Origin of the sequence: Paracoccus lichenicola (assembly GCF_009708075.1) — a bacterium.
Taxonomy (GTDB): domain Bacteria; phylum Pseudomonadota; class Alphaproteobacteria; order Rhodobacterales; family Rhodobacteraceae; genus Paracoccus; species Paracoccus lichenicola.
Genome location: NZ_WMBT01000004.1, coordinates 1 through 224469, shown reverse-complemented (window position 1 = coordinate 224469; position 224469 = coordinate 1). Strand labels below are relative to the sequence as shown.

Annotated in this window: 223 protein-coding genes and 3 tRNA genes (1 of these 226 only partly in view); 140 read left to right on the top strand and 86 right to left on the bottom strand. The window is 67.7% G+C overall.

Annotation, left to right across the window (positions count from 1 at the left end):
- Window positions 1-1086: the 5' portion of an NAD+ synthase gene (locus GIY56_RS09755; RefSeq protein ID WP_154764632.1), read on the bottom strand. It extends 573 nt beyond the left edge of the window; only the first 1086 of its 1659 coding nucleotides appear in the window; the start codon lies at window positions 1084-1086; the stop codon falls past the left edge of the window.
- A 121-nt stretch (window positions 1087-1207) separates the two neighbouring features.
- Between GIY56_RS09755 and GIY56_RS09750 the strand changes: the two genes are divergently transcribed.
- Complete coding sequence (locus GIY56_RS09750) at window positions 1208-2650, top strand: MORN repeat-containing protein (RefSeq protein ID WP_154764631.1); 1443 nt, start codon at window positions 1208-1210, stop codon at window positions 2648-2650.
- A 329-nt stretch (window positions 2651-2979) separates the two neighbouring features.
- Here the strand turns inward: GIY56_RS09750 and GIY56_RS09745 are convergent, their stop codons facing one another.
- The 4 genes from GIY56_RS09745 to GIY56_RS09730 form a co-directional block, all read right to left on the bottom strand.
- Window positions 2980-3861, bottom strand: a complete 882-nt coding sequence (locus GIY56_RS09745; protein WP_154764630.1) for an energy transducer TonB — start codon at window positions 3859-3861, stop codon at window positions 2980-2982.
- Window positions 3858-4313, bottom strand: coding sequence for a TonB system transport protein ExbD (exbD, locus tag GIY56_RS09740; RefSeq protein WP_154764629.1), 456 nt, complete (start codon window positions 4311-4313; stop codon window positions 3858-3860). The genes GIY56_RS09745 and exbD overlap by 4 nt, the downstream gene beginning before the upstream one ends.
- Before the next feature lie 3 nt (window positions 4314-4316).
- A complete protein-coding gene (exbB, locus tag GIY56_RS09735; RefSeq protein WP_154764628.1) occupies window positions 4317-5348 on the bottom strand; it encodes a tonB-system energizer ExbB in 1032 nt (343 codons plus the stop codon).
- Between the two features lie 150 nt (window positions 5349-5498).
- Window positions 5499-6527, bottom strand: coding sequence for a siderophore-interacting protein (locus GIY56_RS09730; RefSeq protein ID WP_154764627.1), 1029 nt, complete (start codon window positions 6525-6527; stop codon window positions 5499-5501).
- A 91-nt stretch (window positions 6528-6618) separates the two neighbouring features.
- Here GIY56_RS09730 and mobA point away from each other — a divergent pair, with 91 nt between their 5' ends.
- Both mobA and GIY56_RS09720 read left to right on the top strand, forming a co-directional pair.
- Window positions 6619-7233 (top strand): molybdenum cofactor guanylyltransferase MobA, encoded by a 615-nt coding sequence (mobA, locus tag GIY56_RS09725; protein ID WP_154764626.1) that lies wholly within the window; start codon window positions 6619-6621, stop codon window positions 7231-7233.
- A gap of 40 nt (window positions 7234-7273) precedes the next feature.
- Window positions 7274-7987 carry a hypothetical protein gene (locus tag GIY56_RS09720; RefSeq protein WP_154764625.1) on the top strand — a complete coding sequence of 238 codons (714 nt, stop codon included), beginning with the start codon at window positions 7274-7276 and terminating at the stop codon, window positions 7985-7987.
- Here the strand turns inward: GIY56_RS09720 and GIY56_RS18750 are convergent.
- On the bottom strand, window positions 7948-9336 hold the full coding sequence (locus GIY56_RS18750; RefSeq protein ID WP_154764624.1) for a cryptochrome/photolyase family protein: 1389 nt from the start codon (window positions 9334-9336) through the stop codon (window positions 7948-7950). The genes GIY56_RS09720 and GIY56_RS18750 overlap by 40 nt on opposite strands.
- Between GIY56_RS18750 and cobA the strand changes: the two genes are divergently transcribed.
- Together cobA and GIY56_RS09705 are read left to right on the top strand one after the other, a co-directional pair.
- Window positions 9326-10195 (top strand): uroporphyrinogen-III C-methyltransferase, encoded by an 870-nt coding sequence (gene cobA / locus GIY56_RS09710; RefSeq protein ID WP_154764623.1) that lies wholly within the window; start codon window positions 9326-9328, stop codon window positions 10193-10195. The two genes, GIY56_RS18750 and cobA, sit on opposite strands and share 11 nt — an antisense overlap.
- A 116-nt stretch (window positions 10196-10311) precedes the next feature.
- A complete protein-coding gene (locus GIY56_RS09705; RefSeq protein ID WP_154764622.1) occupies window positions 10312-13788 on the top strand; it encodes a calcium-binding protein in 3477 nt (1158 codons plus the stop codon).
- 4 nt (window positions 13789-13792) lie between these two features.
- On the opposite strand, the gene queG is transcribed toward GIY56_RS09705, so the two are convergent.
- The 5 genes from queG to pdxR all read right to left on the bottom strand — a co-directional run bounded on the left by queG (window position 13793) and on the right by pdxR (window position 18874).
- On the bottom strand, window positions 13793-14815 hold the full coding sequence (queG, locus tag GIY56_RS09700; protein ID WP_328288498.1) for a tRNA epoxyqueuosine(34) reductase QueG: 1023 nt from the start codon (window positions 14813-14815) through the stop codon (window positions 13793-13795).
- A gap of 46 nt (window positions 14816-14861) precedes the next feature.
- Entirely contained in the window at window positions 14862-15548 is a 687-nt protein-coding gene (fzlA, locus tag GIY56_RS09695) for an FtsZ-binding protein FzlA (RefSeq protein WP_154764620.1), read from the bottom strand.
- Window positions 15549-15626: 78 nt separating this feature from the next.
- Entirely contained in the window at window positions 15627-16331 is a 705-nt protein-coding gene (gene mtgA, locus GIY56_RS09690; protein WP_154764619.1) for a monofunctional biosynthetic peptidoglycan transglycosylase, read from the bottom strand.
- A 33-nt stretch (window positions 16332-16364) separates the two neighbouring features.
- A complete protein-coding gene (locus tag GIY56_RS09685; protein ID WP_154764618.1) occupies window positions 16365-16901 on the bottom strand; it encodes a DUF1269 domain-containing protein in 537 nt (178 codons plus the stop codon).
- 467 nt (window positions 16902-17368) lie between these two features.
- Window positions 17369-18874, bottom strand: a complete 1506-nt coding sequence (gene pdxR, locus GIY56_RS09680) for a MocR-like pyridoxine biosynthesis transcription factor PdxR (RefSeq protein ID WP_154764617.1) — start codon at window positions 18872-18874, stop codon at window positions 17369-17371.
- 212 nt (window positions 18875-19086) lie between these two features.
- Between pdxR and tauA the strand changes: the two genes are divergently transcribed.
- The 9 genes from tauA to GIY56_RS09635 all read left to right on the top strand — a co-directional run bounded on the left by tauA (window position 19087) and on the right by GIY56_RS09635 (window position 29005).
- Window positions 19087-20100 (top strand): taurine ABC transporter substrate-binding protein, encoded by a 1014-nt coding sequence (gene tauA, locus GIY56_RS09675; RefSeq protein WP_154764616.1) that lies wholly within the window; start codon window positions 19087-19089, stop codon window positions 20098-20100.
- A gap of 77 nt (window positions 20101-20177) precedes the next feature.
- A complete protein-coding gene (locus GIY56_RS09670) occupies window positions 20178-20987 on the top strand; it encodes a taurine ABC transporter ATP-binding protein (RefSeq protein ID WP_154764615.1) in 810 nt (269 codons plus the stop codon).
- Window positions 20980-21807, top strand: a complete 828-nt coding sequence (locus tag GIY56_RS09665) for an ABC transporter permease subunit (RefSeq protein ID WP_154764614.1) — start codon at window positions 20980-20982, stop codon at window positions 21805-21807. The genes GIY56_RS09670 and GIY56_RS09665 overlap by 8 nt, the downstream gene beginning before the upstream one ends.
- Window positions 21808-21902: 95 nt before the next feature.
- Window positions 21903-22298 (top strand): nuclear transport factor 2 family protein, encoded by a 396-nt coding sequence (locus GIY56_RS09660; RefSeq protein WP_154764613.1) that lies wholly within the window; start codon window positions 21903-21905, stop codon window positions 22296-22298.
- 5 nt (window positions 22299-22303) lie between these two features.
- A complete protein-coding gene (locus GIY56_RS09655; protein ID WP_154764612.1) occupies window positions 22304-23692 on the top strand; it encodes an NAD(P)/FAD-dependent oxidoreductase in 1389 nt (462 codons plus the stop codon).
- Between the two features lie 12 nt (window positions 23693-23704).
- Window positions 23705-25486, top strand: coding sequence for a sulfoacetaldehyde acetyltransferase (gene xsc / locus GIY56_RS09650; RefSeq protein ID WP_154764611.1), 1782 nt, complete (start codon window positions 23705-23707; stop codon window positions 25484-25486).
- 76 nt (window positions 25487-25562) lie between these two features.
- The gene (locus tag GIY56_RS09645) at window positions 25563-26582 is read left to right on the top strand and encodes a YeiH family protein (RefSeq protein WP_154764610.1); all 1020 of its coding nucleotides are present in this window, start codon (window positions 25563-25565) and stop codon (window positions 26580-26582) included.
- A 13-nt stretch (window positions 26583-26595) separates the two neighbouring features.
- Window positions 26596-27555 carry a phosphate acetyltransferase gene (pta, locus tag GIY56_RS09640; RefSeq protein ID WP_328288497.1) on the top strand — a complete coding sequence of 320 codons (960 nt, stop codon included), beginning with the start codon at window positions 26596-26598 and terminating at the stop codon, window positions 27553-27555.
- A 112-nt stretch (window positions 27556-27667) separates the two neighbouring features.
- Window positions 27668-29005 (top strand): APC family permease, encoded by a 1338-nt coding sequence (locus GIY56_RS09635; protein ID WP_154764608.1) that lies wholly within the window; start codon window positions 27668-27670, stop codon window positions 29003-29005.
- A 10-nt stretch (window positions 29006-29015) separates the two neighbouring features.
- On the opposite strand, the gene GIY56_RS18870 is transcribed toward GIY56_RS09635, so the two are convergent.
- Complete coding sequence (locus tag GIY56_RS18870; protein WP_154764607.1) at window positions 29016-29819, bottom strand: LuxR family transcriptional regulator; 804 nt, start codon at window positions 29817-29819, stop codon at window positions 29016-29018.
- Between the two features lie 65 nt (window positions 29820-29884).
- Between GIY56_RS18870 and GIY56_RS09625 the strand changes: the two genes are divergently transcribed.
- Window positions 29885-31327 carry an amidase gene (locus GIY56_RS09625; protein ID WP_328288496.1) on the top strand — a complete coding sequence of 481 codons (1443 nt, stop codon included), beginning with the start codon at window positions 29885-29887 and terminating at the stop codon, window positions 31325-31327.
- Here the strand turns inward: GIY56_RS09625 and GIY56_RS09620 are convergent.
- A complete protein-coding gene (locus tag GIY56_RS09620) occupies window positions 31324-31893 on the bottom strand; it encodes a cupin domain-containing protein (RefSeq protein WP_328288495.1) in 570 nt (189 codons plus the stop codon). The two genes, GIY56_RS09625 and GIY56_RS09620, sit on opposite strands and share 4 nt — an antisense overlap.
- Window positions 31894-32022: 129 nt before the next feature.
- On the opposite strand from GIY56_RS09620, the gene GIY56_RS09615 reads away from it, so the two are divergent.
- Both GIY56_RS09615 and GIY56_RS09610 read left to right on the top strand, forming a co-directional pair.
- A complete protein-coding gene (locus GIY56_RS09615; RefSeq protein ID WP_154764605.1) occupies window positions 32023-33300 on the top strand; it encodes a 4-aminobutyrate--2-oxoglutarate transaminase in 1278 nt (425 codons plus the stop codon).
- Entirely contained in the window at window positions 33297-34766 is a 1470-nt protein-coding gene (locus GIY56_RS09610) for an NAD-dependent succinate-semialdehyde dehydrogenase (RefSeq protein WP_154764604.1), read from the top strand. Before GIY56_RS09615 ends, GIY56_RS09610 begins: the two co-directional genes overlap by 4 nt.
- 437 nt (window positions 34767-35203) lie before the next feature.
- On the opposite strand, the gene GIY56_RS09605 is transcribed toward GIY56_RS09610, so the two are convergent.
- Window positions 35204-35288 (bottom strand) — tRNA-Leu (locus GIY56_RS09605).
- A gap of 184 nt (window positions 35289-35472) precedes the next feature.
- Between GIY56_RS09605 and GIY56_RS09600 the strand changes: the two genes are divergently transcribed.
- The 5 genes from GIY56_RS09600 (at window position 35473) to gltB (ending at window position 44155) form a co-directional block, all read left to right on the top strand.
- Window positions 35473-36459, top strand: a complete 987-nt coding sequence (locus tag GIY56_RS09600; protein ID WP_154764603.1) for a complex I NDUFA9 subunit family protein — start codon at window positions 35473-35475, stop codon at window positions 36457-36459.
- Window positions 36459-37262, top strand: coding sequence for an undecaprenyl-diphosphate phosphatase (locus GIY56_RS09595; protein ID WP_154764602.1), 804 nt, complete (start codon window positions 36459-36461; stop codon window positions 37260-37262). The genes GIY56_RS09600 and GIY56_RS09595 overlap by 1 nt, the downstream gene beginning before the upstream one ends.
- Before the next feature lie 153 nt (window positions 37263-37415).
- Window positions 37416-38912 carry an NAD(P)-dependent oxidoreductase gene (locus GIY56_RS09590; protein WP_154764601.1) on the top strand — a complete coding sequence of 499 codons (1497 nt, stop codon included), beginning with the start codon at window positions 37416-37418 and terminating at the stop codon, window positions 38910-38912.
- A gap of 9 nt (window positions 38913-38921) precedes the next feature.
- Window positions 38922-39614, top strand: a complete 693-nt coding sequence (locus tag GIY56_RS18380) for a hypothetical protein (RefSeq protein WP_196053600.1) — start codon at window positions 38922-38924, stop codon at window positions 39612-39614.
- A 2-nt stretch (window positions 39615-39616) separates the two neighbouring features.
- Window positions 39617-44155 carry a glutamate synthase large subunit gene (gltB, locus tag GIY56_RS09585; RefSeq protein WP_230312407.1) on the top strand — a complete coding sequence of 1513 codons (4539 nt, stop codon included), beginning with the start codon at window positions 39617-39619 and terminating at the stop codon, window positions 44153-44155.
- Between the two features lie 135 nt (window positions 44156-44290).
- On the opposite strand, the gene GIY56_RS09580 is transcribed toward gltB, so the two are convergent.
- A tRNA-Lys gene (locus GIY56_RS09580) sits at window positions 44291-44366 on the bottom strand.
- A gap of 95 nt (window positions 44367-44461) precedes the next feature.
- Between GIY56_RS09580 and dapF the strand changes: the two genes are divergently transcribed.
- Both dapF and mtaB read left to right on the top strand, forming a co-directional pair.
- Window positions 44462-45292 carry a diaminopimelate epimerase gene (dapF, locus tag GIY56_RS09575; RefSeq protein WP_196053593.1) on the top strand — a complete coding sequence of 277 codons (831 nt, stop codon included), beginning with the start codon at window positions 44462-44464 and terminating at the stop codon, window positions 45290-45292.
- Window positions 45289-46542 carry a tRNA (N(6)-L-threonylcarbamoyladenosine(37)-C(2))-methylthiotransferase MtaB gene (mtaB, locus tag GIY56_RS09570; protein WP_154764600.1) on the top strand — a complete coding sequence of 418 codons (1254 nt, stop codon included), beginning with the start codon at window positions 45289-45291 and terminating at the stop codon, window positions 46540-46542. The genes dapF and mtaB overlap by 4 nt, the downstream gene beginning before the upstream one ends.
- Window positions 46543-46786: 244 nt before the next feature.
- Here the strand turns inward: mtaB and GIY56_RS09565 are convergent, their stop codons facing one another.
- Window positions 46787-47623 carry a universal stress protein gene (locus GIY56_RS09565; RefSeq protein WP_154764599.1) on the bottom strand — a complete coding sequence of 279 codons (837 nt, stop codon included), beginning with the start codon at window positions 47621-47623 and terminating at the stop codon, window positions 46787-46789.
- A 199-nt stretch (window positions 47624-47822) separates the two neighbouring features.
- Here GIY56_RS09565 and ccoN point away from each other — a divergent pair, with 199 nt between their 5' ends.
- From ccoN to ccoP, 4 genes are all read left to right on the top strand, one after another.
- The gene (ccoN, locus tag GIY56_RS09560; protein WP_154764598.1) at window positions 47823-49427 is read left to right on the top strand and encodes a cytochrome-c oxidase, cbb3-type subunit I; all 1605 of its coding nucleotides are present in this window, start codon (window positions 47823-47825) and stop codon (window positions 49425-49427) included.
- Window positions 49428-49440: 13 nt separating this feature from the next.
- A complete protein-coding gene (ccoO, locus tag GIY56_RS09555; protein ID WP_154764597.1) occupies window positions 49441-50166 on the top strand; it encodes a cytochrome-c oxidase, cbb3-type subunit II in 726 nt (241 codons plus the stop codon).
- Window positions 50167-50176: 10 nt separating this feature from the next.
- Entirely contained in the window at window positions 50177-50365 is a 189-nt protein-coding gene (locus GIY56_RS09550; protein WP_154764596.1) for a cbb3-type cytochrome c oxidase subunit 3, read from the top strand.
- Window positions 50366-50529: 164 nt separating this feature from the next.
- The gene (gene ccoP, locus GIY56_RS09545; protein ID WP_230312426.1) at window positions 50530-51402 is read left to right on the top strand and encodes a cytochrome-c oxidase, cbb3-type subunit III; all 873 of its coding nucleotides are present in this window, start codon (window positions 50530-50532) and stop codon (window positions 51400-51402) included.
- Between the two features lie 228 nt (window positions 51403-51630).
- Here the strand turns inward: ccoP and GIY56_RS09540 are convergent, their stop codons facing one another.
- The 3 genes from GIY56_RS09540 to miaB all read right to left on the bottom strand — a co-directional run bounded on the left by GIY56_RS09540 (window position 51631) and on the right by miaB (window position 54649).
- Window positions 51631-51990, bottom strand: a complete 360-nt coding sequence (locus GIY56_RS09540; RefSeq protein ID WP_154764594.1) for a DUF4440 domain-containing protein — start codon at window positions 51988-51990, stop codon at window positions 51631-51633.
- Between the two features lie 215 nt (window positions 51991-52205).
- Window positions 52206-53102: an HNH endonuclease gene (locus GIY56_RS09535; protein ID WP_154764593.1), complete on the bottom strand. Its 897-nt coding sequence runs from the start codon at window positions 53100-53102 to the stop codon at window positions 52206-52208.
- A 215-nt stretch (window positions 53103-53317) separates the two neighbouring features.
- Window positions 53318-54649, bottom strand: coding sequence for a tRNA (N6-isopentenyl adenosine(37)-C2)-methylthiotransferase MiaB (gene miaB / locus GIY56_RS09530; protein WP_154764592.1), 1332 nt, complete (start codon window positions 54647-54649; stop codon window positions 53318-53320).
- 63 nt (window positions 54650-54712) lie between these two features.
- Between miaB and GIY56_RS09525 the strand changes: the two genes are divergently transcribed.
- The 3 genes from GIY56_RS09525 (at window position 54713) to GIY56_RS09515 (ending at window position 56909) form a co-directional block, all read left to right on the top strand.
- A complete protein-coding gene (locus GIY56_RS09525; RefSeq protein ID WP_154764591.1) occupies window positions 54713-55039 on the top strand; it encodes a TfoX/Sxy family protein in 327 nt (108 codons plus the stop codon).
- A 49-nt stretch (window positions 55040-55088) separates the two neighbouring features.
- On the top strand, window positions 55089-56453 hold the full coding sequence (locus GIY56_RS09520) for an aminotransferase (protein ID WP_154764682.1): 1365 nt from the start codon (window positions 55089-55091) through the stop codon (window positions 56451-56453).
- A gap of 120 nt (window positions 56454-56573) precedes the next feature.
- Window positions 56574-56909, top strand: coding sequence for a hypothetical protein (locus tag GIY56_RS09515; protein ID WP_154764590.1), 336 nt, complete (start codon window positions 56574-56576; stop codon window positions 56907-56909).
- A gap of 91 nt (window positions 56910-57000) precedes the next feature.
- Here GIY56_RS09515 and GIY56_RS09510 read toward each other — a convergent pair whose 3' ends face one another.
- The 3 genes from GIY56_RS09510 to ubiA all read right to left on the bottom strand — a co-directional run bounded on the left by GIY56_RS09510 (window position 57001) and on the right by ubiA (window position 60445).
- The gene (locus GIY56_RS09510) at window positions 57001-57309 is read right to left on the bottom strand and encodes a hypothetical protein (protein WP_154764589.1); all 309 of its coding nucleotides are present in this window, start codon (window positions 57307-57309) and stop codon (window positions 57001-57003) included.
- Between the two features lie 17 nt (window positions 57310-57326).
- Window positions 57327-59444: an OmpA family protein gene (locus GIY56_RS09505; RefSeq protein ID WP_154764588.1), complete on the bottom strand. Its 2118-nt coding sequence runs from the start codon at window positions 59442-59444 to the stop codon at window positions 57327-57329.
- A 62-nt stretch (window positions 59445-59506) separates the two neighbouring features.
- Window positions 59507-60445, bottom strand: coding sequence for a 4-hydroxybenzoate octaprenyltransferase (gene ubiA / locus GIY56_RS09500; protein WP_154764587.1), 939 nt, complete (start codon window positions 60443-60445; stop codon window positions 59507-59509).
- Between the two features lie 13 nt (window positions 60446-60458).
- On the opposite strand from ubiA, the gene GIY56_RS09495 reads away from it, so the two are divergent.
- Window positions 60459-61175, top strand: coding sequence for a 16S rRNA (uracil(1498)-N(3))-methyltransferase (locus GIY56_RS09495; protein WP_154764586.1), 717 nt, complete (start codon window positions 60459-60461; stop codon window positions 61173-61175).
- A gap of 15 nt (window positions 61176-61190) precedes the next feature.
- Window positions 61191-61562, top strand: coding sequence for a DUF1127 domain-containing protein (locus tag GIY56_RS18865; RefSeq protein ID WP_328288494.1), 372 nt, complete (start codon window positions 61191-61193; stop codon window positions 61560-61562).
- Window positions 61563-61629: 67 nt separating this feature from the next.
- On the opposite strand, the gene GIY56_RS09485 is transcribed toward GIY56_RS18865, so the two are convergent.
- From GIY56_RS09485 to fsa, 8 genes are all read right to left on the bottom strand, one after another.
- A complete protein-coding gene (locus tag GIY56_RS09485) occupies window positions 61630-61878 on the bottom strand; it encodes a DUF982 domain-containing protein (protein ID WP_196053592.1) in 249 nt (82 codons plus the stop codon).
- Between the two features lie 118 nt (window positions 61879-61996).
- Window positions 61997-62203, bottom strand: coding sequence for a cold-shock protein (locus GIY56_RS09480; RefSeq protein ID WP_154764585.1), 207 nt, complete (start codon window positions 62201-62203; stop codon window positions 61997-61999).
- A 164-nt stretch (window positions 62204-62367) separates the two neighbouring features.
- On the bottom strand, window positions 62368-63240 hold the full coding sequence (locus GIY56_RS09475; protein ID WP_154764584.1) for a 50S ribosomal protein L11 methyltransferase: 873 nt from the start codon (window positions 63238-63240) through the stop codon (window positions 62368-62370).
- Window positions 63240-63815, bottom strand: a complete 576-nt coding sequence (gene msrA, locus GIY56_RS09470) for a peptide-methionine (S)-S-oxide reductase MsrA (RefSeq protein WP_154764583.1) — start codon at window positions 63813-63815, stop codon at window positions 63240-63242. The genes GIY56_RS09475 and msrA overlap by 1 nt, the downstream gene beginning before the upstream one ends.
- A 99-nt stretch (window positions 63816-63914) precedes the next feature.
- A complete protein-coding gene (locus GIY56_RS09465; RefSeq protein WP_154764582.1) occupies window positions 63915-64409 on the bottom strand; it encodes a hypothetical protein in 495 nt (164 codons plus the stop codon).
- Window positions 64410-64463: 54 nt separating this feature from the next.
- Complete coding sequence (locus tag GIY56_RS09460) at window positions 64464-65363, bottom strand: tyrosine recombinase XerC (protein ID WP_154764680.1); 900 nt, start codon at window positions 65361-65363, stop codon at window positions 64464-64466.
- A 26-nt stretch (window positions 65364-65389) separates the two neighbouring features.
- Complete coding sequence (locus tag GIY56_RS09455) at window positions 65390-66085, bottom strand: DUF484 family protein (protein WP_154764581.1); 696 nt, start codon at window positions 66083-66085, stop codon at window positions 65390-65392.
- 16 nt (window positions 66086-66101) lie between these two features.
- On the bottom strand, window positions 66102-66758 hold the full coding sequence (gene fsa, locus GIY56_RS09450) for a fructose-6-phosphate aldolase (RefSeq protein ID WP_154764580.1): 657 nt from the start codon (window positions 66756-66758) through the stop codon (window positions 66102-66104).
- Window positions 66759-66867: 109 nt separating this feature from the next.
- Here fsa and GIY56_RS09445 point away from each other — a divergent pair, with 109 nt between their 5' ends.
- On the top strand, window positions 66868-69069 hold the full coding sequence (locus GIY56_RS09445) for a primosomal protein N' (RefSeq protein WP_154764579.1): 2202 nt from the start codon (window positions 66868-66870) through the stop codon (window positions 69067-69069).
- Here GIY56_RS09445 and GIY56_RS09440 read toward each other — a convergent pair.
- Window positions 69066-69440: a winged helix-turn-helix transcriptional regulator gene (locus GIY56_RS09440; RefSeq protein ID WP_196053591.1), complete on the bottom strand. Its 375-nt coding sequence runs from the start codon at window positions 69438-69440 to the stop codon at window positions 69066-69068. The genes GIY56_RS09445 and GIY56_RS09440 overlap by 4 nt on opposite strands.
- 101 nt (window positions 69441-69541) lie before the next feature.
- Here GIY56_RS09440 and GIY56_RS09435 point away from each other — a divergent pair, with 101 nt between their 5' ends.
- Entirely contained in the window at window positions 69542-70285 is a 744-nt protein-coding gene (locus GIY56_RS09435; protein ID WP_154764577.1) for an SDR family oxidoreductase, read from the top strand.
- 25 nt (window positions 70286-70310) lie between these two features.
- On the opposite strand, the gene GIY56_RS09430 is transcribed toward GIY56_RS09435, so the two are convergent.
- The 3 genes from GIY56_RS09430 to GIY56_RS09420 all read right to left on the bottom strand — a co-directional run bounded on the left by GIY56_RS09430 (window position 70311) and on the right by GIY56_RS09420 (window position 73012).
- Window positions 70311-71255 carry a lytic transglycosylase domain-containing protein gene (locus GIY56_RS09430; protein WP_154764576.1) on the bottom strand — a complete coding sequence of 315 codons (945 nt, stop codon included), beginning with the start codon at window positions 71253-71255 and terminating at the stop codon, window positions 70311-70313.
- Window positions 71256-71271: 16 nt separating this feature from the next.
- Complete coding sequence (locus GIY56_RS09425) at window positions 71272-72081, bottom strand: hypothetical protein (RefSeq protein ID WP_154764575.1); 810 nt, start codon at window positions 72079-72081, stop codon at window positions 71272-71274.
- Between the two features lie 121 nt (window positions 72082-72202).
- On the bottom strand, window positions 72203-73012 hold the full coding sequence (locus tag GIY56_RS09420; RefSeq protein WP_154764679.1) for a L,D-transpeptidase: 810 nt from the start codon (window positions 73010-73012) through the stop codon (window positions 72203-72205).
- Between the two features lie 338 nt (window positions 73013-73350).
- Here GIY56_RS09420 and GIY56_RS09415 point away from each other — a divergent pair, with 338 nt between their 5' ends.
- From GIY56_RS09415 to dxs, 5 genes are read left to right on the top strand one after another with little or no spacing between them, the layout of a single operon-like run.
- The gene (locus GIY56_RS09415; protein WP_328288493.1) at window positions 73351-74997 is read left to right on the top strand and encodes an MFS transporter; all 1647 of its coding nucleotides are present in this window, start codon (window positions 73351-73353) and stop codon (window positions 74995-74997) included.
- Entirely contained in the window at window positions 74997-75917 is a 921-nt protein-coding gene (locus GIY56_RS09410; RefSeq protein WP_154764574.1) for a histone deacetylase family protein, read from the top strand. The genes GIY56_RS09415 and GIY56_RS09410 overlap by 1 nt, the downstream gene beginning before the upstream one ends.
- Window positions 75914-76150, top strand: coding sequence for an exodeoxyribonuclease VII small subunit (locus tag GIY56_RS09405; RefSeq protein WP_154764573.1), 237 nt, complete (start codon window positions 75914-75916; stop codon window positions 76148-76150). Before GIY56_RS09410 ends, GIY56_RS09405 begins: the two co-directional genes overlap by 4 nt.
- Window positions 76150-77022, top strand: a complete 873-nt coding sequence (locus GIY56_RS09400) for a polyprenyl synthetase family protein (RefSeq protein WP_154764572.1) — start codon at window positions 76150-76152, stop codon at window positions 77020-77022. The genes GIY56_RS09405 and GIY56_RS09400 overlap by 1 nt, the downstream gene beginning before the upstream one ends.
- Window positions 77023-77055: 33 nt before the next feature.
- Window positions 77056-78972, top strand: a complete 1917-nt coding sequence (dxs, locus tag GIY56_RS09395) for a 1-deoxy-D-xylulose-5-phosphate synthase (RefSeq protein ID WP_154764571.1) — start codon at window positions 77056-77058, stop codon at window positions 78970-78972.
- A gap of 280 nt (window positions 78973-79252) precedes the next feature.
- Here the strand turns inward: dxs and clpB are convergent, their stop codons facing one another.
- Window positions 79253-81892, bottom strand: a complete 2640-nt coding sequence (gene clpB / locus GIY56_RS09390) for an ATP-dependent chaperone ClpB (protein ID WP_154764570.1) — start codon at window positions 81890-81892, stop codon at window positions 79253-79255.
- A 158-nt stretch (window positions 81893-82050) separates the two neighbouring features.
- On the opposite strand from clpB, the gene pyrF reads away from it, so the two are divergent.
- Together pyrF and GIY56_RS09380 are read left to right on the top strand one after the other, a co-directional pair.
- On the top strand, window positions 82051-82734 hold the full coding sequence (pyrF, locus tag GIY56_RS09385; protein ID WP_154764569.1) for an orotidine-5'-phosphate decarboxylase: 684 nt from the start codon (window positions 82051-82053) through the stop codon (window positions 82732-82734).
- A gap of 48 nt (window positions 82735-82782) precedes the next feature.
- Entirely contained in the window at window positions 82783-83505 is a 723-nt protein-coding gene (locus GIY56_RS09380; protein ID WP_154764568.1) for a DUF998 domain-containing protein, read from the top strand.
- Here the strand turns inward: GIY56_RS09380 and GIY56_RS09375 are convergent.
- A complete protein-coding gene (locus GIY56_RS09375) occupies window positions 83453-83947 on the bottom strand; it encodes an NUDIX hydrolase (protein WP_154764567.1) in 495 nt (164 codons plus the stop codon). The two genes, GIY56_RS09380 and GIY56_RS09375, sit on opposite strands and share 53 nt — an antisense overlap.
- The gene (locus GIY56_RS09370; RefSeq protein ID WP_154764566.1) at window positions 83944-84810 is read right to left on the bottom strand and encodes an N-formylglutamate amidohydrolase; all 867 of its coding nucleotides are present in this window, start codon (window positions 84808-84810) and stop codon (window positions 83944-83946) included. The genes GIY56_RS09375 and GIY56_RS09370 overlap by 4 nt, the downstream gene beginning before the upstream one ends.
- Before the next feature lie 155 nt (window positions 84811-84965).
- On the opposite strand from GIY56_RS09370, the gene GIY56_RS09365 reads away from it, so the two are divergent.
- From GIY56_RS09365 to GIY56_RS09320, 10 genes are all read left to right on the top strand, one after another.
- Window positions 84966-85040 (top strand) — tRNA-Val (locus GIY56_RS09365).
- 79 nt (window positions 85041-85119) lie between these two features.
- Entirely contained in the window at window positions 85120-85245 is a 126-nt protein-coding gene (gene ykgO, locus GIY56_RS09360; RefSeq protein ID WP_042245282.1) for a type B 50S ribosomal protein L36, read from the top strand.
- A 163-nt stretch (window positions 85246-85408) separates the two neighbouring features.
- Window positions 85409-86335, top strand: a complete 927-nt coding sequence (locus GIY56_RS09355) for a calcium-binding protein (RefSeq protein ID WP_154764565.1) — start codon at window positions 85409-85411, stop codon at window positions 86333-86335.
- A 137-nt stretch (window positions 86336-86472) separates the two neighbouring features.
- A complete protein-coding gene (rpsO, locus tag GIY56_RS09350) occupies window positions 86473-86742 on the top strand; it encodes a 30S ribosomal protein S15 (protein WP_154764564.1) in 270 nt (89 codons plus the stop codon).
- 144 nt (window positions 86743-86886) lie between these two features.
- Window positions 86887-87555, top strand: a complete 669-nt coding sequence (locus GIY56_RS09345; protein WP_154764563.1) for a hypothetical protein — start codon at window positions 86887-86889, stop codon at window positions 87553-87555.
- A gap of 228 nt (window positions 87556-87783) precedes the next feature.
- The gene (pnp, locus tag GIY56_RS09340; RefSeq protein WP_154764562.1) at window positions 87784-89928 is read left to right on the top strand and encodes a polyribonucleotide nucleotidyltransferase; all 2145 of its coding nucleotides are present in this window, start codon (window positions 87784-87786) and stop codon (window positions 89926-89928) included.
- A 202-nt stretch (window positions 89929-90130) separates the two neighbouring features.
- Window positions 90131-90745: a glycosyltransferase family 25 protein gene (locus GIY56_RS09335; RefSeq protein ID WP_154764561.1), complete on the top strand. Its 615-nt coding sequence runs from the start codon at window positions 90131-90133 to the stop codon at window positions 90743-90745.
- A 98-nt stretch (window positions 90746-90843) separates the two neighbouring features.
- On the top strand, window positions 90844-91740 hold the full coding sequence (locus tag GIY56_RS09330) for a hypothetical protein (RefSeq protein ID WP_154764560.1): 897 nt from the start codon (window positions 90844-90846) through the stop codon (window positions 91738-91740).
- A 3-nt stretch (window positions 91741-91743) separates the two neighbouring features.
- The gene (locus tag GIY56_RS09325; protein WP_154764559.1) at window positions 91744-92499 is read left to right on the top strand and encodes a hypothetical protein; all 756 of its coding nucleotides are present in this window, start codon (window positions 91744-91746) and stop codon (window positions 92497-92499) included.
- Between the two features lie 27 nt (window positions 92500-92526).
- On the top strand, window positions 92527-93324 hold the full coding sequence (locus GIY56_RS09320) for a glycosyltransferase family 25 protein (RefSeq protein ID WP_154764558.1): 798 nt from the start codon (window positions 92527-92529) through the stop codon (window positions 93322-93324).
- On the opposite strand, the gene GIY56_RS09315 is transcribed toward GIY56_RS09320, so the two are convergent.
- Window positions 93325-93981 (bottom strand): redoxin domain-containing protein, encoded by a 657-nt coding sequence (locus tag GIY56_RS09315; RefSeq protein WP_154764557.1) that lies wholly within the window; start codon window positions 93979-93981, stop codon window positions 93325-93327. It lies immediately after the preceding gene.
- 154 nt (window positions 93982-94135) lie between these two features.
- On the opposite strand from GIY56_RS09315, the gene GIY56_RS09310 reads away from it, so the two are divergent.
- From GIY56_RS09310 to rfbA, 10 genes are all read left to right on the top strand, one after another.
- Entirely contained in the window at window positions 94136-95584 is a 1449-nt protein-coding gene (locus GIY56_RS09310) for an aldehyde dehydrogenase family protein (protein ID WP_154764556.1), read from the top strand.
- Window positions 95585-95671: 87 nt separating this feature from the next.
- A complete protein-coding gene (locus GIY56_RS09305) occupies window positions 95672-96409 on the top strand; it encodes a flagellar motor protein MotB (protein WP_154764555.1) in 738 nt (245 codons plus the stop codon).
- Window positions 96410-96479: 70 nt separating this feature from the next.
- Window positions 96480-97796: a flagellar hook protein FlgE gene (locus tag GIY56_RS09300; protein ID WP_154764554.1), complete on the top strand. Its 1317-nt coding sequence runs from the start codon at window positions 96480-96482 to the stop codon at window positions 97794-97796.
- 12 nt (window positions 97797-97808) lie between these two features.
- A complete protein-coding gene (gene flgK / locus GIY56_RS09295; protein ID WP_154764553.1) occupies window positions 97809-99263 on the top strand; it encodes a flagellar hook-associated protein FlgK in 1455 nt (484 codons plus the stop codon).
- A 3-nt stretch (window positions 99264-99266) separates the two neighbouring features.
- The gene (locus GIY56_RS09290; RefSeq protein ID WP_154764552.1) at window positions 99267-100271 is read left to right on the top strand and encodes a hypothetical protein; all 1005 of its coding nucleotides are present in this window, start codon (window positions 99267-99269) and stop codon (window positions 100269-100271) included.
- Complete coding sequence (locus GIY56_RS09285) at window positions 100271-101371, top strand: flagellar basal body P-ring protein FlgI (RefSeq protein ID WP_154764551.1); 1101 nt, start codon at window positions 100271-100273, stop codon at window positions 101369-101371. Before GIY56_RS09290 ends, GIY56_RS09285 begins: the two co-directional genes overlap by 1 nt.
- A gap of 87 nt (window positions 101372-101458) precedes the next feature.
- Window positions 101459-102019, top strand: a complete 561-nt coding sequence (gene rfbC / locus GIY56_RS09280) for a dTDP-4-dehydrorhamnose 3,5-epimerase (RefSeq protein ID WP_154764550.1) — start codon at window positions 101459-101461, stop codon at window positions 102017-102019.
- Complete coding sequence (gene rfbB, locus GIY56_RS09275; RefSeq protein ID WP_154764549.1) at window positions 102016-103056, top strand: dTDP-glucose 4,6-dehydratase; 1041 nt, start codon at window positions 102016-102018, stop codon at window positions 103054-103056. Before rfbC ends, rfbB begins: the two co-directional genes overlap by 4 nt.
- Complete coding sequence (gene rfbD / locus GIY56_RS09270; RefSeq protein WP_154764548.1) at window positions 103053-103910, top strand: dTDP-4-dehydrorhamnose reductase; 858 nt, start codon at window positions 103053-103055, stop codon at window positions 103908-103910. The genes rfbB and rfbD overlap by 4 nt, the downstream gene beginning before the upstream one ends.
- Entirely contained in the window at window positions 103907-104785 is an 879-nt protein-coding gene (gene rfbA / locus GIY56_RS09265; protein ID WP_154764547.1) for a glucose-1-phosphate thymidylyltransferase RfbA, read from the top strand. Before rfbD ends, rfbA begins: the two co-directional genes overlap by 4 nt.
- Here rfbA and GIY56_RS09260 read toward each other — a convergent pair.
- The 10 genes from GIY56_RS09260 to GIY56_RS09215 are packed head-to-tail and all read right to left on the bottom strand — an operon-like array spanning window position 104755 to window position 110423.
- Window positions 104755-105720 (bottom strand): glycosyltransferase, encoded by a 966-nt coding sequence (locus GIY56_RS09260; RefSeq protein WP_196053590.1) that lies wholly within the window; start codon window positions 105718-105720, stop codon window positions 104755-104757. The two genes, rfbA and GIY56_RS09260, sit on opposite strands and share 31 nt — an antisense overlap.
- Before the next feature lie 60 nt (window positions 105721-105780).
- Window positions 105781-106398: a hypothetical protein gene (locus GIY56_RS09255; protein ID WP_154764545.1), complete on the bottom strand. Its 618-nt coding sequence runs from the start codon at window positions 106396-106398 to the stop codon at window positions 105781-105783.
- Between the two features lie 8 nt (window positions 106399-106406).
- Window positions 106407-107132, bottom strand: coding sequence for a flagellar basal body L-ring protein FlgH (gene flgH / locus GIY56_RS09250; RefSeq protein ID WP_154764544.1), 726 nt, complete (start codon window positions 107130-107132; stop codon window positions 106407-106409).
- A 16-nt stretch (window positions 107133-107148) separates the two neighbouring features.
- A complete protein-coding gene (flgA, locus tag GIY56_RS09245; protein WP_154764543.1) occupies window positions 107149-107562 on the bottom strand; it encodes a flagellar basal body P-ring formation chaperone FlgA in 414 nt (137 codons plus the stop codon).
- A complete protein-coding gene (gene flgG, locus GIY56_RS09240) occupies window positions 107562-108347 on the bottom strand; it encodes a flagellar basal-body rod protein FlgG (RefSeq protein ID WP_154764542.1) in 786 nt (261 codons plus the stop codon). Before flgG ends, flgA begins: the two co-directional genes overlap by 1 nt.
- Before the next feature lie 13 nt (window positions 108348-108360).
- Window positions 108361-109077: a flagellar hook-basal body complex protein gene (locus tag GIY56_RS09235; RefSeq protein ID WP_154764541.1), complete on the bottom strand. Its 717-nt coding sequence runs from the start codon at window positions 109075-109077 to the stop codon at window positions 108361-108363.
- Between the two features lies 1 nt (window position 109078).
- Window positions 109079-109345 carry a flagellar biosynthetic protein FliQ gene (locus tag GIY56_RS09230; protein ID WP_154764540.1) on the bottom strand — a complete coding sequence of 89 codons (267 nt, stop codon included), beginning with the start codon at window positions 109343-109345 and terminating at the stop codon, window positions 109079-109081.
- A 3-nt stretch (window positions 109346-109348) separates the two neighbouring features.
- Entirely contained in the window at window positions 109349-109633 is a 285-nt protein-coding gene (gene fliE / locus GIY56_RS09225) for a flagellar hook-basal body complex protein FliE (RefSeq protein ID WP_154764539.1), read from the bottom strand.
- An 11-nt stretch (window positions 109634-109644) separates the two neighbouring features.
- Window positions 109645-110037, bottom strand: coding sequence for a flagellar basal body rod protein FlgC (gene flgC, locus GIY56_RS09220; RefSeq protein ID WP_154764538.1), 393 nt, complete (start codon window positions 110035-110037; stop codon window positions 109645-109647).
- The gene (locus tag GIY56_RS09215; RefSeq protein WP_154764537.1) at window positions 110037-110423 is read right to left on the bottom strand and encodes a FlgB family protein; all 387 of its coding nucleotides are present in this window, start codon (window positions 110421-110423) and stop codon (window positions 110037-110039) included. Before GIY56_RS09215 ends, flgC begins: the two co-directional genes overlap by 1 nt.
- Before the next feature lie 86 nt (window positions 110424-110509).
- Between GIY56_RS09215 and GIY56_RS09210 the strand changes: the two genes are divergently transcribed.
- Both GIY56_RS09210 and GIY56_RS09205 read left to right on the top strand, forming a co-directional pair.
- The gene (locus tag GIY56_RS09210; protein ID WP_196053589.1) at window positions 110510-111844 is read left to right on the top strand and encodes a FliI/YscN family ATPase; all 1335 of its coding nucleotides are present in this window, start codon (window positions 110510-110512) and stop codon (window positions 111842-111844) included.
- A 112-nt stretch (window positions 111845-111956) separates the two neighbouring features.
- On the top strand, window positions 111957-112688 hold the full coding sequence (locus GIY56_RS09205) for a Crp/Fnr family transcriptional regulator (RefSeq protein ID WP_154764536.1): 732 nt from the start codon (window positions 111957-111959) through the stop codon (window positions 112686-112688).
- Between the two features lie 12 nt (window positions 112689-112700).
- Here GIY56_RS09205 and GIY56_RS09200 read toward each other — a convergent pair whose 3' ends face one another.
- Both GIY56_RS09200 and GIY56_RS09195 read right to left on the bottom strand, forming a co-directional pair.
- Window positions 112701-113465 carry an extensin-like domain-containing protein gene (locus tag GIY56_RS09200; RefSeq protein ID WP_154764535.1) on the bottom strand — a complete coding sequence of 255 codons (765 nt, stop codon included), beginning with the start codon at window positions 113463-113465 and terminating at the stop codon, window positions 112701-112703.
- Entirely contained in the window at window positions 113462-114733 is a 1272-nt protein-coding gene (locus tag GIY56_RS09195; protein WP_154764534.1) for a L,D-transpeptidase family protein, read from the bottom strand. The genes GIY56_RS09200 and GIY56_RS09195 overlap by 4 nt, the downstream gene beginning before the upstream one ends.
- Window positions 114734-114854: 121 nt before the next feature.
- Between GIY56_RS09195 and GIY56_RS09190 the strand changes: the two genes are divergently transcribed.
- Window positions 114855-116156, top strand: coding sequence for a TRAP transporter large permease subunit (locus GIY56_RS09190; protein WP_154764533.1), 1302 nt, complete (start codon window positions 114855-114857; stop codon window positions 116154-116156).
- Here the strand turns inward: GIY56_RS09190 and GIY56_RS09185 are convergent.
- On the bottom strand, window positions 116153-116908 hold the full coding sequence (locus tag GIY56_RS09185) for a GntR family transcriptional regulator (RefSeq protein WP_154764532.1): 756 nt from the start codon (window positions 116906-116908) through the stop codon (window positions 116153-116155). The genes GIY56_RS09190 and GIY56_RS09185 overlap by 4 nt on opposite strands.
- Window positions 116909-117096: 188 nt before the next feature.
- Between GIY56_RS09185 and GIY56_RS09180 the strand changes: the two genes are divergently transcribed.
- The 5 genes from GIY56_RS09180 to GIY56_RS09160 all read left to right on the top strand — a co-directional run bounded on the left by GIY56_RS09180 (window position 117097) and on the right by GIY56_RS09160 (window position 122350).
- Window positions 117097-118299 (top strand): MFS transporter, encoded by a 1203-nt coding sequence (locus tag GIY56_RS09180; RefSeq protein ID WP_154764531.1) that lies wholly within the window; start codon window positions 117097-117099, stop codon window positions 118297-118299.
- Window positions 118296-119999, top strand: a complete 1704-nt coding sequence (locus GIY56_RS09175; RefSeq protein WP_154764530.1) for a glycosyl transferase family 90 — start codon at window positions 118296-118298, stop codon at window positions 119997-119999. The genes GIY56_RS09180 and GIY56_RS09175 overlap by 4 nt, the downstream gene beginning before the upstream one ends.
- Before the next feature lie 21 nt (window positions 120000-120020).
- A complete protein-coding gene (locus GIY56_RS09170; protein ID WP_154764529.1) occupies window positions 120021-120500 on the top strand; it encodes an ureidoglycolate lyase in 480 nt (159 codons plus the stop codon).
- The gene (locus GIY56_RS09165) at window positions 120497-121129 is read left to right on the top strand and encodes a ribonuclease HII (protein ID WP_154764528.1); all 633 of its coding nucleotides are present in this window, start codon (window positions 120497-120499) and stop codon (window positions 121127-121129) included. Before GIY56_RS09170 ends, GIY56_RS09165 begins: the two co-directional genes overlap by 4 nt.
- 90 nt (window positions 121130-121219) lie before the next feature.
- Window positions 121220-122350, top strand: coding sequence for a site-specific DNA-methyltransferase (locus GIY56_RS09160; protein ID WP_196053588.1), 1131 nt, complete (start codon window positions 121220-121222; stop codon window positions 122348-122350).
- A 90-nt stretch (window positions 122351-122440) separates the two neighbouring features.
- Here GIY56_RS09160 and leuD read toward each other — a convergent pair whose 3' ends face one another.
- From leuD to leuC, 3 genes are all read right to left on the bottom strand, one after another.
- Window positions 122441-123046, bottom strand: a complete 606-nt coding sequence (gene leuD / locus GIY56_RS09155) for a 3-isopropylmalate dehydratase small subunit (RefSeq protein WP_154764527.1) — start codon at window positions 123044-123046, stop codon at window positions 122441-122443.
- The gene (locus GIY56_RS09150; protein WP_154764526.1) at window positions 123046-123621 is read right to left on the bottom strand and encodes a hypothetical protein; all 576 of its coding nucleotides are present in this window, start codon (window positions 123619-123621) and stop codon (window positions 123046-123048) included. Before GIY56_RS09150 ends, leuD begins: the two co-directional genes overlap by 1 nt.
- A 61-nt stretch (window positions 123622-123682) precedes the next feature.
- The gene (gene leuC, locus GIY56_RS09145; RefSeq protein ID WP_154764525.1) at window positions 123683-125101 is read right to left on the bottom strand and encodes a 3-isopropylmalate dehydratase large subunit; all 1419 of its coding nucleotides are present in this window, start codon (window positions 125099-125101) and stop codon (window positions 123683-123685) included.
- Between the two features lie 217 nt (window positions 125102-125318).
- Here leuC and GIY56_RS09140 point away from each other — a divergent pair, with 217 nt between their 5' ends.
- The 7 genes from GIY56_RS09140 (at window position 125319) to GIY56_RS09110 (ending at window position 132472) form a co-directional block, all read left to right on the top strand.
- Window positions 125319-126674 (top strand): mechanosensitive ion channel family protein, encoded by a 1356-nt coding sequence (locus GIY56_RS09140; protein ID WP_154764524.1) that lies wholly within the window; start codon window positions 125319-125321, stop codon window positions 126672-126674.
- Window positions 126675-126751: 77 nt separating this feature from the next.
- The gene (gene rsfS / locus GIY56_RS09135; protein WP_230312422.1) at window positions 126752-127174 is read left to right on the top strand and encodes a ribosome silencing factor; all 423 of its coding nucleotides are present in this window, start codon (window positions 126752-126754) and stop codon (window positions 127172-127174) included.
- 9 nt (window positions 127175-127183) lie between these two features.
- Entirely contained in the window at window positions 127184-127651 is a 468-nt protein-coding gene (gene rlmH / locus GIY56_RS09130) for a 23S rRNA (pseudouridine(1915)-N(3))-methyltransferase RlmH (protein WP_328288492.1), read from the top strand.
- A 202-nt stretch (window positions 127652-127853) separates the two neighbouring features.
- Window positions 127854-129371, top strand: a complete 1518-nt coding sequence (gene gpmI / locus GIY56_RS09125) for a 2,3-bisphosphoglycerate-independent phosphoglycerate mutase (protein WP_154764522.1) — start codon at window positions 127854-127856, stop codon at window positions 129369-129371.
- Entirely contained in the window at window positions 129368-130540 is a 1173-nt protein-coding gene (locus tag GIY56_RS09120) for a murein hydrolase activator EnvC family protein (RefSeq protein ID WP_154764521.1), read from the top strand. The genes gpmI and GIY56_RS09120 overlap by 4 nt, the downstream gene beginning before the upstream one ends.
- Window positions 130541-130557: 17 nt before the next feature.
- On the top strand, window positions 130558-131988 hold the full coding sequence (locus GIY56_RS09115) for a S41 family peptidase (protein WP_154764520.1): 1431 nt from the start codon (window positions 130558-130560) through the stop codon (window positions 131986-131988).
- Entirely contained in the window at window positions 131981-132472 is a 492-nt protein-coding gene (locus GIY56_RS09110; protein ID WP_154764519.1) for an RNA pyrophosphohydrolase, read from the top strand. Before GIY56_RS09115 ends, GIY56_RS09110 begins: the two co-directional genes overlap by 8 nt.
- Window positions 132473-133020: 548 nt before the next feature.
- Here the strand turns inward: GIY56_RS09110 and GIY56_RS09105 are convergent.
- Both GIY56_RS09105 and GIY56_RS09100 read right to left on the bottom strand, forming a co-directional pair.
- Complete coding sequence (locus GIY56_RS09105) at window positions 133021-134277, bottom strand: lytic murein transglycosylase (protein ID WP_154764518.1); 1257 nt, start codon at window positions 134275-134277, stop codon at window positions 133021-133023.
- An 89-nt stretch (window positions 134278-134366) separates the two neighbouring features.
- The gene (locus tag GIY56_RS09100; protein ID WP_154764517.1) at window positions 134367-134708 is read right to left on the bottom strand and encodes a hypothetical protein; all 342 of its coding nucleotides are present in this window, start codon (window positions 134706-134708) and stop codon (window positions 134367-134369) included.
- Between the two features lie 69 nt (window positions 134709-134777).
- Here GIY56_RS09100 and GIY56_RS09095 point away from each other — a divergent pair, with 69 nt between their 5' ends.
- A complete protein-coding gene (locus tag GIY56_RS09095) occupies window positions 134778-135248 on the top strand; it encodes a YbaK/EbsC family protein (RefSeq protein WP_154764516.1) in 471 nt (156 codons plus the stop codon).
- Here GIY56_RS09095 and GIY56_RS09090 read toward each other — a convergent pair.
- Complete coding sequence (locus tag GIY56_RS09090; protein WP_154764515.1) at window positions 135238-136032, bottom strand: alpha/beta hydrolase; 795 nt, start codon at window positions 136030-136032, stop codon at window positions 135238-135240. The genes GIY56_RS09095 and GIY56_RS09090 overlap by 11 nt on opposite strands.
- Window positions 136033-136095: 63 nt before the next feature.
- Here GIY56_RS09090 and kynU point away from each other — a divergent pair, with 63 nt between their 5' ends.
- The 4 genes from kynU to GIY56_RS09070 all read left to right on the top strand — a co-directional run bounded on the left by kynU (window position 136096) and on the right by GIY56_RS09070 (window position 142551).
- Window positions 136096-137283, top strand: coding sequence for a kynureninase (kynU, locus tag GIY56_RS09085; protein ID WP_154764514.1), 1188 nt, complete (start codon window positions 136096-136098; stop codon window positions 137281-137283).
- A gap of 143 nt (window positions 137284-137426) precedes the next feature.
- Window positions 137427-138413, top strand: coding sequence for an efflux RND transporter periplasmic adaptor subunit (locus GIY56_RS09080; RefSeq protein WP_230312403.1), 987 nt, complete (start codon window positions 137427-137429; stop codon window positions 138411-138413).
- Complete coding sequence (locus tag GIY56_RS09075; RefSeq protein ID WP_154764512.1) at window positions 138410-139510, top strand: efflux RND transporter periplasmic adaptor subunit; 1101 nt, start codon at window positions 138410-138412, stop codon at window positions 139508-139510. Before GIY56_RS09080 ends, GIY56_RS09075 begins: the two co-directional genes overlap by 4 nt.
- Entirely contained in the window at window positions 139507-142551 is a 3045-nt protein-coding gene (locus GIY56_RS09070; protein ID WP_154764511.1) for an efflux RND transporter permease subunit, read from the top strand. Before GIY56_RS09075 ends, GIY56_RS09070 begins: the two co-directional genes overlap by 4 nt.
- A gap of 9 nt (window positions 142552-142560) precedes the next feature.
- On the opposite strand, the gene map is transcribed toward GIY56_RS09070, so the two are convergent.
- Window positions 142561-143358 carry a type I methionyl aminopeptidase gene (map, locus tag GIY56_RS09065; protein WP_154764510.1) on the bottom strand — a complete coding sequence of 266 codons (798 nt, stop codon included), beginning with the start codon at window positions 143356-143358 and terminating at the stop codon, window positions 142561-142563.
- Window positions 143359-143466: 108 nt separating this feature from the next.
- On the opposite strand from map, the gene GIY56_RS09060 reads away from it, so the two are divergent.
- Window positions 143467-144207 carry a competence/damage-inducible protein A gene (locus GIY56_RS09060; protein WP_154764509.1) on the top strand — a complete coding sequence of 247 codons (741 nt, stop codon included), beginning with the start codon at window positions 143467-143469 and terminating at the stop codon, window positions 144205-144207.
- Entirely contained in the window at window positions 144207-144920 is a 714-nt protein-coding gene (locus tag GIY56_RS09055; protein WP_154764508.1) for a GNAT family N-acetyltransferase, read from the top strand. Before GIY56_RS09060 ends, GIY56_RS09055 begins: the two co-directional genes overlap by 1 nt.
- On the opposite strand, the gene GIY56_RS09050 is transcribed toward GIY56_RS09055, so the two are convergent.
- Together GIY56_RS09050 and GIY56_RS09045 are read right to left on the bottom strand one after the other, a co-directional pair.
- The gene (locus GIY56_RS09050) at window positions 144915-145595 is read right to left on the bottom strand and encodes a sirohydrochlorin chelatase (RefSeq protein ID WP_154764507.1); all 681 of its coding nucleotides are present in this window, start codon (window positions 145593-145595) and stop codon (window positions 144915-144917) included. The genes GIY56_RS09055 and GIY56_RS09050 overlap by 6 nt on opposite strands.
- On the bottom strand, window positions 145592-146155 hold the full coding sequence (locus tag GIY56_RS09045) for a DUF4202 domain-containing protein (RefSeq protein WP_154764506.1): 564 nt from the start codon (window positions 146153-146155) through the stop codon (window positions 145592-145594). The genes GIY56_RS09050 and GIY56_RS09045 overlap by 4 nt, the downstream gene beginning before the upstream one ends.
- A gap of 68 nt (window positions 146156-146223) precedes the next feature.
- Between GIY56_RS09045 and GIY56_RS09040 the strand changes: the two genes are divergently transcribed.
- Window positions 146224-146745: an NnrU family protein gene (locus GIY56_RS09040; protein WP_154764505.1), complete on the top strand. Its 522-nt coding sequence runs from the start codon at window positions 146224-146226 to the stop codon at window positions 146743-146745.
- A gap of 56 nt (window positions 146746-146801) precedes the next feature.
- Here GIY56_RS09040 and GIY56_RS09035 read toward each other — a convergent pair whose 3' ends face one another.
- Window positions 146802-147818 (bottom strand): NAD(P)/FAD-dependent oxidoreductase, encoded by a 1017-nt coding sequence (locus GIY56_RS09035; RefSeq protein WP_154764504.1) that lies wholly within the window; start codon window positions 147816-147818, stop codon window positions 146802-146804.
- Between the two features lie 29 nt (window positions 147819-147847).
- Between GIY56_RS09035 and mnmD the strand changes: the two genes are divergently transcribed.
- Window positions 147848-148519: a tRNA (5-methylaminomethyl-2-thiouridine)(34)-methyltransferase MnmD gene (gene mnmD / locus GIY56_RS09030; protein ID WP_154764503.1), complete on the top strand. Its 672-nt coding sequence runs from the start codon at window positions 147848-147850 to the stop codon at window positions 148517-148519.
- Here the strand turns inward: mnmD and GIY56_RS09025 are convergent.
- Both GIY56_RS09025 and GIY56_RS09020 read right to left on the bottom strand, forming a co-directional pair.
- Window positions 148516-149241, bottom strand: coding sequence for a rhomboid family intramembrane serine protease (locus GIY56_RS09025; protein ID WP_328288491.1), 726 nt, complete (start codon window positions 149239-149241; stop codon window positions 148516-148518). The two genes, mnmD and GIY56_RS09025, sit on opposite strands and share 4 nt — an antisense overlap.
- Window positions 149242-149245: 4 nt before the next feature.
- Window positions 149246-149668, bottom strand: a complete 423-nt coding sequence (locus tag GIY56_RS09020) for an META domain-containing protein (protein WP_154764502.1) — start codon at window positions 149666-149668, stop codon at window positions 149246-149248.
- Between the two features lie 122 nt (window positions 149669-149790).
- Between GIY56_RS09020 and GIY56_RS09015 the strand changes: the two genes are divergently transcribed.
- The 9 genes from GIY56_RS09015 to ettA all read left to right on the top strand — a co-directional run bounded on the left by GIY56_RS09015 (window position 149791) and on the right by ettA (window position 158751).
- Window positions 149791-151059, top strand: a complete 1269-nt coding sequence (locus GIY56_RS09015; RefSeq protein ID WP_154764501.1) for a 4-aminobutyrate--2-oxoglutarate transaminase — start codon at window positions 149791-149793, stop codon at window positions 151057-151059.
- Window positions 151060-151206: 147 nt separating this feature from the next.
- Window positions 151207-151788, top strand: coding sequence for an NADPH-dependent FMN reductase (locus tag GIY56_RS09010; protein ID WP_154764500.1), 582 nt, complete (start codon window positions 151207-151209; stop codon window positions 151786-151788).
- Between the two features lie 13 nt (window positions 151789-151801).
- Window positions 151802-152743, top strand: a complete 942-nt coding sequence (locus GIY56_RS09005) for an ABC transporter ATP-binding protein (RefSeq protein ID WP_154764499.1) — start codon at window positions 151802-151804, stop codon at window positions 152741-152743.
- A complete protein-coding gene (locus tag GIY56_RS09000; RefSeq protein ID WP_154764498.1) occupies window positions 152740-153510 on the top strand; it encodes an ABC transporter permease in 771 nt (256 codons plus the stop codon). Before GIY56_RS09005 ends, GIY56_RS09000 begins: the two co-directional genes overlap by 4 nt.
- A 327-nt stretch (window positions 153511-153837) precedes the next feature.
- Window positions 153838-154074 (top strand): hypothetical protein, encoded by a 237-nt coding sequence (locus GIY56_RS08995; protein WP_154764497.1) that lies wholly within the window; start codon window positions 153838-153840, stop codon window positions 154072-154074.
- Window positions 154065-155441 carry a 30S ribosomal protein S12 methylthiotransferase RimO gene (gene rimO, locus GIY56_RS08990; protein ID WP_196053587.1) on the top strand — a complete coding sequence of 459 codons (1377 nt, stop codon included), beginning with the start codon at window positions 154065-154067 and terminating at the stop codon, window positions 155439-155441. Before GIY56_RS08995 ends, rimO begins: the two co-directional genes overlap by 10 nt.
- 98 nt (window positions 155442-155539) lie before the next feature.
- A complete protein-coding gene (locus GIY56_RS08985) occupies window positions 155540-156175 on the top strand; it encodes an MT-A70 family methyltransferase (protein WP_230312401.1) in 636 nt (211 codons plus the stop codon).
- Complete coding sequence (locus GIY56_RS08980; RefSeq protein WP_230312399.1) at window positions 156172-157038, top strand: sulfotransferase family protein; 867 nt, start codon at window positions 156172-156174, stop codon at window positions 157036-157038. The genes GIY56_RS08985 and GIY56_RS08980 overlap by 4 nt, the downstream gene beginning before the upstream one ends.
- Before the next feature lie 57 nt (window positions 157039-157095).
- A complete protein-coding gene (gene ettA, locus GIY56_RS08975) occupies window positions 157096-158751 on the top strand; it encodes an energy-dependent translational throttle protein EttA (protein ID WP_154764494.1) in 1656 nt (551 codons plus the stop codon).
- A 350-nt stretch (window positions 158752-159101) separates the two neighbouring features.
- On the opposite strand, the gene GIY56_RS08970 is transcribed toward ettA, so the two are convergent.
- The 3 genes from GIY56_RS08970 to lysM all read right to left on the bottom strand — a co-directional run bounded on the left by GIY56_RS08970 (window position 159102) and on the right by lysM (window position 161981).
- The gene (locus tag GIY56_RS08970; protein WP_154764493.1) at window positions 159102-159254 is read right to left on the bottom strand and encodes a hypothetical protein; all 153 of its coding nucleotides are present in this window, start codon (window positions 159252-159254) and stop codon (window positions 159102-159104) included.
- A 198-nt stretch (window positions 159255-159452) separates the two neighbouring features.
- The gene (locus tag GIY56_RS08965) at window positions 159453-161336 is read right to left on the bottom strand and encodes an acyl-CoA synthetase (RefSeq protein WP_154764492.1); all 1884 of its coding nucleotides are present in this window, start codon (window positions 161334-161336) and stop codon (window positions 159453-159455) included.
- A 138-nt stretch (window positions 161337-161474) separates the two neighbouring features.
- On the bottom strand, window positions 161475-161981 hold the full coding sequence (lysM, locus tag GIY56_RS08960) for a peptidoglycan-binding protein LysM (RefSeq protein WP_154764491.1): 507 nt from the start codon (window positions 161979-161981) through the stop codon (window positions 161475-161477).
- A 167-nt stretch (window positions 161982-162148) separates the two neighbouring features.
- Between lysM and GIY56_RS08955 the strand changes: the two genes are divergently transcribed.
- Entirely contained in the window at window positions 162149-162688 is a 540-nt protein-coding gene (locus GIY56_RS08955) for a CAP domain-containing protein (RefSeq protein ID WP_230312398.1), read from the top strand.
- Here GIY56_RS08955 and GIY56_RS08950 read toward each other — a convergent pair whose 3' ends face one another.
- A complete protein-coding gene (locus tag GIY56_RS08950) occupies window positions 162689-164482 on the bottom strand; it encodes an ABC transporter transmembrane domain-containing protein (protein WP_154764490.1) in 1794 nt (597 codons plus the stop codon).
- Between the two features lie 52 nt (window positions 164483-164534).
- Window positions 164535-165182, bottom strand: coding sequence for a 5'-methylthioadenosine/S-adenosylhomocysteine nucleosidase (locus tag GIY56_RS08945; protein WP_154764489.1), 648 nt, complete (start codon window positions 165180-165182; stop codon window positions 164535-164537).
- 103 nt (window positions 165183-165285) lie between these two features.
- Here GIY56_RS08945 and zapE point away from each other — a divergent pair, with 103 nt between their 5' ends.
- Window positions 165286-166386, top strand: a complete 1101-nt coding sequence (zapE, locus tag GIY56_RS08940) for a cell division protein ZapE (protein WP_154764488.1) — start codon at window positions 165286-165288, stop codon at window positions 166384-166386.
- 207 nt (window positions 166387-166593) lie between these two features.
- Here zapE and GIY56_RS08935 read toward each other — a convergent pair whose 3' ends face one another.
- Both GIY56_RS08935 and accD read right to left on the bottom strand, forming a co-directional pair.
- Entirely contained in the window at window positions 166594-167865 is a 1272-nt protein-coding gene (locus GIY56_RS08935; protein ID WP_154764487.1) for a bifunctional folylpolyglutamate synthase/dihydrofolate synthase, read from the bottom strand.
- A 57-nt stretch (window positions 167866-167922) separates the two neighbouring features.
- Window positions 167923-168843 carry an acetyl-CoA carboxylase, carboxyltransferase subunit beta gene (gene accD / locus GIY56_RS08930; RefSeq protein ID WP_154764486.1) on the bottom strand — a complete coding sequence of 307 codons (921 nt, stop codon included), beginning with the start codon at window positions 168841-168843 and terminating at the stop codon, window positions 167923-167925.
- 112 nt (window positions 168844-168955) lie between these two features.
- Between accD and cls the strand changes: the two genes are divergently transcribed.
- From cls to GIY56_RS08890, 8 genes are all read left to right on the top strand, one after another.
- Window positions 168956-170362: a cardiolipin synthase gene (cls, locus tag GIY56_RS08925; protein WP_230312396.1), complete on the top strand. Its 1407-nt coding sequence runs from the start codon at window positions 168956-168958 to the stop codon at window positions 170360-170362.
- Window positions 170363-170373: 11 nt separating this feature from the next.
- Window positions 170374-170652, top strand: a complete 279-nt coding sequence (locus GIY56_RS08920; RefSeq protein WP_154764484.1) for a 4a-hydroxytetrahydrobiopterin dehydratase — start codon at window positions 170374-170376, stop codon at window positions 170650-170652.
- A 59-nt stretch (window positions 170653-170711) separates the two neighbouring features.
- Window positions 170712-171485: a DUF6478 family protein gene (locus tag GIY56_RS08915; RefSeq protein WP_154764483.1), complete on the top strand. Its 774-nt coding sequence runs from the start codon at window positions 170712-170714 to the stop codon at window positions 171483-171485.
- Window positions 171486-171496: 11 nt separating this feature from the next.
- Window positions 171497-171862 carry a hypothetical protein gene (locus GIY56_RS08910; protein ID WP_154764482.1) on the top strand — a complete coding sequence of 122 codons (366 nt, stop codon included), beginning with the start codon at window positions 171497-171499 and terminating at the stop codon, window positions 171860-171862.
- Window positions 171863-171951: 89 nt separating this feature from the next.
- On the top strand, window positions 171952-173052 hold the full coding sequence (locus GIY56_RS08905) for a carboxynorspermidine decarboxylase (protein ID WP_154764481.1): 1101 nt from the start codon (window positions 171952-171954) through the stop codon (window positions 173050-173052).
- A 35-nt stretch (window positions 173053-173087) separates the two neighbouring features.
- Window positions 173088-174314 carry a saccharopine dehydrogenase family protein gene (locus tag GIY56_RS08900; RefSeq protein ID WP_154764480.1) on the top strand — a complete coding sequence of 409 codons (1227 nt, stop codon included), beginning with the start codon at window positions 173088-173090 and terminating at the stop codon, window positions 174312-174314.
- Window positions 174315-174408: 94 nt separating this feature from the next.
- On the top strand, window positions 174409-175644 hold the full coding sequence (locus tag GIY56_RS08895) for an AI-2E family transporter (protein ID WP_328288490.1): 1236 nt from the start codon (window positions 174409-174411) through the stop codon (window positions 175642-175644).
- Between the two features lie 121 nt (window positions 175645-175765).
- The gene (locus GIY56_RS08890; RefSeq protein ID WP_154764479.1) at window positions 175766-177928 is read left to right on the top strand and encodes a malate synthase G; all 2163 of its coding nucleotides are present in this window, start codon (window positions 175766-175768) and stop codon (window positions 177926-177928) included.
- A 55-nt stretch (window positions 177929-177983) separates the two neighbouring features.
- Here GIY56_RS08890 and GIY56_RS08885 read toward each other — a convergent pair whose 3' ends face one another.
- Entirely contained in the window at window positions 177984-179303 is a 1320-nt protein-coding gene (locus GIY56_RS08885) for an MFS transporter (protein WP_154764478.1), read from the bottom strand.
- Between the two features lie 224 nt (window positions 179304-179527).
- On the opposite strand from GIY56_RS08885, the gene cyoA reads away from it, so the two are divergent.
- From cyoA to GIY56_RS08785, 20 genes are all read left to right on the top strand, one after another.
- Window positions 179528-180718, top strand: a complete 1191-nt coding sequence (cyoA, locus tag GIY56_RS08880) for a ubiquinol oxidase subunit II (RefSeq protein WP_154764477.1) — start codon at window positions 179528-179530, stop codon at window positions 180716-180718.
- Window positions 180719-180730: 12 nt separating this feature from the next.
- Window positions 180731-182737 carry a cytochrome o ubiquinol oxidase subunit I gene (cyoB, locus tag GIY56_RS08875; protein WP_154764476.1) on the top strand — a complete coding sequence of 669 codons (2007 nt, stop codon included), beginning with the start codon at window positions 180731-180733 and terminating at the stop codon, window positions 182735-182737.
- Window positions 182738-182740: 3 nt separating this feature from the next.
- The gene (cyoC, locus tag GIY56_RS08870; protein ID WP_154764475.1) at window positions 182741-183358 is read left to right on the top strand and encodes a cytochrome o ubiquinol oxidase subunit III; all 618 of its coding nucleotides are present in this window, start codon (window positions 182741-182743) and stop codon (window positions 183356-183358) included.
- Window positions 183358-183774: a cytochrome o ubiquinol oxidase subunit IV gene (locus GIY56_RS08865; RefSeq protein ID WP_154764474.1), complete on the top strand. Its 417-nt coding sequence runs from the start codon at window positions 183358-183360 to the stop codon at window positions 183772-183774. The genes cyoC and GIY56_RS08865 overlap by 1 nt, the downstream gene beginning before the upstream one ends.
- Complete coding sequence (locus tag GIY56_RS08860; protein WP_328288489.1) at window positions 183771-184454, top strand: SURF1 family protein; 684 nt, start codon at window positions 183771-183773, stop codon at window positions 184452-184454. The genes GIY56_RS08865 and GIY56_RS08860 overlap by 4 nt, the downstream gene beginning before the upstream one ends.
- 98 nt (window positions 184455-184552) lie before the next feature.
- On the top strand, window positions 184553-185512 hold the full coding sequence (locus GIY56_RS08855; RefSeq protein WP_154764473.1) for an AAA family ATPase: 960 nt from the start codon (window positions 184553-184555) through the stop codon (window positions 185510-185512).
- On the top strand, window positions 185506-186336 hold the full coding sequence (locus tag GIY56_RS08850; protein ID WP_328288488.1) for a DUF58 domain-containing protein: 831 nt from the start codon (window positions 185506-185508) through the stop codon (window positions 186334-186336). Before GIY56_RS08855 ends, GIY56_RS08850 begins: the two co-directional genes overlap by 7 nt.
- On the top strand, window positions 186333-186671 hold the full coding sequence (locus tag GIY56_RS08845) for a hypothetical protein (RefSeq protein WP_154764472.1): 339 nt from the start codon (window positions 186333-186335) through the stop codon (window positions 186669-186671). Before GIY56_RS08850 ends, GIY56_RS08845 begins: the two co-directional genes overlap by 4 nt.
- Window positions 186668-187615 carry a VWA domain-containing protein gene (locus GIY56_RS08840; RefSeq protein ID WP_154764471.1) on the top strand — a complete coding sequence of 316 codons (948 nt, stop codon included), beginning with the start codon at window positions 186668-186670 and terminating at the stop codon, window positions 187613-187615. The genes GIY56_RS08845 and GIY56_RS08840 overlap by 4 nt, the downstream gene beginning before the upstream one ends.
- On the top strand, window positions 187603-188502 hold the full coding sequence (locus tag GIY56_RS08835) for a VWA domain-containing protein (protein ID WP_196053586.1): 900 nt from the start codon (window positions 187603-187605) through the stop codon (window positions 188500-188502). The genes GIY56_RS08840 and GIY56_RS08835 overlap by 13 nt, the downstream gene beginning before the upstream one ends.
- Complete coding sequence (locus tag GIY56_RS08830; protein WP_154764470.1) at window positions 188499-189113, top strand: hypothetical protein; 615 nt, start codon at window positions 188499-188501, stop codon at window positions 189111-189113. Before GIY56_RS08835 ends, GIY56_RS08830 begins: the two co-directional genes overlap by 4 nt.
- The gene (locus tag GIY56_RS08825) at window positions 189107-190267 is read left to right on the top strand and encodes a BatD family protein (RefSeq protein ID WP_196053585.1); all 1161 of its coding nucleotides are present in this window, start codon (window positions 189107-189109) and stop codon (window positions 190265-190267) included. Before GIY56_RS08830 ends, GIY56_RS08825 begins: the two co-directional genes overlap by 7 nt.
- Window positions 190268-190361: 94 nt before the next feature.
- Window positions 190362-191960: an ABC transporter substrate-binding protein gene (locus GIY56_RS08820; protein ID WP_154764468.1), complete on the top strand. Its 1599-nt coding sequence runs from the start codon at window positions 190362-190364 to the stop codon at window positions 191958-191960.
- An 87-nt stretch (window positions 191961-192047) separates the two neighbouring features.
- Window positions 192048-193028 (top strand): ABC transporter permease, encoded by a 981-nt coding sequence (locus GIY56_RS08815; protein WP_268866566.1) that lies wholly within the window; start codon window positions 192048-192050, stop codon window positions 193026-193028.
- Window positions 193025-193930, top strand: coding sequence for a nickel transporter permease (gene nikC, locus GIY56_RS08810; protein ID WP_154764467.1), 906 nt, complete (start codon window positions 193025-193027; stop codon window positions 193928-193930). Before GIY56_RS08815 ends, nikC begins: the two co-directional genes overlap by 4 nt.
- Window positions 193927-194805, top strand: coding sequence for an ABC transporter ATP-binding protein (locus GIY56_RS08805; RefSeq protein WP_154764466.1), 879 nt, complete (start codon window positions 193927-193929; stop codon window positions 194803-194805). The genes nikC and GIY56_RS08805 overlap by 4 nt, the downstream gene beginning before the upstream one ends.
- A 70-nt stretch (window positions 194806-194875) precedes the next feature.
- Entirely contained in the window at window positions 194876-195628 is a 753-nt protein-coding gene (locus tag GIY56_RS08800; protein WP_154764465.1) for an ABC transporter ATP-binding protein, read from the top strand.
- A gap of 60 nt (window positions 195629-195688) precedes the next feature.
- Window positions 195689-196747 carry an aldo/keto reductase gene (locus tag GIY56_RS08795; protein WP_154764464.1) on the top strand — a complete coding sequence of 353 codons (1059 nt, stop codon included), beginning with the start codon at window positions 195689-195691 and terminating at the stop codon, window positions 196745-196747.
- Between the two features lie 56 nt (window positions 196748-196803).
- Window positions 196804-197730, top strand: coding sequence for a DnaJ C-terminal domain-containing protein (locus GIY56_RS08790; protein WP_154764463.1), 927 nt, complete (start codon window positions 196804-196806; stop codon window positions 197728-197730).
- A gap of 4 nt (window positions 197731-197734) precedes the next feature.
- The gene (locus tag GIY56_RS08785) at window positions 197735-198088 is read left to right on the top strand and encodes a hypothetical protein (RefSeq protein WP_154764462.1); all 354 of its coding nucleotides are present in this window, start codon (window positions 197735-197737) and stop codon (window positions 198086-198088) included.
- A gap of 73 nt (window positions 198089-198161) precedes the next feature.
- Here GIY56_RS08785 and GIY56_RS08780 read toward each other — a convergent pair whose 3' ends face one another.
- On the bottom strand, window positions 198162-199016 hold the full coding sequence (locus GIY56_RS08780; protein WP_154764461.1) for an alpha/beta fold hydrolase: 855 nt from the start codon (window positions 199014-199016) through the stop codon (window positions 198162-198164).
- Window positions 199017-199092: 76 nt separating this feature from the next.
- On the opposite strand from GIY56_RS08780, the gene GIY56_RS08775 reads away from it, so the two are divergent.
- From GIY56_RS08775 to GIY56_RS08760, 4 genes are all read left to right on the top strand, one after another.
- Window positions 199093-199389, top strand: coding sequence for an ArsR/SmtB family transcription factor (locus tag GIY56_RS08775; RefSeq protein ID WP_230312395.1), 297 nt, complete (start codon window positions 199093-199095; stop codon window positions 199387-199389).
- Between the two features lie 183 nt (window positions 199390-199572).
- Window positions 199573-200943 (top strand): MATE family efflux transporter, encoded by a 1371-nt coding sequence (locus GIY56_RS08770; RefSeq protein ID WP_154764460.1) that lies wholly within the window; start codon window positions 199573-199575, stop codon window positions 200941-200943.
- Between the two features lie 29 nt (window positions 200944-200972).
- On the top strand, window positions 200973-201209 hold the full coding sequence (locus GIY56_RS08765) for an Lrp/AsnC ligand binding domain-containing protein (RefSeq protein WP_154764459.1): 237 nt from the start codon (window positions 200973-200975) through the stop codon (window positions 201207-201209).
- The gene (locus GIY56_RS08760; protein ID WP_154764458.1) at window positions 201209-202321 is read left to right on the top strand and encodes a pyridoxal phosphate-dependent aminotransferase; all 1113 of its coding nucleotides are present in this window, start codon (window positions 201209-201211) and stop codon (window positions 202319-202321) included. The genes GIY56_RS08765 and GIY56_RS08760 overlap by 1 nt, the downstream gene beginning before the upstream one ends.
- Window positions 202322-202375: 54 nt before the next feature.
- Here GIY56_RS08760 and GIY56_RS08755 read toward each other — a convergent pair whose 3' ends face one another.
- The 6 genes from GIY56_RS08755 to GIY56_RS08735 all read right to left on the bottom strand — a co-directional run bounded on the left by GIY56_RS08755 (window position 202376) and on the right by GIY56_RS08735 (window position 208232).
- On the bottom strand, window positions 202376-205483 hold the full coding sequence (locus tag GIY56_RS08755; protein WP_154764457.1) for a valine--tRNA ligase: 3108 nt from the start codon (window positions 205481-205483) through the stop codon (window positions 202376-202378).
- 71 nt (window positions 205484-205554) lie between these two features.
- Entirely contained in the window at window positions 205555-205839 is a 285-nt protein-coding gene (locus GIY56_RS08750; RefSeq protein WP_196053584.1) for a type II toxin-antitoxin system RelE/ParE family toxin, read from the bottom strand.
- Window positions 205836-206015, bottom strand: a complete 180-nt coding sequence (locus tag GIY56_RS18375; protein WP_196053583.1) for a hypothetical protein — start codon at window positions 206013-206015, stop codon at window positions 205836-205838. The genes GIY56_RS08750 and GIY56_RS18375 overlap by 4 nt, the downstream gene beginning before the upstream one ends.
- A gap of 65 nt (window positions 206016-206080) precedes the next feature.
- On the bottom strand, window positions 206081-206722 hold the full coding sequence (locus GIY56_RS08745) for a glutathione S-transferase family protein (protein ID WP_154764455.1): 642 nt from the start codon (window positions 206720-206722) through the stop codon (window positions 206081-206083).
- A complete protein-coding gene (locus tag GIY56_RS08740) occupies window positions 206719-207504 on the bottom strand; it encodes a VOC family protein (RefSeq protein ID WP_154764454.1) in 786 nt (261 codons plus the stop codon). The genes GIY56_RS08745 and GIY56_RS08740 overlap by 4 nt, the downstream gene beginning before the upstream one ends.
- A complete protein-coding gene (locus GIY56_RS08735; protein WP_154764453.1) occupies window positions 207501-208232 on the bottom strand; it encodes a DUF1428 domain-containing protein in 732 nt (243 codons plus the stop codon). The genes GIY56_RS08740 and GIY56_RS08735 overlap by 4 nt, the downstream gene beginning before the upstream one ends.
- 75 nt (window positions 208233-208307) lie before the next feature.
- On the opposite strand from GIY56_RS08735, the gene GIY56_RS08730 reads away from it, so the two are divergent.
- Window positions 208308-208943, top strand: a complete 636-nt coding sequence (locus GIY56_RS08730) for a winged helix-turn-helix transcriptional regulator (RefSeq protein ID WP_154764452.1) — start codon at window positions 208308-208310, stop codon at window positions 208941-208943.
- 10 nt (window positions 208944-208953) lie between these two features.
- On the opposite strand, the gene GIY56_RS08725 is transcribed toward GIY56_RS08730, so the two are convergent.
- Window positions 208954-209385, bottom strand: a complete 432-nt coding sequence (locus GIY56_RS08725) for an Lrp/AsnC family transcriptional regulator (protein WP_154764665.1) — start codon at window positions 209383-209385, stop codon at window positions 208954-208956.
- A 151-nt stretch (window positions 209386-209536) separates the two neighbouring features.
- On the opposite strand from GIY56_RS08725, the gene GIY56_RS08720 reads away from it, so the two are divergent.
- Window positions 209537-210691 (top strand): type III PLP-dependent enzyme, encoded by a 1155-nt coding sequence (locus GIY56_RS08720; RefSeq protein WP_154764451.1) that lies wholly within the window; start codon window positions 209537-209539, stop codon window positions 210689-210691.
- A gap of 59 nt (window positions 210692-210750) precedes the next feature.
- Here GIY56_RS08720 and metF read toward each other — a convergent pair whose 3' ends face one another.
- On the bottom strand, window positions 210751-211623 hold the full coding sequence (metF, locus tag GIY56_RS08715) for a methylenetetrahydrofolate reductase [NAD(P)H] (protein WP_154764450.1): 873 nt from the start codon (window positions 211621-211623) through the stop codon (window positions 210751-210753).
- Window positions 211624-211714: 91 nt separating this feature from the next.
- On the opposite strand from metF, the gene GIY56_RS08710 reads away from it, so the two are divergent.
- The 3 genes from GIY56_RS08710 (at window position 211715) to GIY56_RS08700 (ending at window position 214758) form a co-directional block, all read left to right on the top strand.
- Complete coding sequence (locus tag GIY56_RS08710; RefSeq protein WP_154764449.1) at window positions 211715-212629, top strand: LysR family transcriptional regulator; 915 nt, start codon at window positions 211715-211717, stop codon at window positions 212627-212629.
- 306 nt (window positions 212630-212935) lie between these two features.
- Complete coding sequence (locus GIY56_RS08705; RefSeq protein WP_154764664.1) at window positions 212936-213724, top strand: inositol monophosphatase family protein; 789 nt, start codon at window positions 212936-212938, stop codon at window positions 213722-213724.
- 53 nt (window positions 213725-213777) lie between these two features.
- A complete protein-coding gene (locus GIY56_RS08700) occupies window positions 213778-214758 on the top strand; it encodes a DMT family transporter (RefSeq protein ID WP_268866564.1) in 981 nt (326 codons plus the stop codon).
- 197 nt (window positions 214759-214955) lie between these two features.
- On the opposite strand, the gene GIY56_RS18860 is transcribed toward GIY56_RS08700, so the two are convergent.
- Both GIY56_RS18860 and GIY56_RS08690 read right to left on the bottom strand, forming a co-directional pair.
- Window positions 214956-215642, bottom strand: coding sequence for a CatB-related O-acetyltransferase (locus GIY56_RS18860; protein ID WP_328288487.1), 687 nt, complete (start codon window positions 215640-215642; stop codon window positions 214956-214958).
- Between the two features lie 15 nt (window positions 215643-215657).
- Window positions 215658-217712, bottom strand: coding sequence for a lytic transglycosylase domain-containing protein (locus GIY56_RS08690; RefSeq protein ID WP_154764448.1), 2055 nt, complete (start codon window positions 217710-217712; stop codon window positions 215658-215660).
- Between the two features lie 110 nt (window positions 217713-217822).
- Here GIY56_RS08690 and dapA point away from each other — a divergent pair, with 110 nt between their 5' ends.
- The gene (gene dapA / locus GIY56_RS08685; protein WP_154764447.1) at window positions 217823-218698 is read left to right on the top strand and encodes a 4-hydroxy-tetrahydrodipicolinate synthase; all 876 of its coding nucleotides are present in this window, start codon (window positions 217823-217825) and stop codon (window positions 218696-218698) included.
- A 101-nt stretch (window positions 218699-218799) separates the two neighbouring features.
- Window positions 218800-218973, top strand: a complete 174-nt coding sequence (locus GIY56_RS18370; RefSeq protein ID WP_196053582.1) for a hypothetical protein — start codon at window positions 218800-218802, stop codon at window positions 218971-218973.
- Window positions 218974-218977: 4 nt separating this feature from the next.
- Here GIY56_RS18370 and GIY56_RS08680 read toward each other — a convergent pair whose 3' ends face one another.
- Window positions 218978-219577: an HNH endonuclease gene (locus tag GIY56_RS08680; protein WP_154764446.1), complete on the bottom strand. Its 600-nt coding sequence runs from the start codon at window positions 219575-219577 to the stop codon at window positions 218978-218980.
- A 181-nt stretch (window positions 219578-219758) separates the two neighbouring features.
- On the opposite strand from GIY56_RS08680, the gene GIY56_RS08675 reads away from it, so the two are divergent.
- On the top strand, window positions 219759-220184 hold the full coding sequence (locus tag GIY56_RS08675; RefSeq protein ID WP_154764445.1) for a VOC family protein: 426 nt from the start codon (window positions 219759-219761) through the stop codon (window positions 220182-220184).
- Between the two features lie 58 nt (window positions 220185-220242).
- Here GIY56_RS08675 and GIY56_RS08670 read toward each other — a convergent pair whose 3' ends face one another.
- Genes GIY56_RS08670 through GIY56_RS08660 form a run of 3 tightly spaced genes read right to left on the bottom strand, consistent with a single transcriptional unit; the run spans window position 220243 to window position 222147 of the window.
- Window positions 220243-220896 carry an alpha/beta hydrolase gene (locus GIY56_RS08670; RefSeq protein WP_154764444.1) on the bottom strand — a complete coding sequence of 218 codons (654 nt, stop codon included), beginning with the start codon at window positions 220894-220896 and terminating at the stop codon, window positions 220243-220245.
- Complete coding sequence (locus tag GIY56_RS08665) at window positions 220893-221477, bottom strand: DNA-3-methyladenine glycosylase family protein (RefSeq protein ID WP_154764661.1); 585 nt, start codon at window positions 221475-221477, stop codon at window positions 220893-220895. The genes GIY56_RS08670 and GIY56_RS08665 overlap by 4 nt, the downstream gene beginning before the upstream one ends.
- A gap of 43 nt (window positions 221478-221520) precedes the next feature.
- Complete coding sequence (locus GIY56_RS08660) at window positions 221521-222147, bottom strand: GntR family transcriptional regulator (RefSeq protein ID WP_154764443.1); 627 nt, start codon at window positions 222145-222147, stop codon at window positions 221521-221523.
- Window positions 222148-222212: 65 nt separating this feature from the next.
- On the opposite strand from GIY56_RS08660, the gene GIY56_RS08655 reads away from it, so the two are divergent.
- The 3 genes from GIY56_RS08655 to GIY56_RS08645 are packed head-to-tail and all read left to right on the top strand — an operon-like array spanning window position 222213 to window position 224344.
- A complete protein-coding gene (locus GIY56_RS08655) occupies window positions 222213-222905 on the top strand; it encodes a pyrimidine 5'-nucleotidase (protein ID WP_154764442.1) in 693 nt (230 codons plus the stop codon).
- Between the two features lie 43 nt (window positions 222906-222948).
- On the top strand, window positions 222949-223134 hold the full coding sequence (locus GIY56_RS08650; protein WP_154764441.1) for a hypothetical protein: 186 nt from the start codon (window positions 222949-222951) through the stop codon (window positions 223132-223134).
- A 10-nt stretch (window positions 223135-223144) separates the two neighbouring features.
- Window positions 223145-224344 carry a UbiH/UbiF family hydroxylase gene (locus GIY56_RS08645; protein ID WP_154764440.1) on the top strand — a complete coding sequence of 400 codons (1200 nt, stop codon included), beginning with the start codon at window positions 223145-223147 and terminating at the stop codon, window positions 224342-224344.
- Window positions 224345-224469: the final 125 nt, after the last annotated feature.

Here is a 224469-nt window from a genome sequence, read left to right as displayed (position 1 = left end):
CATCAGATGCGCCAGCGCATCGCCCACGGCATCGCGCGCGCCCTCGATATGTACGGTGTCCAGCCGCACGCCAAGGCGCGCCGCGCAATCGGCGGCGTCGTCCAGGCTGGCTTGCGAGGTGTATTCGCTGGGCAGCATCACGCAATGGACGTTTTCAGGCCCGATGGCATCGGCGGCGATGGTGGCCACAAGCGCGGAATCGATCCCGCCCGACATCCCCAGCACCACCTTGGAAAACCCGGACTTGCGCAGGTATTCGCGCAGGCCCAGCGTCATCGCCTGGTAATCCTGTTCCCATGCGTCGGGCTGAGGCGCCATCAACCCCGGTTCCGCGCGCCAGCCTTCATCCGTCAGCGTGAAATCGACATGGGCCAGCATTTCTTGAAAGGGCGGCAGTTGCACGACCTTGTGCCCGCCGGGGTTCAGCACGAAGCTCGCCCCGTCGTAAAGTTGGTCGTCCTGCCCGCCCACCATGTTGACGTAAACCAGCGGCAGCCCGGTTTCCACGACGCGGCCCACCATGTGCCCCATGCGCAGGTCCAGCTTGTCCCGGTGATAGGGGCTGCCATTGGGCACCACCAGGATCTCGGCCCCCGTCTCGGCCAGGGTCTCGGCCACGTCGGGGGACCAGCCGTCCTCGCAGATGGGCGATCCGATGCGCGCCCCCGCCACCGGATAGGGACCGCTGATCGGGCCGCTGTCGAACAGGCGCAATTCGTCGAACAGCTGCTTGTGGGGCAGGCGGTGCTTCAGCACGCGGGCCACCAGCGCGCCGTCCTTGAAGACCCAGTAGGCGTTATACAGCCGCTCGCCGTCCTGCCACGGCCCGCCGATGGCAAGGGCCGGACCGCCGGTGCAAAGGGCGGCCAGTTCCGCGATCTCCTCCTCGGCCTGGCGGGTAAAGGCGGGTTTCAGCACCAGATCCTGGGTCTGGTATCCGGTGATGAACATCTCGGGCAGGGCCAGCATGTCGGCGCCTGCGTCGCGCGCCTCCTCCCACGCCCGGCGCGCCTTGTCCGCGTTGCCCTGCAGGTCGCCCACGGTGGCGTTCAGCTGGCCGATGGTCAGGCGGAAACGGTTCGTCATGGTCAGGCCCCTGGTTCTCTCGGCCCCGTGATAGGCGAGGGGACGCGAAAGGAAAAGTCGGGCTTTGCGCAAGGGGGTCCGCTGCGCTAGACCATGGGCAAAAGACGAAGGGCACGTGGTGATGAAGGCGGCAAGTTGGGCGGCTGTGCTGGCGCTGGTGGCAGGAACGGCAGCGGATGCGCAGGTCGTCACCAAGCAATACGACGACGGCGGCGTCTATGAGGGCACCTTCCGCAACGGCCGCCAGCACGGACAGGGCAGCTATGCGCTGCCGAATGGCTATCGCTACGAAGGCGATTGGGTCGAGGGCGAGATCCTGGGCCAGGGCCGCGCGACTTTTCCCAACGGCTCGGTCTATGAAGGCCAGTTCGCCGAGGGCAAGCCCAACGGCACCGGCACCATCACCTATGCCGATGGCGGCACCTATGAAGGCGACTGGGTCGCGGGGGAAATCACCGGCAAAGGCGTGGCGCGCTATGCCAATGGCTCGGTCTATACCGGCGATTTTGTCAAGGGCCTGCACCAGGGCAAGGGCGTGCTGACGCAGCCCAACGGCTATCGCTACGAAGGCGACTGGAACGCGGGCGTCAAGGAAGGCCAGGGCCGGATCACCTATCCCGACGGCGCGGTCTATGAGGGCGGGATGCTGGCGGGCCAGCGCGCGGGCAAGGGCCGGCTGACCATGGCCGACGGGCTGGTCTATGACGGCATCTGGTCGGCGGGGCAGATGTCGGGCACGGGCGTCTTGGTCCAGGGCTCGGGCGACCGCTACGAGGGCCAGATGCTGAACGGCAAGCGCGAAGGGCAGGGCGTCGCCACCTATGCCAACGGCGATGTCTATGACGGCGCCTTCAAGTCTGATCGCCGCCACGGCCAGGGCACCTTCACCGGCGCAGACGGCTATGTCTATACCGGCAGTTGGGTCGAGGGCCGGATGGAGGGCCAGGGCCAGATCACCTATCCCGACGGCTCGGTCTATACCGGCGGGATGAAGGCCGACCGCCCCGACGGCACGGGCACCATCACCTATCCCGACGGGGCCAGCTATTCCGGCCAATGGAAGGCCGGCGTGATCGAGGGCGAGGGCAAGGCCACCTATGCCAACGGCATGGTCTATGAAGGCGGCTTCCGCAACGCCCGCAACCACGGCCAGGGGCGCATGACCTATCCCGACGGTTATGTCTATACGGGGGCTTGGCAGGACGGCCAGCGCCATGGCGAGGGGCAGGCCACCTATCCCGACGGCACCGTCTATACCGGCAGCTTCGTGAACGGCTTGCGCGAAGGCCCCGGCAAGCTGACCACGCCCGACGGCTTCGTCTATGAAGGCGGCTGGAAGGCCGGGGAAATCGACGGCACGGGCGTGGCGACCTATGCCAGCGGCGACCGTTACGAGGGCAGCTTCGTCGCGGGCAAGCGCCAGGGCCAGGGCGTCATGCGCTATGCCAGCGGAGAGGTCGCGGCGGGCCAATGGGACCAGAACCGCCTGGTCGAAAGCGGCCCCGCCCCCCAGGGCCAGACGACCGAAGCCCCAACCATGCCCCCCGAGGCCCCCACCCCGTAGGGTGCGTGCTCGCACGCACCATTGCGCCCCGGCGGAACTGTAGCGTCATGCGCCATGCCAGCAGAGAGGTCACGACGGGCAATGGGACCGGAACCGCCCGGTCGAAAGCGGCCCCACGCCCAAAGCGCGCCCGCCATGCCCCCAAGGCCCCCGTAGGGTGCGTGCTCGCACGCACCACCGCGCCTCGGCCCGTGCCCGTCCCAAAAACCTTTCACCTTTGCCCAAATATCCTCGGGGGGAGTCCCGCAGGGACCGGGGGGCAGACGGCCCCCCGCCTTCTTCGACGGACCTGCACCGTCATCGCCAGCCCAGAGGCAGAGGTCCCTGCGTCACTGGATCGCAAACGGCTGGTAGAACTGGTAAGCCGCCTTCGTCAGGCTGGAAGGCGCCGCGGGGCAACGGGCGCGGCCCATGGCGCGCGAGATTTCCCGATCGACCCGGGGATCTCCCGTCGAGGCGGTCAGCGACGCGGACTGGACCCTTCCGTTGCGCGCGATGACCAGGGCCACCGTGCTTCGTGCCCCGCTTGCCCCCGAAACCCGAGAGGCTGACCGCAACAGGCAGACCCCGACCTGCTGTTTCCAGCTTGCCTCGTCTCGGGCGATCTGCTGCGCGCTGGCCCCGGTTCTGCCGGTGGCGCCCTGTTGCCCCTGTTCGACCCTGCGCGCCTGCTGTTGCTGCCGGGGCGCGGGCTGTTCCTGACGGCGGGGTTCGGCCTGGCGCTGCGGCTCGGGTTCGCGGCGTTCGCGGCGGGGTTCGGCTTGGTGCTGCGGCTCTGGTTCCGGCTCGCGTTCGGGGCGGCGCTGCGGGCGGGCGGACGTGTTCAGCACCACCTCGGGCGGGGCGTCCAGGTCCGGCGGCGCGGGCGGGAACAGGTCGGCCATGTCGTCCAGCGGTTCCAACTGCGGCAGGGGCGGCAGGTCCAGCGGTTCTGCCACCTCCTCGGGTTCCGGCTCGGGCTGCGGTTCCGGCTCCACAGGCTCCTCGGCGGCCTCCTGGACCGGCTCCTCGGTCGGGACCGCCGGTTCCTCAGCCACTTCCTCGGCGGGGGCCAGGTCGATGAAGACGGGTGCGGGCAGGCCCGGCGGGGCGGCGGCCTCGGCCTGGCGCATGATCCACAAGGCCCCGCCCAGATGCAGCGCCAGCACCAGGACCGAGGCGCCGCCCCACAGCGCGCCCTCGCGGATCAGGCGGCTGGCGCGCCCGCTCATCGGGCAGGCTCGGGGGCGGCAGGCGGCACGGCTGCCGTCGTCGATTCAAGCCCCACAAGCGCGATCTTCAGGTAACCCGCGTCGCGCAGGGTGTTCATCACGTCCATCAGGTCGCCATAGGCGACGGCGCGGTCGGCGCGCAGGAAGATGCGCTGCTCGCGGTCGCCCCCGGTCGCCGCCGCCAGGGCCGTGGCCAACCCGCCCGGCGCGATGTCGGTGTTGTCCAGGGCCAGCGTCAGGTCCGGCTTCACGGTCACATAGACCGGCTGGTCGGGACGCTGGGCGGGCGTGGCGTTCGACACAGGCAGATCGACGTTCACATCGACCGTCGCAAGCGGCGCCGCGACCATGAAGATGATCAGCAAGACCAGCATCACGTCGATGAAGGGGGTGACGTTGATCTCGTGGTTCTCGACCAGGTCGTCGCCGTTGTCGCGGATCCCGCCTGCCATGGCCTATTCCCCCGGCTTGGCGGCAAGGCCGCGGAAATCCAGGTCGCGGCTGACCAGTTGGCGCACGCCCGCCGCGGCATTGGCAAGGCGCAGGCGATAGCCGGTGATGCCGCGCGCGAAGACGTTGTAGATCACCACGGCGGGGATGGCCGCGACCAGGCCGATGGCGGTGGCCAGCAGCGCCTCGGCGATGCCGGGGGCCACGACGGCGAGGTTGGTGGTCTGGCTTTCGGAAATGCCGATGAAGCTGTTCATGATCCCCCAGACGGTGCCGAACAGCCCCACGAAGGGCGCGGTCGATCCGATGGTGGCCAGCACGCCCGTGCCCCGGCCCATGCGGCGGCCCGCGATGGCCTCGATCCGGTCAAGCTGGGAATCGACGCGTTCCTTGACGCCGCCGTCGCCCGCGATTTCCAGCGCGGGCTGCGAGCGGCGGTATTCCTCGGCGGCCTGGCGGATCATGCGCGACACCGCATCGCGCCGCCCGTTGCTGGCGGCGACGGCGGCGGCCAGGCTGTCGGCGCGCTGGATGCGGCGGATGCCGTTCTGCGCCCTGGCGCTTGCGCCCCACAGCTCCAGCGCCTTCACGACCAGCACCGTCCAGGTGATGACGGAGGCGAAGGCCAGCCCGATCATCACCGCCTTGACCACGATGTCCGCGGCCCAGAACATGCCCATCGGCGACAGGTCGTGGGGCAGGTTCGGATCGCGCGCGGGCGGCGTCAGGATCGGGGCCAGCGCGTCCTGCATGGATTGCGGCAGGAACTCGGCGACGGGTTCGGGCGCGGGTTGGGCAGGGGTCGCCGGGGCGGTTGCGGCAGGTGCAGGCGCGGGATCCGCTTCTATCGCCGTTGCGGCGGGGGCGGGGACAGCCGGGGCCGGCATTGCCGGTGCCGCAGGCTGCTGCGCGGGGGCCTCGGCCTGGGCTGGCGGGGTCGCTGCGTCCGGTGCGGTTTCCTGCGCTTGGGCCACCGGGGCCAGCAGGCAGGCCAGCGTGATGGCGACACTTGCACTGAGGCGCGGCAGGTTGGTCATGGCGTTCCTTGCTTCTTGATCCGCAAAGCGCGGACGGTTCGCGTCCGGGACCGAGTCGGCGCAAAGCCCGGGGACCGGTCCCGCAAGTTTGCGCCGGTATTCAGCACCCATGTAAAATTGTCAACTATTCAGATGCCGCCTGCCGGCCTTTCAGGCGCTCCAATAGGCGGCCAGATGGGTGCGGGCCTTGTCGATGCCCAAATTGTCGATGATCGCAGCCTTCAGGACCGCCAGACGCGACCGCTCGGTTGCCAGCCAGATTTGCCGGGCGTCCGTGCCCTCGCGGCGCAGGCGGTCAGCCAGCGCGGCCTCGCCGCCCGGCGCGTGGATCACCCGGATGCCCGGATGAGGGGGCAGGGGATAGTCCGCCCGCGCGCCGAACAGGTGGCATTTGCCGGTGGCGTCGGGCGCCGCGGCCTCCAGCGTCCGCGCCAGCGCCGGATAGGCGGTCTCGTCCCCGCCGATCAGCAGGCTGTCCCCCTGCGCCACGCCCCCGCCGCCGGGACCCGTCAGCCCGACAGCGGTTCCCGGCGCGGCGTTCTGGGCAAAGCCGCAGGCGCGCCCGCCGTCATGGATGAAGATGTCGGTTTCCAGCCAGCCCGCCACGGGGTCGATATGGCGCACCGTATAGGCGGGACGGTGCAGGGCTGCCGCGCCCTTGGGCCACAGGGTCTGGCCGTCGTTCCCGATGACCGGCCAGGCGGGGTTCGCCGTGCCGGGGGGTTGCAGGACCAGGCGGAAATGGATCAGGTCGCGGGCGAAACGCGCCAGGTCGCCCCCTTCCAGCCGCAGGCGCAGGAAATCGGTGCCGATGCGCGTCACGCCCGCCACGCGCGCCAGGCTGAAGTTCGGCGGAAAGGTCCCCGGCCGGTCCAGCGCCGACCAGGCGATTCGCTGGCCGGGCAGGTGTTCCGCAAGGTGGGCAGTCACGGTTTCCCGCAGCGCGTGCAGCCGGTCGCGGGCATGGGCGCGGACGTAAAGGATGCTGCCCGTCGGTCCCTTCCGGGCGCCGAATTCGTCGCCGCCCGGCACCTTGCACCAGGTGGACCGGCCATGCCCGTCGTGCAGGGCCAGCCCGTGTTCGGCGGCCTTGGCCCGGATCAGCGCGTCGATGGCCGCGAAGGGCAGGTCGGGCAGGCTGGCCTCGGTCTGGAAGGGGGGCAGGGGGTCGTGTCGCATGGCGGGTCTCCGGGCGCGCAGGTGTCGCCAGTCGTTTTTGTAAGTCACGCCCGGCCTTGCCGCCAAGGCCCGCCTGCGTCACAACCCTGCCATGACCCGCCCGCCCGCCATCATCCTTGCCGGAGGCCGCGCCACCCGCATGGGCGGGGGCGACAAGTGCCTGCTGGATCTGGACGGGTGCCCGATGCTGGCGCAGATCGTGGCGCGGCTGGTCCCGCAATGCGGGGCGCTGGCGCTGAACGCGAATGGCGATCCCGGGCGTTTCGCGGATTTCGGCCTGCCCGTGCTGCCCGACAGCCTGCCCGATCTGCCGGGACCGCTGGCGGGGATCCTGGCCGGGATGGACTGGGCGGCCTCGCGCGGGGACCGCGCGGTCGTCAGCGTGGCGGGCGACACGCCGTTCTTTCCGCCCGATCTGGTCCAGCGCCTGATGCAAGCGGGGGAGGGCATCGTCCTGGCCGCCAGCCGCGATGCCGAGGGCCGGGTTTGCGACCACCCGACCTTCGGGCTGTGGCCGGTGGCCCTGCGCGACGCCTTGCGCGCCTTCCTGGCCGGGGGCGGGCGGCGGGTGCGGGGCTTTGCCCTGGCCCATGCGCCCGCGCTGGCCGTCTGGGACGCCGTTCCGGTGGATCCCTTCTTCAACGTCAACACGCCCGAGGATCTGGCCCGGGCGCAGGCCCTTGCCCGCCAGGAACGCCGGGCGTGACATCGCGTTAACCCTTCAGTCCTTGGCAGTTGCAGGTCCCATGCGCCGTTTCCTTCCCGTTCTTGTGCTTCTGGCAGCCCTTGCCTTTGCCGTCTCGCCCCTGTTGTCGAACGGCTTCGGCGGCTATCGGCCCGACCAGTTCCCGATCCCGCAGGCCGATCCGCCGGTCCAGCCCGCCGGATGGGCCTTCTCGATCTGGGGGCTGATCTTTGCCTGGCTGGTCGCGGGATCGGCCTTCGGCGCCTGGAAGCGGGCCGGTGATCCCGACTGGCAGGCGATGCGGCCCGCGTTGCTGGTCAGCCTGGCCCTAGGCGCCTTCTGGATCGAGACGGCGCATTGGACCCCCATCGGCGCGACGGTCCTGATCGTGGCGATGCTGGTGCCTGCGGTGATGGCCTTTCTGCGGGCCGGGCGGCATGATCCGGTCTGGCAGGTGCGGCCCGTGGCGCTTTATGCCGGGTGGCTGACGGCGGCGACGGGGGCGTCCTTCGGGATGGTGCTGGGCGGCCACGGCGTCCTGTCCCAGCAGGCGGCGGCGATCCTGTGCCTGATCGCGGTGACGGTCGCGGCCCTGCTGGTCCAGGCCCGCAGGCCCGGCGAATGGGCCTACCCGGCGGGCGTCGTCTGGGCGCTGGTGGGCATCTTCGCGGCGAACCTGTCGCCCGCCAATCCGCCCGTGCTGATCCTTGCCGCCTTGGCCGCGCTGTTGCTGGCCTACAGGGCCGCGGCGTCCTTGCGGGCAAAGCCGCGATAGGCGGCCAGGGCGCGCTGGCGTCCCGCGTCCAGATCGACCAGCGGGGCCGGGCGGTGGTCCGGGTCGAAGCCCCAGGACCGGGGCACGGCCTTGGCAAAGTCCCGCGCGCCTTCGCCCCGCAGCCAATGGTCGCGGTAAAGCCGCCGGGCGTCGAACCGGCCGGCCTGGCCCTCGGGGTTGAAGACCCGGAAGAAGGGCGAGGCGTCCGGCCCGCAGCCCGCCACCCATTGCCAGTTCATCGCGTTGCTGGCCGCGTCCCAATCGGTCAGGCAGCGGGCGAACCAGTCAAGGCCCACGCGCCAGTCGATCATCAGGTGCTTGACCAGGAAGCTGGCCGCGATCATCCGCACGCGGTTGTGCATCCGGCCTGTCGCGAACATTTCCCGCATCCCGGCATCGACCAGGGCGATGCCGGTGCGGCCCTGCCGCCAGGCCTCGGCGTCCGCATTGTCGCCCTGCCAGGAAAAGCCGTCCCATTCCCTGCGCCAGCAGGTCCGGTCCATGTCGGGGGACGCATGGAACAGGTCGCGCGCGAAGTCCCGCCAAGCCAGTTCGCGCAGGAAATCCTCGGTGCCCCCGCGGCCCTGGTCCTGCGCGTGCAGGGTGCGGTGCCAGATGCGGCGGGCGCTGATCTCTCCGACGGCGAGGGCGTCGGACAGGCTGGATGTCGCATCGCCTTCGGCCGGAAGGTCGCGGCGTTCGGCGTATCCGGCGGTGATGCGGTCCAGGAAGGCCTCCAGCCGGTCATGGGCGGTGGCCTCGCCCGCCTGGACATGGCGAGCCATCACGGGCCAGCCCCGGTTCATCGCCGCCCGCGCCTCGGGCCACTCAAGGCCGTCGCTGTCGGGCCAGGCGTCGGGCGCGGGCAGGCGCGGGGCGGGCAGCGGCGCGGCAATGGCCGTCTGGCGCAGGACCCGCCAGAAGGGGGTGAAGACCTTGAAGGGCGTGCCGGTCCTGGTCAGCACGCTGCCGCGCGGCACCAGGTCGGCCAGCGGGTGCAGGTGCAGGGCCGCGCCCGCCGCCCGGACCGCATCGTGCAGGCCTTCGTCGCGGGCGAAGGGCATCCCTTCGCTGGCATGGACCGCCATCGCGCCGCTGTCGCGGATCACCTGCGCCAGCACCGTGGCGGGATCGCCCCGCCGCACGACCAGGCGGCTGCCCCGGGCCTGCAACGCGGCGGCCAGCCCCGGCAGCGCCATCGCCTGCCGCTGGGCCGAGGCAGGATGGGCCAGCGCCTCCAGCGGGTCCAGGATCACCAGGGGAATCACCGGGCCGCCCTGGGCGGCGGCAACCAGGGCGGGGTGGTCGTCCAGCCGCAGCACGCGGCGGAACCAGCAGATGACGGTCATTGCACAGCTTTCGTTCAACGGCCGGATCAGGCATCGGCGCGGGGAAAGTTTCAAGCCCCGGCATTGCCTGAAACGACAGGAATGGTATAGCTGGAAGCCCCGCCCGAAAGCCCTGGCCTTGCCCGATCCTGCCACACCGACCGGTTTTGTCTCGCTCGTCTCGGCCGGGCCGGGCGATCCCGAACTGCTGACGCTGAAGGCCGCGAACCGTCTGTCCCGGGCCGAGGTGGTGCTGTACGACGACCTCGCCTCCGGGCCGGTACTGGATCATGCCCATCCGCAGGCCGAACTGATCGCGGTGGGCAAGCGCGCGGGCCGCCCCTCGGCCCGGCAGGATCACGTCAATGCGCTGCTGGTCGAACAGGCCCTGGCCGGACGGCGGGTGGTGCGGCTGAAATCGGGCGATGCAGGCTTCTTCGGGCGGCTGGAGGAGGAGCTGGTGGCCCTTGCCGCCGCCGGGATCGCCTTCGAGATCGTGCCGGGCGTGACATCCGCCAGCGCGGCGGCGGCGGCGGCGGGGATCCCGCTGACCCGGCGGCTGACCGCGCGGCGGGTGCAGTTCATCACCGGCGCGGACGTGACGGGGCAACTGCCGGGCGACATCCACTGGGCGGCCATCGCCGATCCGGCGGTCACCACCGTCGTCTTCATGGGCCAGCGCAGCTTTCCCGAACTGGCCGCCGGTCTGCGCGCCCACGGAATGCCGGGCGACACGCCCGCGCTGTTCGCCGAATCCGTGGGCCATCCCCACCAGAGGCTGATCCGCACCACTATCGACGGCCTGGACCGGATGCTGCAAGGGGCCGCCGTCACGCAGCCCGGCCTGATCATCTATGGTCCCTTGGCCTTCGACATCTAAAGATTGCGTCAAATCCCCGGGAAAACCCGTCTGTTCGGACGGCGCGCGTTAGGGTTTTGTTAAGCATCGGCCCCGGCTCGGGACCATGCAGCTGAAACGCGCATTCAACGGACAAGATGATCTCTTATCGCCACGTGGCCACCTATGGGGCCGCGCACACCCGATGGTTGTCCGGCGTTGCCGATCTTGCCACCGCGCAGATCGGCGGCAGCTGGATGCTGTTCGCCGTCAGCGCGCGGGGCGGGGTCAGCAGCTATCGGATCAGCGACCCCGACGCCCCCCTGGCCCTGGTCGCCACCCAGGCCTTTCCCGCCAGCCTCACCTATCGGGCCGAGCCTGTGCTGACCGTCCTGGACATGCCGGCGGGCGATCGCCTGCTGGTCGGGGGGATGTCGGGCGGCGGCGGGACCGGGCTGTCCGTCAGCGGCTCGGGCACGCTTGGCGGCTTTGCGCCGCTGTTCCCGGCGGCCCCCATCGGTTCCCGCCTGTCCGCCAGTGGCCAGATGGTCACCGACGCGGGCCGCTTCCTGTTCTCGGCGCAGCCCGACACGCTGGTCCTGCAGGTCCACAGGATCGGCAGCGACGGCAGCCTGGCCGCCGTATCCTCGGTCAGCCTGCCCATGCCCCCCGGCGTGGCCGAGGCGTCGCTGGACAAGATCATCGCCCTGACCGTGGACGGCCAGCGCCTGCTGGTCGCCATCTCGGGCCTGGGCAACTTCATCTCGACCCATGCCATCGGCGCGACGGGCACCCTGGGCGCGGGGGCGATGCATGTCGCGGCCGAGGGGACGGGATACTATGTCCCCTCGGACATCGCGGCGCTTCAGTTCGGGGGACGCAGCTTCGTGGTGGTGGCGGGGGCGACCTCGTCGTCCTTGTCGGTGTTCCGGGTGGACAGGACCGGGGCGCTGACCACGACCGACCACATCGTGGACGAACTGACCACGCGTTTCCAGTCGGTGACGGCGCTTGCCACGGCGGTGGTGGACGGGCGCGGCCATGTGATCGCCGGGGGCGCGGACGGCGGCATCAGCATCTTCACCCTGCTGCCCGACGGCAGGCTGCTGCACCTGCAGACCATCGCCGATACCGCCGACATGACGCTGGGCAAGGTCAGCGCCATCGAGGCGCAGGTGATCGACGGCCGGATCGTGCTGCTGGTCACATCGGACGGGGAAACGGGCGTGACGCAGCTGGTGGTCGAGCCGGGCGCCATCGGCCAGACGGGCCTTGCCGGGGCCGGGGTGGTCGGTGGCTCGGACAACGACGACCTGCTGGTGGCGACCGGGACGACGACGCAGCTTAGGGGCGGGGCGGGCGACGACATCCTGGTGACGGGTCCCGCCAACATCAAGCTGACCGGCGGCGCGGGGGCCGACATCTTCGCCATCACCCGCTTTGACGGCCGCGTGGTGATCGCCGATTACGAACCGGGCGTGGACCGGTTGGACCTGTCGATGCTGGGCATGATCCGCAGCACCTGGCAGTTGAAGTTCGCGCCGCAATCCTGGGGGATGCGGATCGTTTACGGCAACTCGGTCCTCGAGGTGCGGACCCTGTCGGGCCAGGGCCTGGTGCCCACGGATTTCGGCAACGGCATGTTCCCCATCGGGCATTACTGGCTGCCCGAACTGGATCCCGTGACGGTCGGGCCGCCCCCCACCACGGTCGGCACCTGGATCTTTGGCGGCGCGGGGGCCGACCAGCTGCTGGGCGCGGGCGGGCCGGACGTGATCCAGGCGGGCACGGGCAACGACACCGTGTCCGCAGGGGCGGGGGCGGACACGGTGCACGGTCAGGGCGGCAACGACCAGTTGCGCGGCGGGGATGGATCCGACCTGCTGCTGGGCCATGCCGGCCATGACACGCTGTTCGGGGACGAGGGCAACGACGGCCTGCTGGGCCATGACAGCAATGACCTGCTGTGGGGCGGGACCGGCAACGACACCCTGCGGGGCGGGGCGGGCAACGACCTTGCCTATGGCGGGGCGGGGGCGGACCGCCTGCTGGGCGAGGACGGCAACGACACCCTGTCGGGCGAGGATGACGACGACCGGCTGGAGGACAGCGGGGGCGACAACCGCCTGATCGGCGGGCGCGGCAACGACACGCTGGTCGCGGGCGCGGGTCTCGACCGGCTGTGGGGCGGCGACGGCGGCGACCTGCTGCAGGGCGGGGCGGGCAACGACCTGCTGTACGGGCAAGAGGGGAACGATACCCTGTGGGGGGGACTCGGGTCCGACCGGTTGGAGGACGGCCTGGGCAACAACCTGCTGCAGGGCGAGGCGGGCAACGACACGCTGGTCGCGGGCACGGGTCTCGACCTGCTGCGCGGGGGGGCGGGCCATGACATCCTGCACGCGGGTGGGGGCAACGACCGCCTGTTCGGCGACGGGGACAACGATCACCTGTTTGGCGGCGGCGGGGCCGATCTGCTGGACGGGGGCCTTGGAAATGACCAGCTAGATGGCGAATCGGGGGCGGATCTTCTGAACGGCGGCCTTGGTCACGACACCTTGCAGGGGCAGGACGGCAATGACGCGCTGACCGATCTTTCGGGCAACAACCGCCTGCTGGGACAGGAGGGCGACGACAGGCTGCGGGCCGGCGCGGGCATCGACTGGCTGTCGGGCGGCCTTGGCACCGATTGGCTGTTCGGCGGGGCGGGCAACGACCGTCTGGGGGGCGACGGCGGCAATGACCGCCTGCTGGCCGAGGCGGGCAACGACATCCTGACCGACCTGCTGGGCAACAACCACATGGACGGCGGGGTGGGCAACGACCAGCTGATCGCCGGTGCGGGGTTCGATACGCTGGCGGGCGGCATCGGCAACGACCAGCTCCGCGCCGGGGCGGGGAACGACCGGCTGGATGGCGGCGCGGGCAACGACACCCTGTGGGGCGAGGGGGGCCATGACATCCTGGCCGACCTGCTGGGCAACAACCTTCTGTGGGGCGGGGCCGGCAACGATGCCCTGACCGGGGGAACCGGCACCGACCGCCTGAACGGAGAGGCCGGAAACGACGCCCTGCGGGGCGGGTCGGGGACCGATGCCCTGCGCGGCGGCGGGGGCAACGACCGCCTGTTGGGCCAGTCCGGGAACGACGGGCTGTGGGGGGACGCCGGCAACGACGTGCTGTGGGGGGATGACGGCAACGATGCCCTGGGGGGCGGGCTTGGCAATGACCTGCTGCAGGGCGGGGCGGGTCTTGACCGGCTGGTGGGGGATGGCGGGAACGATGCCCTGCGGGGCGGCCCGGGCAGGGATACGCTGGTCGGCGGGACAGGCGCCGATATGCTGGCAGGCGGGGCCGAGGCCGATGTCTTCCGCTTCCTGTCCCCGGCCGACAGCACCGCAAGGCTGGCCGATGTCATCGGGGATTTCCAGGCGGGGATCGACGATCTGGACCTGCGGTCCCTGAACCTTCGCTTCGTCGGCAGGGCCGCCTTCAGCGACGACCATCAGCTCCGCTGGCAACATGCCGGAAACGAGACACGCGTCCTGGCCGACCTGAACGGGGACGGCCATGCGGATTTCCTGCTGCGGCTGTCGGGGCACATCGCGCTTGACCGCGACGACTTCCTGCTGTGACGCCTCAGCCCTGCGCCAGGCGCTGCACGGCCCAGGCGGCCGCGTCGGCCACCGCCGGATCGGCATCCCCCGTCAGGCCGCGCGCCACCCCGGCCAGATCCGCCCGGCCCGAATTGCCGATGGCATACAGCACGTTGCGCACGAAGCGGTCGCGGCCGATGCGCTTGATCGGGCTGCCCGAGAATCGCTCCCGGAAACCCGCGTCGTCCAGCACGGCAAGCTCGGCCAAGGGCGGCGCACCGACGAGGCCGCGATAGCGCATCTCGGACCCGGCCTGGGCGAACTTGTTCCAGGGGCAGGCGGCCAGGCAATCGTCGCAGCCATAGATGCGGTTGCCCATCAGCGGGCGCAATTCGGGATCGACCGGCCCCTTGTGCTCGATCGTCAGGTAGGAAATGCAGCGCCGCGCATCCAGCCGGTAGGGTGCCGGAAAGGCCCCCGTGGGGCAGGCATCCAGGCAGGCGCGGCAGGTGCCGCAATGGGAACCCTCGGGCGCGTCAGGGGGCAGGGGGATGGTCGTGAAGATCGAACCCAGGAAGAACCAGCTTCCCAACTCGCGCGACAGCAGGTTGGTGTGCTTGCCCTGCCAGCCCATGCCCGCCGCTTGCGCCAGGGGCTTTTCCATTACGGGCGCGGTATCGACGAAGACCTTGATCTGCTCGCCCGGGGCCTGGTCCAGCAGCCAGCGGCCAAGGCGCTTCAGACGCTTCTTGACCAGGTCGTGATAATCGCGCCCCTGGGCATAGACGCTGATCGCCGCCCGGTCCGGCTGGTCCAGCACCGCCAGCGGATCGTGGCCGGGGGTGTACAACTCGGCCAGCACGATCACCGACCGGGCCTCGGGCCACAGCGCCGCCGGATCGCCGCGCCAATGGGTGCGCTCGGCCATCCAGCCCATCTGCCCGTGATGCCCGGCCTCCAGGAACTGTTGCAGGCGGTCCGCGACCTCGGGCACCGCATCCGGCACCGTGACCCGCATCCGCGAAAAGCCCACGGCTTCGGATTCGGCCGCCAGACGCTCTTTCACCTTTGCCCAAATATCCCGGGGGGCCTGGGGGGCTGGCCCCCCAGCCTTATCCGAAATCAAGCTCGGCATAATGCGGGGCCGGATGGATGCCCGGCACCTGGTCGGCCAGGATCGAGCGGAAGGCCGGGCGCGACTTGATGGTGGCATACCAGTCGCGCAGGATGTCCGAGCGGTCCCAATCCACGTCCGAGATGTAGTCGAGGCAGGAAAAATGCGCCGCTGCCGTGAAATCGGCCAGCGACAGGCTGTTTCCGGCCAGCCAGCGGCGGGTTTCCAGCAGCGTGGCCAGATAGTCGATATGCTCCTTGATGGCGCGCAGCCCGTCCTTGACCACGCGGCTGTCGGGATAGCCCTGGCGGGTGATCTTTTTCCACACGCGTTCGTTCAGGATCGGCACCGTCACCTCGGCATTGAACTTGTCGTCGAACCAGGCGCACAGGCGGCGCACCTCGTGGCGCTCCAGCGGCGTGGACGGCATCAGCGCGGGCGAGGGGATGGCCTCGTCCAGGTATTCGATGATCGCCTGGCTTTCGGCCAGCATGTTGCCGCGATGGCGCAGAACGGGCAGCTTGCCCGCCGGGTTGCGGCGTTTCAGGTCGGGCGGGCTTTCCCAGTAACGCTCCTCGACCAGCTCGACCTCGATCTTCTTTTCGGCCAGCACCAGGCGCACCTTGCGGCAAAAGGGCGACAAGGCCGTATGATAAAGCCGGGTGGTCTGGGTGTTGCTGTTCATCGCCTGCTTCTGGACCTTCTTGTCACGCTGGCGCCCTTGATAAGCCCGCAACCCCCGCTGTTCAACCGGCGCGGGGATCTAGAAGCAATCGGCCCGCCCGTCGCGGGCGATGGTCGCCGCCCCGTCGGCGATGGCGCGCGACCGCGTCGAGGCGCGGGGGCTGCGGGTCTTGGGCGCGGGCAGCACGGCGGCCAGCCGGGCGGCCTGCACGGGCGTCAGCCGGTCGGGCGTGGTGCCGAAATAGTCGCGCGCGGCGGCCTGGATGCCGAAGACCCCCGGCCCGAACTCGGCCACGTTCAGGTAAACCTCAAGGATGCGGCGCTTGGACCAGAAGGCCTCGATCATCGGCGTGAAGGCCGTTTCCAAGGCCTTGCGCGTCCAGCTGCGGCCCTGCCACAGGAACACGTTCTTGGCCGTCTGCTGCGTCAGGGTCGAGGCCCCGCGCGACGACCCCGAGGCCACGACCTTGCGGATTTCCACCATGTCGAAGCCCCAGTGCAGGCAGAAATTCGCGTCCTCGGCGGCCACGACCGACCGGCGCATGACAGGGGCCACGTCCTCGATATCGACCCATTCGCGCGGGGCGGCGGCTTCCGACACGATGGTCCAGGTGGTGGGCGGATTGATCAGGGCATAGACCATGACCAGCCCGACCATCAGCGCCAGGAACCGCAGCGCCAGCCAGCGCAGCCAGATCAGCACGCGCCGCAGGGGACGCCAGCGGAGGGCTGGCGCCGCCCCGGGTTCGGCGGGCGGAGGGCTGAACAAAAGGCGAATGACCATGGGCTGCCATGTCTCATGCAGCCCCCGCTTGCGTCAAGCGCCCGTGGCGGGCGCGGCAGGCGGCACGGGCGGGACGGCGGCGCCACCCGACAGCGCGTCGCGCAACCGGTCCTCGTCCTCGCGCGACAAGGATGTCTGCAGGACGCGGCCCCGGTGGCGGAAGGACTGCAACCGGTCCAGCACCTTGTCGGCCGTCATCTTGCGCAGCAGCACGAAGACCGCCGAGCCGCCGGGCGGCAGCGCGCGGGCCGTGTCGCGCATGAAATCGTCATTGATGCCGACATCCGACAATTGTCCCGCCAGCGCCCCCGAGGCCGCGCCGACCGCCGCCCCGATCAGCGGGTTCAGGAAGATCAGGCCGACGAAGGTGCCCCAGAAGCCGCCGCCAAGCGCGCCCGCGGCGGTCAGGTTCACCGCCTGGTGCAGCTTGATGTCGCCCTCGGACGGGCGGGTGACGACCACCGCGTCCTCCATCTCGATCAGGTAATCCCCCTGCATCTTCACCAGTTCGGCGCGCAACTCGAAGCCGGTGGCCTCGTCGTCGAAGGCGATCACGATCAGTTCCGACATGGTTTCTCCTTTTCCGGACATGCGCGCCCAACGACGATGACAGCCCGGGGGTTCACCGAACGGATTGAAAATTCCGCGTTGGCCTTGCGCCGCGGCTGCACCTTGCCGGAGATCATCAGCACTCTGGAAAGACCGGGAAGGACAACCCCTCCGGAAAACGAAGGGCAGGCCGGTGGATGCCTTCCGGTCTTCGATCGCGACCCTGTGTGACCGGGGCCTTTCATGCGCGCCCATGACCGAGCTGCCTTCGGGTTCCACTGAAGATCCGGATCGGGTGGAGGCTGGTTCCACCGCAGCCCCGCGGGAAAATCCCGGTTCTCGGCCACCAGCGCGGCATCGGGGCGCCCGGCCGCGATGTCTTGCAGAAGGGGTCCGACAGCCCCGCCGCCCGCAGCGGCCGCTCGCCCGACACGTCAGCGGGTCACACGGGCTGGAGCGCCGGGGAGCGGGCGCCAGCCGCAGCGCCGTCAGGTCGATCCTTCGCCTGCGACAGGATCGCGCAATGCAGACAGTTCGCGCGCGGCCCGGTCGATCAGGGCCACCCCTTCCGGGATCCGGTCCGCCGCGATCGACGCATAGCCCAGCCGGAACACCGGGCAAGGCGACGGGGTGTTCTCGAAGAACACCGCGCCGGGTTCGATCAGGACGCTGTCACCCTGCAGCCGCGCGGCCAGTTCGGCGCTGTCGGTTCCCGGCGCGCTGATCCACACACTTGAACCGCCCTGCGCGGCCGCCCCCTCGATCCTCAGCATGGTCCTTGAGATCGCGTCTTCCAGAACCCGCCGCCGTTCCTTCAGGGTCTGGCGCAGGCGGACGATATGCGCGTCGTAATGGCCCAGGGCCAGGAAATAGGCCGTGATCCTTTGCAGATGGCCGGGCGGATGGCGCAGCATGATCGCCCGCAAGGCGCGCGCCCGGGCGATGAAGGGCGCGGGCGCGACCATGTAGCCGATCCGCAGCCCCGGAAACAGGGACTTGGAGAAACTGCCGATATAGATGACCCGGCCCGACGCATCCAGCGACTTCAACGCGGGTGCGGGCGGGGCCAGGTAGGACATCTCGAAATCGTAATCATCCTCGATGATCAGCGCGTCCATCTGGTCCGCCCGGTGCAGCAGTTCCCGCCTTCGGGACAGGGGCATCGTCGCGCCGGTCGGAATATGGTGGCTGGGCGTGATGAGGATGAGCCGGGTATTGGCGGGCAGCATCGCCGGGTCCAGCCCCATCGAGTCCACAGGCAGGAACGTGGTGGGGCTGCGCGCCCGCCGCAGGGTTTCGGCAAAGTCGGGATAGCCCGGCTCCTCGGTGACGGCCAGGCGGTCCACGCGGGCCAGCAGTTCGATCGCCAGGAACAGGGCATTCTGCGCGCCAAGCGTGACAAGCACTTCGTCCGGCCTGGCATTGAACCCCCGCCGCGGCAGGGTGTTGGAACAGATGTAATCCAGCAGCAACGGATCGTCCGCGCCGTACCGGTCCGCGGCCAGTTCCGAAAAGTCGCGCGTCCCCAAGGCCCGGCGGGCGCAGTCGCGCCAGGCGTTGTGATCGAACAGGGTGGGGTCGGCCTGGCCGAAGATGAACGGATACCGGAAGTCGCGCCAGTTGCCCGGCTTGCGGATGACGCGCTTGGGCAGGTCGTGGTCCGACAACCATCGCGACCATTTCACCGTCTGGGATCTGGCGGCGGGCAGGGGCGTCACGTCCACGCGGCGATGCGGCACGGTCGCCGCGACCGCGGTTCCCGATCGCGGCAGCGCCTCGAGATAGCCCTGGCTGACAAGATCCTGAAAGACCAGCGTGACGGTCATCCGGGACAGTCCCAGGCCTTGCGCCAGTTGGCGGCTTGAGGGCAGCCTTGCGCCCGGGTGCGCCCGGGTTTCCAGGATGGCGCGAATGATGGCGGCGGCCAGGCGCCCTTGAAGGGTCGGCGCATCTTCGCGCAGGAAGATGGCGTCCAGGGGAATGTCGCTTGGCATCTGGACCTATATTCGGTTCCATCTGGACATATCCTTGTGGTCCGTTCCCTGCAACATTTTGTCGCACAAGCGGTCAACCGGACCCACGCACCATGCAAGGGGCTGACGACAAACGGAACGCGGCAAGGCACGGACCGGAGGCACAAGACAATCCGGCTACAAGGGTCAGAAAAGCATCTGAACCGAAAAACACGAAAACAGGGAATCGCAGAATGACCACCATCAGCCAATCCAGGGTATTTCTGGCCGCAATGACCCTTGGCGCCAGTTTCGCCGGTCACGCCCTGGCCGACACGACCGTTGTCGTCGGCTATCAGCAGATCGTCGGACCCTTCATCAACGCCATCGCCGACGGCAGCATCGACGCCGCGGCCCGAAAGGCGGGCTACACGATCGACTGGCGGCAGTTTTCCTCGGGCGGGGACATCTCGACCGCGCTTGCCTCGGGCAACGTGCCGGTCGGCGTGATCGGCTCGACCGGGATTGCCGCCGCGACGACGCGCGGCGTCGAGATGCAGTTGTTCTGGATCCTCGACAACATCGGCAAATCCGAGGCGCTGGTCGTGCGCAACGGCTCGGGGATCGAAAGCCCTGCGGATCTGACCGGCAGGAACGTCGCGGTGCCCTTTGTCTCGACATCGCATTTCCACCTGCTGGTCGGCATGGACCAGGTGTGGAAGATCGACCCGCGCGGCGTGAACATCCTGAACATGAAGCCGCCGCAGATCCTGGCCGCCTGGCAGCGCGGCGACATCGACGCCGCCTATGTCTGGCCGCCCGCGCTGACCGAACTGATGAAGGACGGCAAGGTGATCGCCGACAGCGAACAGATCGGCGCGGCCAGCGTCCCGACCTTTGACGGGCTGGTGGTGGACACGGAATTCGCCAAGGAAAACCCCGCCTTCATGCAGGCGTTCACCGATGCGCTGGCGGCCTCGTATGCCGACTACAACGCCAACAAGGCCGCCTGGACGGTGGACTCCGCCCCCGTCGCCAATATCGTCAAGACCATCGGCGGCGAACCGGCGGGCGTGGTCGAGGCACTGGGCATGTTGTCGTTCCCGGATGCCGGGGAACAGGCCTCGGAAACCTGGCTGGGCGGCGGCGCGCTGCGTGCCGTTTCCGAAAGCGCGCGGTTCCTGGTCGAGCAGAAGCAGATCGACGGCGCGCTGGACGATTATGCCCCCTTCGTGAATGCAAGCTTCGCGCAGGCAGCGGCGAAGTGATGCGCCGGATGCCCCGCGGCATGGTGCCCGGGGCCTCATCCCACGCCTTTCACCCCTTTTTCTGAAAGACCACTGAGATGCAGACCTTGACAGTATCCGATGTCGACCTGGTCTATCCCGGCCATCTGGACGGCGCCCCGATCAGCGCGCTGAAAGGCGTCAGCCTTGAAGTGAAAAGCGGCGATTTCGTCGTCGCCTTGGGCGCCTCGGGCTGCGGCAAGACCACCTTGCTGAACCTGATGGCCGGGTTCATGGCCCCTTCGGCCGGAAAGATCACCCTGGGCGGCCGCCCCGTCACGGGTCCCGGCGCCGAGCGCGGCGTGGTGTTCCAGAAACACGCCCTGCTGCCGTGGCTCAACATCATCGACAACGTCGAATTCGGACTGAAGCTTCAGGGCGTCGATGCAAGAACCCGGCGCGAGCGCGCGGTCAAGAACCTGGCGCTGGTCGGGCTTGAGGATTTCCACAAGCAGATGATCTATCACCTGTCGGGCGGGATGCAGCAGCGGGTGGGGATCGCGCGGGCGCTGACCTGCGACCCGGCCATGTTGCTGATGGACGAGCCGATGGCGGCGCTGGACGCGCTGACGCGCGAAACGGTGCAGGAACTGCTGCTGAAGATCTGGCAGCAGACCGACAAGATGTACTTCTTCATCACGCATTCGGTCGAGGAAGCCCTGTTCCTGGGATCGCGGCTGATCGTCATGTCGCCGCGCCCCGGCCGCATCACCCACACCTATGACCTGGACTTCAACCGGCGCTTCCTTGCCGAAGGCAATTCCCGCGCCATCAAGTCAAGCCGCGACTTCATCGAAATGAGGGAGGAAATCCTTGGCATCATCTATGGCGACGAACGTGCCGGCGCGAAAGAACGGCTCGATGCTTGACCGTCTGACCCGGTCCCGCCCTGCCAGGCCCGGCGTATCCTATGGCGCCCCCGGCGACGGATCCAGCGCGATGATCAGCCTGGCCACCGCGGTCGTGCTGATCGGGTTGTGGTTCCTGGTGACAAGCATGGGGTGGGTCAAGCCCCTGTTCCTGCCGGCCCCCGCCGCGGTCTGGGGCAAGTTCGTGCTGGCCGTGACCGAGGGGGTGTCGAACTCGACCCTGTTGCAGCATACGCTGGCCAGCCTTGGCCGGGTTCTGGGCGCCTTTTTCCTGGCGCTGGTCGTGGCGGTGCCGCTGGGCATCCTGATGGGCGTGAACCGTGTCATCCGCGGCGTGATGGATCCGATCATCGAATTCTATCGCCCGTTGCCGCCGCTGGCCTATCTGCCGCTGATCATCATCTGGCTGGGCATCGGCGAATTTCCCAAGGTGTTCCTGATCTTCCTGGCCATCTTCGCGCCCATGGCCATCGCCGCCCGCGCCGGTGTCCGCTCGGTCTCGATCGAACAGATCCATGCGGCCTATGCGATGGGCGCCAACAAGCTTCAGGTGATCTTCCACGTCATCCTGAAAGCGGCGCTGCCCGAGATATTCACGGGAATGCGCATCGGCATCGGCGTCGGCTGGACCACGCTTGTCGCGGCCGAGATGGTCGCGGCCAGCCGCGGCCTGGGCTTCATGGTCCTGAACTCGGCCGAGTACCTGGCCAGCGACGCGGTGATCATGGGCATCATCGTCATCGGCATCCTGGCCTTTGCCTTCGACCTGCTGATCCGCCGCATCGAAAGGGCGCTGATCCCCTGGAAGGGCAAGATCTGACCGACCGGCCCCCTTCGACCTGACCCAGAACCCCACGAACAGACCCCTGCGGTGCGCGACCCTGTCGCCACCGTGCGGGAAAGGAGTATCCGATCATGACCCCCAGCCTGACCGCCGCCGACCTGAAAGCCACCTTCGACGCCTTCAACCGCCACGACATCGACGGCGTGATGACCCATTTCGCCGAGGACTGCGTCTTCTACACCGTGGCGGGCGATGCCGAACACGGCAACCGGATCGGCGGCCGCGAGGCCATCGCCCGGGCCTTCGCGGCCGTCTGGACTGCCATGCCCGATGTCCAGTGGGCCGATCACAGCCATTTCCTGTCCCAGGACGGCACCCGCGGCGTCAGCCAGTGGACCTTCCGCGCCACCAACCCCGACGGCACCCGGACCGAGGTCCAGGGCGCCGACCTGTTCCGCTTTCGCGACGGGCAGATCATCGAAAAGCAGGCCATGCGCAAGCAGCGCCCGAACATCCCGGCCAAGTGACCATCATGCAATCCACCCGAAAACTCCGCCCGGCGCCGTTCGACCCCCTGTACGATCCCATGACGGCGCGCGCGATCGGTCCGGGCAGCGATTATGCCCCGACCTACTGGATCGGCACCGCAGGCCCCGCGCCCGAAGACGACGGTCCCGTGACGCGCGACATGGATGTCGATGTCGCGGTCATCGGCTCGGGCTACACGGGTCTGTCCACGGCCATCCACCTGGCCAAGGACCACGGCATCAAGGCCACGGTGCTGGAAGCCAACGGCGTGGCCTATGGCTGTTCCACCCGCAACGGCGGCCAGGCCCAGGTCAGCGCCGGACGGCTGAAGCGCAGCCAATGGATCGAACGCTGGGGCCTGGACGTGGCGCGCGGAATGCACGGCGAGATGGTCGAGGCGTTCGACCTGTTCCGCGGCCTGCTGCGCGATCACGACATCCGGTGCGAACCGCAGGACGGCGGGCATTACTACATTGCCCACAAGGCCAGCGTCTTGCCGGCGCTGGAATCCGAGGCCAGGCTGCTGCGCGACAGCTTCGGCTATGACGCCCGGATGCTGTCGCGGGACGAACTGTTCCGGACCGCCGTGCGCGATCACGAAGCGCAGGGCGCGATGTGGGAAGCCGACGGCGTCAGCATCCACGCGGCCAAGCTGGCCTTCGGCTATCTGCGCGTGGCGCGCGACCTGGGCGCGACGGTTCATCCCGACAGCCCCGTCCAGGGGTGGGAGCTGATCAACGGCGTCCACCACCTGCGCACGCCGGGCGGCACCGTCCGCGCCCGCCGGGTCGCCGTGGCCACCGCCGCCTATGCGACCCGCGGCCTGCACGGGCGGCTGCGCGACCGGCTGATGCCGATCATGTCGAACAGCATCGTCACGCGCGTCCTGACGCCATCGGAACTGGACGCCGTGGGGATCAGGACAATGGCGCCGCTGACCGATACGCGCACGCTGCGGCATTACTACCGGCTGCTGCCCGACAACCGGCTGCAGATCGGGTCGCGCGCGGCGATCACCGGGCGCGACGCGGCCAACCCCGCGCATCTGAACGGGTTGCGCGAAGGCATGGCCCGCAAGTTCCCCGCCCTGCGCGGGATCGAGCTGGACTACAGCTGGTGGGGTTGGGTCGATGTCAGCCACGACATGATGCCGCGCATCACCGGCCTGCCCGATACGCCGGGGCTGTTCTATGCCCTGGGCTATGGCGGCAACGGCGTCATGTATTCGGCCATGGCGGGCCGCCGGCTGGCGCAACTGGTGGCGGGCAAACCCGTCCCGGACCTGCCGATCTTCAACACCGAACTGCCCCACGAGGGCTGGAGGACGCCGTTCCGGCGGCTTGGCCAGTGGGGCCTTTATCACCTGTATCACTATCGCGACGAGCGGAAGTAAGGAGCCATCGCCATGAAAATGACCACCGAGGAAGCCTTTGTCAAAGTCCTGCAGATGCATGGGATCGAACATGCGTTCGGGATCATCGGGTCGGCGATGATGCCGGTCAGCGACCTGTTCCCCAAGGCGGGCATCACCTTCTGGGACTGCGCGCACGAAACGAACGCGGGGCTGATGGCCGACGGCTTCACGCGCTCCACCGGCAAGATGTCGATGGCGATCGCGCAGAACGGGCCGGGCGTGACCGGCTTCGTGACGCCGGTCAAGACCGCCTACTGGAACCACACGCCCTTGCTGCTGGTGACGCCGCAGGCGGCCAACAAGACCATCGGCCAGGGCGGTTTCCAGGAAATGGAGCAGATGCGCCTGTTCGCCGATTGCGTCTGCTATCAGGAGGAAGTGCGCGATCCGTCCCGCATCCCCGAGGTTCTGAACCGCGTCATCATGCAGGCCTGGCGCAACAGCGCGCCCGCGCAGATGAACATCCCGCGCGACATGTGGACCCAGGTGATCGACGTGGATCTGCCGCAGGTGGTGGCCTTCGAGCGCCCGGCGGGCGGCGAGGAAGCGGTGGCCGAGGCAGCCAGGCTTTTGTCCGAAGCGCAGTTCCCGGTGATCCTGTCGGGGGCGGGCGTAGTCCTGTCCGGCGCGATCCCGGACCTGATCCGGCTGGCCGAGCGTCTGGATGCGCCGGTCGCCTCGAACTATCAGCACAACGACAGCTTTCCCGGCTCGCACCCGCTGGCCGTGGGACCGTTGGGCTATAACGGGTCCAAGGCCGCGATGGAACTGATCGCCCAGGCCGACGTGGTGCTGGCGCTTGGCACGCGGCTCAATCCCTTCTCGACCCTGCCGGGCTATGGCATCGACTATTGGCCGAAGGACGCCCGGATCATCCAGGTGGACATCAACGCCGACCGGATCGGGCTGACCAAGAAGGTCACGGTGGGCATCCAGGGCGATGCGGGCAAGGTCGCGCGCGCCATCCTGGCGCAACTGGGGGCGGCTGCGGGCGACGCGGGGCGGCAGGCGCGCCGCGATCTGGTCGCGCAGACCAAGTCGCGTTGGGCGCAGGAACTGTCCTCGCTGGATCACGAGCAGGACGATCCCGGCACCGTCTGGAACGAGGAAGCGCGTCGGCGCGACAGCGACCTGATGTCGCCCCGCCAGGCCTGGCGCGCGATCATGCAGGCGGTTCCGCAAGAGGCCATCGTTTCTTCGGACATCGGCAACAACTGCGCCATCGGCAACGCCTACCCGACCTTCGAGGCCGGGCGGAAGTATCTGGCGCCGGGGCTGTTCGGGCCTTGCGGCTATGGCTTTCCGGCGATCCTGGGCGCCAAGATCGGCAACCCGGCCACCCCGGTGATCGGCTTCGCGGGCGACGGCGCCTTCGGCATCTCGATGAACGAGATGGTGTCGGTGGGCCGCGAGGACTGGCCGGCGATCACCATGGTGATCTTTCGCAACTATCAATGGGGTGCGGAAAAGCGCAACACGACGCTGTGGTATGACAACAACTTCGTGGGCACCGAACTGGATCGCGACACGACCTATGCGGGAATCGCCAAGGCCTGCGGCCTGGAAGGCGTGCAGGTCCGCACCCAGGAGGAACTGACCGCCGCCCTGCACGACGCGGTGGAACGCCAGATGAAGGAAAGGAAGACCACCTTCATCGAAGTGCTTCTGAACCAGGAACTGGGCGAACCCTTCCGCCGCGACGCGATGAAGAAGCCGGTCATGGTGGCCGGGATCGACAAGGCGGACATGCGCCCGCAGCAAAGCGCGGCCTGACCCGATCCCCCTATCCGACCCTGATCACCGGCGCGGCTGCTTCGCGCCGGGCGATCCCCTGCATTCTGGAAAAGCCATGATGAGCATGACCCTGACACCCGCCCGCCAGACGATCTCGGATGCCTTTCCCGGCTTTGCCGTGTCGGTCCTGGTGGCGGCGACGGCGCAGTTCCTGTCCGAACACTACGGCGCCCCGGCCATGCTGCTGGCGCTGCTTCTGGGCCTGGCGCTGAACTTCCTGGCCGAGGACGGGACCCGGACCGCGCCGGGCATCGCGCTGACGGCGCGCACGGTGCTGAGGCTGGGGGTGGCGCTGCTGGGCGCGCGCATCAGCGTGGACATGCTGGCGGTCCTGGGCGGACGGGCGATCGGGCTGGTTGTCGCGGGCGTGGTGCTGACCATCCTGTTCGGACTGATCGCCGCGCGCTTCGTGGGCCGCGACTGGCGCTTCGCGCTGCTGACCGGCGGTTCGGTGGCGATCTGCGGCGCGTCTGCCGCCATGGCCATCGCCGCGGTGCTGCCGCGCCACCCGCGGTCGGAACGCGACCTGGCCTTCACGGTGTTGTCGGTCACGGTGCTGTCCACGGTGGCGATGGTGCTTTACCCGATGCTGTCGGGCCTGTTCGGCTTTACCCCGCGCGACAGCGGCGTGTTCCTGGGCGGCACGATCCACGACGTGGCCCAGGTCGTCGGTGCGGGCTTTTCCATCGGACCCGAAACGGGCGAAACGGCAACCCTGGTCAAGCTGATCCGCGTGTCCATGCTGGCGCCGGTGGTCTTGTGCTTCTCGCTGGTGATCCGCGCGCGCGGGCTTGCGGACCAGGACGGCGGCAAGCGCCCGCCGCTGCTGCCGGGCTTCGTGCTGGGCTTTCTGGTCCTGGCCGCGATGAACAGCCTGGGGCTGATTCCAGCGGCGGTTTCGGATCTGGCCGGGCAGCTTTCCCGCTGGGCGCTGCTGATCGCCATCGCCGCCGTGGGCATCAAGACATCGCTGGCCCGGATGCTGGACGTGGGCGGTGTCGCGATCGGCCTGATCGTGGCCGAAACCGTCTTCCTGGGCGTGTTTGTCGTCGCCGGTCTCCACTTCCTCAGCTGAAAGGCCGCTTGCCGTGAAACCGCTGGAACGCATCCTGGCTGCCGCCCGCGCCAATCCGCGCCACATCATCCTGCCCGAAGGCCGCGATCCCCGCATCGCCGAGGCCGCCCGGCGCCTGACCGGCGAAGGCCTGGCCCGCATCAGCCTGATGGACGGTCCCCCCATCGGCGGCGTGACCATGATCCATCCGGCCGAGGCACCGGATCTGGACCGCCTTGCCCATCACTGGCACCGGATGCGGATGGACAGGGGGATGACCGCCGAACGCGCGGTGATCGAGATGCGCGATCCGATCCGCCAGGCCGCGATGCGGGTCCGGCTGGGCCAGGCCGACGGCACCGTCGCGGGCGCGGTCGCCACCACCGCCGACACCGTGCGCGCCGCCCTCCAGATCATCGGCCGGGCGCCGGACGCGCCCCTGGTGTCGAGCTTCTTCCTGATGCTGGCCTGCGACGCCGGTGCGCCCGTCAAGGGCGGCATGATCTTCGCCGATTGCGGCCTGGTGGTCGATCCCGACGCGGCGGGCCTGGCCGCCATCGCCCGCGCCTCGGCCGACAGTTGCCGCAGGCTTCTGGGCGAAACCCCGCGCGTGGCGATGCTGTCATTCTCCACGGCAGGATCCGCCGATCACCCCAGCCTGACCAAGATCCACGAGGCCCTGTCGCTGATCCGCGCCGCCGAACCGACGCTGGAAGTCGATGGAGAGATCCAGTTCGATGCCGCCCTCGACGATGCCATTCGTGCGAAGAAGGCCCCGGACAGCACCCTGACCGGGCGGCCGAACGTGTTCGTCTTTCCCGACCTTGCATCGGGAAACATCGGCTACAAGATCGCCCAAAGGCTGGGCGGCCTGGCGGCCATCGGACCCGTCCTGCAAGGCCTGGCGAAACCCGCCAACGACCTGTCGCGCGGATGCAGCGTCGATGACATCGTCAACGCCACGGCAGTGACCGCCGTCATGGCGGGCGGATAAGCAGCCCCCGAAAGACCCCGGATTCTGCGCAAGCCCCCCGCCTACTCCGATAGGAGTATATACTTGCAAGACCCCTCTGCGGAAACCTTGGCCAAACACACAGGAGGGTTCCATGTCGGAGACAGTCAAGCTGGACCGGTCGCTTGGTCTTTGGTCCGTCGTTCTTTTCGGATTGGCCTACATGACGCCGATGATCGTGTTCGGCACCTTCGGCGCCCTGGCGTCGGTCAGCCAGGGCACGACCGCCATGGCCTATCTGGTCGCCGCGCTGGCCATCTTCCTGACGGCGGTCAGCTATGGCGTGATGTCGCGGGTCTATCCGGTGGCGGGATCGGCCTATACCTATGTGCGCCAGTCCATCAACCCCCATGCGGGCTTCCTGGTCGGCTGGGCGGTGCTGCTGGACTATTTCTTCCTGCCGATGGTCATCTGGCTGATCGGGGCGGCCTATCTGACATCGGCCTTTCCGGGCGTTCCGCCTGCGGTCTGGATCGTGGGGTTCATCGTCACGACAACCGTTGTCAACGTCGTGGGCATCGCCTTTGCCAACCGGGTCAACCTTGTGCTGATGGTCGTCCAGCTGGGCGTGCTGGTGGCCTTCGTGGCGCTTGCGGCGCGCTACGTGGTCGCGCTGAACGGGCCGGGCGGGTTGCTGTCGGTGCGTCCGTTCTTCGAGACCGGCGTGCCGTTTTCCGCGTCCGTCGCCGGGGCGGCGATCGCGGCCTATTCGTTCCTGGGCTTCGACGCGGTGTCCACCCTGACCGAGGAAACGCGCGATCCCACGCGCACCATGCCGCGCGCGATCATGATCATCGCGGTGATCGGCGGGCTGCTGTTCACCGGATCGGCCTATGTGACGCAGCTTGCCCATCCGGGCGGGACGTTCCGGGCGGCCGACGCCGCCGCGACCGAGATCGCGCTGATGATCGGGGGCGACCTGTTCGTGACGGTCTTTCTGGCGACGCTTGTGGTGGCGCAGTTCACCTCGGGGCTGGCGGCGCAGGCCAGCGTGGGGCGGCTGCTGTTCGCCATGGGCCGCGACGGCGTGCTGCCGAAAGGTTTTTTCGGCAAGCTGTCCCCACGGTGGCGCACGCCCGTCCTGAACCTGGTCCTGGTGGGCGTCGTGGGGCTGCTTGCGCTCAACCTCGACATCACCACATCGACATCCTTCATCAATTTCGGGGCGTTCCTGGCCTTCACCGCGGTCAACCTGTCGGTCATCGCGCTTTACAGGAAGGACCATCCCGCCGTGCGCCGCCTGGGGGTGGTCGTGGGGCTGGTCGTTCCCGCAGCCGGGGCGCTGTGCGACCTGTATCTTTTGTGGGCGCTGGACCCCAGGGCGAAGACGTTCGGGATCCTCTGGCTGGGGATCGGAATCGCGTATCTGGTCTATCTCACGGGGTTCTTCCGCAAGGCCCCGCCCGAGGTCGAGTTCCGGGAACAGGTCTGAACCGGGACGGTCAGCCCAGGAACAGGTGAAACAGTTCGGCCTGGCTGGAGATCCGCAGCTTGGCATAGATCTGGCGGCGGTGGACCTTGACCGTGTTCGGCGACAGGTCCAGGACCGCCGCGATCGACAAGCTGGAATGGCCCTTCAGGATCAGGGACACGATCTCGTTTTCCCGGCGGGTCAGGGCGGGGTTGCTGAGGGACGCGGCGGCAACCGTCCGCGCCGCCCCGGGCTTGCGATGATCGGCCCAGTGCCGTTCCGCCAGGAACCGGATCAGGGGCGCGGCGTCTTCCAGCGTTCGGACATCGCGGGCCGAAAACGGGCGCTCGGCGCCCATGCGCGACAGCGAAAGGATGGCATCGACATGGCGAAGCTTCAGGATGAACCCGATTTCATCGACGATCCCCGTCGCGCCGTAATGCTGGCGGAAATATTCGGTTTCCGCGAACCGGTCGGGCGCGATCCGGCGCATCACCAGAAGCGTGTCGGCGGAAAAGCGGTGCAGGGCGTCGAAGAACGGATCGAGGACATAGGATCCCGCCAGATAGCGGTCCACGATCATCGCACGGGTGCCCACGACGCGTTCGCTGCACAGGTCCGAGGCCACGCCGTCATGCGAATACGCAAATCCGTTCATCATCTGAAAGGAAACGAGCTGGCGCAGCGCGGTTTCGAGACACAAGGGAAATTCCGGCTTGCCGATGGCATGGGCCGCTTGCGCGATGTCGCGGTGCCACAGCCGGAAACGCCGCGCCCGCCCTTCGGCAGCGCCAGCCTCGGGTTTGCCGCCGATCCCGTCGCCGATCCCGTCCACGCGTCCTCCGCAGCCTTGCCTTGCAAGATGACCCTAGCACATCGTCCGATGAAAGGGATCACGCCGTGACCCATGCCTTTCCCGCCCATCCACTTGACCTGCCTGCCGAAGAAATCGGCAACGGCATCAGGGAAGGCCGTTTCCGGGCCGAAACGGTCATCGCCGAATCCCTGCGCCGCGCCCGCATCGTCAACGACCGCCTGAACGCCTTCACCCTGCTGAGGGAGGAGGCGGCGACCCTGGCCGCACGCGACGCCGACCGCCGGGTCGCGGCGGGGGAACCCGGCCTGCCGCCATTGCTGGGCGTCCCCTTCGCGGCCAAGGATCTGACCCCGACGCGGGGCGACGTGACGACGCTTGGCTCATGGACCAGGGGCCACTGGGTGCCCGATGAAACGGCCCTGTGCATCGCACGGCTTGAGGCGGCGGGCGCGATCCTTGTCGCCAAGACGACAACCCCCGAATTCGCCTATTCCAGCTTTACGGCCAGCCCTCGCTGGGGCATCACCCGCAACCCCTGGAACCCCGAACGGACCCCCGGCGGATCCTCGGGCGGATCGGCGGTCGCGGTGGCGACGGGCGTCGTGCCCTTTGCCGAGGGGACCGACATGGGCGGATCTGTCCGCATTCCCGCAGCCCTTTCGGGTGTCGTGGGCTTCAAGCCAAGCCTGGGGCGCATCCCGATGACGATCCTGCCCAGTTGCTTCGACACCCTGTCCCACTTCGGACCCCTGGCGCGCAGCGTCGCGGATGCCGCGACGTTCCTGCGCTTCACGGCCGGGCCGGACAACGCCGACATCCTGTCGCTGCCCATGCCCTTCGTTCCCGAACGGGCGGCCCCGGCAAGCCTTGAAGGCAAGCGTTTCGCCTTCTCGCCCGATCTTGGCTATTACCACGTCGAGCCGCAGGTCCGCGATGTCCTGGACGCCGCCATCGCCTGTCTCAGGGCATCGGGCGCCGTGGTCGAGGAGGCGGATCTGACCTGGACGCGCGCGGTGAACGACGGCTGGCACGACCTGTGGTGCGTCTTCATGTCCGGGTTCTTCGGCGAAGGCATCGACACGCATCGCGGCCGCATGGATCCGAACGTGCTGGACCTGATCGACCGGGGCCTGACGCTGGACGCGACAAGCGTCAAGCGCCTGGAACTGCTTCGCACCGCGATGTGGAAGGACTTCGCGCGGGTGCTGTCCGGCTGCGATGCGGTCCTGATGCCGACATGCGCCGTGACCGCCCCGTCCGCGCTGGCCGACGACAACGATTTTGTCGCCACGCGGCCGGACGGGCGCCTTGCCGGTCTGGACATGACCTGCCCCTTCAACCTGCTGCCGCAATGTCCGGCGCTGTCCTTGCCCGCGGGTCTTGCCGCCGACGGATTGCCCGTCGGGCTTCAGATCGTGGGCCCGCGATACGCGGACGAAGATGTCCTGGCCCTGTCTGCCGGGATCGAGGCGGCGCTGGCGAGCGCCGGACTTGGGGTCGGCCCGGCGCCGGGATTCAACGTCTAGAACGTCGGCGGGGTGCAGGCGCTGACGATGACGCAGGGTTCCGGTCCGACCTGCCGGAACCGGTGGGGCTTGCGGCTGTCGAAGTAATAGGCGTCCCCGGGACCGAGGATGCGGCGTTCCTCGCCCACGGTGATCTCGATGCGGCCGGAAATGACGACGCCGCCTTCCTCTCCTTCGTGCCGATACATCACCCGGCCCGTGTCGGCGCCGGGCTCATAGCGTTCGTGCAGGATGGTCATGGCCCTGCCGAACTGGCTTTGGCCGACGCGGCGGAACGACAGCTTGCCCTTGCCGACCTCGGGCAGATCGGCGGCTTCGTAGAAGATCGTCTGCTCGGGTTCGGGTTCGAAGGCGAAGAATTCCGACAGGCTGACCGGGATGCCGTCCAGGATCCGGCGCAGCGCCCCGACGGACGGGTTCATCTTGTCCGCCTCGACCAGAGAGATGGTCGCGTTGGTCACGCTTGCCCGTTTCGCAAGCGCCCGCTGCGACAAGCCGGCGCGTTCGCGAAGAATCCGAAGCCGTTCGCCGAGGCGCAGATCCGGGTCGCTGTTTTCGGTGTTCACGATGCTTGACACTTTCTTTCCGGATTTAACGAATTCAATGGCTTGGCGACATCAAGAAACAGACTTTTCAAGGAAAAGTAAACAGGGCAGGTGTCGGGTCATCGTCCCGCCACGCCACAGGAGCGTCCCATGCTGAACACCGACCTTGCCGAACTGCGCCAGACGACCATCGCCCGCGGCGTGGGAATGCAGACCCAGATCTATGCCGCCCGCGCCCGCAACGCCGAGGTCTGGGATGTCGAGGGCACGCGCTATATCGACTTTGCCGCCGGCATCGCGGTGGTCAACACCGGCCACTGTCACCCCAGGATCATCGAGGCCGTCAAGGCGCAGGCCGAAGCCTTCACCCATACCTGCCATCAGGTGCTGCCCTATGCGAACTACCTGCGGTTGGCCGAACGCCTGAACGCCGCCGTTCCGGGCGATTTCGACAAGCGCACCCTGTTCGTCACCACCGGGGCCGAGGCCGTGGAAAACGCGGTCAAGATCGCCCGCGCCCATACCCGCCGCAACGCCGTCATCGCCTTTGGCGGCGGCTTTCACGGCCGCACCTTCATGGGCATGGCGCTGACCGGAAAGGTCCAGCCCTACAAGGCGGGCTTCGGCGCGATGATGCCCGACGTGTTCCACGTGCCCTTCCCGGTCGCCCTGCATGGCGCCACGACCGCCGACGCGATGGCGGGCATCGAAAGGCTGTTCAAGGCCGACCTCGATCCCGCCCGCGTCGCCGCCATCATCTTCGAGCCGGTGCAGGGTGAAGGCGGCTTCAACCCGGCGCCGACCGATTTCGTGCGCGCCCTTCGCGCCCTTTGCGACACGCACGGCATCGTCCTGATCGCCGACGAGGTGCAGACCGGCTTTGCCCGCACCGGCACGCTGTTCGCCATGGAACAGCACGGCATCGCGGCCGACATCACGACCATGGCCAAGGGCCTGGCGGGCGGCCTGCCCCTGGCCGCCGTGACGGGCCGCGCCGACATCATGGATGCCGCAGGTCCCGGCGGCCTGGGCGGTACCTATGGCGGCAACCCCCTGGGCATCGCCGCCGCCCATGCCGTGCTGGACGTGATCGAGGACGAAGACCTCTGCGCCCGCGCCAACACGCTGGGATCGCGCCTGCGCCAGCGGCTGGAGGCGATCCGCGCCACGACCCCCGAACTGGCCGAGGTGCGCGGTCCGGGCTTCATGGTCGCGGCGGAATTCACCACCCCCGACGGCAAGGCCCCCGACCCCGACCTGGTGAACCGCATCCGCGCCGAGGCGCTGAAGCGCAGGCTGATCCTGCTGACCTGCGGCACCTACGGCAACGTCATCCGCTTCCTGGCGCCCTTGACCATCCCCGAGGCGCATTTCGCCGAGGCGATGGACATCCTGGAAGACTCCATCGCCGCGGCAAGGGCCGCATGATGCCGGATGTCGTCGATACCCTCGGACTGGCCGATCCGTCGCTGCTGACGGGCAGCGGCTTCGTGGACGGGATGCGCTTCAAGGGCGACCGGCTGTTCAGGGTCGCCAACCCGGCGACCGGGGCCTTGCTGGCCGAGGTCGCGGACATGGGCGTGCCGGAACTGCGCAGCGCGATCGACGCGGCCCATGCGGCGCGAAAGGCCTGGGCGGCGCGCACGGCCAAGGATCGCGCCGCCATCCTGCGCCGCTGGCACGACGGGATCCTGGCCAACCGGGAGGATCTGGCCCGCATCCTGACGGCCGAGATGGGCAAGCCCCTGGCCGAGGCTCGGGGCGAGATCGCCTATGGCGCGGCCTATGTCGAATGGTTCGCCGAGGAAGCCAGGCGCGTCTATGGCGACACGATCCCCGGCCACATGCCCGACAAGCGCATCATCGTGCTGAAGCAGCCGGTGGGCGTGGTAGGCGCGATCACGCCGTGGAACTTCCCCAACGCCATGCTGGCGCGCAAGATCGCCCCGGCGCTTGCCGCGGGCTGCACGGTGGTCGCCCGCCCGTCCGAGTTCACGCCCTTGTCGGCCCTGGCGCTTGGCGTGCTGGCCGAACGCGCGGGGGTTCCGGCGGGCGTGCTGAACATCGTGCCGGGCCTTGATGCCGCCGGCATGGGGGCCGAGCTTTGCGCCAATCCCAAGGTCGCCAAGATCAGCTTCACCGGGTCCACCCGTGTGGGCAGGATCCTGATGCGCCAGGGCGCCGAGACCATCAAGAAACTGTCGCTGGAACTGGGCGGGAACGCCCCGTTCATCGTCTTCGACGACGCCGATCTGGATGCGGCGGTCGATGGCGCCATGGCCGCCAAGTTCCGCAACGCCGGCCAGACCTGCATTTGCGCCAACCGGATCTATGTGCAGGCAGGTCTGCATGACGCCTTTGTCGAAAAGCTTGCGGCCCGCGTGGCGGCACTGACGGTCGGCGAGGGGCAAGCCGAGGGCGTGGCGATCGGACCCCTGATTAACCGGGCGGCCCTGGCCAAGGTCGAGGACCACATCGCCGATGCGCGCATCCATGGCGCGACGATTGCCACCGGCGGTACGCGCCATGCGCTTGGCGGCACCTTCTTCCAGCCGACCGTCCTGTCCGGCATGACGCAGGCCATGAAGATCGCGCGCGAGGAAACCTTTGGTCCCGTCGCGCCGGTCTGGCGTTTCGAGACCGAGGACGAGGTCGTGGCACTGGCCAATGCCAGCGAATTCGGGCTGGCAGGATATTTCTATGCCCGCGACATCAGCCGTGTCTGGCGCGTGGCCGAGGCGCTGGAGGTCGGCATGGTGGGCGTGAACACCGGCCTGATCTCGACCGAGGTGGCACCCTTTGGCGGGATCAAGCAATCGGGCCTTGGCCGGGAAGGCAGCCATTACGGGATCGAGGATTACCTGGACATCAAGTACATGTGCTTGTCCGTGTAACCAGGGCCGTTCTGCGGCGGGCGGACGGGCAGAAGGGGGCAGAGCCGGCACCGAAGTCCGGTGCTGTCGGCGGCTGCCCCTGCCAGCGGACCCAATGGGCGCGCGAATCGGTTCCGATCTTGCGGTATCCACCCCATCCGAACCTTCTTCTGGCCGTCGTTTGCGACATCAAGCACTGCGTCGTCGGCCCGAAGCCAGGCACCCGCCTGGTCAAGGACATGCAGCCGTTCCGGGGGGGCCTGCCTTGGATACCTCTCCGGTTATCCAGAGTGGTTCATTGCCCGGAAGCACGGGCTGGAACCGCTTGATGCTTTCCCGGCCCCCTGAGCCAGCCCCGGTCTGCGAGCTTGGCTTTTGCTGATCCGTGGGGCAACTCCGCGCCCGCCAAACGGAAAACCCCAGGGATCTTGCGATCCCTGGGGTTTTCCATTCGACAATGGTGCCCAGAAGAGGACTCGAACCTCCACGCCTTGCGGCACACGGACCTGAACCGTGCGCGTCTACCAATTCCGCCATCTGGGCCAACTGGTGTGAGGCGGGTTCCTAAAGCCAGTCGCGGGGGGCGTCAATGGGGGTTGCACGGAAATCTTGCGAAAATCTTGTCTGGCAACCATCGCGCCCTGCGATCCCGGCCCGTGCGCCTTGTCGCGCGCCCCGCGCTTGGGTAAGGAGCGGGAGGCATCGGCATGAAGGAGGCGAGACGCCCATGGCGAAACTGGTCACGATTTTCGGCGGATCGGGCTTTCTGGGCCGGCAGGTCGCCCGCCTGATGGCCAAGCAGGGCTGGCGCGTCCGCGTGGCCGTGCGCCGCCCGGACGAGGCGCTGTTCACCCGCACCTATGGCAATGTCGGGCAGGTCCAGCCGGTCCTGTGCAACATTCGCGACGATCTGTCGGTGCGCGCGGCGATGGCCGAGGCAGACGCGGTGGTCAACTGCGTCAACATCCTGACGCCCAAGGGCAAGAGCACCTTCAAGGCCGTCTTCGAGGACGGGGCCGAGAACATCGCCCGCCTGTCCGCCGAGATGGGCGTGGCGCGGATGGTCCATGTCTCGGGGATCGGCGTCGATCCCGATTCGTCCAGCCCCTATGTCGCGGCCAAGGCGCGGGGCGAGGCTGCGGTGCTGCGCCACCGCCCCGATGCGGTGATCCTGCGTCCCTCGGTCCTGTTCGGGCCGGACGACACGTTCTACAACCGTTTTGCCGCCATGACGCGGCTTGGCCCGGTGCTGCCCATCGTGGGGGGAAAGGTGCGGATGCAGCCGGTCTTCGTCGATGACGTGGCCAGGGCCGCCGTCAAGGGCGCCACGGGCGAGGCCGCGCCCGGCATTTATGAACTGGGCGGGCCGGACGTGCTGACCATGAAGGACATCATGGGCCAGGTGCTGAAGGCCACCATGCGCCGCCGGGGCATCATCAACATGCCGTTCTGGGTGGCGGGCCTTGGCGCGCGGGTGCTGGGCTTGTTGCAATTCCTAACGGGCGGGCTGTTCACCAACTCGATTTTGACCCGCGACCAGCTGGCGCTGCTGCGTCACGACAACGTGGTGTCGCCCGGCGCGCGCGGCTTTGCCGACCTGGGCATCCAGCCCATCGCGGCGGATGCGGTGATCGAGCAGTATCTGTGGCGCTTCCGCCCCTCGGGGCAATACGAGGCGATCAAGAAGTCGGCCAAGAACCTGCGCGCCCATTGATGGAGCCGAACACCATCGTCGCAGCCATCCTCGGGGTTCTCGAGGGGCTGACCGAGTATATTCCCGTGTCATCGACCGGGCATATCCTTCTGGCGGGGCATTTCCTGGGCTTCGATTCGCCCGGCCGCAGCTTCGAGGTGCTGATCCAGTTGGGCGCGCTGCTGGCGGTCCTGGGCGTCTATGCGTCGCGGATCGTGCAGATCCTGGCGGCGGCCCCCCGTGACGCGGCCGCGCGGCGCTTTGTCGCGGCGGTGCTGCTGGCCTTCGCGCCCGCGGTGGTGGTGGGGGTGCTGGCGCATGACATCATCAAGACGGTGCTGTTCGAAACCCCGATGCTGATCGCCGTCATGCTGATCCTGGGCGGGGTGGTGCTGCTCTGGGTGGACCGGCTGGCCCGGCAGCCCGTCTATACGCGGGCCGAGGATTTTCCCCTGTCGATGGCCTTCAAGATCGGCCTGATCCAGTGCCTTGCGATGATCCCCGGCGTGTCGCGGTCGGGCGCCACCATCGTCGGCGGGCTGCTTTTGGGGGCAGACAAGCGGTCGGCTGCCGAATTTTCGTTCTTTCTGGCCATGCCCACCATGCTGGGGGCATTCGCCTATGACCTGTTCAAGAATCGTGCCATCCTGGATGCCAGCGCCATCGGCACCATCGCCGTGGGCTTTGTCGCGGCCTTTGTCAGCGCCCTGATCGTGGTGCGCTGGCTGCTGGGCTATGTGTCGAAGCACGGATATGGCCTGTTCGGATGGTGGCGCATCGTCGTGGGCGTCGTTGCCTTGGTGGCGCTTCTGGCCGGTAGGTAACGTGTGCTGACCTAAATGGCGGTGGTTCCGGGCTGAAAATATTCGCGGCAGCAAAAAATATGCCGTTTAGGTCAGTGTTGCTGACTTTTCATCGAATGTTCCTTGGTTTATTGGGTCTGCGGAAGTTCCTGTTGACTTGGAAGGTGCGCAGCGATGGCCACGCAGAAGATGCTCAAGTTCGTCTCGACCCCGCGCGAGATGCCCGAGAAACGCTCGGCCGCGGAACGCAGCGAGGACTTCCACGAGATTTACCGCGAATTCGCCAGGGCCAAGGCCGCCGAACAGGCCAGCCGGTGCAGCCAGTGCGGCGTGCCCTATTGCCAAAGCCATTGCCCGCTGCACAACAACATCCCCGACTGGCTGCGCCTGACCGCCGAGGGACGGCTGTACGAGGCCTGGCAGGTCAGCCAGGCGACCAGCACCCTGCCCGAGATTTGCGGCCGCATCTGCCCGCAGGACCGGTTGTGCGAGGGCAACTGCGTGATCGAGCAGTCGGGCCACGGCACCGTCACCATCGGCGCCATCGAGAAATACATCAACGATGTCGCCTGGGAGGAAGGCTGGATCACGGCCGTGCAGCCCGGGCAGGAACGCGCCGAGTCGATCGGCATCATCGGCGCGGGTCCCGGCGGGTTGTCGGCGGCGCACATGCTGCGCGCGCGGGGGTTCCAGGTCACGGTCTATGACCGCTATGACCGCGCGGGCGGGCTGATGACCTATGGCATCCCCGGCTTCAAGCTGGAAAAGGACGTGGTCCTGCGCCGCAACCAGTGGCTGGCCGACAGCGGGGTCGAGTTCGTGCTGAACTGCGCCGTGGGCGAGGACATCAGCTTCGACGCGATCCGGGGCAAGCACGACGCGGTGCTGATCGCCACGGGTGTCTACAAGACCCGGGATCTCGACATCGACAACGCCGATGCGGGCGGCGTGGTCCGCGCCATCGACTATCTGACGGCCTCGAACAAGGTCGATTTCGGCGACGAGGTTCCCGATTTCGCCGATGGCGAGCTGGACGCCAAGGGCAAGCGCGTGGTCGTCATCGGCGGCGGCGACACCGCCATGGATTGCGTGCGCACCGCGATCCGCCAGGGCGCGCTGTCGGTGAAATGCCTGTATCGCCGCGACCGCGCCAACATGCCCGGCTCGCAGCGCGAGGTCCAGAACGCCGAGGAAGAAGGCGTGGAATTCGTCTGGATGTCCGCGCCTGGCAAGTTCATCGGCCATGTCACCGGCGACTTCGCCGCCAGCCAGGAAGCCGACGTGGACGGGCCGGTGCGCACCGTGTCGCAGATCGCTTCGGTCAGCATCCAGAAGATGCGCCTTGGCGCGCCGGACGTGACGGGCCGCCAGGCGCCCGAGCTGATCGAGGGCGCCGATTACGACGAACCCGCCGATCTGGTGATCAAGGCCCTGGGCTTTGAACCCGAGGATCTGCCCAGGCTGTGGGGCGTCGAGGGGCTGGAGGTCACCCGCTGGGGCACCATCAAGGCCAATTTCCAGACCCACCAGACCAGCCTGCCCGGCGTCTTCGCCGTGGGCGACATCGTGCGCGGCGCCAGCCTGGTCGTCTGGGCGATCCGCGACGGGCGCGAGGCCGCCGAATCCATTGCCGGATACCTGACCGGCGAAGCCCGCATCGCGGCAGAGTAGGGGTTCGTGATGCTGCGGATCACCCTGTCCCTGGGGCTGGCCCTGGCCGCATCCGCCGGCCATGCCGCCAGCTTCACCCCGCCGCAGGGCTGCCAGCTGCAATCGACGGGGCAGAACCGCGGCTGTTCGGTCGTGCAGTATTACAGCTGCAAGGCCGACCCGGCGGGCGACCAGCGCAGCGCGGTCTTTGGCAAGGATGGCCTGCGCCACCTGTCGCGCATCGACGCCGAGACCCGCTGGGTCGAAAGCAGCGACCCGAACACCGGCCTGGCCGATTTCCTGGTCGAGCGGTCCAAGGACCACGCCAGCTTCAAGACGCTGCTGGAAACCGGCCGGGACGATTTCGACTTCTGGACCGAATCGAACACCGGCGAGCGCCTGCGCCACGTGGGCCAGGACATCCTGACCGGCGAGACGGTCGCCATCGACGGCGAGGCGCTGGAGGTCACGCGCTTTCAGCTGAAGACCTATGGCGCGGATGGCGAATTGCTGATCGAACGCACCGGCCAGCAGTTTATCAGCCGCAAGGCCGCCCGATTTTACGGCGGCATCGAGACGCAGTCCGACTGGACCGGGCAGCGCCAGGAAACCAACGACAGCCCCGTCACCTTCGCCTTTCCGGGCGAGGAAGGCTTCGGGGACACCGAACCGCAATTCGACTGCGATCAGTTGCTGACGCAGCTTCTGCACGAAAGGGCCTGACGATGAGCAAGGATTGGCAACAGGAAGAACAGGCCCGCCGCGACTGGATGGCGACCCACAGCCTGTACCGCGAGGAAGACGAGCATTCGTCCTGCGGCGTGGGGCTGGTGGTCAACATCGACGGCAAGCCCTCGCGCAAGGTGGTGCAGTCGGGGATCGACGCGCTGAAGGCGATCTGGCACCGGGGCGCGGTCGATGCCGACGGCAAGACCGGCGACGGCGCGGGCATCCATGTGCAGATCCCGGTCCCGTTCTTCTATGACCAGGTGCGCCGCACCGGCCATGAACCCGATGGCAACAAGCTGATCGCCGTGGGCCAAGTCTTCCTGCCGCGCACCAACTTTGCCGCGCAAGAGGCCTGCCGGACCATCGTGGAATCCGAAGTCCTGCGCATGGGCCATTACATCTATGGCTGGCGCCACGTTCCGGTGAACACCGCCGTCCTGGGCGAAAAGGCCAATGCCACCCGCCCCGAGATCGAGCAGATCCTGATCCGCTGCGAAAAGGACATCGACCAGGTCCGCTTCGAGCGCGAGCTTTACATCATCCGCCGCCGCATCGAAAAGGCCGCCGTCGCGGCCCAGGTCGCGGGCCTGTATTTCTGTTCGCTGTCCTGCCGCTCGATCATCTACAAGGGCATGATGCTGGCCGAGCAGGTCGCGGAATTCTATCCCGACCTCAAGGACGACCGGTTCGAATCGGCCTTCGCGATCTATCACCAGCGCTATTCGACCAACACCTTCCCGCAATGGTGGCTGGCCCAGCCGTTCCGCATGTTGGCCCATAACGGCGAGATCAACACGCTGAAGGGCAACCTCAACTGGCTGCGCAGCCACGAGATCCGCATGGCCTCCAGCGCCTTCGGCGAGGCGGCCGAGGACATCAAGCCGATCGTCCCCGCCGGGTCGTCCGACAGCGCCGCCCTGGACGCGGTGTTCGAGGTGATGGTGCGCTCGGGCCGCAGCGCGCCCATGACCAAGACCATGCTGGTCCCGGAAAGCTGGTCCAAGGCCACCACCGACATGCCCAAGGCCTGGGCGGACATGTATGCCTATTGCAACGCGGTGATGGAGCCGTGGGACGGTCCGGCGGCGCTTGCCATGACCGACGGCCGCTGGGTTTGCGGCGGCCTGGACCGCAACGGCTTGCGCCCCATGCGCTATGTCGTGACGACCGAGAACATGCTGATCGCGGGATCCGAGGTCGGCATGGTCCCGGTGGACGAGATGACCGTGCGCGAAAAGGGCGCGCTTGGGCCGGGCCAAATGATCGCCGTCGACATGTGGGACGGCAAGCTGTATCACGACGCGCAGATCAAGGACCGCCTGGCGTCCAGCCAGCCGTTCGGCGAATGGATCGAAAAGGTCGTGGACCTGAGCGATGTCATGCGCGAACTGCCCGAACAGGTGCATTTCAGCGGCGACGAGTTGCGGCGCCGCCAGACGGCTGCGGGTTACACGCTGGAGGAACTGGAACACGTCCTCTCGCCCATGGCCGAGGATGGCAAGGAATCCATCGCCTCGATGGGCGACGACACGCCGCCCGCGGTGCTGTCGAACCAGTACCGCCCGATGAGCCATTTCTTCCGCCAGAATTTCAGCCAGGTGACGAACCCGCCCATCGACTCCTTGCGCGAAACGCGGGTGATGTCGCTGAAGACGCGGTTCGGGAACCTCAAGAACGTGCTGGACGAATCGAGCACCCAGACCGAGATCCTGATCCTGGAAAGCCCCTTCGTCGCCAACGGCGAATTCGCGGAAATGTCGCGGATGTTCGGCGAAACGGTGACGCGCATCGACTGCACCTTCGCCCACGGCGCGGGAACCGAGGCCCTGGGCGAGGGCCTGGCCCGCATCCGCGCCGAGGCTGAGGATGCGGTGCGGTCCGGCGCGGGCCATCTGGTCCTGACGGACGAGGCGCAGGGACCCGACCGGGTGGCGATGCCGATGATCCTGGCGACCAGCGCGGTCCATTCCTGGTTGACCCGCAAGGGCCTGCGGACCTTCTGTTCGCTGAACGTGCGGTCCGCCGAATGCATCGACCCGCATTACTTCGCCGTGCTGATCGGCTGCGGCGCGACCACGGTGAACCCCTATCTGGCCCAGGATTCGATCCAGGACCGGATCGAACGCGGCCTTTTGCCCGGCACCCTGATCGAGAACATGCGCCGCTATCGCGACGCGGTGGACGCGGGCCTTCTCAAGATCATGGCGAAGATGGGGATCTCCGTCATCTCGTCCTATCGCGGCGGCCTGAACTTCGAGGCCGTGGGCCTGTCCCGCGCGATGGTGGCCGAATATTTCCCCGGGATGCATTCGCGCATCAGCGGCATCGGGTTGCACGGGCTGCAGGCCAAGGTCGAGGGGCTGCACCACAAGGCCTTCCACGGCGGCAATGTCGATCTGCTGCCGGTCGGCGGCTTCTACAAGATGCGGCGCACGGGCGAAAAGCACGCCTGGGAAGCCAGCACCATGAAGATGCTGCAGGTGGCCTGCGACCGCGCGTCCTATGACGTGTGGAAGCAATACAGCGCCGCCATGCGCGCCAACCCCCCGATCCACATCCGCGACCTTCTGGACATCAAGCCGCTGGGCAAGCCGGTGCCCATCGAGGAGGTGGAAAGCATCACCAGCATCCGCAAGCGGTTCGTGACGCCGGGCATGTCGCTGGGCGCGCTGTCGCCCGAGGCGCACATGACGCTGAACATCGCCATGAACCGCATCGGCGCCAAGTCCGATTCGGGCGAGGGCGGCGAGGATCCGGCGCATTCCCATCCGCTGCCCAACGGCGACAACCCTTGCGCCAAGATCAAGCAGGTGGCCTCGGGCCGGTTCGGCGTCACCGCCGAATACCTCAACGCCTGCGAGGAGTTGGAGATCAAGGTGGCCCAGGGCGCCAAGCCGGGCGAGGGCGGGCAGTTGCCCGGCATGAAGGTCACGGCCTTGATCGCCCGTCTGCGCCATTCGACGCCGGGGGTCACGCTGATCAGCCCGCCGCCGCATCACGACATCTATTCGATCGAGGATCTGGCGCAGCTGATCTATGACCTCAAGCAGATCAACCCGCGCGCCAAGATCACGGTGAAGCTGGTGGCGTCCTCGGGCGTGGGCACGATCGCGGCGGGCGTGGCCAAGGCCAAGGCCGACGTGATCCTGATCTCGGGCCACAATGGCGGCACCGGGGCCTCGCCCGCCACGTCCATCAAGTTCGCGGGCCTTCCGTGGGAAATGGGCCTGACCGAGGCGCATCAGGTGCTGGCGATGAACCGCCTGCGCGAACGGGTGACGCTGCGCACCGACGGGGGCCTGCGCACGGGCCGCGACATCGTCATGGCCGCGATGATGGGGGCCGAGGAATACGGCATCGGCACCGCCGCCCTGATCGCCATGGGCTGCATCATGGTGCGCCAGTGCCAGTCGAACACCTGCCCGGTGGGCGTCTGCACCCAGGACGAACGCCTGCGCGCCATGTTCACCGGCAGCGCCGACAAGGTGGTGAACCTGATCACCTTCTATGCCCAGGAGGTCCGGGAAATCCTGGCCTCCATCGGCGCGCGCAGCCTGGACGAGGTGATCGGGCGGGCCGACCTGCTGACCCAGGTCAGCCGGGGGGCCGCGCATCTGGACGACCTGGACCTGAACCCGCTGCTGATCACCGTCGATGGCGCGGACAAGATCGTCTATGACCGGTCCAAGCCGCGCAATGCGGTCCTGGAAACACTGGACAGCGAGATCGTCAAGGACGCCGCCCGCTTTTTCGAGGACGGCGAGAAGATGCAGCTGTCCTATGCCGTGCGCAACACCCACCGGACCATCGGCACGCGCACGTCCAGCCTGATCGTGCAGAAGTTCGGGATGCGCAACAGCCTGCAACCCGACCACCTGACGATCCGCCTGACGGGTTCCGCCGGGCAGTCGCTGGGGGCCTTTGCAGCACCCGGGCTGAAGATCGAGGTGTCGGGCGACGCCAACGATTACGTGGGCAAGGGCCTGTCGGGCGGCACCATCGTGGTGCGCCCGCCCATGGCAAGCCCCTTGGTCGCCGCGGAAAACACGATCATCGGCAATACGGTCCTGTATGGCGCGACCGACGGCTACCTGTTCGCGGCGGGCCGGGCGGGCGAACGCTTCGCCGTGCGGAACTCGGGCGCCAAGGTGGTGATCGAGGGCTGCGGGTCGAACGGCTGCGAATACATGACCGGCGGCGTGGCGGTGATCCTGGGCCGGATCGGCGCGAACTTTGGCGCAGGCATGACCGGGGGCATGGCCTATCTGTATGACCCGCAGGGCGTGGCGCGCGACTATATCAATCCGGAAACGCTGGTGATGTGCGCGGTCACCAAGGACCACTGGGAAGGCCAGCTGAAGGGCCTGGTGGAACGGCACTTCAAGGAAACCGGATCGCGCCGCGCGGGCGAGATCCTGGGGGATTGGGCAGCGGAAAAGGCCAACTTCCTGCAGGTCTGCCCCAAGGAGATGCTGATCCACCTGCCGCATCCGATCATGGACGTGGAGGAACCCCGCGCGGTTCCGGCGGAATAAGCCGGACCCTGCGGAACCCATGCCGGGCGCGCAGCGATGCGCGCCCGTTTGCATGGGGCGGGCAGGGGTCAAGCGGCTGGCAAGGGGACAAAAAGAAAGACCCGGGCTTTTCGGCCCAGGCCCTTGATTTGATGATGGTGAGCCCAACAGGATTCGAACCTGTGACCCACTGATTAAAAGTCAGTTGCTCTACCAACTGAGCTATGGGCCCAACATGGGGGGCTTACTAGGGGGGGTGGCCCGGGGCGTCAAGCGGAAAAGTCGGCGGGACTGGCGGAAATTTCCGGCAGGCCTTATAGGACGGGCATGAACAGCAATCCCGCCCCCGGCCTGCCCTTCATGAAGATGCATGGGCTTGGCAACGATTTCGTCGTCCTGGATCTGCGCGCCGGTGGCAAGCCGCCGTCCGCAGGCGTGATCGCGCGCATGGCCGACCGCCATCGCGGGGTGGGGTTCGACCAGTTGGCGACGGTCGAAACGGACGATCGCGCCGATGTGCGGCTGCGGTTCTGGAACGCGGACGGGTCGGTCAGCGCGGCTTGCGGCAACGCCACGCGCTGCATCGCGCGGTTCGTGATGGATGAAACCGGCCGCGACCGGCTGAGCCTGCGGACCGATCACGCGGTGCTGCTGGCCGAGGATGCGGGCGGTGGCCTGACGCGGATCAACATGGGACCGCCGGTGCTGGACTGGCGGGCGATTCCCCTGGCGCGGGACGTGGACATCGACCGCCTACCCATTGACGGCGATCCGGCGGCGACCGGCATGGGCAATCCGCATGTCACGTTCTTCGTGGAGGACGCGGCCTCGGTCGATCTGGCAACCTTCGGCCCCGCGATGGAGCATCACCCGCTTTACCCGCAGCGCGCCAATGTCGAGGTGGTTCAGATCGTCTCGCGTGACGAGATTATCCTGCGCATCTGGGAACGCGGGACGGGGCCGACGCTAGCCTCGGGGTCGTGTTCCTGCGCCGCTGCCGTGGCCGCGGCCCGGCGCGGGCTGACCGGGCGGCGGGTCAGGGTGAACGTGCCGGGCGGCGCGCTGCTGATCGACTGGCGCGACGATGGCGTCTGGATGGAGGGGCCGACGGCGCATGTCTTTTCGGGCGTGCTGACCCCGGAATGGCTGTCCCAATGACCGCGCCCGTCTTTTCCACGCTGGGCTGCCGCCTCAACGCCTATGAAACCGAGGCGATGCGCGAGATGGCCGAGGCCGCGGGCCTGTCCGGGGCCGTGGTCGTCAACACCTGCGCCGTCACCGCCGAGGCCGTGCGCAAGGCCCGCCAGGAAATCCGCCGCCTGGCGCGCGAAAACCCCGGCGCGCCGGTGATCGTGACCGGCTGCGCGGCCCAGACCGAGCCGGAAACCTTCGCCGCCATGCCCGAGGTGACGCGCGTCATCGGCAACCACGAGAAGATGCAGCCGGAAACCTGGGCCGGCCTGCGCGCGCCCGACTTGATCGGGGAAACCGAGAAGATCCGCGTCGATGACATCATGTCGGTGCGCGAAACGGCCGGGCACCTGATCGACGGCTTTGGCCGCCATCGCGCCTATGTCCAGGTGCAGAACGGCTGCGACCATCGCTGCACCTTCTGCATCATCCCCTATGGCCGGGGCAATTCGCGGTCGGTGCCTGCGGGCGTGGTGGTGGAACAGATCAAGCGCCTGGTGGGTCGCGGCTTCAACGAGGTCGTGCTGACCGGCGTGGACCTGACCAGCTGGGGCGCGGACCTGCCGGGGACGCCTCGGCTGGGCGATCTGGTGATGCGGATCCTGCGGCTGGTCCCGGACCTGCCGCGCCTGCGCATCAGCAGCATCGACAGCATCGAGGCGGACGAGAACCTGATGGGGGCCATCGCCACCGAACCTCGCCTGATGCCGCATCTGCACCTGTCCTTGCAGGCGGGCGACGACATGATCCTGAAGCGGATGAAGCGCCGCCACGGGCGCGACGACGCGATCCGGTTCTGCGAGGAGGCGCGGCGGCTGCGCCCCGACATCGTCTTCGGCGCCGACATAATCGCGGGCTTTCCCACGGAAACCGACGCGATGTTCGAGAACAGCGTCAGGCTGGTGGGCGATTGCGGGCTGACCTTCCTGCATGTCTTTCCGTTCTCGCCCCGCAAGGGGACGCCCGCCGCGCGGATGCCTGCGGTGAAAGGCCCGGTGATCCGCGACCGCGCCGCCCGGCTGCGTGCGGCAGGCGATGCCGCGCTGCGTGCGCATCTGGAGGGGCAGGTGGGCCGGACCCATCGCGTGCTGACCGAAGGCCCCCGCCTGGGCCGGACCGAGCAGTTCACCGAGGTGGCCTTTGCCAGCGACCAGCCGGAAGGCGCGCTGATGGACCTGCGCATCGCGGGCTATGACGGGGCGCGGCTGGTCGCCTGAGATGCGCTGCTTGAGCCGGGCGGGATCAGGAAACACATGTGTTTCCCCCGCCCGCCACGCGACGGTGCCACAAAAGACGGTAACGCCAAAGACCACGGAAGGCCGGCGCCCGACCCGAGGGGGGCGTGTAAGCGCCCGCCTGGGGGCGGGGCGGGCGCTGGCCGGGCCTTTGAGGCCCGGCGGTTCCGGTGGATAGGGCGCACCGTGGCGAAGGCGATGGCCTTCGCCAGACCACGTTCCCCGCTCACCGCGCCATGAACACCGGCACGCGCGCCTTTTCCAGCATGTTGCGCGTGGCCCCGCCCAGGATCGCCTGGCGGAAGCGGGAATGGCCATAGGCGCCCATCACCACCAGGTCGGCGGCGATTTCCGTGGCGCGGCGGTTCAACTCTTCGCTAACGGTGGCCGCCGTGCGGGCCAGCACGGCGATGTCGGCATGAACGCCGTGGCGCGTCAGCATCTGCGTCAGGGGCGCGCCGGGTTCCGATCCGTCGGCGCTGCGGCGGGGGTCGATGATGGTGATCTCGACCGATTTCGCCGCCTGCAGCAAGGGCAGGGCGCGGCGCACGGCCGCCAGGGCCTCGAGCGACTGGTTCCAGGCCACCAGCACCTTTTGCGGCGGATGGGCGGGCAGATCGGTGCCGGGCAGGACCAGAACGGGGCAGCCGCCCTCGAACAGCGCGGCCTCGACCACGGCCTCGGCCTCGCCGGGGGCGTCCTTGCCATAGGGACGGGCCAGAACGGTCAGGTCGGAAAAGCGCGCCCGCATCCCCACGAGGTTCGAGATGCCGCCGATCTGCGCCACCGCGGCCTCGGACGACCAGCGCAGGTCGGAAAAGCGCGCCAGATGCTGGCGCACCGTCTGGTCCAGCGATTCGGCCGCCTCCATCGCCATGTCGATGGCGTCCTGGAAGGCATAGGGCGTGCCGCCCGGAAAGTAATAGCCCACCTGCGTGTGGTCGAGACCCAGGCTCAGCACCGACAGGTGGCCGTCCTCGCGCGCGGCCAGCGCCGCCGCCGCGTCAAGCTGGGGCAGCTGCCGCTCGTCGGACAGGATGGTGAGGATGCTCTTGTAACCCATGACGGACTCCTCTGGTCAGGTCGGGACCAGGATGGCGGATTGGCCGCTCCCTGGCCTTGATCGGAATCAAACCCCTCGATTTGACGCAGATCAAGGTTCCGTGTGCCCGGGAACCGTATGCCCGACACCAACAAGGAGGCCTTCCTGGCGGCGATTCGTGCTGCTTGGCACCTTTGATGAAGGAACGCGGATAGAAGCCATGTGGAATTACGTGAAGCTGATCTTGCTGGGGGTCATTGCCCTGGCAGCCGCGATCGCCGCCAATCTGGCGCGCGATCCGGCCTATATGGTCAATGCCCTGGTCGTCATGCTGGTGGCGGCGGGGATGTTCGTCTGGGCCTTGCGCCGGGTCGATGAGCCGGTGCGCGCGGTCGATACCTCGCAATACATGGACGATGTGGTCCGCTTCGGGGTCGCGGCCACGGCGTTCTGGGGGGTGGTCGGTTTCCTGGTGGGCGTGGTCATCGCCTTCCAGCTGGCCTTTCCGGCGCTGAACCTGTCGGACCTGACGCAGGGCTATACCAACTTCGGCAAGCTGCGCCCGCTGCACACCAGCGCGGTGATCTTCGCCTTTGGCGGCAACGCGCTGATCGCGACCTCGTTCTATGTGGTGCAGCGCACGAGCGCGGCGCGGCTGTGGGGCGGGAACCTGGCGTGGTTCGTGTTCTGGGGCTATAACCTGTTCATCGTGCTGGCCGCGACCGGGTACATCGCGGGCGCCACGCAGTCCAAGGAATACGCCGAGCCCGAATGGTACGTGGACTGGTGGCTGACGGTCGTCTGGGTGGCCTATCTGGCCGTGTTCCTGGGCACCGTGATCAAGCGCAAGGAACCCCATATCTACGTCGCCAACTGGTTCTACCTGGCCTTCATCGTGACCATCGCGATGCTGCACATCGTCAACAACATCTCGATCCCCGTCAGCATCTTCGGATCGAAGTCGGTCCAGGTGTTCTCGGGCGTGCAGGACGCGATGGTGCAGTGGTGGTATGGCCACAACGCCGTGGGCTTCTTTCTGACCGCGGGTTTCCTGGGGATGATGTACTACTTCATCCCGAAGCAGGCCGAGCGTCCGGTTTACAGCTACAAGCTGTCGATCATCCACTTCTGGGCGCTGATCTTCCTCTATATCTGGGCCGGTCCGCACCACCTGCATTATACCGCGCTGCCCGACTGGGCCTCGACGCTGGGGATGGTCTTCTCGATCATGCTGTGGATGCCGTCCTGGGGCGGGATGATCAACGGGCTGATGACGCTGTCGGGTGCCTGGGACAAGCTGCGCACCGACCCGATCCTGCGCATGATGGTGGTGGCTGTCGGCTTCTACGGCATGGCGACATTCGAAGGCCCGATGATGTCGATCAAGGCCGTCAACTCGCTGAGCCATTATACCGACTGGACCATCGGCCACGTCCATTCCGGCGCGCTTGGCTGGAACGGCATGATCACATTCGGCGCGCTTTACTACCTGACGCCGCGCCTGTGGGGCCGGGAACGCCTTTACAGCCTGTCGCTGGTCTCGTGGCACTTCTGGCTCGCCACCATCGGCCTGGTGCTTTACGCGGCGTCCATGTGGGTGTCGGGCATCATGGAAGGCCTGATGTGGCGCGAAGTGGACAGCCAGGGCTTCCTGGTCAACGCCTTCGCCGACGCCGTGCAGGCCAAGTTCGCGATGAACGTGGTGCGTGCCCTGGGTGGGGTCCTTTACCTCGCCGGCGGGATCATCATGGCCTACAACCTCTGGGCCACCGTGGCCCGCCAGCCCAAAGCCCATTCGACGGCAATCGCCGTGCCGGCCGAATAAGGGAACGCGAGCCATGCAGATTCTTGAAAAACACAAGATCCTTGAAAAGAACGCGACGCTTCTGCTGATCCTGTCGTTCCTGGTCGTCACCATCGGCGGCCTCGTGCAGATCACCCCGCTGTTCTATCTGGAAAACACCATCGAGAAGGTGGAAGGGGTCCGCCCCTACACGCCCTTGGAACTGACCGGGCGCGACGTTTACGTCCGCGAGGGCTGCTATGTCTGCCACAGCCAGATGATCCGCCCGATGCGCGACGAGGTCGAGCGTTACGGCCATTACTCGCTGGCGGCGGAATCGATGTACGACCACCCGTTCCAGTGGGGGTCCAAGCGCACCGGGCCGGATCTGGCCCGGGTGGGCGGGCGCTATTCGGACGAATGGCACCTGGACCACCTGCGCGATCCGCAATCGGTGGTGCCGGAATCCATCATGCCGCAATACGGGCACCTGATGAACCGCATCATCGGCCCGGATTACGTCCAGGACCGCGTGGAAACCGATGCCCTGGTCGGCGTGCCCTATTCCGAGGACATGATCCTGGCCGCGGCCGAGGATTTCCGCGCCCAGGCCAACCCGAATGCCGATGCGGAAGGCTTGCAGGAACGCTATCCGGGGGCGCAGCAGCGCAACTTCGACCGCCAGCCGCAGCTGACGGAAATGGACGCGCTGATCGCCTATCTGCAGGTGCTGGGCACGATGGTCGATTTCTCGACCTTCGAACCGGACGCGTCGCGGTAAGGGGGCAGTCATGGAAACCTACAGCTTCCTGCGCGGGCTTGCCGACAGTTGGGCGCTGCTGCTGCTGGTGCTGTTCTTCGTGGGCGTGATCCTTTTCGTGTTCCGCCCCGGCGCCCGAAAGGCCCAGAAGGACGCCGCCGAGAGCATCTTCCGGCACGAGAACCGACCCGCCGATGCGGACGAGAAGGAGGGCCGGTGATGGCCGACAACGACAAGGACAAGCCCGTCGATCCGCGTCTGGATCCGGCCAATCCCGAAAACCGGCTCGAGGTCCAGCGGCACGCCGCCGACAGCGAACATGCCGCCAAGATCGCGGGCGCGATCCCCGAACGGTCCCGGCCCGACCAGCCGGTCGCCCCCCGGATGCGCAAGCAGACCCGCAAGGGCCTGGTGCAAGAGGTCGGGTCCACCGGCCACGAATGGGACGGGATCACGGAATACGACAACCCGATGCCCCGCTGGTGGCTGTGGACTTTCTACGCCACGATCATCTGGGCGGTGGGCTATGTCGTGGCCTATCCGGCGATCCCGCTGGTCAACGAGGCGACCCAGGGCCTTTTGGGCACCGACACCCGCCAGGAGGTCGCGGCCGAGATCGCGCGCTTCGACCAGGCCAATGCCCCGATCCAGGCCCGCCTGGCCGCCGTCGATCTGGCCGCCATCCCCGGCGACCCCGAACTGGTGAACTATGCCAGCAACGCGGGCGGCGCGATCTTCCGCACCTGGTGCGCGCAGTGCCACGGTTCGGGCGCGGGCGGGGCGCGCGGCTATCCCAACCTGCTGGACAACGACTGGCTGTGGGGCGGCTCGCTGGAGGATATTCACACCACCTTGCAGCACGGCATCCGCGATCCGCAGGACGGCGACACCCGCTATTCGGAAATGCCGCATTTCGGCACCGACGGGATCCTCGACCGCACGCAGATTGACCAGGTCGTGAACCACGTCCTGTCGCTGTCGGACCAGCCGCATGACGCGGGCAAGGCGGCAGCGGGCGCCCAGGTCTTTGCCGAGAACTGCGCGGCCTGCCACATGGAGGACGGCACCGGCGACCGCACGCAAGGCGCGCCGAACCTGGCCGATGCCGTCTGGCTGTATGGCAACGACCACGAGACGCTGACCCGCATCGTGACCGAGGGTCCCTATGGCGTCATGCCGTCCTGGAGCAAGCGCCTGTCCGAGGCCGAGATCCGCGCCGTCGCCACCTATGTTCACGGTCTGGGCGGCGGGGAATAACCCCCCCGCCCAGACCGCCCGGTCTTTCGCCTTGCCACGATCATGGCGAAAGAGACCGGCCCCCGTCCTGTTCGCGCGTTCCTGGGGGCCGGTCTTTAATCATAACGCCGGACCTCGCGACCGGGGTCCAGGCGGCACGAACTTTCGCATCAGCCCATCGGTGCGAAAGAGGCCGGTCCCCGCATGTTCGCGCGTTCCTGGGGACCGGCCGCTTCTTTCCCGGTGGGATCAGCCGTCGTTCCCCGGCAGCGCCACCTGCGCGTGCTGCACCACGGTCCAGTCCTCATGCCCGCGGCGCCGATAGACCGAGGTGCAGGCCGCCTGGAAGCGCGTGTCCCCCTTGGCCGCCGTGACGCGATAGCCGATGACGATCATCCCTTCCTCGGGGCGCGAGACGCTCTGGTCGGAAAACGTCACCTCGTCCCATTCGGGCGTACCGCTGACGGCTTCGATGGCGGCTTGGCCCGCGAACAGGTTGGGCGCGTGGCTCAGCGCCATGATGCATTCGGGATCGACGCGTTCGTGATAGCGCCCGTCCGAGGCGCGCCACAGGCTTTCCTCGAAGTTCCAGACCCGATTGTCGTCCATCCTGTCCTCCTTGGGTGGTGCGGTTCAGGCTTAACCGCGGGGGTGGGGGGCGGTTCCGGGGGGTGGGTGGATTTGGGCTGGCTTGGCGTTGCGGAATTGCTCCCAACGATCAAGTAGCAACGTGATGTCGTTTGAGCCCTAAGCAGACCTAAACCGACTATATCTATCCGTAGCAACCAGCTGTATTTCGGGTATTGGTTGTCTCGGTTTTAGAGTTAACCCCCAAGCGCACTAGCAACTTCGGAGACCGTCAACGGGGACAGCAAATCCTGTGCTTTTACATGTGCCCACCTGTGGCATGTTGGACAAAGGACAACCAAATCATCAGCACGGCTCTCTCGTACACCAGCGGCAAGGGGTTGGAGATGGTGCGCGTCAAACATACCATCTAACGCATCGCTGAAACGACATGCCTCGCAACACAGTATGCCGCCATTTTTTGCCCGGTTTTTGGCCTTCACCTCGCGTTTCAAATTCGGATCACGCTCGATTTCCTGCGACAGCTTCCAAATCTTTTTTCCCTCAGTCGATTTGATGTCCAATTTGGGATAAAATGTGCCGATGAGCTTCACGCCACCGGGATCGCGGAAGCCCAAAGGAAGCTGCACGTCCCATCTGCGGGAAACACTACGGTCCTTCAAAGCGTCCCACAATATTTTAATTTGGTCGTTGTAACGCATGACACGGTCGTATGCGTTCGCAAGAATGTTCATGTCGTCGAAACCTAGTTTGTCGACCAACAAAGGTTCACCGTCGATCGCATAGACTTCGGAAAGGACAATTGCGACCGGCCATTGTTCAAGGCGTTTTCTCAGCAAAGCATCAGTGACAAAGGCGGTCGTTTCGCCGTAAGCACCGGTCGCGCGGACCAACTCAATCGCTCGCCCTCGCAGTTTTTCGGGCACATGCTTTCCGCCGCCAATCGTCACGAAATAAGGCTGCTGCTGTGCATTTTCAGCTGTAACTTTCGCCTGCGAATAGTACCCTTTGTCCTTCTTAGCAGCGTCGCCTCGTGATCCGAAGCACATTACTGCTTCTTCCGATCTGCCCCAGACGGCCTTGACGCCCATAAGGTTGTTTGCACTTGGAACAACGTCGCTGAACTTGACCATTCCGGATTTACCTCGCAGTATGAAAGGATGAGAATTCCAGTCAAAAGCAATTTTGGGAACTCTTCAATTTCAATTTGGACCAGCGGAAGGCGTCACTTCCGATAACTTGTATTGGCAACGTCCGCTTGATCTGCAAAACAGACGCTCCTCACCGTCAAGCCCTTGCTTGCTTCTCCAGCCGACGATCTGCCGTCCCCAGTTGCCGTAGCATAACCCTACCCCGCCAACTCCCCCCGCAGCGAATTGCTCGCGCTTTCCACGATCCGAACGGGCACCAGATCGCCCACTTGTGCCCGGGGCGCATCGACAAAGACCGAATGCAGGTAGTCCGACTTGCCGATCATCTGCCCCGCCTGGCGGCCCGGCTTTTCGAACAGCACGCCCAGGGTGCGCCCGACCATGGCTTCCTGCGCGGCCTTCTGCTGTTTCGTCAGCAGCGCCTGGAGTTCCTGCAACCGCTGATCCGCCACCGCGCCGTCCACCTCGGGGCGGTCATGGGCCGGGGTGCCGGGGCGGGGGGAATACTTGAAGCTGAAGGCGGTGCCGAACCCCACCTCGGCCACCAGGCGCAGGGTGTCCTGGTGGTCCGCGTCGGTTTCGCCCGGAAAGCCCACGATGAAATCGCTGGTCAGCAGGATGTCGGGCCGCGCCTCGCGGATGCGGTCGATCAGGCGCAGATACTGCGCCGCCGTGTGCTTGCGGTTCATCGCCCGCAGGATCCGGTCGCTGCCCGACTGCACCGGCAGGTGCAGATAGGGCATCAGTTGGGGAATGTCGCGATGCGCGGCGATCAGGTCTTCGGCCATGTCGTTCGGATGGCTGGTGGTATAGCGGATGCGGTCCAGCCCCTCGATGTCGGCCAGCGCGCGGATCAGGCGGCCAAAGCCCCATTCGCCGTCCGACCCCGCGCCGTGCCAGCCGTTCACGTTCTGGCCCAGCAGGGTGATCTCGCGCACGCCCCGGTCCACCAGGTCGCGGGCCTCGCGCAGGATGCGGTCCACTGGGCGGCTGTTTTCAGCCCCGCGGGTATAGGGGACGACGCAGAAGGCGCAGAACTTGTCGCAGCCCTCCTGCACGGTCAGGAAGGCGGCAGGGGCGCGACGGGTGGCGCGGCGCCCAGGCAGGTGGTCGAACTTGTCCTCGGCCGGGAAATCGGTGTTGATCGCGGGCGCCTCTCCGCGCACCATCGCGGGCAGGCGGTGATAGGTCTGGGGACCGACGACCAGATCGACCAGGGGCATCCGGCGCACGATCTCGGCGCCCTCGGCCTGGGCCACGCAGCCCGCCACGCCGATCTTGAGGTCGGGACGCGCGGCCTTCAGCGGCTTCAGGCGCCCCAGGTCGGAATAAAGCTTCTCGGCCGCCTTCTCGCGGATGTGGCAGGTGTTCAGCAGCACCATGTCGGCGTCGGCCTGATCCTCGGTCAGGACATAGCCTTCGGCGCCCATGGCCTCGGCCATGCGCTGGCTGTCATAGACGTTCATCTGGCAGCCATAGGTCTTGATGAAAAGCTTTTTCACTGCCGGGGGATTGGCCTGGTCGGTCATGCCGTGCTGTCCTTTGGGGATCGCGTGCTGATACAGTAAAGACCGAGAAATGGAAAGCGGCCCATGGACAGCGACCTGACGACGATCACCAACATCGGTCCCGCCACCGCCCGGGCGCTGATCGCGGCAGGCATCCCCGACGCTGCTGCCCTGCGCCGGATCGGCGCGCACGAGGCCTATCGCGCGCTGCTGGTCGCAGGCGAGCGGCCGCATTTCATCGGCTATTACGTCCTGGCCATGGCCCTGCAGGGGCGGCCCTGGAACGACTGCCGGGGGGCGGAAAAGGCCGCGCTGCGCGAGCGGTTCGATGCCTTGGTGGCCGAAGCGCGGGGCGTGCCGCTGGCGGGGATCGAGGCGGAACTGGATCTGATCGGCCTGCGCCGTCCTTGAACGCCCTCATCCGCCCGGCTAGCCTGCAGGCAAACCGATGGAGGCCATGATGAACAAACCGCAAAGCTGGGAAGCCCGCGCCGACGCCTATTCGCTTTACGGCTTCACCGACCTGCCCAGCGTCGCCAGCCGCGGCGCGGTGGTGCTGACCCATGGCGAGGGACCCTATGTGATCGACGTGAACGGCCGCCGCTACCTGGACGCGAATTCCGGGTTGTGGAACATGGTCGCGGGCTTCGACCACAAGGGCCTGGCCGAGGCCGCCAAGGCCCAGTACGACCGCTTTCCCGGATACCACGCCTTTTTCGGGCGGCTGTCCGACCAGACCGTGATGCTGTCCGAAAAGCTGGTCGAGGTCTCGCCCTTCGAGCGCGGCAAGGTCTTCTACACCAACTCGGGGTCCGAGGCGAACGACACCATGGTCAAGATGCTGTGGTTCCTGCACGCCAGCGAAGGCAACCCGCAGCGGCGCAAGATCCTGACCCGCTGGAACGCCTATCACGGCGTGACGGTGGTGTCGGCATCCATGACCGGCAAGCCCTACAACTCGGTCTTCGGCCTGCCGCTGCCCGGCTTCATCCACCTGACCTGCCCGCATTACTGGCGATACGGCGAGGCGGGCGAGACCGAGGAGCAGTTCACCCAGCGGCTTGCCCGCGAGCTGGAGGACACGATCCAGCGCGAGGGTCCCGACACCATCGCAGGCTTCTTTGCCGAACCCGTGCAGGGGGCGGGCGGCGTGATCCCGCCGTCGCAGGGCTATTTCCAGGCGGTGCTGCCGATCCTGAAGAAATACGACATCCCGATGATCGCGGACGAGGTCATCACGGGCTTTGGCCGCACCGGCAACACTTGGGGCTGCCAGACCTACGGCTTCATGCCCGACGCCATCATCAGTTCCAAGAACCTGACGGCGGGCCTGTTCCCGATGGGCGCGGTGATCCTGGGCGGCGAGTTGTCCGACCGGGTGCAGGCGGCGGTGGACAAGATCGAGGAGTTCCCCCACGGCTTCACCGCCTCGGGCCACCCGGTCGGCTGCGCCATCGCGCTGAAGGCCATCGACGTGGTGATGAACGAAGGCCTGGCCGACAACGTGCGCCGCCTCGCCCCCCGGCTGGAGGCGGGCCTGCGCGCGATCATGGACCGCAGCGATCACATCGGCGAATTGCGCGGCGTGGGCTTCATGTGGGCGCTGGAAGCCGTGCGCGACAAGGCCACCAGGACGCCCTTCGAGAGCCACCTGTCGGTCAGCGAACGCATCGCCAACGCCTGCACCGACTTGGGGTTAATCTGCCGCCCCTTGGGCCAGTCCATCGTGCTGTGCCCGCCCTTCATCCTGACCGAGGCGCAGATGGACGAGATCTTCGACAAGCTGGAACGGGCGCTGCAGAAGGTGTTTGCGGAGGTGGCGTGACCCGTAGGGTACGTGCTTGCACGCACCGCTTGCGCAAAGGTGGTGCGTGCAAGCACGCACCCCACCGCTATTCTTGTAATGCGCCGAAAAGCTCTTAGTCATCAGATGTGGAGGATGTGAATGCTCAAGATCACGGGAACACGGGGGTCATGGATGGCCACAGTTCAAGGTTATGGCAAGCTGCCCGTCATCCACAATCATCGGATGAATTGGAATACGCAGACCTATAGCGACCCATTCAAGGATCGTGTGGTTGGCATGAAGAAAGTTGACGAGTGGCATGCGGCACTGGAAACGGGCGACCTCCTTGTTGTTCAGCGAGGCGTAAAAGATGCGACCGGCAACGAAACGACTGAACGGGACGGATACATCGGCGTTTTCCGTTATACCGGGTATCGCCGGATTGATGAAAACGGCGGTATAGAGTTGCTTATAACAGAGCGGATCAGTCGCTGACGGAAGGTCAGCATATGTCGGGTCGCATGACCCGTAGGGTGCGTGCTTGCACGCACCACGCCCGCCTCAACGCTGCGTGCAAGCACGCACCCTACCGCCGCGCCAGCTTGCGTTCGATGTAATCCCGCAACTCCTCGATCTCGGCGCGGCTTTCGCGCAGGCCCCCCATCGCGGTTTCCAGTTCCGCCTGCACCGTCGCCAGGCGGCTTTCGCGGTCCTGGATCAGGGCGATGGCCTTGTCGCGTTCGCGTTCCGTATCGCGCAGCTTTCGTTCCAGATCCTGCAGGTCGGCATGGGTGGGGCGGGTCAGCCGCCCGATCAGCCAGCAGGCGAACCAGCCCAGGACAAAGGCGCCGAACAGGACAAGGGCGGTGGCGGTGATGAATTCGGTGCGATCCATGCGGGTCCAGCTTGCGATCAGGGGGCGGATCCCTCGTCCGGCCGGGCTGCGGGGCGCGGCGTGTCCGGGTTTGGCGTCCGGACGGGAAGCCTAAGGGTTTCCTCGCGCGCGTCCAGCGTCCGGAAGACCTCGGTGGCGCCGACCGTGGCAGGGACCATCGGCCCGATGCCGGCCTGCGGCAAGGCGGGACCGAACATCTGCGGCTGTGGGGTGTCCGGCCGGACGGGACCGATCGGATCCCCGGCGGGCTGGTCGGGGGGCGCAGGCTCGGCGGTCACGCCCGACAGGGTCACGGGGGCGGGCAGGGGATCGACGCGCACCGGATAATCCGACAGCAGCCGGAACTCGATCCGGCGGTTTTCCTCGCGTCCTTCCTCGGTGTCGTTGGAGGCGATGGGCTGGCTTTCGCCATAGCCGCGCGCGGTCATGTTGGTGATGTCGATGCCCGCGCCCGCCATCGCCCCCACCAGGGCCTGCGCCCGGCCCCGCGACAGGTCGGCGTTGAAGCCTTCGGACCCCTGCGCGTCGGTATGCCCGCCCGCCTCGATCTGGAAATCGGCGCATTCGGTCATGACGGCGGCCAGCCGGTCAAGCGTGGGGGCGGGGTCGCCCGCGATGGCGGCCTTGGACGGCTCGAATCCGATTTCGGATTCCGACATCACGATGTTCAGCTGGCGCACGCATTCGGGACCATCGGGCAGGTCCAGTGCCGGGTCCAGCCGCCGGTCGTATCGGATCGCCAGCTCATAGGGGGCGCCCGGTCCCAGGCGTTCGGCCAGCCGTGCCGCCGCGGCCTCGGGTGCCGCCGGGTCGCCCGAGGTGCCGGCGATGCGGATCAGGTCGGGCGTGACCCGCAGGCTGCCCGATTGCAGGGTATCCAGCGCCTCGAGCGCGGCGATGACCCGCACCGTCCAGCCGCCAGGAACCGAGGGGTCGTTCACCAGGCTGCCCCCGACGGCGGGAAAGCGCGCCCGCGCCACGCTGTCCACCGTTTCGCGCATCCGGTCGTCGCTGATGCGCCCCGCGATGTCCAAGACCCGCGTTTCGGACAAGGTGGCGGTGAATTCGGCGGGACCCTCCAGGGCCTTGTCGGGCGCGGTTTCCAGGTCCGATTGCAATGAGAACACCGGGGGCAGGGACCGTTGCAAGCCGGCCACCGCCCGGTCGAAGGCCGCCTTGTCCACGCCGGGCGGCGCCACCAGCGACACATCGGCATCCGACAGCGTCACCGACCCCCGGCCCAGGGTCCCCACCGCCCCGATCGCCGCCGCCGCCGCTTCGGCCCAGTCGGGCGAGGGCGCGCCAAGCCCCAGGGTGCAGGCCGGAACCTCCGCCGCCCCTGCCTTGGCGGCGGCGTCCACGATGCGGTCGCGGCCTTCCTCGGTGTCGGCGGTGCAGGATTCAAGGCGCGCGCCGTTCTCGTCGATGACGAAGCGCAGGGTGAAGAGCGCGATGACCGGACGCGGGGCCGAGATGTCGGTGACAAGCTCCACCCCCGCGGGCAGGGTCCGGCGCAGCGCGGCCTCCAGCCGTCCCTTTTCGTCGCGGCTGTCGGCGATGGCCGAGATCGTGACGCGGCCCGGCTGGATCGAGATCTTGGCCTGCGTCGCCATCTGCGCGGCGCGCAACCCATAGCGGATGGAAGCGTCCCACCCCTCGGGCACGGCATGGTCGGCGGCTTCCAGCAGGTCGGTCACCCGGGGCGCGGCGGTCTCGGTCCGCAGCGTGCGCACCAGGCCCGCCCGGTCGGTCGAGGCCGGGACCATCCCGATCAGCGAGATGCCCCCGTCGTTGCGCAGCAGTTCCACCGTGAAGTCCGGCGGCGTCATGTCTGCCGCCGAGGCGACGGTCATCGCGTCCACCACGCGCGAGGGATCGACGGCGCTGCCCGCCTGCGTCACGGCGCGGAAGCGGTCCACCTCGGTCGGCGCGGTGCCGGTCAGGCGGACCTGCAAGCCGTCGGTCGCGACCCCGACCCAGTCCTGCCCCGAGGCTTGCAGCGCCTGTTCGACATCCCGCCGCGACCGCTGTTCGACAAAGCTTGCGGCGGTGTCGGCGCCCAGCCAGCACAGCCCGCCCGCGGCGGACAGGGCAAGAAGCGTGGCGATGGACGAGGCAAGCCGCCTGCGGGGCATGAGCCATGACCTTTGGCTGTTTCCGTCGCCCCCGATCTAACGGCGGGCCGGGGTCCGCGCAATCAGACGAGTCCGGCCAGGGCGAGAAACAGCGCAAGGATCAGCCCCGCGTCACGGTTCGACCGGAACAGCCGCAGGCAGACAGCGCCTTGTTCCGGCTGGAAATTCCGCAATTGCCAGGCCAGATGCGCCGCGAAACCGGCAAGGCCCGCATAGCCCATCAACAGATTGCGACCCGTCAGCGCGATGGCCACGGCCAGCAAAACGACGGTCAGCACCGCAAAGCCCGCGAGGATCCGCGGGCTGTTGTCGCCGAACAGGCGCGCGGTGGATTTCACGCCGATCAGGGCGTCATCCTCGACATCCTGGTGGGCATAGATGGTGTCATAGAAGATCGTCCAAGCGATCCCCGCCAGCCAGGCCACCGCCGGCGCGGCATCCAGCCGGCCCATATGGGCTGCATAGGCCAGCATCACGCCCCAGTTGAAGGCCAGGCCCAGGAACACCTGCGGCCACCAGGTGAACCGCTTGGCAAAGGGATAGATCGCGACCAGCGCCAGGGATGCCACGCCCATCCAGATCGCCGCCCGGTCCAGCGTCAGCAGGATCGCCAGGCCCACCAGCCCCTGCGCCACCAGCCAGCCATAGGCCCCGCGCAGCGTCACCTGGCCGCTTGGCAGGGGCCGCGACCGGGTGCGCGCCACCTTGTCGTCGATGTCGCGGTCGGTGATGTCGTTCCAGGTGCAGCCCGCCCCGCGCATCACCAGCGCGCCGATCCCGCAGGCGACGGCGATCCACAGGTCTGCCCATCGCGGCCTGTCCGCCATCATCGCCAGCCCGATCCCCCACCAGCAGGGCAAGAGCAGCAGCCATGTCCCGATGGGCCGGTCGGCGCGGGACAGGCGCAGCCACGGCCTCCAGGCCGGGGGGGCCACGGTATCGACCCAGTTTCCCTTCGGCGCGTCGACGACGGCGTCTGGTCTTTCGCTCCGGCTTTGCATAGCGTCTGGCCCCATGGCAAGGATCAGGCTGTTCATAGATCACCCGCTGGCCGCCGGACAACCCGTTCCGCTGAACGGGGATCAGGCGCATTACCTGGGCGGCGTCATGCGCCTGGCGCCCGGGGCCGTGATGGAGGTCTTCAACGGCCATGACGGCGCGTGGTCCGCGCGCCTGGTGCAGGCCACCAAGCGCGGCGGCTCGCTGGACGTGCTGGAACAGGTGGCCCCGCAGCGGAACCCGCCCGACCTGTGGCTGGTCTTCGCGCCGATCAAGAAGGCGCGCACCGACTTCATCGTGGAAAAGGCAGCCGAGATGGGCGCCGCGCGGATCCTGCCGGTGCAGACCGACCACACCAATTCGGAACGCATCCGCCAGGACCGCCTGCAGGCCCATGCCGTCGAGGCGGCGGAACAATGCGGCGGCACCTTTGTGCCCTTGGTGGCCGACCTCGTGCCGCTGGCGCGCCTTCTGGATGGCTGGGACGAATCCCGCCGCATCCTCTGGGCGGACGAGGCGATGGCGGGACCGGCAGAGACGCTGGCGGGCCTGCCGCGCGGTCCCTGGGCGATCCTGATCGGTCCCGAGGGCGGGTTTTCCGATGCCGAACGCGCCCGCCTGGCGGCGCTGCCCCATGTGAGTCGCATCAGCCTGGGACCGCGAATCCTGCGCGCCGACACGGCTGCCGTCGCGGCACTTGCGTTGTGGCAGGCGGCGTTAGGGGATTGGTAAGAAACGATTGCCGCAATGCGGCATTCCATGCCGCAAATGCGACATCCGGCGCCGCTTGACGCTTTCCAAATCTGCATGGCGCGCATAGCGGCCTTGCCGGGGCCGCGGCTACTCTTTCTTGACTGCCCAATCTATATCCTGCTGCATGAAGCGATGCCCGATGGTCGGGCACTTCTGAAACGGGTGATGAAAATGTCAACGATCGAACTGAACCGCAGCCATGCTGGCCAGGGCGTTGGCAATGTCGTTGCGAACTTTTTCTCGATGCTGTCCACGTGGAACGATGCCCGCGTGACCCGTCGGGAACTGAGCCGCCTGTCGGATCGCGAGCTGGACGATATCGGTCTGTGCCGCGGCGACATCGAGCGGATTGCGCGCGGCTTCTAAGCCATAGCCATCCCGGTTTAAGACGAACGAACCCCCAATGCCGATGCATAGGGGGTTTTTTCTTGTCTTAGTGCATGTGGAGGGATGTGAACCCGGCAGCCTGGGCCGCATCCGCGAAGGCCGCGCGCGCCGTCCCGATGGGGATCATGCAATGGGCGGCGGCATCCAGCATCCGCGCGGCATGGGCGCGGGGCGCATCATCCACCGGCCATTTGCGTCGCAGCCAATAGGCGGCCGTTTCGATGGTGGTGAAGGTCTTCACGTCGCCGTCCGGCAGGACGAACGACAGGGGGTTTCCCCAGTGTATCTCGATCAAAACTGTTCTTTCATGAAATCATCCGATCCCGCGCCCGGGTCATCCAGTGATCGGGGCGTCCGGCGATCGGAATGGACGGCGAGGCAAGCGCCGCCGTCCAGGAACGCGCAAGGGCCGTTCAGGCCAGCGCGATGTTGGTCGCCGATTCGCGGCCGTCACGGCCCTTTTCGATGTCGAAGGTGATCGCCTGGCCGTCGCGGATGTCGCGGATGCCGGCACGCTCGAGCGCCGAGATGTGAAGGAAGATGTCCTTCGAGCCATGCTCGGGCTGGATGAAGCCGAAGCCTTTGGTGGCGTTGAACCATTTCACGGTGCCGTTGGCCATCGTGATGTCTCCTAATCTTGTATCTGCCATCCGCGACATGCGATGGCCCGGCTTAGTGTCGTCGTCGGAACATCTGAAGCCGAAAGGAGACAGAAGATCGAAAGAAAGACGCTTGCCGCCCCTAGATAGCAAAACGCGCGCGCATTTTCAAGACCGGGATGGCGTCAGGCCGTTCGGGCCATCACCAGGACGGACCAGTCGGCCAGGTCGTCGCGCCGGTCCGGCGTGAAGCCCGCATCGCGATAGGTTGCGATCACCTCCTCCGCCTGCGTGGTCAGGATCCCCGACAGGATGATCCGGCCGCCCGGCGCGACCATTGCCGCCATCTGCGGCGCCAGGTCGATCAGGGGCTGCTTGAGGATGTTGGCCAGCACCAGGTCATAGGGCGCGTTGTCTTCCAGCATCGGATGCCCGAAGCCCGCGGCCTCGATGCAGATCACCCGGCCGTCAAGCCCGTTGGCGATCACGTTGGCCGCCGCCGTATCGACGGCCACCGCGTCGATGTCGCTGGCCAGCACCGTGACCGGCCACAACCGCGCCGCCGCCATCGCCAGCACGGCGGTGCCGCAGCCGATATCGACGACGCGGTGCGGCTGGAAGCCCTGTGTCGCCAGCCGGTCCAGGGCTTCCAGACAGCCCTTGGTGGTGTTGTGGTGGCCGGTGCCGAAGGCCATCGCGGCCTCGATGCACAGCGCCTCGACGCCCTCGGGAACCGTGTCGGCATCGTGGCTGCCATGGACATGGAACCGGCCGGCGCGCACGGGCGTCAGTTCGCGCTTCACATGGGCGACCCAATCGACATCCGGCACCTGAGAGATCGCGAAGGGATTGGCGCCAAAGGCTGCGGCCAGCAGGGCCAGGGCGATGTCGTCCGGGCTTTCGGTGAAATAGGCGCCGACTTCCCAGCGGTTCGATCCGTCCTCGATCTCGAAGATGCCGGTGCCGACGGGTTCGGGATCCAGATCCTCGCAAGCCTCGGCCAGGGCTTCGGCGGCCTGGCGGCCCGCGACATGGGTCAGTGCGGAATAGGTGGTCATCAGATCGGATCCGGGTTGGGCAGGCTTGCCTCTATCCCCGTGCCCTTCAGGCCACAATAGCCGTCGGGGTTCTTGTGCAGGTATTGCTGGTGCGCGTCATGCGCGGGCCAGAAGGGGGCGGGGCCGATGATCTGCGTGGTGATCTTGCCGAAGCCCGCCACGGCCAGGCGGTTGTCATAGTCGATCCTGGAGGCCTCGGCCGCCGACATCTGGCTGTCGGTGAAGGCCATGATCAGGCTGCGATACTGATGCCCCACGTCGTTTCCCTGGCGGTCGCCCTGGGTGGGGTCGTGGTTTTCCCAGAACAGTTTCAGCAGATGGTCATAGCTGATCTTGGAACTGTCATAGACGATGCGCACGACCTCGGCATGGCCGGTGGTCCCGGTCTTGACCTGGTCATAGGTGGGGTTGTCCACCGTGCCGCCGGCAAAGCCCGCCTGGGTCAGCCAGATCCCGTTCTGCTGCCAGAACAGGCGTTCCGGTCCCCAGTAGCAGCCCATGCCGAAGACCGCCTGGTCAAGGCCCTGCGGGACGGGACCGTCCAGGGGGCGGTTGAAGATCGCATGTGTGGTCATGGTGACATCCTTCTGATTTTGGCGGTCAAACGCCGGAGGACGGGGCGGGTTTCGACAGCTGTGAAGGCAGAGACGCTGGGACCTTTGCAATATCACGCTTTATGCACTCGGATGAGATGTATCACCTTGGATAGGCACTGTGGTCGCCACCAGACCACTGATGACGACCTGAAGCGGTAGAGGCGTTGCTGTTGGAACTCCCTCAATAGTCGAGAGGTCAAAGTTTTTCCGTTTTGGATCAGCAGCCTTTACTAATTCGTTTATCAATTCATAAAAACGGCCTGCGGTAAAATTGTCGCCTATTTTTCTATACAGTTCGACACAAGTTGGATGGTCAATGAATTCGACAGGAATCCGAGAAAGTGCTGCATTGAAGTTCGATACATCCTGCGGTGTGTTTTTAGTGCCTCCCGTAATCGCAAATCTATATGCTACCAAATCAGAGATAATTGACATCTTCTGGCGCATGACTAGTTCGGTTTCTCGAAGTTTTTCATCAATGCGACGCTGCCAAATTTGATATCCAACAGTAAACATGCCGACGGCAACAGCGCCTAACGCTCCAATAATTGCTCCGGTGATGGTATTGTCCATAATATTTACAGCCTCATTTTCTATGGTTTATGGACCGCTAACGTTATCTAAATCTTACCCTCTTGGATGCGCCGCCCGGTAGACCGCCATCAGATGCGCGTCGTCCACCCCGGTATAGACCTGCGTGGTGGACAGGCTGGCATGGCCCAGCAGTTCCTGGATGGTGCGCAGGTCGCCCCCCGCCGCCAGCAGATGCGTGGCAAAGGAATGGCGCAGCGCATGGGGCGTGGCGGTGGGCGGCAGGCCCAGGGACGCGCGCACCTTCTGCATCGCCCCCTCGATGATCCCGGGCAGCAGCCGTCCCCCGCGCACGCCCCGGAACAGCGGCTGGTCGGGCGCCAGCGGCCAGGGACTCTTGCGCAGGTAATCGGCCACCCCATCCCGCGCGACCGGCAGGACGGGGACATGCCGCTGCCGCCCGCCCTTGCCGGTGATGGTCAGGCTGTCGCGGAAGGGCCAGTCGGCGCCGTTCAGGTTCAGCGCTTCGGAAATGCGCAGCCCGCAGCCCCACAGCAGCGTCATCACCGCCACGTCGCGCGCCGCGACCCAGGGGGTGTCGTGCTGGGCGGCGATCATGTCCAGCGTGTCCCGGGCCTGCTCGGGCGTCAGCGGGCGGGGCAGGGACCGGGTGTATTTCGGGCTGCGGGTGGACAGGGCGGCGGACAGGTCATGGCCCTCGCGGTCCGACATCCAGCGCAGGAAGCTGCGCACCGCCGATTGCCGGCGCGCCAGCGACCGCGCCCCCAGGCCGCGCGCGCGTTCGGCGGCGGCGAATGCCCGCATGTCGGTCTGGCGCAGACAGGCCAGCGATTGCGGCGTGGCGGGTTGCCCGTGATGGCCGCCCAGGAAGGCCAGGAAGGCCAGCAGGTCCGCGCGATAGGCGGTGATCGTGTGGTCCGAACGGTCGCGGGTCGCGGCCTCGACCTCCAGCCAGCGGGCCAGAGCATCGGCCATGGCGGGCGCCAGGGCCAGCGGCGGGGTCACGGGCGCAGCCGCGACAGCAGGACCAGCCGGAAGACCTGCGCGAAGAAGCGCAACAGGTCGGTGCCATGCGCCGGCATGAAGCGTCCCTTGTCGGCGCTGCCCATCAGCAGCATGGCGCGGGGTCGGCGGGCGCCCAGGTCGATGGGCAGCAGCGCCTCGGACGCCACCGCGCGGCCATGCATCAACTGCGTGATGGGCGAGGCGGGGCGCAGCACGATGTCGTCGCCCCGGGGCGTGCGCCGCCCGGCCGCGACGATCCGGCCGATGGCGCCGTCCGGGACCAGAACCGCATCCTCGGGCAGGCCGGGGATGGCGGGGTCGGGTTCGACCACCAGGCGCAGCGTCTCGATCCGCAGCAGGGGCGCGATGTCGGATTGCAGGCTGTCCACCAGCTCCGCCAGGTCGGCCGATTCCAGCAGCCCGATCACCGCGCGGTGGATCACCGCCATGCCCGACTGGTTGTCGAAGGCCGCGGCGATCACGCTTTCATGCTGGGTTTCCAGCCGGTCGAGGCGCGTTTCCAGCGCCTCCATCGCGCGGCCGCGGATGTCGATCACGTTGTCGCCCGCCTCGGCTTCGCGGGCGGCGACAAGGGCGCGCATCAGGTCGCGGTCGGCCAGGATGACGCCGGGATCGGCCAGCAGTCTGTCGCGCGTCTCGGGGTCAAGCCCCGCCTGCCGTTCCGCCGTCATGCCTGTCCCCTTTATGTCATCCGCCGATCTTCTGACCGGTCTTGGCCCAATCGGCAGTGAACTGCTCAAGCCCCTTGTCCGTCAAGACATGCTTTGCCATGGACTTGATGACGGCGGGGGGCGCGGTGATCACGTCGGCGCCGATCTTGCCCACCTCGATGATGTGGTTCACAGACCGGATGGATGCCGCGAGGATCTGGGTTTCGTAGCCATAGTTGTCGTAAATCTCGCGGATGTCGGCGATCAGGTCCACGCCGTCCAGGCCGATGTCGTCCAGCCGCCCGACGAAGGGGCTGATGAAGGTCGCGCCCGCCTTGGCCGCCAGGATGGCTTGCGCGGGGGAAAAGCACAGCGTCACGTTGACCATGCGGCCTTCGTCGGCAAAGACGCGGCAGGCCTTCAGCCCGTCCCAGGTCAAGGGCACCTTGATGGCGATGTTGGGCGCGATCTGCGCCAGGTGGCGGCCTTCGCGGATCATGTCGGCGGCGCTTTCGGCCACGACCTCGGCACTGACGGGGCCTTGGACCATCTCGCAGATTTCGCGCGTGACCTCCTCGATGTTGCGGCCGGCCTTGAGGATCAGCGACGGGTTGGTGGTCACGCCATCGACCATGCCCAGGTCGTTCAGCTCGCGGATGGCGTCCACATCGGCGGTATCGAGGAAGAATTTCATGGCCTGGCTCCGGTGACTGGTTCAGGTCGGGTGATAGCGCAAAACCATGTCCGCCGAAAGGGGCAGGGCGGGCCTTGCAACGGGCGCGGGGCAGGGTTTTATCAAGGCGATGAAAACCTTGCCCGCCTTTTTCCCCGCACGCGCCCGGATCGCCGTCCTGACGGTCGAACCCGTGGGCGTGCTGGACTATCTGGCGCCCGAAGGCGGCGTGGCCCAGGGGCAGCTGGTGCTGGCGCCGCTGGGACCGCGCCGGGTCGTGGGCCTGGTCATGGGCGAGGGGGTGGGCGATTTCGACCTGGCCAAGCTGCGCCCGGTGGCGCGGGTGCTGGACGCCGAACCCTTTGACGCGCGGTTCCTGGAGTTCCTGACGCGCGCCGCCGATTACACGCTGACGCCCTTGCCCCTGATGCTGCGCATGGCGACGCGCGCGCCCGACCTGGACCAGCCGCCCGCCGCCCGCCGCGTGATCGTGCCGGGCGGTGCCCCGCCCACCCGCATGACCGAGGCGCGCGAACGCGTGATGCAGGTGCTGGCCGAACACGGCGGGGCCAGCTTCGCGCCGTCCGAACTGGCGCAACTGGCGGGCGTCGGCACGGCGGTGGTCAAGGGCCTGGTCGCGGCGGGAACATTGGCCGAGGTTCAGGCCCCGCGCGACCTGCCTTATCCGCGCCTCGATCCAACCCGCCCCGGCAAGCCGCTGGACGCCGACCAGCAGGCGGCGGCGGACGCGCTGCGGGCGGCCGTGCGGTTGGGCGGCTATGGCACCACCCTGCTGCGCGGCGTCACCGGATCGGGCAAGACAGAGGTTTATCTGGAAGCCGTCGCCGAATGCCTGGCGCGCGGACGCCAGGCGCTGGTGCTGCTGCCCGAAATCGCGCTGTCGGCCGAGTTCATCGACCGGGTCGAGGCACGGTTCGGCGCCCGCCCCGGCGAATGGCACAGCGGCATCACGCGGTCCGAACGCCGCCGGTTGTGGCACATGGCCGGGCGCGGCGAGGCCGGGCTGGTCGTGGGTGCAAGGTCCGCGCTGTTCCTGCCCTTCCGCGACCTGGGCCTGATCGTCGTGGATGAGGAACACGACTCCAGCTACAAGCAGGAGGACGTGGTTTATTACAGCGCCCGCGACATGGCGGTGCTGCGCGCCTCCATCAACGGGGCGCAGGTGGTGCTCGCCTCCGCCACGCCGTCGCTGGAAAGCTGGGTGAACGCGGGCATCGGCAAATACCGGCGGCTGGATCTGCGGTCACGCTATGGCGCCGCCGAACTGCCCGACATGGCCGCCATCGACCTGCGGGCCGAGGACATGCCCTCGGGCCGCTGGATTTCCCCTACGCTGGCCGGGGCGGTGGAATCGCGGATCGCCCGCGGCGAACAGTCCCTGCTGTTCCTGAACCGGCGCGGCTATGCGCCGGTGATGCTGTGCCGGGCCTGCGGCGAACAGATCGGCTGCCACCAATGCGACGCGCGGATGGTGGAGCACCGCTTCCAGAACCGCCTGATCTGCCACCAATGCGGCGAATCGCGGCCCATCCCGCTGGCCTGCCCAAGCTGCAAGGTCGAAGGCAAGCTGGCCCCCATCGGCCCCGGCGTGGAACGCATCGCCGAGGAAGTGGCAGTCCGTTTCCCCGACGCCAAGGCCACGGTGCTGTCCTCGGACCTGTTCCAGTCCGCCCGCGCGCTGAAGGACACGATTGCCGAGATCGCCAATGGCGACACGCAGATCATCATCGGCACGCAGATCGTCGCCAAGGGCCACAACTTTCCGCGCCTGACGCTGGTGGGCGTGATCGACGCCGACCTGGGCCTGCAAGGCGCCGACCTGCGCGCGGCGGAACGGTCGTTCCAGCTGATGCGGCAGGTCGCGGGCCGGGCGGGGCGGCAAGGGGGTTCCGCGCCGGGGGTGGCCTTGCTGCAAACCCACCAGCCCGACCACCCGGTGATCCGCGCCATCTTGGGGGGCGAGGACGAGGCCTTCTGGAACGCCGAGGCCGCAGGCCGCCAGGCCAACGGAATGCCCCCGTTTGGCCGGCTGGCGGGGATCATCCTGTCCCATCCCGACCTGGGGGTGGTCAGCGATTTCGCCCGCCACCTGGCCGCCCATGCCGCGCCCCTGCAACAGGCGGGCGCGCAACTGTGGGGACCGGCCCCCGCGCCCATCGCGCGGATCCGGGGGCGCCACCGGATGCGGATGCTGATCCACGCGCCCCGCCAGGCGCCCATCCAGGCCGCCATCGCCGACTGGCTGGCCCCCCACAAGCCGCCCGCGAACCTGCGGCTGTCGGTGGACATCGATCCGCAGAGCTTCCTTTAGGTGCGCGCGTCGAAATCGCGCCGCGCGGTCTCGATGCGACCAAGGTGGGTTTCGGCCCATTGCCAGACGCCGCAGAACGCCTCGGCCAGGCCAAGGCCCAGGTCGGTCAGGTGGTAATCCACGCGTGGCGGGATGACGGGATGCACGGTGCGGGTCAGAAGCCCGTCGCGTTCCATCTGCCGCAGGGTCTGGGTCAGCATCTTCTGGCTGATCCCCGGCACCGCGCGGCCCAGGGCGGAAAAGCGCATCGTGCCGCCCTCGGTCAGGGCTTCCAGGATCAGCATGGTCCATTTGTCGGCCACGCGGCCTATCAGCTCGTTAACCAGTTGGGTGACGCGAGGGTCGATGGCGGACAAGGGCGGCGCGGACATGGGGGCACTTTCCAAAAGGTAAGTATAAATCTTTCCGGTGCCTTCTTCCGAAAGGAAAGCGGTTTGCCCCATATCACCGTCAGCAACCGAAAGGACAAGCGATGCGGACCAGCGGAAACACCATCCTTCTGACCGGCGGCACCTCGGGCATCGGGCTTGCCCTGGCGCAGCGGTTCCATGCGGCGGGCAACACGGTGATCGTCACCGGGCGGCGCGCGGCGCTGCTGGAGAAGATCGCGGCGGATCATCCCGGCATGATCGGGCACGCGCTGGACGTGACCGACGCTGATGCCGTCCGCGCCTTCGGGGCGCAGGTCGTGGCGGATCACCCGGCGCTGAACGTCGTGATCCACAACGCAGGCATCATGGTGGCCGAGGACGTGCGGGGCGATTTCCTGGACACGGCCGAGGCGACGATCGCCACCAACCTGCTGGGACCGATCCGGCTGACGGCGGCGCTGATGCCGCATCTGCTGGCGCAGCCGCGCGCGACGATCATGACCGTGTCGTCCGGGCTGGCCTTCGTGCCGCTGGTGCGGACGCCGACCTACTCGGCCACCAAGGCCGCGATCCATTCCTGGTCGCAATCGCTGCGCGCCCAGTTGCGCGACACCGGCGTCGAGGTGCTGGAACTTGCGCCCCCTGCCGTGCAGACCGACCTGATGCCGGGCCATGGCACCGATCCCACCGCCATGCCGCTGGCCGATTTCATCGACGAGGTGATGGGGATCCTCGCGCAGGATCCGACCCCGCCGCTGGTCGGCGTCAAGCGGCTGGACTTCCTGTCCAGGGCCGAGGCCGAGGGGCGGTATGACCAGACCTTCGCGCGGCTGAACGGGCTGTAGGGTGCGTGCTTGCACGCACCACGCCCTAGTTCTTCAGCACGATGCACCGCCCGCCCAGCTGCCTGAAGCGCGCGCAGAAGCGGTTGGCGTCGGCCTTGCTGTCCCAGCCGACCTGCGCGGTATAAACGGCGCGCGGCATTCCCGTCAGGCGCTTGCGCACGTAACCCACCTGCTTGTCGCCCAGGATCGGGCGCAGGCTGCGGTTCAGGCGGGCCACCTGGCGGGACGCGCCCGACTGGCTGGGATGGCTGGCCACGATCACGCCCCAGGGAAAGACCTTGGGCTGGACCATGAACTCGCGCAGCTTGCGCTCGCCGGCCAGCTTCTCGCAGGCGGGGCGGAATTCCAGGCCGGGATCCAGCGCCAGCTTCAGTTCGCTGGAGGGCGGCGGGTTGTCGCGCCAGCGCAGCGCCTCGAACCCGGTGATCGAGGCGACATAGTCCTGGGTCTCATAAGGCAGGGCGCCGTTCTGGCCCACAAAGCGCGCCGCGCGGTTCTCGCCGCCGTTATAGGCCACGGCGGCAAGGCCGATATTGCCGAAGGTGTCGGTCAGATGGCGCAGATACCAGGCCGACTTGTGGATCGCCTGCGCGGGGTTGAAGGGATCCTCCAGATCGTAAAGATCGGCCGTGCCGGGCATGAACTGGGCAATCCCAAGCGCGCCCACGGGGCTGACCGCCCCCGGCTCGAACCGGCTTTCCTTCCACAGCAGGCGCGCCAGGAAATTCGGGTCCAGCTTGTGCTCAAGGGCGCTGCGCTCGATCAGCGTGCAGACATCGGCGACATAGTGATCCAGCCGGATGCAATGGCGCCCGTCATCCGTGCAGCGGACCTGTTCCGACGGCTGCGCCGGATTGGTCCCGCCCTCGGGAGAGGCCTGGGCCGCGGATGCGGCCAGCACCAGCACCAGCAGGGCAAGCGCCTGTCCGATCAGGCAGGCCAGAGTGCTGCGGGCAGAGCGGAGGAACATCATCACCGCAGGCGCTTCATTCGGGATCGGATGACTTGACCTTGTCCGCCTTGCCCTTGCCGGCCTTCTTGCCGGATTTGCCGGCTGCCTTGCGCTCGGCTTTCCGGGCGGCCTTGTCGGCATCCTTGCGGGCGGCTTTCTCGGCCTGCTTTTCGGCCTTCCGCGCGGCCTTGCGAGCCTCTTTCCCGGCCTCCCTCTCGGCCTGCTTGGCGGCTTTCCGTTCGGCTTTCCGGGCGGCCTTGGCGTCGTCCGGGGTCACGGGGACGGGGGCCAGGGGGGCGGCCGGGACGGGCGCCTGAACCGGGGGTTCCGGGACCGCCTTCGGGGCAGGTTTCGGATCTGCGGGGATCTTTGCCTCGGCCTTGTCGGCGGCGGCTTTCGCCCCGGCCTTGGCGACGCGGCGCGAGCCGGTGCGCAGGTCGGCCTTGCGCGTCTCGGCCTTTTCGCGGCCCACGGGCTTGCGGGCGGGCGAGGCGGGCGCGCGCTTGGCCGCTTTCGGCGCGGCGGGCTTGGCGGTCGCAGCCTCGGCCACGGCAGCAGGTTTGGCCGCTTCGGACTGCGGGGCGGTCCCGGACTGCGAGGCCCGGTCGCGCTTGCGCCGTTCGGCCGTCGCGCGGCGCAGCGCGGTGGACAGCAGCTCCCTTGCGGAAACCTGGCCGTCCTCGCCCGCGGGGGCGGCCTGGCCTGCCGCCGCCTCCAGCGCCGCGATCAGCGCCAGCAGCGCCGCGTCGTCCAGCTGCTTGAGGGCCGCGCCGCGGCTGTTGCCGGCCAAGGCCCGTTGTTCGTCGGTCAGCAGTTCCTGTTCCAGCATGGTATAGTTGGGCATCGCTGTTCCCTTGGGCCGCATGGCCTGATTTTTGCGGCGGATGTTGAAAGAGATTTTCCGGTTTTGCAAACGGAAAGGCCCCGGTTTCAACCGGGGCCGGACCCTGTCAGGGGCGTGCGCCTTACTGCACGGCACTTTCCACCGGCGAGACCGTCATCGCCGCATAGGGATCGCTCACCTGCGGGGTCACGCCGGGCGTGGCGGCCATCGCGGTCTGCGCCTGGTTGGCGGGAACGACATAGCCTTCCGGCGTCTCGATCATCGGGCCTTCCAGGGCAAGGCTTTCGGCCTGGCTGCGCACATGGACCGTCGTGCCGGTGTTCACCTGGGCGAACAGGTCGATGACATCCTGGTTGAACAGCCGGATGCAGCCCGCCGAGGTGGCCTTGCCGATGGACGAGGGGTCCATCGTGCCATGGATCCGGTAATAGGTGTCGCGCCCGCCTTCATACAGATACAGCGCCCGCGACCCCAGCGGGTTGTGCATCCCGCCCGACAGCCCGCCCGCGAACTGGGCATACAGGTCCGGCTGCGTACGGATCATGTTGTCGGTGGGCCGCCACGAGGGCCATGCCGCCTTGCGCGCGATGCTGGCGGTCCCGGCATAGCCGGTCCCCGCCCGGCCCACGGCCACGCCATAGCGCATCGCCTGGCCGCCCGGCTGGACGTGATACAGCACGCGCGCATAGGGATCGACCACGATCGTGCCGGGCGCCTCGGGTCCGTTGTAGGGCACCTGCTGGCGCTGGTTGCGCTCGTTCAGATAGGCGGCGCGGACGGCGGGGATCTGGATCGGCTCTCCGTTCGGGCCGGTATCCGTGCGCGCCTGGTAGGCTTCGGGCACCGTGGGGTTGGCCAGCGTGACCGGCTGGCTGCTTCCACATGCGGCAAGCCCCAGGGCAACCGCCGTGAACAGGGTAACGAGACGCATCATCATTCTTCCTTCATGGCACTGCGGCAGCACGGGCAGGTCCGGTGCCGTCAGCATGTAAATTTCGTCCTGATCGCCCCTGTGGCAGGCCCAGGGTGATTCGCGCAGAGTTCATCAGCCCGTCACAGGCACCGGGCGTCAAGCCTTGCGGCCCGGTCCGGCGGATAGCCGATCCCGCGTTGTGGCGAAAGGGCGGCAGTCCGTTCAAGATTGACTGCCGCCGGAACAACTTGTGGTCTGCTTTGGTTTCATCGTCGCCACAAGGGCCATTCCGACCGCGATTGCACCATGCCGCCCCGCTGGCTAGGCTGCACCCCAAAGCCAGAGCGACCGTTCCCGTGACCGACCAGACAGCATCCCGGCCCCCGTCCCCTTCCGCGCTTGCCCCGTTCCGCTATCCCGATTTCCGCCTGCTATGGGGCGCGACGCTGGTGTCGAACTTCGGCGGGCTGGTGCAGGCGGTGGGCGCGGCCTGGCTGATGACGCAACTGACCGACAGCGCCACGCTGATCGCGCTGGTGCAAGCGTCCAACACCCTGCCGATCATGCTGCTGGCGCTGGCATCGGGCGCGCTGGCCGACATCTTCGACCGCAAGGCGATCCTGATGTTCGCGCAATGCTTCATGGCGGCGGTGTCGCTGGCGCTTGCCATCGTCGCCTGGCAGGGCTGGCTGACGCCCTGGCTGCTGCTGGCCTTCACCTTCCTGATCGGGGCGGGGCAGGCGCTTTACAACCCGCCCTGGCAGGCCAGCATGGGCGATCTGGTGCCGCGCGCCGACCTGCCTGCCGCCGTCACGCTGAATTCGGTCGGCTTCAACCTGATGCGCAGCGTGGGACCTGCGGCGGGCGGCTTCATCGTCGCGGGCTTCGGGGCGGCGGCGGCCTTCGCGGTCAATGCGGCCAGCTATGTGCCGCTGCTGGGCGCGCTGCTGCGCTGGCGCCCGAACATCGCCCCCCGCACCGCCCCGCCCGAGGAGTTCCTGCCCGCCGTCGCCGCGGGCCTGCGCTATGTGCTGCTGTCGCCGAACCTGATGAAGGTGATGGGGCGCGGCGCGCTGTTCGGCTTTGCCGCCGTTTCGGTCCTGTCGCTGCTGCCCCTGGTCGCCAAGGCCCACCCCGAGGGCGGGTCGATGCTATTCGGAGGCCTTCTGGGCTGCTACGGCGTGGGCGCCATCGCGGGGGCGGCGCTGAACCCGCGCATCCGGGCGCGGTTCAACAACGAGAATGTCGTGCGCATGGCATTCGCCGGCTTCGCGCTGTCGGCCATCGTGCTGGGGCAGACGCAATCGGTCTGGCTGCACGCGCTGGCGCTGCTGCCTGCGGGGGCATCCTGGGTGCTGGCCTTGTCGCTGTTCAACGTCACCGTGCAGCTCTCCACCCCCCGCTGGGTCGTGGCGCGTGCGCTGGCGCTGTATCAGACGGCGACCTTCGGGGGCATGGCCGCAGGATCCTGGGTCTGGGGCAGCATCGCGGGGGCGTATGGCCTGGGCGATGCGCTGACGGCGGCGGGGGTCGTGCTGCTGGCGGGGGCGGTGATCGGCTTCTGGTTCAAGGTGCCGGAATTCGGCACCGCGGATCTGGATCCGGCGAACCGCTTTCGCGAACCGGCGCTGCGGCTGGATCTGCGCGGGCGCTCGGGACCGATCATGGTGATGGTCGATTACCGCATCGACCAGAAGGACGTGCCCGAGTTCCTGCGCCTGATGCAGAAGCGCCGCAACATCCGCCGCCGCGACGGCGCGCGGAACTGGGCGCTTTTGCGCGACCTGGAGCATCCCGACCTGTGGTCGGAAAGCTATCACATCGCCACCTGGGACGAATACGTCCGCCACAACCTGCGCCGCACGAAGGCCGACGCGGAAACCACCGTGGCCCTGCGCGCCCTGCACCGGGGCGAGGGCGATCCCCTGGTCCACCGCATGATCGAACGCCACAGCGTCGGTCCCGAGGACGACCTGCCCTTGATCGGCAAGATGGAGGTCTGATGACCACGGCCCTGTTCACCCACCCCGACGCCGAGCGCCACATCACGCCCCCCGGCCACCCCGAGCAGGTGGCCCGTTACGCCGCCGTGATCGACGCGCTGGCCGATCTGGATCTGGACCGGCGAGAGGCGCCTCGGGCCGAGGAAGCCGAGATCCTGCGCTGCCATCCCCTACGCTACCTGGACCGGATCCGGGCGGCGATCCCCGACGAAGGCTGGCAGATGCTGGACGCCGACACGCATCTGTCGCCGGGCAGCCTGGACGCCGCCTTGCGCGGGGCAGGGGGCGCGGTGGCCGCGGTCGATGCGGTGCTGTCAGGCGAGGTCGCGAATGCCTTTGTCGCCATGCGCCCGCCGGGCCATCACGCCGAACGCGAAACGCCCATGGGCTTTTGCCTGTTCGGCAACGCGGCCATCGCCGCCAAGCGCGGCTTGGATTACCACGGCCTGGACCGCGTGGCGGTTCTGGATTTCGACGTGCATCACGGCAACGGCACGCAGGATCTGCTGTGGGACGAGGGGCGCGCCTTCTTCGCATCCACCCACCAGATGCCGCTTTATCCTGGCACGGGGGCGGCGTCGGAACGGGGCGCGCATGAGCAGGTGATGAACGTGCCGCTGCGGCCCGGATCGGACGGCGAGGCGGGGCAGGCGGCGTGGCGGGACATCCTGGCGCGCGCCCGTGATTTCAGGCCGCAACTGGTGATCGTCTCGGCGGGCTTCGACGCTCATGCCGCCGATCCGCTGGCGCAACTGAACTGGGACGACGCCGATTTCGCCGCCATCACCCGGATGATCTGCGACATGGCGGCGGATTTGTCGGCCCCGGTGGTATCCTGCCTGGAAGGTGGCTATGATCTGGCGGCCCTGGGCCGGTCCGTCCGCGCCCATCTTGACGTGCTGCTGGAGGCCGGACAATGAACGACATCGCGACCATGAGCTTCGAGGAAGCCATGAAGGAACTGGAGGCCACGGTCGGCAAGCTGGAAACCGGCGACGCAAGCCTGGACGAATCCATCCGCCTTTACGAACGCGGCGCCGCCCTGCGCCAGCATTGCGAGAAACGCCTGCGCGAGGCCGAGGATCGGGTGGAAAAGATCACCCTGGCGGCCAATGGCCAGCCCACGGGAACGGAACCGGCCGAGGGGCTGTGATGCAGGCCCCCTTGCAGGCCCGCCTTGGGGACGTGAAGGCCCAGGTCCAGGCCAGGTTGGACCGGGCCATCGGCGCCCTGCCGCCAGGCGAGTTGCGCGACGCGATGGCTTACGCCTGCGCGGGCGGCAAGCGGATCCGGGCGTTCCTGGTCATGGAATCCGCCCGCCTGCACGGCGTGCCCGACGATGCCGCGCTGCCCGTGGCGGCGGCGGTCGAGGCGCTGCACGCCTATTCCCTGGTCCATGACGATCTGCCCGCGATGGACAACGACGACCTGCGGCGCGGCCTGCCCACCGTGCATGTGAAGTGGTCCGAGGCCACCGCGATCCTGGCGGGCGACGCGCTGCAATCGCTGGCCTTCGGGCTGCTGGCCGATCCCGCCATCGGCGACGGGGCGACGCGCCGGTTAGTCGCGGGTTTCGCCCAGGCCGTGGGCGGGGCAGGGATGGTCTGGGGGCAGGCGCTGGACATCGCAGCCGAGACCGCCGCCGCGCCGCTGACGCTGGACCAGATCACCCAGTTGCAAGGCGGCAAGACCGGCGCGCTGATCCGCTTTGCCGCGATAGTTGGGCCGCTGATGGCGGATGCCGATCCCGCGCCGCTCGCGGCTTACGCCGATGCGGTGGGCCTTGCCTTCCAGATCGCCGACGACATCCTGGACGTGACCGGCAACGAAGACGTGACCGGCAAGCGCGTCGGCAAGGACGTGGCGGCGGGCAAGGCCACCTTCGTGTCCCTGCTGGGCCTGGACGGCGCGCGGGATCGGGCCGCGCGGCTGGTCGATGCCGCCGGTGCGGCACTTGCGCCCTATGGCGAGGCCGCCGGAAACTTGCGCCAGCTGGCGCGTTTCGTTATCGAACGCGACACCTGAACGCCCGCCCGCAACGCCTGAAAGGGCCAGCCGATGACCGACCTGACCAAGACGCCGATCCTTGACCGGGTCAAGCTGCCCTCGGACCTCAAGGCGCTGAGCGACCGGGACCTGCGGCAACTGGCCGACGAATTGCGGTCGGAAACCATCAGCGCGGTCAGCGTCACCGGCGGGCATCTGGGCGCGGGCCTGGGCGTGGTGGAACTGACCGTGGCGCTGCACGCGGTCTTCGACACGCCGCGCGACAAGATCATCTGGGACGTGGGCCACCAATGCTATCCCCACAAGATCCTGACCGGCAGGCGCGACCGCATCCGCACCCTGCGCATGGGCGGGGGCCTCGCGGGCTTCACCAAGCGCGCGGAAAGCGCCTATGACCCATTCGGGGCGGGCCATTCCTCCACCTCGATCAGCGCGGCGTTGGGCTTTGCCGTGGCGCGGGATCTGGGCGGCGATCCGGGCGATGCCATCGCGGTGATCGGCGACGGCGCCATGAGCGCGGGCATGGCCTTCGAGGCGCTGAACAACGCGGGCCACCTGGGCAAGCGGCTGATCGTGATCCTGAACGACAACGAGATGTCCATCGCCCCGCCGGTGGGCGCGCTGTCGTCCTATCTGACCAGCCTTTACACCCGCCGCCCTTTCCAGGATCTGCGCGCCGCCGCCAAGGGCGCGGTGGGTCTGCTGCCGCCGCCCTTCCAGGAAGGCGCGCGCCGGGCCAAGGAAATGCTGAAGGGCATGACCATCGGCGGGACATTGTTCGAGGAGCTGGGCTTTTCCTACATCGGCCCTGTCGATGGCCACGACCTGGACCAGCTTCTGCCGCTGCTGCGCACGGTCAAGGCGCGCGCGACCGGGCCGGTGCTGATCCATGCCGTCACGAAAAAGGGCAAGGGCTATGCCCCGGCGGAAAACGCGGCCGACCGCGGCCATGCCACGGGCAAGTTCGACGTGATCACGGGCGAACAGGCCAAGGCCAAGTCGAACGCCCCCAGCTATACCGCTGTCTTCGCCCAGGCCCTGATCGACGAGGCCGGGCGCGACGAAAGGATCGTGGGCATCACCGCCGCGATGCCGGACGGCACGGGTTTGAAGCAATTCGCCGAACGCTTTCCGCGCCGGACCTTCGACGTGGGCATCGCCGAACAGCACGCCGTGACCTTTGCCGCAGGCCTTGCGGCGGGGGGCATGAAGCCCTTTTGCGCGATCTATTCGACCTTCTTGCAGCGCGGCTATGACCAGGTGGTCCATGACGTGGCGGTGCAGGGCTTGCCGGTGCGCTTCGCCATCGACCGCGCGGGCCTGGTGGGCCAGGACGGGCCGACCCATGCGGGCGCCTATGACATCGCCTTCCTGGCGAACCTGCCCGGCATGGTGGTGATGGCCGCCGCGGACGAGGCCGAACTGATGCACATGGTCGCCACCGCCGCCGCCCATGACGGCGGCCCCATCGCCTTCCGCTTTCCGCGCGGCGAGGGCACGGGGGTCGAGATGCCGGAACGCGGGCAGGTGCTGGAAATCGGCAAGGGCCGGATCGTCCGCGACGGCAAGGGCGTCGCCATCCTGTCCTTCGGCACCCGCCTGTCGGAGGCCGCAAAGGCCTGCGAATCGCTGGCCGCGCGCGGGATCACCCCCACCGTGGCCGATGCGCGCTTTGCCAAGCCGCTGGACCGCGACCTGATCCTGCGGCTGGCCGCCACCCATGACGCGCTGATCACGCTGGAGGAAGGCGCGGTCGGCGGCTTCGGCAGCCATGTCGCGCAGCTTCTGTCGGATGAGGGCGTCTTCGACCGGGGCCTGCGCTTCCGGTCCATGGTCCTGCCCGACCGCTTCGTGGATCACGACGCGCCCTTCGCGATGTATGACACATCGGCGCTGAATGCCGCCCATATCGAGGCCAAGGTGCTGGAGGTGATGGGCGTGGCGCAACTGGCAGGCAAGACCGCCTGATCTGAAACTGCCTGCAAAGTGGGCATAATGCGGCCGCGCAAGGCAGGCGCGGCATGTTTTCCGCATTGCGGCATGAAGTTGAACCCGCGCCACGCATACCGGACAGGATCGGGCGCATTATCGTCCCGTGGGGCAGGTGATCGCTCCATTCCCTCCGACCACGGCGGTCCGGCCCGCCGAAATCCGCCAGAGACGCGCTCCCTCCTCCCTGCGAAGTCTCTGGCGGTCCCTCGATCAAAGGAAAAGCGCGGGACTTTCCCCCGTCCCGCGCTTTTCGTGTTCAGTGAACGGTTGCCTCGGGCTTGGGGCCTTCCCCGACGGCCCCAAGCTTGTGGCCCGCCCGGCCGATGCGGTTTTCCACGATCAGCCCGTCCGGCCCGGCGCTGACATGGACGGTCTGCCCGTCCATCACCTCGCCCGACAGCAGCAGTTCGGCCAGCGGATCCTGCAAGGCGCGCTGGATCACCCGCTTCAACGGACGCGCGCCGAAGACCGGGTCATAACCCTGGTCGGCCAGCCACTTGTGCGCCGCCTCGTCCAGATCCAGCGTGATCTTGCGCGCGGCCAGCCGCTGTTCCAGACGGCGCAGCTGGATGGTGACGATCGCGTCCATGTTGGCGCGGCTCAGGCGGCGGAAGATGATGATCTCGTCCAGCCGGTTCAGGAATTCGGGCCGGAAATGCGCCCGGACCGCCTCCATCACCTGCGCCCGCGCATCGGACGAATCCGACCCCTCGGGCAGATGCGACAACGCCTGCGACCCCAGGTTCGAGGTCAGGATGATCAGCGTCTGCTTGAAGTCCACCGTCCGGCCCTGGCCGTCGGTCAGCACCCCGTCGTCCAGCACCTGCAACAGCACGTTGAACACGTCCGGGTGCGCCTTTTCGACCTCGTCGAACAGGATCACCTGATAGGGACGCCGCCGCACGGCCTCGGTCAGCACGCCGCCCTCGTCATAGCCGACATAGCCCGGAGGAGCGCCGATCAGCCGCGCCACGGAATGCTTTTCCATGAACTCGGACATGTCGATGCGGACCATCGCGGAATCGTCGTCGAACATGTATTCGGCCAGCGCCTTGGTCAGTTCGGTCTTGCCGACGCCGGTGGGGCCAAGGAACAGGAACGACCCCAGGGGACGGTTCTCGTCGTTCAGCCCCGCCCGCGCGCGGCGGACGGCGTTCGACACGGCCACCACGGCCTCTTGCTGGCCAATGACGCGGGCGCCGATCTGCTCCTCCATCTTCAACAGCTTCTCGCGCTCGCCTTCCAGCATCTTGCTGGTGGGGATGCCGGTCCAGCGTTCCACGACCTCGGCGATCTGCTCGGGGCGGACGGCTTCCTCGACCATCAGCCCGTCGGCGCCGCCATTCTCGGCCTCGGCCAGCTGCTTTTCCAGGCCGGGGATGATGCCATAAGACAGTTCCCCCGCGCGGGCGAGGTTGCCTTCGCGCTTGGCCTGGTCCAGTTCGGCGCGCGCCCGGTCAAGCTGTTCCTTGAGGTTGCGCGAACCTTCCAGCTTGTCGCGTTCGGCCTGCCAGCGGGCGGTCATTTCCGCCGATTGCTGCTGCAATTCGGACAGATCCTTTTCCAGCCGCTCCAGCCGGTCCTTGGATGCCGCGTCGTCTTCCTTTTTCAGCGCCTCGGCCTCGATCTGCAATTGCAGGATCTGGCGGTCGAGCTGGTCCAGCTCCTCGGGCTTGCTGTCCACTTCCATGCGCAGACGGCTGGCGGCCTCGTCCACCAGGTCGATGGCCTTGTCGGGCAGGAAGCGGTCGGTGATGTAGCGGTGCGACAGCGTGGCCGCGGCGACCAGGGCGGCGTCGGAAATGCGGACGCCGTGGTGCAGCTCGTACTTCTCCTTGATGCCGCGCAGGATGCTGATGGTGTCCTCGACCGTGGGTTCCTGGATCAGGACCGGCTGGAACCGCCGGGCCAGGGCCGCGTCCTTTTCGATATACTTGCGGTATTCGTCCAGCGTCGTGGCGCCGATGCAATGCAATTCCCCCCGCGCAAGCGCGGGCTTGATGAGGTTCGCGGCGTCCATCGCGCCGTCGGTCTTGCCCGCGCCCACCAGGACGTGAAGCTCGTCGATGAACAGGATGACTTCGCCCGCGGCGGTCTCGATTTCCTTCAGGATCGACTTCAGCCGTTCCTCGAACTCGCCGCGATATTTCGACCCGGCGATCAGCGCGCCCATGTCCAGCGCCATCAGCCGCTTGTCGCGCAGGGATTCGGGCACGTCGCCATCGACGATTCGCAGGGCCAGGCCCTCGGCGATCGCGGTTTTCCCCACGCCGGGTTCGCCGATCAGCACAGGGTTGTTCTTGGTGCGGCGGCTTAGCACCTGCATGGCGCGGCGGATTTCCTCGTCCCGGCCGATGATCGGGTCGATCTTGCCGTCGCGCGCGGCTGCCGTCAGGTCGCGGGCGTATTTTTCCAGCGCCTCATAGCTGTCCTCGGCAGAGGCCGAATCGGCGGTGCGGCCCTTGCGGATGTCGTTGATCGCGGCGTTCAGGTTCTGGGCATTGACGCCCCCCGCGGTCAGCGCGTCGCGGGCGTTGGTGTTGACCATGGCCAGCGCCATCAGGATGCGCTCGGCCGGGACAAAGCTATCGCCCGCCTTCTTGGCGACCTGCTCGGCCTCGTCCAGGACGCGCACCAGCGACGGGTCCACGTAGACCTGGCCATTGCCGCCCTTGACCTTGGGCAGCTTTCCCACGGCCAGATCGACGGCTTCCTTCACGCGGCGGGCATCGCCGCCCGCGCGGGTGATCAGGTTCGACGACAGCCCCTGGTCGTCGTCCATCAGGGCTTTCAAAAGATGTTCGGGAACGACCCGCTGGTTTTCCTCGCGGATCGCGATGGTCTGGGCGGCCTGCATGAAGCCGCGCGACCGCTCGGTGAACTTTTCCATGTTCATCGGCACTATACTCCTTCCACTAGCCCCCGTGTCGCGGACACCCTGTTGCGGCGCGCCCCGGTCCGGGTCTTCGACTATCATCTGGGTAGTCTTGCGGCGCTTTCAAGCCGCCTTGCGATGTGCCATAACGCCGCGATTTCAGGGACAAGGGTGGCAGCATGGATGACCGGCTGATCGTGGCGCTGGACGTGCCGGACGCTGTGGCGGGGCTGAACCTGGCCGAAAGGCTGGGCGATGCCGTGGGCTTCTACAAGATCGGCCTCGGGATGCTGACCGGCGGCGGGCTGGCGCTGGCGAACGAGTTGAAGCAGGACCACGGCAAGCGGATCTTCCTGGACATGAAGCTGTTCGACATCGGCGCCACGGTGGAATCCGCCGTGCGCGGGCTGGCCCGGTTCGATCTGGACTTCCTGACCGTGCATGGCGACCCGCACGTGATCCGCGCCGCGAAAGAGGGCGCGGCGGGATCCGGCCTGAAGATCCTGGGCGTGACCATCCTGACCTCGCTGGAGCGCGCCGACCTGGACGCGGGGATGATCCAGGCGGGCGACATCCACGACATCACCGTGGAACGCGCCGCCCGCGCCTTCGAGGCCGGCGCCGACGGCATCATCTGTTCCCCGCGCGAGGCCGCGGCGATCCGCGCCCTGCCGAATGCGCGGCTGATCGTGACCCCGGGCGTGCGTCCGGCAGGGGCGGCCCTGGGCGACCAGAAGCGGGTGGAAACCCCCGCCAGCGCCATCGCGGCAGGGGTGGATCACATCGTCGTCGGGCGCCCCGTGTGGCAGGCCGCCGATCCGCGCGCCGCGGCGCAGGCGATCCTGGCCGAGATGCGCGGCTGATTGACCCGTCCCGCCATCCGCGCCACCTTGGGCCGCAAGGGGGGCAGGATGGCGAACGAAAGCGGCATTTCCCAGAAGGCGCATAACGATCTGGTGCTGTCCTTTCTGGCCGTGCGCCGGGCGATCGGGGCGCTCGGGTTCTTCCTGCCGGTCGCCTTGCTGGCCTATGGCCTGGCCAGCGGCGGGATCCTGACCAGCATCTCGGCCGCCTATTACACGCCGATGCGCGAGGTTTTCGTGGGCACCCTGATCGCGCAGGCGGTGTTCCTGTGGAGCTACGAGGGGTTCCGCCCCGACGCGGGCGACCGGATCACGGACAAGGGCACGGCGCGGGTGGCGGCGGTGGCCATCGCGCTGGTGGCGCTGGCGCCGAGCAGTCCCGCCGCAGGGGCCGAGGCTGTTGCGGATCCCGCCTGCACGCTGCTGCAATGCGCCCTGGGACCCGGCCTGGCCTCGCTGGTGCATCTGGGCGCGGCGGCGGTCTTCTTTGCGGCGCTGGCGGTCTATTGCCTGGTGCTGTTCACGAAAGGCGCGGTCGATGGGGCCGAGAAGGACGCCTCGAACCGCATCTATCGCCTGTGCGGCTGGACCATCATCGCCAGCATCGGCCTGGTGGGGGTGCTGTTCGTCACCGGCCTGGATGACCGTCTGGCCCTGCTGCGCCCGGTCTTCTGGCTGGAAACCGCCGCCACCTTCGCCTTCGCGACAAGCTGGATGGTCAAGGGCGACGCGCTGCGCCCGCTGGTGCGCGGGGTGGCGGCGCTGCGATGATCCCTGCCACCAGATCGCGGAAATGCGGGACCGCGCGGGGATGGGCGGCAAACTCCGCCAGCGGCATCATCCGCCATGCCTGCCCCTCGTCGCCAAGGCGGATCGCGGCGATCTCTGCGGCCGTCAGGTGCCCGGTGAACAGCCAGGACCGCCAGCCAGGATGCTGGCGCGAGGCGAAGGACCGCCCCGTCAGCCGCGACACCGGCAGCGCCAGCCCGAACTCCTCGTGCAACTCGCGCAGGGCGCATTCGACGGGCGATTCGCCACCCTCGCGCCCGCCCCCGGGCAGATCCCAATGCGCCGGAAAGGGCAGGCCGGGCTTGTCGTCGCGCAGACAGGCCAGCAGCCGCCCCCCATGCGTCAGGACCAGCTTGGCGCCGTGAAACGCGGCTTCTTCCTTGCCAGGCGCCCGCGCGGCCTTTGGCCATCGCGATCCCCTCATTGCGCGGCGATCCCGGCCTCGGTCGGGCCTTCGGCCTCCAGCATGGCCAGCTTGCGGATCACCGACCCGAAGCGGGCCGCGAAACCGTCGAACCCCGCATGGGGCGCGATGGCCTTTTCGTCCATGTAGAGCGAACGGTCGATTTCCAGCTGCACGACATGGACGTTCTGGCAGGGCCGCCCATAGGCCGAACAGATATAGGCCCCCGCGAAGGGCGAATTGCGCCGGATGCGCCAGCCCTCGGCCTCGACGGCGGCGACGATGGCGTCCGAGATGCGGGCGGCGGCCGAGATGCCGTGCCGGTTGCCCAGCACCATGTCGGGGCGGGGGCCGTGCAGATGGGCCAGCGCGTCATGGGGCATGGAATGCACGTCGATCAGGATCGCCTGGCCGAAGCGCGACCGCGCCTCGGCGATCAGCCCGGTCAGCGCCCGGTGATAAGGGCGCCAATAGGCGTTGATGCGGCGCTCGGCCTCGGCCCGTTCGATCGGGCGCTCCAGGATCGCCCGCCCTTGCGAGACGACGCGCGGGATCACCCCAAGGCCCGCAAGCGTGCGCTGGTTCAGGGGATGGCGCGGGACGCCGCGCACCACCAGGGGATCGATCTCGTCAGGGGCGCGGTTCAGGTCCACGATGGCGCGCGGCACCTGGGCGCGAATCGTCACCGCGCCCTGGCCGGGCGCGCCCGCGATCAGCCGGTCCACGAAGGCGTCCTCGGACGAGCGCAGCGTTTCGGGGGGCAGCCTGGTGCCTTCCAGGAACCAGTCGGGATAGATGCAGCCCGAATGCGGCGATCCGAAGATGACGCCGCTGACCCAGCGATCAGGCCGTTCGATCAGCACAGGAAGGTCGGATTCGGTCAAGTCAGACCCCGGCAGGCGGTTTCTTCGGGGTTCATATAAGCCGGAATTTTCCTGATGCGATAGGGCTTGAAACCCCTGGTGCCCCCCTATATAGACACGCGGACCAAAGGCGGTTCGGACGTTTCCCTCGGGACATGGACGGAAGGCCCAAGGACGGGCGGTTAGCTCAGCGGTAGAGCACTACGTTGACATCGTAGTGGCCACTGGTTCGATCCCAGTACCGCCCACCATTGTTTTCGCCGCCCCCGGCCGGACCGTCGGGGGCATTTCGTTTTCCTGCGGCTGCGAGCCGCGTGATGGAGAAGACCGATGAAGGTTCGCAATTCGCTCCGCTCGCTGAAAAGCCGGCACCGCGACTGCCAGGTGGTGCGCCGCAAGGGCCGCATCTACGTGATCAACAAGACCAACCGCCGCTTCAAGGCCCGCCAGGGCTGATCGGGCACGATCACCGCGAAAACGAAACAAACCCGCCCATGGCGGGTTTTTTCATGCCGGGACGCCGGAAGTTAACCGTTTCTTAACAAAGCATTTGGTTAACACGCCTTGCGGTTGTATTGTCGCCTTCAGGTATTTTGCAACCTTTCCGCGGGGTCGTGTCATGTTCGTGCTTGCCAGTCTGATGGCGCTTGCCGCGGCGGGGGCCGCGCTGGACCTGACCTCTCCGGCCCATCGCGACGTGGATGACGACGATCCCGAGGATCTGCCCCCCACCCTGGGCGAACCCGATGGGGGCGAGGTCGGCGGCATCAGCGCCGGCGGTTCGGAGGAGGGCGGGACCGGCCCTGCGCCCGAACCGCCGCCCGAACCGCCGGTGGCCGAGGAAATCCCGGACGACGAACTGATCGAGGGCGGGCCGGAAGCCGAGGATTTGTTCGGCGGCGCGGGCAACGACACCATCGTTGCCGGGGCGGGCGACGACTGGGTGCAGGGCGACGGCAGCTATGACGCCGCGGGCGCCGACGAGATCCGCGGCGGCGCGGGTGCCGATTCGCTGGCGGGGCAGGGCGGCGACGACATCGTCTGGGGGGATGAGGGCGACGATACCGTTTATGGCGGCGAAGGCCAGGACACCCTGTTCGGCGGGACCGGGAACGACTGGCTGTCGGGCAACGATGGCGACGACCTGCTCGTCTCGGGCGGCGGGGCGGACGACCTGGACGGCGGGCGCGGCAACGACCACCTGGTCGGCGACGACGATCCCGACACGGTCTGGATGCACGGGGGCGAGGGCGCCGATACCCTGGCCGCGGGTGCGGGCGATTTCGTCGAAGGGCAGGACGGCGCCGACCAGTTCGTGCTGCAACAGGTCCCGGGCGAACTGCCCGTGATCGCCGATTTCGACGCGCGCGAGGACCAGATGGTGCTGCACCTGCCCGACAGCATGGCCCAGGACGCCCGGATCGACCTGGCCGAGGACAAGGACGGCACGGTGCTGATCACCGTCAATGGCGAGGCCATCGGCCGGATGCTGCAGACCGGCGGGCTTGTGGCCGGGGACATCGTGGTGGTCCGGCTGCCCGGCTGACAATCCCCCTTTCCTTGCGGGCGCTTTTCCCCTATAGGCGCGCATCCGTCCCGGTCTTGTCCGGGCGGACACTCCACGGGCCTGTGCTGGACGACATCCCGGCCTGCGCCATAACCCCTTTCCGAAAGGAGATCCCGATGTCGATCACCGTCGAAGAAAAAGCCCGCGTCATCCAGGAATTCGGCACCAAGGCCGGCGACACCGGCTCGCCCGAGGTGCAGGTCGCGATCCTGTCCTCGCGCATCGCCACCCTGACCGAGCATTTCAAGACCCACAAGAAGGACAACCACTCGCGCCGTGGTCTGCTGATGATGGTCGCGCAGCGTCGCAAGCTGCTGGACTATCTGAAGAAGAAGGACGAAGCCCGCTACACCGACCTGATCGGCAAGCTGGGCCTGCGCCGCTGATCGCAGCCGGTTGACGACTGGAACGCCCGTGGCATTGGCCACGGGCGTCTTGCCATGCGGATGACTAAAATCTTCGGCATTGTTTTCTGGACGGTTAAGGGAAAATTAAGAACTGTTCCCGTGTCACCACAAGGAGATGCGCGAATGCTACTTGGTACTGTCAACAGAACTTTGTCGGGCCTGCTGGGGGGCGCGAGCCTGCCGTCCACGGCGGCCGCACCGGCGCAGGCCAATGCCGCCAGTGCGGCCCAGACGGCGGCCGCGCAGGCCAGCCAGGCGGCAGCGCCCGCGTCCAGCGCCACCCCGGGCGTGGTCTTCGACCTGTCCGAGACGGCCTTGCAGGCGGTTGCGGCATCGTCCGCCGCCCCGGACAGCCAGGCCGGCACACCCCCGGACACGGCGGCGGTGCCCGAGATCCTGCCGCCGTTCCTGCCCGCGGCCCTGACCATTGCCTCCCGGATCGCCGCCGTGCAGGCCCCCGAGGCCGAGCCGGAGGCCGGGGCAGCCGGCGCGGATGCAGCCTCGCGATCCGCCGCAGCCGTCCCGACCACGGCCGGCCCGGCCTTGTCCGCTGCGGCAAGCGCGGCGGTTCCGGGGACCGTCACCACCGCTTCCCCGGCCAAGGCCGAGGAGGCAACTGATCCCGACGAGGAGGCCCGCGCCCGTGCCCTGGCCATCCAGGCGCAGGAACGCGCGCAGGTGTCGAGCCTTGTCGAGCAACTGGCCGAGGCCAAGGCCGATCCCCTGGCCGCGCTGACCGCCCCCGCCGAGGAGGCCGCAGCCGACGGCAAGGCGGCGGACCTGGCCGCCTGAGACCGGGACAGGTCCCTGCGCCTTCCCGGGGCGGCGGAGCATCGGTTCCGCCGCCCCTTGCCGATATGCCTTGCCGCTTCCCAAAGCCCTTGTTTTCCTGTAAGGCCCCGCCATCTGTGACGTGACGCCCCAAGCCCCGGGGCACATGCAAAGGATAGGGGCGGCGGCAATGGGGCCGCCATAGACACGGCCGCCGCCAGAGGGCTGGCGCGGCCCAGAGGAAACCAGATGTTTGACGAAGTGAAGAAATCAATCCAGTGGGGCCAGGAAACGCTCACGCTGGAAACGGGCAAGGTTGCCCGTCAGGCCGACGGCACGGTCATCGCCACCCTGGGCGAGACCAGCGTCATGGCCAACGTGACCTTCGCGAAGGAACCCAAGCCCGGGCAGGATTTCTTCCCGCTGACGGTTCACTATCAGGAAAAATACTATGCCGCCGGCAAGATCCCGGGCGGCTTCTTCAAGCGCGAGGCGCGCCCGACCGAAAAGGAAACGCTGACCGCGCGCCTGATCGACCGGCCCTGCCGCCCGCTGTTCGCGCCGGGCTTCAAGCACGAGACCCTGGTGATGTGCACGGTCCTGTCGCATGACCTGGTGAACGACCCCGACATCGTGGCGATGATCGCGGCATCCGCCGCGCTGACGATTTCCGGCGTGCCCTTCATGGGTCCGATCGGCGCCGCCCGCGTGGGCTTTGCCAACGGCGCCTATGTGCTGAACCCCGAGGTCCAGGACATGGACCAGCTGCGTTCCAACCCGGAACAGCGCCTGGATCTGGTCGTCGCCGGCACCAAGGACGCCGTGATGATGGTCGAATCCGAGGCCTATGAGCTGACCGAGGAAGAGATGCTGGGCGCCGTCAAGTTCGGCCACGAGCAGATGCAGCCCGTGATCGACCTGATCATCGACCTGGCCGAAGCCGCCGCCAAGGAACCCTTCGACTTCCAGTCCCCCGACTACAGCGCGCTTTCCGCCCGCGTGAAGGAACTGGGCGAAACCGGGATGCGCGCGGCCTACGGCATCATCGACAAGTCCGAACGTCGTGACGCCATCCAGGCGGTGCGCGAAAAGGTCGTGGCCGAACTGTCCGAAGCCGAACTGGCCGATCCGAACCTGGGTTCGGCGCTGAAGAAGCTGGAATCGGGCATCCTGCGCGGCGACGTGATCAACGGCGGCGCCCGCATCGACGGCCGCGATACCCGCACCGTCCGGGCCATCGAAAGCGAAGTGGGCATCCTGCCGCGCACCCACGGCAGCGCGCTGTTCACCCGGGGCGAGACGCAGGCCTTGGTCGTGACCACGCTGGGCACCGGCGACGACGAACAGATCATCGACGCGCTGCACGGCAACTTCCGGTCGAACTTCCTGCTGCACTACAACTTCCCCCCCTATTCGGTGGGCGAGGTTGGCCGTGTCGGCAGCCCCGGCCGCCGCGAGATCGGCCACGGCAAGCTGGCCTGGCGCGCGCTGCAGGCGGTTTTGCCCGCCCCGACCGACTTCCCCTATACCATCCGCGTCGTGTCCGAGATCACCGAATCGAACGGCTCGTCGTCCATGGCGTCCGTCTGCGGCGGCTCGCTGTCGATGATGGATGCGGGCGTGCCGCTGAAGGCGCCGGTTGCCGGTGTCGCCATGGGCCTGATCCTGGAAGACGACGGCAAGTATGCGGTCCTGACCGACATCTTGGGGGACGAGGATCACCTGGGCGACATGGACTTCAAGGTCGCGGGCACCGCTGAGGGCATCACGTCCCTGCAGATGGACATCAAGGTCCAGGGCATCACGCCCGCCATCATGGAACAGGCGCTGGCGCAAGCCAAGGAAGGCCGCCTGCACATCCTGGCCGAGATGTCCAAGGCCCTGACCGAGGGCCGTCGCGAGTTCAGCGCCCACGCCCCGCGCATCGAGACGATGCAGATCCCCACCGACAAGATCCGCGAAGTGATCGGCTCGGGCGGCAAGGTCATCCGCGAGATCGTCGAGGTTTCGGGCGCGAAGGTGGACATCAACGATGACGGCACCATCAAGATCGCCTCGGCCAATGCCGATTCGATCAAGAAGGCCTATGACATGATCTATTCGATCGTGGCCGAGCCGGAAGAAGGCCGGGTCTATACGGGCAAGGTCGTCAAGCTGGTCGATTTCGGCGCCTTCGTGAACTTCTTCGGCAAGCGCGACGGCCTGGTCCACGTGTCCCAGATCGCCAACAAGCGCCTGAACCATCCGAACGAGATCCTGAAGGAAGGCCAGGAGGTCAAGGTCAAGCTGCTGGGCTTCGACGATCGCGGCAAGGTTCGCCTCGGCATGAAGATGGTCGATCAGCAGACCGGCGAGGAGATCACCGAAGCCAGGGAAGAAACGGCCGAGGGCTGATCCCTTCGCGACATCGGAAAGCCCCGGCAGGTCCGGGGCTTTTTCATGCGTTCCGCTACAGGATGGTATGGTGCAGACGGACTGGCCGATCTTCGTATTGACCCTGCAAGGCGACGAGACGCGCCGCCAGCCGCTGCTGGACCAGCTTGCGGGAATGGGCTTGTCCTGACGCCTGGTCTTCGGCGTGGACGGACGAAAGGGCTTGCCGGACGAATATCTGCCGCTGATCGACCGTGACGCCGCGCGGGTTCGGCTGAGACGGCCGATGACGGATCCTGAATTTGCTTGCGCCTTGTCGCACCGTCGGATTTGCAGCCTGATCGTGAACGAGGGACTTGCCGGGGCGGTCGTGCTCGAGGACGATGCCATTCTTACCCCGGATTTTCCCGACTTCCTGAGGGCAGGGCACCACAGGACGGATACGCTGGTCCTGCTGGATTATGCTTCGGGTCGCGCGCTGCCTTGGCAACGCAAAAGGGCCGGGCGATGGCTGATGTATCGTCCGGCACGGCGGGCCTCGCTCAACACGGCTTACACGGTCTCCAGAAGGACGGCGGATGAGCTTTTGCGCGCGTCAACCCCGGTCAGCTTTCTGGCCGACTGGCCGGCTGACCTGTTCCATCTGCAGGCATGGCTGACAGAGCCTCGTGTCGTGCACCATAGCCCCGCCGGACAAGGGCCTTCCCACATCGCCGAACAACGGGACGCGGCAGAGATGCAATACCTGCGCGAAAAGAAGAATTCCGCTCGCTTCTTCAAGGCGAATTATTATCGAGGGCTTGTCCGCCGCAGGCTGGCGCGCCGCGTGGGAAGCTAGAAGACGCGCGCTCCCGACGTGTTGGGTTCCCCTGCGGGTCGATTGACAGCCATCCTTTCTGCTGCAACATCTGACCCCCAAAGCAGGGCAGGGCGCGGATGACTCCTTCAGACTACATCGCCGGGGCGGGCCTGTCCTTCCGCCCGCTGTCCGAGGCGTTGGACGATCCCCAGGGCCGGATCATCGCGCATCTGCGCCGCCCCGGGGCTGTCGATCTGGCCTGCACCGCCGATCTTCGTGGTGAAATCGCGCTTTACGAAACCCCGCAGGGCGATCCGCCGCTGTTCGTGTCCTATTACACCACCGGCACCCCCTACGAGGATCTTGCCGCCGAACTGCGCGTGTCCCTGGACCGCCACGGCCTGCCGCACCGGATCGAGCCTGTGGCCTCTCGCGGGTCATGGGTCGCCAACACCGGCCTGAAGGCGCGGGTGATCCAGACGGCCTGGCACGACAGCGACCGTCCGATCTGCTGGATCGACGCCGATGCCGCGATCCTGCGGCCGCCCACCTTCCTGATGGGCAATCCCTTCGACGTGGCCTTCGTCCGCCGCGACGGGTGGGAGGATATTTCCTATCTGATCCATCTGAACACGGCCCCGGCGGTGGGCAAGCTGCTGGCCGAATGGGTGCGGCTGTGCGACGACCATCCGCATGTCTGGGACCAGGTGCTGTTCAGCCTGGCCTGGTTCCGCACCGCCCGCGACACGGGTCTGGCAAGCCAATGGCTGAACGGCGGAATATCCCGGACGCCCCGCCCGAAGGTCCGCGACCTGAGGGACCGGATCCTTCATTACCCCTTCGGTCGCAAGATCCGGCCCTTCATCGACCAGAAGCAGGCCTCGCGCCAGCTCAAGGCCTATGTGAACGCCTCGGCCCGGCGCAAGGACGAGATCGGCACCGACGATCTGGACGCGGGCTATCGTGCCGCGCTTGCGGGGTATGACTTCGGTTTCGATCCGCGGCTTGACGCGATCATCGCGCGGCGGGCCTAGCGGATGGTCAGGCGCCGGAAATCCCGGTTCGAGCGGTTCTTCTCGCTCAACCAGCATCGCAAACGCTGGGGGGCGCGGCGGCATCTTGTCGCCGATCCCGATCTGGCCGCGATGCGCGACCGCATCGTCGCGGCGGGCGAGGCGGTGCAGACGCGCGGGTCGGACAAGTCGCTGGACCGGCATCTGGCGAACCTGAGGTCCGAGTTTTCCGGCCAGTCCGAGCTTCTTCTGCACCACGCCAGCCTGATCGTCCTGATCCGGCGCGAGGTGCGGCTGGCCGAAACCCTGGCGCGGTTCATGGCGCTTTGGACGCAAGAGGCAGGGTTCCTGTGCCGCCACCTGAACCTGCGGTGGCTGATCTCGGCCGCGGATACCTTTGCCGATCACGGTTCCGACCCGCAGGCGCGCGCCATCGGGATGATGGCGTCCTTGCTGGGCAATACCGTCAAGATCGGCGAATCCGACCGTTACATCCACGGGGGCGAGTCGCTGGCGCCGATGCCTGACCGGATCGAACGGTTGCAAACCGAACTGATCCCGCTGTTCGAGGGAACCTCGGTCTTTACCGTCGGCACGGACGACACGCTGCGCAACATGTATTGGCGGCTGGAGCCGTTCTTTGCCGCCGGACCTGCGGGGATGATCCTCAAGGCGGTCTATGACCGGATGCAGGTCAACGACACGGCCTTTGCCCGGCTGCGCGCGTTGCACCACCGCGACCGCACCGGCTGGTGGGACGATGGCGCCGGGGCGCCGTGACGTGCCGGATTCAAGCGAGGGCGTCGGATGCAGCTTCCCGTTTACCTGATCAACCTGGATGGCTCGGACGACCGGCTGCGTTCGGCCACCCGGCAGCTGGACGATGCGGGCATCCCCTTTGAACGCGTCCCGGCCTTTGACGGCAGGGCGCTGCGGGTGGACGACTTTCCCGGCTATGATCCCGCGGGGGCGATGGCCTATATGGGCCGCCCCCTGCGCGGGGGCGAGATCGGCTGCTATCTCAGCCATCTGGATTGCGCGCGGCGCTTTCTGGACAGCGGCGCGGATCGTGGCCTGGTGTTCGAGGACGACATGCAGCTGAAGCCCGGCTTTGCCGAGGGGCTGCGCATCCTTCTGGACTGGCTGGACCGGCATGACGGCTGGGATCTGGTCAACCTCGGTTCCCCCCAGCACAAGATCTATACCCCGGTCATGGGGTTCGATGTCGCGGGGCGGCACCACGACCTGACCCGCGCCCATTACTTTCCCATGACGACCACCGCGCTGATCTGGTCGCGGCAGGGGGCGGACATCTTCGTGCGCACGCATGACCGCATCACGCGCGGCGTGGACAATCACTTCCGGCACTGGCTGACCCGCAGCGACCGGGGGCTGGCGGTCTGGCCGCCCCTGGTCACGACGACCGGCGCGGAAAGCCTGATCGAAGACAACAAGGGCAAGCGATCGGCCAAGGGGCGGCATCCGCTTTACGGGCTGATCAAGCAGCGCCGCCAGATCGTCAACAAGCTGATCGCCTGGCGGCACAAGCGCGATCTGGCGCGCGGGCAGAAGGCCGCAGGCAAGGCTGCGGCCCCCGGTTCCTGATCAGGCGGGATCCCTGGCAAAGCGCAGATAGGGCAGCTTGATGTCCAGCGGGCCATAGCGTTCGGCGGCCGCCTTGTCGTCCAGCGCCAGGGCCACGATCACGTCCTGCCCCGGCACCCAGTTGGCGGGCGTGGCGATCGGCACGCCGTCGGTCTTGCGCACCGCATCCAGCGCCCGCAGGATTTCCGCGAAGTTGCGGCCGATGGACATCGGATAGGTCATGGTCAGCCGGATCTTCTTGTCAGGCCCGATGATGAACACGCTGCGCACGGTCGCCGAATGGGCGGGCGTGCGGCCTTCGGCCGGCAGATAGTATTCGGCGGGCAGCATGTCGTATGCCTTGGCCACGGTCAGGTCGCGGTCGTCGATCATCGCGAAATCGGCCGGAACGCCCGCCACCTGTTCGATGTCGCGCTTCCATTTGCCGTGATCCTCCAGCGAATCGACCGACACGCCCAGCACCTTGGTGTTGCGTTTCTCGAACTCCGGAACCAGTTGCGCGACGGCGCCGAATTCGGTCGTGCAGACCGGCGTGAAGTCGCGCGGATGGCTGAAGATGATGCCGTAGCTGTCGCCCAGCCAGTCGTGAAAGCGGATCTCTCCCTCGGTCGAGGGGGCGGTGAAATCGGGGGCGACATCGTTGATGCGCAGGGACATGAGCCGTGTCCTTTCAGAGGGTTGCCGCCGGCAGAATAGGTCAAGCAACCGGAAACGCCAGAGGTTTATCGACGGCGTTTGTCGAGATTTACAAGGCTTGCACAGGCCCGCCCGCCGCTTCACCCTGTGCAGGAAAATGGATGGAGGGAACGCGATGACCGGGCTTTTGGACAAGCGCAAGTTCTATATCGACGGGGCATGGGTGGATCCCGCGCGGGCCAGCGACCTCGAGGTGATCGACCCCTCGACCGAGGAGGCGCTGGCAGTCATCAGCCTGGGCGACGGGGCCGACACCGACCGCGCGGTGGCGGCAGCCAAGGCGGCCTTCGCATCCTGGTCGCGGACGGAACCGGCCGAGCGGCTGGCCTATGTGCAGAAGATTCTCGACATCTACCAGCGCCGGGCCGAGGAGATGGCCTGGGCGATCAGCCACGAGATGGGCGCGCCCCAGGACATGTCGCTGGACGACCAGGTCGCAGCCGGCACCTATCATACCCAGAATTTCATCAACGTATTCAAGGATTTCCGGTTCATCCGCCCGCTGGGCGATCACGCCCCCACCTCGATGGTCGCGTGGGAGCCGGTGGGCGTCGTGGGCCTGATCACGCCCTGGAACTGGCCCATGAACCAGGTCACGCTGAAGGTCATCCCGGCGATCCTGGCGGGCGACACCTGCGTGCTGAAGCCGTCCGAGATCGCGCCCTTGTCCTCGATGCTGTTCGCCGAGATCGTGGACGAGGCGGGCCTGCCCCCCGGCGTCTTCAACCTGGTGAACGGCGACGGGCCGGGGGTGGGCACGCAACTGTCCACGCATCGCGACGTGGACATGATCAGCTTCACCGGATCCACCCGGGCGGGCATCGCCATCACCAAGGCCGCGGCGGACACGCTGAAGAAGGTGGTGCTGGAACTGGGCGGCAAGGGCGCCAACATCGTCTTTGCCGATGCCGACGACAAGGCGGTGGTGCGGGGCGCGCGGCATTGCTTTTACAACAGCGGCCAATCCTGCAACGCGCCGACCCGGATGCTGGTCGAACGCTCGGTCTATGACCAGGCGGTGGAAACGGCGGCCAAGGTGGCCGAGGAAACGCCCGTCGCTAGCGCCCATCAGCCGGGCCGGCATATCGGGCCGGTGGTCAGCCGCCAGCAGTGGGACAGGATCCAGAGCCTGATCCAGAAGGGCATCGACGAAGGCGCGCGCCTTGTCGCGGGCGGTCCCGGCCTGCCCGAGGGCGTGAACCGCGGCTATTTCGTGCGCCCCACGGTATTCGCCGATGTCGGCAACGACATGACCATCGCCCAGCAGGAAATCTTTGGCCCGGTCCTGTCGATCATCCCCTTCGACACCGAGGAGGAGGCGATCGCCATCGCCAACGACACGCCCTATGGCCTGACCAACTATGTCCAGTCCCAGGACGGTCCCCGGCGCAACCGGGTGGCCCGCCGCCTGCAATCGGGCATGGTCGAGATGAACGGCCAGTCGCGCGGCGCGGGGTCCGCCTTCGGCGGCGTCAAGATGTCGGGCCGGGCGCGAGAAGGCGGGGTGATGGGACTCGAGGAGTTCATGGAGTCCAAGGCCATCAGCGGTTGGGCCACGGACTGAACCCATAATGCCTTGCATTTGAGGGGTTAACTTGTTCTTTGCCCCGCCACCCGCGACATTCCCCCTGAATGCAAAGGCGGTAGGGCAATGGCAAGGCAAAAGGGATCCGCGGGATCCACGATCATGATCAAGCGGGTGACCGCCTCGGCAGAGGGGGGGCACCATGGCGGGGCATGGAAGGTGGCCTATGCGGATTTCGTGACCGCGATGATGGCCTTTTTCCTGCTGATGTGGCTGCTGAACGCCACCACCGAACAGCAGCGGCAAGGGCTGGCCGACTATTTCAACCCGACCATCGTGCGCACGCCCGGCGCCTCGGGCGAGGGGGTCGAGAAGCAGGGCAAGGATCCTGCGGAAACGCCCCTGGAGCAGGTGGCCGAGGAGATCGAGCGCCAGATCCGCGCCACGGGGGGCGAATCGCAGCAGCTGACCAACCTGTTGCGCCATGTGGTCACCCGCATGACGGACGAAGGCCTGGTGATCGAACTGGGCGACCTGACCGACCAGCCGTTGTTCGTGGATGATACCGGCCAGCCGCAGCCGGTCCTGCGGGAACTGACGCGAATCGTCGCGCGCGTGATTGCCAAGACCCGCAACCAGATCGCGGTCACGGGCCATGTCCGGGCCTTTCCCGAAACGCTGGTGAACTCGCCGGTCTGGGCGCTGTCGGATGCCCGAGCGCACGCCGTGCGCAACCTGCTGGAGGAAGCCCGCTTGGACGAACGGCGGATCCAGCGCGTCACCGGCTATGCCGACCGCAAGGGCAAGACGGCCAACCCGATGGATCCCGCCAACAACCGGATCGAGGTGATTTTACTCAGATGAGGGGGCGCGGTTAGGCGAATCTTAAGCCCTGGCATGGATGATCGGGATCGAACCACAAGAAGGTGATGCCATGTCAATGTCTTCCGCGATGAGCGCCGGTGTCTCGGGGCTGGCGGCCAATTCCACCCGTCTTGCAACGATTTCCGACAACATCGCGAACTCGGGCACCTATGGCTACAAGCGGATGGAGACGGATTTCAACTCCTTCGTGCTGAACCAGCACCGCATCGCCGGGCTGTATTCGGCGGGCGGCGTGACCGCCACGACGCAACGGCTGATCGAGGACGACGGGGCGCTGTCCACCACCACGCATCCGCTGGACATCGCCGTGTCGGGCCGGGGGATGCTGCCGGTCACCTCGGCGGTGGATCTGGACAACGGCTATACCGACCTGCCCTTCATGATGACGCGGACAGGGTCGTTCCGCCCCGATGCGGAAGGCTATCTGAAGACCGAATCGGGCCTGGTCCTGATGGGCTGGCCCGCGCAGGCCGACGGCACGGTCCCGACGATGTCGCGCGACAGCATGGGGGGGCTGGAACCCATCCGGATCAACCCCTATCAGACCGCAGCCGATCCGACGACCGAGATTTCCCTGGGCGTGCGCCTGAGAGCGACGGAAACGCTGCCGGATGCATTAGGCGATCCCTATGACGTGAAGGTTGACTATTACGGCAACCTCGGCACGTCGGAATCGCTGAACATCAGCTTCATTCCCGACACCTCCGACGCGACGGGCATGTCCTGCACCTGGGTGATGGAGGTGCGCGACAGCGCCTCGGACCCGGCATCGAACCTTGTGGGAAGCTATCGGATCACCTTTGACGAAAGTCAGGCCAATGGCGGCAGGATCGCCAGCGTGACGACGCTCAGCGGCGGCGCCTATGACCCCGTGACCGGGGCGATCGGCCTGACCGTGGCGGGCGGGCCGATGGACCTGGTCATCGGCACCCCGGGCGGCACGACCGGGCTGAGCCAGGTTTCGACCAGCTACTCGGCCACCAACATCGCCAAGAACGGATCCCCGGTCGGCAACCTGACCACGGTCGAGGTCGATGCGGACGGTTTCCTGCAGGCCACCTATGACACGGGCTTCGTCAAGACGCTGTACCAGATCCCGCTGGTGGACGTGCCCAACCCGAACGGCCTGACCTCGGTCGATTCGCAGGCCTTCACGATCTCGTCCACCTCGGGCAACTTCTTCCTGTGGGACGCGGGCGACGGGCCGACGGGTTCTGTCCAGGGCTATGCGCTGGAGGAATCGACCACCGACGTGGCCGAGGAACTGACCCACCTGATCCAGACGCAGCGGGCCTATTCGTCCAACGCGAAGATCATCCAGACGGTGGATGAGATGCTTCAGGAAACCACCAACATCAAGCGGTAAGGGACAAGTGGGATGAGCATCGCGCGCGCCCTTGGAAATGCCATCTCGGGCCTGACCGCCACCGCGCGGGGGACCGAGGCGGTCGCGGCCAACCTGGCCAACGCCTCGACCCCCGGCTATGCGCGGCGGGATCTGGTGGTCAGCGCCCAGACGGCGGGCGGCAATGCCGGGGGCGTGCGGGTCGATGGCGTCACGCGCTCCGTCAACGCCAGCGTGCTGTCCGAATCGCGCCTGGCCGAGGCTGCGCGGGCGGACGCCGCCACGCGCCTGGATTTCGCGACAAGCATCGAGGACGCGATCGGGATCACCGGCAATACCGGCAGCTTGGGGTCTGCGCTCAGCGATTTCCAGACTGCCCTGACCTCGGCGGCCAGCCGCCCGGATGACGAGATCCGGCTGGCCCAGGTGGTGGACAAGGCCACCGCCCTGGCTACCCGGCTGAATGCCATATCGGACGAGGTCCAGGTGGCGCGCACCGCCGCGGACCAGGCCATCGCCACCGATGTCGCCACGCTGAACACGGCGCTGGCGCAGGTGGCGGATCTGAATCGCAAGATCGCGGTCCTGGAGGCGGATGGCTCGGATCCCTCGTCGCTTTACGACCAGCGCCAGGGCATCATCAGCGAGATCGCCAAGATCGTCCCGGTGCAGGAGGTGACGCGGGCCGCCGGCGCCGTTGCCCTGTTCACGGCAGAAGGCGCCGTGCTGCTGGATGGCACCACCCCGACGGAACTGTCCTTTACTGCCGCGGGGCAGGTGACGGCCGACAGGACCGCCGGGTCGGGGCTGTCGATGCTGTCCCAGAACGGCGTGGAGCTGACGCAGTCGCAGATGCGGCTTTACGCCGGCGGCTCGCTGGCCGCCAATTTCGCCATCCGCGACGAACTGGCGCCCGAGGCGCAGAACCTGCTGGACGACCTCGCGCTTGACCTGCACGACCGCTTGGCGGCTCCGGCCGTCGATCCCACGATCACCGCGGCATCGGCCGGGCTTTTCACCGATGACGGCGCACGAGCCAGTGCGGCGGAGAAGACCGGGCTTGCGGGGCGGATCAGCGTCAACGATGCCGTCGTGGAAAGCGAAGGGGGCGAGGCCTGGCGCATCCGCGCAGGCCTGGGCGCCAGCACGTCCGGGGCGGTGGGCGATTCCACGTTGCTGGTGGCCATGTCCGGCGCGCTGAGCGAGGCCTCGGCCGCGGCAACCGGAACCGCCTTCAGCGGCAGGGCCACGCTGGCCGCGCGTCTCGCATCGGTCGAATCGCAGATGGCCACCGCGCGCGTGAATGCGCAGTCCGAGGCTGCGATCCGCAACAGCCAGGCCGATACCATCACCACCCGGCTGACTGCCGACGGCGTGGACAGCGACGCCGAGATGCAGAAGCTGCTGCAATACGAACAGGCCTATGCCGCCAATGCGCGGGTGATCCAGGCCATCCAGACCATGATGGACCAGATACTGGAGATTTGAACGATGACGGTGCAATCCATCGGGGATCAGGCGCGGGCCTTTGCCATGCAGTCGGCCTCCACCCGGATCAAGACCACGCTGGCGACCCTGACCGCAGAGCTTTCCAGCGGCGAGGTTGCCGACCTGGGTGCAAGGCTGGGCGGCAACACGCAGAACCTGGCCGGGATCGAGGCGCGGCTGGCGATGCTGGCCCAGTTCAAGAGCAGCGCCGCCGAGGCTGCGGCCCATGCCCAGGGAATGCAGGACTCCCTGACGGCCATTCGGTCGGCGACCGAAAAGCTGGGCCAGGGCCTTTATATGGAGCCGGCCTCGCCCACTGACGGGCTGATCGCCGCCCGCTCGGCCGAGGCGGCCTCGACCCTGCAGACGGTGATCGGGCAGTTGAACGGCTCGGTCGGGCAGCGGTTCCTGTTCTCGGGCATGGCAAGCGATACCGCCCCGCTGGTCTCGGCCGACGCGATCCTGTCGGAACTGACGACGCTGGTTTCGGGCCTGACGACGGCCCAGGATGTGGCGCAGGCGGTGTCGGACTGGTTCGACGCGCCCTCGGGCGGTTTTGCTGACATGGCTTATCGCGGCGGGGCAGGGGGCCAACTGATGCCGATTGGCGAGGAGACGACGGTCGCCCTGACGACGACCGCCTTGTCGCCGGCGATCCGCGACAGCCTGAAGGGCCTGGCGACCGCAGCCCTGATCGACCGGGGCATCCTGGCCTCGGATTCCCTGGAAGGGCAGGAATTGCTGCAAGGCGCGGGCAAGGCCCTGCTGGACAATTCGCCCGCCCTGATCGCCGAGATGTCCCGCATCGGCTATGCCCAGCAGGTGATCGCCAGCGCACAGACCGAAGGAGACGCGGCCGCCGCCACGCTGCAAACCGCGCGAAATACCCTGCGCGAGGCCGATCCCCTTGCCACCTCGACCGCGATCAGCGATGCCGAAACCAAGCTGCAGACGCTTTACACCGTGATCGGCCGCCTGTCGCAGCTGAAGCTGGCGGATTACATCTGATGCGGCGGCTTCTCGTGATCATCCTCGTGGCCTTGCTGCCGCTTGCTGCCGCGGCCGCGCCTGTCCGCGTCAAGGACCTGGCGGAATTCGACGGGGTGCGGGGCAACGATCTTGTCGGCTATGGCCTGGTGGTCGGCCTTGACGGCACGGGCGACGGCTTTCGCAATGCCCCCTTTACCGAGGAACTGCTGGCAGGCCTCCTGGAACGGCTGGGCGTCAACGTCACGGACGAGGCGCTGCGGTCCCGCAACGTGGCGGCCGTTGTCGTCACCGCCGCCCTGCCGCCGTTTGCGCGCTCGGGCAGCCGCATCGATGTCAGCGTCTCGACCATCGGCGACGCGAAAAGCCTGCTGGGCGGGACGCTGGTGATGACGCCGCTGAAGGCCGCCGACGGCAATATCTATGCGGTGGCCCAAGGCTCGATCATCGCCAGCGGCGCCGCGGTCGAGGGTGAAGCCGCGCGCGTGGTCGAGGGGGTGCCGACCTCGGGCAAGATCCCTGTCGGCGCGCGGGTCGAGCGCGAGGTCGAGTTCGACTTTGCCGGCATCGAGAACATCCGCATCGCCCTGCGCAACGCCGATTTCACCACCGCGACCCGGATCGAGGACGCGATCAACCGCGACTTCGACCGGCGCGTGGCCGTCACCCAGGACAGCGGCACGGTGCTGGTCGAGTTCCGGGAACTGGGCGATGTCAATCCTGCCCGCGTGCTGGGCCGAATCGAAAACCTGACGGTCGAGCCGGAGGACCGGGCAAAGGTGGTCATCGACCACAAGTCGGGCACCATCGTCATCGGCGAGCGCGTCCGCATCTCTCGGGTCGCCGTGTCGCAAGGCGCCCTGACGCTGCAGGTCAGCGAGGCGCCGATGGTGTCGCAACCCAACCCCTTCGCCCGGGGCGAGACCGTCACGGTGCCGCGAACCGTTGCGGAACTGCGCAACGAGCCGGGCATAGGCTTTGCCGAGGTTGCGGGGGAAACCTCGCTCAGCGACCTGGTCGAGGGGCTGAACGCGCTTGGCGTGCGCCCGCGCGAAATGATCGACATCCTGAAATCCATCCATGCCGCGGGGGCCTTGCATGCCGATCTGATCATTGAATAAGGCGGGCATGTTCCTTGGTTGGGCGAGTGACACTGCCGGGGGCATCGCATAGAGGATATGCGACGTTTCCAGACTTGGGTTGATCTCATGAAGATAGAAGCCACCGCCTTGCCAGATGTTCTGGTGATCACGCCCTCCCGCTTCGGCGACGAACGCGGCTTTTTCTCGGAAAGCTGGAACAGGAAAACCTTGTCCGATGCCGGCATCAGCCTGCCGGACTTCGTTCAGGACAACCATTCGATGTCGCGCCGCGCGGGGACCGTCCGGGGGCTTCATTATCAGGCGCCGCCCTTCGCGCAGGGCAAGCTGGTGCGCTGCGGGCGCGGGGCCTTGTGGGATGTCGCGGTTGATGGGCGCCGCGGCAGCCCGACCTATGGCCAGTGGGTCGGGGTCGAGCTGTCCCATGAAAACGGCCGGCAGCTTTGGGTGCCGCCCGGCTTCCTGCACGGTTTCGTCACGCGGGAACCGGATACCGAGATCGTTTATAAATGCACCGCCCATTACGACAAGGCCAGCGACGGCGCGGTCCGGTGGGACAGCCTCGGCATCGACTGGGGGGTCGATGATCCCCTGCTGTCCGACAAGGACCGGGACGCCACGGCTTTCGCCGACTGGCAATCTCCTTTTCAGTACGGGGGTGCCGCATGAAGATCCTCGTCACCGGCGGCGCCGGGTTCATCGGGTCGGCCGTGGTCCGGCTGGCCGTCAGGCGCGGGCACGAGGTCGTCAATGTCGATGCCCTGACCTATGCCGCCAATCCCGCGAACGTGGCCGAGGCAGCCGACAGCCCGCTTTACCGTTTCGAGCATGTCGATATCCGCGACCGTGCCGCGCTGGACCGGGTCTTTGCCACGCACCGGCCCGACGCCGTGATGCACCTGGCCGCCGAAAGCCATGTGGACCGCTCGATCGACGGACCCGCCGCCTTCATCGAGACCAACGTGATCGGCACCTTCAACATGCTGGAGGCCGCGCGCAGCCACTGGACCGACCAGGGCCGCCCCGAAGGCTTCCGCTTTCATCACATCTCGACCGACGAGGTCTTCGGTTCGCTGGGCGAGACCGGGCAGTTCACCGAAACCACGCCCTATGATCCGCGCAGCCCCTATTCCGCCAGCAAGGCGGGATCGGACCACCTGGTGCGCGCCTGGCACGAGACCTATGGCCTGCCGGTCGTGCTGACCAACTGTTCCAACAACTACGGTCCCTATCACTTCCCCGAGAAGCTGGTCCCGGTGGTCATCCTCAAGGCCTTGGCGGGCGAGCCGATCCCCGTCTATGGCGACGGCGGCAACGTGCGCGACTGGCTGTATGTCGAGGATCATGCCGACGCGCTGCTGCTGGTCGTCGAAAAGGGCGCGGTCGGCCGCAGCTACAACATCGGCGGCGAGAACGAGGCCAAAAACATCGACCTGGTGCGCACCATCTGCGCCCATATGGACGACCTGCATCCCGAAGGCGCGCCCCATGCCGACCTGATCACCTTTGTGACGGACCGCCCGGGCCATGACCGCCGCTATGCGATCGACCCCGCGCGCATCCGCACGGAACTGGGCTGGCGTCCCTCGGTCACGGTCGAGGAAGGGCTGCGGCGCACCGTCGAATGGTATCTGCAGAACCGCGACTGGTGGCAGCCGCTTTTGTCGCGCGACGGGGTCGGCCAGCGTTTGGGGCAGGCCCGATGAACGGCCTGCTGATCTTGGGAAAATCCGGGCAGCTTGCGCAGGCGCTGGCCCGCCAGGCGCCGGAGGCCACCGTCTGGGGCCGGGCCGAGGCCGACCTGTCCGATCCCCATCCCGTCGCCGCCCGGATCCGCGCGCTGCGGCCCACGGCCATCATCAACGCCTCGGCCTATACCGCCGTGGACAAGGCCGAAACGGATGCCGCGGCGGCCGCGATGCTGAACGCGACAGTGCCGGGCCTGCTGGCCCGGGCCGCGGCCGAGTTGGGCATCCCCTTCCTGCATGTCTCGACCGACTATGTCTTCGACGGGTCGGGAGAGGCCGCGCGGACCGAGGATGCCCCGACCGCGCCCCTGGGCGTCTATGGCCGGACCAAGCTGGACGGCGAAGGGCAGGTGGCGGCGGCAGGCGGGCAATGGGCGGTGATGCGCACCTCCTGGGTGTTCTCCCCCGATGGCGCGAATTTCGTCAAGACGATGCTGCGCCTTGGGGCCGAGCGGGACAGGCTCAACGTCGTGGCCGACCAGATCGGCGGCCCGACCGAGGCGGGCCGGATCGCCGCCGCGCTGCTGGAGATGGCGCGCCAGATGCGGGACGATCCGCAAAAGGGCGGCCTTTATCACTTTGCCGGGGCGCCCGACATCAGCTGGGCCAGTTTCGCGCGCGAGATCTTCGCGCAGGCGGGCCTTGCCTGCCAGGTGCGCGACATTCCGGCCAGCGACTATCCGACGCCTGCGCGCCGCCCGGCCAATTCGCGGCTGGATTGCACCCGCATCGCGCGGGATTTCGGCATCACCCGGCCCGACTGGCGGGACGACCTGGGCCTTGTTCTGAAGCATCTGGGATACACGACATGACCGCACGCAAGGGCATCATTCTGGCAGGGGGATCCGGGACGCGGCTTTATCCCATCACCATGGGCGTCTCGAAGCAGCTTCTGCCGCTTTACGACAAGCCGATGATCTATTACCCGATCAGCGTGCTGATGCTGGCGGGTATCAGGGACATCGCGATCATCACCACCCCCGACGACCAGCTTCAGTTCCAGCGCCTTCTGGGGGACGGCGCGCAATGGGGCCTGCGGTTTGAATGGATCGTCCAGCCCTCGCCCGACGGGCTGGCGCAGGCCTATCTGCTGGCCGAGGATTTCCTGGCGGGCGCGCCATCCGCCATGGTGCTGGGCGACAACATCTTCTTCGGCCACGGCCTGCCCGAACTGCTGAAGGCGGCCGACGGGCGCGACAGCGGCGGCACGGTCTTCGGCTATCGCGTGTCCGATCCCGAACGCTATGGCGTTGTCGATTTCCAGTCGGACGGACGGGTGCGCGCGATCATCGAGAAGCCGGAACTGCCGCCCTCGAACTTCGCGGTCACGGGGCTTTATTTCCTGGACGGCACCGCGTCCGAGCGGGCCAGGCAGGTCAAGCCCTCGGACCGGGGCGAGCTTGAGATCACGACGCTTCTGGAAAGCTATCTGCATGACGGCAGCCTGACGGTCGAAAAGATGGGCCGCGGCTTTGCCTGGCTGGATACCGGCACCCATGGCAGCCTGCTGGATGCGGGCAACTTCGTGCGGACGCTGGAAAAGCGGCAGGGCTTGCAGACCGGCTGCCCCGAGGAGATCGCCTTCGAGGCCGGCTGGATTTCCGAGGATACCTTGCGCGAACAGGCGCAGAAGTTTTCCAAGAACGCCTATGGCCGCTATCTAATGAGCCTTCTGGGACCGCATTGACGCAAGCGGCCCATCAGGGCCGCCGCATAGAAAGCCGCCGTCCCGGCCCGTGTCTGGCGATAAAGCCCGGCGCGGGCCAGGGTCAGGGCCGCACCTGGTCCGGCCTGGTGCAGCGCCGCGCCAAGGTGATCGAGAATGGCGCGGTTTTCGGCCCGAAGCTCTGACCGGACGGCCTCCAGCGCGGCGTGGTTGGCCGCCAGCCAGCCGCCATAGTCGCCCGCCAGCAGCATCCCGGCCCGTTGCGACATGGCGCGGAGCGTGTCGTTCCGGCCCATCTCGCTTCGGGCGTGCTGGCGATAGAACAGTGCGGGCCGGGGGTCATGGATCAGCGCGGCCCCCGCGCCCGCCATGACCTGATAGGCCCACCAGTCATGCGACGGGATGTCCTGGTGCTGCGCCGGTCCGATGCAGCGCCGCAGGATCGCCGCGGCGGGCGCGTTGAAGACCGAGGTGTTGCCCGCCATGATCGCCTGGACCAGCGCATTGCGAAAGCCCAGGGGGCGGCGGAAATGACGCGACTCGGTCACGGGGACCAGGGCCGCGTCGGTGATGACCGTGCGGGCGGCGTAATGGGCCGGGCCGTCCTGCACCGACAGCGCCGCCACCGCGCGGGCCAGCTTGTCGGGGAACCAGACATCGTCCTGGTCGCAAAAGGCGACCATCCCCTCGGGCGCGAGCGACAGCAGGTGCAGGAAGTTCTGCGTGGCCCCCCGTCCAGGCCCGCGGGTCAGCTGCACCTGGTCCCCGGGACGAGAGGCCGCGAAGTCCGCGACGATCTCGCGCGTGCCGTCGTCCGAGTTGTCATCCGACACGATCAGCCGCCAGTCCCGATGGCTTTGCGCGGCGATGCTGTCCAGTTGCGCGCCGATGAAGGCGGCACCGCGATAGCTGGCCAGCAGGATCGTGACGCGATCGTCGGAAAGGGGGCGGTCCACCGGCATGTCCTTGAAGGGGCAGGGCCGGTTTCTGCCCTGCCGCCTTGGCCGATGCAACCGTCAGCCGGCCTGGCGCGCGATATCCTCGATCAGCACGGCCTTGACGGTCAGGTCGGTGGAGGCCTGCGCGGCCTTTTGCAGCCTTTCGCGCAGGGGGGCCAGCCGCGCCTCGGACGTGAAGTTGCCGTCGAAGCCGCCGGTATTGGCGTGGATCAGCAATTCCCGCAGCAGCGCGTCGCGCAGGCGGTGTTCCTGCTGTTCCATGGCCTGGAGGTCGGCGCCGGGCGTCTCGATGGTCAGGGTCAGGATCATCACCGCGCCCATGTCGCCGTTGCGCATCAGGGGGACGAAGAACTGGGTCGGAAAGGTGAACCAGCCTTCGGCGGGAACGGACCCGCCGCCATGGCCATCGCCGCCCCCGCCGCCGTGCCCGCCCCCATGATCGTTCGCGGCGGCATGATCGTCGGCCGGGGCGGAGGCCGCGTGATCCGACGCGTCCTCGGCCGCGTGATCGTCGCTGGCGTGGTCTTCCTCGGGTGCCGCGCCGTGGTCCTCATCGGCGGGGGCCTCGGCTGCGGCGTGGTCGGTCCCGGCGGGGGCGGGGCGCAGCATCTCTCCGGCGGCGACGCCGCCGACAAGGGCCAGGACGGGAACCAGCAAGGCCAGGATCTTCTTCATCGGGAACCTCAGTAGGGCAGGATCACGTCGGCCAGTTGCTGGCCGAAGCGGGGTTGCTGGACATCGGTGATCTGCCCGCGCCCGCCATAGGAGATGCGCGCCCCCGCGATGCGGTCATAGGCGATCTCGTTGCTGCGGTCGATGTCGGCGGGGCGCACGAAGCCGCTGACGGTCAGTTCGCGCAGCTCGTAGTTCACGCGCACCTCCTGCGTGCCCTCGATCTGCAGGGTGCCGTTGGGCAGCGTGTCGATCACGGTGGCGGCCACGCGCAGGGTCAGCTTGTCGCGCCGGGTGATGTTGCCGCTGCCCTTGTAGGACGACGAGGCCTCGGCCTCGGCCAGGTTGTCGAAGCTGGCGCCGTCGGGCAGCCTTTCGTTCAGCCGCTGCGGGATGCCCACCATCTGCGGGATCGACACGCTTTCGTCCGAGGACCGGCTGCGCCCCGAGCTGTTGGTCATCTGCGCCTCGTCGTCGATCTCGATCACCACGGTCAGGATGTCGCCGCGCGTGGCCGCCCGCCGGTCGCTGATCAAGGACGAGGTGGTTCCGGCCCACAGCGACGCCGCGGCCTCGGGGCGGCCGGAATCGACGGGGATTTCCAGCGGCGGGTTGGTCATGGCGATGAATTCCTCGCTGTTGCGGGGCGAGGTGAGGCTGGGCGGCTTGCCCATGTGGTCGGTCCGCGCGCAGGCGGTCAGGGCCAAGGCCAGGCACAGGAAATGGGTTGGTTTCATGGGAAATCCTTGGGGTCTATTTCATCGCCAGCAGGCTGCCGTCGGGCTGGACCACGGCGCTGATGGTGGCCCGCGATTCGAGGTTCATGACGCGGATCACATCGCCTGCCGCACCATCGGACAGGGTGCGCGCCGTGGTCACGATGCGCAGCGCGCCGCGCTGGAAGACCAGCGGGTGCATCTGGTTGCGGGAAATCAGCTTGGGCGCCTGCAGCAGGGATGCCTGCAAGGGGCGGCCTTCGTGGATGGTGATGCGGGTCTGCAGCCCGATCGCCTCGGACGGATCGGACAGGCCGGGCCGGTCGCCGTCGATGGCACGCAGGTCGGCCGCAGTGATGACCGTGCCCGCGGGCAGGGTGCGCGCCGCCGCCAGCACCGCCGCCTGGGCGGGCAGGGGCGACAGCGCCAGAAGAAGCACCAGCCAGCGCATCAGCGCACCTGGGTGGTGGCCGCCAGCATCTGGTCGGCGGCGGTGATGACCTTGGCGTTCAGCTCGTAGCCGCGCTGCGCCTTGATCAGTTCGGTGATCTCGCGCACCGAATCGACCGAGCTGTCCTCCAGATAGCCCTGGCGCAGCGTGCCCAGGCCTTCGTGGCCGGGCGTCGTCACCTGCGGCGTGCCGGACGCGGCGGTTTCCAGGAACAGGTTCGAGCCGATCGCCTCCAGCCCCTTTTCGTTGGAAAATCCCGCCAGCGTCAGTTGCCCCAGCATCTCGGGTTCGACCTGGTCGCTGAAATAGGCGTAAACCTCGCCCGCCGCGTTGATGGAAATCGTGCTGGCATCGTCGGGGATGGTGATGCCGGGCGCCACCGGATAGCCGTCCGAGGTGACGATCAGCCCGTCGGGCGACCGCTTCAGCCCGCCGTCGCGCGTATAGGCCGAAATGCCGGACGGCAGCGTCACCTCGATATAACCCTCGCCGTCGATGGCCAGATCCAGGTCGCCCCCGGTCTGAGTCAGCGAACCCTGTTGCAGGTTGATGCTGACCGCCGTGGGGCGCACGCCCAGGCCCAGCTGGACGCCCGCCGGGATGACGGTGCCGTCGGCGGCGGTGACGGTGCCGGGGCGGGTCGCCTGCTGATAGGTCAGGTCGGCGAATTCCGCGCGGCGGGCGTTGTAGCCGGTGGTGGACATGTTGGCCAGGTTGTTCGAGATGACCTCGACCCGGGTTTGCTGCGCGCTCATGCCGGTGGCGGCGATCTGCAAGGCTCTCATGGGGGTGGTCCTTTCAGCGGGTCATGCCGGTGATCGCGCTGCGGATGCGCTGATCTTCGCGGTCAAGGAAGGATTGGCCCAGTTCGTAGGCGCGCTGGACTTCGATCATGCGGGTGATCTCGAACACGGAGTCGACGTTCGATTCTTCCAGGAAGCCCTGGCGGATGCGGGCGTCATCGACGGGTTCGGGCTGTGCGTCGGTGGTGAAGGCGGTGCCGCCCTGGTGGGTCAGCTGCGCGTCGTCGGGGGCGGTGAAGACGCCGATCTTGCCGAAGGCCACGCCGTTGGCGGACAAGGTGCCGTCGGCGCCGACCGCCACGCCGCTGGCGCCGGCAGGGACGATGATCGGGGCCATTCCTTCGTCCAGCAGGCGAAAGCCGTCGGCGGTCATCAATTCGCCCTCGGCGGATGGCAGGAAGGCCCCGGCGCGGGTCAGGCGGTTGCCGTCCGGGGTTTCGACCAGGAAGAAGCCCTCGCCCTCGATCGCCAGGTCATAGTTGCCGTTGGTCTGGGTCAGCACGCCCTGGTCCAGATCCAGCGTCCGGCCGCGCGCATGGGCCATGGACAGCGTGTCGCCATGGCGGTCCAGCGCCGACAGGTGTTCGGCGAAGATCACGCCCTCGCGCCGGAAGCCGGTGGTGTTGGCGTTGGCGATGTTGTTGGCTACCACCCGCATTTCCGCCATCAGCCCCGATTGCCGGGTCAGGGTCGCATAGATCGCGTTGTCCATGTCAGCTTCCCGCGATCAGGGGAATGATCTGCCCCAGATAGAAATCGGACAACGCCGTGGTCATGAAGCTCATGGTGACCCAGAAGACGGCCAGCATCAGCCCGACCTTGGGCACGAAGGTCAGCGTCATCTCTTGGACCGAGGTCAGCGCCTGGAACAGCCCGATCACCACCCCCGCGATCAGCGCCACCGCCAGCATCGGGGCCGAGATGCGGACCGAGATCAAGAGCGCCTGGCGCAGCATGTCGAAGAGCAGCGTCTCGCTCATGGCCTACACCGGCATCCGCAGGATTTCCTGATAGGCCTCGACCACCTTGTCGCGGATGGCGACCACGGTCTCCATCGCCATCTCGGCCTCGGCCAGGGTCTGGACCAGGCGGTGGGTTTCGACCTGGCCGGTCATGGCGCCGGTCGCCACCTGGTCGACCTGGCCCATCTGGGCCGCGAAATCCTCGGCGGCGTCGGACAGCGCTTGGACGGCGGGGGCGGGTTGGCCGGGCGCCACGGCGGTGCGGGCGGCGGAATAGGCACTGGCTGCATTCAAACTGGTAAACATGGGCGACCTTTCTAGCGGCGCAGAAGTTCCAGAAGCGACGCGCCCATCTGGCGCGTCTGCTCGAACATTTTCAGGTTGGCTTCGTAGGAGCGGCCCGCCTCGCGGGAATCGGCGATCTCGATCACCAGATCGACGTTGGATCCCAGGTAATAGCCGTCCTCGTCCGCCAGGGGGTGCGAGGGGTCGTAGATGCGCGGCAGCTCCTTCTGGTCCAGCCGCAGCTTCGATGCCTCGACCTCGCCCGTGGGGCGGCCGAAGACGGTCGCCTCCTCGAAGGTGACAAGCTTGCGGCGATAGCCGGGCGTGTCGGCATTGGCGATGTTCTCGGCGGTGTGGCGCAGGCGTTCGCTTTGCGCGCGCATCCCGGATGCTGCCAGGTGCAGGGCGGAAACGGGACGGTCCATCACGCCCTCCGCCCGATGCTGGTGCGCATCAGATCCAGCGCCGAGCGATAGATGCCCAGCGACAGGTCGTGGCCGCGCTTGACCTCGGCCGCCTTCAGCATCTCCTCCTCCAAGGATACGGAGTTGCCGTTGGGCGAGACGCCGGTTTCCTCGACCGTCTGGCGCGTCAGGGGCGACCAGTCGGGCGTGTCCAGGTGGCGCGGGTCGGTGGTCCGCATCGGCGCCAGGGACGATGCGCGATAGCTGTCGGCAAAGGACGCCGTGTCGGCGGCCTTGAAGCCGGGGGTGTCGGCATTGGCGATGTTGCGGGCGACGACAAGATGCCGCTCGCTGGCATGGGCGCCCAGGGCACGGGCCATGCGCATCATTTCGATCTTTTCAAACATGAGGCTTCTCCTCATTGGCGATAACCCGGTCTTAACCCCGATTCGTTTAGAAACCGTTTGCGGCTTGAAAAAACCGGAGGGTGGACATGGATCAACTGACCTCGATCGCGGCGCGGATCGCGGATTTGCGGATGACGCGGCACTTTGGCCGGGTGCATTCGATGCAAGGGGGGCTGATCCGGGCCGAGGGGCTGAACAGCCACGCCTCGGTGGGCGACAGGGTGCTGATTTCGCTGCAGAAAGGCCAGGTCGCGGGCGAGGTTGTCGGGCTTGGCCCGCGCCATGCCGACGTGCTGCCCGAAGGCGATGCCGAAGGCCTGTCGGTGGGGGCCGCCGTCGAACTGCTGTTTGCCCCCACCATCGCCCCCTGCGACGCCTGGATCGGGCGAATCATCGACCCCCTGGGCCAGCCGCTGGACGGCCGCCCCTTGCCCCAGGGCCTCGAACCGCGCCCTTACCGCCGCGAAGCCCCGCCCGCCGTCCGCCGCAAAAGGCTGGGCGCGCGCCTGCCCACGGGATTCGCGGTCTTCGACACGCTGCTGCCCCTGGTCACGGGCCAGCGGATCGGGCTGTTCGCGGGATCGGGCGTGGGCAAGTCCACACTGCTGTCGGGCCTGGCCCGGGGCGTGCAGGCCGATGTGGTGGTCATCGCCATGATCGGCGAACGCGGGCGCGAGTTGCGCGAATTCGTGGAAAAGACCCTGGGACCGGAGGGCATGGCGCGGGCGGTGATCGTGGCCGCGACATCCGACCGCTCGCCGCTGATCCGGCGGCGCTGTGCCTGGGCCGCCATGGCGGTGGCCGAGCATTTCCGCGACGGGGGGCGCCATGTGCTGTTTCTGGCCGACTCGATCACCCGCTTCGCCGAGGCGCATCGCGAGATCGCCCTGGCCGCCGGGGAACCCCCCAGCTATCGCGGCTTTCCGCCCTCGGTGTCGAACCTGATCATGGCTCTGGCCGAGCGGTCGGGACCGGGGCTGGAAGGGACGGGCGACATCACCGGCATCTTCAGCGTGCTGGTGGCGGGGTCCGACATGGAGGAGCCGGTGGCCGACATCCTGCGCGGCACGCTGGACGGGCATGTGGTGCTGGACCGGACGATTGCGGAACGTGGTCGTTTTCCGGCCATCGATGTGGTAAGGTCGGTGTCGCGGTCCTTGCCCGATGCCGCCACCGCTGACGAGAACAGGATGATCGGCAAGGCCCGGGCCGCCCTTGGCGCCTATGCGGAATCCGAGTTGATGATTCGCGCGGGCCTTTACGCGCCCGGATCGGACGCCCGCCTGGACGAGGCTGTAAAGCTCTTTCCACAGCTTGACGACCTTGTGACCCGCAAGACGAACGGGGTCGCCGAAAGCTTTGCGGAACTTGCCGCGGCGCTTCGGGTCCAGGCCAGCCCGCGGCACGGTGCGCGAACGTGATCATCGAATGCAAGCGATTGAGATCGCTTAATGAATGTTAGATCGGGGGGCCGGCCCATTGCGCAGTGCAGCACGATTTGCAACTGTCCTCTGCCAGAGCAAGGGGACGGAATTGGCAATCACCGAGTACTTTGTCCGTTATCTTCAAAGGCGCGACACTCTGGCCCCGAAAGACCTGGAACGCCTGCGCGCGATCAGGATCGAACATGCGAGCTATGGCGCGGGCGAGGTGATCGTTCCGGCGGGCAGCAGTCCGACCCGCAGCTGCATGATGCTGCGCGGGTTGTCCGCGCGGTCCAACAGGCTGGTGGGCCGTCCCGACGACTGCGTGATCACGGCCTTGCACGTCCCGGGCGACTTTGTCGATCTTCACGCCTTTGTCCTGGCCAAGCTGGATCATTCCATCGTCGCGGTCGGTCCCGTCGAGGTCGAGTTCATCGACCATTCCGAACTGACCGAGATCACCGAGAACTTTCCCCACCTGACCCGGCTTTTGTGGATGGCCACGCTGATCGAGTCGGCGATCCACCGGCAATGGCTGGTCGCGGCGGCCTCGCTGCGGTCCAGCGCGCATCTGGCGCATCTGCTGTGCGAGATCTACACGCGCCTGAATGCCGTGGGCGCGGCCTCGGACGGGCAGTTCCAGCTGCCGCTGCTGCAACGCGAACTGGCGGACATCCTGGGCTATTCCCCGATCCATGTGAACCGCGCCGTCCGCGACCTGCGCGACCGCGGCCTGATCCGCTGGTCGGGACCGGACATCACCATCATCGACTGGAAGGGGCTGGTGCTGTTGTCGCGCTTCGACCCGTCCTATCTGGATCTGGAGCGCGTCCGGCGCTGAGTGCCGCCAGGGTCACTGGCACAGCCGCCAGCCGCCGCGCCGGGCGGCGATGTCCAGGTGCAGGTGGTCCTCGTGGGCCTCGTTCGCGCCGGGACCAAGCACCGTGGTGAAGAACAGGCAACCGGCCGCGCGGATGGTGCGCTGGAACGCCTCGGCCAGGTCGCCCGTGTCGGTGCGCGGCTGGATCGCCAGCGGTTCGGCCCCGTCGAACAGGATGGCGGCGATGTCGATGGCATTGCCGAGCGCGTGTTCCGACAGCTTGGGCCGCGCCTCGCCCGTGCCGATGCGCGGGCGGCAGTCATAAGTCGTGCCCAGTTGCAACCCGGTGACGCGGGGCGCGCCCGGCAGCATGGCCGCCGCCGGGCGCAGGAAGTCGCGCGCCCACAGGCCAAGCCCCCGCGCCGTGTCGCAGCGCATCACCGCGCCGCCTTCCAGCACCAGGTCGGGCAGGATCCTGTCCACCCTGACCGGACGGGCGATGCCGCAATCGGGATCCTGCGGATCGGTGAGGGGGGGCTGTTCGGCATGGACCGTGCCCAGGTAGGACAGCGCCAGCTTGCAGGCGGCAAAGTCCTCGTCGGTTTCGCGCAGCATCCACCAGGCCGGGGGCGGGGGCGGGCCGAACATCTCGGGCGGCTCGGGCGCGGCGATGTCCGCTGCGGGCGCAGGCGTGGCATCCCCGGGCGGTTCGAGGGGCCGTTCGGGGGGCCGGTCCTGCGCAGCGGCGGGGGTCAGCGACACCAGCACCGCCAGCAGGATCGCGCCCGACCGGATCATGGCTGGCCGGCGACCGGCGGCACGACGAAGCTGTCGCGCAGCGCCCCGCTGAGGGCATCGCTGAGCGGATCGGCGGGCGGCGCCAGCGTGTCGGCCTCCTCCTCGGAGGTGTTTTCGTACACCGCCTCGGCCGGGGCGCGCTTGGCGGCCAGCGGGTCCGTGTAATCCAGCGGCTCGGCCGGGGCAGGGGCGGCGGGGGTCGCGGCGGCGGGGGTTTCCAGCGGCTCGGCCGGGGCGGATGCCGCATCCGCAGCCCCCGTGGCATCGGCGATGGTGACGCCCGCGGGCAGGAATTCGACGGCGGTGGTGTTGACGCGGACCATGTGGGCCAGTTCCTCGGCGTCCCAGTTGGTCAGCCGCACGCAGCCCATCGACTGGTTGCGGAACAGTTGCGACGGCGTGGGCGTGCCGTGGATGCCGTAGGTGGGCTTGGACAACCCGATCCAGACCGTGCCCACCGGCGCGTTCGGTCCCGGCGGCACCACCAGCACCTTGTCGTTGTCGCCCTGCTGGAAGTTCTTCCTGGGATCGTAGGTATAGTTCGGGTTCAGCGCCACCTTGGCCACATGGTGACTGCCCGAGGGCGAGGGCGTGGCCGACGATCCGATCGTCGCCGGATAGTCCACCAGCAGCTTGCCGTCCGCATCGAACCCGGCCACCCGGCGCGTGTTCACGTCCACCAGGATGCGCGCCACGGTGCCGCGCATCCGGCTGCCGGTATTGATGACCTTGATCGTGGCGCCAGGCACCAGATCCGTGCCGGGGTTCAGGAAGGCGATGAACTTCTCGTCCATGTGGAACCGCTCGCCCAGGCGTTCGGCGACGCTGGTATGGGCCATGGCAGGCATCTGCGCCTTTTCGGCGTAATCGGTCGGGATCGCGTCCACCAGGCCCTGCGCGTCCTCGGCCGTGATGGTATAGTCCTGGGTAGCAGACTGCGCGGCAAAGGATTGCAGCAGGTTCCAGACATGCGGGTCCATCACCCCGTCGATGGGCAGGCCCGACCGGCGTTCAAAGGCCATGAGCGCGCTCTGGCTCATGCCGCCCTTGAAGCCGTCGATCACGCCCGGAGAGATCCCCGAGCGGTCCAGAAGCACCTGCACCTTGGTCGTCAGGGCCGACCGCCCCGAAGGCAGGTCGCCGCCGTCATAGCTTGCGGCCTCCACATCGGCCGCCAGGAAAGGCGTGTCGGTCTGGGCCTGCACGGGCAGGGCACAGAGCGAGGCAAGCGCCAGGGCAAGCAGGGTGGAGGTCGAAGGGCGCGACATGGGGGTCTCCGTCGGATGGGCGCAGCATCGGGGGTCCTGCGCGGAATCGCCAGATAGACCGGCGGTCACATTCCGGTCAATTCCCGTTTGAGTTCGCTGCCGCCGCGGCATAGCCTGCCCCGTGCTGCAGCATGTCGGGGACAGGGTGACGGGCGAGGGAATGGGGATGGCGGGCCTTGCCGCGATCGCGGCGGCCGTCACGCTGACGGCCCTGCGGATGCCGGTCGCCCTGGCGCTGATGGGGGCGGGCGCGGCCGGGCTGGCCTGGACGGGAACGCTGGACCGCGCGTGGGATCCGGTGGCGGCGCTGCTGTCCCGGCCCGACCTGTGGCTGGTGCCGCTGGTGCTGGTGCTGGGCAACACCGCCTTTTACGCGGGCTTTGCCACGCGCGTGCATGACGCGGCGGCCGTCATCCTGCAAGGCAGGCGCGGCGGGCTGGCGCTGGCGGCGATCGGGGGATGCGCGGGTTTTTCCGCCACGTCGGGATCCTCGCTGGGCTGCGCCGCCACCATGTCTCGCATCGCGGTGCCGCCCATGCTGCAGGCCCGTCATGATCCGCGCCTGGCCGGGGCTTCGGTCGCCATGGGCAGCACGCTGGGCGCGCTCATGCCGCCGTCCATGCTGCTGATCGTCTGGGGGCTGCTGTCGGGAACGCCCGTGGGCGCGATGTTCCTGGCCGGGCTGCTGCCCGCGCTTCTGTCGCTGGCGGGGATGATCGCGACCGTCCTGTGGTGGGTCCGGCGCGACCCGCAGGCCGCACCCCTGCCGCAGTCGCTGGCGATCACGCCGGGCGCGGCCCTGCGCGCGGTCTGGCCCGCGCCGGTGCTGTTCGCGATCATCGTGGGCGGGATCGCCTCGGGCCTTCTGACGCCGGTCGCCGCCGTGGCGATCTGCTTGGCGCTGACGCTGGCCTTCGGGCTGATCCAGCACCGCCTGCCACCCGAAACGCTGTGGTGCGCCCTGCGCGAAAGCCTGCGCCAGACGGCCGCGATCCTGCTGGTGCTGGCCGCGGCGGCGCTGTTCCTGTCCTTTCTGGACCAGACAGGCGTCCCGGCCGCGCTGGCGGACTGGACGGCTGCCAGCCTGCCGCGCCTGGCCGCCATGGCCCTGATGGGCCTTGCCTGCGCCGCCCTGGCCCTGGTGGCCGAGCCTATGGCGATGCTGGTCCTGCTGCTGCCCTTCGCGACGGCCCTGGCCCAGGCCTGGGGGCTGGATGCCGTCTGGGCCGGGATCGTCGTGGTCAAGCTGGTGGAGATCGCCCTGGTCCTGCCGCCCCTGGGGCTGACCGCGATCGTCGTGGCGGCGGCCATCAAGACCGTTCCGCCTGCCGTGATCCTGTCGGGCATCGCGCGGTTCCTGTTCGCGGACCTTCTGGTCCTGGCCGCGATCGTGCTGTTCCCGGCCCTGTCCGGCTGGCCCTAGTCCTCAGACACCAGCCGGTGCTGGGGGGGATAGAACTGGCGGGCGAAGGACACGGGGGTCGTGTCGCTCCAGTTGGTGCGCTCGATGGTCAGGACGGGCGTGCCTTCGGCGATCTTCAGGTGGCGCGCGCAATCGCCGGTGGCGGCATCCGCCAGGATCGAGAACCGGCCATGCGTCAGGGCCACCTGGCTGGCCAGCCATTCGTGGGCGGATCGGTTCTCCACGTCCTGGCGGGTCAGGGGCGGCAGAATGCGCGGGTTCAGCCAGATCGACTCGCAGCAATGGGGCTGGCCGTCGGCGGTATAGGTCGCCTTGACCAGCACCAGTTCCTCGCCCGGGGGAACCTGCAGGGCGCGGGCGGCGGCCTCGGTCGGCAGGCGGGTCAGGAAGTTCGCCAGGCGATAGGCGTAAAGCGCGCCCATGCCCTCGATCTCGGTGCGCATCGCGGGCATGTCCAGCACCGTGCGCCGGGCCGAGGTCGCGGCCACGCGCGTGCCCACCTTGCGGCGGCGTTCGATGATGCCGCTGTCGGCCAGTTCGCGCAGCGCCCGGTTCACGGTGGCACGCGCGCAGCCCAGGCTGACGGCCAGTTCGTGTTCGGTCGGGATCAGTTCGCCGGGCGGCCATTCCCGGCTTCGGATCCGTTCCAGGACATCGGCGCGCACCGATTGCCAGGTGTTCATGCGCCTGCCTCCGCCCGCCGCGCCGGATGCACGCAGCGACCGGACAAGGTTGCCGGGTATCTTTGCCATGTCTTTTACTATGAAACTCGAACAATATAACCTGCCCAATGTCGGGAAGAGTTGACGCAAAAGGAAGCTGTCCAAATCGACAGTGGCGCCGAACCGGCGACGGCTTGCCCATGCGGGGCGCGACAGTCCGCTTGCGCCGGGCGTTGCGGCTGCTATTGCATGATCTGCAGCAGATCGCAGGGGGAACGATGCGCGCCGAAGCCACCACCGCCAATCCTGTCGCCGTCGCAGGCACCGCCTGGGGCATCCTGACCGCCATCAGCCTGTGCCACATGATCAACGACGTGATGCAGTCCATGCTGGCGGCGATCTATCCGCTGCTGCGGGCCGAGTTCTCGTTGTCTTACGCGCAGATCGGGGTGATGACCTTCGCCTTCCAGGTCACGGCATCGCTGTTGCAGCCCTTGATCGGCATGGCCACGGACAGGCACCCGCAGCCCCGATCGCTGCCCTTCGGCATGGTCTCGACCTTTTGCGGGGTGCTGCTGCTGGCCTTCGCGCATCGCTATGAAATGCTGCTGGCCGGGGCGATGCTGATCGGGGTCGGGTCGGCGGTGTTCCATCCCGAAAGCTCGCGCGTGGCGCGGCTGGCATCCGGCGGGCGGTTCGGGACGGCGCAGTCGCTGTTCCAGATGGGCGGCAATTTCGGGCAGTCGCTGGGACCCTTGCTGGCGGCCTTCATCGTGGTGCCGCTGGGCCGTCCGGCGGTCGCCTGGTTCGCCGTGGCCGCGGCCCTGGGCGGGGCGCTGCTGTGGCATGTGGGGTCCTGGGCCGAGGGGCGGCGCCGCGCCGCCACCGCCAAGGCCGACACCGCGCTGCGCCTGACCCGGGGCATCGTGACCCGGTCCATCGTCGTGCTGGCGGTGCTGACCTTCACGAAGAACATCTACACCGCCTCGATGAGCAGCTATTTCACCTTTTTCACCATCGACAAGTTCGGCCTGGGTCCGCAGGGCGCGCAGCTCATGCTGTTCCTGTTCCTGGGCGGCATGGCCGGGGGCGTGATCCTGGGCGGGGTCATCGGCGACCGCATCGGGCCGCTGCGGGTGATCTGGTTTTCCATCCTGGGCGTGCTGCCCTTCACGCTGCTGCTGCCCCATGTCGGGCTGGCGGCGACGGGGGTGCTTGCCGTCATCATCGGGCTGATCCTGGCGTCCGCCTTCCCGGCCATCGTGGTCTTTGCCCAGGAACTGGTGCCGGGCCGCACCGGCACCATCGCCGGGCTGTTCTTCGGATTCAGCTTCGGCATGGGCGGCATCGCCGCCGCTGCCCTGGGCGTGCTGGCCGATGCGCAGGGGATCGAGCGGGTGTTCGTCCTTTGCTCGTTCCTGCCGATCCTGGGGGTCCTGACGATCTTCCTGCCGCGGCCGGGGCGGCTGATCGGCGGATGACGGCTGCGCCGCTGTTCTTCCACATCAGCCCCGACAATTGCGGCGAGGGGCGGCTGGCCCGGCTGTTCCGCCGCAACGGCCACCCCGCCGTCTGCCACGACAAGGGGCGGCTGGCCGAGGACATCCTGTTCGCCCGCGCCACCGGCGGCGCGCCCCTGACCCTGTGGCCGGGCACGGTCCTGTTCGCGGGCCTTTACCGCCACGCCCCGCATTGGCGCCCGCCGCTGGAGGCCTGGCGGCAGTTCGCCTGGCTGGCCGGGCGTTTCCCGCAGGCGCGCTTCATCCTGACCACGCGGCCGCCCGAGGACTGGATCCTCGACCGCCTGACCCGCGACGGGGGCGCCGCGCGCTGCCATGCCCATCATCGCGGCTGCGGCACGGCCGACCTGCCCGACCTGTGGGAGGCGGATTGGCACGCCCACCTGGCGGCGGTGGAGGCCTTCTTCGGCACCGATCCCCGCCTGATCCGCGTCGATCTGGACCGCGACACGCCCGCCGATCTGGCCGCACGGCTTGACCCGCTGCTGCCGATGCGGCACCCCGGCTGGCAGCAAGGCTGGTTCCCCGAAGCCGAGGGCGCGCCCCCCGATCTGGCCCGGCTGCTGACCCCGCCGCCTGCCGAACAGGTGGATGAAACCTATGTCGAGGACGTGGCCACCTTCTGCCTGCGCGGGCTTGAATCCGGCGCGGGTCAGGACGGCGGGTTGTCGGAATATTTTTCCATCTGGGACGGCGCCGCCTCCGTGACCAGCCGCCACGGCGCCCCGCGCCGCATCGCGGTCGCGGACGGCATCGCCCTGTCGGCGCCGGGCCGGCATTTCAAGCTGATCCGGGCCGAGGGGGTGATCAACGACGCCCTGCGCCTGGACCGCCCCATGCCCCTGCGCATCGACATGGAGGATTCGCGCTGGTTCGGATCCCCCCAGGGGGAACCGCTGGCGGCCCCGGTCCTTTGCCACAACCGCCGGGCAGGCGCGCGCAATGCCGTGCTGTGGCCGCTGCCCGACCAGCACGCTATCGGCCTGCCGGGCTTCGACCCCGATGCCGCACCCGATCCGGTCCCGTGGGAGGACAAGCTGGACCGGGTCGTCTGGCGCGGCATGATCTCGGGCAGCGGGATGGGAGAGGGGGTCAGGACCGGCCCGGCCTCGCATGTGCTGCTGCGCCAACTGGCCGAGGCGGGGGACGATCCGGCCGCGCGGCAGGCGGCCTGGGACCGGCTGTGCAACACCAACCGGCTGGCCTTCGTGCGGCGTTGGTGGGGGCATCCCGACTTCGACCTGGGCGTGGTCATGGCCTGGGGTTTTCGCGACTTTGCCCGCGATCCGTGGCTTGCGCCCTATTGCACGCCGCGTCAGGACCGGGCCTTCTTCCGCCGCTTCCGGTATCAATTGTGCCTGACGGGCTATGACCACGGCTCGAACTTCATCGGGGCCATCGACAGCCGATCCGTGCTGCTGGCCGAGCAGGACGGGTGGGAGGTCTTCTATTCCGGCCGCTTCCATCCGTGGAAACACTATATCCCGCTGGAGCGGTATGGCACCGACATCGCCGAAAAACTGGCTTGGGCGCGGGAAAATCCCGACGACTGCAAGGCCATGGCGGCTGCGGCCCGGGCCGAGGCCGCGATGCTGCGCAAGCCTGCCACGCGCCGCGCGATCATGGCGCGGATCCTCGACGGGCTGGCGGCGGCAGGGTAAGCCAAGCGGCAGGAGGACCCCATGACCACGATCCGCATCGAACCCCTGACGCCGGACGCCTTCGCCCCCTTCGGCGAGGTGCTGGCCCCGCGCGCCACGCCCGACCGCATGATCAACGCGGGCCGCTGCGAACGCCACCACGCGTTGGCCACGGTGGAACGCGCGGGGGGAGAGGCGATCATCTCGATCTTCCGCAGCGAGGCCGTCAGCCTGCCCTATGCCTGCACGCTGCTGGAACGCCACCCCCTGGGCAGCCAGGCCTTCATGCCGCTGGGACCGGATGCCTGGCTGTCGGTCGTGGCCCCGGACGCGGGCGGCAGGCCGGGGGCACCGCGCGCCTTCCTGGTGCCCGCGGGCACCGGCGTGAACCTGCGCGCAGGCGTCTGGCACGGCGTGCTGACGCCCCTGGACCGGCCCGCCGATTTCCTGGTCGTGGACCGCGAAGGCGAGGGCGTGAACCTTGAAGAAGCCACCATCGCCGCTGTAACCGTCACCGCATGAGTCTGCCCGATTACAGCTTTGAACGCCTCGCCCTGATCCGGGGCGCCCGCCGCGTGGCGGGCGTGGACGAGGTCGGGCGCGGTCCCTTGGCCGGTCCCGTCACCGCCTGCGCCGTGGTGCTGGACCCGGACAACATCCCCGGCGGGCTGAACGATTCCAAGAAGCTGACCGCGAAACGGCGCGAGGCCCTGGCCGAATGGCTGGCCGTCCATTGCGACCATTGCATCATCCATGTCGGCGTCGAGGAGATCGACCGCCTGAACATCCACCACGCCGCGCATCTGGCGATGTGCCTGGCCGTGGCGGGCCTGCGGGAAAAGCCCTGCCATGTGCTGGTGGACGGCAACCGCGTCCCCTGCGACCTGTCCTGCCCCGGCGAGGCCATCGTGGGGGGCGACGCGCGCTGCATGACGATCGCCGCGGCATCCATCCTGGCCAAGGTGGCGCGCGACCGGCTTATGGTGGATTTGGCGCAACAACATCCCGGCTATGGCTGGGAATCCAACGCGGGCTACGGCACGCCTGCGCACAGGCAGGCGCTTCTAGATTTGGGCGTGACCCCCTGCCATAGGCGTTCGTTCGGGCCGGTCCACAACATCTTGTGTAAACCCCTGGTAGCAACCCCTTGATTCAAAAAAGAAATTGACGCCGATTCGGGTCTGAATCATGTTAACGGGATACCAGACCGGGACAAACCGGCACTTCCCCCCGAGGCAAAGATGATCAAGACCAAGGACCAGCGCATGGCAGCCGCGCGACCGCTTCCCCTCAACCAGATCCTGGCAGGCGACTGCATCGCCGCCATGAACGCGCTTCCCGAAGCCAGCGTGGACCTGATCTTTGCCGACCCGCCCTATAACCTGCAACTGCGCGGCGACCTGCACCGGCCCGACCATTCCAAGGTCGATGCCGTGGACGACCACTGGGACCAATTCTCCAGCTTCGCCAGCTATGACGCCTTTACCCGCGACTGGCTGGCCGCCGCGCGCCGCCTTCTGAAGCCCAACGGCGCGATCTGGGTCATCGGCAGCTATCACAACATCTTCCGGGTGGGGGCCGAGATTCAGAACCAAGGCTTCTGGATCATGAACGACGTGATCTGGCGCAAGGCGAACCCGATGCCGAATTTCCGCGGCAAGCGGCTGACCAACGCGCACGAGACGCTGATCTGGGCGGCGAAATCCGAATCGGCGAAATACACCTTCAACTACGAGGCGCTGAAATCGCTGAACGAAGGCACGCAGATGCGGTCGGACTGGGTGCTGCCCATCTGCAACGGCGGCGAACGCTTGAAGGACGCGGCGGGCGACAAGGCGCACCCGACGCAAAAACCGGAATCGCTGCTGCACCGCGTGATCATCGGCACGACCAATCCCGGCGACGTGGTGCTGGACCCGTTCTTCGGCACCGGCACGACGGGCGCGGTCGCCAAGATGCTGGGCCGCGACTTCATCGGGATCGAGCGCGAGGAAGCCTATCGTGAGGTCGCCGAGCGTCGCATCAGCCGCATCCGCCGCCTGGACGCCGAGGCCCTGGCCACGACGAAAGCCAAGCGGGCGGAACCCCGCATCCCCTTCGGCCAGGTGATCGAGCGCGGGATGCTGCGCCCGGGCGAGGAGCTGTTTTCCATGAACAACCGCCACAAGGCCAAGGTCCGCGCCGATGGCAGCCTGATCGGCAATGACGTGAAGGGGTCGATCCACCAGGTCGGGGCCGCGCTGGAAGGCGCGCCCTCCTGCAACGGCTGGACCTATTGGCATTACCGGCGCGAGGGCCGGATGATCCCCATCGACATCCTGCGCCAGCAGATCCGCGCCGAGATGGAGGGCGAGGTGTCCCGCCCCAACTGAATCCACAGGGTTCGCCACGTTCCCCCGGCTGCCGCCATCAGGGGAACCGCCTTGCCCCGCCATCTTGCATGGCGGGGCTTTTTCGTTCGATCAGACCCAGGGGCGGGACTGCGCCATCCGCGTTTCATAGGTCTGGATGGCGGGGGCCTTTTCCATGGTCAGCCCGATGTCGTCCAATCCGTTCAGCAGGCAATGCTTGCGGAAGGGATCCACCTCGAAGGCGAAGGACACCCCGTCCGAGGTGGTGACGGTCTGGTTTTCCAGATCCACCGTCATGCGGGCATTGGCGCCCTTGCGGGCATCCTCCATCAGCACATCGACGGCCTCGGGCGGCAGCACCACGGGCAGGATGCCGTTCTTGAAGCAGTTGTTGAAGAAGATGTCCGCGAAGCTGGTGGAAATCACGCAGCGGATCCCGAAGTCCAAGAGCGCCCAGGGCGCGTGTTCGCGCGAGGATCCGCAGCCGAAGTTGTCGCCCGCCACGATGATCTCGGCCTGCCGATACGCGGGCTGGTTCAGCACGAAATCCGGCAACTCGTTGCCGTTGCGGTCATAGCGCATCTCGTCGAACAGGTTGACCCCAAGGCCCGACCGCTTGATCGTCTTGAGGAACTGCTTGGGGATGATCATGTCGGTGTCGATATTGACCAGCGGCATGGGCGCCGCGATGCCGGTCAGGGTGGTGAACTTGTCCATTATTGCAGTGCGCCTTTCCAATGATTTGCTTCCTTAGCCTTAAGCAGCCAAGCAGTCGCTTGAGGGCCCCTATCACGCTGCAAAGGTTTATCCCAACCAGAGTTTGCCTCACCAAAAGTAAGGCTCTTGCTTGCATTGTTTTTATTTAACAAGGGCAAGGATTGGTCTGTGTCAGATGAAAATTTTGCTAGGAGAGATTGTTCAAGCGCCACATGGTTCTTTTTTTCTACTAGGGATGTTGTAAGATCTGCAAAGTAAAATCTAAACGGAACCACACGCAAATCATATGCAAAATCGAATAACTTTCCTTCTAGGTGGGATGATATTCTTGTGCAAATATTTCCACTTCCGATGTGCAATATTCTAGAAGGTCGCTTTTCATAATCAAACTCAAACTCTTCATCTAGAGCTATGCAGTATACTCCTTTAGTTGCAGATCGTAAGTCGAAGTCAAATTCGCCTTTGCATTCTATTGCAAGTTTCTTTACTAGACGACTAGCCATCTTCTTGCGAATCTTCCGAACTGCATCTTCTTTAAGTATTTCTGAAATTGCATCGATTGCTTCAAATGCCAAACCTTCTTCCTTAAGATGCTCATTTATTGAATAGCCTTTAACGCACACCCAGTTTACCACATTAATCTCCAAACACTTCCCGCACATCGACCAGATGCCCCGCGACCCCCGCCGCCGCAGCCATCGCGGGCGACATCAGGTGGGTGCGGCCCTTGTAGCCCTGGCGGCCCTCGAAGTTGCGGTTGCTGGTGGCGGCGCAGCGTTCGCCCGGCGCCAGCTGGTCGGGGTTCATCCCCAGGCACATGGAACAGCCCGCAAGCCGCCATTCAAAGCCCGCGTCCTTGAAGACCTGGTCCAGGCCCTCCTCCTCGGCCTGGGCGCGCACGAGGCCGGATCCCGGCACGACCATGCCCCGCACGCCGGGGGCCAGGGTGCGGCCGCGCAGGATTTGGGCTGCGGCACGCAGATCCTCGATCCGGCCGTTGGTGCAGCTGCCGATGAAGACCGCGTCGATGGCGATGTCGGTCAGGGGGGTGCCGGGCGTCAGGCCCATGTAGTCGAGCGAGCGGCGCGCGGCCTCGACCTTGCCGCCGGAAAAGTCCGAAGGCGCGGGGACGGTCGCGGTAATGGGCAGAGCATCCTCGGGGGACGTGCCCCAGGTGACGGTGGGGGCAATGTCCTCGCCGCGCAGGGTGACGACCTTGTCCCAGTGGGCGCCGTCGTCGCTGAAAAGCGTCTTCCACCAGGCGACGGCGGCTTCCCATTGCGCCCCCTTCGGCGCATGGGGACGGCCCTTGACGTAATTGAAGGTCGTCTGGTCCGGCGCGATCAGGCCCGCGCGGGCGCCGCCCTCGATGGCCATGTTGCAGATGGTCATCCGGCCTTCCATGGACAGGCCGCGAATCGCCTCGCCGCAGTATTCGATGACATGGCCGGTGCCGCCCGCCGTGCCGGTGTGACCGATAATCGCCAGCACCACGTCCTTGGCGGTGACGCCGGGGGCCAGGCGGCCCGTCACCTCGACCTTCATGTTCCTGGACTTCTTCTGGATCAGGGTCTGCGTGGCCAGCACGTGTTCCACCTCGGAGGTGCCGATGCCGTGGGCCAGCGCGCCGAAGGCCCCGTGCGTGGCGGTGTGGCTGTCGCCGCAGACCACCGTCATGCCGGGCAGGGTCCAGCCCTGTTCGGGACCGACGATGTGCACGATGCCCTGGCGGATGTCGTTGACCGGGTAATAGACCACGCCGAATTCGCGGGCGTTCTTGTCCAGCGCATCGACCTGGATGCGCGATTCCTCGTTCACGATGCCGTTCTCGCGGTCCCAGGTGGTGGGCACGTTGTGGTCGGGCACGGCGATGGTGCGTTCGGGGGCGCGGACGGAACGGCCGGTCATGCGCAGCCCCTCGAAGGCCTGGGGGCTGGTCACTTCGTGGACCAGATGGCGGTCGATATACAGAAGGCAGGTGCCGTCGTCCTGGCGGTCCACCACATGGGCGTCCCAGATCTTGTCGTAAAGCGTGCGTGCGGATTCGGTGGTCATGGCTGTTGGCTTTCGGCTGTGATGGGGTCGTGGCGAAGGGATCGGCTGCGGCAGAAACCGCAGCCCGTCACAGTCGCGCCGTCACGCCGCGCGTTTCGCCGAAGAACCGCGACGGCAGGCGGGCGCGGTCATGGATGTCGAAATAGATGAACCCGGACATGGCCGATCTTTTAGGCCCCTTTCGGCGTTGACGCAATATTGTCGGAAAGGCGGAGCGATGGAGCCAATCGGACCGGACATCGTGGATGCTGCCCAAGGCTTGTGGTCGCGCATTTCCCTGTTCTTCGAGATCATGATCCTGCCCCAGCGGCTGTATCAGCTGGCCGCCATTGCCGGGCTGGCCGTGCTGTCCTGGCTGCTGGGACGGCTTGCCGCGCGGGCCTGGACGGCCTGGCTGCACCACCGCGACGACTGGCCGAAAGGACGGCTGCGGATCGGGGTGCTGATCGGCCGCCGGATGGGCCTGATCATCTTCGCGGCTCTGGCCTGGGCGGTGGTCCTGGTGATGCGGGAAATGACATGGCCGTCCCGCAGCGCGCTGATCGCGCTGGCCGCCTCGATCGCGACGGCCTGGCTGGCGATCTTCTTCGTGGCGCGGCTGATCGCCAACCGCCTGCTGCGCCGCATCGTCAGCTGGGCCGCCTGGATCTGGGTCACGCTGTTCCTGCTGGATCTGACCGAACCGGCGGGCCAATTCCTGGACAGCTTCGCCATCACCCTGGGCGAGTTGCGGCTGTCGGTGCTGACGGTCGTCAAGGCGCTGGTCGTGACCGGGCTGCTGATCGGCGGCGCGCGGGCGCTGTCGCGGCTGATCACCGGCAGGCTGGCCCGGAACGAGGACATCTCGCCCACGATGCGGGTGCTGACGGCCAAGCTGTTGCAAATCGTGCTGTTCAGCCTGGCGGTCGTGGTGGGGCTGAAGGCAGTGGGGTTCGATTTGACGGGATTGGCGGTCTTTTCCGGCGCGATCGGCCTGGGCCTGGGCTTCGGGCTGCAGAAGGTCGTCTCGAACCTGGTGTCCGGGGTCATCATCCTGCTGGACAAGTCCGTGAAGCCCGGCGACGTGATCAGCCTGGGCGACACCTTCGGCTGGATCGAGGAACTGGGCGCGCGCTATGTCAGCGTGGTCACGCGCGACGGCAAGGAATACCTGATCCCGAACGAGGATCTGGTGACGGGCCAGGTGGTGAACTGGTCCCACACCAACAGCTTCGTGCGGCTGGATCTGAAATTCGGCGCCTCTTATGACGACGACCCCCACAAGGTCAGCGCCACGGCCATCGCCGCCGTCAAGACGGTCAAGCGGGTCCTGTCGCACCGTCAGGCGGTCTGCTGGGTGACGGGTTTCGGCGACAGTTCCATCGACTACGTGCTGCGCTTCTGGATCGACGATGCGGCGGGCGGGCTGACCAATGTGCGGGGCCAGGTCTATCTGGCGCTGTGGGACGCCTTCAAGGAACAGGGCATCACCATCCCCTTCCCGCAGCGCGAGGTCCGGGTTGTGAATGCCGCGCTGCCGATCCATATGGGCGATCCCCGGCCGGACAGAACGGAATCGGACCGGGAACATTGAGATGGCCGGAAAAGATGCTATCTTTATCCTATCCCCTGCGCCGGGGGCGATCGGCGCGCTGACCGGAGGATTAGACCCTGTCACAACACGTCTCGCCGGCCACGGGGCCGGCTGCGACCCCTGGCGGTCACGATCTGACCAGCGACCAGATCCTGGACCGCATCCTGTCCTCGCTTGACGACGACAAGGCCGAGGACATCGTCACGATCGACCTGCGCGGACGGTCGGCCATGGCGGATCACATGGTGATCGCATCGGGCCGCAGCGCGCGCCAGGTGGGCGCCATCGCCGAAAAGCTGGCCGACCGGATGAAGCAACTGACCGGCCGCACCCCCCGGATCGAGGGCAAGGACACAGGCGATTGGGTGCTGATCGACACCGACGATGTCATTGTCCATGTCTTCCGCCCCGAGGTGCGGGAATTCTATCAGCTTGAAAAGATGTGGATGCCCGCCGACGCGCTGAGCCGCGTGCGCGAGGGAACCCGCCCGGCGATGTAGTCGGGCAGCGTGCGCATCGACATCGCCGCGGTCGGGCGGCTGCGCAAGGGTCCCGAGGCGATGATGGTGGAAGACTACCTCGACCGCTTCGCCAAGGCCGGGCGCAGCCTTGGCCTGCCGCCCGTCACCCTCCACGAGGTCGAGGACAAGCGCGGCGGCGGCATGGCGGCCGAGGCCGAGCTTTTGCTGCGCGCCATCCCGCCCGGCGCGGCCCTGGTGATGATGGACGAACGGGGCGAGCAGCCGACTTCGCCCGAGTTTGCCCGGCGGCTGGCGGATTGGCGGGACCAGGCCCGCGACCTGTGCTTCGTGATCGGCGGCGCGGACGGCCTGGACCCGTCCCTGCGCGCGCGGGCCGACTGGCAGATCAGCCTGGGCCGCATGGTCTGGCCGCACATGCTGGTCCGCGTGATGCTGGCCGAACAGCTTTACCGTGCCGCGACGATTCTGGCGGGATCCCCTTATCACCGGGAATGACTGCGGCAGCGTGGCAGGGGGCTGCCGCCCCCTCTTGGCCTGCGGCCAATTCACCCCTGCGGATATTTAAGCAAAGGTGAAAATGAGAGTGGCTTTCACCTTTGTCTAAATATCCCGGGGGTCCGGGGGCTGGCCCCCGGCCTTGCGGTTGCCGCAACCGCCGCGCCAGCGTAACAAGGCGCAAATCAACCCGAGGGGCGATATGACGAAACCTGTGGTCCTGTGCATTCTTGACGGTTGGGGCATCTCGGACCGGCCCGAGCAAAGCGCGCCGGACCAGGCGGCGACGCCGAACTTCGACCGGCTGATGCGCGACTGCCCCCATGCGACGCTGACGACCTTCGGTCCCGACGTGGGCCTGCCGCGCGGGCAGATGGGCAATTCCGAGGTGGGCCACACCAATATCGGCGCGGGCCGCGTGGTCGCCATGGACCTGGGCCAGATCGACCTGGCGATCGAGGATGGCAGCTTCGTGGGCAACGAAGGCCTGGTCCGATTCGTCGAACGCCTGCGCGCCACGGGCGGGACGGCGCATCTGATGGGCATCGTCTCGGACGGCGGCGTGCATGGCCATGTGGTCCATGTCCAGGCCGCCATCCGCGCCATCGCCGGGGCGGGCGTTCCGGTCGTGGTCCATGCCATCACCGACGGGCGCGACGTGCCCCCGCAATCGGCCATGGGCTTCATCACCGAATTGCAGGGCACCCTGCCCGAAGGCGCGCGCATCGGCACGGTGATCGGCCGCTACTTCGCGATGGACCGCGACAACCGCTGGGAACGGGTCGAGCGCGCCTATCGCGCCATCGTCGCGGGGCAGGGCGAACCCGCGCTGTCGGCCGACCTGGCCGTGACCACGGCTTACGGGCGCGGCGAAACGGACGAGTTCATCGCGCCCTTCATCATCGACGGCTATAACGGCGCGATGGACGGGGACGGGTTCTTCTGCCTCAACTTCCGGGCCGACCGGGCGCGGGAAATCCTGGCCGCCCTGGCCGATCCGGGCTTCGATCACTTCGACACGTCCGACCGCCCGGAATGGGCGGCGTTGCTGGGCATGGTCGATTACAGCGCCCGGCACAACGAATACATGACCGCCGCATACCCGAAGCGGCAGGTGGTCAACACGCTGGGGGCCTGGGTGGCGGCCAAGGGCCTGCGCCAGTTCCGCCTGGCCGAGACGGAAAAGTACCCCCATGTCACCTTCTTCCTGAACGGCGGGAAGGAAACCCCCGAACCCGGCGAGGACCGCTTCATGCCCTCCAGCCCCAAGGTCGCGACCTATGACCTGGCGCCCGAAATGGCCGCCGACGAGGTCGCGGCAAAGCTGGTCGAGGTGATCGGCGCGGGCTATGACCTGATCGTGGTGAACTTCGCCAATCCCGACATGGTGGGCCATACCGGCAGCCTGCCTGCCGCTATCCTGGCCTGCGAGGCCGTGGACCGCGGCCTGGGCCGGATGCTCGATGCGCTGGACCGCGCGGGCGGCGCGGCGGTGATCTGCGCCGACCATGGCAATTGCGAGACGATGATCGACCCCGTGACCGGCGGGCCGCATACCGCGCACACCACCAACCCGGTGCCGGTGATCGTTTATGGCGGCCCGGCGGGCGCAAGGCTGCGCAAGGGGCGGCTGGCCGATCTGGCGCCGACGGTGCTGGCGCTGATGGGCCTTGACCGGCCTGCCGAGATGACGGGCGAAAGCCTGATCGTGACCGCATGAAGTTCCTTCTTCCCCTGGCCCTGGCTGCCCTGGTCGCCATCGCGCCCGTTCAGGCGCAGGAACCCTCGGTCAGCGCCGCCGTGGCCGAGGCGCAGGACGCCGCCGCCCAGTTGCGCGCCGCGGTGGCCAAGCTGGCCGATGCGCTGACCGCCGACGACCAGGTGGTCGCCCTGACCGAGGTGATCCGGGGTTACGAACAGGGCCTCGCCGCCCTGCGCGAGGGGTTGCGCCAAGCCAGCGCGCGCGAGGCGGAACTGCGCGCGCGCTTCGAATCGCAGCGGGTGCAGCTGGCCTCGGTCCTGGGCGCGATGACGGCGCTGCAGCAATCGCCCGAAACCACGATGCTGCTGCATCCGGCGGGCGCGCTGGCCAATGCCCGGTTCGGCATGGTGCTGGCCGATGTTACCCCCGGCCTGCGGTCCGAGGCCGAGCGGTTGCAGGACGACCTGCGCGAAATCGCCACCGTGCGCGACTTGCAGGCGGGCGCGGCGCAGATGCTGGGCGCGGGGCTGGCCTCTGTCCAGGAGGCGCGCCGGCTTCTGGCCAGCGCCGTCACCGACCGTTCCAGCCTGCCGGTCCGCTTTGCCGATGCGCCGGCGGAGCTGCAAAAGCTGCGCGATGCGGCGCAGTCGCTTGACGAATTCGCGGCAGGCGTCGCCAAGGTGCAGATGGATGTGGGTCCCCCCCTGGAGGATTTCGAGGGTGCCCGGGGCAGCCTGCCCCTGCCGGTCGTCGGCACCATCCTGCGGCTTTACGACCAGCCCGATGCGGCGGGCGTCGAACGCCCCGGCTGGGTGATCGCCACGCCCCCGGCCGCCCTGGTGACGACCCCCTGGCCCGCGACGATCCGTTATCGCGGTCCGCTGCTGGATTACGGCAATGTGATGATCGTCGAGCCTGCGCGCGGTTATCTTCTGGTCTTCGCGGGCATGTCGCAGGTGTTCGGAGAAGTGGGCGACGTGCTGGGGGCGGGCGATCCCCTGGGCCTGATGGGCGGGTCCGAGGCGTCGGCCCAGGAATTCGGCGCGCAATTCGTGACCGATGCCGCCATTGGCGGCAGTGCAGGGCAGACCGAATCCCTGTATCTTGAATTGCGCAAGGGACAGGAAACTCTGGACCCGGCGGACTGGTTCATGCTGAATCGCGTCGTGGAGCCTGAACAGGATTGAAGGCAGGAAAGGCCGTCATGAAACATTATCTGATCGCAGGCGTGGGCGGCGTTCTGGCCGGCGCCTTGCTGACCACCCAGATCGCCGGGCCGCTGGTGGCGCAGGAAACCGGCAGCAATGCCTCGATCTATGAACAGCTGGAACTGTTCGGCAACGTTTTTGAACGGGTGCGCGCCGATTATGTCGAGGCGCCCGACGACAAGGAACTGATCGAGGCCGCGATCAACGGGATGCTGACCTCGCTTGACCCGCATTCCTCGTTCCTGTCGGCCAGCGACTACGAGGACATGCAGACCCAGACCCGCGGCAGCTTCGGCGGCCTGGGGATCGAGGTCAGCCAGGAGGAAGGGCTGGTCAAGGTCGTGTCCCCCATCGACGACACGCCCGCCGCGACGGCGGGGGTCAAGACGGGCGACTTCATCACCCATGTGAACGGCGAATCGCTGATGGGGCTGACGCTGGACCAGGCGGTTGACATGATGCGCGGTCCCATCGGGTCGGAAATCACCGTCACCATCCTGCGCGAGGGCGAGACGGAACCCTTCGACCTGACCATGACGCGCGACACGATCAAGCTGACGGTGGTCAAGACGCGGGTGGAAGGCCATTCGGTCGTGCTGCGCGTGTCCACCTTCAACGACGAGACCTATGACACGCTGAAGGCGGAACTGGACAAGGCGGTCAAGGACGCGGGCGGGATCGACAAGGTGACGGGCTTCGTGCTGGATCTGCGCAACAACCCGGGCGGCCTGCTGAACCAGGCGATCAGCGTGTCCGACGCCTTCTTGGACGCGGGCGAGATCGTCAGCACCCGCGGCCGCAACCCCGAGGAAAGCGAACGCTGGAACGCCGAATCCGGCGATCTGGCCCAGGGCAAGCCGATGGTCGTGCTGACCAATGGCGGATCGGCCAGCGCGTCGGAAATCGTCGCGGGCGCGTTGCAGGACCACCGCCGGGCCATCGTCGTGGGCGAAAAGACCTTCGGCAAGGGATCGGTCCAGACGGTGATGCCGGTCACGGCCGACAGCGCCATCCGGCTGACGACCGCGCGCTATTACACGCCGTCCGGCCGCTCGATCCAGTCGCTGGGCATCCAGCCCGACATCCTGGTGGCCCAGCCTGCGCCCCCCGCGAAGGCCGGTGACGAGGAGGAAGGCCCCCGCACCCAGTCGAACTTCGGCCGGTCCGAGGCCGACCTACGCGGCGCGCTGAACAACGATTCCGTCAGCGACGACGAGAAGAAGCAGATCGAGGACGAGGCCGCCGAGGTCGAGGCTACCGCCAAGCTGCGCGAGGAGGACTACCAGCTGGCCTATGCCGTGGACATCCTCAAGGGCCTGGCCGCCGTCGATTTCAAGGCGGACCAGGTGCCCACTGCTTCCACCCCCGCCATGACGGGCGAGGGGTCGGGGACCGAAGGAACCGGAGCCGCCAAGACGAATGGCTGACGGGGACCGGAAAGGGCCGGGCGGGCTGCCCTATCGCCCCTGCGCGGGCGTGGTGCTGATCAACGCGGATGGCCTGGTCTTCGCGGGCCGACGCATCGACATGCCCGGCGCCTGGCAGATGCCGCAAGGGGGGATTGATGCGGGCGAGGATCCGCGCCAGGCCGCCTTGCGCGAGTTGGTCGAGGAAACCGGCGTTCCTTCGGACAAGGTCGAGGTGGTGGGGGAAACCCCGGACTGGGTTTACTACGACCTGCCGCCCGAACTGCTGGGCAAGGTCTGGAAGGGCCGGTATGGCGGGCAGCGCCAGAAATGGGTGCTGATGCGGTTTCTGGGTGATGATGCAGACATCCGCATCGACACCGACCACCCCGAGTTCCAGGAATGGCGCTGGATGCCGGCGGCGGCGCTGCTGGAAAACATCGTGCCGTTCAAGCGGGGGGTTTACGAGGAGGTGCTGGGGGCGTTTGAGAGATGGCTTCGATAGCAACCTCTATGCGTTGTTATCCGCGCATTGCGCCTTACCACTGTGGTCCTTATCGCGTTGCGTGGATTTTGCAGGATCCGGGCACTATTCATGGGGCGGGATGCGGTGCTCAAAGGTCTGGTGAACTCGGGGTGCTGAACGATGATCCAACCGCAGAAGTCATGCGAGAGGCGTTAGAGAAAAACGGAATTCCATTGTCCGCTGGACTGCCCCTCAACGCTGTGCCTTGGTACGATCGGCAACGGAACGTCAGTGCAACCATCCTTCGGGAAGGCGCGGACTATAATAGGCCGCTGATCTTGGACGCAGGGGTTAGACTGGTTCTTCTTATGGGACAAGCCGCTTGGCGCAGCGAAATTTTTTTAAATCTGCCCTCCGACATTTCCATTCGTCGGCTACCCCATCCATCTCGCCGCGGCCTGTTAGCCTATCGTGAAAATGGCGTCAGGCTGGGACACGTTGTGGCGCGACAGCGCGTAATCGATGGGTTTTCAATGTCCGTTTGATCGTATTGCGAGGCAGTGATGGGCTGCCTCGCAACATTGTTCTTACCGCCGCAACTGCCCCAACAGGATCGAGGTCGGATACCCGTCCGGCGTGACCCCAATGGACCGCTGATAGGCCGCGACCGATTCCATCGTGGCGGCGCCGAACAGTCCGTCGATCTCGCCTTGGTAGAACCCCTTGGCGCGCAGGCGCTGCTGGATTTCCTGGCGTTCGCCGGTGGTCAGGGTGCGGTCGTTCCTCGGCCACGATCCCTGCACCCCCGCGCGTCCCGCGATGCGTTCGCCCAGAAACGCCACGCCAAGCGCATAGTTGTCCGAGTTGTTGTAGCGCAGGATCGAGCGGAAGTTGTCCAGAATCAGGAAGGCCGGGCCGTTCGCCCCCGCCGGCATGATGATCGACCCGTTGCCGCCCGGCAGCGCGCCGCCGCCGATCCGGCGCACGCCCTGCGCGGCCCAGTCCGACCGCCGCGTGCCCTTGCCGACCAGGCCCATATTGAAGCCCTGTGGCAGTTGCACCTCGGCCCCCCAGGCCTGGCCCGGCACCCAGCCGTTGCGGCGCAGGTAGTTGGCGGTGGATGCCAGCGAATCGGTCGGATCGTCCGACCAGATGTCGCGCCGGCCGTCGCCGGTGAAATCGACGGCGTAGTCCAGATACGAGGTCGGCATGAACTGCGTGTGGCCCATGGCCCCCGCCCAGCTTCCCAGCATGTGTTCGGGATCGGTGTCGCCCGCCTGAAGGATCCGCAGCGAGGCGATCAGCTGGTTCTGGAACATCTCGCCCCGCCGGCCGTCATAGGCGAGCGTCGCCAGCGACGGGATGATCTGCATCTTGCCCCGGTTCGCGCCGAAGTTCGATTCCATCCCCCAGACGGCCAGCACGATTTCGCGCGGGACGCCGTAACGGGCCTCGATCTGGGACAGCACGCCCCCCAGTTGCGCGGCCTTTTGCCGCCCGGTGGTGACGCGCACGTCCGACACGGCGCTGTCCAGATACAGCCAGACCGGGCGGCTGAACTCGGCCTGCTTGCGGTCCAGGCGGATCACCTCGGGGTTGTAGCGGGCGATGCGCATGGCGCGGTCATAGGTGGCGGGCGACACGCCGGATGCCAGGGCGCGCGGCCGGAAGGACTGGACGAAGTTCTGCAAGCCCGCCTCGTCCCCCGCCGAGGCCGCGGGGATCGGCGCGGGCGTCACCGGGCCGCTGCCGGTCATCGCGCCCGGCGCACGGTTCATCGGACCGCCACAGGACGCCAGAGCGCCCACCAGGGCGGTGGTCAGGAAGATGCGGGTGATGGTCATGGGGATCGCCTGTCCGTGTAACTGCTGCTGTTCTTGTTGGGCGCAGTCTAGCGAATGCGATTTGGCTTGAATAGGCCGGTCGGGCCGCTTCAATGCAGCGTTTCGTCCTCGTCCCCCGCGCCCTCGCAGCCTTTGAAGAAAGGCTGCAACTGCGCGATGATGACCGAGTTCTCGTCCAGCGCCCGTTGCATCAGGGCGCGTTCCTCGTCGTCGATCTCGTGGCCCTCGGCCAGGCGTTCGTCCAGGGATCCGTATCCGGTCACGTCCAGGGGCGACAGGTCGGCCTGCTTCAGGATGGCCACGGTTTCGCGCACCGCCTCGGGTTCGTCATGGCCCGCGGCATAGCAGATCAGAGCGGCGCCGGTCGATCCGTCTGGCAACCCGTCGTCCTTGGTCCGGCCCACCTCCACCAGCAGGGTATAGACGTTCATGGCGGCCTCCGTGATGATCCCCTTGCAACAGCACGATTGGCGCCGGGGCGCAAGACGCAGGAGGATGACATGAGCAAAAGCGTGGCGCGGGTCAGGGCGGCCCTGGATGCGGCGGGGGTGCAGACCGAGATCCTGGAAATGGCCGACGGCACCCGCACCGCCGAAGAGGCCGCGCGGGCGGCGGGCTGCGCGGTCGATCAGATCGCCAAGTCGATCATCTTCCGGGGCGAGGCGACGGGCCATGTCGTCCTGTTCCTGACCGCTGGCGGCAACCGCGTCGATCCCGCCAGGGCGGCGGCGGTGGCGGGGCAGCCCTTGGGCAAGGCCGACGCCGCGCTGATCCGCGAGGAAACCGGCTTCGCCATCGGCGGCGTGGCCCCGGTCGGGCACCTGAAGCTGGTGACGGCCTTTTTCGATCCGCGCCTGTTGGACTTTAACCGCGTCTGGGCGGCGGCAGGCACGCCCCGGCATGTGTTTTCGATCGCGCCGGGGGTGCTGCTGGATGTGACGGGGGCGAAGGTGGCGGATTTTACCGGCTGACCAGCACCCGTTCCATCAACGGACTGTCCGCCCGTTCCAACCCCTCGATCACGTCGAAATGGTGGCGGCCGGGGTCGATCACGCAATCGGTGGGTGCGCCGAGGCCCGCCCACATGTCGGCCAGCAGCCGGGCCTGGCGGATGAACTCGGGCCGTTCCATCCCGCCGACCCAGGTGGTCACGGGGATGCCCGGGCGCGGAGACAGCAGGGCGGGGCTTTCCGCCATGGCCTCGGACCCGTCCAGCCGCAGCGTGGCGTTCTTGGCGGTGCGCAGCAAGGGGCGCAGGTCGGCCAAGGGCGAGATCGGGACGCAGGCCGTCACGCGCGCGGCCACCGCGTCAGGCAGGGTGCCGTCGTTGCAGATCATCCGCGCGGCCAGATGCCCGCCCGCCGAATGGCCCGTCAGGGCAACCGGGCCATCCACGCGGCCCGCAGCCTCGGCAACCGCCAGGGCGACCTCGCAGGTCATCTGCGCGATCCGCGCCTGCGGGGCCAGGGTATAGGCGGGCATCGCCACCGCCCAGTCCTGCCCCAGCGCGCCCGCCGCCAGATGCGACCAGGTGCCGGGATCGAAGGCCATCCAGTAGCCGCCATGGACAAAGACCATCAGCCCCCGCGCGCGGCCTGCCGGGCGGAACAGGTGGCCGCGCCCCAGCGGCTCGGGCGGGTGGGCCTTGCGGAACCGGGCGGCGGCATCCTGCCAGCGGGGCACGAAGCCCTCGGCCTGCGGGATATGCGCGCCGTTGGCATAGGCGTCGTCCCAGTCGGTGACGTGATACAGCATCCTGTCCCTCTCTTTCCGGCAGGAAAGGCCGGTGCTAGCCTGCGGTCAAGAGAGGGAACCGCCATGACCGATTTCGCCGCCACCCGCCGCGCCTTTCACCTGCCCCCGGGCATCACCTATCTGGACGGCAATTCGCTGGGACCGATGCCTGTCGCCGCGCGGGACCGCGTGGCGCGGATGATGGCGGACGAATGGTCGGACATGCTGATCGCCGGCTGGAACAAGGCGGGCTGGTATGTCCAGCCGCGCAAGGTTGGCGACCGCATCGCCCCCCTGATCGGCGCGGGTCCGGGGCAGGTGGTGATGGGCGACACCCTGTCGATCAAGGTGTTCCAGGCCCTCAGCGCCGCGCTGCGCCTGCGCCCCGGCCGCCGGGTGATCCTGTCCGACAGCGGCAACTTTCCGTCGGACCTGTACGTGGCCCAGGGCCTGGCCCGGGCGGTCGGCGCCGAATTGCGCGTGGTCGCCCCCGAGGCGGTCGAGGACGCCATCACCCCGGATCTGGCCGTCCTGATGCTGACCGAGGTCGATTACCGCACCGGCCGCCGCCACGACATGGCCGCGCTGACGGCAAGGGCGCATGACGCGGGCGCACTGGCCTTGTGGGACCTGGCCCATTCGGCGGGGGCGGTCGATGTGGACCTGACCGGGGCGGATGCCGATTTCGCGGTCGGCTGCACCTACAAGTATCTCAACGGCGGGCCGGGCGCGCCGGCCTTCATCTGGACCCATCCGCGCCATGCCGATGCCGCCCAGCCGATCCTGCAAGGCTGGATGGGGCACGACGCGCCCTTCGCCTTCGAGGAAGGTTATCGCCCCGCCGCCGGGGTCGAGCGGATGCGCGTCGGCACGCCGCCGGTGATCGCCCTGACCGCGCTGGACGCCGCGCTGGATGTCTGGGACGGCGTCGCGCTGTCCGACCTGCGCGCCCGGTCGATCGAATTGACCCAGGCCTTCATCGCGGGCGTCGAGGCGCAATGCCCCGGCCTGACACTGAACTCGCCCCGCGATCCGGCGCGGCGCGGGTCGCAAGTCGGGTTCCGCCATCCGCAGGCCTATGCGGTCATGCAGGCGCTGATCGCGGCGGGCGTGGTGGGCGATTTCCGCGCGCCCGACGTGCTGCGCTTCGGCTTCGCGCCGCTTTACAACGACGGTGACGATGTCGGCCGCGCGGTCGAAACGCTGGCCCGGATCCTGCGCGACGGGTCCTGGGATGCCGAAAAGTTTCATCACAAGGCCGCGGTGACGTGAAGGCAGGGCCTTTTCTCGGCTCCGATTATGACGCACACAAATACGACATTTGATGGGACGTGTTTATGCGCGTGTTTCGATTTGCCTGGTTCATTGCTGCTGTGGGTGCAAGCGCGTCCCCGGCGTTGCCGCAGGGCGAGCCGTTGCGCGTCGAACTGGTCGCGGCCCGGGAAAGGGCGGTCCGGCTTGACCTGCAGCTTTCGGGCAGCATCGCCGCCACCGACAGCGTCGAGATGAGCTTTCGCCAGGCCGGGCGCGTGACGGGCGTCCTGGTCGATGAAGGCGACCGGGTGAGGCAGGGGCAGGAACTCGCGCGGCTGGATTCGGTCCAGCAGGACCAGGCCCTGCGCGTGGCCGAGGCCGGGCTGGCCGCGGCGCGCGCCGGTCTGGCGCAGGCCCGCCAGGCCGCCGACCGGGCCGAGGCGCTGCTGGCGCGGGGCGTCGGCACCCGCGCCGCCCGCGACGAGGCCCTGCAAGCCCTGTCCGAGGCACAGGGCGCCACCGAGCGCGCCGAAAGCACGCTGGACCAGGCCCGCCGGGCGGTCGGGGACACGATCCTGCGCGCGCCCACGGATGCCGTGGTGACCGCCCGCGACATGGCGCCCGGCCAGATCGTCGGCGCGGCGCAGGCGGTGCTGACCATCGCCACGCTGGAAGGGCTGGAGGCCGTGTTCGACGCCCCCGATCATCCCGGCCTGGACAGCGCCTTGGGCGCCCCGGTGCGGCTGGAGACCATCGACATCGACCGCCCCCCGATGCGGGGAACGGTGACGGAAATCTCGCCCCTGGTCGATCCGGCCACGGGAACCGTGACCCTGCGCGTCGGCATCGACGATGGGGACGGCGACACCGCCCTGCTGGGGGCTGCCGTGCGCGGCCATGTGGACATCGCCGCGAACGCGGGGATCGCCGTGCCCTGGACGGCGCTGATGCGCGATGGCGACCGGCCCGCCGTGTGGCGTCTGGACGGGGAAAACCGGGTCAGCCTGGTGCCGGTGACCATCGGCCATTTCGCCAATGACGTGGTCTATCTGTCCGGCGGCATCCGGGCGGGCGATGTCGTGGTGGGCGCAGGCTCTCAGCTTCTTTATCCGGGCCGGCAGGTGCGGCAGGCCGAGGCGCTGCCATGAAGGTCCTGCCGATCGCCCTGCTGGCCGCGCTGACCTGCGCCGCGCCGGTCCGCGCCCTGGACCTGCCCGCATGGCTCGACTTCAGCTCCCATGCCCAGGGCGACATCCCGATCCGCCCCGTCGTGTCCGAGATCGTCGAGGACCGGGGCGAGGATGCGCGCTGGATCCCCGGGGTCGTGGCCTCGCGCACGCAGGTGACGATGGCCTTCCAGACGCTGGGCCGGATGGTGTCGCGCCCCGTGGATCTGGGCGACCGGGTCCGGCAGGGCGACGTGCTGGCCAACCTGGCCGCCGAGGATCTGGAGGCGACCACCCGCGCCGCCGAAGCCGCCCTTGCCGCGGCCGAGGTGCAGCGCGACACCGCCCGCCTGACGCTGGAACGGACAAGGGCGCTGGCCGCCCGCAACGTCGCGTCTGCGGCGCAACTGGAACAAGCGCAGCGCGCCGCCGCCGCGGCCGAGGCCGGGGCCGAACAGGCCCGGTCCGCGCTGGTGCAGGCGCAGGATGCCCAGGGCTATGCCCGCATGACCGCGCCCTTTTCGGGGGTGGTCAGCGCGGTCTATGAAGCGCCCGGCAGCGTGCTGGGGGCGGGCACGCCGGTCCTGCAGCTGTCGGCCGAGGATCGGCGCGAAGCCGTGATCGACCTGCCCGAATCCGCCCTGGCGGGCCTGCCCCGCGATGCCGCCTTCACCGTCTGGCAGCGCACCGATCCGGCCCGGCAGGTCCGCGCGGTGCTGGACCGGATCGACCCGATCGCCGATGCCGCGACCCGGACGCGGCGGCTGTATCTGACCCTGCCGCCCGATTCCCCCTTCCGCCTTGGCGCGCTGATCCGCGCCCGGCTTGGCACCGCCAGCGAACCCGCGCTGATGCTGTCGGCTGCCGCGATCTTCCGGCGCGACGGCGCCCCCCATGTCTGGCGCGTCCGGCGCGAAGGCGAGGGGGCGCGGGTCGAGGCCGTGCCCGTCACGCCGACCGCCGAATTCCACGACCGCGTGCTGATCGGCGAAGGGCTTGAACCCGGGGACGAGGTGGTGATCCGCGGCGTCCATTCGCTGTCCGACGGTCAACCCGTGGGACCGAGGGTCCGGCCATGAAACGTTTCAACCTGTCCGACTGGGCGCTGAACCACCGCAGCTTCGTGTGGTTCCTGCTGATCGTCTCGCTGCTGGCGGGGACGATCAGCTACAACAACCTCGGCCGCGAGGAGGACCCGAACTTCACCATCAAGATCATGGTGATCAGCGCCTCGCTGCCTGGCGCCACGGTCGAGGAGACGCTGAACCAGGTCACCGCCCGGATCGAGAAGAAGCTGGAGGAACTGGACGAGCTTTACTTCACCCGGTCGGTCACCATGCCGGGCCAGGCGGTCGTCTATCTGGAACTGCTGCCCACCACGCGCGGTCCCCAGGTTCCCGACATCTGGAAGCGCGTGCGCGAGATGATGTCCGACATCCGCCCGGATTTCCCCGAGGAATTCGCGGGCTTCCAGTTCAACGACGATTTCGGCGACGTGTACGGCAACATCTATGCCTTCACCGCCGACGGATACAGCCCGCGCGAATTGCGCGACCGGGTCGAACGCATCCGCAAGCAGGTCGCAGCCCTTGACGCCGCCGGCAAGACCGAGCTTCTGGGCGAGCAGGCCGAACAGATCTATCTGGAATTCTCGGCCGCCCGCCTGGCGGCGCTTGGGCTGAACCAGCAGCAGGTGGTCGCGACCCTGGCCCAGCAGAACGCGATCCAGCCCTCGGGCGTGATCCAGGCCGGGCCGGAACAGGTGCTGGTCCGCGTGGGCGGGCAGTTCGACGACGCCGAATCCATCGCCGCCGTCAACCTGCGCGTGGGAGAGCGGTTCTTCAACCTGGGCGATGTCGCGACCGTCACCCGCGGTTACCAGGACCCGCCGCAATCGCTGTTCCGCTATAACGGCAAGCCCGCCATCGGCCTGCAGATCGGGATGCGCGACGGCGAGAACATCCTGGAATTCGGCAAGGAACTGGACGCGCTGATGGGACGCGTGGCGGCCGAACTGCCCGTGGGCATCGAGATGGCCAAGATCGCCGACCAGCCCCATGTGGTCGATTACGCTGTGGACCACTTCGTGAAGGCCCTGGCCGAAGCCGTGCTGATCGTGCTGGTCGTCAGCTTCATCAGCCTGGGCTTCCGCGCGGGCTTTGTCGTGACGCTGACCATTCCGCTGGTGCTGGCCATCACCTTCGTGATCCTGGATTTGTATGGCATCACGTTGCAGCGCATCTCGCTGGGCGCGCTGATCATCGCGCTCGGGCTTCTGGTCGATGACGCGATGATCGCCATCGAGACGATGATCTCGCGGCTGGAGATCGGCGAGTCGCTGGAAAGTGCCGCCAGCTATGCCTGGACCTCGATCGCCTTCCCGATGCTGACCGGCACGCTGGTCACGGTGGCGGGCTTCATCCCCATCGGGCTGAACAGTTCGGCGGCGGGCGAATTCACCTTTTCGCTGTTCGTGGTGATCGCCGTGTCGCTGGTGATTTCCTGGATCGTCGCGGTGCTGTTCGCGCCATTGCTGGGCGTGGCCTTCCTGCGGACCTATCACGCCCACGAACACAAGCCCGGCTGGCTGCGGCGCCGGTTCCACGGGCTGCTGCTGTGGTCGATGCGCTTTTGGTGGATCGTGATCGCCGTCACGCTGGCGCTGTTCGCCGTCTCGGTCTGGGGGATGCGCTTCGTGGAACAGCAGTTCTTCCCCACATCCGACCGGACCGAGGTTCTGGTCGATGTCGTCGAACGCCAGAACACGTCGATCGCCAGGACGCGCGCGGACATGGACCGGCTGGAGGCGATGCTGGCGGGCAACGAGGACGTGCTGTTCTGGACATCCTATGTCGGCCGCGGCGCGCCGCGCTTCGTGCTGGCCATGGATGTGCCGACGCCGGGACCCTACATGGGCCAGATCGTCATCCAGACGCCCAACCTGGCCGCACGCGACCGGCTGAAGGCGCAGATCATGGACCGGGCCGCGCGCGAATTCGCGGGCGTGGACATCTATGTCAAGAACCTGGAAATCGGCCCGCCGGTCGGCAAGCCCGTGCAGTACCGCGTCAGCGCGCCCGATGCCGACGCCGCCCGCGACGCCGCGCGCGACCTGGCGGCCGTGCTGGCGCAAGAGCCGCGGCTGCGCGACATCTCGATGGACTGGAACGAGCCTGCGCGCGTCGTCCGGCTGGAGATCGACCAGGATCAGGCACGCCGGCTGGGCGTGACCACGCAAGAGATCGCCGATACCCTGTCGGCGCTGTTTTCCGGCAAGACCGTCACGCAGCTTCGCGACGGCATCTTCCTGATCGACGTTGTCGGGCGCGGCGAGGCCGAGGACCGGACCTCCCTGGATTCGATCCGCAACCTGCAACTGAGATTGGCCAGCGGACATGCGACGCCGCTGTCGTCGATCATGTCGCTGGACTATGCGACCGAACAGCCGTTGATCGCGCAGCGCGACGGGCTGCCGACGGTGACGGTCAAGGCGGCCATCGCCACCAGGGACCAGCCCGCCACGCTGGTCGATGCGCTAGCGCCCGCCGTGGCCGAATTCCAGACGGGCCTGCCCACCGACGTGACGATCACCGTGGGCGGCACCGTCGAAACCTCGGCCGACAGCCAGGAGCCGATCGCGGCCGTGGTGCCCGTCATGCTGCTGATCATGGCGCTGCTGGTGATGGCGCAGATGCAAAGCTTCCGCTTGTCGCTGATCGTCTTTGCGGCGGCGCCCCTGGGCCTGATCGGGGTGGTCGCCGTGCTGGTGCCCTTTGGCGTGCCGATGGGCTTTGTCGCGATCCTGGGGATCCTGGCGCTGATCGGCATCCTGATCCGCAACTCGGTCATCCTGGTCAACGAGATCCAGGAACTGCTGCACAAGGGCCGCAGCCCCTGGCAGGCCGTGTTCGAGGCGTCCGACAGCCGCGCCCGTCCGATCCTGCTGACGGCGGCGGCGGCGTCGCTGGCGCTGATCCCCATCGCGCGGCAGGTGTTCTGGGGACCGATGGCCTTTGCCATGATGGGCGGCATCATCGCCGGCACGCTGATCACGCTGGTCTTCGTGCCGGCACTCTATTGCGCGGTGATGCGGGTCAGGCCGCCCGAGGGACAGGCCTGAAGACGGCGGTCAGCCCAGTTCGGGAAAGAACTTGTCCGACCCGGTGAAGATCTCGCAGCCGTCCGCGGTGACGCCGATGGAATGCTCGAACTGCGCGGACAGCGACTTGTCGCGAGTCACGGCGGTCCAGTCGTCGGCCAGCACCTTGGTCTCGGGGCGGCCCAGGTTGATCATCGGCTCGATGGTGAAGAACATGCCTTCTTCCAGCACCGGGCCTTTGCCGGGGCGACCGAAATGCAGGACGTTGGGCGGGGCGTGGAAGACGCGGCCAAGCCCGTGGCCGCAAAAGTCGCGCACCACCGACATGCCATGCCCCTCGGCATAGGTCTGGATCGCCGCGCCGATGTCGCCGAAGGTGGCGCCGGGGCGCACCGCGTCGATCCCCTTCATCAGCGCGTCATGCGTCACCTGGATCAGGCGGCGTGCCTTGATGGATGCGCGGCCCGCCACATACATGCGGCTGGAATCGCCATACCAGCCATCGACGATCACGGTCACGTCGATGTTCAGGATGTCGCCGTCGGCCAGGACCTTGTCGCCCGGGATGCCGTGGCAGACGACATGGTTCACGCTGATGCAGCTGGCATGTTCATAGCCGCGATAGCCGATGGTGGCCGAGGTCACGCCCAGGTCCTGGACCCGGCGGGTGATGAAGTCGTCCAGCGCGCCGGTGGTGACGCCCGGCTGCACCAGCGGTCCCACCTCGTCCAGGATCTGCGACGCCACGGCCCCCGCCTTGTGCATCCCGGCGAAATCCTCGCGCGCATGGATGCGGATGCCTTCCTTGGTGATATGGCTCTGGTCCATCGGAGATCCTTTCGTCTGGGCCAGATAGATAGACTCGGATGGTCCCTTGTTCCAGCCCCGCGCGTGGGCATAGAACCATGCCAGCACAGGTTTTCAGGGGGCGATGCAATGCAATCCGACAATCCGACGGCGGCGATCCTGGTGATCGGGGACGAGATCCTGTCGGGCCGCACGCGGGAAGGCAACGCGCATCATCTGGCGCAGGTGCTGTCCGCGACCGGCTTCGACCTGCGCGAAATCCGCGTGGTGGCCGATGACCACGACCGGATCGTGGCGGCGATCCGCGCCCTGGACCGAAGCCTGGGCGGGGATTACGACCTGCTGTTCACCAGCGGCGGCATCGGGCCGACCCATGACGACATCACCGCCGACGCGGTCGCCGACGCCCATGGCACCACGGTCGAGATCCACCCCGGCGCCCGCGCCATCATGCAGGCCCGCTGCGACCGGCTGGGGATGGAATTGACCGAGAACCGGTTGCGCATGGCCCGCATCCCGGTGGGCGCGACGCTGATCGACAATGCCGTGTCGGCCGCGCCGGGCTTTTCCATCGGCAACACCCATGTGATGGCGGGCGTCCCCGAGGTGTTCCGCGGCATGGTCGATTGGCTGATCCCGCGCCTGCCCGGCGGCCGCCCTGTCCAATCCCAAAGCGTCGAGGTGCGGCGCGGCGAAAGCGACGTGGCCGAGGGGTTGAAGGCCGTGGCGGGCGATTACCCCGACCTGTCGCTGGGATCCTATCCCTTCCAGGACGGGACCGGCTGGGGCACGAACCTGGTGGTGCGGGGCCTGGACGCGGACCGTGTGGCCCAGGCGATGGCCGCGCTGAAGCAGCGCCTGTCGCTGTGATGGACGCCGCCCTGGCCTTGGCCTTCGAGGACACCTGGCCTGCCGCCGAATACGCGGATGCGGGCGGTTTCCGGGTGGGCCGGGGTCTTGGCGCAGGCGGGCGGGTCAGTTCGGCGCGGACGGTGGGGGCTTGGGTGCCCGAGGATATTGCGGCGGTCGAGGGGGTCCATCGCGCATGGAACCAGCAGCCGATGTTCCGCGTGCTGGATGCCGACACCGCCCTGGTCGCCGCGCTGACCGCCGCCGGATACCGGCGCGACACGCCCACCGCGATTATGCAGGCGCCGGTTTCCGCCTTGACCGGCCAGCCGATCCCGCGTCTCGCCAGCTTCGCGATCTGGCCGCCCTTGGCGATCCAGCGCGACATCTGGTCGGCAGGCAGCATCACCCCGGCGCGGCAGGCGGTGATGGACCGCGTGAGGGGACCGAAGATCGCCATCCTGGGCCGCCTCGACGACCGTGCGGCGGGGGCGGCCTTCGCCGCGATCCATGGCAAGGTGGCGATGGTCCACGCGGTCGAGGTCCTGCCCGCCTTTCGCCGCCGGGGGCTGGCGGGCTGGATGATGCGGCAGGCGGCGTTTTGGGCGCAGGACCAGGGCGCGACCAGGATCGGGCTGGCGGTCAGCCGCGCCAATGCGGGGGCGCGGGCCGCCTATGATCGCCTGGGGTTTGTCGAGGCTGCGGGATACGCCTATTACGCCAAGCCGTCATAGCGCCGCGCGGATGCTGGCGGCGATCAGGGCGGGCACCTCGGGCGCAAGGCCGATGGGATCGAGGCGCGGGCCGGTGAAGCCCGCCTGGTCCAGGGCCTCGGGCAGGTCGTCCAGGACATGTTCCGCCCGCAAGGCGAAGAAGGGCAGGCTGACGGCGCGTTCCAATCCGCGCGCCGCATCGGCGAGGAAGGGTTCCTGTTCGACAAAGCCCGTGACGACGCGGGCGAACTGCGGGGCGATGCCTTCCGCAAGCGCCGTGGTGATGGTGAAGGACGCCTGCGACCGCTGCGAGCCATGGGCGGACAGCAGCAGCGTGGTGTCCTGCGGCGCCCAGCCTTGGGCTGCGGCCGCCGCATGGGCCTGCGCCACGATCAGGCCGGGCAGGGCCGGATCGGTGCCGAAGGGCCGCAGCACCCGCGCCCCGCCCGCGCCCGCCTGCGTTAGGCGGCGGGGCAGTTCGGTCCGGGTGAACCATCCCTCGGCCATGAACATCGGATAGATCAGGCTGTCGCCGTCCGCCACCGCAGCCAGCGCGCCGGGCATGGCCAGCGTCGCGCCCGCGACCGGGCAGCCGGGATCGCAGGCTTGGATGCGGGCGGCCAGATCCTCGATGGCCTGCTGCTGGGGACCGGGGTCGCCGGGTTGCCCGTGCGAGACGATGACGGCCCGCGTCATTGGCGGAAATGCCGGGCCAGGGCCTCTGGCATGGGAAATTCTTCCAGCGCCCGCGCGCGGCCTTCGGGGGACATCTTGGCGGCGGTCTTTTCGATGATGCGGTCCATCTTCTCGTCCGGGATCGCGGCCATGAAGTCGCCCAGATACCAGCGGATGAAGGTGAAGCAGATCACGTCCTCCAGCGCCTGCACCTCGGGGTCGCGCTTGAGGCCCTGCTTGGTCAGCATCTTGCGGGCCTGGGCGATGTCGTCTTCGCCGTAGCCCGCATCCGCCATGATGCCCGCGATGCGATCCGCGTGGCGGCGGGCCTGTTCCTGACGCCATTGCAGATAGCCCGCCCGGTCCATGGGATAGGCGTCGCGCGGCAGAAGCCAGCGTTCGATGTGCTGGCCCCGACAGGCGATCCGCAGTGCGTCCGAGGCCTGGGGGAACAGATGCTGCTGCTGTTCGGTCATCCGCTGGCCGTAAAGCAGGTTGGCGGGCTTGCCCTCCTCCAGGTTCGGATCGAGGGCATTGGCGGCGTCGATGGCCTGGAAGGCGTGGTCAAGGCGGGTGGTCATGGTGCAGCGTCCTTTTTGACGCAGTTTCACCCGCTGGCGGTTCCGGCTGCAAGCGGCTAGAGGGGGGCATGACCGGATGGACCGAATATCTGCTTGCCTGGGCCTGCTTTTTGGGCGCGCACATGATCCCGGCGCTGCCCGGGCCGCGCGGCTGGCTGGTGGCAAGGTTGGGGCGGCGGGGATACCTGGCGGGTTTCAGCCTGCTGTCGATCGGGCTTTTGTATTGGCTGATCGTGGCGGCGGGGCGCGCGCCCTATGTGCATCTGTGGGACCAGCCGTTGTGGAGCCGCTGGCTGGTCAACATCGCCATGCCGCTGGCGATCCTGGTGGGCGCGCTTGGCGCGGGCCTGTCGGGGCTGGTCGCGGCCTTTGCCCTGTGGGCAGGGGCGCATCTGGTCGCCAATGGCGATCTGGCGCACGCGATCCTGTTTGGCGGGATGGGGGTCTTTGCGCTGTCGGGCTTGGCACGGTCGGGGCTGCCCCGGGCGTTCCGGGTGACATGGCGGCGGGTCTTGCTGGCGGTGGTGATCTGGGCGGCGCTGCTGCATCTGCATCCGCTGGTGATCGGGGTGTCGCCTTTGCCCTTGTGAAGGCCGGGGGTTTCACACCCCCGGACCCCCGTGGGATATTTGGGGTCCAATGCAGGTTACAGGCGGAAGCCGTCGGGGATGGCGTCATGGCCGTCCAGGATCAGGTCGGCCATGACCTGCGCGATCTTCGGCGCCATGCCGAAGCCGATCTTGAAACCGCCATTGGCGACATGGTGGCCGGGGCGGCCAGGCCATGGTCCCAGGATCGGAGCGCGGGTCCGGGCGCGGGGGCGGGCGCCGGCCCAGCGGTCGATCACGGGGGCGCCGCGCAGTTGCGGGCAGGTGGCCCGGGCCTTGGCGATCAGGGCGTCGATCCGGTCGTCGGGGTCCAGGTGATCGTAGTCGTTTTCCGAGGTCGAGCCGATCGCCACCGTTCCGTCGCCGTGGGGCACGATGTGCAGGCCGTCGGCAAAGACCTGTGGCGCATCGGGGGCGGCGTGGCGCAGCAGCGCCGACTGGCCCTTGACGCCCTTGCCGATGGGGCGGCCCAGGTCGCGGGACAGATCCTCCAGCCCCGGCGTGCCGGTGGCCCAGAGGACCGGGCCGGCAAGGGGACCGGGGGTCTGGCCCTCGATGATCTCTCCGCCCCGGTTGCGGATGGCTTGGGCCAGCGCCGCGCCCGCCGCGCGGGGGGACAGGCGGGCGGTCAGAGTGTCGAACAGCCACAGGCCCGAAGGGCTGTCGGGCACCAGATCGCCCGGCGGGGTGTCGGTCAGGCGCATCGCGCAGTCCTGGGGCCAACGGTCGGCGGCGGCGGCGATGCGGTCGCGCAGGCGGTCCGCATCCCCTGCGGGTTGCAGCCGCCCGGTGCGGGCATAGCCAGAGGGCAGGTTGGATGCGGCCTCGACCCCTGCCCAGAAGGCCGGGGCCATCAGCAGGCTGTCCAGCTGGAAGGCCTTCTTCGGGTTCCAGTTGTCCGGCGCGTGGGGGGCCAATGCGCCGACATGGCCGCCGGACGATCCCGCGCCGATCCGAACGGCCTCGATCAGGCGGACAGGGGCGCCGCGCCGGGTCATTTCCCAAGCGCAGGCCAGCCCGAAGATGCCGCCGCCGATGATCGTGACGCTTGTCAAGGCCCGCGCCTTTCCCCTAGCTGCCGTTCATGAGCGCACTATCCGATCACGACCCCGCCCGCCACCCGCAGCTTGACTGGCGGGATGGCGGCGTGCCGGTGTCCACCCGCTTCGACGATCCTTATTTCAGCCTGGGCGGGGGCTTGGATGAGGCGCGGCACGTGTTCCTGGACGGCAACGACCTGCCTGCGCGGCTGCGGGCGGGCTTTCATGTGGCGGAGCTGGGGTTCGGGACCGGGCTGAACTGCCTGGCCCTGGCGCAGGTGGCGGCGGTGCCGGTCGTGATGACCAGCTTCGAGGGTTGGCCGATGAGCCTGCCGCAGCTTGAACAGGCCCATGCGGCCTTCCCGGAACTGGCGGATCTGTCGGCGCAGTTGCGGGCAGGCTGGGGCGGCAGCGTGATCCGGGTGGGGCAGGTCGCCTTACGGCTGGTAATCGGTGACGTGGCGCAAACGCTGCCCGCGTGGCAGGGGCAGGCCGATGCCTGGTTCCTCGACGGCTTTTCCCCGGCCAAGAACCCCGGGATGTGGGGGCCGGAGATCATGGCCCATGTCGGGCGCTGCACCGCGCCGGGCGGCACCTTCGCCACCTATACGGCGGCAGGCGCGGTGCGGCGCGCCCTGAGCGAGGCGGGCTTCCACGTCGCCCGCCGCCCCGGCTTTGGCCGCAAGCGGCACATGAGCGCCGGGATCAAGCCCTAGCGGCCCACGGGCGGGATGCGGGTTGGCGCATAGACCACCTCGGGATGCGGCGGGTGGCCGTGGGTGCGCGCCCAGAAGCCCGTCCCGCCAAGCCGCAGGAATCGCGGCAGGGTCAGCACCGCCCCGGCCAGGAAGCCCCCGGCATGGGCCCAATAGGCGACGCCGCCCCCATCCGTGGGCGTGGCGAAGCCGCCGAAGACCTGGATCGCCAGCCAGACGCCCAGCACGGCCCAGGCGGGCAGGGTGAAGACCTTGAAGAAGATGATGAAGATCGCGACGATGTCCACGCGCGCACGCGGAAACAGCAGCAGATAGCCGCCCATCACGCCCGCGATCGCGCCCGAGGCGCCGACCATCGGGATGGCCGACAGCGGATCGGCCGCCATCTGCGCCGCGGCCGCCGCAAGCCCGGCCAGCAGATAGAAACCCAGGAACCCCAGGCGGCCCAGCTGCTCCTCCAGATTGTCGCCGAAGATGTACAGGAACAGCAGGTTGCCCGCGACGTGCAGGATCCCGGCGTGCAGGAACATGTGGGTCAGCAGGCCCCACAGCATGTCCCCCTGCGTCACCGCCAGGGGGTACAGCGCCAACCGCACCCACAACCATTCGCCGCCCGCGAAGAACGGCAGGGTCAGCAGATACATCGCGATGTTGACGGCGATCAGGCCATAGGTGATCCAGGGCCGCTGGTTGGACGGGTTGTGGTCCCGGATCGGGAACACCGGCCTATTGCCCGCCCGCGGGGACCAGGCCCAGGCGCTCTCGCCCCTCGGGGTCGGTCAGCGCGATGCCCTCGCCCGTTCGGCGGGCCGCGGTGACGCTGCCCAGGGCGATGCCAAAGCGCGTTTCGGCCATCATGCGGTCCGCTTCCCCGCAGGCCATGCGGGTCATCACCGTGCCGCTGACCGTCATGGCGCCGCCGCTTTCGGTCAGCTGCCCGCTGTAGCGGTTGCAGGGCGCGCGGCCCGTGACGCGGCTGCCCTCGCCCACCTCGAAGGTGACGCCGGCGGGGGCGGGGGCGCCGTCGATGCGGGCCACGGTGAAGCTGCTGCCCGGCCGCAGCATCGCCACCGACCTTTCGCCCGCGTCTTGGCAGGCGGCGAGGGCGGCTGCGGCTGCAAGCGCGGCAAGGGTGCGGGTCAGGGTCATGCGGTCCTCGGGGCGGTCTTCCCGGCCAGCATCGCGCGGCGGGACGGGCTGTGCAAGGGCGGGCCTGTTCGGCGCATCGGGGCTGCGCTAGCATCCGCCAAGTCCGACAAGGAGCGATTCCGATGACCACCATGACCGACCGCAAGAACGCCGCCATTTCCCGGGGCGTCGGCATGACCACGCAAATCTATGCCGAACGCGCCGAAAATGCCGAGATCTGGGACCGCGACGGCAACCGCTATATCGACTTTGCCGCCGGAATCGCGGTCGTGAACACCGGCCACCGCCATCCCCGCGTGGTCGAGGCGGTCAAGGCGCAGCTGGACCGCTTTACCCATACCTGCCATCAGGTCGTGCCGTATGAGAGCTATGTCTCGCTGGCCGAACGGCTGAACGCGCTGGTGCCCGGCGATTTCGACAAGAAGACCATCTTCGCTACCACCGGGGCCGAGGCGGTGGAGAATGCCGTCAAGATCGCCCGCCATTACACGGGCCGTCCTGGCGTCGTGGCCTTTGGCGGCGGTTTCCACGGGCGCACCTTCATGGGCATGGCGCTGACGGGCAAGGTCCAGCCCTACAAGGCGGGCTTCGGGCCGATGATGCCCGATGTCTGGCACCTGCCCTTCCCGAACCCGCTGCACGGCGTTTCCAAGGAGGACGCGCTGAAGGCCTTGCAGCAACTGTTCAAGGCCGATCTGGAACCCGCCCGCGTGGCCGCGATCATCGTCGAACCCGTGCAGGGCGAGGGCGGCTTTTACGAGGTGCCGGCGGGCTTCATGGCGGAACTGCGCGCGCTGTGCGACCATCACGGGATGCTGCTGATCGCGGACGAGGTGCAGACGGGCTTTGCCCGCACCGGCAAGCTGTTCGCGATGGAGCATCACGGCGTCGCCGCCGACCTGACGGCCATGGCCAAGGGGCTTGGCGGCGGCTTGCCGATCAGCGCGGTCACGGGCCGGGCCGAGGTGATGGACAGCCCCAATCCCGGCGGACTGGGCGGCACCTATGCGGGCAACCCGCTGGGCGTGGCCGCGGCCCATGCCGTTCTGGACGTGATCGCCGACGAGGGCCTCTGCGACCGCGCCACCCGCCTGGGCCAGCGCCTGAAGCAGCGGCTGGCGGCGGCGCGCGACCATGTCCCCCAGATCGCCGACATCCGCGGCCCCGGCTTCATGAACGCGGTCGAGTTCAACCACCCCGGCACCGACAGCCCCAACCCCGACTTCACCAACCGCGTCCGCGAGGAGGCGCTGAAGCGCAACCTGATCCTGCTGACCTGCGGGGTTTACGGCAACGTGATCCGGTTCCTGGCGCCGCTGACGATCCCGGACGCGGTGTTCGAGGAAGCACTGGACATCCTGGACGAAAGCCTGCTGGCCGCGCGGGGTTAGGGGTAGCGCGGGCGGAACCCTGGCCCGATGGTCCGCCTTGTTGATCGGCAGCGGGGTGGCTATCGCCCCGGCTGACGCTTATGCCTTGTCCTGCCGACAGGAACGGGGTTTGACGTTCAATCCGGCGGACTCGACAAGGAACAGGCAATGGCGGAACGCAAGTGCATCGGGGTGATCCTGGGATCGATCCGGGAAGGGCGGATCAATGACCGGGTGGCATTCTGGGTGATCCGCCAACTGGAAGGCCACGGCTTTGCCACGCGCACCATCGATCCGGCCGATCCCGATCTTCTGCCGGTGCAGACCGGCAATGCCGCAGCCATCGACCGCCTGCGCGAACGGATGGCCAACCTCGACGGCTTCGTCATCGTGACGCCCGAATACAACCACGCCGAACCCGGCCACCTGAAGACGCTGATCGATTTCGTCACCGCCGAATGGTGGGCGCGGCCCGTGGGGCTGATCGGCTATGGCGGCATCTCGGGCGGCTTGCGCGCGGTGGAAGCCCTGCGCATCATCCTGGCCGAACTGCACACCGTCACGCTGCGCGACACGGTCAGCTTCGCCTCGCCCTGGCGCAAGTTCGACGCGTTGGGGCACATGACCGACCCCAACGACGCCGCTGCGGCCGAGGCGGCGATGGCGGTCTTTGCGCACAGGCTGGACTGGTGGGTCGAGGCCCTGGCCCATGCGCGCCATGCCCGGCCCTATCACCCCGGGACCGAGTGAAAAGGACGACACGATGACCGCGATCATCCGCATCGAGAACCTGTCCAAGCAATACGGCAGCGGCACCAAGGCGCTCAGCGGCGTGTCGCTGGACATCCACGAGGGCGAGATCATCGCCCTGCTTGGCCCGAACGGGGCGGGCAAGACCACGCTGATTTCCATCATCTGCGGGCTGGTGGTGCCCACGGGCGGCACGGTCCGCGTGGGCGGCCACGACATCGCTACCCAATGGCGCGCGGCGCGCAAGCTGATCGGCCTGGTGCCGCAGGAAATCGCGCTGGAGCCGTTCGAGACGGTGATCAACGCGGTCCGCTTCACGCGCGGCCTTTACGGAGAGGGTCCCGACGACGCCTATATCGAACGGGTGCTGCGCAGCCTGGCGCTGTGGGACAAGCGCGACGCCATGACGCGCGAGCTGTCCGGCGGCATGAAGCGCCGCGTGCTGATCGCCAAGGCCCTGTCGCACCGGCCCAAGGTCCTGTTCCTGGACGAACCCACCGCGGGCGTGGACGTGGCGCTGCGCCGCGAGATGTGGGAGGTCGTGGACCAGTTGCGCCGCGACGGCGTGACCATCATCCTGACCACCCATTACCTGGAGGAAGCCGAGGAGATGGCCGACCGCATCGGCGTCATCAACCACGGGGAACTGCTGCTGGTCCGGCCCACGGCGGATCTGATGGGCGAATTCGGCAAGAAGACCCTCACCATCGAGCTGATGGAACCGCTGGCCGCCATTCCCGATGCCCTGTCGGACCGCGCGCTGCGCCTGTCGGACGACGGGCGGTCGCTGGCCTATGAATACGACACGCGGGCCGACCGGACCGGCATCGCGCATCTGCTGGGCGATCTGGCCCGCAAGGGAATCATGGTGCGCGACGTGTCCACCCGGCAATCCAGCCTGGAGGAGGTGTTCATGACGCTGGTCGCGGAACCGCGTCAGGAGGTGACGGCATGAGCGGCGTCAACTGGCCCGGCGTGGGGGCGATCTTCCAGCACGAGATGTCGCGCTTTTTCCGCACCGTCATGCAGTCGCTTCTGTCGCCGGTCCTGTCCACGGTGCTGTATTTCGTGGTCTTCGGGGCGGCCATCGGCGGGCGCATCCAGTCGGTCGAGGGCGTGGAATACGGCGCCTTCATCGTGCCCGGCCTGATGATGCTGACGATCCTGCAGCAATCGGTCAGCAACGCCAGCTTCGGGATCTATTTCCCGAAGTTCAGCGGCACGATCTATGAATACCTGGTCTCGCCCGTGGGCTGGATCGAGGTCACGCTGGGCTTCGTGGGCGCCGCCGCGACCAAGGCCGTGCTGATCGCCCTGGTGATCCTGCTGACCTCGTTCTTCTTCGTGGGCGTCCATATCCTGCACCCGGTCTGGATGCTGGCCTTCCTGGTCCTGACGGCCACGGGCTTCAGCCTGCTGGGCTTCATCATCGGGCTATGGGCGAAGTCCTTCGAGCAGTTGCAGATCGTGCCGATGATGGTGATCACGCCCCTGGTTTTCCTGGGCGGCGCGTTCTATTCGGCGGACATGCTGCCGCCCTTCTGGGAAGGCGTGGCCAAGCTGAACCCGGTGCTTTACCTCGTGTCGGGCTTTCGCTGGGCGTTCTTCGGGATTGCCGACGTGCCGGTGGGCGTGTCGCTGGTCGCGGTCGGCCTGATGATCGCGGCCTGCTGTCTGGCGATCCGCTGGATCTTCGCGACGGGCTGGCGGCTGCGAGAGTGAGCCTTGCCGGTCCGCGGCGCAGATCCGCGCCTGCGGGTCCATGCGCACATATTGCCGCGCGGTGATCACCTGCATCTCCAGCGACCGGTTCCAGCCGCCGAACCAGCGGTCGCGGATGCCGTTCCGGTAATAGTTGCCCATGATCTCGTCCACCAGGGGCGGGATGATCTGCGTGTTCGGGATGCGCGGCGCGTGAAAGCCGATCCTCGCGCCCCCGCCCAGGCAGGCATTGGGCAGCGTGGTCAGGATCGTGCAGGCCGACCGGCAGTATCCCCGGATCCGCACCGTCTTGCCCGACCGGGCCAGACGTTCGCGCAACTGCACCATTTGCAGGACGTTGCCGCCGCGATGGTTTTCCACGTCGATGAAGCGGCCGCGTTCCACGATGTCGGCCTGGCTGGCGGCGGGAAGGGCGGCCAGCAGGGCGGCGGCAAGGATCAGGCGTATTTTGCTCATGCGGTTTATCTTGCCGATCGGGGCGCTTTCGGGAAATCACGTTCCGGCGAAGGCGCATCCCCCTTTTCCGGCGGCGGCGAATCACCTATCTGCGGCGGATGCACATGAACCCGCCCGACCTGCGCCCCGACCTGGCCCGCGCCCGGATCCCCGATGAACAGCCTGGCGAACGCCGCGACGGCCAGCCGACCATCGGCATGGTCTCGCTCGGCTGTCCCAAGGCGCTCGTGGACAGCGAACGCATCCTGACCCGCCTGCGGGCCGAAGGGTACGCGATCAGCCCCGATTACAAGGGCGCGGACGCGGTGATCGTGAACACCTGCGGGTTCCTCGACAGCGCCAAGGCCGAATCGCTGGACGCCATCGGCGAGGCGCTGCGCGAGAACGGCAAGGTGCTGGTCACGGGCTGCCTGGGGGCGGAACCCGACTACATCACCGGCGCGCATCCCCGGGTGCTGGCCGTCACCGGCCCGCATCAATACGAGGCCGTGCTGGACGCCGTTCACAAGGCGGTGCCGCCGCAGCCCGATCCCTTCATCGACCTGTTGCCCGCATCCGGCGTCAGCCTGACCCCGCGCCATTACAGCTATCTGAAGATTTCCGAGGGCTGCAACCACCGCTGCAAGTTCTGCATCATCCCCGACATGCGCGGGCGCCTGGTCAGCCGCCCCGCCCATGCCGTCGTGCGAGAGGCCGAAAAGCTGGTGCAGGCGGGGGTGCGCGAACTGCTGGTGATTTCGCAGGACACCTCGGCCTATGGCCTGGACCGCCGGTTTGAGACCGAACGCGGCCACCGCGCGCACATCACCGACCTGGCCCGCGACCTGGGCGGCTTGGGGGCTTGGGTGCGGCTGCATTACGTTTATCCCTATCCGCATGTCCGCGACCTGATCCCGCTGATGGCCGAGGGGCTGGTGCTGCCCTATCTGGACATCCCCTTCCAGCACGCCCACCCCGACACCCTGCGCCGCATGGCCCGCCCGGCGGCTGCGGCGCGCACCCTGGACGAGATCGCCGCCTGGCGCGCTATCTGCCCCGAGATCACCCTGCGATCGACCTTCATCGTGGGCTATCCCGGCGAGACCGAGGCCGAGTTCCAGACCCTGCTCGACTGGCTGGACGAGGCGCAACTGGACCGCGTGGGCGCGTTTCAGTACGAAAACGTCAAGGGCGCGCGGGCCAACGACCTGCCAGATCATGTCGCGCCCGAAGTGAAGCAGGACCGTTTTGACCGCTTCATGGAAAAGGCCCAGGCCATTTCCGAGGCCAAGCTGGCCGCCAAGGTGGGCAGCCGGATCCAGGTCATCGTGGACAGCGTGGACGAAGACGGCGCCACCTGCCGCACCAAGGCCGACGCGCCCGAGATCGACGGCAACCTGTTCATCGACGAGGGGTTTGAAACCCTGACCCCCGGCGACATCGTGACGGTGACGGTGGACGAGGCGGGCGAATACGACCTTTGGGGCCGCTTGTGACGCAGCCAGGCCGGATGTCCCGAATTGACGGTGGCAGCCCGGCAGGCCCTCCGTTATGGGTAACCCTGGATAACCGAACCAGGACACCGGAGGCCCCGTTGAGCAGCGCGTCTGACGATCTTCTGGCCACCGCGGGCGCGGTCAGGTTCGGCACCGTCCTGGCCGACCCGCCCTGGCAGTTCCAGAACCGCACCGGCAAGATGGCGCCCGAACACAAGCGCCTGTCGCGTTATCCGACGATGACGCTGGACGAGATTTGCGACCTGCCGGTCGAGGCCGTGGCCGACGCCCGCGCGCACCTGTATCTGTGGGTGCCCAACGCCCTTCTGCCCGAGGGGCTGAAGGTGATGGAACATTGGGGGTTCGCCTACAAGTCGAACCTGATCTGGTACAAGACCCGCAAGGACGGCGGTCCCGACCGGCGCGGCGTGGGGTTCTATTTCCGCAACGTGACCGAGATCCTTCTGTTCGGCGTGAGGGGCCGCGACGTGCGCACTCTGGATCCCGGCCGCAGCCAGGAAAACATCATCGCCACGCAGAAACGCGAACACTCGCGCAAGCCCGACGAGCAATACGACCTGATCGAGGCGTGCAGCTGGGGTCCGCGCCTGGAAATGTTCGCGCGCGGCCCGCGCAAGGGCTGGACCGTCTGGGGCAACCAGGCTGCCGATTACCAGCCCGACTGGCCCACCTATTCCAACCATTCCCAAAGCAACGTGGTGAAGCTGCGTTGAGCAGTCTGGGCACGGTCATGGATCCCGCGGGCCAGCCGCGCAAGCCCGCTGCCCTGTGCATCGGCGCGCAGAAGGCGGGCACGAGCTGGCTGGCGCAGATGCTGGGCCAGCACCCGCAGATCTGGATCCCTCCCTTCAAGGAGGTCCAGTATTTCAACCACCTGTTCATCCCCGGCCATCGCAAGTGGATCGGCTGGCATTACCGCCAGAAGCCCCAGGAAATCCGCGACCGCCATGCGAAGCGCGGCATCCCCGTGCCGCCGGAACTGGACGCCTATCTGGACGGCGTCACGCGCGGCAAGATGTTCCACAACCAGTGGTACAAGCGCGTCTTCGCCCCCGCGCCGCCTGTCGCCCTGCCGATGGATTTCACTCCGGAATATTCGACCCTGCCGGACGAAGGCGTCGATTACGTCGCGGGTTTCCTGCCCAAGGCCCGCGTCATCTACCTGATCCGCCACCCGGTCGATCGCGCCGTGTCGCAACTGCGCATGAACCTGGCGCGCGAGAAGCGCCGCCCCGAGACGCTGGCGGACTGGATGGCGGAAATCGACAACCCGGTCCTTTATGACCGCGGCGATTACGCAGCCTACCTGCCCCGTTGGCAGGCCCGTTTCCCCGACATGCTGGTCCTGCCCTTCGGCCGCATCGCCCGCGATCCGCAAGGGGTGATGGACCAGGTCGAAGCCTATCTGGGCATCGGTCCCTGGGTTTATTCGCATATGACCGACAAGGTCTTTGCCAACCGCAACCCGCTGCGCCCCCCGCCCGAGGCCGTGGCCGCCTTGGTCCGCCGCATGGCCCCGCAACTGGCCTTCCTGGAAGACCACCTCGGCCCCGATTTCCTGGCCGAGACGCGCTGACCTTTCGCCCGGCCCCGCTTTCGCCTACATAGCACCCAAAGTTTGCAGGAGATTCCGATGGCGTCCTATCAGTTCGTCTACCACATGGACGGCGTGTCCAAGACCTATCCCGGCGGCAAGAAGGTGTTTCAGGACATCCACCTCAACTTCCTGCCGGGCGTCAAGATCGGCGTCGTCGGCGTCAACGGCGCCGGCAAATCGACGCTGCTCAAGGTGATGGCCGGTCTCGACAAGGATTTCCAGGGCGAGGCCTGGGCCGCCAAGGGCGCCAAGGTCGGCTATCTGTCGCAGGAACCGTGGCTCGATCCGCAACTGAACGTACGCGGCAACGTCATGGAAGGCGTCAAGGCCAAGCAGGCCAAGCTGGACCGCTACAACGAACTGGCGATGAACTATTCCGACGAGACCGCCGACGAGATGGCGCGCCTTCAGGACGAGATCGACGCCGAGAACCTGTGGGATCTGGACAACCAGGTCGATATCGCGATGGAGGCGCTGCGCTGCCCGCCGGACGACGCCGACGTGGAAACGCTGTCGGGGGGCGAACGCCGCCGCGTGGCCTTGTGCAAGCTGCTGCTGGAAGCCCCCGACATGCTGCTGCTGGACGAACCCACCAACCACCTGGACGCGGAAACCATCGCCTGGCTGCAAAAGCACCTGATCGAATACAAGGGCACGATCCTGACCGTGACCCACGACCGCTATTTCCTGGACGACATCACAAGCTGGATCCTGGAACTGGAACGCGGCCGGGGCCTGCCGCACGAGGGCAACTATTCCTCGTGGCTGGAAGCCAAGGCCAAGCGGGTCGCCCAGGAAGCGCGCGAGGACAAGTCCAAGCAGAAGGCCATGGAAAAGGAGCTGGAATGGATCCGCGCGGGCGCCAAGGCCCGGCAGGCCAAATCCAAGGCCCGGATTTCCGCCTATAACAAGATGGCCGACGAATCGGTCAAGGAACTGGTCGGCAAGGCGCAGATCGTCATCCCCCACGGCCCGCGCCTGGGCGGCAAGGTGGTCGAGGTCGAGGGCTTGAAAAAGCACATGGGCGACAAGCTGCTGATCGAGGATCTGTCCTTCAGCCTGCCGCCCGGCGGCATCATCGGCGTGATCGGCCCCAACGGCGCGGGCAAATCGACCCTGTTCAAGATGATCACCGGGCAAGAGGCCCCCGACGAAGGCACCATCACCATCGGCGAGACGGTGAAGATGTCCTATGTCGACCAGTCCCGCGACAGCCTGGATCCCGACAAGACCGTGTGGGAGGAAATCTCGGGCGGGGCCGAGGTGATCGAACTGGGCGACGCGCAGGTGAACAGCCGCAACTATGTGGGTTCCTTCAACTTCAAGGGCGGCGACCAGCAGAAAAAGGTGGGCCTGCTGTCGGGCGGCGAACGCAACCGCGTTCACATGGCCAAGCTTTTGAAATCGGGCGGCAACCTGCTGCTGCTGGACGAACCGACCAACGACCTGGACGTGGAAACCCTGCAGGCCCTGGAAGCCGCGATCGAGAATTTCGCGGGCTGCGCGATCATCATCTCGCACGACCGGTTCTTCCTGGACCGGCTTTGCACGCATATCCTGGCGTTCGAGGGCGACGCCCATGTCGAGTTCTTCGAGGGGAACTTCGAGGATTACGAAAAGGACAAGGTGCGGCGGTTGGGACCGGACTCGATCGAGCCGAAGCGGGTGAAATACAAGAAGTTCACGCGGTGAGCGAAGGGTAGGGGTTTCCCCACCAACCTTGCCGGTTGGCAGCGTAGGGTGCCGTGCTCTGCACGCACCACCATCACGCAAGAAAATGGTGCGTGAAATCACGCACCCTACAGATCGAGTTGCCTTTTTCTTTCAAGCCGGAAATTGGGGTGTGACCCCACTCTGCAAGAACGCAACACCCGCAGCAAGCGTAGGGTGCGTGCTTTGCACGCACCATCGTCACACGAAAAGAGGTGCGTGAAATCACCCACCCTACCTGTAGGGTGGGTTCCACCCCACCATTCCCGGCGCAGATCGGCGGGGTCCAAACCCCCTTCAAACACGCAACGCCCGCAGGCGTTGCGCTGATTTCAGGCGTTCACCGGCGGCTTGCCGGGGCAGTTGGCCGCGATCACCGTGGGCGTCGGGCTTGCTGCGGTGTCCGTCGCGGTCGGGCCGTCAAAGGCCAGGACCGGGGCGGCCAGCAGGCAAGCGGTCAGAGTGGCAAGGGAAAGTCGCGTCATGAAGGCTCCTGTCTCTTGTTGCAATGGTTCAGCCTGCCCCGAATCGCGCCGTCGCCCAAGACACAGGCGCGTTACCGGGCCACTCCTGCCTGGCCAGGCGGCACTTGTCCGTGCGGGAAAAGCCGCAAGATCAGGCTGATGCGGGACAGGCCGGATCGGATCGTCGCCATCATCCGGTCAGAACCGCCGCCTTGGGTGCTATCCCCACTCCCACGGCCGCGTGAATTCGCCCAGCTTGGCCTTCACTGCCGCTTCATCCACATCCCCGTCGCGGGCAAGCCGTGCCACCAGGCCGCGCTTCTTGTCCTCGACCACTTCGGCCACATGGGCGCCGGTGCCCGCCAGCGCCTTGTCATAGACCCGCTTGATCGCCAGGCGGCGCAGGTCGGGCTTGAAGATCTTGCCCACCGCGGTTTTCGGCAGCTCGGGCAGGATTTCCACATGCTTGGGATAGGCCGCCCGTTCGTGGATGTGATCGCGCGCATGGGCCAGAAGCTCGTGCGTGGTGACCTGGGCGCCCGCGACCAGTTCCACGTAAACGCAGGGCAACTCGCCCGCGAAGCTGTCGGGCTGGCCGATGGCGCCCGCGAAGGCCACGGCGGGGTGGGACAGCATCGCTTCCTCGATCTCGGCGGGGTCGATGTTGTGGCCGCCGCGGATGATCAGATCCTTGGCCCGGCCCGTGATCCACAGATAGCCGTCCGCGTCCAGCCGCCCCAGGTCGCCCGTGCGCAGATAGATGTCGTCGGCGAACAGGTCGTGGTTCTTGTCGGCCTCGGTATAGGTGGATCCGGGGAAGACGCCGGGATTGGCCACGCAGATCTCGCCCACTTCGTCGGTCGGGCATTCATGCGCGCGGCCCGCGTCGTCGTGGCGCAGGATGCGGACCTGGGTATAGGGCAGGGGGATGCCCACGGAACCCACCTTCTTCACGCCATCCACGGGGTTGCAGCTGACCAGGCAGGTGGCCTCGGTCAGGCCATAGCCCTCGGCGATCTCGACCCCGGTGGCGGACTTGAAGCGGTTGTACAATTCAATCGGCAGGGGGGCGGAACCGGAAATGGCGGTTTTCAGCGACGACACGTCGGCATTCACGGGCCGCTGCATCAGCGCGGAAATCGCGGTCGGCACGGTGATCAGGAAGGTGGCCTGCCAGCGTTCGATCAGCTTCCAGAAGTTCTCGAAGACCCCCTCGCCCCGGTATCCGGCCGGGGTGGGCATCACGACATGCGCGCCCGACGCAAGGCAGGACATCAGGATCGGATAAGCGGCGAAGACGTGAAACATCGGCAGCGGGCACATCAGCACGTCGTTTTCATCGAACAGCAGCGATCCCCCCAGCCAGCCGTTGTAGATCATGCCGGAATACTTGTGCTGGGCCACCTTGGGCGTGCCGGTGGTGCCGCCGGTGTGGAAATAGGCCGCGACCCGGTCCTGCTGGATGTCCTCGAAATCCAGGCGCGTGTGGCGTTCGCCGCTGGTCGCGGCCTCGAAGTTCAGGACCCTGGCCTTGCCGCGGCGCTTCACGCGGGGGCGGATCAGCGGCACGATCCAGCGTTTCAACCCGCGCAGGTGGCGGTTCAGGTCCACCTCGACCACATGGGTGACGCCGGGGGCCAGGGCCACGGCCTCGGCGGCCTTCTGGGCCACGTCGGTCTTGGGAAAGGCGCGCAGCGTGACCAGCACCTTGGCGCGGGTTTCGCGCAGGATGCCCGCGATCTGCTGGGCATCCAGCAGCGGATTGATGGGGTTCACGATCCCCGCCGTCGCGCCCGCCAGCAGAACCACGGGCGTCTCGATGCTGTTGGGCAGCAGATAGGCCACGGTGTCGGTCGGGCCGACGCCCAGCTTGCGCAGCAGGTTGGCGGTCTCGGTGACGCGTTCCAGCAGATCCTTCCAGGTCAGGGTCGTCGCATGGCCGCGCGGGTCCGAGAGAAGCTGGAAGCTGATCGCGGGCCGGTCGGGAACCCGCTGGGCGGTGCGGGCCAGAAAGCCGTAGATCGTGACGGGAAGATCGCGCGCCGCATAGGGCATCTCGGCTTCCAGGGCGTTGCGGTCGTCATAGCTGATGAAGCGGTTCATCCATCCTCCCCCCGGGACCATCCTCCTGATCCCTCTCGGGAAACACAATGGGCCATCGGCGGGAAGGGGGGCAAGGGGCTTGGCCGCGCGCCAGGGCGGAGACGCGGCGTCAGGTCGCGCGGACGCCGCGTCGGCGGGTCACGCCTGCGGGATGCGCAGGGTCTGGCCGGGATAGATCCTGTCGGGATCGGACAGCATCGGACGGTTCGCCTCGAAGATGGCGTTGTACTTGCCGGCGCTGCCCAGATAGGCCTTGGCGATCTCGGACAGGGTTTCGCCCTTCTTGACGGTGTGGAAGACGGGGGCCTTGCCTGCCTCGGGTCCGGCATCCGGCAGGTCGGCCTCGACCTTGGCGATGCCCTCGATGTTGCCCAGGGCCAGGATCAGCTTTTCCAGCGTCTCGCGGTTGGCGCCCTTGCTTTCGACCTTGACGGTATCGCCGCGCAGGGTCAAGTGGACATCGTCCTTGTCCAGGTTCAGCGCCTTCAACTCGGCCTTCAGCGCCGCGACCTTGCGGGTGGTGTCGGGATCATGCGCGGGCTTTGCCGCCGCCGGGGCAGGGGCTTGCGGCTTGGCGGGTTCGGCCGCCTCGGCCTTGCCGAAGACCGATTTCCCGGCGTCCTTCACGAAATCCCAGATGGCCATCATGCATCCTTTCGGCTGTGTTTCGTCGTGATCTGACGAAAAACGCGGGGTTGAAGCAAGCGTTCCATCTGGTTATCGCATGGCCCGTCCCCTAAATTGCAACCGTGCATTGTTACTTCATTCATGCTTTCACCCGTAGAGTGCACTTTGCTTCACAAGGTGAAATCATGACACATCCCATGCGATTGTCCGCCCTTCTGGTCTGTGCCGTCCTGTCGGGCTGCGCGCAGTCCACAACGGGCATCAAGGCCGGGGGCGGCGACCCCCATGCCATGCAACTGATGTCGGCGGGCAAGGCCACCTGCCTTGCCACCAGTTCCAGCCAGAACAGCCACGGCGCGGCGGCCACGAATGCCGTGCGCCGCAAGGCAGGCCTGCAGCCCGTGCAGCCCGATCCGGTGCTGGCGCAGGTGGCGGCCCGGCACGCCTGCGACATGGCGCAGCGCGGGCGGATGACGCATATCGGCAGCAGGACCAGCGGTCCCGGCCCGCGCGTCAAGGCCGCAGGCTATGCGCCCACCGTCACGGCCGAGAATATCGCCGCCGGACCGTTTTCCCAGGACCGCGTGCTGGCGGAATGGAATGCATCCAGCGGCCATCTGGCGAACATGCTGATCCCGCAGGTCCGCGATTACGGCATCGGGCAGGCCATCGGGCCGGACGGCAGGACGCGGTTCTGGGCGGCGGTCTATGCCGCGCCGAAATGATCAGGCGGGTTCGGGGGCGGCCAGGTCGGTGAACTGCATCCGCGCCAGCCGGGCGTAAAGCCCGCCCTCGGCCACCAGGGCGTCATGGGTGCCCTGGGCGACGATCCGGCCCGCGTCGAAGACCACGATGCGGTCGGCCTTCTTCACCGTCGCCAGACGGTGCGCCACGACAACGGTGGTGCGGCCTTCGGACAGGCGCTGGACGGCGGCCTGGACCAGCGATTCGGATTCGGCGTCCAGCGCGCTTGTCGCCTCGTCCAGCAGCAGGACGGGGGCGTCGCGCAGGATCGCGCGGGCGATGGCGATGCGCTGGCGCTGGCCGCCCGACAGCATCACGCCGCGTTCGCCCAAGGGGGTGTCATAGCCTTGCGGCAGGGTGCTGATGAAGTCATGGGCGTGGGCGGCGCGGGCGGCATCCTCGACCTCGGACGCCGGGGCGTCGGGGCGGCCCAGGCGGATGTTGTCCAGCGCGGTCGCGGCGAAGATCACCGGATCCTGCGGGACCAGCGCCATGGCCTGCCGGAAATCGGCGCGCGCCATGTCGCGCAGGTCGATGCCGTCCAGTGTGACGCGCCCCATTGCCGGATCCCAGAACCGCTGGATCAGCTGGATCACGGTCGTCTTGCCCGCGCCGGACGGCCCGACCAGGGCCACCGTCTCGCCCGGCCGGATGGTCAGGCTGACCCCTTCCAGGGCCGAGACATCGGGCCGCGTGGGATAGCGGAAGCTGACGCCTTCCAGCACGATCTGGCCGCGCACGGGGCGGGGCAGGGGGACGGGATGGGCGGGATCGGTCAGCGCATCCTCGGCCGCCAGCAACTCGCCCAGGCGTTCGGTGGCGCCCGCCGCGCGCTGCAATTCGCCCCAGATTTCCGACAAGGCCCCGGTCGATCCCGCGACCAGGATCGCATAGATCACGAACTGCACCAGTTGGCCTGCGGTCATGACCCCCGCCTGCACGTCGCGCGCGCCGACCCACAAGACGCCGATCACCCCCGCGAAGATCAGGAAGATCACGATGGCCGTCATCACCGCCCGCGTGCGGATCCGCGTCAGCGCCACGTCGAAGGACCGTTCGGTCACGTCGTCGAAGCGCGCGATGCTGCGCCCTTCGTGCGTATAGGCCTGCACCGTCTGCGCGGCCAGCAGGGTTTCGGACGCCGCACCGGATGAAGCCGCGATCCAGTCCTGGCCCACGCGCGACAGGCCGCGCAAGCGTCGGCCCAGCACGATGATCGGCACCATGATCACCGGGATGATCAGCAGCACCAAGCCCATCAGCTTGAACGAGGTGAAGGCCAGCATCGCCATCCCGCCCGCCAGGATGATCATGTTGCGCAGCGCGATCGACAGCGACGATCCGATCACCGACTGGATCAGCGTGGTGTCCGTGGTGATGCGCGACAGGATCTCGCCCGTCATCACCCGCTCGAAAAAGGCGGGGGACAGGGTGATGACGCGGGCAAAGACCGCCTTGCGGATGTCGGCCACGACCCGTTCGCCCAGGCGGGTGACGAAGTAATACCGCGCCGCCGTGCCCAGGGCCAGCAGGGCCACGATCAGCAGCGCCGCGCCGAAATATTTGTCCAGCAGGCCTGCGCCGTCGTCGAAATTGTCCACCACCCGGCGCGCGGCCAGGGGCAGGATCAGGCTGATGGCCGATGTGGCCGCCAGCGCGACCAGCGCCAGCACCACCTGCACGCGATAGGGCCTCAGGAACGGTCCCAAGGCGCGCAGCGCGCCCACGCGCTTGCTGGTGGGCCGGTCGTGGATGATCGTCGTGCCGCGTGCCATGTCTGCCTTGTCCGGTCGATGTGCCCCCAGGGGGTTTAGGGGCTGGCGGCCCTCAGGACAAGCGCGGGGCGCCGGGGATCAGCCTTCCGTCGGCCAGTTGGTCGGCGATCCGGTCCACGGCCCCCGCCAGCTTTTCGTCGATGATGTGCAGGTATTGCGTCCAGTCCGACAGGTGCTGCAATTCCGCCACGCCGTCGGAAATGCCGCGCAACCCAATCAGCGGAACCCCGAAATGCTGGGCCGCGCGCAGATGGGCGAAGGTTTCCATGTCCACCATGTCCTCGGCCACGGCGTCATAGCCCGCGCCGCTGACGATGTTGGCGCCGGTGGAGAGGGTCGCGCCCGTGATGCCTTCGACCCGGTGGGGCAATTCGACGCGGACCGGCAGGTCCAGCAGCGGCGTGCGCCCCTTCTCGAACCCCAGGGGGGATGCGTCCATGTCGCGATAGGCGACCGCCGTGACCTGATACACCTCGGCCTGTTCCAGCCGCGCCGAACCCGCCGACCCCAGCGACACGATCAACCGGGGCAGGTCCGCCATTCCGGCCAGGGCGGCGGTCAGCTGCACCGCGCCCTCGACCGGGCCGATGCCGGTGATGAGGGGGTCGATGCGGGCGCGCAGGGCGGGACCGTATTCGGCGGCGGCCGCCATGACGAACAGGACGGGAATGCCCGCGATGCGGGTGGGGGACTTGGTCATGGATCCTCGCGGCTCTGGCCTTCGCAGGGGTGGCACGAGGCGGGGCCGCGGGTCAAGCATTGGCCCTTGCGGGACGCGCGGCATCCGTGGCAAGGGCGCGCCCATGGGCAAGGTCGGCGATCTTTATCGGCAGCGCGTGGCGGATGGGCGGATCGAGGCGGATCCGGCGCAGCTTTCCGTGCTGCCGCATCTGGACCGGGTGCTGGACGACATCTCTGCCGCGCCCCCGCCGGAAAAGCGGTCGGCCTGGCGCGCCTTTCTGGGCGTGGGCAGCCCGCCGCCCGTTGCCGCGCCGAAGGGGCTTTACCTGTGGGGCGGGGTCGGGCGCGGCAAGTCGATGTTGATGGACCTGATGGCCGAGGCCGCGACCGTGCCCGCGCGGCGCGTGCATTTTCATGAATTCATGCAGGAAATCCAGGCCGGGCTGAACCGCGCCCGCCAGCGGGGCGATCAGGACACCGTGCGCCCCGTGGCGCTGGAGGTCGCGGCCGCCGTGCGCCTGCTGTGCTTCGACGAGATGCAGATCACCGACATCGCCGACGCGATGATCGTGGGGCGGCTGTTCCAGGTGCTGCTGGAACAGGGCGTGGTGATCGTCACGACATCGAACCGCGCGCCCGAGGATCTGTACAAGCACGGGCTGAACCGGCAATTGTTCCTGCCCTTCATCGCCCTGATCCGCCAGCGGATGGAGGTCGTGTGCCTGGACAGCCCCGTGGACCACCGGCAGGGGCGGGCGTCGGGCGGACAGGTCTGGTTCTGCCCGGCGGATGCGGCCGCCAAGGCGGCAATGGACGCGATCTGGTCTGACCTGACCGGGGATGCTGCGGGCGAGCCGCGCCGGATCGAGGTCGGCGGGCGCAGCTTTACCCTGCCTTTGTTTGCCGATGGCGTGGGCCGGTCGGGTTTCTGGGATCTGTGCGGCAAGCCCCTGGGTCCGGCGGATTACCTGGCCCTGTCGCGGACGGTCCGGGTGCTGATGATCGACGGGATCCCCCGGCTGTCGGCGTCGAACTACAACGAGGCCAAGCGGTTCGTGACGCTGATCGACGCGCTGTACGAGGCCAAGGTCCGCCTGATTGCCAGCGGCGCGGACCAGCCCGAGCAGCTTTACAACGAGGGCGAGGGCAGCTTCGAGTTCGAGCGCACCGCCAGCCGTTTGCGCGAGATGCAGGACGCGGATTGGGGACAGGACAAGGGGTGAAGGGCCTTGCCGGATTTGTCCCGCGACAAATCCGGCCGCGCCTGCCTGCCCCTTGGCAGGCGCGATAAACGCGCCCGCCCAGTCAGGCGCGGCCGGATTGCTGGCGTCCGGTCCGGTTGCACGCCCCTTGCCCTGCGGCCTACGGCCTTCGGGCAATCGGTCCGGGCGAATGTCCACTGGACATTCACCTGCCGGACCTCTCACAGCTTAGCCGTTTTCCCGCAGCACCCGCCCCGCCAGATAGAGCGACCCGCAGATCAGGATCCGCGCCTTGGGGTCGCGGGCGATGATCTGCGTGATGGCTTCCGCCGCATCCGTGGCGGTGGTCGCGGTCATGCCGACGCTGGCGGCTAGCCCTGCCGTCGTTTCGGCGGGCAGGGTGTTCGGCTCACCGGGGATGTCGATGGCGGTCAGGGACCGGGCGTGGGCCGCAAGCGGGCGCAGATAGCCCGCGATGTCCTTGGTGTTCAGCATCCCGCAGACCAGATGCGTCGGCCGCGGCGGCATGGCGGCCAGCGTCGCGGCCACCGCCTCGCCCCCCGCCGGGTTGTGGCCGCCGTCCAGCCACAACTCGGCCTGCGGACCGGCCAGATCGACCAGAGGGCCGCGGCGAAGGCGCTGCATCCGGGCGGGCCATTGGGCCTGCGTGACCGCCGCGCGGGCCTGGGCGTCCGTCGCGCCCAACTGGCGCAGGGCGGCAAGGGCGGTGCCGGCGTTCTGGATCTGGTGCGGGCCGATCAGGTTCGGCAGCGGCAGATCCCACAACCCGTGGTCGTCCTGATAGACCATGCCGCCCCTGTCGGGCGCGATCATCCAGTGCTGGCCATGGGCAAGGACCGGCGCGGTCAGGCCGGATGCCTTGGCCTCGATCACGCGCAGGGCCTCGTCGTCTTGGGGGCCGACGACCACCGGCACGCCGCGCTTGATGATCCCGGCCTTTTCCGCCGCGATCAGGGGCAGCGTCTCGCCCAGGTATTGCGTGTGGTCGATGCTGACGGGGGTGATGACGGTCAGGCGGGGGCTGTCGATCACGTTCGTCGCGTCCAGCCTGCCGCCGAGGCCCACCTCGAGCAGCGTGTAATCGGCGGGGGTGCGGGAAAAGGCCAGGAAGGCGGCGGCGGTGGTGATCTCGAAGAAGGTGATGGGCTGGCCGGCGTTCGCGGCCTCGCATTCTTCCAGCGTTGCCGCCAGATCGGCCTCGGCAATCAGATCGCCCGCCACGCGGATGCGTTCGTGGAACCGCGCCAGATGCGGCGAGGTATAGGCGTGGACGCGGCAGCCACCCGCCTCAAGCCCCGCACGGATCATGGCCTGGGTGCTGCCCTTGCCGTTGGTGCCCGCGATGTGGATCGCCGGGGGGATGCAGCGTTCGGGGTGGCCCAGGGCCGCCAGCAACCGGTGCATCCGGTCCAGCGACAGGTCGATGACCTTGGGGTGGAGCGACATCAGGCGGTCCAGGACGGCGTCGGAATGGCTCATGCTGTTGCAGCCGGGGGCCAGCCCCCGGACCCCCGGGATATTTGGGCGAAGATGAAATCAGTCGGCGGGCGCCGGTTCGGGCTGGACAGACGGGGCCACCGGCGCGGGCAGGTCGGCGCGGGTGGGCGCGGGCATCCGGCCCAGCAGGCGCAGGATCGAGACCAGCTCGTCGCGCAACTGCTTGCGGTGCGTCACCCGGTCCAGCATCCCGTGTTCCAGCAGGTATTCGGCGCGCTGGAAGCCTTCGGGCAGTTTTTCGCGGATGGTCTGTTCGATCACGCGGGGACCGGCAAAGCAGATGAGCGCATTGGGTTCCGCGATCTGGATGTCGCCCAGCATGGCATAGCTGGCGGTGACGCCGCCGGTAGTCGGGTGGGTCAGCACGACGATATAGGGCAGGCCGGCTTCGCGCAGCATCTCGACCGCCACCGTGGTGCGGGGCATCTGCATCAGCGACAGGATGCCTTCCTGCATCCGCGCGCCGCCCGCCGCCGAAAACAGCACCAGCGGGCGTTTCGTCTTCACCGCCCGTTCGGCGGCGGCGATGATGGCGTTGCCCACATACATGCCCATGGACCCGCCCATGAAGCTGAAGTCCTGGGCGGCGGCGATGATGGGGGTGCGGCCGATCTCTCCCTCGGCCACCAGCATGGCTTCCTTTTCGCCGGTGGCCTTTTGCGCGGCCTTCATGCGGTCGGGGTATTTCTTCTGGTCGCGGAATTGCAGCGGGTCGGCGATGGGTTCGGGCACCTTCACGTCCAGGAACACGCCGCCGTCGAACAGCGCCGCGAAACGGTCGCGCGGGCTGATCGCCAGGTGATGGTCGCAACTGGTGCAGACGTTCAGGTTGTCCGACAGTTCGCGGTGAAACAGCATCGTTCCGCATTCGGGGCACTTGGTCCACAGGTTCTCGGGCACCTCGCGGCGCGAGAACAGCGAATTGATGCGCGGACGGACATAGTTGGTGATCCAGTTCATTCGCGGGCGGTCCCTGCTGTTTTCAAGCCCCCGAGATAGGCCGCGACGGGGGGAATTGCAATTGCCGTGGCGGGCGGGAATGATGCGGGCCATGTGGGCCTCATTCCTTGTCATGCTGCATACGACGGTCACGCTTGCCCTGATCGCGCGCGTCCTGATCCGCCCGCGGCTGGACCCGTCCGTCCGCCTGGCCTGGATCATGGTGATCGAGGCGCTGCCCCTGGTCGGCATCCTGGCCTATGTCCTGTTCGGAGAGGTGCGGCTGAACCAGGCCGAGGTGCAGCGCATGGCCGACGTGCGCGACCGGCTGACCAACCTGCGCGTCCCCAACCCCGCCGTGATCGCGGAACCCCCTCATTACGCGCTGCCCGTGGTGGCGGCGAATGCGGCCGTGGGCGGCATGTCGGCGCTGTCGGGCAACCGCATCCGCCTGCTGGAGGAGGGCGACGAATCCATCGACCGGATGATCGACGCGATCGACCGGGCCGTGGATCACGTCCATGTCCTGTTCTACATCTGGCTGCCCGACCATTCCGGCCGGAAGGTCGCCGAGGCCGTGGCCCGCGCCGCCGCGCGCGGCGTCGAATGCCGGGTGATCGTCGATGCCCTGGGGTCGCGCCTGCTGGTGCGGTCGGCGCTGTGGACCCGGATGCAGGAAGCCGGGGCCGAATGCGTCACGGCATTCCCCTGGGGCCTACCCTTCATCAGCGTGCTGTTCCGGCGGCTGGACCTGCGCAACCACCGCAAGATCCTGGTGGTGGACAACCGCGTGGCCTTTTCCGGCAGCCGCAACTGCGCCGACATGGCCTTTGCCATCAAGCCGCGCTTCGCCCCCTGGGTGGACATCCTGATGTCGGTCGAGGGTCCGGTCGTGCGGCAGTTCCAGTCGGTCTTCCTGGGCGACTGGATGAGCTATACCGGCAAGGATCTGGGCGACATGCTGTTGCCCGTCGCGCCCGTCGCCGATCCCGGAGAGGTCGCGCAGGTCATTCCCACCGGGCCGGACCGGCGGCAGGGGTCGATTTCCGATTGCCTGACCGGGATGCTGCACGCGGCGCGCGACCGGGTGGTGATCACCACGCCCTATTACGTGCCCGACACCGCCCTGGACGCCGCCGTCCGCGCCGCCGCCCGCAGGGGGGTCGAGGTGACGATGATCCTGCCCGCCCGCAACGATTCCTTTGTCGTCGGCGCGACCAGCCAGGGCTTCTATTACGGGTTGCTGTCGGCGGGCGCGCGGATCCTGCTGTTCCAGGACGGGCTTTTGCATTCCAAGATCATGACCGTGGACGGCCGCATGGGCATGGTCGGCAGCGCCAACCTGGACCGCCGCAGCTTCGAGCTGAACTACGAGGTGAACATGGCGGTCTTCGATCACGAATTCGTGGCCGAACTGGATGCGCGCCAGGACAGCTATGCCGAGCGGTCGCGCGAGATCACGCTGGAGGAGGTGCGCGGCTGGTCCATCCTGCGCCGGCTGCGCAACAACCTGTTGGCGCTGGCCTCGCCGTTGTTGTGAAGGGGATCGGCATGGAGGCCGGGGACATCGCGGCGCGGCTGGCGGACCTGGACGGCTGGCAGCTGTCGCCGGACGGGAAGGCGATCTTGCGGCGCTTCCCCTTCAAGGGCTTTGCCAAGGCCGTCGAGATGGCGAATCTGGCGGCCTGGCTGGGCAACCGGCAGAACCATCATCCCGACGTGCGCTTCGGCTGGGGCTATTGCGAGGTGGCCTTCACCACCCATGACGCGGGCGGGTTGACGGATGCGGATTTCGCCTGCGCCGCCCGGCTGAACGAATTGGTCGCGTAACGCTTGTTCACGTCATGGTTGCAGTTTATCCACACGGGGAACGGACAAGGGACCCCCGAATGGTCAAGCAACTGCTGCAAATCCTGGGGCGCCATCGGGATCGCATTGATTGGCCCCGCCTGGCTGACAAACAGGACCGCACGCCGCGTCCTGTCGATCCCGAACTGCGGGAACGGGCACAAATCCTGCATCGGCAACTGTCGCGGTTCCTGCAGGCTTCGGACCCGTGGATGCTGCGCAAGAACGAGGTGTCGGAAGGCGACCTGCCCCCCGGCACGGACTGGTTCTGGCGACCGCACCTGCTGCGGGGCCAGATCAGCCCGCAGGCCGTCGCCTCGCCCGGGAACGGGCAACGGCTGGGCGAGGATGCGGCCTTGTGGCACGACTGCCCCCACGGCGCGATGATCCTGCGCCAGTCGCTGCGGCCGCAGCCGGGGCAGGGCGCAAGCTATGGCCTGCGGATCGAGATGCTGGGCACCACCTGCAGCTTCCTGGCGCTGGCGCTGGAACTGCCGGGCGATGCGCTGGAACGCCTCGGCCCGGACCGGGTGCTGCTGCTGGACACGGTGATGGATGCGGAACGCCCGATCACGATGTATGCCCGCATCAACCTGGTGCAGGGGCCGAACACCGAAACCATGCTGCGCCAGCTTGGCCATCCGGTCGAAGGGCAGGGCGCCGCGCGCCGCGCCGAGTTCGACCTGGCCTATGCCGACCTGGCGAACCGGCCGATCGAACGGGCCTGGCTGGACCTGATCTTCGAGCAGCCGCGCATGAATGCGGTCAGCATCAACGACGCGGTGGTGTCGCACCATCCGCGCGCGCAGACCTGAAGGGGGCGGCGATGAAGTTTGAAAGCCATGGCGTCGTGGCCGGTTGCTGGAACGGCGCATTGCAGGCAACCAATCCGCCCGCCGACCTGTCGGTGGTTCATCGCGGCCAGGTCGTCGCCAGGGCCGCCTTGCGCGATGCCGGTCCGGGCGTCTGGTCGGTGGCGGCCGATCTTCCCGCCACCGTCATCGACAACGGGGTGAATGGCCTGCTGCTGGTGGCGGGCGATCCCGACAGCCCCAGATCGCAGGTGCTGTGCAGCCTGACCCTGGTCGCGGGAACGGTCGCGGGCGACGACCTGCTGGCCGAGGTGGCGCAGCTGCGCGCGGAACTGGAACTGCTCAAGCGCGAATTCCGCCGCTTTGCCGCGGGCGGCTGACCCGCCGTCATCCGCGCGTCACGCTTTCTTGCGAAAACCCCGGGCGGTGGCTATATCGGTCCTTTCGCCTTGAACGACAAAGGTTTCGCATGGCCGGAATTCAGACGCCCTTTTATCTGATCGACAAGCCGGCGCTTCGCCGCAACATGGAAAGGGTGGCCTGGCTGCGCGAGGCGTCGGGGGCCAGGGCGCTGCTGGCGCTGAAATGCTTTGCCACCTGGTCGGTGTTCGATGTCATGCGCGACCACATGGACGGCACCACGTCGTCGTCCTTGTTCGAGCTGCGGTTGGGGCATGAGGAGTTCGGCAAGGAAACCCATGCCTATTCCGTGGCCTGGGCCGACCACGAGATCGACGAGGCGGTGTCCTATGCCGACAAGATCATCTTCAACAGCCTGTCCCAGCTGGACCGATACGACAACAAGACGGCAGGGATCGCGCGCGGCTTGCGCCTGAACCCGCGCTTTTCCACCAGCGGCTTCGATCTGGCCGACCCGGCGCGGCCCTTCAGCCGGTTGGGGGAATGGGACATGGCGCGGCTGGATGCGGCGATGGACCGCATCAGCGGGGTGATGATCCATTATAATTGCGAAAACCGCGACTTCGACCTGTTCGACAGCCAGCTGACCCGGATCGAGACCGAATTCGGCGCGATCCTCAAGCGCCTGGACTGGGTGTCCCTGGGCGGCGGCATCCATTTCACCGGCGACGGCTATCCGCTGGACCGCCTGGCCGACCGGCTCAAGGCCTTCCAGGACCGCTGGGGCGTCCAGGCCTATCTGGAGCCGGGCGAGGCCAGCATCACCGGCACCGCCACGCTGGAGGTGAGCGTCCTGGACATCATTGACAACGGCAAGCAGGTCGCCATCGTGGACAGCAGCATCGAGGCGCACATGCTGGACCTGCTGATCTATCGCGAAACGGCCAAGCTGCCGCAGGCGGGCGATCACGCATACCAGATCGCGGGCAAGACCTGCCTTGCAGGCGACATCTTCGGGGACGCGCGTTTCCCGCAGCCCCTGGCGATCGGCGACCGGATCAGCATCGCGGACGCGGCGGGCTATACAATGGTCAAGAAGAACTGGTTCAACGGCGTCGCCATGCCCGCCATCGCCATCCGCGAGGACGACGGGACCATCCGCACCGTCCGCAGCTTTCCTTATGAAGAGTATAAATCCAGCCTGTCGTAAGGCTGCCTTCCTGCAACCCCGGAAAGGATCCGTAATTGGTCAAGAAGAACGTCCTCATCATCGGCGCGGGTGGCGTCGCGCAAGTCGTGGCGCACAAGGCGGCGCAATGGGCCGCCGAATTCGGCGACCTGCACATCGCCAACCGCACCCAAGGCCGGGCCGACGCGATCATCGACGGCTTGCGCGCCAAGGGGCACCAGATGCCCTTCACCAGCCATGCGCTGGACGCGATGAACGCGGGTGAGGTCGAGGCCCTGATCCGCAAGGTGGACGCGGGCATCGTCATCAACGTGGGCACGGCCTTCGTCAACATGACCGTCCTGGAAGGCTGCATCCGCGCGGGCGCCGCCTATATCGACACGGCCATCCACGAGGATCCGGCCAAGATCTGCGAAACGCCGCCCTGGTACGGCAACTACGAATGGAAGCGGCGCGAGGATGTGGCGCAGGCCGGCATCACCGCGATCCTGGGCGCGGGCTTCGATCCCGGCGTGGTCAACGCCTATGCCCGCCTGGCCGAGGACGAGTATTTCGACAGCATCGACTCGATCGACATCGTGGACATCAATGCCGGTTCCCACGGCCGCTGGTTCGCCACCAACTTCGACCCCGAGATCAACTTCCGCGAATTCACGGGCCAGGTCTATTCCTGGCAGAATGGCGAATGGCGGACGAACAGGATGTTCGAGGTGGGCCGCGAATGGGATCTGCCCGTGGTGGGCAAGCGCAAGGCCTATCTGTCCGGCCATGACGAGGTGCACAGCCTGTCCGCCCGCTATCCCGACGCCGACGTGCGCTTCTGGATGGGCTTCGGGGACCATTACATCAATGTCTTCACGGTGCTGAAGAACCTGGGCCTGCTGTCCGAGCAGCCCGTGAGGACCGCCGAGGGGCAGGAGGTCGTGCCCCTGAAGGTCGTCAAGGCCGTGCTGCCCGATCCTGCCAGCCTTGCCCCCGATTACGAGGGCAAGACCTGCATCGGCGACCTGGTCAAGGGCCGCCTGGACGGCAAGCCGGGCGAGGTCTTCATCTACAACGTCGCCGACCACAAGGAAGCGTTCCTTGAGGTCGGCAGCCAGGGCATCAGCTATACCGCGGGCGTGCCCCCGGTCGCGGCGGCGATCCTGGTCGCACGCGGCACCTGGGACGTGCGCAAGATGGCCAATGTCGAGGATCTGCCCGCCCGCCCCTTCCTGGACCTGCTGGGGCAGATGGGCCTGCCCACCCGCGTGATCGACGCCGCGGGCGACCATCCCATCTGACGCACCCGCGCTGCGGGCATTCGGCGGCGGCCCGGAACGACCGGGCCGCCGTTCGCGTTCGGGACCCGTGGCGTTGACGCGGGGGGCAAGGGGCGTGGCCGACAAGTTCAGCTTTCCGCGGTTCGGATCGGCAGGCAGCGGCGCCAGCGGGCGCGCGGCCAACTGGGCCGTCGTCGGCATCTTCCTGATCATGGCCTTTGCCGCCATCGCCGCCGGGCGTGACTTCCTGATGCCGGTGACGCTGGCCGCGCTGTTGTTCTTTGTCTTCACGCCCCTGCGCCGCCTCGCGCGCCGCCGCGGCATCCCCGATGCGCTGACCGCCACGGTCGTGACCCTGGGCCTTGTGGTGGCGGCGGCGCTGATCGGCCTGGGCGCCAGCGGCCCGATCAACCAGGCGGCCCAGAACCTGCCCACGATCAAGGTCCGCCTGGAACAGAAGTTCAGCGAATTGCGCGAATCCTTCGAGGAATTGCAGCAGGCCGCCCAGCAGATCGAGGAGGTCCAGAACGGCAGCGGGGATGGCGAGGCAACCCCCACCGTCATGGTCGAGGAAGCCCGCGACAGCACCCTGACCTCGCTGATGAAGTTCACCCCCGCCATCGCGGGCCAGGTGGTCTTCACGCTGTTCTTGCTGTTCTTCATGCTGGCCTCGGGCGATCTTCTGTATCTCAAGATCGTGCAAAGCTTCGATTCCCTTGGCGAAAAGCGCAGCGCCTATCTGGCCCTGCGGCAGATCGAGGATTCGCTGGGCAATTACCTGGGCGCGATCACCATCATCAATGCGGGGCTTGGGCTGGCGATCGGGCTTGCGATGTTCGCCTGGGGGATGCCCGGCGCGATCCTGTTCGGGATCGGCGCCTTCGTGCTGAACTATATCCCCTATCTGGGCGCGATCACGGGCGTCGCGGTGTCCGGCATCGTGGCCCTTGTCGTCATGCCGGGCGTCTTCTGGCCGATGATGGTGGCGGGAACCTACATGTTCCTGACCTCGCTGGAGGGGCAGGTGATCACGCCCTATTTCGTGTCGCGCCGGTTGCAGATGAACACGGTGGTGGTGTTCCTGGCCGTCGCGCTGTGGGCCTGGCTGTGGTCGGTGATCGGCATGATCATCGCCGTGCCGGTGCTGGTCGTGCTGCGGGTGCTGGCCGATTACATCCCCGGCTGGGAAAAGTTCGGCAACTTCCTGGCGGGCGAGGAACCCCCCGCCATCGAGGACGAGGACGAGGAGGAAGCCCGCGACATCGTCGAGGCCGGCGCCCAGGCCGAGGACGAAAGCGCCGCGCGCCAAGCGACGGCAGCCGTGGTGGCCGAGGAGAAGGCCGGGGACTAGCCGCCTTTTCCGAAGGCCAGAAAAACTTTTCATTCCGGCTTGGAAAGGCGCGGGGCGTGACGTAAGGGATGCGAAAGTGCACGATGGTATGCCGCCGCACGAGTCACAAAGGAGCAGCGCGATGACCCCCACCCGCTATATCCAGAGGCACGGCCTTGACGTGGCCGAGGACCTGGCCGCCTTCGTGGAAACCCGGGTGCTGCCCGGCACGGGCGTGGATGCGGATCGCTTCTGGTCGGGCTATGCCGGGCTGCTGGCCGATCTTGCGGCCGAGAACCGTGCCCTGCTGGACCGCCGGGCCGAGTTGCAGGGCCGGATCGACGCCTGGCACAAGGCGCGCGGCAACCAGCCCTGGGACGTGTCGGCCTATCGCGCCTTCCTGGCCGAGATCGGCTATCTTGTGCCCGAACCCGCGCCCTTCGCCATCGACAATGGCCGCATCGACCCCGAGATCGCGCAGGTCGCCGGGCCGCAGCTGGTGGTGCCGGTCAGCAATGCCCGTTTCGCGCTGAACGCCGCCAATGCCCGCTGGGGGTCGCTTTACGATGCGCTTTATGGCTCCGACGTGATGGGACCGCCGCCCGCACCCGGTCCCATCGACCCGGCCCGCCGGGATGCGGTCGTGGCCCGCGCGGCGCAATTTCTGGACGAAACCTTCCCGCTGGCCGGCGGCAGCCATGCCGATGTTTTGGCCTATCGCGCCGATGAAAGGGGGCTGACGGCCACCCTCGGAACGTCCGATGTCGCGCTGCGCGATCCGTCCGCCTTTGTCGGCACCCATGTGGCGGGCAAGGACACGGGCCTTGTGCTGCGCCACCACGGGCTGCATGTCGAACTGGTCATCAACCCCGGCCACCCCATCGGCGCGGCCTCTGCGTCAGGCCTGCGCGACGTGGTGCTGGAAGCCGCGCTGACCGCCATCCAGGATTGCGAGGACAGCGTGGCCGCCGTCGATGCCGCCGACAAGGTCGATGTCTATGCCAACTGGCTGGGCCTGATGACGGGTGATCTGACCGACAGCTTTGAAAAGAACGGCAAGCCCATGACCCGCCGCCTGGCCCCTGACCGCCAGGTGACGCGCCCCGACGGCAGCACCCTCACCCTGCCGGGCCGCGCGCTGCTGCTGGTGCGCAACGTGGGCCATCTGATGACCACGGATGCGGTGCGCCTGGACGGGCAGGACACGCCCGAGGGGCTGATGGACGCCATGGTGACGGTCGCCTGCGCCATCCACGATCTGCGCAAGACGGAAGGGCCAAGGAACAGCCGCGCGGGCGCGATCTATGTGGTGAAGCCCAAGATGCACGGTCCCGACGAGGCCGCCTTCGCCGACCGCACCTTTACCCGGGTCGAGGAAATCCTGGGCCTGCCCGCCAACACGGTCAAGCTGGGCCTGATGGACGAGGAAAGGCGCACCAGCGCCAACCTTGCCGCCTCGATCCACGCGATCCGCAACCGGGTATTCTTCATCAACACCGGCTTTTTGGACCGCACGGGGGACGAGATCCATACGGCGATGCAGGCGGGCGCCTTTGCGGGCCGCGATGCCACGCGCCGGTCGGGCTGGCTCAAGGCATACGAGGATCGCAACGTGCTGATCGGCCTGGCCTGCGGGCTGCGGGGGCGCGCGCAGATCGGCAAGGGCATGTGGGCGAAACCCGATGCCCTGGCCGAGATGCTGGCGACGAAGATCGCCCATCCGCAATCGGGCGCCAATACCGCCTGGGTGCCCAGTCCGACGGCCGCCACGCTGCACGCGCTGCATTACCACGCCGTCGATGTCGCCGCGCGCCAGGACGAACTGGCGGGCCAACCGGTCCCCGACCTGGACGCCCTGCTGACGCCTGCGCTGATGGGCGACACGCCCTTGCCGCAGGACCAGATCCTGCGCGAACTGGACAACAGCGCGCAGGGGATCCTGGGCTATGTGGTCCGCTGGGTCGATCAGGGGGTGGGCTGTTCCAAGGTGCCCGACATCGACGACGTGCCGTTGATGGAAGACCGCGCCACCTGCCGCATCAGCGCGCAACTGCTGGCGAACTGGCTGGAACAGCGCCTGATCACCCGCGACCAGGTCGAGGACGCCCTGCGCCGCATGGCGGTGAAGGTGGACGAACAGAACGCGGGCGATCCGGCCTATGTCCCGATGGCCCCCGGCTTCGACGGCCCTGCCTTCGAGGCCGCGCGCGATCTGGTGCTGACGGGGGCCACGCAGCCCTCGGGCTATACCGAACCGGCGCTGCACGCCCGGCGCAGGCAGGCCAAGGCATTGCGGCGCGCATGAGACCGGGAAAACCGCCGTTGCCAAAGCGGCGGTTTTCCCGTTTCGCCAGGGCCGATCAGCCCTGCTTCTGAAACTCCATCTGCCGCACGAACCACAGCGCGACCGCCGTCGCCACCGCGCCCGACAGCAGATACAGCCCCGCCGCGAACAGGCCCAGCGTGGTGGACAGGAACAGTGCCGTCAGTGGCGCCAGGCCCGCGCCGAACAGCCAGCCGAGCGCCGAGGCAAAGGCGGAATCGGTGTAACGGTTGCGGCTGTTGAACATCGACGCCACCGCGCCCGAGGATTGGCCGAAGCTGATCCCCAGGATCAGGAAGCCCCCGATCATGTAGACGGATTCGCCCGTCTTGCCGCCTTGCAGCAGCAGGGGCGCCAGCAGGCTGAAGGCGCCGATGGCCAGCGCGCCCCACAGCAGCACGCGCCGCCGCCCGAACCAGTCCGCCAGGTAACCCGACAGCAGGACCGACGCCAGGCCGAAGGCCGCGGCAAGCGCCGTCAGGTTCAGGAAGAAGGTCAGCGTCTCGTCGGTGTAGAGATAAACCCAGGACAGCGGGAACACCGTCACCATGTGGAACATGGCAAAGCTTGCCAGCGGCACGAAGGACGCCAGCCAGATCGCGCGCCAGTCGGACCGGAACGCGGTGCGGATGGGCGTGGGCTGCAATTCCCGCGTCTCGAAGGCCTCCTGGAACTCGGGCGAGGCGATGATGCGCAACCGCGCGAACAGCGCCACCACGTTGACCGAAAAGGCCACGAAGAACGGATAACGCCAGCCCCAGTCCAGAAAGTCCTGTTCGGACATGTTGGACACGAGATAGGAAAACAGCAGCGCCGCCACGATCAGCCCGATGGGCGCGCCAAGCTGCGGCACCATCGCATAAAAGCCGCGCTTGCGCTTGGGCGCGCTCAGCGCCAGCAGGGATGCCAGCCCGTCCCAGCTGCCGCCGATGGCCAGGCCCTGGCCGATGCGCAAAAGCGCCATCACCACGATCGCCCATTCGCCCAGCACCGCATAGGACGGCACCAGCCCCATCGCGACCGTGGACGTGCCCAGCAGGAACAAGGCCAGCGTCAGCTTGGCCACGCGCCCCTGCTCGCGGTCGATATACATGAAGATCGCCGTGCCGATGGGCCGCGCGACAAAGGCCAGAGCCACCAGCACGAAGGACAAGAGCGTCCCGGTCAGCGGATCCACGAAGGGAAACAGCCGCGCCGGGAACACGATCACCGAGGCGATGGCGAAGACGAAGAAGTCGAAGAACTCGGACGTGCGCCCGATCACCACGCCCACCGCGATGTCCGAAGGCGAGACGTGGATGTCGTCGGCATCCTTGCCGGGACTTTGACGAGAAGGGATTTCGGCAGATGTCGCCATTGCGTGAACCAATCCGGGTTGGGCAGGACAGCATGAAACGGGCACGCGACATCCCCGGGGGATTCGCGCGGTTCAGGCATCCATGCACCGGAACGGCGGAAATGAATACGCGACAAATTGTCTTATGTTTGACCCAAGTCATGGCGACTATCTGAACGGCAATCTCAGGGCGTCGTCGTCTGAACAGCCGCGTGATTCGCGCGGTCAACGGGGTCATTACCGACATGGCACATCTTCTCAAACGTCTTTCCTGGCTTGCGCCTCTTTTGCTGGTGCCGGCGTGCAAGCCCGTGGTGCTGTCGCCCTCGGGCGACATCGCGGCGCGCCAGGCCGACCTGCTGGTGCAATCGACCCTGCTGATGCTGATCATCATCGTTCCGGTGATGGCGCTGACGGTGTTCTTCGCCTGGCGCTATCGGGCCACGAACACGCAGGCCAGCTATGATCCCGACTGGGACCATTCGACCAAGCTGGAGCTGGTGATCTGGGCGATCCCGCTGCTGATCATCGTGTCCTTGGGCGCGCTGACCTGGGTCGGCACGCATCTGCTGGACCCGTATCGCCCGCTGGACCGGATCGACGCCGAAACGCCGGTCGCGAACCGGCAGCCCTTGCAGGTGCAGGTCGTGGCGCTGGACTGGAAATGGCTGTTCATCTATCCCGAGCAGGGCGTGGCATCCGTCAACCGGATGGCCGTGCCGGTGGACCGGCCGGTGGAATTCACGCTGACCTCGACATCCGTCATGAACGCCTTCTACATCCCGGCGATGGCGGGGATGATCTATGCCATGCCGGGGATGCAGACCACGCTGCACGGCGTCTTCAACCAGGCGGGGGAATACCAGGGGCTTGCCTCGCATTATTCCGGCCACGGATTCTCCGGGATGCGGTTCAAGGCCCATGCCCTGGACGGCGCGGGCTTTGACGAATGGGTGGCGCAGGCGCAGGCTAGCGGCGAAACCCTGGACCGCGCCCGCTATCTGGAGCTGGAAAAGCCCAGCGAGAACGTGCCGCCCATGGCCTTTGCCCAGGTGGACCCGCAGCTCTTCAGCCGCGTCGTGAACATGTGCGTCGAGGAAGGCCGCATGTGCATGGCCGAGATGATGGCCCTGGACGCGCAGGGCGGGATGGGCCTGCCCGGCATCGCAAACGTGGCGGCGCTGGCCGATGCCGACGCACCCGGCACCGCGCGGCCCATCCTCGGCCTGCCGCCCTTCCAGGTCAGCGGCATCTGCAGCGTCGAGGAACTGAACGACATGCTGGCCAGCGCCGCCCCCAGCGACAGCGCGCCGCGCGAGCTGGCGCCCCTGCGCGGGCGGGGGCTGGACGCGCCGCAAGGCATCCTGGGCCTGAACCTGCTGCCCAACCGACTGACGCAATCCGTGCCGCCCCGCGGCGCGGACCAGAACCTGTAGGCGGATCCGACGATGGCAATTCCTTCCGAAATCCCGACCACCTTCCTGCTGGGCCGCCTGGACTGGCACGCCGTTCCCCAGGATCCGATCGTCTGGGCCACCGGCGTCGTCGTCGCCATCGGCGGCGTGGCGATGCTGTGGATGCTGCACAAGTACCGGCTGTGGTCATACCTGTGGACCGAATGGTTCACGTCCGTCGATCACAAGAAGATCGGCATCATGTATATCGTGCTGGCCCTGGTCATGTTCGTGCGCGGATTCGCCGACGCGATCATGATGCGGCTGCAGCAGGCCATGGCCTTCAACGGGTCCGAGGGCTATCTGAACGCTCACCACTACGACCAGGTGTTTTCCGCCCACGGCGTCATCATGATCTTCTTCGTGGCAATGCCCTTCGTCACGGGGCTGATGAACTTCGTGGTGCCCCTGCAGATCGGCGCGCGCGACGTGTCCTTTCCGTTCCTGAACAACTTTTCGTTCTGGATGACGGTCGGCGGCGCGGTCCTGACGATGATGTCGCTGTTCGTGGGCGAGTTCGCGCAGACCGGCTGGCTGGCCTTTCCGCCGCTGTCGGGCCTGGGCTACAGCCCCTATGTGGGCGTGGATTACTACATCTGGGGCCTTCAGGTCGCGGGGGTGGGGACCACGCTGTCGGGCATCAACCTGCTGGTGACGATCATCAAGATGCGCGCGCCCGGCATGACCATGATGCGGATGCCGATCTTCACCTGGACGGCGCTGTGCACGAACATCCTGATCGTGGCGTCCTTCCCGGTGCTGACCGCGACGCTGGTGCTGCTGACGCTGGACCGTTACGTCGGCACCAACTTCTTCACCAACGATCTTGGCGGCAACGCCATGATGTACGTGAACCTGATCTGGATATGGGGCCACCCCGAGGTCTATATCCTGATCCTGCCGCTGTTCGGCGTCTATTCCGAGGTGGTGGCGACCTTCACCGGCAAGCGGCTGTTCGGATACACCTCGATGGTCTATGCGACGGTCTGCATCACCATCCTGTCCTATCTGGTCTGGCTGCACCACTTCTTCACGATGGGGTCGGGGGCGTCCGTCAACTCGTTCTTCGGGATCACCACGATGATCATCTCGGTTCCCACGGGGGCCAAGATCTTCAACTGGCTGTTCACCATGTATCGCAGCCGCATCCGGTTCGAGCTGCCGATGATGTGGACCGTGGCCTTCATGCTGACCTTCGTGATCGGCGGCATGACGGGCGTCTTGCTGGCCGTGCCTCCCGCCGATTTCGTGCTGCACAACTCGCTGTTCCTGGTGGCGCATTTCCACAACGTCATCATCGGCGGCGTGCTGTTCGGCCTGTTCGCGGCAGTCAACTACTGGTGGCCCAAGGCCTTCGGCTTCCGGCTGGATGCCTTCTGGGGCAAGGTCAGCTTCTGGTTCTGGGTGGTGGGCTTCTGGACCGCCTTTGCGCCGCTGTACATCCTGGGCCTGATGGGCGTGACGCGGCGGGTGCGGGTGTTCGACGACCCCAGCCTGCAGATCTGGTTCGTCATTGCCGCCTTCGGCGCGGCCCTGATCGCCGTCGGCATCGCCGCGATGTTCGTCCAGTTCGCCGTGTCGATCAGGAACCGCGACACGCTGCGGGATGTGACCGGCGATCCCTGGGACGGGCGCACGCTGGAATGGGCGACCTCCTCGCCCCCGCCCGCCTACAACTTCGCCTTCACCCCGGTCAGCCACGGGCTGGACACCTGGTGGGACATGAAGCGGTTCGGCCAGACCCGCCCGCGCGCGGAATACCTGCCGATCCACATGCCCAGGAACACCGGGGCAGGGGTGATCATTGCGGGCCTTGCTACCGTCTGCGGCTTTGCGCTGGTCTGGTACATCTGGTGGCTGGCGGCGCTGTCCTTCGCGGGCGTGGTGATCGCTTCGATCGTCCATACCTTCAACTACGGGCGCGATTATCACATCCCGGCCGCCGAGGTCCGGGCGACGGAAGCCGCCCGCGACCGCCAGCTTTCCGCGCAGGGGGCCTGATCCATGAGCACCGTTTCGCAGACACCCCCCGGCGATTTCTGGGAGGTCGAGCCGCACCACCACCACGAGGGCGCATCCACCAGCATCGGCTTCTGGGTCTACCTGATGAGCGACTGCCTGATGTTCGCGATCCTGTTCGCGGTCTTCGGGGTGCTGGGCACCAGCTATGCCGCCGGGCCGGGACCGAAGGATCTGTTCGACCTTGAACTGGTGGCGCTGAACACGGCATTCCTGCTGCTGTCCTCGATCACCTACGGCTTTGCCATGCTGGCGATGGTCAAGGGCAGCAGGAACGGCACGCTGGCCTGGCTGGCGGTGACGCTGGTCTTCGGCCTGTCGTTCCTGGCGGTCGAGCTTTACGAGTTCAACCACCTGATCCACCTGGGCGCCGGGCCGCAGCGGTCGGCCTTTTTGTCGTCCTTCTTCGCGCTGGTCGGCACCCACGGGCTGCACGTGGCCTTCGGCTGTTTGTGGCTGGTCACGCTGATGATCCAGGTCGGCCAGCGCGGGCTGATCGACGCGAACCGCCGCCGCCTGTCCTGCCTGTCGATGTTCTGGCATTTCCTGGACGTGATCTGGATCGGCGTCTTCACCTTCGTCTATCTGCTGGGGATGATCTGATGAGTTCGATTGAAGCCCAGGGCGACAAGCACCGCGCCACCCGCCAGGCCGAAGGGCAGGGCGACCATCACGACGACGGCCAGGATCACGGCAGCGTCCGGTCCTACATGACCGGCTTCATCCTGTCGGTGATCCTGACGGCGATCCCCTTTGCCGTGGTCATGGGCGGCGGGTTTGAAAGCCGGTTGCTGACGGCGGCGGTGGTGGTCGGGCTGGCGGTGGTGCAGATCCTGGTCCACATGGTCTATTTCCTGCACATGAACACCCGCAGCGACGAGGGCTGGACGATGATGGCCCTGATCTTCACGGTCGTCATTCTGGTCATCGTGCTGGCCGGGTCCCTGTGGGTCATGTATCACATGAACACCAACATGATGCCGCAGATGGATCACGAGGCCCTGGGCCTGGGGTCGTGACCCCCCGCCGCCGCCCCGTCGCGCTGCTGGTGGCGGCGGGGATCGCCTTCGTGGTGCTGATGGGGCTTGGCCTCTGGCAGGTGCAGCGGCTGGCCTGGAAGTCTGATCTGATCGCCCGGGTGGATGCCCGCGTGGCGGCAGCGCCCGTGCCCGCGCCGGGACCTGCCGACTGGGCAGGGCTGACGGCCGACAATGCCGAATACCGCCGGGTGAGCGTGACGGGGGACTATGTCCCCGACAGCGACGTGCTGGTGCAGGCCGTGACCGAGCGCGGGGCGGGCTTCTGGGTGATGACGCCACTTGTCACCCGGCAAGGCTGGCCCGTGCTGGTCAACCGGGGCTTCGTGGCCGCCGACCGCCGCGACGACCGCCCCTTGCCTGCCGGTCCGCAGACCGTGACGGGCTTGTTGCGCCTGTCCCAACCGGACGGCGCCTTCCTGCGCGCCAACGATCCCGAGGCAGGCCGCTGGTATTCCCGCGACACCCAGGCTATCGCGGCGACGCTGGGCCTGACGGACGCCGCGCCCTATTTCATCGACGCCGACCGCGCGGGCGAGGGCCAGCCCATCGGCGGCCTGACCGTGACCGCCTTCCGCAACAGCCACCTGTCCTATGCGCTGACCTGGTTCGCCATGGCGGGCGGGCTGGTGGTGCTGACGGCTTACGCGCTGCGGGGCTAGGTTTCAGACCAAAGTGGCAGGACGAATTGCCCTTTAACGCTGGAACCCGTTCCCGCGCGGTTGCACACTGGTCCCGTTCAGCGCGAGGGGAGGAAGCGATGGACGATCACCGCGAACCGGCCCATGCCGTCCGCCGCCTTGGCGCGGAAATCGGCGCGACTCTGATCGGCCATGACGTTCTGGTCGAACGCCTGCTGATCGCGCTGCTGGCGGGCGGCCACGTCCTGATCGAAGGACCGCCGGGCATCGCCAAGACCCGCGCCGTCAAGGCGCTGGCGGCACACCTGCCGGGCAGCCATGCCCGCATCCAGTGCACGCCCGACCTGCTGCCCTCGGACCTCACGGGCACGCAGGTGTTCCGCCCGGAAACCGGCGGCTTCGACTTCATCCCCGGCCCGATCTTCCACAGCCTGGTGCTGGTGGACGAGATCAACCGCGCGCCCCCCAAGGTGCAGTCCGCCCTGCTGGAGGCGATGGCCGAAGGGCAGGTCACGACCGGCGGCGTGACGCGGCCCTTGCCCGATCCCTTCATGGTCGTGGCGACCCAGAACCCCATCGAACACGAGGGCACATTCCCGCTGCCCGAGGCGCAGCTTGACCGCTTCCTGCTGCACCTGCGCCTGGACCTGCCGGGGGCCGAGGCCGAACGCGCGATCCTGGATCTGGTCGAGGCCGAGGCGGTCTCGCCCGCCCCGCTTCGCGGCACCGCCGTCACCGCCGCCGATCTTGCAAAGGCCCGCGCCGAGGTCGCGCGGATCCACCTGGCCCCCGCCCTCAAGGACTTCATCGTCCGGCTGGTCATGGCGACCCGGCCCGGCGGCGCGGTGGCGGAATGGGTGGAACATCCCGTGTCCCCGCGCGGCACGCTGGCCCTGGCGGCAGGGGTCCGCGCGCGGGCCTGGCTGCACGGCCGCGACCACGGCCTGCCCGAGGATGCCGAGGCATTGGCCGCCGATGCCCTGTCCCACCGCCTGATCCCCGCCTGGTCGGCCAGCGGCGAAGGCCGCACCAGTCGTAGCCTGGTCGCCGACATCCTGGCCCAGGTGCGCCCGTGGTAGCCTTGCCCGCAGGCCTGCCCGACGCGCCGGGCATTCGCCTGACCGCGGCCGAGCTGCTGGCCCTGCGCGACCAGGCCCCCGCCCGGGGCAGGCACCGGCCCCTGACCCGGCGCGCGGGGGCGGTTCCCGCGCGGATGCCGGGCGCGGGCATGGACCTGCGCGAAATCCGCGCCTATGTCCCGGGCGACGATCCCCGCCGCCTGGACCCGGCGGCGACCGCGCGCACCGGACAGCCGCATATCCGCAGCCTGCACGAGGATCGCGACGACACGATCCTGCTGCTGGCCGATTTCCGTGCGCCGATGCTGTGGGGCACGGGGGCCGCGCTGCGGTCTGTCCGCGCGGCCCGGCATCTGGCGCAGGCGGGCTGGCGCGTGGCGGGGCGCGGGGGATCGGTGGCCGCGCTGATGGCGGGCGCGCGTCTGGCGGAACTGCGCGGATCGGGCGGCGACGGGCACATGGCCGCGATCTGCGCCGCCCTGGCGCGCCAGCACGACCTGGCCCTGTCGTCCCCCGGTCCCGGGCCGCTGTCCGAGGCCCTGGCCCGCGCCATGCGCCTGTCCCCGCCGGGCGGGCGGGTGCTGGTCGCGACCTGCCTGGACGGCCTGGCAGGCGCGGAACCCGCCCTGGCCGAACTGGCCCGGCGCCGGTCGGTCACGCTGGCCCTGATGCTGGACGATGCCGAGATGCAGCCCCCGTCCGGTCCCCTTGCGGTCAGCGACGGCCGCCGCAGCCGCATCGCCCGGCTGTCGCCCCCGGACACGGCCGCCGATCTGGCGCGGTTGCGCGCGCTTGGCGTCACCCTGGCCGAGGTCGCGCCATGACGCGCGACGACTTGCTGGCCCAACTGTCCCCTCCGCGCCTGCCCCTGGGCATGGCGGCGCCTGGCTGGCCGGAAATGCTGGCCCTGGCGGGGATCGGCCTGCTGGCGGGGTTGGTCGCCGCGTGGCTGTTGCGCCTGGTCATGGCGCGCAGGCCGTCGCGGCGCGCCCTGATCCGGGCCACCCGCGGGATGCCGGCGCAGGACCGGATCCTGGCTGTCGCGCGCATCCTGGGGCGATTGCCGGATCCCTTGCGCGCCGCCGCCTATGGCGCGGCCCCCGCGCCCGGCGACGAGGCGATCGAACGCATCGCCCTGCGCGGGGTCCGCCGGGGATGAGCCTCGCCTGGCCCTGGCTGCTGCTGCTTCTGCCCTTGCCGCTGCTGGTGCGGCGCCTGCTGCCGCCGATGGCCGTGCCCCGGCCCGCCCTGACGGTGCCCGCGCATCTTCTGCGCGCCGCCCGCCCCGCCGGCGCGGCCCGGGGCCGGGGACCATGGCTGGCGGCGCTGGCCTGGACCGCCCTGGTCATCGCCCTGGCCGGTCCGCGCGTCGAGGTCGCCAGCGACGTGATCCCGGCCTCGGGGCGCGACATCGTGCTGGTGATGGACCTCTCGGGCAGCATGTTGAAGGAGGACTTCTTTCTGGACGACCAGCCCGTCACCCGGCTGGAGGCGGTCAAGCGCACCGCATCGGCCTTTGTCGCGGCCCGGCGCGGCGACCGGATCGGGCTGGTGATCTTTGGCGAGCGCGCCTATTTCGCGGCCCCCCTGACCTTCGACGTGGAGGCCGTGGCCCGCGCCATTGCCGAAGCGCAGATCGGCATCTCCGGGCGCGGCACCGCCATTTCGGACGGCCTTGGCCTTGCCGCCAAGCGCCTGTCGCGCAGCGATGCGCCAAGCCGGGTGATCGTGCTGATGTCGGACGGCGTGGACACCTCGGGCACCGTCCCGGCGGTCGAGGCCGCGCGCCTGGCCCAGGGCCACGGCATCCGCGTCCATTCCATCGCCCTGGGTCCCGAGGATCTGGAAAACCAGCCGGATTCCCGCGACGCCGTGGACGTGGCGACCCTGCGCGCCGTGGCCCGGGTGGCGGGGGGCGAAAGCTTCCGCGTCCGCGACACCGCCGACCTGCAGGCCGTGGCTGAAAGCCTGGACCGGCTGGAGCCGAACCCCTCGGCCCGCCCGCCCATGCGGTTGTGGCAGCCCCTGTGGGTCTGGCCTGCCGGCGTGGCCGCCTTGTGCCTGTTCGGGATCGCCGGGCGGAGGCGCGGATGGACGGGCTGATCCTGCTGCGCCCCTTGTGGCTGCTGGCGCTGCTGCCGCTGGCGGGGCTGGCCGGGCTGCGCCTGATGCGGCCCCCCGATGCCGGGGGGTGGGAACGGGTGATGGGGCGCGACATGCTGCGCGCGATGGGGGCCTTGGGCCATCTGGGCGGGCGGCAGCCCCTGTGGATGCGGCTGCTGGCGCCGCTGGCGCTGGCGGTGCTGACCCTGGGCCTGGCGGGGCCGGCCTTGCCGCGCAGCGATGCGCCGGTGCTGGCGCAGGCCGATGCGGTGGTGCTGGCGGTGGACCTGTCGCCCTCGGTCGCGGCGGGGGCGGGGCTGGATCAGGCCAAGCTGGCTGCGGCGGGACTGGCCCAAGCCCTGTCCGGGCGCCCGGTCGGGCTGATCCTGTACGGGGGCGAGGCCTTCACCGCATCCGCGCCGACGCTGGACATCGCGACATTGCAGACCCAGATCGGCGTTCTGGACGGCGGGACGATGCCGGGCAAGGGCAGCCGTCCGGCCGCCGCCATCGGCATGGCCGCGCAGATGCTGGCCGGACTGCCCCGCGCCGATCTGGTGCTGATCTCGGACGGGGGCGGCGTGGACCGGCAGGCTGTGGCCGAGGCCGACCGGCTGGCGGCGCAGGGCGCGCGGATTTCCGCGCTGCGGCTGGATGGGCGCGCGCCGGGTGCCCCCGCCGCGCCCGCCGATGCCCTGGACCGCCTGGCGCGCGGCGGGGCGGCGATGGCCTGGGGCGACATGGACGCGCTGGCCGCCCGCCTGGCCCGCAGCGGCGGATCGACCCGCGACCCCGTGCTGCGGGCGCTGCAATACCGCGACCTTGGTCCCTGGCTGGCGCTGCTGGCGCTGCCGCCGCTGCTGGTCATGCTGCGGAGACAGGAATGAGACCTGTGCTGATCGCCCTGGCAGGCCTTGCCGCCTTGGCCGTGGCCGGTCCCGAGGCGCTTGGCCGCCTGGCCCTGCGCGCCGGGCTGGACCGGGCGGCGGCGTGGCTGCTGGACGATCCGGCGGCGCGGGGCGTGGCGCTGTATCGCCTTGGCGACTACCCGGCTGCCGATGCGGCCTTCGCCAAGGCGGGGCGGTCGCAGACCTATAACCGAGGCCTGTCGCTGGCGGCGACGGGCGATTACCCCCTGTCGGTCGCCTATTTCGACGCGATGCTGTTCGCCAATCCCGCCGACGAACAGGCGCGGCGGAACCGCGACCTGGTCGCGGCCATGGTTCCGCCCCATCAGGGGGAATCCACGGTGCCAGGCCGGATCAAGGGGGCATGGGGGATGGAGGCGGGGGACATCCCGATCTCGGACCTGCTGGCCAACGCATCCGGGCCGGACTGGGAACGGCGGCTGGACGCCAAGGGCCTGGCCGCGACCGACCAATGGCTGGACACCATCATCGACGACCCCGGCGAGTTCCTGAAGCTGCGCATCCGCGCCGAGTTCGACCGCCGCGCGCAGATGGGCCTGATCCGCCCCGAGGAGGGCGATCCATGGTGATGCGCGCGTTCCTTGCCTGGCTGATGCTGGCCTCTGTCGCCCTGGCCCAGGGCGACACGCGGCTGATGATCCTGCACGACCACGGCAACCCGGTCGTGTCGGAAATGGTCGAGCTGACCATCCGGGGCGAATACGATCTGACGGTCTCTCTGGAGGACATGGAGTTCCCGAATTCCCCGGACTACGACTGGATCCAGGTCGCGCGGGACGATTGGCACAAGGAACGCGTGAACGGGCGGCTGTTGCAGATCTTTGAACGCAAGGTGGCGCTGTTTCCCCGGCGCGAGGGCGCGCTGACAGTCGGTCCCATCGACCACAAGCTGACCTTTGTCCAGGACAACGGCCAGCGGGCGGAAACCACCGTCACCGCCGCGCCGATCACCCTGGGCGTGAAACCTTTTCCCACGGATGCCCCGCCTTTGTCGGCAAGCCAGTTGACCCTGACGGACGAATTGTCGGCCGACCCCGGCCGCCTGCAAAAGAACGAGATCCTGACCCGCCGCGTCACGGTCGAGGCGCTTGGCGCGCTGGCCCACCACCTGCCCGTGCGCCCCGACCTGTCCGAGCCCTGGCTGATCCTGTTCAGCCAGCCGGAACACCGCGAAACCGTCCTGACCGAGGCGGGGCCTGTCGCGCGCGTGGTCTGGGAATGGCAGTTGCGCCCCCGCACCGGCGAACCCGCCATCCTTCATGCCGAGGCGTTTTCCTGGTTCGACACCGACAGCCGCCAGATCGAGGTGGCGCCGCTGAAGCCGATCCCCTTCGGTTTCGCGGGGTTCGGATCGAACTTCGGTGCGTCCGACCAAGGGACGTGGCGCGGCTGGCCGCTTGCAGTTTTGGCCTTGGGCGGGGGCATTGCGGCATCGCTTGGCTTGATGCTGCAAGGCCGGGGGCTGCTGCCCGCGGCCGCGATCCGGGCGCGCATCCGTCGCCTGCTGCCCGGGCCCCATGCGCGGGCCATGCGCCGGGCGGCTGCGGAGGGGGACCTGCCCGCCCTGCGCGACGCCGTGGACCGGCACCTGCGCTGGCGCGATCAGCGCCCGCCGGCCCTGCTGGCCGATCTGGACCGCCAGCTTTATGCCCCGGATCCCCCGCCGGGATTCGACGCACCCCGCTGGCTGGCCGCGTTCCGGCGGACATTGCGGCAGGCTTGATCGTCAAGGGCTTGCCAGCCGCGCAGCCTTGGGCCACGCTGCCTGTCATGCAACCCCGCCCTGATGCGGGGACCAAGGAAACAGGGAAACCACCATGAACCACCTGCTGACCCCGCGTGCGATCCTGCTGGCCTCGGCCCTGGCCATCGCGCCCGCCGCGTATGCGGAAACCCCCGCCGACACCCTGGTCGTGGCCGCCGCCATCGACGACATCATCAGCCTGGATCCGGCGCAAAGCTTCGAATTTTCCGGCAACGACGTGAACCAGAACACCTATGACCGGCTGGTCGATTTCGACCCGCTGGACATGGCGGCGGGCTTCAAGCCCTCGCTTGCCGACAGTTGGGAGGTCAGCGGGGACGGGCTGTCCATCACCTTCACCATGCGCCCCGGCGTGACCTTCCATTCCGGCAACCCGGTCCGGGCCGAGGATGCCGCCTGGTCGCTGCAACGCGCGGTCAAGCTGGACAAGACCCCGGCCTTCATCCTGACGCAGTTCGGATTTACCGCCGACAACGTCGAGGAAAAGATCACCTTCGACGACACCACCCTGACGCTGCACCTGGACAAGCCCTATGCGCCGACCTTCGTGCTGAACTGCCTGACCGCCAACATCGCCAGCGTGGTGGACAAGGAAACGGTGATGGCCAATGCGGAAGGCGAGGACCTGGGCAACACCTGGCTGAACACCAACGAGGCCGGGTCCGGTCCCTTCGTGCTGGCCGGCTGGCGCCCGAACGAGGCCGTGCAGTTCACCGCCTATGAGGATTATTTCCAAGGCGCCTCCGCGATGAAGCGGGTGGTGGTGCGCAATGTGGCCGAATCCAGCGCGCAGCGCCTGCTGCTGGAACAGGGCGACATCGACGCCGCCCGCAACCTGTCGCCGACCGATGTGGAATCCATCGCCGCGGTCGAGGGCGTGAAGATCCAGGACGAACCGCGCGGCCGGATCCTCTACATGGGCCTGAACCAGAAAGATCCGGTGCTGTCGAACCCCAAGGTGGTCGAGGCGATGAAATACCTGGTCGATTATGACGGGATCGCGAACAGCTTCCTCAAGGGCATGTTCGTGCCGCACCAGTCGATCCTGCCGAAAGGTTATCTGGGCGCCCTGGAGGACCTGCCCTGGACCCATGACGTGGCCCGCGCCAAGGCCCTGATCGACGAGGCCGGCATGTCCGGCAAGACCATCACCACCAAGGTCCGCGACCTGCGCGAATACGTGGACGTGGCCCAAGCCCTTCAGGCGTCCATGGCCGAGGCCGGGCTGACCCTGGAAATCCAGCAGATGACCGGCGCGCAGGTGCTGGATGCCTATCGCGCCCGCGACGTGCCGATCTTCCTGGGCGAATGGGGACCGGATTATTCGGACCCGAACACCAACGTCGCGACCTTCGCCTATAACCCCGACAACAGCGACGAGGCGCAGGCCACCGGCCTTCTGGCCTGGCGCAACGCCTATGCCGTCCCTGAGGCGATGAACCAGGCCACCGTGGCCGCGACCCTGGAACAGGACGCCGACAAGCGCGCGCAGATGTATCTGGACATCCAGAAACAGTACCAGGCCGAGGCGCCCATCGTGCCGCTGTTCCAGCGGGTCGAGAACACCGGCCTGCGCGACAACGTGGAGAACTGGAACTCGGGCGGGTCCGTGACCTCGGTCATGTATCGGCAGGTGACGAAGGGCGAATAGGCCTTGGCCGCGACCGACATCGCCAAGGGGCAGGGCGACGGCCGTTCTGCGGCCCGCCGCCGCCGCGCCCGCAGCGTCAGTGGCACGCTGTTGTCGCTGGCCCTGACCATGCTGGGCCTGCTGCTGATCACCTTCATCATCGGCCGGGTGATGCCCATCGACCCGGTGCTGAAGGTGGTGGGCGACCGCGCCAGCCAGGCGCAATACGACGCGGCCTATCAGGCGATGGGCCTGGACCGGCCCTTGTATGTGCAGTTCGCGCGCTACCTGGGCGACGTGCTGACCGGCGATTTCGGGCGCTCGATCTCCACCGGCCAACTGGTCGTGGACGACATCCTGCGGGTGTTCCCGGCGACGGTGGAACTGGCGACGCTGGGCACCCTGATCGGCGTCTTGATCGGCGTGCCCTTGGGCGTGATCGCCGCCGCGCGCCGGGGCGGGATCGTGGATCAGGTGGCGCGCGTGGTGGCGCTGGTCGGATATTCCATGCCGATCTTCTGGCTGGGGCTGATGGGGCTGCTGGTCTTCTACGGCATCCTCGGCTGGGTCGGGGGACCGGGGCGGCAGGGCATCATCTATGACGGCATGATCCCCACCGTGACCGGGCTGATCCTGGTCGATTCCCTGATCGCGGGGGATTGGGGCGCGTTCCAGGACGCGTTCAGCCACATCATCCTGCCCGCCAGCCTGCTTGGCTATTTCAGCCTCGCCTATATCAGCCGCATGACCCGCAGCTTCATGCTGGAGCAGCTGTCCGCCGAATACATCACCACCGCCCGCGTCAAGGGCCTGTCCGAACGCGCGGTGATCTGGCGCCACGCCTTCCGCAACATCTCGATCCCGCTGGTGACGGTGATCGCCCTGTCCTTCGGGTCGCTGCTGGAAGGATCGGTCCTGACCGAGATCATCTTCAGCTGGCCGGGCCTTGGCCAATACATCACCAAGGCGCTGCTGTCGGGCGACATGAACGCGGTCCTGGGCGGCACGGTGGTCGTCGGCACCTGCTTCGTGCTTCTGAACATCCTCAGCGACATCCTGTATCGCGTGCTGGACCCGAGGTCGAAATGAACCAGACCAGACGCGATTGGCTGTTAAGCGACGCGCCCCAGACTCGCGCGCAGGCCCGCTGGGGGTCGCTCTATCAAGGCTGGCTGACCTTCCGGGGCAACACGCTGGCGATGCTGGGGCTGATCGTCTTGGTGCTGCTGATCGGCATGGCGATCTTCGCGCCATGGCTCGCGCCGCAAAGCCCCTTCACACAGGATCTGGCGGGCCGCCTGCAACCGCCATCCGCCGAACACTGGCTGGGCACCGACGCTCTTGGCCGGGACATCCTGTCGCGGCTGATCCATGGATCGCGGATCACGCTGTTCATCGTGGGCACCGTGGCGCTGATCGCGCCGGTCATCGGGCTGTTCATCGGCACGGTGGCGGGCTTCGCGGGGGGATGGGTGGACCAGGTGCTGATGCGGATCACCGACATCTTCCTGGCCTTCCCCAAGCTGATCCTGGCCCTGGCCTTCGTCGCGGCCCTGGGCGCCAGCATCACCAACGCCGTGCTGGCGCTGGCCCTGACCGCCTGGCCCCCCTATGCGCGCCTGGCGCGGGCGGAAACGCTGACCATCCGCCACGCCGACTTCATCGCCGCCGCGCGCCTGCAAGGGGCGGGACCGCTGCGGCTGCTGGTCAAGCACATCTGGCCGCTGTGCGTCAGTTCGCTGATCGTGCGGGTGGCGCTGGACATGGCGGGGATCATCCTGTCGGCGGCGGGCCTGGGCTTTCTGGGTCTTGGCGCGCAGCCGCCGATGCCGGAATGGGGGGCGATGATTTCCGACGGGCGGACCTATATCCTGGATTTCTGGTGGGTGGCCGCCATGCCGGGGATCGCGATCTTCATCGTCTCGATGGCCTTCAACCTGCTGGGCGACGGCTTGCGCGACGTGCTGGATCCGAAAGGGGCCAAGGAATGACGCTGCTGTCCGTCCGCAACCTGCGCGTCACCTTCCCCACCCGCCAGGGCACCTTCGAGGCCGTGCGCGGCGTCAGCTTCGACCTGGGCCGCGAACGCCTGGGGGTCGTGGGCGAATCCGGGTCGGGGAAGTCGATGACCGGCCGCGCGATCCTGGGGCTGGTGCGCCCGCCCGGGCGTGTGACCGCCGACCGGATGGAGCTGGACGGCCAGTCGATCCTGAACCTGCCGGAACGCCGGATGCGCCGGATCCGGGGCAGGCGGATCAGCATGGTCATGCAGGATCCCAAGTTCAGCCTGAACCCGGTGATGACGGTCGGCGACCAGATCATGGAAGCCTATCGCCTCCACGCGGGCGGAGCGAAGCACGCAGCCCGCGACAAGGCGTTGGAGATGCTGCGCGCCGTCCAGATCCGAGACCCGGAACGGGTCATGGCCGCCTATCCGCACGAGGTGTCGGGCGGCATGGGCCAGCGCATCATGATCGCGATGATGCTGGCCCCCGACCCGGAAATCCTGATCGCCGACGAACCCACCTCGGCCCTGGACGTGTCCGTCCGAACCGAGGTTCTGAACATCATGGACCGCCTGGTCCGCGATCGGGGCATGGGCCTGATCTTCATCAGCCACGACCTGAACCTTGTCGCGCAGTTCTGCGACCGGGTGCTGATCATGTATGCGGGCCGGATCGTGGAAACCCTGGCCGCCAAGGATCTGCACCAGGCCCGCCATCCCTATACCCAGGGCCTTCTGAACAGCCTGCCGCGCCTGGATGCGCCCCAAGACCGCCTGCCGGTGCTGCAACGCCAGGACGCCTGGCGCGAGGGCGACACGATCACCCAAAGCCTGGATACTGAATTTCCGGGGGGCCTTTGATGCTTCTTCTTCACGCAAATATCCCACGGGGGCGCGGGGGTGTGAAACCCCCGCAGCAACGGTGCCGCCCATGCTGACGGTCGAAAACCTGAACGTCTGGTTCGGCCATCCGCCCGACCGCGTGGACGCGGTGCAGGACGCCAGCTTCACCGTCCCTCAAGGCGAAAGCTTCGGCCTCGTGGGCGAATCCGGGTCCGGCAAGTCCACCATCCTGCGCGCCATCGCGGGCCTGATCGACACCTGGTCCGGGACCATCGCCGTGGCGGGCAAGCCGCAAAGCGCCCGCAAGCGCGACCGGGCCTTCTTCAAGACCGTGCAGATGGTCTTCCAGGATCCCTATGCCAGCCTGCATCCTCGCCATTCGGTCGATGCGGTCCTGTCGGAAACCCTGCGCCTGCAAGGCATGGACGACATCGACCGCCGCATCGCGCGCCTGCTGGACGACGTTGGCCTGGGCCGCGGCTTCTGCTTCCGCTATCCGCACCAACTCTCGGGCGGGCAGCGCCAGCGGGTCGCCATTGCGCGCGCTCTGGCGGCGGAACCGCGCCTGCTGCTGCTGGACGAGCCGACCAGCGCGCTGGATGTCAGCGTGCAGGCGGAAATCCTGAACCTGCTGGCCGACCTGCGCGCCGAACACGGGCTGACCTACGTGATGGTCAGCCACGACCTGGCGGTGGTGGGCCACATGTGCGACCGGCTGGCCGTCATGCAGGCGGGCCGCATCGTCGAGGTGATGGGCGTCACCGCCCTGCGCCAAGGCACCGCGCAGCAGGAATACACCCGCCAACTGATCGCGGCCTCGCGCGGTTACGCCCGCGCCTGACGGCCTTGCGCCCCGCCGCCCCATCGCTAACCTGCGCGCGAACGGACGAAAGGAACCCCCATGAAGCGCGTCACCCTGGGCGGCAGCGATGTCGCCGTCAGCGAGATCTGCCTTGGCACCATGACCTTCGGCAACCAGACGCCCAAGGCCGAGGGCCACGCCCAGATCGACCGCGCGCTGGATGCGGGCATCACCTTCCTGGACACGGCCGAGATGTATCCCGTGAACCCCGTCCGCCGCGAAACCATCGGGTTGACGGAAACCATCCTCGGCACCTGGCTGGCGCGCACGGGCAATCGCGACCGGGTCGAGATCGCCACCAAGATCACCGGTCCCAGCCAGATGGTCCGCAATGGTGCGCCCTATGACGGGGCGATCATCGCCGGGGCCATCGACGGATCGCTGAAGCGGCTGCAAACGGACCACATCGACCTGTATCAGCTGCACTGGCCCGTGCGGGGCAGCTATGCCTTCCGGCAGAACTGGACCTATGATCCCTCGAAGCAGTCGAAACAGCAGACGCTGGACCACATGGCCGACGTGCTGGGCGCGCTGGACGCTGCGAAAAAGGCGGGCAAGATCCGCGCCGTGGGCCTGTCCAACGAATCCGCCTGGGGCCTGACCCAGTGGTGCGCCGTGGCCGACCACATCGGCGCCCCGCGCATGGCCGCGATCCAGAACGAATATTCGCTGCTTTATCGCCTTTTCGACACCGACGGGGCCGAGGTCGCGGTGAACGAGAACGTGACGCTGCTCTCCTATTCCCCCCTGGCGGCGGGCCTGCTGTCGGGCAAGTATGCGGGCGGGGCCATGCCCGAAGGCAGCCGGGCGGCGGTGGACAAGGCCGGCGGCGGCCTGGGCAACCTGGGCGGGCGCAAGACGCCGCAGGGCATCGCCGCGACCGAGGCGTATCGCAAGCTGGCCGCCGATCATGGCTGGGACGCCATCCACATGGCGATCGCCTGGCAACTGACCCGGCCCTTCAAGGTCGTGCCCATTATCGGCGCCACGCGGACGGACCAGCTGGACCACCTGATCGCGGGACTGGGCAAGCCCCTGCCCGACGATTTGAGGAAAGCCATCGACCGGATGCACAAGCAGTATCCGCTGCCCTATTGATGAACGGCGAAGCGCGCCTATCTTGTTGATAGCAAGTGATGAAATGGGGGATTGTAATGGCGGGCGATCCGTATGAAGCCTTGGGACTGACGAAATCGGCCACGGATGCCGAGATCAAGAAGGCTTATCGCAAGATCGCCAAGTCGGATCATCCCGACCTGAACCCCGACCCTGCGGCGATGGCGCGGTTCAAGGCGGCCTCCGCCGCCTATGACCTGCTGAAGGACCCCGAACAGCGGCGCCGGTTCGACGCGGGCGAGATCGACGCCCAGGGCCAGGAACGCCCGCAGCGCCGCCCCTGGCGCGACCATGCCGAGGCCGCGGGCAACCCATACGCGCGCAGCTATGGCTTTGACGGCGATCCCGACCTGTCGGATGTCTTTTCGGACCTGTTCGGCAGGCGCGGCGGTTTTGGCGGCTTCGGGCGCGGCCCCGAGGATCCGCGCGACTTCCATGTCCGGGGCCAGGATTACCGCTTTTCCTTGCAGGTCGATTTCCTGACCGCCGCGCGGGGCGGCAAGACCCGCATCACCCTGCCCGAGGGCGGCGACCTGGAGGTGACGATCCCCAAGGGCACCCGCGACGGCCAGACCATCCGGCTGAAAGGCAAGGGTGGGCAAGGCCTGGGCCAGGGCGGGCCGGGCGACGCCTATTTGACGGTCAGCGTGGCCCCCCATCCCGATTTCCGGCGCGAGGGCGACGACATCCTGCTGACCCTGCCCATCACCCTGGACGAGGCCGTGCTGGGCGGCAAGGTGGCCGTCCCCACCATCGACGGCCCGGTCAACCTGACCATCCCCAGGGGCGCCACCACCGGGCAAAAGCTGCGCCTGCGCGGGCGCGGCATCAACGGCGGCGACCAGCAGGTGGAATTGAAGATCGTGATGCCGCCCAAGGTGGACGACAACCTGGCCCGCTTCTTCGAGGAATGGCGCAAGGATCACCGCTATGATCCGCGCGCGGGAATGAAAACGGGGGGGTAAGGGGATGGCCCGGCATTATTCCGAAACCGAGGTCGTGGCGATCCTTGAGGATCTGGACCCCGCGCGCCTGCATTCCTTCATCGCCGCGCATGTGGTGACGCCCGTCGTCACGCCGGACGGTCCTGCCTTTACCGACGCGGACGTGGCGCGGCTGCAACTGCTCTGCGATCTGAGCGAGGTTTATGACCTGCCCGACGACGCCCTGGCCATGGTGATGTCGCTGATCGACCAGCTGAACACCGCCCGAGGCGACATGCGCGCGCTGATCCAGGCCGTCGCTAGTGAACCCGACGAGGTGCGGGGGCGGATCCAGAAGTCGGTGCACAGGCTGCGGATCGTGACCACCGGCCGGGGCTGACAGCGGCGGCGGAGGCGTCTATGCGCCACAGCCGATAAGCGCCGGTTTCAGCCGATCAGTCTGGTGGAACTGATCATCGAACGATTGCCTTGCGGGACGAAGAGGACGAGCAGCTGTCGCTGAAGCCTTTCAGAACCGCCGCCACAAGAACCTCGGGGCGATCCTCTTGCACCAGATGCCCGGCCTCAGGGACTGGGACCACGGGACGCCCCGAGATCAAGGCGGCAAGTGCTGTGCCTTTCTCATAGGGAATCCAATCGTCCTTCATCCCCCAAAGAACGGTGACAGGGCAGTCCAGACGGTCGTAGAGCGCTTCGACCTCATCCGTGAAACGCTGGTCCATCTGGGCAATTTGCCGATAGAATGCTGCCTGACCAACTGGCCCGAGCCACGGAGCGCTGTAAATTTCCAGCGCATCCTCCGACAACGGGTTGTGCGCTGCCGTCTGCAAATAGGCCCGCAGCAGCGCGCGGTGCATATAGTCCGGCATCCCGGTAAAGGCCGCTTCGTGGCGTCGCACGTGCTGAACGAAGGGCGACCCCCAGGGTGCAAGGGCAACAGCATCGAAGATCGTCAGCGAGGCATAGCGAAGCCCGTCCAGATACCATGCGCGCAAGGCGGTGGCACCGCCAAAGTCATGGGCCAGAACGTCGGGACGTTCGACGCCCCACTCCGCAAACAGGGCGGCAAGAACCTTGTTTTGCACGCCGAGGGAAACATCCTGCCCTTCACGCATTTCGGAAAGACCGTAGCCTACCAGATCGAAGTAATAGACCGTTCTGCGGTCGGCAAACTCCGGCACGATCCTGCGCCAGACCTGCGAGGAAAACGGGGTGCCGTGGATCGCGACAAGCGGTGGCCCCTTCCCGATCCTGCCCCAGCGGACTGCACTGCCCTCGATAATAGCGGTGTTCGGAAGGTTCAGCATCGTGGCGACTCGTATTGTCATTTAGCTAAATGACGATATGATTGAAAGTATGAACAGATCAATACAAATCCGGGCCATGGCAAGCGAGCCGCGACTGCGCATCCTTCGGCTGTTGGCAGAGCCGGGGAAGCAGTTTGGCCACCAGTGGTCCGCCGATCCGGTGGAGTTCGGTGTCTGCATGACGCTGATTGCCGAGGCGCTGACTGTCGCCCAACCCACCGCCAGCAGGCATCTGGACATTCTCCGGCAGGCGGGCTTCATCTCGGTGCGAAAGCACCTGAAGTGGTCCTATTGCAAACGGGACGAAGCTGCGATCAGCGGTTATTTGGATTGGTTGGGCCGCGAAATTTCTGCGGCTTCGACCGGCAGTTAAGGTCTCGAAATCAGGCCTGTCGGGTTCAAGGGTGACAACGTATTTGCGCTATGTTCCGGCAAGGGCGCCTCCTACCCAGCAGCCTATGTCCCAAAGAAGATCCCTCCGCTTTCAACATTCCCGATAAACTGCCCGCCCGCCTTGCAGATTGTGCAGCGCCCCTTGCCGCGCTAAGCCCGCCCCATGACCCGCTACCTTCCCCATGTCGCCGCGACGCTCTCGCTGGGCCTGCCGCTGATCGGCAGCCATCTGGCGCGCATGGGCATCCATGTCAGCGACACGGTGATGCTGGGCTGGTACGGGGTCGATGCGCTGGCGGCCCTGGTCATCGCGACCTCGATGATCCACATCCTGTTCTTCCTGGGCATGGGCTACGGCACCGGCGTCATGGGCCTGATCGCCACCGCCATCGCCCGCGGGGATGAGACCGAGGTCCGCCGCGCCGCCCGCATGGCGCTGTGGCTGTCGGCGATCCATGCGGTCCTGTGCCAGCCGCTGTTCTGGTTTTCCGGCCCGATCCTGCTGGCGCTTGGCCAGACGGAAACGGTGGCCGCGCTGGCGCAGGATTTCCTGCGCATCGCCGGCTGGGGCCTGCTGCCGATGCTGGGGGCGCTGGCGCTCAATTCCTATCTGGCGGCGCTGGAGCGGGCGCAGGTCGTGATGTGGGTGACGCTGGCCGGGCTGCCGGTGAACATCGGGCTGATCTGGCTTCTGACCTTCGGAAACGCGGGCTTTCCCGAACTGGGCGTGCGGGGCGCGGCTATCTCCAGCGTGATCGTGCAGACCCTGCAATTGGCCGTGCTGGCGCTTTATGCCCATTGGCTGCCCGCGACGCGCAAGTATCACCTGTTCCAGCGGTTCTGGAAGCCCGACACCGCTGCCCTGGGCCAAGTGTTCCGCCTGGGCTGGCCCATCGGCCTGACCATGGTGGCCGAGGGCGGGCTGTTCGTGGGTTCCAACGTCATGATGGGCTGGATCGGTACGCAGGAACTGGCGGCCCACGGGATCGCGCTGCAGATCACGTCGATCACCTTCATGGTGCATCTGGGCCTGTCGAATGCCGCGACGGTCCGGGTGGGCCAGGCCAAGGGCCGGGGCGACGCCGCCTGGATGCGCGACGCCGCCGTTACGGTGATCGCCATGTCGCTGGTCTTCGCCGCGCTGGCGATCAGCATCTATCTGCTGGCGGGCGATTGGTTGGTGCGGCTCTACCTCGACCCCACGGACGCGCGCGGGCCGGCCATCGTGGCGCTTGGCGCGGCGCTGCTGGTCTATGCGGCGCTGTTCCAATTGACCGATGCCTTCCAGGTGATCGCGCTTGGCTTCCTGCGCGGTGTCCATGACACGCGCGTGCCCATGTGGATCGCGGGCTTCAGCTATTGGGTGGTGGGGATGCCCGTGGCCTGGGGCCTGGCCTTTCCGGGGGGCCTCGGTCCCGCCGGGCTGTGGCTGGGGCTGTGCGTCGGGCTAACGGTGGCGGCCGCGCTGCTGATGGCGCGCTTCTGGCGGGGCCACGCGCGCGGGGTCTGGACCCGTCCCGCGCCGGCGGTCTAACCTGCGCCCGACCCAAGCAGGAGGCCACCATGCGACCCGTCTTCGTTCAGTTCCGCTGCGCGCCTGGCAAGACCTATCAGGTCGCCCAAGCCATCTATGACCGCGAGGTCGTGAGCGAGCTTTACTCGACATCCGGCGACTACGACCTGATCGCCAAGGTCTATATCCCCGAAGACGAGGATGTCGGCCGGTATCTCTCCGAACGCCTGTTCGACATCCCCCATATCAGCCGCACGCTGACCACCATGACCTTTCGCGCCTTCTGATGGTCCGCCTTGCCCCGATCGCCGCAGGCCTGCCCGCGACCGTGCCCTTCGTCGGGCCGGAAACGCTGGAACGCCAGGCGGGCCGCCCCTTCGCCGCGCGTCTTGGCGCCAACGAGAACGGCTTCGGCCCCAGTCCGCGCGCGGTGGCCGCGATGCAGGCGGCGGCGGGCGAGGTCTGGAAATACGGCGATCCGGCCAGCCATGACCTGACGCAGGCGCTGGCCGCGCATCATGGCGTCCGGGCCGACAACATCATCGTGGGCGAGGGGATCGACGGCTTGCTGGGCCTGCTGGTGCGCCTGACGGTCGCGCCGGGGGATGTCGTGGTGACCTCGGACGGGGCCTATCCGACCTTCAACTTCCATGTGACCGGCTTCGGGGGCAGCCTGGACAAGGTGCCCTATCGCCATGACGCCGAGGACCCGCAGGCGCTGCTGGATCGCGCCCGCCAGACCGGGGCGGGGCTGGTCTATCTCGCCAACCCGGACAACCCGATGGGAAGCTGGCACGACGGCGCGGTGATCGAGGCGATGCTGGACCAGCTTCCCGAGGGCACGCTGCTGGTCCTGGACGAGGCCTATGCCGAATTCGCCTCCGCAAGCGCCATCCCGGCCATCGCCGCCGACGATCCCCGGGTCATTCGGATGCGCACCTTTTCCAAGGCCTACGGCATGGCAGGCGCGCGCGTGGGTTACGCCATCGGCCACCCCGACCTGATCGCGGCCTTCGACCGGGTGCGCAACCATTTCGGCATGAACCGCATCAGCCAGATCGGCGCGCTTGCCGCATTGCAGGATCAGGACTGGCTGGCGCAGGTCGTGGCGCGGGTGGATGGGGCGCGCCAGCGCATCGCCGCCATCGGCGCGGAAAACCAGCTGACCGCCCTGCCATCCGCCACCAACTTCGTGGCGCTCGACACGCATCGCGATGGCGCCTTCGCCCGCCGCCTGGTCGATGCGCTGGCAAGTGAAGGCGTCTTCATCCGAATGCCCGGCGCGGCGCCGCTCAACCGCTGCATCCGCATCAGTTGCGCGCCCGACCCGGAACTGGACATCCTGGCCGAGGCGCTCCCCCGCGCGCTGTCCACGCTCCAAGGCTTCTTCTTCACTTAAATATCCCCGCCGGAGGCACCTGCGATCCCCGCAAGCGCCCCCGACGGCAGCGGCTCACATCGCCGCCAATTGCGCCAGGGCCGCGCGCAGGCGCGTCAGGTCGTCGTCCAGCGCGGCCAGCTTGTCGCGGGTTTCCTCGATCACCTCGGGTTCCGCGTTTTCCACGAAGCGCGGGTTCGACAGCCGCTTGCGCAAGCCCTCGGCGTCTTTCTCGGACTTGCCTACCGCCTTCTGCAACCGGGCGGTTTCCGCCGCCACGTCGATCACGTCGCCGATGGGCAGGGCGAAGCTCGCCCCCGGCACCGCCACCGTGATGGTGCCGCGCGCAGTCACGTGGCTGGTTGAGGTCACATGCGCCGACCGCTCGTTTACCCGCGCCAGCCGCTCGATCAGCGGGCTGTTGGCGGTCAGGGCCGCGCGGGCCGCTGCTTCCGCCTCGGTCGCGATCAGGTCCAGCTTGGCACCTGCCGGAACGCCCATCTGGGCGCGGGCGGACCGGACCTCTTCGATCAGCGAAATCACCCAGTTCATCTGGCGGTCGGCCTCCGCGTCGATCAGTTCCGCCCCATAGGTCGGCCAGTCGCCGTGGACCAGCATCTTGGCGCGGTCGCCGGTCAGCCGCCACAACTCCTCGGTCACGAAGGGCATGATCGGGTGCAGCAGCAGATAGCACTGGTCCAGAACCCAACCCATCGTGGCCCGCGTTTCATCGGCATGGTCGCCGTCGAACAGGGGCTTGGCGAATTCGACATACCAGTCGCAGACCTTGCCCCAGACAAAGGCGTAAAGGCCGTTCGCCGCGTCGTTGAAGCGATAGGAGGCCAGCGCCTCGTCCGTGGCGATGCGGATCCGCGCGACCTCGCCTATGATCCAGCGGTTCACCGTATGGCTGGGCGCGGGCATCGCGCCGCCGCCACGCACGCCGTTCATCTCGGCAAAGCGGGTGGCGTTCCAGATCTTGGTGACGAAGTTCCGCGCGCCCTCGACATGCTTCGGCCCCAGCTTGGGGTCGCGGCCCATCGCGGCCATGCCGGTCAGCGTCATGCGCAGCGCGTCGGCGCCGTATTCGTCGATCAGCGACAGGGGGTCGATGACGTTGCCTTTCGACTTCGACATCTTCGCGCCCTTTTCGTCGCGCACCAGGCCATGGACATAGACCGTGCGGAACGGCACGTCGCCCGCGACCTCAAGCTGCATCATCATCATCCGGGCGACCCAGAAGAAGATGATGTCGAAGCCCGTGACCAGCACGTCGGTCGGGAAATACTTGCGCAGTTCCGGCGTGTCCTCGGGCCAGCCAAGCGTGCCCAGGGGCCAGAGGCCCGAGGAAAACCAGGTGTCCAGCACGTCCGGGTCGCGCCAGACGGGATAGACCAGCCGGGTGGGATCCTGGCTCAGGTTGTAATCGGCCAGGCCTTGGGCAAAGGCGTCGATGGCGGCCTCGCGGTCCGCGACCTCGACGATGCGGGCGATTTCCAGGGGGGCGGGCAGCCCAGCGATGGCGTCGCGGAACCGCTCGGCCACCTCGGCGAAGCTGGCGGCGGCGTGGTGGATCTCGTCGCGGTGGACCAGGCCTTCCTCCAGCAGCGCGAAGATTTCCACGTCGTCCAGTTCGCCGTCGCCATCGTCATCGACCTGGCCTTCGGGCGCGAGGTCCAATCCATACCAGACCGGAATCTGGTGCCCCCACCACAGTTGGCGGCTGATGGTCCAGGGCTCGATGTTCTCGAGCCAGTTGAAATACACCTTCTTGTGCTGCTCGGGCAGGATTTCGGTCCGGCCTGACCGCACGGCCTCCAAGGCAGGGCCGACGATCCGCTTCGTGTCCACGAACCACTGGTCGGTCAGCATCGGCTCGATCACCACGCCCGAGCGGTCGCCGAAGGGCTGCATGATCGGCTTGGCCTCCACGACCGGGCGGCGTTCCAGATGCTCGGCCCCGGTGTCCTCGTCGATTTCCTTGTGCAGGTATGTGACGGCCAGGCCCTCGGCATTGATCTGGGCAATGACCAGCCGCCGCGCCTCCAGCCGGTCGAGACCCCGCAGATCCTCGGGGACCAGGTTCACGTCCGACACGTCGCCCACGTCCTCGCCCCGTGCCGCGCGGGTCGCGATGGCGGCGGACTCGGCATAGGAGAGGCCGTCCGACCGCATCGCCCCCTTGCTGTCCATCAGCGCATAAAGCGGGATGCCGTTGCGCATCGCCACGCCGTAGTCGTTGAAGTCATGCGCCCCGGTGATCTTGACCGCGCCGCTGCCGAAGTTCGGGTCCGGGTATTCGTCGGCGATGATCGGGATCAGGCGGCGGTGTTCGCGCGGCCCCACGGGGATCTCGCACAGCTTGCCCACGATGGGGGCATAGCGCGCGTCCGACGGATGAACCGCCACCGCGCCGTCGCCCAGCATGGTTTCGGGGCGCGTGGTGGCGATGGAGATATAATCGCGGACCTCGCGCAGCGTGACGGTGCCGTCCGCGTCGCGTTCGACGTATTCATAAGTCTCGCCGCCCGCCAGCGGGTATTTGAAATGCCACATGTGGCCGGGAACCTCGCGGTTCTCGACCTCGAGATCGCTGATCGCCGTCTCGAAATGCGGATCCCAGTTCACCAGGCGCTTGCCGCGATAGATGATGCCCTTGTTATAAAGGTCCACGAAGACCCGGATCACCGCGTCGTGGAAATTCCCCTCCTCGCCCGCAGGGGCACCAGGCGCCCCCGACATGGTGAAGGCGTTGCGCGACCAGTCGCACGAGGCGCCAAGCCGCTTCAGCTGGTTGATGATCGTATCGCCGGATTCCTGTTTCCACCGCCAGATCTCGTCGGTAAAATCCTTGCGGTTCCAGTCGCGGCGCGGCGGCTTGCCCTCGGACGCAAGCTTGCGCTCCACGACCATCTGCGTGGCGATGCCCGCATGGTCCTGGCCGGGCTGCCACAGCGTGTCGAAGCCGCGCATCCGGTGCCAGCGGACCAGGATGTCTTGCAGCGTGTTGTTGAAGGCGTGGCCGATATGCAGGCTGCCGGTGACGTTCGGGGGCGGGATCATCACGGTGAAGGTCTCGGCCCGCGAGGCGTTGGCCCCGGCGGCGAACGCGCCCAGGCGTTCCCATTCCGCGCCGATCCGCGCCTCGGCGGCGGTGGCGTCAAAGCTTTTGTCCATGCTCATGTCGGCAGATCCCCTTCGCTTGGGGGATGGATTAGCGAAAGAGGGGGGAAAGGCCAAGTGCCACGGGCGCTTCACCCCAGCTTGGGTAGCCGCTGGCTGGTATGGGCAATCGTGATGATCTGAACGGTGTCGCCCACGATACGATAGTGCAGGCGGTATGGCAGGCCCGACACCACCAGGGTGCGCGTGGATCCGCCTTGCCACCGCGTGCCAAGGTCCGGGAAGTCGGCCAGCATTTCAGCCGCATAGAGGATGCGGTCTGCGACCTGGGTCGCGGCCCTGGCATTGTGGAAGGCGATATAGGACTGGATTTCATGAAGCCGTCGGCGGCTCAGGTCCGAAAGGACGATCCTCATTCCTGCCCGAATTCGCGCTTCATGTCCTCCAGCGTCATGAACTTTCCGGCGTCGAGTTCGGCGATGCCTGCGGCGATCTCGGCTTTCAGCCATTCGTCATAACCCGGCGCGGCCTGTTGACCCGGCGGGCCGGATTTGATCCAGCGTTGAATATCGGCACGGCTGTCAGTTCGCATCCGAGGCCTTTCGATCTACAGTTTCAAGGATAACGCCCGAAGGCTGGATCGACAATGGCCTGCAGCTAGGCCGCCCCCCGCCTTTCATCCGCCGCGCGCCAATGCGCCATCTGGTCGGCCAGCGCCTTGCGGAAGGCGGGGCGGTCGGTGGCGCGTTCGGCGTAGGCCGCAAGCCCGTGCAGGTCGTCCAGCAACCCGTTCCGCGCGGGCAGGCGCAGGATGTCGGCCATCAGCAGGTCGGCCACGGTGAAGCCTTCGCCCATCAGCCAGGGGCGGTCGCCCAAGGCCGTCTGCAATTGCGCAAGCCGTTGCCGCAGCAGGGGTTCGCGCTTGGCGGCCCCTGCCTCGTCCTGGTCGAAGAACTTGGGGATGACCCAGGCCATGCTGAACGGCTCGACGCTGTTCAGCGCCGCGATCAGCCATTGCTGGACATGGGGGCGCTGCGCAGGGGGCATCAGGGGGGTGCCCTCGGCCAGGTGCAGCAGGATGGCACCCGATTCGAACAGCGTCAGGTCGCCGTCGCGGATGAAGGGCACCTGGTGGAACGGCTGGTGCGCCAGATGATCGGCCGTCCGGTCCCGCAGCGGCACGGTCTCGATCCGGTAGGGCCGCCCGAGTTCCTCGAGCAGCCAGCGCACCCGGATGTCGCGCACGAAGCCGCGCGCGAATTCGGGCACCCAGTCATAGGTGGTCAGGACCAGGGTCATGCTGTCACCTCCAAAGGGCCGACCAGGGCGAACGGGGCGCCCTGCGGATCGGTCGCGACGGCGATATGCGCCCCGCCCGGAACCGGGGTCGGGCCGTGCTGCACGGTGCCGCCCGCCTCCGTGATGCGCCCCACCGCGTCCTTGACGCCGTTGACGCCGAAATAGGCCAGCCAGCAGGGCCGGGGCGCCTGGCCCAGACCCATCATGCCGCCGATGTCCGCGCCGTCATGGCGGAACAGCCGGTAGGTGCCCATGCCGCCCATGTCCATCGCCTCGCCCGCGGTCCAGCCGAACAGGGCCGCATAGAAGCGGAGACCCGCGCCGGGATCGGTGGTCATCAGTTCGATCCAGTTGCCATGCGCGGCCCTTGCCTGGTCGAAGGCCTGGCCGCCCGTGCCGTCCTCCATCGGCAGCGGCGCGAGGATTCCGAAGGGCGCGCCCTGCGGGTCGGCGGCGACGGCAAAGCGGCCGGTGCCGGGAATGTCGGCCGGTTCGCGAAAGACCTGACCGCCCGCGGCCCGGATACCGGCGGCCGCGCGGTCGGCGTCGTCCACGCCGAAATAGACCGTCCAGGCGGGCGGCATGTCCGCGACATCGCCCGGCATCTCCATCAGCCCGGCCACCCTGTCGCCGTCGGCGGTGGCGAGGTGATAGCGGAACCCCTCCATCCCGCTGTCGCCGATCTGCCAGCCGATCACCTTGCGATAGAAATCGCCTGCCGCATCCAGATGGCCCTTGCCGGTCGCAAGCTCGAACCAGAGGGGGCGTCCGTGAACCTTCATCCCTGCACCTCGGCCTTGCTGTCGAAGACTGGCGTGAAGCCGCCCCAGAACATGCGCATCCCGTCGAAGGGCATGTCGGGCATCTCCATCCCCTCCATCTCGGCCTCCATCTGGCGGGCGGCTTCGTCGCAGGTCGCGCGGTCGGGCCATTCGATCCAGGAGAACAGCGGCACCTCGCCCTCCTTGGCGTCCGTGGCGCGGTAAAAGTCGGTCTGCTTGCCATGGGGCACGTCCTCGCCCCAGCATTCGATCTGGAAGGTTGCGCCCATGCGCCGGAACATGTCCGTCGCGCTGCGGGCCATGTCGATATAGGCCTGCTTCCTGTCCTCGGGCGCGGCCAGCACGAAGCCCTGGATATAGCTTCCGGGCCTGCTTTCGCCCACCTGGACGATGGGGTTGAAGCCGCCCCAGAACATGCGCGCGCCGTCAAAGGGCGGTTCGGGCATGTCTGGCAAATCCTCGCCATTTGCCATGCCGGCCCAGGCCGCGTCGGCGGTGGCGCGGTCGGGCCATTCGACCCAGGAAAACAGCGGCACCTCGTCGTCCCTGGCCTGGGTCGCGCGATAAAAGTCGGTCTGCCTGCCGTGCTTCACGTCCGCGCCCAGGCATTCGACCATGCGCAGCGCGCCGCGCTGCTGGAACCAGGGCCAGCCGGCCCTGGCATGGGCGATGAACGCGTCCCTGTTGGCACTGGGCACGGCGGCGACGAAACCGGAAACATAGGTCATGAGAATCCCCCCTTCCTGGATCACAAAAGGAAGGGTGCCCGTTGCAGTATGAAAAAGCAACTGATACCCTGTGCCATGTCACAGACCCGCCATGATCCGCGCATCCGCTATGACGAGGGATGCCTTGCCGCCCATGCCCTGAACATCATCGGCGACCGCTGGGCGCTGCTGGTGGTGCGCGAACTGATGCTGGCCCCCAAGCGGTTCCAGGCGATCCGCCACGGGCTGCCCGGGGTCACGGCGGCGGTGCTGACGCAGCGGCTGGCGCAACTGGCGCAGGCAGGCGTGGTGACGCACGAGGCGGGGCAGTACGCGCTGACGCCTTCGGGACAGGACCTGATGCCGGTCCTGCAGGCGATGTGCCGCTGGGGGGCGCTGCATCCGGGCCATGATCCAAGGCGGTTCATCAGCCCGGCGGCGCTGGTGATCTCCATGACCGCGATGATCGGGGGGGCCGAGGGGCGGCAGGTGACGGCGGCGATGCGGATGGGGGCTGAGTCCTTCGTGCTGCGCCTGACGGGCGACGGCATTCTGCGCCCCAAGGCAGGCGTGGAGCCGGCGGATTTCACCCTGTCGGGCAATGGCAACAGCCTGGCGCGCGCGGTCTATGGCCGGGTGCCGCTGGCCGATCTGGCAAGCGACGGGATGATCGGGTTATCGGGCGATGCGGGGGCGGCGCAGGATTTCGTGGACCTGTTCCGGCTGCGCTAGACTGCCCCCGTCAGACCGCGCGGTCGAGCTTGGTAGACAGGTGGATCAGGCTTTCCGAGGATCGCACGCCGTCGATGGCGCCGATGCGGTCCAGCGCCTCGTCCAGTTCCGTGGTCGATCCGCTGGCGATCTGGACCAGCAGATCGACGCGCCCGCTGGTCGTGTGGATGCGTTCGACCTGCGGCATGGCCTTCAGGCGCGTCAGGACGGCGGGCTGGCTGCGCGGCTCGATGGCCAGCAGGACGGCGGCGCGGATGCGGCCGGGCCGTGCCGCCTCGCCAAGCCGCAGCGTATAGCCGGCGATCGCGCCCGAGCGTTCCAGCCGTTCCAGCCGCGCCTGCAGGGTGGACCGGGCAACCTTCAACCGCCGCGCCAGCACCGCGACGGATGTGCGGGCATCCTGCGACAGCAGCGCGATGATGTTGCGATCCAGTTCGTCCATTCCGGTCCCGCAGATCGTCGAAAAGCCATGATGGCCGTCATTATGACCGGCAGGGGCGGCAAATCCATCCCTTTCGCCGGTGAAATCGCCGGCCCGAGGCGTCATTCTGGACCCGAGGGCCGCAACCCCGCGAACGCGAAAGGATCCGCCGATGAGGACACAGAAGACCGTCTGGGACAATCCGGCCGACCTGATCCGCCATCTTCAGCCCGACCATCCGGTGATGGCCTTCGCGCCCACGGTGTTGCAGGACCGCGCACGGCAGTTCCTGGCGGGCTTTCCGGGCCTTGTCACCTATGCCGTGAAGTCGAACCCGGACGAGACCGTGATCCAGAACCTCGTCACGGCGGGGATCCAGGGCTTCGACGTGGCCTCGCCGTACGAGATCGACCTGATCGGCCGCCTGGCCCCGGGCACGGCGCGCCATTACCACAACCCCGTCCGCTCGCGCCGGGAAATCGCCCATGGCGTGCGCGAAGGGATCCTTGCTTGGTCGGTGGACAGCGGCAGCGAGCTGGACAAGCTGTTCGAGCAGGTGCCGGTTTCGGTCGAAGGGCAGGGGGTCGAGATCTCGCCCCGCTTCAAGCTGCCGGTGCCGGGCGCGGCCTATGACTTCGGGTCCAAGTTCGGGGCCACGCCGGATCTGGCGGCCGATCTGCTGCGGCGGGTGGCGGATCGGGGTCATGTCGCCTCGCTGACCTTCCATCCGGGCACGCAATGCACCGACCCGATGGCTTGGGAAAGCTATATCCGCGTGGCGCGCGAGATCTGCTACATGGCGGGTGTCCGGGCGCATCGGCTGAACGTGGGCGGCGGCTTCCCCTCGCACCGCCTGGCGGGGGTGGCGCCCGACCTGCCGTCGATCTTCACCAAGATCGGCGACACGGTGGCCGAATGCTTCGGCACGGACGCCCCCGCGCTTGTCTGCGAACCGGGCCGGGGCCTGTGCGCCGACGCCTATGCGCTGATCGCCCGCGTCAAGGGCCTGCGCGACGGCGCAAACGTGTTCCTGAACGACGGCGTCTATGGCAACCTGGCCGAACTGCCGGTCATCGGCAATCTCGACCGCATCGAGGTCCTGACCCCGCAAGGCAGGCCGCGCAGCGGCGAACGGACGGGCCGCGTGATCTTCGGCCCGACCTGCGATTCGGTGGACCGCCTGCCGGGCGAGCTGGCCCTGCCAGACGACATCGCCGAGGACGACTATGTCATCTTCCACGGCGCAGGCGCCTATTCGGTCGTGACCAACACCCGCTTCAACGGCTTTGGCGCGATGACGCGGGCCACGGTGATGGGCTTTGAATAACGAACCCTTTGCCTTGGCCTAAATATCCCACGGGGGTCCGGGGGTGTGAAACCCCCGGCTTACGCCACCGCGCCCAGGTCGCGCACCGGCTCGACCCCAAGCGCCGCACAGACGGCCAGCGTCAGGTCGGGCTTGTTCAGCGTATAGAAATGCAACCGGTCCACGCCACCGTCCAGCAGGTCGCGGCACAGCTTGACGCAGGTGCGTTCCGACAGCGCGCGTTCCGCCGCCGGACCCTCGGCTGCGGCCTTCGAGAACGCCTCCTCGGCCCAACCCGGCACGCTGGTCCCGCAGGTCGCGGCGAACCGCTTGGCCCCGGCCCACCCCTGGATCGGCAGGATGCCGGGGATGATCGGGGCGTCGATGCCTGTTGCGGCGCATTTGTCGCGGAAGCGGAAGAAGGTGTCGGCCTCGAAGAAGAACTGCGTGATCGCGCTGGTCGCGCCCGCGTCGATCTTGCGCTTCAGCCAGGCCACGTCGGCATCCGTGCCGCTGCTGTCGGGGTGCGGCTCGGGGTATGCACCGACGCGGATCGTCATGTCGCCGCGCGCGGCAATCGCCTCGATCAGCTCGACCGTGTCGGCAAAGCCCTCGGGATGGGGAGTGAAGCGGTCCTGGCCCTTGGGCGCGTCGCCGCGCAGGGCCACGATTTCGCGGATCCCGGCATCGGCATAGGCCTGCACGATCTCCATCGTTTCGGCGCGCGTGGCCTCGACGCAGGTCAGGTGGGCGGCGACGGGGATGCCGTAATGGCGGTGGATGGTCGTCACCGCCTCGTGCGTCAGCTTGCGGGTGGTGCCGCCCGCGCCATAGGTGACGGACACGAAATCAGGCGCCAGCGGCGCCAAGGCCCGCGCGGTTTCCCACAGCCGGAAGGACGCGTCCAGCGTCTTCGGCGGAAAGAACTCGAAGCTGATGGTGGGGCGGGACATGAACGATTCCTTTGGCTTTCGCCGCTTGTGCCATGCGTCAGGGCGTGAGACAAATTCATAATCCTCAAGATCAACATGAGCCTGCCTCACCATGCATCTGGAACTGCGCCACCTGCGCACCGTCCGCGCCATCCACGAACAAGGCGGCCTAGCCCGCGCGGCCGAGGTGCTGAACATCACCCAGTCGGCCCTGTCCCACCAGGTCAAGGCGCTGGAGGAACAGGCCGGGGTGGACCTGTTCGTCCGCCGCGCCAAGCCCATGCGCCTGTCCCCCGCGGGGATGCGGCTCTTGCGCCTGGCCGAACAGGTGCTGCCGATGGTCGCCGCCACCGAGGCGGAGTTCAAGGGCGTCGAGGCAGGCCGCATCGGGCGGCTGCACATCGCCATGGAATGCCACGCCTGCTTCGACTGGCTGCTGCCGGTCCTGGACATCTTCCGCCGCGCCTGGCCCGAGGTGGACCTGGACATCCGCCAGCGCCTGGCCTTCGGCGCCTTGCCCGCGCTGGCCCGGCAAGAGGTCGATCTGGTGATCTCGTCCGACCCCGAGGAGATGGCGGGCATCGCCTTCCAGCCGCTGTTCGATTATTCCCCCACGCTGGTCGTGCCCGCCGATCACCCGCTGGTGGCCAAGGGTTACGCCGATCCCGCCGATCTGGCAGGGGAAACCCTCATCACCTATCCCATGGACCGCGCGCGTCTGGACGTGTTCAGCCAGTTCCTGACGCCTGCCGGGGTGGAACCCGCCTTGCAGCGCACGGTCGAACTGACCGCCGTAGCCTTGATGCTGGTGGCGTCGGGGCGGGGCGTGGCGGTGATGCCCGACTGGGTGCTGCGCCGCGAAACCGCCAACGCGGAAATCGCCATGCTGCCCCTGACGCGCGGCGGGATCATCCGGCGGCTTTACGCGGCGGTGCGGTCCGAGGATCTGGGCCAGCCCTACATGGCCCACATCTTGCGCCTGTCGCGAACGGAACCCCTGCGGATGCTGCGCGGGGCGGCGGCCTGACTGACCCTTGCCTGGGCGGGAAAAGGAAATGCACTGCATTTCCTCCGCCCTTTGCGCAAGGCTGCCACCAAGGACGGTGCCACCCCGCGACCACGAGAGGCCAGCGCCCGACCCGAGGGGGCATGAAGCGCCCGCCTGGGGGCGGGGCGGGCGCTGGCCGGGCCTTTGAGGCCCGGCGGTTCAGGTTGCGATGTTGTGACGTGGCGAAGGCGATGGCCTTCGCCAGATCAAGGGCAGGACAGCCCATGCTTCACATTCCCCCCGCTTGCCCCTATGACGCCCCAACCCCTGTTCCCGGAGCATCCCATGGCAAGCGCCAATCTCAACGTCATGATCAAGGCCGCCCGCAAGGCCGGGCGCAGCCTCGTCAAGGATTTCCGCGAGGTCGAGAACCTTCAGGTCAGCGTCAAGGGCGCGGGCGATTTCGTCACCAAGGCCGACCAGGAAGCCGAGCGGATCATCAAGGAAGAACTGCGCAGCGCGCGCCCGAACTATGGCTGGTTGGGCGAGGAAACGGGCGAGGAAGCGGGCGAGGATCCGACGCGGCGCTGGATCGTCGATCCCCTGGACGGGACCACCAACTTCCTGCACGGGCTGCCGCATTGGGCCATCAGCATCGCGCTGGAGCATAAAAGGGAAATCGTCGCCGCCGTGATCTTCGACGCCGCCAAGGACGAGATGTTCGTGGCCGAGAAGGGCGGCGGCGCCTTCATGAACGACCAGCGGATGCGCGTCTCGGGGCGGCGCCGCCTGGACGAATCGCTGTTCGCCACCGGCATTCCCTTTGCAGGCCGCGGCCCGCTGCCCGCCGCCTTGCAGGATCTGGCGCGGCTGATGCCGGTGACGGCAGGCGTGCGGCGGATGGGCGCGGCGGCACTGGATCTGGCCTATGTCGCGGCGGGGCGATATGACGGATACTGGGAACGCGGCAACAAGCCCTGGGACGTGGCGGCAGGCATCCTGCTGGTGCGCGAGGCGGGCGGTTTCGTCGAAGGCATTCGCGACGGCGACGACCCGCTGGAATCGGGCCGCCTGATCGCGGCGAACACGCAGGTCTTCGAGCCGCTGGCCAGGATCATCCGCACGCGGGACTGACTTGCACGATGCGCAAGGCAGGCTTGCCTTGACCTTGCGGCGGAAACAGGCGCATGGCGGGACCGACCGGGGACCGCGCCATGCCGAAAGACCAGAACCACCCGCCCTATGCCGCATCGGCGGCCACCGCCTCGGCGCCGCCTCCGGTTCCGCCCAGGACCGGCGCGCTGCCCGACCGCACCGGGCTTGCGATCCTGCTGATGTGCGCGACCAGCTTCATCTTCGCGATGCAGGACGCCTTTTCGCGGATGCTGGGATCGGAATACCCGCCGGTCCTGGTCGTCATGCTGCGATACTGGGTCTTTGCGCTGTTCGTGACAGCCATGGTCTCGCGCCAGCCGGGCGGCCTGCGCCGTGCCATCCGCACCAAGCGGCCCAGAACGCAGATCCTGCGCGGCGCGATCCTGGTGGTCGAGACCACGCTGATGGTCGAGGCCTTCGTGCGCCTTGGCCTGGTCGGCACGCACGCGATCTTCACCGCCTATCCGCTGCTGGTCGCGGCGCTGTCCGGCCCGATCCTGGGCGAAAAGGTCGGCTGGCGGCGCTGGACGGCGATCGGCGTGGGCTTTGTCGGCATCCTGATCATCCTGCGCCCCGGCAGCACGGTGCTGAACCTGGGGGCGGGGCTGGCCCTGGCCTCGGCGCTGCTGTTCGCGCTTTACGGGCTGCTGACGCGGCACGTGTCGCGCGACGATCCGGCCGAGGTGAGCTTTTTCTGGACCGGCATCGCCGGGGCCGTCACGGCGACGGCCCTGGGCATCCGGCAATGGGAATGGCTGGCCCCTTCCGACTGGGCCTGGATGGGGATGCTGTGCGCCCTTGGCACCCTGTCGCACTGGCTGCTGATCCGCGCCTATGAACTGGCCGAGGCCTCGGCCCTGCAACCCTTCGCCTATACGCAACTGGCCTGGGTCAGCGTCATCGGCGTCCTGGTCTTTGGCGAGGTGCTGCACATGAACGTCGTCATCGGCACGGCGATCGTGGTCGCGGCGGGGCTGTTCACGCTGTGGCGGGCGCGGATGCGGGGCGGGTAGGGTGCGTGCTTGCCGCGCACCATGGCCCGCAGGCTTGCGGTGCGTGCAAGCACGCACCCTACGATCCGTTCGCAAGGGGTAGGGTGCGTGCTTGCACGCACCATCATCACCGCCCCCCGACGCCTCGACCGCCACCGGCTGCCATCCCGCAGGCAGCCTCGGCCTTGGATTCGGCGTTCGTCTGGTTAGCGGTCGGCTCAGGCGATGTCGTCCACCAGTGCCGCAAAGTCCGGCCTGGTAAAGAAATCGAGATTGCGCTCGATCTTCTCGTCCGGCCAGTCCCACCATTTCAGCGCCAGCAGGGTCTGCACGACATCGGGGGTGAACCGGCTGCGGAGGCGCCTTGCGGGAACACCTCCGACGATGTCATAGGCGGGCACGTCCTTCGACACGACAGCCCGCGCGGCGATGACCGCCCCGTCGCCGATGGTCACGCCTGCCAGAACCATCGCTCCGCGTCCGATCCAGACATCGTTGCCGATGCGCACGCTCAGGTTCCCTTTTTCATAGGCCGAGGGGATTCTGTTCCTGGCATTTCCGAACACCATGTTCATCGGATAGGACGACACATAGTCGATGTTGTGCCGGCCGTGACGCCCCACGAAGATGCTCACATCCTCTGCGATCGAACAGAACGATCCGATCACCAGCCTGTGTGAAAAGTCTCCTCGGGTCCAATGGAGATTGGGCGCGCCATAGGTGTGACGGCCGATGCTGATCGGAAACCCGTCCGCCAGATGCCTGGCCAGACGACGTTCCGTATGGGCGTTTCCAAGCGGGTTCGGCTTGATCACGTTTCCGGCCCTTCGTTCACGGCGTGCCATCCTTGTGGCTGCCCGGTTCCATGGGTCTTGCCGATAAGCAGAAGGCTTGGTCCCCGTCAATCCGGGATCCCGTCCCTATCGTGCGACCTCGGCCTTGACCGCCACCGGCTGCCACCCTTCGGGCAGCCTTGGCCCGATAAAGGGCTTTTCGACCGGCCGCCGGGACAGGGCCAGCGTCAGCCGCGCCACGGGGGGCGGCATCAGCCCGCCGCCGGTCAGATCCCAGGTGGGCACGATGGGCGCGGGTTTCCCAAGGATGCGGGCGCGATAGACGGGCATCGCCTCGGTCACGCGCATGACGTAATTGCGGGTTTCGTCAAAGGGGATCATCTCGACCCACTCCACCGGATCCGCGTCCCGGCGCAGGTCGCCGAAATCGCGCAGCCATCGCGCCGGACGCCCCGGCCCGGCGTTGTAGCCCGAGGCCGTCAGCGCCGTGGATGCCCCGAACCGCTCGCGCAGCCCTGCCAGATAGGCCGCGCCGAGACGCGCATTATAGGCCCCGTCCGTGGTCAGCCGCGCCAGATCGAAGGGTTCGCGGATCTGGCGGGCCATCTGCCGGGCCGTGTCGGGCATCACCTGCATCAGCCCCCGCGCGCCCACGGGGCTTTGGGCGGCGGGGTTGAATTCGGATTCCTGCCGCGCGATGGACAGGACCAGTTCGGGCGGAATGTCGAAATCCGTTTCGTGCAGCCCGGTCAGCGGAAAATGCGCGGCGGGGTGGATGAGGCCCTTGTCGGCGGCGCGTTTCGACAGGCGCAGCCCGTGCCAGGGCATCCCGGCCTGATACATCAGGCGGGCCATCCGCAGCGTGTCCCGGGGATCAGCGGTTTCCGACAGGTGCAGGAAGAACCGCTGCGCCTCGTCCGGCCGTCCCGTCGCCAGCAGCCACAGCCCGGCCTGGAAGACGCTGCTGCCGCCCAAGGGCGCGCCGCGCCAGTCGGGCAGGGGACCGGGGGCGGCATAATCGGCGGGCATGGCCGCGCCGATCCGTTCGGCGGCAAGCTGGCCGTAATAGGTGCCGGGCATCAGTGCCGCCTGAGCATAGGCCGCCTCCGCCGCCGCCCCGTCGCCAAGCGTCCCGTGCGCGCGGCCCTGCCAGTAAAGGGCGCGCGAGGTGCTGATCTGGCTGCCCACTACGGTTTCCAGGTGCCGGAAATGCGCCAGCGCCCGGTCCGCCGCCCCCTGCTTGAACGCGGCAAAGCCCGCCAGCCATTCCAGATCGGCGTAATGGCGGTTTTCGGGGGGCAGGAAATGCGGCCGCGCCAAGGCCTCGGCCCGCGCCCAATCGCCCCGGCGCATCGCCATGCGCGCGTAATCCACCCGCATGGGTGCCCAGACCGCCGGGTCGCGCAGGGCGTCGGCACTGGTGGACGCCTCGAGCATCAGCGCCTGCGCGCCGTCGTGCTGCTTGGCGCCGACCCGCCACAGGTAACGGTCCATGGTCAGGCCGGGATCGGCGCGGACATCAGGGGGCAGGGCGAGGATCAGGTCGTCCACGCCCGCCCGCCCGGCCTGCAGGGCGATGCGCGCGGCCAGCAGGGGACGGTCCGGTTCGGGCAATTTCGGCATCAGGCGGTCGGCCTGCGCCCAGTCCTGCCGGTCCAGCATCGCGACGGCCCGCGCGGTCATCAGGGGTGCCAGCTCGGCACCGTGGGCCGTCAGGAAGGCCGCTTCCTCGGGCGCGGTCAGCGGGACCGTGGTCCAGAAGCGCGCGCGTTCCACCTTCGCGGCGGCGGGGTCCAGCGTGACAAGGAAAGCGTTTTCAGCAGCCAGCGTATCCGGCAAGCGATCCCCGAACCAGTCGCGGATGTCCTGCGGGGGCAGGTCGGGGCGCAGCTTGGCGTCGCCGCGTTCCCGCAGCATCGCCAGGCCCGGCCAGTCCCCGTAAGCGCGCACGAAGTCGATGTAATCGCCAGCCTCGCCATGTCCGCCGCGCAGGGCCTGCCAGCCGACCAGGGCCTCGGCCATGGGACCGGACCGGCGGGCGGCATCGCGGGCCGTCACCCAGTCCTTCGTCTCGGCCGCGGACAGGGCCAACGCCATCGCGCCCGCATCCTCGGCCCGGGCGGGGGCAAGGGGGACCAGCATCAGCAGCCCGGCGGCCAGCATGTCGCGCAGAAGTCGCATCACCACCCTGTGTCACCGTGCGGCGCCGGGGACGCAATTCACAACCTTGGCAAGTGCCGCTTGCCCCGCTATCAGGCGCGCAATCCATACCATCTGCAAGGAAGCGTGTCATGTTCAAGGGATCCCTGCCCGCACTGGTCACGCCGTTCACCCCGGACGGCGAGCTGGACCTGGACACGCTGAAAAAGCTGGTGGACTGGCACATCGACCAGGGCAGCCACGGCCTTGTCCCGGTCGGCACCACCGGCGAAAGCCCGACCCTGACCCATGACGAACACCGCCTGGTGATCGAGGAGGTCGTGCGCGCCGTGGACGGCCGCATCCCCGTCATCGCGGGCGCGGGGTCGAACAGCACCCGCGAAGGCATCGGCCTGATCCGCCACGCGGCCGAAGTGGGGGCGGACGCGGCCCTGGTCGTGACGCCCTATTACAACAAGCCCACCCAGGCCGGCCTGATCGCCCATTACACCGCCCTGGCCCAGGCGTCGGACCTGCCCATCGTCATCTACAACATCCCGGGCCGCTCGGTCGTGGACATGACGCCGGAAACCATGGGCGAACTGGCGAAACTGCCCACGATCATCGGCGTCAAGGACGCCACCGGCAAGCTGGAGCGCGTCAGCCAGCAGCGCATCGCCTGCGGTCCCGATTTCGTGCAGCTGTCGGGCGAGGACGGCACGGCGCTCGGCTTCAACGCCCATGGCGGCGTGGGCTGCATCAGCGTGACGGCCAACGTGGCCCCGAAGCTCTGCGCCGAGTTCCAGGAGGCCACCCTGGCGGGCGATTATGCCAAGGCCCTGGAATACCAGGACCGGCTGATGCCCCTGCACATCGCCATCTTCGTCGAGCCGGGCCTTGTCGGCGCGAAATACGCGATGTCCCGGCTGGGCCTGTGCGACGAACGGGTGCGCCTGCCGCTGGTGCCGCTGACCGACCCGACCCGCCGCCTGATCGACGCGGCGCTGGACCACGCGGGCCTGCTCTGACGCCTGTCCGGGAGGCATGTGGCAATTTCGCGCGCATTTTCCGCATCGTCTTTTCAAAGCGGATTCTTCGCCCCATATTGAGGGGGAGGAGACGACCCGCCATGCCCTTGCCGCACTTTCTGGTCCTGATCGCCGCAGTCATCCTTGTCGCCGCGCTGACGCTGTGGGCGGCGTTTTCAGCCGAGGCGCCGATGGTGGTGCTGGCGATGATCACGCTGTCGGCGGCCGCCGCGCTGCATCTGGCCCATGGCGACCGCCACGACCACGACGCCTGAGCGTTCAGCTTTCCAGTTCGGCGTCCCAATACAGGAAATCCATCCAGCTGTCGTGCAGGTGATTCGGCGGGAATCGCCGGCCTGCCGCGTGCATTTCCTCGGGGGACGGCTGGCGGGGCTTGCGGCGCAGGCTCATCCCCGAATGGCGCAGGCTGCGGTTGGCCTTGCGCAGGTTGCAGGGCGAACAGGCGGCCACCACGTTTTCCCAGCTGGTGACGCCGCCGCGCGACCGGGGCACGACATGATCGAAGGTCAGGTCGCCCTTGTGCCCGCAATACTGGCAGCAGAATTCGTCGCGCAGAAAAAGATTGAAGCGCGTGAAGGCCACGCGCTTCTGGGGTTTGACGTAATCCTTCAGGACGACGACCGAGGGCAGCCTGAACGCCTGCCGCTGACTTCGGACGACCGTGTCGTATTCGGCGATGATGTCCACGCGGTCCAGAAAGGCGGCCTTGATCGCCTCCTGCCAGGGCCAGAGCGACAGCGGGTAATAGGACAAGGGCCGGTAATCGGCATTCAGCACCAGGGCGGGATAATGGCGCAGGCTCGCAGGCTCGCGCACGAACTGGGTCCGAAAATCCGCCTGATGTCGCTGATCCAGCATAAACGCCTTCCCGCCTGCCCCCATGGGTGGCCGGGGGCGCCCCGTCAGATCCTTCAGCCCGACTATATATCGCGTCAGGCATCTGGCAAGCCCCCCGATCTATCCTGCCGATGGATAATCCGGATCGGTGACAAGGCGGTGACAGTTGCCCCTTGCCCTTGCCCATGGCAGGCTGCGGGCCATGGCCGCAACAACGCCCCCTGTCCTTGGCACGCTCGAATCCGCGCTTTATGCAGAGGATCTGGACGCGGCCACGATCTTCTGGCGCGACGTGATGGGATTGCAGCCGTTCCAGACCGTGCCGGGACGGCACGTGTTCTTTCGCGTGGCGCCCGCGCAGGTGCTGCTGGTCTTCAACCCGGCGGCCACCGAGCAGCCGCCGAAACCCGACGCCCGCCTGCCCGTCCCCCCGCACGGCGCGCGCGGGCCGGGCCATTTCTGCCTGGCCGTCGCGCCCGGCCACCTGGACGCCTGGCGCGAACACCTGGCTGCCCGGGGCATCGCCATCGAGGCCGATTTCCGCTGGCCCAACGGCGCCCGGTCGATCTATCTGCGCGATCCGGCGGGCAATTCGATCGAACTGGCCGACCCGGCAATCTGGGGATAGGCTCTTTGCCTTGGTCCAAATATCCTCTGGGGGTCCGGGGGGCGAAGCGCCCCCGGCTTTATTTCCCCAACCGATCCTTCACGAAGCTCAGCGCCACCGACAGCCCGTCGGGCGAGATCCCGTGCCCGGTGCCCTTCATCACATGGCCATAGACCGTGAAGCCCGCCGCCTCCAGCGCCTCGCCCGCCAGCTGCATGTCCTGGAACGGCACCATCGGATCCTGGTCGCCATGCAGCAGCAGGACCGGCGGCTTGACCTTCGCTTCCGTTCCCAGCAGTTCGGGGGCCAGCAACCGGCCCGAAAATCCGATGATCCCCGCCACCGCCTGATCCCGGCGCGGCAGGACGTGCAGCGCCATCATCGTGCCCTGGGAAAAGCCCACCACGACCATGCGGTCCGGCGTCAGCCCCTCGTCGGCCAGAACCTTGTCCAGCCAGGCGTTCAGCAGGTCCACGGACCGGGCCATCGACTCGCGCGCCTGCGCCTCGGTCGATCCGTCCAGCCAGGGGATCGGAAACCACTGGTATCCGAAAGGGTTGTTGACGCTGCGTTCCGGCGCGTCGGGAGCATGAAAGGCCACCCCCGGCAGATGCGGCGACAGGGGATCGGCCAGACCCAGCAGGTCGGCGCCGTCCGCGCCGTATCCGTGCAGGAAGACCACGACAGCATCGGCCTTGGTTGGTCCCTTGCGGGCTGATTTCAGAACGGTCATCGGATTCCCTCGCGGCCCTTGGCCCGCAGGTAATAAGCCCACAGCCCCCGGGCCGCAACCGCGCGCCAGGGGCGCCAGGGTTCCGCCATCCGGCGCAGGGCGGCGGCGGTGGGGCGGGCGTCCAGGCCATACATCATCCGCGCGGCCTCTTGCAGGGCCAGATCGCCCGCCGCGAAGGCATCGGCCCGGCCAAGCGCCATCTTCAGGTAAATCTCGGCGGTCCAGGCGCCGATGCCGGGCAGGGCGGTCAGGGTGGCCACGGCCCGGTCGTCGGGCATCGCGCGCAAGCCGTCCCAGTCCAGCCCCGCTGCCGCGATGCCCTTCAGATAGCGCGCCTTGGGCCGCGACAGGCCCGCCGCGCGCAAGGCGTCCTCGGACGCGGCAAGGATCGCCTCGGGCGTCATCAGCCCCGCCGCCTTCAGGCGGGCAAAGATCGCGTCCGCCGCCGCGACAGAGATCAGTTGCGCGATGACCGCGCCCGCAAGCGCCTCGAACCCCTCGGCGCGGCGCAGCAAGGGCAGGGGGCCAAGATCCGGCGCGACCCGCGCCCAGACCGGGCAAACGGCGACCAGATGCGCCATGCCTTGGGCCAGATCCGCATCGGACCGGATCAGGCGCGGGGCCTCAGTCACGATCCGCCGCCGCTTCCAGCTTCAGCCGCGTTTCCCAGGCCATCGAGATGTGCTGGCGCAGCGCGCGGTCCGCCGCCGCCCCGTCGCCCGCCGCGATGGCATCGACGATGCGCTTGTGTTCGGCCAAGGCGGTCTCGCTGCGCCCTTCGGCGGCCAGCGAGGTGCGCGCCATCAGCGCCATGGACCGATGCACTAGGTCAAGCTGCTGGACCAGGTAGCGGTTGTGGGACGCCAGGTGGATCTGGTGGTGGAACCGCTTGTTGGCCCGCGCCAGGGCCTCGGGGTTGCCCACCGCCTTCTGGTCGTCGGCGACCATCTGGGCCAGCACGCGCACCTCCTCGGGGGTGGCGTGGCGGGCGGCCAGGCGGGCGGCCAGGGCCTCCAGCTCGGCCCGCACCGTGTAAAGCTCGGCCAGCTGGTTGTGGTCCAGGGATGCGACGATCAGGCTGCGTCCGTCGCGGACCAGCATCTGTTGCGTTTCCAGCCGCTGCAAGGCCTCGCGGACCGGGGTGCGCGACACGCCGAAGCGTTCGGCCAGTTCCGATTCCACCAGCCGGTCGCCGGGGCGATAGGTGCCGGATTCGATGGCGGCGAGGATCAGGGAATATGCGTCCTTCATGGGCCGCACGATTGGCCGCGCAGGGGGCGATTGCAAGCACGCTGTTCAAGGGCTAGGCAGCGGGGATGGATTTTGCGCATGTCGATACCTGGATCTTCGATCTGGACAACACGCTCTACCCGCCGGACATGGCGCTGTTCCCGCAGATCGAATCGCGGATGACGGATTACGTCATGCGCACGCTGGCCGTGGAACGCGACGCCGCCGACCGGATGCGGCGCGACTGGTGGGCGCGCCACGGCACCACCCTGGCGGGGCTGATGGCCGAACATGCCATCGACCCCGTAGCCTATCTGGACGAGGTCCACGACATCGACTTCGCCCCCCTGCGGCCCGCGCCCGACCTGGCGGCGGCCATCGCCGCGCTGCCGGGGCGCAAGCTGATCCATACCAATGCCGACGCCGCCTATGCCGCCAAGGTGCTGCGGGCGCGGGGGATGGGCACGATCGGCACGGATACCCCCGCCCCCATCTTCGAGGCGATCCACGGCATCGCCGAGACGCATTTCCACCCCAAGCCCCGCCCCGAGGCGTTCCACGCGGTGATCGAGGCCGCCCGCATCGACCCCACCCGCGCCGCCTTCTTCGAGGACGACCCCCGCAACCTGGCCGTCCCGCATGACCTGGGGATGCGCACGATCCTGGTCGGACCGGGGCGGCACGGGCCGGACGCGATGACGGGTGCGGTGCCCGCCCATGTCGATCACCATGTCCACGACCTCCCTGCGTTCCTGCGTCGCATTGCGGGCCAGGGGTGATTGCGCCACAATGCCGGACGTGCATCCATCCCATAGGTGTCCCATGACCCATACCGCCGACAAAAGCGGACATCGCGTGAATGTCCTTGTCATCGCCCTGCTGCTGGTCGTCGTCGCGATCGTCGTCCTGGCCGTCGTCCAGTTCGGCCTGCCCGTGCTTGGCCTGCTTGGCGTGGTCCTGACGGTGGTCGTCTTCACGATCATGCTGCTGTTCACCGCCGGGAACTAGGCTGCGGCATATGAGCGCAGCCGAGATTGAGCGCATCGACATCCTGGTGTCCGGCGGCGGCATCGCCGGGCTGATCACGGCGGCCGCCTTCGGGGCGCAGGGCTTTTCGACCCTGTGCGTCGATCCCGCCCCGCCCGTGACGGAGGAAGGGGCCGAGGGCGCCGACTTGCGCACCACCGCCTTCCTGACGCCCTCGGTTGCGCTGCTGCGGCGCATCGGCTTGTGGGACCGCCTGCTGCCCCATGCGACACCCTTGCAGGTCATGCGCATCGTCGATGCGGGCGGCGCGCAGCCGGTGGCCCGGCTGATCCGCGATTTCGATGCCTCCGAGATCGGCGACCAGCCCTTCGGCTGGAACCTGCCCAACTGGCTGCTGCGGCGAGAAATCACCGTCCGGCTGGCCGGGATGGAGAATGTCCGCTTCGACCCCGGCACCGGCACGGCGGGCGTCCTGGCCCGCGACGAAGGCGCCCTTGTCACGCTGACCGACGGACGCCGCGTCCAGCCGCGGCTGCTGGTGGGCGCGGACGGTCGCGATTCGCCCGTGCGCCAGGCGCTTGGTATCGGCGTGCGGACCTTTCGATACGGCCAGAAGGCGCTGGCCTTCGCCGTCACGCATGACGTGCCGCATGGCAATGTCTCGACCGAGATCCACCGATCCGGCGGGCCGTTCACGCTGGTGCCCTTGCCCGACCGGGACGGCAAGCCTTGTTCTGCGGTGGTCTGGATGGAGAATGGCCGAGAGGTCGCGCGCCTTGCCGCCCTGCCGCGTGATGCCTTCGAGGCGGAGCTGAACGCCCGCTCGGCAGGCGTCCTGGGTCGCCTGACGCTGGCCACGCGCCTGACGCAATGGCCGATCATCAGCCAGATCGCCCATCGCTTCACCGGTCCCGGCACGGCCCTCATCGCCGAGGCCGCCCATGTCGTCCCGCCCATCGGCGCGCAGGGCCTGAACATGAGCTTGGCCGACCTGTCGGCGCTGATCGACCTGTCGGGCGACGAGCCGGGCGATGCGGGGGGCCTTGCCGCCTATGACCGCGCCCGCCGCCCCGAGGCCTATGCCCGCCTGCTGGGCATCGACGCGCTGAACCGCGCGAGCCAGGCCAACGCCCGCCCCCTGCGCGACCTGCGCGCGGCGGCGCTTGGCGGGCTTTACGGCATCGCGCCGGTGCGGCGGCTGATGATGCGGGCCGGGTTGGGGATGCGGTAAGATCTTTGAATGCTGCCGGGCGGGGGAAACGCGACTAGCGTTTCCCCCGCTCGTTGCGCCACGCGCCACTTAGAGCGCCTGACAAAACCGCTGCTCATACGTTGGTGGGCCATGAGCAAGCCCCT

Bases quoted from the DNA above. Each gene is read 5' to 3' on its own strand.
- GIY56_RS09750 (WP_154764631.1), top strand. From the start codon at position 1,208: ATGAAGGCGGCAAGTTGGGCGGCTGTGCTGGCGCTGGTGGCAGGAACG.
- GIY56_RS09745 (WP_154764630.1), bottom strand. From the start codon at position 3,861: ATGAGCGGGCGCGCCAGCCGCCTGATCCGCGAGGGCGCGCTGTGGGGC.
- exbD (WP_154764629.1), bottom strand. From the start codon at position 4,313: ATGGCAGGCGGGATCCGCGACAACGGCGACGACCTGGTCGAGAACCAC.
- exbB (WP_154764628.1), bottom strand. From the start codon at position 5,348: ATGACCAACCTGCCGCGCCTCAGTGCAAGTGTCGCCATCACGCTGGCC.
- GIY56_RS09730 (WP_154764627.1), bottom strand. From the start codon at position 6,527: ATGCGACACGACCCCCTGCCCCCCTTCCAGACCGAGGCCAGCCTGCCC.
- mobA (WP_154764626.1), top strand. From the start codon at position 6,619: ATGACCCGCCCGCCCGCCATCATCCTTGCCGGAGGCCGCGCCACCCGC.
- GIY56_RS09720 (WP_154764625.1), top strand. From the start codon at position 7,274: ATGCGCCGTTTCCTTCCCGTTCTTGTGCTTCTGGCAGCCCTTGCCTTT.
- cobA (WP_154764623.1), top strand. From the start codon at position 9,326: ATGACGGTCATTGCACAGCTTTCGTTCAACGGCCGGATCAGGCATCGG.
- GIY56_RS18750 (WP_154764624.1), bottom strand. From the start codon at position 9,336: ATGACCGTCATCTGCTGGTTCCGCCGCGTGCTGCGGCTGGACGACCAC.
- GIY56_RS09705 (WP_154764622.1), top strand. From the start codon at position 10,312: ATGATCTCTTATCGCCACGTGGCCACCTATGGGGCCGCGCACACCCGA.
- fzlA (WP_154764620.1), bottom strand. From the start codon at position 15,548: ATGAACAGCAACACCCAGACCACCCGGCTTTATCATACGGCCTTGTCG.
- mtgA (WP_154764619.1), bottom strand. From the start codon at position 16,331: ATGGTCATTCGCCTTTTGTTCAGCCCTCCGCCCGCCGAACCCGGGGCG.
- GIY56_RS09685 (WP_154764618.1), bottom strand. From the start codon at position 16,901: ATGTCGGAACTGATCGTGATCGCCTTCGACGACGAGGCCACCGGCTTC.
- pdxR (WP_154764617.1), bottom strand. From the start codon at position 18,874: ATGCCAAGCGACATTCCCCTGGACGCCATCTTCCTGCGCGAAGATGCG.
- tauA (WP_154764616.1), top strand. From the start codon at position 19,087: ATGACCACCATCAGCCAATCCAGGGTATTTCTGGCCGCAATGACCCTT.
- GIY56_RS09670 (WP_154764615.1), top strand. From the start codon at position 20,178: ATGCAGACCTTGACAGTATCCGATGTCGACCTGGTCTATCCCGGCCAT.
- GIY56_RS09665 (WP_154764614.1), top strand. From the start codon at position 20,980: ATGCTTGACCGTCTGACCCGGTCCCGCCCTGCCAGGCCCGGCGTATCC.
- GIY56_RS09660 (WP_154764613.1), top strand. From the start codon at position 21,903: ATGACCCCCAGCCTGACCGCCGCCGACCTGAAAGCCACCTTCGACGCC.
- GIY56_RS09655 (WP_154764612.1), top strand. From the start codon at position 22,304: ATGCAATCCACCCGAAAACTCCGCCCGGCGCCGTTCGACCCCCTGTAC.
- xsc (WP_154764611.1), top strand. From the start codon at position 23,705: ATGAAAATGACCACCGAGGAAGCCTTTGTCAAAGTCCTGCAGATGCAT.
- GIY56_RS09645 (WP_154764610.1), top strand. From the start codon at position 25,563: ATGATGAGCATGACCCTGACACCCGCCCGCCAGACGATCTCGGATGCC.
- GIY56_RS09635 (WP_154764608.1), top strand. From the start codon at position 27,668: ATGTCGGAGACAGTCAAGCTGGACCGGTCGCTTGGTCTTTGGTCCGTC.
- GIY56_RS09615 (WP_154764605.1), top strand. From the start codon at position 32,023: ATGCTGAACACCGACCTTGCCGAACTGCGCCAGACGACCATCGCCCGC.
- GIY56_RS09610 (WP_154764604.1), top strand. From the start codon at position 33,297: ATGATGCCGGATGTCGTCGATACCCTCGGACTGGCCGATCCGTCGCTG.
- GIY56_RS09600 (WP_154764603.1), top strand. From the start codon at position 35,473: ATGGCGAAACTGGTCACGATTTTCGGCGGATCGGGCTTTCTGGGCCGG.
- GIY56_RS09595 (WP_154764602.1), top strand. From the start codon at position 36,459: ATGGAGCCGAACACCATCGTCGCAGCCATCCTCGGGGTTCTCGAGGGG.
- GIY56_RS09590 (WP_154764601.1), top strand. From the start codon at position 37,416: ATGGCCACGCAGAAGATGCTCAAGTTCGTCTCGACCCCGCGCGAGATG.
- GIY56_RS18380 (WP_196053600.1), top strand. From the start codon at position 38,922: ATGCTGCGGATCACCCTGTCCCTGGGGCTGGCCCTGGCCGCATCCGCC.
- gltB (WP_230312407.1), top strand. From the start codon at position 39,617: ATGAGCAAGGATTGGCAACAGGAAGAACAGGCCCGCCGCGACTGGATG.
- dapF (WP_196053593.1), top strand. From the start codon at position 44,462: ATGAACAGCAATCCCGCCCCCGGCCTGCCCTTCATGAAGATGCATGGG.
- mtaB (WP_154764600.1), top strand. From the start codon at position 45,289: ATGACCGCGCCCGTCTTTTCCACGCTGGGCTGCCGCCTCAACGCCTAT.
- GIY56_RS09565 (WP_154764599.1), bottom strand. From the start codon at position 47,623: ATGGGTTACAAGAGCATCCTCACCATCCTGTCCGACGAGCGGCAGCTG.
- ccoN (WP_154764598.1), top strand. From the start codon at position 47,823: ATGTGGAATTACGTGAAGCTGATCTTGCTGGGGGTCATTGCCCTGGCA.
- ccoO (WP_154764597.1), top strand. From the start codon at position 49,441: ATGCAGATTCTTGAAAAACACAAGATCCTTGAAAAGAACGCGACGCTT.
- GIY56_RS09550 (WP_154764596.1), top strand. From the start codon at position 50,177: ATGGAAACCTACAGCTTCCTGCGCGGGCTTGCCGACAGTTGGGCGCTG.
- ccoP (WP_230312426.1), top strand. From the start codon at position 50,530: ATGCGCAAGCAGACCCGCAAGGGCCTGGTGCAAGAGGTCGGGTCCACC.
- GIY56_RS09540 (WP_154764594.1), bottom strand. From the start codon at position 51,990: ATGGACGACAATCGGGTCTGGAACTTCGAGGAAAGCCTGTGGCGCGCC.
- GIY56_RS09535 (WP_154764593.1), bottom strand. From the start codon at position 53,102: ATGGTCAAGTTCAGCGACGTTGTTCCAAGTGCAAACAACCTTATGGGC.
- miaB (WP_154764592.1), bottom strand. From the start codon at position 54,649: ATGACCGACCAGGCCAATCCCCCGGCAGTGAAAAAGCTTTTCATCAAG.
- GIY56_RS09525 (WP_154764591.1), top strand. From the start codon at position 54,713: ATGGACAGCGACCTGACGACGATCACCAACATCGGTCCCGCCACCGCC.
- GIY56_RS09520 (WP_154764682.1), top strand. From the start codon at position 55,089: ATGAACAAACCGCAAAGCTGGGAAGCCCGCGCCGACGCCTATTCGCTT.
- GIY56_RS09515 (WP_154764590.1), top strand. From the start codon at position 56,574: ATGCTCAAGATCACGGGAACACGGGGGTCATGGATGGCCACAGTTCAA.
- GIY56_RS09510 (WP_154764589.1), bottom strand. From the start codon at position 57,309: ATGGATCGCACCGAATTCATCACCGCCACCGCCCTTGTCCTGTTCGGC.
- GIY56_RS09505 (WP_154764588.1), bottom strand. From the start codon at position 59,444: ATGCCCCGCAGGCGGCTTGCCTCGTCCATCGCCACGCTTCTTGCCCTG.
- ubiA (WP_154764587.1), bottom strand. From the start codon at position 60,445: ATGCAAAGCCGGAGCGAAAGACCAGACGCCGTCGTCGACGCGCCGAAG.
- GIY56_RS09495 (WP_154764586.1), top strand. From the start codon at position 60,459: ATGGCAAGGATCAGGCTGTTCATAGATCACCCGCTGGCCGCCGGACAA.
- GIY56_RS18865 (WP_328288494.1), top strand. From the start codon at position 61,191: ATGCGGCATTCCATGCCGCAAATGCGACATCCGGCGCCGCTTGACGCT.
- GIY56_RS09480 (WP_154764585.1), bottom strand. From the start codon at position 62,203: ATGGCCAACGGCACCGTGAAATGGTTCAACGCCACCAAAGGCTTCGGC.
- GIY56_RS09475 (WP_154764584.1), bottom strand. From the start codon at position 63,240: ATGACCACCTATTCCGCACTGACCCATGTCGCGGGCCGCCAGGCCGCC.
- msrA (WP_154764583.1), bottom strand. From the start codon at position 63,815: ATGACCACACATGCGATCTTCAACCGCCCCCTGGACGGTCCCGTCCCG.
- GIY56_RS09465 (WP_154764582.1), bottom strand. From the start codon at position 64,409: ATGGACAATACCATCACCGGAGCAATTATTGGAGCGTTAGGCGCTGTT.
- GIY56_RS09460 (WP_154764680.1), bottom strand. From the start codon at position 65,363: ATGGCCGATGCTCTGGCCCGCTGGCTGGAGGTCGAGGCCGCGACCCGC.
- GIY56_RS09455 (WP_154764581.1), bottom strand. From the start codon at position 66,085: ATGACGGCGGAACGGCAGGCGGGGCTTGACCCCGAGACGCGCGACAGA.
- fsa (WP_154764580.1), bottom strand. From the start codon at position 66,758: ATGAAATTCTTCCTCGATACCGCCGATGTGGACGCCATCCGCGAGCTG.
- GIY56_RS09445 (WP_154764579.1), top strand. From the start codon at position 66,868: ATGAAAACCTTGCCCGCCTTTTTCCCCGCACGCGCCCGGATCGCCGTC.
- GIY56_RS09440 (WP_196053591.1), bottom strand. From the start codon at position 69,440: ATGTCCGCGCCGCCCTTGTCCGCCATCGACCCTCGCGTCACCCAACTG.
- GIY56_RS09435 (WP_154764577.1), top strand. From the start codon at position 69,542: ATGCGGACCAGCGGAAACACCATCCTTCTGACCGGCGGCACCTCGGGC.
- GIY56_RS09430 (WP_154764576.1), bottom strand. From the start codon at position 71,255: ATGTTCCTCCGCTCTGCCCGCAGCACTCTGGCCTGCCTGATCGGACAG.
- GIY56_RS09425 (WP_154764575.1), bottom strand. From the start codon at position 72,081: ATGCCCAACTATACCATGCTGGAACAGGAACTGCTGACCGACGAACAA.
- GIY56_RS09420 (WP_154764679.1), bottom strand. From the start codon at position 73,012: ATGCGTCTCGTTACCCTGTTCACGGCGGTTGCCCTGGGGCTTGCCGCA.
- GIY56_RS09410 (WP_154764574.1), top strand. From the start codon at position 74,997: ATGACCACGGCCCTGTTCACCCACCCCGACGCCGAGCGCCACATCACG.
- GIY56_RS09405 (WP_154764573.1), top strand. From the start codon at position 75,914: ATGAACGACATCGCGACCATGAGCTTCGAGGAAGCCATGAAGGAACTG.
- GIY56_RS09400 (WP_154764572.1), top strand. From the start codon at position 76,150: ATGCAGGCCCCCTTGCAGGCCCGCCTTGGGGACGTGAAGGCCCAGGTC.
- dxs (WP_154764571.1), top strand. From the start codon at position 77,056: ATGACCGACCTGACCAAGACGCCGATCCTTGACCGGGTCAAGCTGCCC.
- clpB (WP_154764570.1), bottom strand. From the start codon at position 81,892: ATGAACATGGAAAAGTTCACCGAGCGGTCGCGCGGCTTCATGCAGGCC.
- pyrF (WP_154764569.1), top strand. From the start codon at position 82,051: ATGGATGACCGGCTGATCGTGGCGCTGGACGTGCCGGACGCTGTGGCG.
- GIY56_RS09380 (WP_154764568.1), top strand. From the start codon at position 82,783: ATGGCGAACGAAAGCGGCATTTCCCAGAAGGCGCATAACGATCTGGTG.
- GIY56_RS09375 (WP_154764567.1), bottom strand. From the start codon at position 83,947: ATGAGGGGATCGCGATGGCCAAAGGCCGCGCGGGCGCCTGGCAAGGAA.
- ykgO (WP_042245282.1), top strand. From the start codon at position 85,120: ATGAAGGTTCGCAATTCGCTCCGCTCGCTGAAAAGCCGGCACCGCGAC.
- GIY56_RS09355 (WP_154764565.1), top strand. From the start codon at position 85,409: ATGTTCGTGCTTGCCAGTCTGATGGCGCTTGCCGCGGCGGGGGCCGCG.
- rpsO (WP_154764564.1), top strand. From the start codon at position 86,473: ATGTCGATCACCGTCGAAGAAAAAGCCCGCGTCATCCAGGAATTCGGC.
- GIY56_RS09345 (WP_154764563.1), top strand. From the start codon at position 86,887: ATGCTACTTGGTACTGTCAACAGAACTTTGTCGGGCCTGCTGGGGGGC.
- pnp (WP_154764562.1), top strand. From the start codon at position 87,784: ATGTTTGACGAAGTGAAGAAATCAATCCAGTGGGGCCAGGAAACGCTC.
- GIY56_RS09330 (WP_154764560.1), top strand. From the start codon at position 90,844: ATGACTCCTTCAGACTACATCGCCGGGGCGGGCCTGTCCTTCCGCCCG.
- GIY56_RS09325 (WP_154764559.1), top strand. From the start codon at position 91,744: ATGGTCAGGCGCCGGAAATCCCGGTTCGAGCGGTTCTTCTCGCTCAAC.
- GIY56_RS09320 (WP_154764558.1), top strand. From the start codon at position 92,527: ATGCAGCTTCCCGTTTACCTGATCAACCTGGATGGCTCGGACGACCGG.
- GIY56_RS09315 (WP_154764557.1), bottom strand. From the start codon at position 93,981: ATGTCCCTGCGCATCAACGATGTCGCCCCCGATTTCACCGCCCCCTCG.
- GIY56_RS09310 (WP_154764556.1), top strand. From the start codon at position 94,136: ATGACCGGGCTTTTGGACAAGCGCAAGTTCTATATCGACGGGGCATGG.
- GIY56_RS09305 (WP_154764555.1), top strand. From the start codon at position 95,672: ATGGCAAGGCAAAAGGGATCCGCGGGATCCACGATCATGATCAAGCGG.
- GIY56_RS09300 (WP_154764554.1), top strand. From the start codon at position 96,480: ATGTCAATGTCTTCCGCGATGAGCGCCGGTGTCTCGGGGCTGGCGGCC.
- flgK (WP_154764553.1), top strand. From the start codon at position 97,809: ATGAGCATCGCGCGCGCCCTTGGAAATGCCATCTCGGGCCTGACCGCC.
- GIY56_RS09290 (WP_154764552.1), top strand. From the start codon at position 99,267: ATGACGGTGCAATCCATCGGGGATCAGGCGCGGGCCTTTGCCATGCAG.
- GIY56_RS09285 (WP_154764551.1), top strand. From the start codon at position 100,271: ATGCGGCGGCTTCTCGTGATCATCCTCGTGGCCTTGCTGCCGCTTGCT.
- rfbC (WP_154764550.1), top strand. From the start codon at position 101,459: ATGAAGATAGAAGCCACCGCCTTGCCAGATGTTCTGGTGATCACGCCC.
- rfbB (WP_154764549.1), top strand. From the start codon at position 102,016: ATGAAGATCCTCGTCACCGGCGGCGCCGGGTTCATCGGGTCGGCCGTG.
- rfbD (WP_154764548.1), top strand. From the start codon at position 103,053: ATGAACGGCCTGCTGATCTTGGGAAAATCCGGGCAGCTTGCGCAGGCG.
- rfbA (WP_154764547.1), top strand. From the start codon at position 103,907: ATGACCGCACGCAAGGGCATCATTCTGGCAGGGGGATCCGGGACGCGG.
- GIY56_RS09255 (WP_154764545.1), bottom strand. From the start codon at position 106,398: ATGAAGAAGATCCTGGCCTTGCTGGTTCCCGTCCTGGCCCTTGTCGGC.
- flgH (WP_154764544.1), bottom strand. From the start codon at position 107,132: ATGAAACCAACCCATTTCCTGTGCCTGGCCTTGGCCCTGACCGCCTGC.
- flgA (WP_154764543.1), bottom strand. From the start codon at position 107,562: ATGCGCTGGCTGGTGCTTCTTCTGGCGCTGTCGCCCCTGCCCGCCCAG.
- flgG (WP_154764542.1), bottom strand. From the start codon at position 108,347: ATGAGAGCCTTGCAGATCGCCGCCACCGGCATGAGCGCGCAGCAAACC.
- GIY56_RS09235 (WP_154764541.1), bottom strand. From the start codon at position 109,077: ATGGACAACGCGATCTATGCGACCCTGACCCGGCAATCGGGGCTGATG.
- GIY56_RS09230 (WP_154764540.1), bottom strand. From the start codon at position 109,345: ATGAGCGAGACGCTGCTCTTCGACATGCTGCGCCAGGCGCTCTTGATC.
- fliE (WP_154764539.1), bottom strand. From the start codon at position 109,633: ATGTTTACCAGTTTGAATGCAGCCAGTGCCTATTCCGCCGCCCGCACC.
- flgC (WP_154764538.1), bottom strand. From the start codon at position 110,037: ATGGACCGTCCCGTTTCCGCCCTGCACCTGGCAGCATCCGGGATGCGC.
- GIY56_RS09215 (WP_154764537.1), bottom strand. From the start codon at position 110,423: ATGTTTGAAAAGATCGAAATGATGCGCATGGCCCGTGCCCTGGGCGCC.
- GIY56_RS09210 (WP_196053589.1), top strand. From the start codon at position 110,510: ATGGATCAACTGACCTCGATCGCGGCGCGGATCGCGGATTTGCGGATG.
- GIY56_RS09200 (WP_154764535.1), bottom strand. From the start codon at position 113,465: ATGATCCGGTCGGGCGCGATCCTGCTGGCGGTGCTGGTGTCGCTGACC.
- GIY56_RS09195 (WP_154764534.1), bottom strand. From the start codon at position 114,733: ATGTCGCGCCCTTCGACCTCCACCCTGCTTGCCCTGGCGCTTGCCTCG.
- GIY56_RS09185 (WP_154764532.1), bottom strand. From the start codon at position 116,908: ATGGCAAAGATACCCGGCAACCTTGTCCGGTCGCTGCGTGCATCCGGC.
- GIY56_RS09180 (WP_154764531.1), top strand. From the start codon at position 117,097: ATGCGCGCCGAAGCCACCACCGCCAATCCTGTCGCCGTCGCAGGCACC.
- GIY56_RS09175 (WP_154764530.1), top strand. From the start codon at position 118,296: ATGACGGCTGCGCCGCTGTTCTTCCACATCAGCCCCGACAATTGCGGC.
- GIY56_RS09170 (WP_154764529.1), top strand. From the start codon at position 120,021: ATGACCACGATCCGCATCGAACCCCTGACGCCGGACGCCTTCGCCCCC.
- GIY56_RS09165 (WP_154764528.1), top strand. From the start codon at position 120,497: ATGAGTCTGCCCGATTACAGCTTTGAACGCCTCGCCCTGATCCGGGGC.
- GIY56_RS09160 (WP_196053588.1), top strand. From the start codon at position 121,220: ATGATCAAGACCAAGGACCAGCGCATGGCAGCCGCGCGACCGCTTCCC.
- leuD (WP_154764527.1), bottom strand. From the start codon at position 123,046: ATGGACAAGTTCACCACCCTGACCGGCATCGCGGCGCCCATGCCGCTG.
- leuC (WP_154764525.1), bottom strand. From the start codon at position 125,101: ATGACCACCGAATCCGCACGCACGCTTTACGACAAGATCTGGGACGCC.
- GIY56_RS09140 (WP_154764524.1), top strand. From the start codon at position 125,319: ATGGAGCCAATCGGACCGGACATCGTGGATGCTGCCCAAGGCTTGTGG.
- gpmI (WP_154764522.1), top strand. From the start codon at position 127,854: ATGACGAAACCTGTGGTCCTGTGCATTCTTGACGGTTGGGGCATCTCG.
- GIY56_RS09120 (WP_154764521.1), top strand. From the start codon at position 129,368: ATGAAGTTCCTTCTTCCCCTGGCCCTGGCTGCCCTGGTCGCCATCGCG.
- GIY56_RS09115 (WP_154764520.1), top strand. From the start codon at position 130,558: ATGAAACATTATCTGATCGCAGGCGTGGGCGGCGTTCTGGCCGGCGCC.
- GIY56_RS09110 (WP_154764519.1), top strand. From the start codon at position 131,981: ATGGCTGACGGGGACCGGAAAGGGCCGGGCGGGCTGCCCTATCGCCCC.
- GIY56_RS09105 (WP_154764518.1), bottom strand. From the start codon at position 134,277: ATGACCATCACCCGCATCTTCCTGACCACCGCCCTGGTGGGCGCTCTG.
- GIY56_RS09100 (WP_154764517.1), bottom strand. From the start codon at position 134,708: ATGAACGTCTATACCCTGCTGGTGGAGGTGGGCCGGACCAAGGACGAC.
- GIY56_RS09095 (WP_154764516.1), top strand. From the start codon at position 134,778: ATGAGCAAAAGCGTGGCGCGGGTCAGGGCGGCCCTGGATGCGGCGGGG.
- GIY56_RS09090 (WP_154764515.1), bottom strand. From the start codon at position 136,032: ATGCTGTATCACGTCACCGACTGGGACGACGCCTATGCCAACGGCGCG.
- kynU (WP_154764514.1), top strand. From the start codon at position 136,096: ATGACCGATTTCGCCGCCACCCGCCGCGCCTTTCACCTGCCCCCGGGC.
- GIY56_RS09075 (WP_154764512.1), top strand. From the start codon at position 138,410: ATGAAGGTCCTGCCGATCGCCCTGCTGGCCGCGCTGACCTGCGCCGCG.
- GIY56_RS09070 (WP_154764511.1), top strand. From the start codon at position 139,507: ATGAAACGTTTCAACCTGTCCGACTGGGCGCTGAACCACCGCAGCTTC.
- map (WP_154764510.1), bottom strand. From the start codon at position 143,358: ATGGACCAGAGCCATATCACCAAGGAAGGCATCCGCATCCATGCGCGC.
- GIY56_RS09060 (WP_154764509.1), top strand. From the start codon at position 143,467: ATGCAATCCGACAATCCGACGGCGGCGATCCTGGTGATCGGGGACGAG.
- GIY56_RS09055 (WP_154764508.1), top strand. From the start codon at position 144,207: ATGGACGCCGCCCTGGCCTTGGCCTTCGAGGACACCTGGCCTGCCGCC.
- GIY56_RS09050 (WP_154764507.1), bottom strand. From the start codon at position 145,595: ATGACGCGGGCCGTCATCGTCTCGCACGGGCAACCCGGCGACCCCGGT.
- GIY56_RS09045 (WP_154764506.1), bottom strand. From the start codon at position 146,155: ATGACCACCCGCCTTGACCACGCCTTCCAGGCCATCGACGCCGCCAAT.
- GIY56_RS09040 (WP_154764505.1), top strand. From the start codon at position 146,224: ATGACCGGATGGACCGAATATCTGCTTGCCTGGGCCTGCTTTTTGGGC.
- mnmD (WP_154764503.1), top strand. From the start codon at position 147,848: ATGAGCGCACTATCCGATCACGACCCCGCCCGCCACCCGCAGCTTGAC.
- GIY56_RS09020 (WP_154764502.1), bottom strand. From the start codon at position 149,668: ATGACCCTGACCCGCACCCTTGCCGCGCTTGCAGCCGCAGCCGCCCTC.
- GIY56_RS09015 (WP_154764501.1), top strand. From the start codon at position 149,791: ATGACCACCATGACCGACCGCAAGAACGCCGCCATTTCCCGGGGCGTC.
- GIY56_RS09010 (WP_154764500.1), top strand. From the start codon at position 151,207: ATGGCGGAACGCAAGTGCATCGGGGTGATCCTGGGATCGATCCGGGAA.
- GIY56_RS09005 (WP_154764499.1), top strand. From the start codon at position 151,802: ATGACCGCGATCATCCGCATCGAGAACCTGTCCAAGCAATACGGCAGC.
- GIY56_RS09000 (WP_154764498.1), top strand. From the start codon at position 152,740: ATGAGCGGCGTCAACTGGCCCGGCGTGGGGGCGATCTTCCAGCACGAG.
- rimO (WP_196053587.1), top strand. From the start codon at position 154,065: ATGCACATGAACCCGCCCGACCTGCGCCCCGACCTGGCCCGCGCCCGG.
- ettA (WP_154764494.1), top strand. From the start codon at position 157,096: ATGGCGTCCTATCAGTTCGTCTACCACATGGACGGCGTGTCCAAGACC.
- GIY56_RS08970 (WP_154764493.1), bottom strand. From the start codon at position 159,254: ATGACGCGACTTTCCCTTGCCACTCTGACCGCTTGCCTGCTGGCCGCC.
- GIY56_RS08965 (WP_154764492.1), bottom strand. From the start codon at position 161,336: ATGAACCGCTTCATCAGCTATGACGACCGCAACGCCCTGGAAGCCGAG.
- lysM (WP_154764491.1), bottom strand. From the start codon at position 161,981: ATGGCCATCTGGGATTTCGTGAAGGACGCCGGGAAATCGGTCTTCGGC.
- GIY56_RS08955 (WP_230312398.1), top strand. From the start codon at position 162,149: ATGACACATCCCATGCGATTGTCCGCCCTTCTGGTCTGTGCCGTCCTG.
- GIY56_RS08950 (WP_154764490.1), bottom strand. From the start codon at position 164,482: ATGGCACGCGGCACGACGATCATCCACGACCGGCCCACCAGCAAGCGC.
- GIY56_RS08945 (WP_154764489.1), bottom strand. From the start codon at position 165,182: ATGACCAAGTCCCCCACCCGCATCGCGGGCATTCCCGTCCTGTTCGTC.
- zapE (WP_154764488.1), top strand. From the start codon at position 165,286: ATGGGCAAGGTCGGCGATCTTTATCGGCAGCGCGTGGCGGATGGGCGG.
- GIY56_RS08935 (WP_154764487.1), bottom strand. From the start codon at position 167,865: ATGAGCCATTCCGACGCCGTCCTGGACCGCCTGATGTCGCTCCACCCC.
- accD (WP_154764486.1), bottom strand. From the start codon at position 168,843: ATGAACTGGATCACCAACTATGTCCGTCCGCGCATCAATTCGCTGTTC.
- cls (WP_230312396.1), top strand. From the start codon at position 168,956: ATGCTGCATACGACGGTCACGCTTGCCCTGATCGCGCGCGTCCTGATC.
- GIY56_RS08920 (WP_154764484.1), top strand. From the start codon at position 170,374: ATGGAGGCCGGGGACATCGCGGCGCGGCTGGCGGACCTGGACGGCTGG.
- GIY56_RS08915 (WP_154764483.1), top strand. From the start codon at position 170,712: ATGGTCAAGCAACTGCTGCAAATCCTGGGGCGCCATCGGGATCGCATT.
- GIY56_RS08910 (WP_154764482.1), top strand. From the start codon at position 171,497: ATGAAGTTTGAAAGCCATGGCGTCGTGGCCGGTTGCTGGAACGGCGCA.
- GIY56_RS08905 (WP_154764481.1), top strand. From the start codon at position 171,952: ATGGCCGGAATTCAGACGCCCTTTTATCTGATCGACAAGCCGGCGCTT.
- GIY56_RS08890 (WP_154764479.1), top strand. From the start codon at position 175,766: ATGACCCCCACCCGCTATATCCAGAGGCACGGCCTTGACGTGGCCGAG.
- GIY56_RS08885 (WP_154764478.1), bottom strand. From the start codon at position 179,303: ATGGCGACATCTGCCGAAATCCCTTCTCGTCAAAGTCCCGGCAAGGAT.
- cyoA (WP_154764477.1), top strand. From the start codon at position 179,528: ATGGCACATCTTCTCAAACGTCTTTCCTGGCTTGCGCCTCTTTTGCTG.
- cyoB (WP_154764476.1), top strand. From the start codon at position 180,731: ATGGCAATTCCTTCCGAAATCCCGACCACCTTCCTGCTGGGCCGCCTG.
- cyoC (WP_154764475.1), top strand. From the start codon at position 182,741: ATGAGCACCGTTTCGCAGACACCCCCCGGCGATTTCTGGGAGGTCGAG.
- GIY56_RS08865 (WP_154764474.1), top strand. From the start codon at position 183,358: ATGAGTTCGATTGAAGCCCAGGGCGACAAGCACCGCGCCACCCGCCAG.
- GIY56_RS08855 (WP_154764473.1), top strand. From the start codon at position 184,553: ATGGACGATCACCGCGAACCGGCCCATGCCGTCCGCCGCCTTGGCGCG.
- GIY56_RS08845 (WP_154764472.1), top strand. From the start codon at position 186,333: ATGACGCGCGACGACTTGCTGGCCCAACTGTCCCCTCCGCGCCTGCCC.
- GIY56_RS08840 (WP_154764471.1), top strand. From the start codon at position 186,668: ATGAGCCTCGCCTGGCCCTGGCTGCTGCTGCTTCTGCCCTTGCCGCTG.
- GIY56_RS08835 (WP_196053586.1), top strand. From the start codon at position 187,603: ATGGACGGGCTGATCCTGCTGCGCCCCTTGTGGCTGCTGGCGCTGCTG.
- GIY56_RS08830 (WP_154764470.1), top strand. From the start codon at position 188,499: ATGAGACCTGTGCTGATCGCCCTGGCAGGCCTTGCCGCCTTGGCCGTG.
- GIY56_RS08825 (WP_196053585.1), top strand. From the start codon at position 189,107: ATGGTGATGCGCGCGTTCCTTGCCTGGCTGATGCTGGCCTCTGTCGCC.
- GIY56_RS08820 (WP_154764468.1), top strand. From the start codon at position 190,362: ATGAACCACCTGCTGACCCCGCGTGCGATCCTGCTGGCCTCGGCCCTG.
- nikC (WP_154764467.1), top strand. From the start codon at position 193,025: ATGAACCAGACCAGACGCGATTGGCTGTTAAGCGACGCGCCCCAGACT.
- GIY56_RS08805 (WP_154764466.1), top strand. From the start codon at position 193,927: ATGACGCTGCTGTCCGTCCGCAACCTGCGCGTCACCTTCCCCACCCGC.
- GIY56_RS08800 (WP_154764465.1), top strand. From the start codon at position 194,876: ATGCTGACGGTCGAAAACCTGAACGTCTGGTTCGGCCATCCGCCCGAC.
- GIY56_RS08795 (WP_154764464.1), top strand. From the start codon at position 195,689: ATGAAGCGCGTCACCCTGGGCGGCAGCGATGTCGCCGTCAGCGAGATC.
- GIY56_RS08790 (WP_154764463.1), top strand. From the start codon at position 196,804: ATGGCGGGCGATCCGTATGAAGCCTTGGGACTGACGAAATCGGCCACG.
- GIY56_RS08785 (WP_154764462.1), top strand. From the start codon at position 197,735: ATGGCCCGGCATTATTCCGAAACCGAGGTCGTGGCGATCCTTGAGGAT.
- GIY56_RS08780 (WP_154764461.1), bottom strand. From the start codon at position 199,016: ATGCTGAACCTTCCGAACACCGCTATTATCGAGGGCAGTGCAGTCCGC.
- GIY56_RS08775 (WP_230312395.1), top strand. From the start codon at position 199,093: ATGGCAAGCGAGCCGCGACTGCGCATCCTTCGGCTGTTGGCAGAGCCG.
- GIY56_RS08770 (WP_154764460.1), top strand. From the start codon at position 199,573: ATGACCCGCTACCTTCCCCATGTCGCCGCGACGCTCTCGCTGGGCCTG.
- GIY56_RS08765 (WP_154764459.1), top strand. From the start codon at position 200,973: ATGCGACCCGTCTTCGTTCAGTTCCGCTGCGCGCCTGGCAAGACCTAT.
- GIY56_RS08760 (WP_154764458.1), top strand. From the start codon at position 201,209: ATGGTCCGCCTTGCCCCGATCGCCGCAGGCCTGCCCGCGACCGTGCCC.
- GIY56_RS08755 (WP_154764457.1), bottom strand. From the start codon at position 205,483: ATGAGCATGGACAAAAGCTTTGACGCCACCGCCGCCGAGGCGCGGATC.
- GIY56_RS08750 (WP_196053584.1), bottom strand. From the start codon at position 205,839: ATGAGGATCGTCCTTTCGGACCTGAGCCGCCGACGGCTTCATGAAATC.
- GIY56_RS18375 (WP_196053583.1), bottom strand. From the start codon at position 206,015: ATGCGAACTGACAGCCGTGCCGATATTCAACGCTGGATCAAATCCGGC.
- GIY56_RS08745 (WP_154764455.1), bottom strand. From the start codon at position 206,722: ATGACCCTGGTCCTGACCACCTATGACTGGGTGCCCGAATTCGCGCGC.
- GIY56_RS08740 (WP_154764454.1), bottom strand. From the start codon at position 207,504: ATGAAGGTTCACGGACGCCCCCTCTGGTTCGAGCTTGCGACCGGCAAG.
- GIY56_RS08735 (WP_154764453.1), bottom strand. From the start codon at position 208,232: ATGACCTATGTTTCCGGTTTCGTCGCCGCCGTGCCCAGTGCCAACAGG.
- GIY56_RS08730 (WP_154764452.1), top strand. From the start codon at position 208,308: ATGTCACAGACCCGCCATGATCCGCGCATCCGCTATGACGAGGGATGC.
- GIY56_RS08725 (WP_154764665.1), bottom strand. From the start codon at position 209,385: ATGGACGAACTGGATCGCAACATCATCGCGCTGCTGTCGCAGGATGCC.
- GIY56_RS08720 (WP_154764451.1), top strand. From the start codon at position 209,537: ATGAGGACACAGAAGACCGTCTGGGACAATCCGGCCGACCTGATCCGC.
- metF (WP_154764450.1), bottom strand. From the start codon at position 211,623: ATGTCCCGCCCCACCATCAGCTTCGAGTTCTTTCCGCCGAAGACGCTG.
- GIY56_RS08710 (WP_154764449.1), top strand. From the start codon at position 211,715: ATGCATCTGGAACTGCGCCACCTGCGCACCGTCCGCGCCATCCACGAA.
- GIY56_RS08705 (WP_154764664.1), top strand. From the start codon at position 212,936: ATGGCAAGCGCCAATCTCAACGTCATGATCAAGGCCGCCCGCAAGGCC.
- GIY56_RS08700 (WP_268866564.1), top strand. From the start codon at position 213,778: ATGGCGGGACCGACCGGGGACCGCGCCATGCCGAAAGACCAGAACCAC.
- GIY56_RS08690 (WP_154764448.1), bottom strand. From the start codon at position 217,712: ATGCGACTTCTGCGCGACATGCTGGCCGCCGGGCTGCTGATGCTGGTC.
- dapA (WP_154764447.1), top strand. From the start codon at position 217,823: ATGTTCAAGGGATCCCTGCCCGCACTGGTCACGCCGTTCACCCCGGAC.
- GIY56_RS18370 (WP_196053582.1), top strand. From the start codon at position 218,800: ATGCCCTTGCCGCACTTTCTGGTCCTGATCGCCGCAGTCATCCTTGTC.
- GIY56_RS08680 (WP_154764446.1), bottom strand. From the start codon at position 219,577: ATGCTGGATCAGCGACATCAGGCGGATTTTCGGACCCAGTTCGTGCGC.
- GIY56_RS08675 (WP_154764445.1), top strand. From the start codon at position 219,759: ATGGCCGCAACAACGCCCCCTGTCCTTGGCACGCTCGAATCCGCGCTT.
- GIY56_RS08670 (WP_154764444.1), bottom strand. From the start codon at position 220,896: ATGACCGTTCTGAAATCAGCCCGCAAGGGACCAACCAAGGCCGATGCT.
- GIY56_RS08665 (WP_154764661.1), bottom strand. From the start codon at position 221,477: ATGGCGCATCTGGTCGCCGTTTGCCCGGTCTGGGCGCGGGTCGCGCCG.
- GIY56_RS08660 (WP_154764443.1), bottom strand. From the start codon at position 222,147: ATGAAGGACGCATATTCCCTGATCCTCGCCGCCATCGAATCCGGCACC.
- GIY56_RS08655 (WP_154764442.1), top strand. From the start codon at position 222,213: ATGGATTTTGCGCATGTCGATACCTGGATCTTCGATCTGGACAACACG.
- GIY56_RS08650 (WP_154764441.1), top strand. From the start codon at position 222,949: ATGACCCATACCGCCGACAAAAGCGGACATCGCGTGAATGTCCTTGTC.
- GIY56_RS08645 (WP_154764440.1), top strand. From the start codon at position 223,145: ATGAGCGCAGCCGAGATTGAGCGCATCGACATCCTGGTGTCCGGCGGC.